General features: G+C 67.5%; 159 protein-coding genes, 1 tRNA gene, 2 pseudogenes and 1 riboswitch (1 of these 163 running past the window's edge). Of the genes and pseudogenes, 70 read left to right on the top strand and 92 right to left on the bottom strand.

The genetic code is table 11. The features are described 5' to 3' along the window. From VGN82_RS09690 to VGN82_RS09725, 8 genes are all read right to left on the bottom strand, one after another. Positions 1 to 1,655: the start of a DUF2339 domain-containing protein gene (locus tag VGN82_RS09690; protein WP_327526797.1), read on the bottom strand. It extends 2,077 nt beyond the left edge of the window; 1,655 of the gene's 3,732 nt are visible here — the first part of the coding sequence; the start codon lies at positions 1,653 to 1,655; its stop codon lies off the left edge, out of view. A 121-nt stretch (positions 1,656 to 1,776) separates the two neighbouring features. Continuing rightward, a complete protein-coding gene (locus tag VGN82_RS09695) occupies positions 1,777 to 2,652 on the bottom strand; it encodes an ABC transporter permease (protein ID WP_414644259.1) in 876 nt (291 codons plus the stop codon). Between the two features lie 7 nt (positions 2,653 to 2,659). Continuing rightward, on the bottom strand, positions 2,660 to 3,592 hold the full coding sequence (locus VGN82_RS09700; protein ID WP_327526799.1) for an ABC transporter permease: 933 nt from the start codon (positions 3,590 to 3,592) through the stop codon (positions 2,660 to 2,662). Continuing rightward, positions 3,592 to 4,317, bottom strand: a complete 726-nt coding sequence (locus VGN82_RS09705; RefSeq protein WP_327526800.1) for a glycerophosphodiester phosphodiesterase — start codon at positions 4,315 to 4,317, stop codon at positions 3,592 to 3,594. Before VGN82_RS09705 ends, VGN82_RS09700 begins: the two co-directional genes overlap by 1 nt. Continuing rightward, the gene (locus VGN82_RS09710) at positions 4,314 to 5,306 is read right to left on the bottom strand and encodes an ABC transporter ATP-binding protein (protein ID WP_327526801.1); all 993 of its coding nucleotides are present in this window, start codon (positions 5,304 to 5,306) and stop codon (positions 4,314 to 4,316) included. The genes VGN82_RS09705 and VGN82_RS09710 overlap by 4 nt, the downstream gene beginning before the upstream one ends. Next, the gene (locus VGN82_RS09715; RefSeq protein ID WP_327526802.1) at positions 5,303 to 6,166 is read right to left on the bottom strand and encodes an ABC transporter ATP-binding protein; all 864 of its coding nucleotides are present in this window, start codon (positions 6,164 to 6,166) and stop codon (positions 5,303 to 5,305) included. The genes VGN82_RS09710 and VGN82_RS09715 overlap by 4 nt, the downstream gene beginning before the upstream one ends. Continuing rightward, positions 6,163 to 7,764: an ABC transporter substrate-binding protein gene (locus tag VGN82_RS09720; RefSeq protein ID WP_327526803.1), complete on the bottom strand. Its 1,602-nt coding sequence runs from the start codon at positions 7,762 to 7,764 to the stop codon at positions 6,163 to 6,165. Before VGN82_RS09720 ends, VGN82_RS09715 begins: the two co-directional genes overlap by 4 nt. Before the next feature lie 66 nt (positions 7,765 to 7,830). Then, on the bottom strand, positions 7,831 to 8,670 hold the full coding sequence (locus VGN82_RS09725) for a MurR/RpiR family transcriptional regulator (protein ID WP_327526804.1): 840 nt from the start codon (positions 8,668 to 8,670) through the stop codon (positions 7,831 to 7,833). A 121-nt stretch (positions 8,671 to 8,791) separates the two neighbouring features. On the opposite strand from VGN82_RS09725, the gene VGN82_RS09730 reads away from it, so the two are divergent. Next, complete coding sequence (locus tag VGN82_RS09730) at positions 8,792 to 9,547, top strand: glycerophosphodiester phosphodiesterase (RefSeq protein ID WP_327526805.1); 756 nt, start codon at positions 8,792 to 8,794, stop codon at positions 9,545 to 9,547. A 104-nt stretch (positions 9,548 to 9,651) separates the two neighbouring features. Here VGN82_RS09730 and VGN82_RS09735 read toward each other — a convergent pair whose 3' ends face one another. From VGN82_RS09735 to VGN82_RS09770, 8 genes are all read right to left on the bottom strand, one after another. Beyond that, positions 9,652 to 10,200: a carboxymuconolactone decarboxylase family protein gene (locus VGN82_RS09735; protein ID WP_327526806.1), complete on the bottom strand. Its 549-nt coding sequence runs from the start codon at positions 10,198 to 10,200 to the stop codon at positions 9,652 to 9,654. A 17-nt stretch (positions 10,201 to 10,217) separates the two neighbouring features. Next, positions 10,218 to 11,081, bottom strand: a complete 864-nt coding sequence (locus VGN82_RS09740; RefSeq protein WP_327526807.1) for a carbon-nitrogen hydrolase family protein — start codon at positions 11,079 to 11,081, stop codon at positions 10,218 to 10,220. Further along, positions 11,078 to 12,745: an ABC transporter ATP-binding protein gene (locus tag VGN82_RS09745; protein WP_327526965.1), complete on the bottom strand. Its 1,668-nt coding sequence runs from the start codon at positions 12,743 to 12,745 to the stop codon at positions 11,078 to 11,080. Before VGN82_RS09745 ends, VGN82_RS09740 begins: the two co-directional genes overlap by 4 nt. Positions 12,746 to 12,750: 5 nt before the next feature. Then, complete coding sequence (locus VGN82_RS09750; RefSeq protein WP_327526808.1) at positions 12,751 to 13,623, bottom strand: ABC transporter permease; 873 nt, start codon at positions 13,621 to 13,623, stop codon at positions 12,751 to 12,753. Next, a complete protein-coding gene (locus VGN82_RS09755) occupies positions 13,620 to 14,564 on the bottom strand; it encodes an ABC transporter permease (RefSeq protein ID WP_327526809.1) in 945 nt (314 codons plus the stop codon). Before VGN82_RS09755 ends, VGN82_RS09750 begins: the two co-directional genes overlap by 4 nt. Before the next feature lie 95 nt (positions 14,565 to 14,659). Continuing rightward, complete coding sequence (locus VGN82_RS09760) at positions 14,660 to 16,240, bottom strand: ABC transporter substrate-binding protein (protein ID WP_327526810.1); 1,581 nt, start codon at positions 16,238 to 16,240, stop codon at positions 14,660 to 14,662. 32 nt (positions 16,241 to 16,272) lie between these two features. Next, positions 16,273 to 17,742, bottom strand: a complete 1,470-nt coding sequence (locus VGN82_RS09765; RefSeq protein WP_327526811.1) for a M81 family metallopeptidase — start codon at positions 17,740 to 17,742, stop codon at positions 16,273 to 16,275. A gap of 7 nt (positions 17,743 to 17,749) precedes the next feature. Beyond that, entirely contained in the window at positions 17,750 to 19,075 is a 1,326-nt protein-coding gene (locus VGN82_RS09770; RefSeq protein WP_327526812.1) for an aspartate aminotransferase family protein, read from the bottom strand. A gap of 240 nt (positions 19,076 to 19,315) precedes the next feature. Between VGN82_RS09770 and VGN82_RS09775 the strand changes: the two genes are divergently transcribed. Then, positions 19,316 to 20,206, top strand: a complete 891-nt coding sequence (locus VGN82_RS09775; protein ID WP_327526813.1) for a MurR/RpiR family transcriptional regulator — start codon at positions 19,316 to 19,318, stop codon at positions 20,204 to 20,206. 78 nt (positions 20,207 to 20,284) lie between these two features. Here the strand turns inward: VGN82_RS09775 and VGN82_RS09780 are convergent, their stop codons facing one another. Genes VGN82_RS09780 through VGN82_RS09795 form a run of 4 tightly spaced genes read right to left on the bottom strand, consistent with a single transcriptional unit; the run spans position 20,285 to position 23,553 of the window. Beyond that, positions 20,285 to 21,022, bottom strand: coding sequence for a FadR/GntR family transcriptional regulator (locus VGN82_RS09780; RefSeq protein WP_327526814.1), 738 nt, complete (start codon positions 21,020 to 21,022; stop codon positions 20,285 to 20,287). Between the two features lie 16 nt (positions 21,023 to 21,038). Continuing rightward, a complete protein-coding gene (locus VGN82_RS09785) occupies positions 21,039 to 21,776 on the bottom strand; it encodes an SDR family NAD(P)-dependent oxidoreductase (protein ID WP_327526815.1) in 738 nt (245 codons plus the stop codon). 8 nt (positions 21,777 to 21,784) lie between these two features. After that, positions 21,785 to 22,555, bottom strand: a complete 771-nt coding sequence (locus VGN82_RS09790) for an SDR family oxidoreductase (protein ID WP_327526816.1) — start codon at positions 22,553 to 22,555, stop codon at positions 21,785 to 21,787. Next, positions 22,552 to 23,553, bottom strand: a complete 1,002-nt coding sequence (locus VGN82_RS09795) for an NAD(P)H-quinone oxidoreductase (RefSeq protein ID WP_327526817.1) — start codon at positions 23,551 to 23,553, stop codon at positions 22,552 to 22,554. Before VGN82_RS09795 ends, VGN82_RS09790 begins: the two co-directional genes overlap by 4 nt. A 271-nt stretch (positions 23,554 to 23,824) precedes the next feature. Between VGN82_RS09795 and VGN82_RS09800 the strand changes: the two genes are divergently transcribed. The 18 genes from VGN82_RS09800 (at position 23,825) to VGN82_RS09885 (ending at position 42,803) form a co-directional block, all read left to right on the top strand. Further along, a complete protein-coding gene (locus VGN82_RS09800) occupies positions 23,825 to 25,033 on the top strand; it encodes an ABC transporter substrate-binding protein (protein ID WP_327526818.1) in 1,209 nt (402 codons plus the stop codon). Between the two features lie 108 nt (positions 25,034 to 25,141). Further along, positions 25,142 to 26,014, top strand: coding sequence for a branched-chain amino acid ABC transporter permease (locus VGN82_RS09805; RefSeq protein ID WP_327526819.1), 873 nt, complete (start codon positions 25,142 to 25,144; stop codon positions 26,012 to 26,014). A gap of 4 nt (positions 26,015 to 26,018) precedes the next feature. Further along, entirely contained in the window at positions 26,019 to 27,848 is a 1,830-nt protein-coding gene (locus VGN82_RS09810; RefSeq protein ID WP_327526820.1) for a branched-chain amino acid ABC transporter ATP-binding protein/permease, read from the top strand. Further along, positions 27,832 to 28,536 carry an ABC transporter ATP-binding protein gene (locus VGN82_RS09815; RefSeq protein ID WP_327526821.1) on the top strand — a complete coding sequence of 235 codons (705 nt, stop codon included), beginning with the start codon at positions 27,832 to 27,834 and terminating at the stop codon, positions 28,534 to 28,536. The genes VGN82_RS09810 and VGN82_RS09815 overlap by 17 nt, the downstream gene beginning before the upstream one ends. Positions 28,537 to 28,541: 5 nt before the next feature. Then, positions 28,542 to 29,339, top strand: a complete 798-nt coding sequence (locus VGN82_RS09820; RefSeq protein ID WP_327526822.1) for a shikimate dehydrogenase family protein — start codon at positions 28,542 to 28,544, stop codon at positions 29,337 to 29,339. Next, entirely contained in the window at positions 29,336 to 30,112 is a 777-nt protein-coding gene (locus tag VGN82_RS09825; protein WP_327526823.1) for an SDR family NAD(P)-dependent oxidoreductase, read from the top strand. The genes VGN82_RS09820 and VGN82_RS09825 overlap by 4 nt, the downstream gene beginning before the upstream one ends. Before the next feature lie 24 nt (positions 30,113 to 30,136). After that, positions 30,137 to 32,314: an alpha-ketoacid dehydrogenase subunit alpha/beta gene (locus VGN82_RS09830; RefSeq protein WP_327526824.1), complete on the top strand. Its 2,178-nt coding sequence runs from the start codon at positions 30,137 to 30,139 to the stop codon at positions 32,312 to 32,314. Continuing rightward, positions 32,311 to 33,921 (top strand): GMC family oxidoreductase, encoded by a 1,611-nt coding sequence (locus VGN82_RS09835; protein ID WP_327526825.1) that lies wholly within the window; start codon positions 32,311 to 32,313, stop codon positions 33,919 to 33,921. Before VGN82_RS09830 ends, VGN82_RS09835 begins: the two co-directional genes overlap by 4 nt. Before the next feature lie 160 nt (positions 33,922 to 34,081). Further along, the gene (locus tag VGN82_RS09840; RefSeq protein WP_327526826.1) at positions 34,082 to 34,720 is read left to right on the top strand and encodes a lysophospholipid acyltransferase family protein; all 639 of its coding nucleotides are present in this window, start codon (positions 34,082 to 34,084) and stop codon (positions 34,718 to 34,720) included. Continuing rightward, entirely contained in the window at positions 34,717 to 35,667 is a 951-nt protein-coding gene (locus VGN82_RS09845; RefSeq protein WP_327526827.1) for a phosphatidate cytidylyltransferase, read from the top strand. Before VGN82_RS09840 ends, VGN82_RS09845 begins: the two co-directional genes overlap by 4 nt. Continuing rightward, entirely contained in the window at positions 35,664 to 36,053 is a 390-nt protein-coding gene (locus VGN82_RS09850) for a hypothetical protein (RefSeq protein WP_327526828.1), read from the top strand. The genes VGN82_RS09845 and VGN82_RS09850 overlap by 4 nt, the downstream gene beginning before the upstream one ends. A gap of 3 nt (positions 36,054 to 36,056) precedes the next feature. Further along, the gene (locus VGN82_RS09855) at positions 36,057 to 36,698 is read left to right on the top strand and encodes a CDP-alcohol phosphatidyltransferase family protein (protein ID WP_327526829.1); all 642 of its coding nucleotides are present in this window, start codon (positions 36,057 to 36,059) and stop codon (positions 36,696 to 36,698) included. A 71-nt stretch (positions 36,699 to 36,769) separates the two neighbouring features. Further along, positions 36,770 to 36,895: riboswitch (TPP riboswitch) on the top strand. A 103-nt stretch (positions 36,896 to 36,998) separates the two neighbouring features. Continuing rightward, entirely contained in the window at positions 36,999 to 38,075 is a 1,077-nt protein-coding gene (locus VGN82_RS09860; RefSeq protein ID WP_327526830.1) for a LuxE/PaaK family acyltransferase, read from the top strand. Positions 38,076 to 38,079: 4 nt separating this feature from the next. Next, positions 38,080 to 39,531, top strand: a complete 1,452-nt coding sequence (locus VGN82_RS09865) for an acyl-CoA reductase (RefSeq protein ID WP_327526831.1) — start codon at positions 38,080 to 38,082, stop codon at positions 39,529 to 39,531. Continuing rightward, entirely contained in the window at positions 39,521 to 40,285 is a 765-nt protein-coding gene (locus VGN82_RS09870) for an ABC transporter ATP-binding protein (RefSeq protein ID WP_327526832.1), read from the top strand. Before VGN82_RS09865 ends, VGN82_RS09870 begins: the two co-directional genes overlap by 11 nt. Beyond that, positions 40,282 to 41,031 carry an ABC transporter permease gene (locus VGN82_RS09875; protein ID WP_327526833.1) on the top strand — a complete coding sequence of 250 codons (750 nt, stop codon included), beginning with the start codon at positions 40,282 to 40,284 and terminating at the stop codon, positions 41,029 to 41,031. The genes VGN82_RS09870 and VGN82_RS09875 overlap by 4 nt, the downstream gene beginning before the upstream one ends. A 4-nt stretch (positions 41,032 to 41,035) precedes the next feature. After that, positions 41,036 to 42,025 (top strand): ABC transporter substrate-binding protein, encoded by a 990-nt coding sequence (locus VGN82_RS09880; protein WP_327526834.1) that lies wholly within the window; start codon positions 41,036 to 41,038, stop codon positions 42,023 to 42,025. Positions 42,026 to 42,035: 10 nt separating this feature from the next. After that, complete coding sequence (locus VGN82_RS09885) at positions 42,036 to 42,803, top strand: SDR family oxidoreductase (RefSeq protein ID WP_327526835.1); 768 nt, start codon at positions 42,036 to 42,038, stop codon at positions 42,801 to 42,803. Positions 42,804 to 42,841: 38 nt separating this feature from the next. Here VGN82_RS09885 and pgi read toward each other — a convergent pair whose 3' ends face one another. The 11 genes from pgi to proB all read right to left on the bottom strand — a co-directional run bounded on the left by pgi (position 42,842) and on the right by proB (position 54,131). Beyond that, positions 42,842 to 44,467: a glucose-6-phosphate isomerase gene (pgi, locus tag VGN82_RS09890; protein WP_327526836.1), complete on the bottom strand. Its 1,626-nt coding sequence runs from the start codon at positions 44,465 to 44,467 to the stop codon at positions 42,842 to 42,844. Positions 44,468 to 44,588: 121 nt separating this feature from the next. Next, complete coding sequence (locus tag VGN82_RS09895) at positions 44,589 to 45,347, bottom strand: transporter substrate-binding domain-containing protein (RefSeq protein ID WP_327526837.1); 759 nt, start codon at positions 45,345 to 45,347, stop codon at positions 44,589 to 44,591. Positions 45,348 to 45,376: 29 nt separating this feature from the next. Then, entirely contained in the window at positions 45,377 to 45,901 is a 525-nt protein-coding gene (locus VGN82_RS09900) for an RNA pyrophosphohydrolase (protein ID WP_327526838.1), read from the bottom strand. Continuing rightward, positions 45,898 to 47,109, bottom strand: a complete 1,212-nt coding sequence (locus VGN82_RS09905) for a divergent polysaccharide deacetylase family protein (protein WP_327526839.1) — start codon at positions 47,107 to 47,109, stop codon at positions 45,898 to 45,900. Before VGN82_RS09905 ends, VGN82_RS09900 begins: the two co-directional genes overlap by 4 nt. 172 nt (positions 47,110 to 47,281) lie before the next feature. After that, positions 47,282 to 48,622, bottom strand: a complete 1,341-nt coding sequence (locus VGN82_RS09910) for a S41 family peptidase (RefSeq protein ID WP_327526840.1) — start codon at positions 48,620 to 48,622, stop codon at positions 47,282 to 47,284. Beyond that, positions 48,622 to 49,995 (bottom strand): murein hydrolase activator EnvC family protein, encoded by a 1,374-nt coding sequence (locus VGN82_RS09915; protein ID WP_327526841.1) that lies wholly within the window; start codon positions 49,993 to 49,995, stop codon positions 48,622 to 48,624. Before VGN82_RS09915 ends, VGN82_RS09910 begins: the two co-directional genes overlap by 1 nt. Then, the gene (gene rlmH, locus VGN82_RS09920) at positions 49,992 to 50,471 is read right to left on the bottom strand and encodes a 23S rRNA (pseudouridine(1915)-N(3))-methyltransferase RlmH (RefSeq protein ID WP_327526842.1); all 480 of its coding nucleotides are present in this window, start codon (positions 50,469 to 50,471) and stop codon (positions 49,992 to 49,994) included. The genes VGN82_RS09915 and rlmH overlap by 4 nt, the downstream gene beginning before the upstream one ends. Positions 50,472 to 50,522: 51 nt before the next feature. Continuing rightward, entirely contained in the window at positions 50,523 to 50,879 is a 357-nt protein-coding gene (gene rsfS / locus VGN82_RS09925) for a ribosome silencing factor (RefSeq protein WP_327526843.1), read from the bottom strand. Between the two features lie 124 nt (positions 50,880 to 51,003). Further along, the gene (locus VGN82_RS09930; protein WP_327526844.1) at positions 51,004 to 51,651 is read right to left on the bottom strand and encodes a nicotinate-nucleotide adenylyltransferase; all 648 of its coding nucleotides are present in this window, start codon (positions 51,649 to 51,651) and stop codon (positions 51,004 to 51,006) included. After that, positions 51,648 to 52,949 (bottom strand): glutamate-5-semialdehyde dehydrogenase, encoded by a 1,302-nt coding sequence (locus VGN82_RS09935; RefSeq protein ID WP_414644260.1) that lies wholly within the window; start codon positions 52,947 to 52,949, stop codon positions 51,648 to 51,650. Before VGN82_RS09935 ends, VGN82_RS09930 begins: the two co-directional genes overlap by 4 nt. Positions 52,950 to 53,006: 57 nt before the next feature. Then, positions 53,007 to 54,131 carry a glutamate 5-kinase gene (proB, locus tag VGN82_RS09940; RefSeq protein ID WP_327526845.1) on the bottom strand — a complete coding sequence of 375 codons (1,125 nt, stop codon included), beginning with the start codon at positions 54,129 to 54,131 and terminating at the stop codon, positions 53,007 to 53,009. A gap of 309 nt (positions 54,132 to 54,440) precedes the next feature. On the opposite strand from proB, the gene VGN82_RS09945 reads away from it, so the two are divergent. The 6 genes from VGN82_RS09945 (at position 54,441) to VGN82_RS09970 (ending at position 58,785) form a co-directional block, all read left to right on the top strand. Beyond that, positions 54,441 to 54,665 (top strand): cold-shock protein, encoded by a 225-nt coding sequence (locus VGN82_RS09945; protein WP_327526846.1) that lies wholly within the window; start codon positions 54,441 to 54,443, stop codon positions 54,663 to 54,665. A 211-nt stretch (positions 54,666 to 54,876) separates the two neighbouring features. Then, positions 54,877 to 55,140: a 30S ribosomal protein S21 gene (rpsU, locus tag VGN82_RS09950; RefSeq protein ID WP_327526847.1), complete on the top strand. Its 264-nt coding sequence runs from the start codon at positions 54,877 to 54,879 to the stop codon at positions 55,138 to 55,140. Positions 55,141 to 55,225: 85 nt separating this feature from the next. After that, entirely contained in the window at positions 55,226 to 55,603 is a 378-nt protein-coding gene (locus VGN82_RS09955; RefSeq protein WP_327526848.1) for a DUF6481 family protein, read from the top strand. Between the two features lie 340 nt (positions 55,604 to 55,943). Further along, on the top strand, positions 55,944 to 56,504 hold the full coding sequence (locus VGN82_RS09960; protein ID WP_327526849.1) for a sigma-70 family RNA polymerase sigma factor: 561 nt from the start codon (positions 55,944 to 55,946) through the stop codon (positions 56,502 to 56,504). Between the two features lie 81 nt (positions 56,505 to 56,585). Continuing rightward, entirely contained in the window at positions 56,586 to 57,263 is a 678-nt protein-coding gene (locus VGN82_RS09965; RefSeq protein WP_327526850.1) for an anti-sigma factor family protein, read from the top strand. Between the two features lie 76 nt (positions 57,264 to 57,339). Continuing rightward, positions 57,340 to 58,785 carry a S8 family serine peptidase gene (locus VGN82_RS09970; protein ID WP_327526851.1) on the top strand — a complete coding sequence of 482 codons (1,446 nt, stop codon included), beginning with the start codon at positions 57,340 to 57,342 and terminating at the stop codon, positions 58,783 to 58,785. 25 nt (positions 58,786 to 58,810) lie between these two features. Here the strand turns inward: VGN82_RS09970 and VGN82_RS09975 are convergent, their stop codons facing one another. Continuing rightward, positions 58,811 to 59,284, bottom strand: a complete 474-nt coding sequence (locus VGN82_RS09975) for a YybH family protein (protein WP_327526852.1) — start codon at positions 59,282 to 59,284, stop codon at positions 58,811 to 58,813. Between the two features lie 137 nt (positions 59,285 to 59,421). Here VGN82_RS09975 and VGN82_RS09980 point away from each other — a divergent pair, with 137 nt between their 5' ends. Further along, positions 59,422 to 60,576: a glycosyltransferase family 4 protein gene (locus VGN82_RS09980; RefSeq protein ID WP_327526853.1), complete on the top strand. Its 1,155-nt coding sequence runs from the start codon at positions 59,422 to 59,424 to the stop codon at positions 60,574 to 60,576. Continuing rightward, entirely contained in the window at positions 60,573 to 61,256 is a 684-nt protein-coding gene (locus VGN82_RS09985) for a class I SAM-dependent methyltransferase (RefSeq protein WP_327526854.1), read from the top strand. Before VGN82_RS09980 ends, VGN82_RS09985 begins: the two co-directional genes overlap by 4 nt. Positions 61,257 to 61,261: 5 nt before the next feature. Here VGN82_RS09985 and VGN82_RS09990 read toward each other — a convergent pair whose 3' ends face one another. The 12 genes from VGN82_RS09990 to phnG form a co-directional block, all read right to left on the bottom strand. After that, entirely contained in the window at positions 61,262 to 62,839 is a 1,578-nt protein-coding gene (locus VGN82_RS09990; RefSeq protein WP_327526855.1) for an MFS transporter, read from the bottom strand. A gap of 3 nt (positions 62,840 to 62,842) precedes the next feature. Continuing rightward, entirely contained in the window at positions 62,843 to 64,696 is a 1,854-nt protein-coding gene (locus VGN82_RS09995) for an amidohydrolase (RefSeq protein WP_327526856.1), read from the bottom strand. Between the two features lie 210 nt (positions 64,697 to 64,906). Further along, entirely contained in the window at positions 64,907 to 65,557 is a 651-nt protein-coding gene (locus tag VGN82_RS10000) for a hydrolase (RefSeq protein ID WP_327526967.1), read from the bottom strand. 167 nt (positions 65,558 to 65,724) lie between these two features. Then, positions 65,725 to 67,230, bottom strand: a complete 1,506-nt coding sequence (locus VGN82_RS10005; RefSeq protein ID WP_327526857.1) for a methyl-accepting chemotaxis protein — start codon at positions 67,228 to 67,230, stop codon at positions 65,725 to 65,727. 147 nt (positions 67,231 to 67,377) lie between these two features. Next, entirely contained in the window at positions 67,378 to 68,076 is a 699-nt protein-coding gene (locus tag VGN82_RS10010) for a DUF1045 domain-containing protein (RefSeq protein WP_327526858.1), read from the bottom strand. Then, positions 68,073 to 69,212 (bottom strand): alpha-D-ribose 1-methylphosphonate 5-triphosphate diphosphatase, encoded by a 1,140-nt coding sequence (locus VGN82_RS10015; RefSeq protein WP_327526859.1) that lies wholly within the window; start codon positions 69,210 to 69,212, stop codon positions 68,073 to 68,075. Before VGN82_RS10015 ends, VGN82_RS10010 begins: the two co-directional genes overlap by 4 nt. Next, positions 69,212 to 69,910: a phosphonate C-P lyase system protein PhnL gene (phnL, locus tag VGN82_RS10020; RefSeq protein WP_327526860.1), complete on the bottom strand. Its 699-nt coding sequence runs from the start codon at positions 69,908 to 69,910 to the stop codon at positions 69,212 to 69,214. Before phnL ends, VGN82_RS10015 begins: the two co-directional genes overlap by 1 nt. A gap of 222 nt (positions 69,911 to 70,132) precedes the next feature. Then, positions 70,133 to 70,939 (bottom strand): phosphonate C-P lyase system protein PhnK, encoded by an 807-nt coding sequence (gene phnK / locus VGN82_RS10025; RefSeq protein WP_327526861.1) that lies wholly within the window; start codon positions 70,937 to 70,939, stop codon positions 70,133 to 70,135. Next, on the bottom strand, positions 70,936 to 71,862 hold the full coding sequence (locus VGN82_RS10030) for an alpha-D-ribose 1-methylphosphonate 5-phosphate C-P-lyase PhnJ (protein WP_327526862.1): 927 nt from the start codon (positions 71,860 to 71,862) through the stop codon (positions 70,936 to 70,938). Before VGN82_RS10030 ends, phnK begins: the two co-directional genes overlap by 4 nt. Then, positions 71,859 to 72,983: a carbon-phosphorus lyase complex subunit gene (locus VGN82_RS10035; protein ID WP_327526863.1), complete on the bottom strand. Its 1,125-nt coding sequence runs from the start codon at positions 72,981 to 72,983 to the stop codon at positions 71,859 to 71,861. The genes VGN82_RS10030 and VGN82_RS10035 overlap by 4 nt, the downstream gene beginning before the upstream one ends. Continuing rightward, on the bottom strand, positions 72,983 to 73,582 hold the full coding sequence (phnH, locus tag VGN82_RS10040; RefSeq protein WP_327526864.1) for a phosphonate C-P lyase system protein PhnH: 600 nt from the start codon (positions 73,580 to 73,582) through the stop codon (positions 72,983 to 72,985). The genes VGN82_RS10035 and phnH overlap by 1 nt, the downstream gene beginning before the upstream one ends. A 2-nt stretch (positions 73,583 to 73,584) precedes the next feature. Then, complete coding sequence (gene phnG / locus VGN82_RS10045) at positions 73,585 to 74,043, bottom strand: phosphonate C-P lyase system protein PhnG (RefSeq protein WP_327526865.1); 459 nt, start codon at positions 74,041 to 74,043, stop codon at positions 73,585 to 73,587. An 88-nt stretch (positions 74,044 to 74,131) separates the two neighbouring features. On the opposite strand from phnG, the gene phnF reads away from it, so the two are divergent. After that, positions 74,132 to 74,896 (top strand): phosphonate metabolism transcriptional regulator PhnF, encoded by a 765-nt coding sequence (phnF, locus tag VGN82_RS10050; RefSeq protein ID WP_327526866.1) that lies wholly within the window; start codon positions 74,132 to 74,134, stop codon positions 74,894 to 74,896. A 102-nt stretch (positions 74,897 to 74,998) separates the two neighbouring features. Then, a complete protein-coding gene (locus tag VGN82_RS10055; protein ID WP_327526867.1) occupies positions 74,999 to 76,081 on the top strand; it encodes an alpha/beta fold hydrolase in 1,083 nt (360 codons plus the stop codon). A gap of 28 nt (positions 76,082 to 76,109) precedes the next feature. On the opposite strand, the gene phnE (VGN82_RS10060) is transcribed toward VGN82_RS10055, so the two are convergent. From phnE (VGN82_RS10060) to VGN82_RS10080, 5 genes are all read right to left on the bottom strand, one after another. Further along, positions 76,110 to 76,964 (bottom strand): phosphonate ABC transporter, permease protein PhnE, encoded by an 855-nt coding sequence (gene phnE / locus VGN82_RS10060; protein WP_327526868.1) that lies wholly within the window; start codon positions 76,962 to 76,964, stop codon positions 76,110 to 76,112. Continuing rightward, complete coding sequence (gene phnE / locus VGN82_RS10065) at positions 76,961 to 77,842, bottom strand: phosphonate ABC transporter, permease protein PhnE (RefSeq protein WP_327526869.1); 882 nt, start codon at positions 77,840 to 77,842, stop codon at positions 76,961 to 76,963. Before phnE (VGN82_RS10065) ends, phnE (VGN82_RS10060) begins: the two co-directional genes overlap by 4 nt. A gap of 112 nt (positions 77,843 to 77,954) precedes the next feature. Further along, positions 77,955 to 78,872, bottom strand: coding sequence for a phosphonate ABC transporter substrate-binding protein (gene phnD, locus VGN82_RS10070; RefSeq protein WP_327526870.1), 918 nt, complete (start codon positions 78,870 to 78,872; stop codon positions 77,955 to 77,957). A gap of 65 nt (positions 78,873 to 78,937) precedes the next feature. Continuing rightward, positions 78,938 to 79,756 (bottom strand): phosphonate ABC transporter ATP-binding protein, encoded by an 819-nt coding sequence (gene phnC, locus VGN82_RS10075; protein ID WP_327526872.1) that lies wholly within the window; start codon positions 79,754 to 79,756, stop codon positions 78,938 to 78,940. A 169-nt stretch (positions 79,757 to 79,925) separates the two neighbouring features. Then, entirely contained in the window at positions 79,926 to 80,537 is a 612-nt protein-coding gene (locus VGN82_RS10080; protein WP_327526873.1) for a TetR/AcrR family transcriptional regulator, read from the bottom strand. 135 nt (positions 80,538 to 80,672) lie between these two features. Between VGN82_RS10080 and VGN82_RS10085 the strand changes: the two genes are divergently transcribed. Together VGN82_RS10085 and VGN82_RS10090 are read left to right on the top strand one after the other, a co-directional pair. Further along, a complete protein-coding gene (locus VGN82_RS10085) occupies positions 80,673 to 81,788 on the top strand; it encodes an efflux RND transporter periplasmic adaptor subunit (protein ID WP_327526874.1) in 1,116 nt (371 codons plus the stop codon). Next, the gene (locus tag VGN82_RS10090) at positions 81,785 to 84,871 is read left to right on the top strand and encodes an efflux RND transporter permease subunit (protein WP_327526875.1); all 3,087 of its coding nucleotides are present in this window, start codon (positions 81,785 to 81,787) and stop codon (positions 84,869 to 84,871) included. Before VGN82_RS10085 ends, VGN82_RS10090 begins: the two co-directional genes overlap by 4 nt. 138 nt (positions 84,872 to 85,009) lie before the next feature. Here the strand turns inward: VGN82_RS10090 and pbpC are convergent, their stop codons facing one another. Next, the gene (pbpC, locus tag VGN82_RS10095) at positions 85,010 to 87,157 is read right to left on the bottom strand and encodes a penicillin-binding protein 1C (RefSeq protein WP_414644261.1); all 2,148 of its coding nucleotides are present in this window, start codon (positions 87,155 to 87,157) and stop codon (positions 85,010 to 85,012) included. Continuing rightward, positions 87,157 to 92,403 carry an alpha-2-macroglobulin family protein gene (locus VGN82_RS10100; RefSeq protein ID WP_327526876.1) on the bottom strand — a complete coding sequence of 1,749 codons (5,247 nt, stop codon included), beginning with the start codon at positions 92,401 to 92,403 and terminating at the stop codon, positions 87,157 to 87,159. The genes pbpC and VGN82_RS10100 overlap by 1 nt, the downstream gene beginning before the upstream one ends. A gap of 256 nt (positions 92,404 to 92,659) precedes the next feature. Between VGN82_RS10100 and VGN82_RS10105 the strand changes: the two genes are divergently transcribed. The 4 genes from VGN82_RS10105 (at position 92,660) to VGN82_RS10120 (ending at position 97,318) form a co-directional block, all read left to right on the top strand. Continuing rightward, a complete protein-coding gene (locus VGN82_RS10105) occupies positions 92,660 to 94,111 on the top strand; it encodes a serine protease family protein (RefSeq protein WP_327526877.1) in 1,452 nt (483 codons plus the stop codon). Between the two features lie 124 nt (positions 94,112 to 94,235). Further along, the gene (locus VGN82_RS10110) at positions 94,236 to 95,231 is read left to right on the top strand and encodes a tripartite tricarboxylate transporter substrate binding protein (RefSeq protein ID WP_327526878.1); all 996 of its coding nucleotides are present in this window, start codon (positions 94,236 to 94,238) and stop codon (positions 95,229 to 95,231) included. 82 nt (positions 95,232 to 95,313) lie between these two features. Continuing rightward, on the top strand, positions 95,314 to 95,805 hold the full coding sequence (locus VGN82_RS10115; RefSeq protein WP_327526879.1) for a tripartite tricarboxylate transporter TctB family protein: 492 nt from the start codon (positions 95,314 to 95,316) through the stop codon (positions 95,803 to 95,805). A gap of 7 nt (positions 95,806 to 95,812) precedes the next feature. Next, entirely contained in the window at positions 95,813 to 97,318 is a 1,506-nt protein-coding gene (locus VGN82_RS10120) for a tripartite tricarboxylate transporter permease (RefSeq protein WP_327526880.1), read from the top strand. Between the two features lie 18 nt (positions 97,319 to 97,336). Here VGN82_RS10120 and VGN82_RS10125 read toward each other — a convergent pair whose 3' ends face one another. Continuing rightward, positions 97,337 to 98,080 (bottom strand): enoyl-CoA hydratase-related protein, encoded by a 744-nt coding sequence (locus VGN82_RS10125; protein WP_327526881.1) that lies wholly within the window; start codon positions 98,078 to 98,080, stop codon positions 97,337 to 97,339. Positions 98,081 to 98,277: 197 nt separating this feature from the next. On the opposite strand from VGN82_RS10125, the gene VGN82_RS10130 reads away from it, so the two are divergent. Both VGN82_RS10130 and VGN82_RS10135 read left to right on the top strand, forming a co-directional pair. Next, complete coding sequence (locus tag VGN82_RS10130; protein ID WP_327526969.1) at positions 98,278 to 100,362, top strand: 3-hydroxyacyl-CoA dehydrogenase NAD-binding domain-containing protein; 2,085 nt, start codon at positions 98,278 to 98,280, stop codon at positions 100,360 to 100,362. A gap of 97 nt (positions 100,363 to 100,459) precedes the next feature. Further along, entirely contained in the window at positions 100,460 to 101,419 is a 960-nt protein-coding gene (locus tag VGN82_RS10135) for a DUF808 domain-containing protein (protein ID WP_327526882.1), read from the top strand. A 7-nt stretch (positions 101,420 to 101,426) separates the two neighbouring features. Here VGN82_RS10135 and VGN82_RS10140 read toward each other — a convergent pair whose 3' ends face one another. Genes VGN82_RS10140 through VGN82_RS10150 form a run of 3 tightly spaced genes read right to left on the bottom strand, consistent with a single transcriptional unit; the run spans position 101,427 to position 105,284 of the window. Next, positions 101,427 to 102,116, bottom strand: a complete 690-nt coding sequence (locus VGN82_RS10140; RefSeq protein WP_327526883.1) for a nitroreductase — start codon at positions 102,114 to 102,116, stop codon at positions 101,427 to 101,429. Positions 102,117 to 102,143: 27 nt separating this feature from the next. Beyond that, entirely contained in the window at positions 102,144 to 103,535 is a 1,392-nt protein-coding gene (locus tag VGN82_RS10145; RefSeq protein WP_327526884.1) for an FAD-binding oxidoreductase, read from the bottom strand. A gap of 39 nt (positions 103,536 to 103,574) precedes the next feature. Continuing rightward, positions 103,575 to 105,284, bottom strand: a complete 1,710-nt coding sequence (locus VGN82_RS10150) for a lysine--tRNA ligase (protein WP_327526885.1) — start codon at positions 105,282 to 105,284, stop codon at positions 103,575 to 103,577. Positions 105,285 to 105,561: 277 nt separating this feature from the next. Here VGN82_RS10150 and VGN82_RS10155 point away from each other — a divergent pair, with 277 nt between their 5' ends. Next, positions 105,562 to 106,716: an amidohydrolase gene (locus VGN82_RS10155; protein WP_327526886.1), complete on the top strand. Its 1,155-nt coding sequence runs from the start codon at positions 105,562 to 105,564 to the stop codon at positions 106,714 to 106,716. Between the two features lie 93 nt (positions 106,717 to 106,809). Here the strand turns inward: VGN82_RS10155 and VGN82_RS10160 are convergent, their stop codons facing one another. The 9 genes from VGN82_RS10160 to uxaC form a co-directional block, all read right to left on the bottom strand. After that, complete coding sequence (locus VGN82_RS10160; RefSeq protein WP_327526887.1) at positions 106,810 to 107,640, bottom strand: transporter substrate-binding domain-containing protein; 831 nt, start codon at positions 107,638 to 107,640, stop codon at positions 106,810 to 106,812. A gap of 91 nt (positions 107,641 to 107,731) precedes the next feature. Then, entirely contained in the window at positions 107,732 to 109,198 is a 1,467-nt protein-coding gene (locus VGN82_RS10165) for a mannitol dehydrogenase family protein (protein WP_327526888.1), read from the bottom strand. After that, positions 109,195 to 110,475 carry a TRAP transporter large permease gene (locus tag VGN82_RS10170; protein ID WP_327526889.1) on the bottom strand — a complete coding sequence of 427 codons (1,281 nt, stop codon included), beginning with the start codon at positions 110,473 to 110,475 and terminating at the stop codon, positions 109,195 to 109,197. The genes VGN82_RS10165 and VGN82_RS10170 overlap by 4 nt, the downstream gene beginning before the upstream one ends. A 2-nt stretch (positions 110,476 to 110,477) precedes the next feature. Next, entirely contained in the window at positions 110,478 to 111,011 is a 534-nt protein-coding gene (locus VGN82_RS10175) for a TRAP transporter small permease (protein WP_327526890.1), read from the bottom strand. Between the two features lie 77 nt (positions 111,012 to 111,088). Beyond that, complete coding sequence (locus VGN82_RS10180; protein WP_414644249.1) at positions 111,089 to 112,069, bottom strand: TRAP transporter substrate-binding protein; 981 nt, start codon at positions 112,067 to 112,069, stop codon at positions 111,089 to 111,091. A gap of 97 nt (positions 112,070 to 112,166) precedes the next feature. Further along, positions 112,167 to 112,508 (bottom strand): cupin domain-containing protein, encoded by a 342-nt coding sequence (locus tag VGN82_RS10185; protein WP_327526891.1) that lies wholly within the window; start codon positions 112,506 to 112,508, stop codon positions 112,167 to 112,169. Beyond that, on the bottom strand, positions 112,505 to 113,269 hold the full coding sequence (kduD, locus tag VGN82_RS10190) for a 2-dehydro-3-deoxy-D-gluconate 5-dehydrogenase KduD (protein ID WP_327526892.1): 765 nt from the start codon (positions 113,267 to 113,269) through the stop codon (positions 112,505 to 112,507). The genes VGN82_RS10185 and kduD overlap by 4 nt, the downstream gene beginning before the upstream one ends. Beyond that, entirely contained in the window at positions 113,269 to 114,117 is an 849-nt protein-coding gene (gene kduI / locus VGN82_RS10195) for a 5-dehydro-4-deoxy-D-glucuronate isomerase (protein WP_414644250.1), read from the bottom strand. Before kduI ends, kduD begins: the two co-directional genes overlap by 1 nt. Further along, a complete protein-coding gene (uxaC, locus tag VGN82_RS10200; protein ID WP_327526893.1) occupies positions 114,114 to 115,517 on the bottom strand; it encodes a glucuronate isomerase in 1,404 nt (467 codons plus the stop codon). The genes kduI and uxaC overlap by 4 nt, the downstream gene beginning before the upstream one ends. A gap of 190 nt (positions 115,518 to 115,707) precedes the next feature. Between uxaC and VGN82_RS10205 the strand changes: the two genes are divergently transcribed. After that, positions 115,708 to 116,463: a GntR family transcriptional regulator gene (locus VGN82_RS10205; RefSeq protein ID WP_327526894.1), complete on the top strand. Its 756-nt coding sequence runs from the start codon at positions 115,708 to 115,710 to the stop codon at positions 116,461 to 116,463. Between the two features lie 162 nt (positions 116,464 to 116,625). Beyond that, complete coding sequence (locus tag VGN82_RS10210) at positions 116,626 to 118,011, top strand: amidase (protein WP_327526895.1); 1,386 nt, start codon at positions 116,626 to 116,628, stop codon at positions 118,009 to 118,011. 6 nt (positions 118,012 to 118,017) lie between these two features. On the opposite strand, the gene VGN82_RS10215 is transcribed toward VGN82_RS10210, so the two are convergent. From VGN82_RS10215 to VGN82_RS10225, 3 genes are all read right to left on the bottom strand, one after another. Then, positions 118,018 to 118,578, bottom strand: a complete 561-nt coding sequence (locus VGN82_RS10215) for a DUF4337 domain-containing protein (RefSeq protein WP_327526896.1) — start codon at positions 118,576 to 118,578, stop codon at positions 118,018 to 118,020. 81 nt (positions 118,579 to 118,659) lie between these two features. Continuing rightward, complete coding sequence (locus VGN82_RS10220) at positions 118,660 to 119,586, bottom strand: tyrosine recombinase XerC (protein WP_414644251.1); 927 nt, start codon at positions 119,584 to 119,586, stop codon at positions 118,660 to 118,662. Between the two features lie 94 nt (positions 119,587 to 119,680). Then, positions 119,681 to 120,028 carry a hypothetical protein gene (locus VGN82_RS10225; RefSeq protein ID WP_327526897.1) on the bottom strand — a complete coding sequence of 116 codons (348 nt, stop codon included), beginning with the start codon at positions 120,026 to 120,028 and terminating at the stop codon, positions 119,681 to 119,683. Positions 120,029 to 120,188: 160 nt separating this feature from the next. Between VGN82_RS10225 and VGN82_RS10230 the strand changes: the two genes are divergently transcribed. The 6 genes from VGN82_RS10230 to VGN82_RS10255 all read left to right on the top strand — a co-directional run bounded on the left by VGN82_RS10230 (position 120,189) and on the right by VGN82_RS10255 (position 127,745). Beyond that, the gene (locus VGN82_RS10230) at positions 120,189 to 122,372 is read left to right on the top strand and encodes a primosomal protein N' (RefSeq protein ID WP_327526898.1); all 2,184 of its coding nucleotides are present in this window, start codon (positions 120,189 to 120,191) and stop codon (positions 122,370 to 122,372) included. Positions 122,373 to 122,602: 230 nt separating this feature from the next. Next, positions 122,603 to 123,172, top strand: coding sequence for a F0F1 ATP synthase subunit delta (locus VGN82_RS10235; protein ID WP_327526899.1), 570 nt, complete (start codon positions 122,603 to 122,605; stop codon positions 123,170 to 123,172). Further along, positions 123,172 to 124,704 (top strand): F0F1 ATP synthase subunit alpha, encoded by a 1,533-nt coding sequence (gene atpA, locus VGN82_RS10240; protein WP_327526900.1) that lies wholly within the window; start codon positions 123,172 to 123,174, stop codon positions 124,702 to 124,704. The genes VGN82_RS10235 and atpA overlap by 1 nt, the downstream gene beginning before the upstream one ends. 108 nt (positions 124,705 to 124,812) lie before the next feature. Further along, positions 124,813 to 125,682: a F0F1 ATP synthase subunit gamma gene (locus tag VGN82_RS10245; protein WP_327526901.1), complete on the top strand. Its 870-nt coding sequence runs from the start codon at positions 124,813 to 124,815 to the stop codon at positions 125,680 to 125,682. Between the two features lie 66 nt (positions 125,683 to 125,748). Next, positions 125,749 to 127,215 carry a F0F1 ATP synthase subunit beta gene (atpD, locus tag VGN82_RS10250; RefSeq protein ID WP_327526902.1) on the top strand — a complete coding sequence of 489 codons (1,467 nt, stop codon included), beginning with the start codon at positions 125,749 to 125,751 and terminating at the stop codon, positions 127,213 to 127,215. A gap of 116 nt (positions 127,216 to 127,331) precedes the next feature. After that, entirely contained in the window at positions 127,332 to 127,745 is a 414-nt protein-coding gene (locus tag VGN82_RS10255; RefSeq protein ID WP_327526903.1) for a F0F1 ATP synthase subunit epsilon, read from the top strand. Between the two features lie 75 nt (positions 127,746 to 127,820). On the opposite strand, the gene VGN82_RS10260 is transcribed toward VGN82_RS10255, so the two are convergent. Beyond that, a complete protein-coding gene (locus VGN82_RS10260; RefSeq protein WP_327526904.1) occupies positions 127,821 to 128,330 on the bottom strand; it encodes an RNA pyrophosphohydrolase in 510 nt (169 codons plus the stop codon). Positions 128,331 to 128,434: 104 nt separating this feature from the next. After that, positions 128,435 to 128,621, bottom strand: a pseudogene (locus tag VGN82_RS10265) (hypothetical protein); the annotation flags it as partial. Between the two features lie 4 nt (positions 128,622 to 128,625). On the opposite strand from VGN82_RS10265, the pseudogene VGN82_RS10270 reads away from it, so the two are divergent. The 4 genes and pseudogenes from VGN82_RS10270 to VGN82_RS10285 form a co-directional block, all read left to right on the top strand. After that, positions 128,626 to 128,754, top strand: a pseudogene (locus VGN82_RS10270) (ArsR family transcriptional regulator); the annotation flags it as partial. 184 nt (positions 128,755 to 128,938) lie between these two features. Further along, a complete protein-coding gene (locus VGN82_RS10275; RefSeq protein ID WP_327526905.1) occupies positions 128,939 to 129,997 on the top strand; it encodes an ABC transporter substrate-binding protein in 1,059 nt (352 codons plus the stop codon). A gap of 153 nt (positions 129,998 to 130,150) precedes the next feature. Then, positions 130,151 to 130,939, top strand: coding sequence for an ABC transporter ATP-binding protein (locus VGN82_RS10280; protein WP_327526906.1), 789 nt, complete (start codon positions 130,151 to 130,153; stop codon positions 130,937 to 130,939). Continuing rightward, entirely contained in the window at positions 130,936 to 131,706 is a 771-nt protein-coding gene (locus VGN82_RS10285) for an ABC transporter permease (protein ID WP_327526907.1), read from the top strand. Before VGN82_RS10280 ends, VGN82_RS10285 begins: the two co-directional genes overlap by 4 nt. A gap of 29 nt (positions 131,707 to 131,735) precedes the next feature. On the opposite strand, the gene VGN82_RS10290 is transcribed toward VGN82_RS10285, so the two are convergent. After that, complete coding sequence (locus VGN82_RS10290; RefSeq protein ID WP_327526908.1) at positions 131,736 to 132,353, bottom strand: J domain-containing protein; 618 nt, start codon at positions 132,351 to 132,353, stop codon at positions 131,736 to 131,738. 136 nt (positions 132,354 to 132,489) lie between these two features. Here VGN82_RS10290 and VGN82_RS10295 point away from each other — a divergent pair, with 136 nt between their 5' ends. Then, positions 132,490 to 132,753, top strand: coding sequence for a BolA family protein (locus VGN82_RS10295; RefSeq protein WP_327526909.1), 264 nt, complete (start codon positions 132,490 to 132,492; stop codon positions 132,751 to 132,753). Positions 132,754 to 132,795: 42 nt separating this feature from the next. On the opposite strand, the gene VGN82_RS10300 is transcribed toward VGN82_RS10295, so the two are convergent. The 3 genes from VGN82_RS10300 to VGN82_RS10310 form a co-directional block, all read right to left on the bottom strand. Beyond that, positions 132,796 to 133,989 (bottom strand): MFS transporter, encoded by a 1,194-nt coding sequence (locus tag VGN82_RS10300; protein WP_327526910.1) that lies wholly within the window; start codon positions 133,987 to 133,989, stop codon positions 132,796 to 132,798. A gap of 39 nt (positions 133,990 to 134,028) precedes the next feature. After that, positions 134,029 to 135,198, bottom strand: coding sequence for an acetyl-CoA acetyltransferase (locus VGN82_RS10305; RefSeq protein ID WP_327526911.1), 1,170 nt, complete (start codon positions 135,196 to 135,198; stop codon positions 134,029 to 134,031). Positions 135,199 to 135,350: 152 nt separating this feature from the next. Next, positions 135,351 to 136,253 (bottom strand): DMT family transporter, encoded by a 903-nt coding sequence (locus tag VGN82_RS10310; RefSeq protein ID WP_327526912.1) that lies wholly within the window; start codon positions 136,251 to 136,253, stop codon positions 135,351 to 135,353. A gap of 205 nt (positions 136,254 to 136,458) precedes the next feature. On the opposite strand from VGN82_RS10310, the gene VGN82_RS10315 reads away from it, so the two are divergent. The 4 genes from VGN82_RS10315 (at position 136,459) to VGN82_RS10330 (ending at position 141,431) form a co-directional block, all read left to right on the top strand. Then, complete coding sequence (locus VGN82_RS10315; protein WP_327526914.1) at positions 136,459 to 138,057, top strand: D-alanyl-D-alanine carboxypeptidase family protein; 1,599 nt, start codon at positions 136,459 to 136,461, stop codon at positions 138,055 to 138,057. Positions 138,058 to 138,067: 10 nt separating this feature from the next. Beyond that, on the top strand, positions 138,068 to 138,970 hold the full coding sequence (locus VGN82_RS10320; protein WP_327526915.1) for a DMT family transporter: 903 nt from the start codon (positions 138,068 to 138,070) through the stop codon (positions 138,968 to 138,970). Between the two features lie 17 nt (positions 138,971 to 138,987). After that, positions 138,988 to 140,121: a CobW family GTP-binding protein gene (locus VGN82_RS10325; RefSeq protein WP_327526972.1), complete on the top strand. Its 1,134-nt coding sequence runs from the start codon at positions 138,988 to 138,990 to the stop codon at positions 140,119 to 140,121. A gap of 149 nt (positions 140,122 to 140,270) precedes the next feature. After that, positions 140,271 to 141,431 carry a GNAT family N-acetyltransferase gene (locus tag VGN82_RS10330; RefSeq protein ID WP_327526916.1) on the top strand — a complete coding sequence of 387 codons (1,161 nt, stop codon included), beginning with the start codon at positions 140,271 to 140,273 and terminating at the stop codon, positions 141,429 to 141,431. Here the strand turns inward: VGN82_RS10330 and VGN82_RS10335 are convergent. From VGN82_RS10335 to VGN82_RS10360, 6 genes are all read right to left on the bottom strand, one after another. Next, positions 141,400 to 143,016: an AMP-binding protein gene (locus tag VGN82_RS10335; RefSeq protein ID WP_327526973.1), complete on the bottom strand. Its 1,617-nt coding sequence runs from the start codon at positions 143,014 to 143,016 to the stop codon at positions 141,400 to 141,402. The two genes, VGN82_RS10330 and VGN82_RS10335, sit on opposite strands and share 32 nt — an antisense overlap. 140 nt (positions 143,017 to 143,156) lie before the next feature. Continuing rightward, complete coding sequence (locus tag VGN82_RS10340) at positions 143,157 to 145,184, bottom strand: protein meaA (protein WP_327526917.1); 2,028 nt, start codon at positions 145,182 to 145,184, stop codon at positions 143,157 to 143,159. Between the two features lie 109 nt (positions 145,185 to 145,293). Beyond that, the gene (locus VGN82_RS10345) at positions 145,294 to 146,187 is read right to left on the bottom strand and encodes an aldose 1-epimerase family protein (RefSeq protein WP_327526918.1); all 894 of its coding nucleotides are present in this window, start codon (positions 146,185 to 146,187) and stop codon (positions 145,294 to 145,296) included. A gap of 19 nt (positions 146,188 to 146,206) precedes the next feature. Next, positions 146,207 to 146,713: a DUF1178 family protein gene (locus VGN82_RS10350; RefSeq protein WP_327526919.1), complete on the bottom strand. Its 507-nt coding sequence runs from the start codon at positions 146,711 to 146,713 to the stop codon at positions 146,207 to 146,209. A 97-nt stretch (positions 146,714 to 146,810) separates the two neighbouring features. Beyond that, entirely contained in the window at positions 146,811 to 147,068 is a 258-nt protein-coding gene (grxC, locus tag VGN82_RS10355; RefSeq protein ID WP_327526920.1) for a glutaredoxin 3, read from the bottom strand. 68 nt (positions 147,069 to 147,136) lie between these two features. Continuing rightward, a complete protein-coding gene (locus VGN82_RS10360) occupies positions 147,137 to 147,907 on the bottom strand; it encodes a ComF family protein (RefSeq protein WP_327526921.1) in 771 nt (256 codons plus the stop codon). Between the two features lie 233 nt (positions 147,908 to 148,140). Here VGN82_RS10360 and VGN82_RS10365 point away from each other — a divergent pair, with 233 nt between their 5' ends. Beyond that, positions 148,141 to 149,250, top strand: a complete 1,110-nt coding sequence (locus VGN82_RS10365) for an alkene reductase (protein WP_327526922.1) — start codon at positions 148,141 to 148,143, stop codon at positions 149,248 to 149,250. A gap of 146 nt (positions 149,251 to 149,396) precedes the next feature. Then, a tRNA-Glu gene (locus VGN82_RS10370) sits at positions 149,397 to 149,471 on the top strand. Between the two features lie 180 nt (positions 149,472 to 149,651). Here the strand turns inward: VGN82_RS10370 and VGN82_RS10375 are convergent. Further along, positions 149,652 to 150,344, bottom strand: a complete 693-nt coding sequence (locus tag VGN82_RS10375; protein ID WP_327526923.1) for a class I SAM-dependent methyltransferase — start codon at positions 150,342 to 150,344, stop codon at positions 149,652 to 149,654. A 101-nt stretch (positions 150,345 to 150,445) separates the two neighbouring features. Then, positions 150,446 to 152,167 (bottom strand): serine/threonine dehydratase, encoded by a 1,722-nt coding sequence (locus VGN82_RS10380; RefSeq protein ID WP_327526924.1) that lies wholly within the window; start codon positions 152,165 to 152,167, stop codon positions 150,446 to 150,448. A 104-nt stretch (positions 152,168 to 152,271) separates the two neighbouring features. On the opposite strand from VGN82_RS10380, the gene VGN82_RS10385 reads away from it, so the two are divergent. Further along, positions 152,272 to 153,147 carry an HpcH/HpaI aldolase/citrate lyase family protein gene (locus VGN82_RS10385; protein WP_327526925.1) on the top strand — a complete coding sequence of 292 codons (876 nt, stop codon included), beginning with the start codon at positions 152,272 to 152,274 and terminating at the stop codon, positions 153,145 to 153,147. 77 nt (positions 153,148 to 153,224) lie between these two features. Here VGN82_RS10385 and ppa read toward each other — a convergent pair whose 3' ends face one another. Further along, a complete protein-coding gene (gene ppa / locus VGN82_RS10390; RefSeq protein ID WP_327526926.1) occupies positions 153,225 to 153,764 on the bottom strand; it encodes an inorganic diphosphatase in 540 nt (179 codons plus the stop codon). A 184-nt stretch (positions 153,765 to 153,948) separates the two neighbouring features. Here ppa and VGN82_RS10395 point away from each other — a divergent pair, with 184 nt between their 5' ends. After that, on the top strand, positions 153,949 to 154,671 hold the full coding sequence (locus VGN82_RS10395; RefSeq protein WP_414644254.1) for a fused DSP-PTPase phosphatase/NAD kinase-like protein: 723 nt from the start codon (positions 153,949 to 153,951) through the stop codon (positions 154,669 to 154,671). Between the two features lie 7 nt (positions 154,672 to 154,678). On the opposite strand, the gene VGN82_RS10400 is transcribed toward VGN82_RS10395, so the two are convergent. From VGN82_RS10400 to VGN82_RS10410, 3 genes are all read right to left on the bottom strand, one after another. Beyond that, positions 154,679 to 156,046, bottom strand: a complete 1,368-nt coding sequence (locus tag VGN82_RS10400) for a hypothetical protein (RefSeq protein WP_327526927.1) — start codon at positions 156,044 to 156,046, stop codon at positions 154,679 to 154,681. A gap of 230 nt (positions 156,047 to 156,276) precedes the next feature. After that, positions 156,277 to 156,804, bottom strand: coding sequence for a heme utilization cystosolic carrier protein HutX (gene hutX, locus VGN82_RS10405; RefSeq protein WP_327526928.1), 528 nt, complete (start codon positions 156,802 to 156,804; stop codon positions 156,277 to 156,279). 6 nt (positions 156,805 to 156,810) lie between these two features. Beyond that, complete coding sequence (locus VGN82_RS10410) at positions 156,811 to 157,158, bottom strand: antibiotic biosynthesis monooxygenase family protein (protein WP_327526929.1); 348 nt, start codon at positions 157,156 to 157,158, stop codon at positions 156,811 to 156,813. 276 nt (positions 157,159 to 157,434) lie between these two features. Here VGN82_RS10410 and VGN82_RS10415 point away from each other — a divergent pair, with 276 nt between their 5' ends. The 5 genes from VGN82_RS10415 to VGN82_RS10435 all read left to right on the top strand — a co-directional run bounded on the left by VGN82_RS10415 (position 157,435) and on the right by VGN82_RS10435 (position 161,440). After that, positions 157,435 to 158,391, top strand: a complete 957-nt coding sequence (locus tag VGN82_RS10415; RefSeq protein WP_327526930.1) for a heme/hemin ABC transporter substrate-binding protein — start codon at positions 157,435 to 157,437, stop codon at positions 158,389 to 158,391. Between the two features lie 26 nt (positions 158,392 to 158,417). Beyond that, on the top strand, positions 158,418 to 159,494 hold the full coding sequence (locus VGN82_RS10420; protein ID WP_327526975.1) for a FecCD family ABC transporter permease: 1,077 nt from the start codon (positions 158,418 to 158,420) through the stop codon (positions 159,492 to 159,494). Then, entirely contained in the window at positions 159,487 to 160,320 is an 834-nt protein-coding gene (locus VGN82_RS10425) for a heme ABC transporter ATP-binding protein (RefSeq protein ID WP_327526931.1), read from the top strand. Before VGN82_RS10420 ends, VGN82_RS10425 begins: the two co-directional genes overlap by 8 nt. 120 nt (positions 160,321 to 160,440) lie before the next feature. Further along, on the top strand, positions 160,441 to 160,971 hold the full coding sequence (locus tag VGN82_RS10430) for a L,D-transpeptidase (RefSeq protein ID WP_327526932.1): 531 nt from the start codon (positions 160,441 to 160,443) through the stop codon (positions 160,969 to 160,971). Positions 160,972 to 161,122: 151 nt separating this feature from the next. Next, complete coding sequence (locus VGN82_RS10435; RefSeq protein ID WP_327526933.1) at positions 161,123 to 161,440, top strand: DUF2853 family protein; 318 nt, start codon at positions 161,123 to 161,125, stop codon at positions 161,438 to 161,440. A gap of 105 nt (positions 161,441 to 161,545) precedes the next feature. On the opposite strand, the gene VGN82_RS10440 is transcribed toward VGN82_RS10435, so the two are convergent. Continuing rightward, positions 161,546 to 162,847, bottom strand: coding sequence for a class I SAM-dependent methyltransferase (locus tag VGN82_RS10440; RefSeq protein ID WP_327526934.1), 1,302 nt, complete (start codon positions 162,845 to 162,847; stop codon positions 161,546 to 161,548). Between the two features lie 282 nt (positions 162,848 to 163,129). Here VGN82_RS10440 and VGN82_RS10445 point away from each other — a divergent pair, with 282 nt between their 5' ends. Genes VGN82_RS10445 through VGN82_RS10460 form a run of 4 tightly spaced genes read left to right on the top strand, consistent with a single transcriptional unit; the run spans position 163,130 to position 165,909 of the window. Continuing rightward, positions 163,130 to 163,444: an NIPSNAP family protein gene (locus VGN82_RS10445; RefSeq protein WP_327526935.1), complete on the top strand. Its 315-nt coding sequence runs from the start codon at positions 163,130 to 163,132 to the stop codon at positions 163,442 to 163,444. Continuing rightward, positions 163,441 to 164,259: an alpha/beta fold hydrolase gene (locus tag VGN82_RS10450; protein ID WP_327526936.1), complete on the top strand. Its 819-nt coding sequence runs from the start codon at positions 163,441 to 163,443 to the stop codon at positions 164,257 to 164,259. The genes VGN82_RS10445 and VGN82_RS10450 overlap by 4 nt, the downstream gene beginning before the upstream one ends. Continuing rightward, positions 164,256 to 165,062, top strand: coding sequence for an aspartate dehydrogenase (locus VGN82_RS10455; protein WP_327526937.1), 807 nt, complete (start codon positions 164,256 to 164,258; stop codon positions 165,060 to 165,062). The genes VGN82_RS10450 and VGN82_RS10455 overlap by 4 nt, the downstream gene beginning before the upstream one ends. A 49-nt stretch (positions 165,063 to 165,111) precedes the next feature. Next, positions 165,112 to 165,909 (top strand): SDR family oxidoreductase, encoded by a 798-nt coding sequence (locus VGN82_RS10460; RefSeq protein WP_327526938.1) that lies wholly within the window; start codon positions 165,112 to 165,114, stop codon positions 165,907 to 165,909. Between the two features lie 45 nt (positions 165,910 to 165,954). Here the strand turns inward: VGN82_RS10460 and VGN82_RS10465 are convergent, their stop codons facing one another. The 6 genes from VGN82_RS10465 to VGN82_RS10490 form a co-directional block, all read right to left on the bottom strand. Then, on the bottom strand, positions 165,955 to 166,686 hold the full coding sequence (locus VGN82_RS10465) for an amino acid ABC transporter ATP-binding protein (RefSeq protein ID WP_327526939.1): 732 nt from the start codon (positions 166,684 to 166,686) through the stop codon (positions 165,955 to 165,957). Continuing rightward, positions 166,667 to 167,320 (bottom strand): amino acid ABC transporter permease, encoded by a 654-nt coding sequence (locus tag VGN82_RS10470; protein WP_327526940.1) that lies wholly within the window; start codon positions 167,318 to 167,320, stop codon positions 166,667 to 166,669. The genes VGN82_RS10465 and VGN82_RS10470 overlap by 20 nt, the downstream gene beginning before the upstream one ends. Beyond that, a complete protein-coding gene (locus tag VGN82_RS10475; RefSeq protein ID WP_327526941.1) occupies positions 167,320 to 168,009 on the bottom strand; it encodes an amino acid ABC transporter permease in 690 nt (229 codons plus the stop codon). Before VGN82_RS10475 ends, VGN82_RS10470 begins: the two co-directional genes overlap by 1 nt. A gap of 129 nt (positions 168,010 to 168,138) precedes the next feature. Then, positions 168,139 to 168,942 carry a transporter substrate-binding domain-containing protein gene (locus tag VGN82_RS10480; RefSeq protein ID WP_327526942.1) on the bottom strand — a complete coding sequence of 268 codons (804 nt, stop codon included), beginning with the start codon at positions 168,940 to 168,942 and terminating at the stop codon, positions 168,139 to 168,141. Positions 168,943 to 169,079: 137 nt separating this feature from the next. Continuing rightward, a complete protein-coding gene (locus VGN82_RS10485; RefSeq protein ID WP_327526943.1) occupies positions 169,080 to 170,060 on the bottom strand; it encodes a 2-hydroxyacid dehydrogenase in 981 nt (326 codons plus the stop codon). Between the two features lie 42 nt (positions 170,061 to 170,102). Continuing rightward, the gene (locus VGN82_RS10490) at positions 170,103 to 170,864 is read right to left on the bottom strand and encodes a GntR family transcriptional regulator (RefSeq protein ID WP_327526944.1); all 762 of its coding nucleotides are present in this window, start codon (positions 170,862 to 170,864) and stop codon (positions 170,103 to 170,105) included. A 204-nt stretch (positions 170,865 to 171,068) separates the two neighbouring features. Between VGN82_RS10490 and VGN82_RS10495 the strand changes: the two genes are divergently transcribed. After that, the coding region (locus tag VGN82_RS10495) for an enolase-like domain-containing protein (protein ID WP_465247921.1) at positions 171,069 to 171,677 on the top strand (609 nt) is incomplete at its 3' end.

The following is a 171,677-nucleotide window of genomic DNA, read 5'->3' on the forward strand; positions in this document are numbered from 1 at the left end:
CCATTCAGGCGCAGCGCTGTCGCCAGCAGCAGGAAGACGGGCGCGAGAGCCGAGGCGAATGCAAGCTGGCTCCGGACGATATGGTTGCCGGCCCCAGATTGTGTGCGCGTGAGCAACACGCAAAAAGGCAGGGCTCCTGCGATCTGCGCAAAGGCGATTGCCGTCCAGGTGAGGCCGGGGGCCGCGTCCGGCGCAAGGCTCAGCCTGATCAGATCAAAAACCGTAGCAGGGGTCAGGCCGAGCGCGCCCTCCCGGGTCGGCCAGAGCAGGACCATCCCGACGGCAGCTGCCGCACTCAAGGGTGCGAGCGGTGCGAGGTCACGATGCCTGACTGCGGCGACGACGCCGACGAGGATCGTGGTGACGATGGCGAGTTGAAGCGTCCCCGGGCTGCCATAGCCGACCCATAGAATGCCGGAGATAACGAGCGGAACGGCGATGGCAACCAGGCTCGTGACGTCGATCGCCATGCCGGCCCAGTTCGGAATGGGGGCGCGCCCGAGACGCGCCGGCACTTCCTTGATCAGCGCGAGAGCCAGTACGGCGCCAGCCATCAGCAGGAACGCGGGCCAGCCATGGCCTGGCGCCGTCAGCGCGATCAGAACAGTCCAGATGCCGTGCCCGGCCACCGCTGCGAGCGTGACGATCGCGTTCGGCCGCCGGACATGCAGCAGGAAGGCGGTTGCCGTCACGAAGGCGATGAACAGCGAGAGCGATGCGAAGGCAGGTGCCGTGCTGCTGATCAGGAACGGCGTGATGTAGGAGCCGACCACGCCGAACAGGCCGAGTGCGGGCCCATGGACGAGCGAAGCTGCCAGTGCCGACAGTCCGATGAGGGCCATCAGCATGAACGCGGTCGTCGGTCCGATGAAGTCGTAGATTGCATGGGCGGCAAAGGCGACGCCGAAGCCGGCAAGAACGCTGACGCCGGCAAGGATTGCCGGGATGTTTGCGGCGAGCGCATCGTCCATGGCGGGAAAGGGCAGGGGCGCTTCGCGTCGCCGCAGATACTCACTCGCGATGGCGAGCAGAACCGCGAAGGCCGCGCCCATCAGCAGGCGGGCGCCGGGCCCGAACATGCCCGCCTCGATCGAATAGCGAATGAGAAAGAGGCCGCCGAAGGCCAGGGTTAGGCCGCCGACCCAGACGGCCCAGCGGGATCCGATCGTCGCTTCGATATCGCGACGGGGAGCGGTGGCGGGTTCTTGCTGCGCCTCCTGTGCGACCACCTCGATCTGGGGCGGCGGGGCGAATTCGGACGAGACCGCTTCGGCAGCGTCGGACGCGGATCTGGCCGCAATCTGGATCGGTTCGATCGAAGGGGGAGACGGCGGGGCAGGTATTTCGCTGACCGATACCGGTTCCGGCGGCTTGGCCTCGACTGGTGGCGACTCGGGTGTCGTCACGGCCTCTTCGGGAGCGTCGGATTCAGGAGCGTCGGTCCGATCATCCGCCGCCACGAGGGGGGATGAGGGCGATACACCGGTTCCGGCCTGGATCGCGCTCAACTGCGCGCGCAAAGCCGAGATGTCGGCTTGCAATTGTGCGATCTGCGCCAGTGCCCGCGAGCTTCGTCCCGATGCGGCGAAGGCGGCCCATGGCACTGCAACGAGAAAGAAGATCCCGAGGAGGAGGCCGACAACCACCCATTCCATAACGAGCCATCAGCCTCCGGTATGCCAGCCTGACCTATCGTCATATCTCATGAGCGCGTGAAGTGGAACGGAGCTCACGGCGGGCACGGATACGGCCCCCCTTCCACTGGCGGCTCGGCCGCTAGCGGGACTGCAGGGTCGGATCCAGCCGGTCTCTGATCCAGTCGCCGAGAATGGAAATGGACATCGTGGTCAGGAAGATCGCGATGCCCGGCAACACGGCTATCCACCAGGCGCTTGTCAGATAGGCGCGGCCAGCACCCAGCATCTGGCCGAGGCTGGTGAGCGGCGGACGGATGCCGAGGCCGAGGAAGCTGAGCGAGGTCTCGAGCAGGATCACCTGCGGGAAATTGAGCGTGAACTGGACGATCAGCACGCTCAGGATGTTCGGCAGGACGTGCCGAAGATAGACATGGCGGGCCGGTGCCCCGAGCGCGGTCACGGCCGTGGCGTAGCCCTGCGTGTTGGCCGCGATGACGACGCCGCGCGTGAGACGCGCGAAGACCTCCCAGCCATAGAAGCCCATGATCGCCACGAACAGGAAGAACCCGCCGCCGAACAAGGCGATCAGCGCCAGCGCGATCATCATGAAAGGCAGCGACGCCTGAACGTCGGCCAGCATCATGATCGCCTCCTCGGCAAGCCCGCGGAAATGCGCCGCGATGAAGCCGAGCACTGTTCCGATCAAAGCTCCGATCATCGTGCCGCCGAGCGCGACGAGCACGCTGAAGCGGATCGCATAGATCAGCCGGCTCAGGATATCGCGGCCGAGCTCGTCCGTACCAAGGAGATGCTCGGGCATGCCGCCGAGGAAGGCCGGCGGCTTCAGCCGCTTCAGCAGCGACTGCGTGCGATAGTCGTAGGGCGCGAGCCAGTCGGCGAAGACAAAGATCGCGAGGATCAGCCCGAGCACAACGAGGGAGACGACCACCAGGGCCGGATAGCGCGCTTCGGCGCGAACGGGGGCATCGTCACTCCGGCTGAACAGCCTCGACATCGCCATCTCAGCTCTCCGAACGGGCGGCGCGCATGCGCGGGTCTATCAGCGCGTAGACGGCGTCGACGGCCAGGTTGGCGAGGACCATCGTGATCGAGGTCATGATCAGGATCGCCTGGACCAGGGCGAAGTCGCGCGAGGTGACCGCGTTCACCAGAAGCCGGCCGACGCCGGGGACAGCGAAGACCGTCTCGACGATGATCGAACCGGCGACGAGATCGCCGAGCTTGAGGCCGATGATCGTGACGATCGGGATCGCGGCATTGGGCAGGGCATGCCAGAGCACCCGGCGCGGGCGCGGCACGCCCTTGGCCCGGGCGGCGACGACATATTGCTTGTTCAAGACCTCGAGCATCGCCGAGCGGGTGAAGCGGGCAAAAGTACCGGCGAAATGCGTCCCCAAAGTCACGGCCGGCAGGATCAGGTGCCAGATCGTCGCGTCGCCCGCGCTCGGCAGCATGCGCCAGTGCAGCGAGAACAGCAGGATCAGCATGATGCCGAGGAAGAAGTTCGGCAGGCTGAAACCGAGGACGGCGAAGCTCATCACGAAGCGGTCCACCGGCTTGTTGCGGTTGAGTGCCGCGACGATGCCGAGCCCGACCCCGAGAATGAGGCCGAGGACAAAGGCGGTCAGTCCCAGTCGCAGGGTGCGGGGCAGGGCGGCAGCGATCAGCTCGATGGCCGGCCGCTGGTCGGACAGCGAAAGCCCGAAATCGCCCTGCGCGATGCCGGCGACATAGGAGATGTATTGCCGCCAGAGAGGCCGGTCGAGCCCGAATTTCTCGCGGTAATGCGCGATGACCTCAGCTGTGGCCTGATCGCCGACGAGGGCCTCGATCGGGTCGCCCGAGAGATTCAGCGCGAGGAAGGTCAGGGTGACGATCAGCCACACGGTCAGGAGGCCGCGCGTCAGCTTCGTCAGGAGGAGCCGGCTCGACATCACGATGCCTTGCGGCTCTGCAGGCCGATGAGCAGGTCGGGATCGTTGAGCAGCACAGCCTGCGGAGCATGCGCGAGGATGCCACGCAGGCTGTCGCCGTCGACGTCGCCGACGATGCGGCCGGTGCCGGCGCCCCCCGCCGTGACCCAGACCGGCTGGCGTCCGAGCAAACGAGCCGCGACCGGGCCGTCGAGCGCGCCCTCCCAGATGCGGAACGCGCTTGCACCTGCACAGGCATAATGCTCGGGATTGGCCCCGTCGGGCAGGAAGGCAAGGACCCGGATTCCGGGCGCTTTCAGTGTCGCATGGGCGACCTGAAGGACCTCGCGTGCGCCGATCCAGACCCGGTCGAGCACATCGAGCTCCCTGATGACGCCGAGCACCGCATCGATGATCGCGAGATCCTTGGTCTTGATGTCGATCAGAGCCGGTCGATGCGGGCAGATCGCCGCCAGCGCCTCCGCGAGGGTCGCGAGTTGGACACCGCCCGAGCGGGCAAGGCTCTTCAGCGCCTCATATGACGTATCCGCGACGCTCGCGCTGCTGCCGGCCGTACGGGCGAGGTCCGGATCATGCGAGGCGACGACGACGCCGTCGGCGCTCAAGCGCGCATCGGTCTCGACGAGGTCCGCTCCGGAGGCAATCGCGGCGCGATAGGCCTCCAACGTGTTCTCCGGATGCCGGGCGGAATGGCCGCGATGAGCGATGACAAGTGGCCGGGTCATGATGCGGTTCCCAGTTCCTCGGCGAAGTGGCAGCGGACGCTGCGGCCGTTCCCGAGAACGCGCAGGCCGGGCATCTCGGCGGAACAGCGCGAACGGGCATAGGGGCAGCGGGTGTGGAAATGGCAGCCCGCCGGCGGATTGGCAGGCGAGGGTGGATCGCCCGCGAGCCGGGCCGGCCGGGAGGAACGCGAGCCCGAAAGGTCCGGAATCGCGGCGAGCAGGGCCATCGTGTAGGGGTGCATCGGCCTGCGATAGACCGGATCCGTCGGCCCCTCCTCGACGATCTGGCCGAGATACATCACGGCGATGCGATGCGAGAGTTTCTTCACCACCCGCAGGTCGTGCGAGATGAAGAGATAGGCGATGTCGAAGCGCTCCTGCAGCTCCTGCAGGAGTTCCGTCACCGTCGCCTGCACGGAGACGTCGAGGGCGGAGACCGGCTCGTCGCAGACGATCAGGCTCGGCTTCATCGCCAGCGCCCGCGCGATCACGACGCGCTGCGCCTGGCCGCCGCTGATCTGGTGCGGGAAGCGATCCGCCATCTCCGGCGCGAGCGCCACGGCCTGCATCAGGCGCGCAACCTCGGCGTCGCGCCCGCTGCGTTCGCCGATCTCGTGCAGGTCGAGCGGCTCGCGGATCTGGCGACCGATGCTCAAGCGTGGATCGAGCGCCGATTGCGGATTCTGGAAAATCATCTGGATGTCGCGGCGCTGAAGCTGCCAGTCGCGCGGCGTCAGGCCGGTCAGGTCGCGCCCCTTGAACAGGATCTCGCCGCCGCTCGGCCGTTCGAGCCCGACGATCATCCGGCCGGTCGTTGATTTCCCGCAGCCGGATTCCCCGACGAGGCCCAGCGTCTCGCCGATGCGCAGCGTCAACGACACGTCCTCGACGGCGCGGATGGTCCGCTGCGGCCGCAGGAACGAGCGGCCGCCGCCGAAATGCCGGCGCAGACCCGAGACGCGCAGCAAGGGTTCCGTCGCGCCGCTCATGACGCGGCCCTTTCGCGATAGACCGGCGCGGCGACGTCGAGGCGCGGCATGGCTGCGAGGAGCTCGCGGGTATAGGTCGCTTCGGGTGTCTGCAGGAGGCGCTCGGCCGGTCCCGCCTCGACGACGCGGCCGTGACGCATCACCACGACATCGTCGGCCATCTCGGCGACGACGCCGAGGTCGTGGGTGACGAACAGGATCGCCATGCCGAGCTCGGCCTTGAGTCGGTTGAGCAGGTCGAGGATCTGCGCCTGGATCGTCACGTCGAGCGCGGTCGTCGGCTCGTCGGCGATCAGCAGGCGCGGTTCGCAGGCGAGTGCCATCGCGATCATCACCCGCTGCGCCATGCCGCCGGAGAACTGGTGGACATAGGACGCGAGGCGCTGCTCCGGCTCGGGGATGCCGACCATGCGCAAAAGCTCCAGCGCACGGGCCTGGCGTTGCGGCTCGGAGAGCGACGTATGCAGGCGCAGTGTTTCACGCAGTTGCGCGCCGACCGTATGCAGCGGGTTCAGCGATCCGAGCGGGTCCTGAAACACCATCCCGATGCCGCGGCCCCGCACGGCCTCGAGCTCGGCTTCGCTGGCCGCGGCGAGGTCGCGTCCTTCGAAGAGGATGCGACCGCCTGTCCGGCGCCCGTTCTGCGGCAGCAGGCCGAGAACCGCCTGGCAAGAGACGCTCTTGCCGCTGCCGCTTTCGCCGACAATGCAGGTCGTCGTTCCGGACCGGACGGTGAAGGAGACGGCGTGCAGGATGTCGGCATAGCCCTTGGCGGTGCGGAAGCCGACCGTCAGTCCCTCGACGGAGAGCAGCGTTGGACTGCCTCCGTCGGGATCGGCGCTGCGCTCGCTCAGCGTCACTTCGCGGCCATCGAGAAGTTCGAGGGGCGGAAGTCCATGTAGTACTGGCTGTAGGGCGTCCAGTTGATGCCCTTCTTCACGCCATAGCCGGTGACAGGGTTGTAGAGCATCGTCATCGGCATATCGTCCTCGAAGGCCGTGAGCAGCTTGGCGAAGATCGCCCGCCGCTTCGTCTCGTCCGTCTCGGCCAGCAGGTCCTTGGCGGCGTCGTTGAAGGCGGGGCTCGCGCCGTAGTACTTCCAGGTCTTCTGGTTTTCGCTGTCGGGTCCCCACAGGGTCAGGATCGCACCGGCCGGATCAGGCACGCGATAGGTGTTCGACCAGACGATGACCTGGGCACCGGGCTTGCGCACCTCCCTGAAGCTGTCGACGAAGTCGATGCGGGCGTTGATGCCCACAGCGCGCCACATCTCCTGGATCACCTGCGCCGCCTCGACATTGTAGAGGTAGTAGTTCGGGATCAGCCGGTAGGAGATCTCCTGGCCCTTGTAGGAGCTTTCCGCGACAAGCTTCTTGGCGAGTGCCGGATCGTAGGGGTAGCCCTTGTTCTCCTTGATATACATCGGTCCGAAGCTAGGCAGCTGATGGCCGTTCGGCGCGTAGGTCTGGCCCTTCCAGAGCGCGTCGATCAGCGCCTTGCGGTCGATCGCCAGGCTCATGGCGTGGCGCAGTTTCTTGTCAGAGAGCAGCGGGTCGTTGGTGTTGAACTGGAGCACATGGCTGTTCTCCAGCGGTTCGGTCCTGATCGCGACGTCCTTGTAGCGCTTCAGCCCGTCCCACTGGTCCGGCGGGAGCTCGACCGCGATGTCGAAATCGCCGGCGACGAGACCGGCGACGCGGGCCGCGACCTCCGGAACCGAGCGGAAGGTGATGGTCTTGGCCGCAGGCGCGCCGCCGAAATAGCGGTCGAAGGCGGCCAACGTGATCTTCTCGTTCTTCTGGTAGTCGACGAAGCTGTAGGGGCCGGTACCGACGGGTTTCCAGCGCAGTGACTTGGCGGCCTGATCCATCCAAACCTTCGAGTCGACGCCCTCCTTGCGGAAGGCGTGCCAGGGCTCGTCGCAGATGGCGAAGGACATGTAGCTCGACAGCCGATGCTCCATGATCGGATCATGCTGCGCCGTCGTGATCCGGACGGTGAAATCGTCGAGCTTCTCGACATTGGTGAAGTTGCCGAAATAGACGCGGCCCTCGGGGTAGTAGGCCTTCGGCCCCCAGAGACGGTCGGGCGAGAAGGTTGCCAGCACGTCATTGGCGTCGAAAGGGCTGCCGTCATGGCAGACGACGCCGCGGCGCAGCTTCAGGTCAAAGGTGGTCGGCGTCGTCCAGGACCAGCTTTCCGCCAGTCCGGGCACCAGTTTCGCGCCGCCATCGGCCGTCGGATTGGCGAAGTCGCGCCGGATCAGCGTGTCGAAGATCGAGTAGTAGATCCGGGTATCGACATTGCCCGTATGCTCGCCGGGATCGAGCGATCGGGCGAGCTCATTCACTGCGACCGTGAGGGCCGGCTTGTCAGCCGCGACGGCCGCCGAGCAGGCGGCCACGGCCAGCCCGGTGCCAATCAAGGCAACGAGCTGCGTTTTTTGTTTGGTCGACATCGTCATGGCATCCTCCCAACTGACAGGAATCGTTTGAGTGTTCCGTCGTTCATCGATGCGGCGGCCCTAGCCGGGCTTGCCGCGAAACAGGCGTTGCAAGGCCTCGACCTTCGCCAGCGTTTCCAGCGAGCGGCCGTCGTCCGTCCGTGACAGTTCCAGGATCAGCGTGTTGCAGATCGCCATGGGCACGGTCAGCGAATGGAATTCGCCCTGCTCGCCGCGGGCGGCGACGAGCTGCACGTCGCAGGCAGGCACGCCGGTACGCCTGTCGGTGATGAGCAGCGTCCGCGCGCCGATGCTTCGGGCGCAGGAAACGAGGCGCGCCACGGCCGGGGCTTCATGGCGGAAGATCAGGGCGACGACCACGTCGCCAGGGGCGAGGCCGAGCAGCTGGTCTGCCGCCTGCCAGTCGGCATGGGCGATCGCCGCGGCGCGATATCCGGATCTGACCAGGCGCCGCACGAACAGGTCGGCGAGACTGCTGGCATGCCCCTCTCCGACGACGAGAACGCGCCCAGCCTGCCGAAGGAGTTCAGCTGCGGCGACGATCTCCGCATCGGAGATCTGGCTGACGAGAGCGCCGAGCGCCCGAATTTCCCCTTCGACGACGGAGCCCAGCAGGGAATCGCCGCGAACCCGATCGAGACGCCGCCGGACCCGGACCGACGCGTCGAGATCGGCCACGACGGTGTCCTGCAGCGCGCCGCGCATCTCGCGATAGGAGGCGAAGCCGAGCTTGCGCGCCAGGCGGCCGGCGGTCGAGGCGTGCACGCCCGCCTGGTCGGCGACCTTGTGCGCCGGCAAAAAGCTGCCTGCCGTGCGATTGGCCAGGAGAACCTCGACGAGCCGCCGGTCCGACTCGGTCAGCTCGTCCCGGCGCGCCGAGATGATCTCGGTCAGGTTCATCGGCTCTCCCATGCTGCGCAGGTTATTGGAGGGGCGCAGCGTCTTGCAAGTTAAATTGCAGACTCGCCTGACGGCAATTTATCTTGCATAAGCACACATCGCTCCGGATGGTGACAGACATATGACGGATATCGCCTCACATCGCGGCGGGGCCAGGCTCTGGCCCGAGAACAGCCGCCTCGCTTTCCGCAACTCCGCTGCCCTGTCGGTGGATTTCATCGAGTTCGACATCCATCGCAGCCGCGACGGGGTGCTGTTCGTCCACCACGATGCCGTGTTGGGAAGGACCGCGGCCGGATCTGGGCCGGTCGGCGACAAGGACTGGGCCGAGCTCCGGAGCGTGGGGCTGATCGGAACGGAAGGCGAGACGATCCCGAGCCTCGACGAGGTTCTCGACATCCTCGCGCCGAGCGGAATCAGGCTGCGCATCGAACTCAAGGCGCGCCAGGGCGGCGAGCGCTATCCCGGCATCGAGGCCCAGCTCGTGGCACGGCTCAAGGAGCGGTTCCTGCTCGACAGGACCGTCTTCACATCATTCGACCTGCCCACGCTCGCCGAGCTTTCGGCGCTCGCGCCCGACACGCCGGCGATCTGGCTGATTGCCGAACGGCTCCTGGAGTCGTCGCCCCGTGATGTCCGAGCCTTATGCCATATGGCGCGCGCGGTGGGCGTCAAGGAACTCGCGGTCAGGGTATCGGCGATGCACGACGATGATGTCGTCGTCTGCCGCGAGGAAGGGGTGCGGCTCGGCTTCTTCGCAGCTCATGACGAGCCGGCGATCCGAAAGGCATTCGCTGCCCGCGCCAGCGCCTTCACCACCGATCGGCCGGATCTCGCCATCGAGCTGAAGGCTCAATGCGAGTTGGCGGCCGACTAAGAGGACGAACGAATGATCGCGCCGGTGTGCCGAAGCGCATTTGCGTTCGGCGTCATCGGCTGACGCCGGGCGGCCGCCTGCAGGCAGGCGGGGCCGTACGACGATCAGGTCGTTGCCGCCAGCGGCCGCGCGGCCATTTCGGCGGCGACCGGCGCATCGATCGGCGTGTCGTAGGTCATCAGGATGTAGCCGAGGACCGAGTAGAAGCCGACGGTCGCGACCAGGTCGAAGACCGCCTCGCGGCCGAGCGCGGCCGCGAGCTCGGCTTCGAGCGCAGGCGGAAGCCGCTTGTCGTCGAAGAGGGCATCGACGGCCCGGGCGATCAGTCCGTCCTCGCCCTCCGGCATGCCGCGCAGTGCTGCGATACGGTCGTCGCTCATCCCGAGCACCCGCGAGCGGCTGACATGGTGCGCCCACTCGTATGGCGAGCCCATGCGATGGGCTGCGCGCAGGATCACCACCTCCGAGCGCACTGGCCCGAGCGCGCTGTCCTTGACGACATGCTGGCGCAGCGGCGCCCAGGCCTTCAGCAGCGCAGGATGATGCGCCATCGTCCGGTAGACGTTGAGCGCGCCGGCGAAGCCGTCCTTCATCTCGGCGATCTGCGCCGGCCAGTCGGCGTCGCTGAGCGGCGGGCAGGGGGAGGTCGTCATCGGAGGTCTCGCTGATGTCAGGGAGTGAGGTATTTCGCGTAGAGGGCGGGCGCACGGTCGGCCCAGATGCCGGTGAAGCTGCGATAGCGCGCGACGTCCGCCAGGTCGATCTCGACGCGCAGCACGTCCTCGCGGTCATGGTCGAGCGCGCCGAGCACCCGGCCGTCCGGCGCGACGGCGCAGGAGCGGCCGAAGAAGCGCTGGCCGCCGCGGCTGCCGCTGCGGTTGCAGCTCAGGAAGAATACGCCGTTCTCGGTGGCGCGCGTATAGGCGCGGTGGATGAAGAGCGCTTCGTCGGTCACCGGCACGTTCTCGGCGCCAAACGAGGCCCAGACCGAGGTAACGATGCTCGCCCCCTGCAAAGCGAGGATGCGGGTGATCTCGGGGAAGCGGATATCGTAGCAGACCTGCATGCCGAGCCGGGTGCCGAAGACCGGATAGGTGTCGATGTGGTCGCCGCCGGTGAAGAACAGCTTCTCGTTCTGCCACTGGTGGACCTTGGTGTAGTCGCCCAGCACGCCTTCGGGGCCGATCAGCAGCGAGGCATTTCGCATCACGCCGGCGCGCAGGCGATCGCGCAGGCCCAGCCCGATCACCAGATGAACGCGGTGCCGCGCCGCAAGCGCGACAAGTGCCCGGATCTCCTCGCCGTCGGGCGCCGCACAGGCTTCGTAGAGCGCCGCGCCGAAATGCGGGACGTCGCTGACCATGGGCCTGCCCGGCACCAGCGGCTCGACATAGCCAGTGTTCGCGAGCTCCGGGAACAGGATGAGCTGCGCGCCCTGCGCCGCCTCGGCGGCAACGAAGTCGTGGATGCGCCGGAAGTTCTCGGCCGGCGCCAGGGCCTGGATATCGAGCTGGACGAGGCTGGCGGAAATCATGCGTCGGTTCCGGCGATGCGGTGGCCGGCGGCGAAATCCCAGTCCCGCCCCGGCGCTGCGTTGATCAAGGCTCGTGTATACTCATGGCGTGGCCGCGCCAGCACCTCTGACGCCGGCCCATCCTCGACGACGCGGCCGCGCTGCATCACCATGACCTCGTCGCAGATCTGTGCGGCGACGCGCAGGTCGTGGGTGATGAACAGCACCGCGATATTGCGCCGCTCCTGGATTTCAGCGAGCAGCGCCAGCACTTGCGCCTGCACCGAGACGTCGAGCGCGGAGACGGCCTCGTCCGCGACGATGACCTCGGGCTCCATCATCAGGGCGCGGGCGATCGCGATGCGCTGGCGCTGGCCGCCGGAGAACTGATGCGGGAAGCGTTCGAGGCTGGCGCGCGGCAGGCCGACCACCTCGATCAGTTCGCCCGCCCGCTTCAGGGCGGAAGCTCGATCCTCGCCGAGATTGAGCGGTCCCTCGATCAGGCTCTCGCCGATGCGCAGGCGCGGATTGAGCGAGCGATTGGGGTCCTGGAACACCATCTGCACGCGGCGCCGCGCTGGCGCCAGCGCTGCCTGCCCCTGCAGAGGAGCGATATCCTGACCGTTGACGCGAATTTCGCCGCCGGTCGGATGCTCGAGCCTGAGCAGGCAGCGCGCCACCGTCGATTTGCCGGAGCCGGACTCGCCGACGATGCCGAGCGTGCGCCCGGGTGCCAGGCTGAAGCTGACATCGTTCACGGCCCGCACGGAGCGGATGTCCCGCCCCATCAAGCGGCCGAGCACTGAACCGATGCTGAAGGTCTTTTCGAGGTTGCGGATCTCGACGACGGCTTCGGCCTCCTTCGCTGCAGCACGAGCGGCACGCGGGATCAGCGACGGCACGGCCTGCAGTAGTTCGCGCGTATACGCTTCGCGCGGCTGGCTGAGCACCCGTTCGACGGGGCCGGTCTCGACGATCTCGCCGCGGCGCATGACGCAGACGCGATCGGCGATGTCGACGACCACGCCCATGTCGTGGGTGATGAACAGGACGGCCGTGTTCTGCTTGTCCTGCAATTCGCGGATCAGGCTGAGGATCTGCTTCTGGGTGGTGACGTCGAGAGCGGTGGTCGGCTCGTCGGCGATCAGGAGCTTCGGCTTCAGGGCAAGCGCCATCGCGATCATCACGCGCTGGCGCTGCCCGCCGGAAAGCTGATGCGGGTAGCTGTCGTAGATGCGCGCCGGATCGGGGAGATGCACGGCCTCGAAGGCGGCGAGAGCGGCCTCCCGGCGCTCCTTCGGCCGCATTTGGGTGTGCGCCCAGTAGACCTCGTCCATCTGAAGCCCGATCGTCAGCACCGGGTTCAGCGCCGTCATCGGCTCCTGGAAGATCATCGCCATTTCGGCGCCGCGCAGCGCTTTCGTCCGGGACGGCGTCGCGGTGAGGATGTCCTCGCCATTGAGCAGAACCTTGCCGCCCGTCGCCCGCAACTCGTCGCGCGGCAACAGATCCATCGCGACCAGCGAGGTCACCGATTTTCCGGAGCCGGATTCGCCGACAAGGCAGAGCGTCTCGCCCGGCTGGATGTCGAAGCTGATGCCTTTCAGGATGTCGGAAGATTCGCGCCCGCCCGTCGCGACACGCAGGTCGCGGATCGAGAGCACCGGCCGGGGCACAGTTGCCATGTCGCTCACGGGCTTCTCCCCTGCATTTTCGGGTCGAGGCGGTCACGCAGTGCGTCGCCGAGCAGGTTGATCGACAGGATGCACGCCGACAGCACGATCGCTGGCCAGAACACCAGCCAGTGGTTGATCGCGAAATAGAGCCGGCCTTCGGCCATGATGTTGCCCCAGCTCGGGATCTCCGTGCCGATGCCGACGCCGAGGAAGGACAGAGCTGCTTCCGTCAGGATGGCGGAGGCGTACATGTAGGTCCCCTGGACGATCAGCGGTGCGATCGTCGTCGGCAGCAGGTGCTTCCAGATCAGCTTCCTCGGCGGCGTTCCGAGCAGCACCGCCGCGTCGACATAGGTCTCCTCGCGTGCCGCGATGACGCGCGCACGGACCAGGCGAACGACTTGCGGGATCGCCGGCAGCATGATGGCGAAGATCACGGTGAAGAGCCCGCCCCGGACCAGCGCAACGATCGCGATCGCGAGCAGGATGCCGGGAATGGCCATCAACCCGTCCATCATCCGCATCAGCACGCCGTCGATGCCGCGATACCAGCCGGCGAGCAGGCCGAGCGGGAGGCCGATGAGGGTCGCGCCGACGGCGACGCCTGCCCCCACCAGCAGCGAGACCCGCGCGCCGTAGACCACGCGCGAATAGAGGTCGCGGCCGAAGCTGTCCGTGCCCAGCCAATAGGTGTCGGAGGCGGGCTTGAGCCGCATCGCCGCGTTGAGCTTGGTCGGTTCGAAATTTGCGAGCCATGGCGCGAACACCGCCATCGCGACAACGACAAGCAGGACGATGACCGCGAGCACCGTCGTCCAGTGCGGCGGGTTCTGCAGCAGGCGGCGCCGGGGCAGCTTGCCCTCAACGGGGCTTGATGAGGCGCTCATTGATAGCGGATCCTCGGGTCGCTCAGTGCGTAGGAAAGGTCGATCAGCAGGTTGATCAGCACATAGGCTCCGGCCGTGAGCAGGATGATCGCCTGGATCAGCGGGTAGTCGCGGGCAAGCACTCCATCGATCACCAGCCGGCCGAGGCCGGGGATGTTGAAGACCGTCTCGGTGACGACGACGCCCGAGACCATCATGGCGAAGCCGGTGCCGACCACCGTGAGGATCGGGATCGCGGCATTGCGCAGCGCGTGGCGGAAGAGGACGATACGCTCGCCCAGACCCTTGGCTCGTGCGGTGCGCACATAGTCCTCGCGCAGCACCTCCAGCATCGAGGCGCGCGTCATGCGCGAGACCAGCGCGATGTAGAAGAACGAGAGCGCGAGGCCGGGAAGCAGGATGCGGTGGAGGAACGGGCCGAAGCCTTCGGCGAGCGGCTTGTAGCCCTGCACCGGGAACCATTTCAGGTCGACCGCGAAGACGGCGATCAGCACATAGCCGATCACGAAGATCGGGATGGAGAAGCCGACGACCGACAGCGCCATGACGAAGCGGTCGACCATCCCGCCATGGCGCCAGGCGGCGAGCACGCCGAGCGGCAGCGAGATCACGACCGTGAAGATCATCGCCATGACCGCGAGCGCCAGCGTCGGGCCGATGCGCTGGCCGATCATCTCCAGCACCGGGCGCTGCGAGATCAGGGACTCGCCGAAATCACCGGTCGCCATGTTGCCGATCCAGGCCGCGAACTGGCTCGCGATCGGCTTGTCGAGACCAAGATGGTCGCGGATGGCCGCGAGCTGAGCCGGTGTCGCATGGTCGCCGGCGATGGCCTGGGCCGGATCGCCCGGCGTCAGGCGCAGCAGCAGGAAGACGAACAGCGCCACGAAGAACATGACGGGGATCGCCATCAGCAGCCTGCGCAGGAAATAGGAAGCCATGGAGTGCTCCGCGCGGGGCACCGGCCGGGGGGCGGCGCCGTCAACAGGGCTTGCAGGGCCGGGCGATGGCGGCGCCACCGTCCGGCTTGGAAGCGTTACTTGCTCACGCCCCAGAACAGGGTGAGCGGGCCGGGCTGGAGGTTCTTCAGCTTGGCGCGCCAGGCGGCGACGGACTGGAACTCGCCGGCGTTGAAGTAGAAGCCCTCGTCAAAGGCGATCTGCTGGATCTCCCTGGCGAGCTTCTTCTGCTCGTCGAGCGTCGGCGCCGTGAGATAGGCGGCGCGCAGTTCCTCGACGCGGGCATTGCGCGGCCAGCCCGACCAGGCGGTCTCCGAGCCCGAGCCGTCGAGCAGGGCATGCACGGTCGGGTTCCAGATGCCGGCAACGCCCCAATAGGTGAAGAGCATGTTCCAGCCGCCCTGCGCCACCGGCTGCGTGCTGTTCTTGCGCGACTGCAGCGTCGCCCAGTCCATCGCGGCGACATCGACCTTGAAGCCGGCCTCGCGCAGGCGTTCGGCCGCGACGATCGGCTGGGTGGAGAGGATGGTCAGGTCCGTCGGCTGCATCATCAGCACCGGCGCGCCGTCATATCCGGAAGCCTTCAGCAGCTCCTTGGCCTTGGCCATGCGCTCCTTGGCGCTGCCCTTAAGGTATTCCGAGCCGGCATCGGAGGCGAGCGGAACGTCGCAGCCATAGACCGAGGCGCAGAGCTTGTAATACTGGCTGTCGCCGATGGCGGTCTGCATGAGCTGGTCCTGATCCAGCGCATACATTGCCGCCTGGCGGGCCTTCGGATTGTCGAAGGGCGGCAGGCGGTGGTTGAAGCGGCCGGTGACCTGGCTGCCAAGCGCGTTGATGGCGCCGGTCTTGATCTCGTCATTGGCCTTGAGCAGTGGCAGCAGGTCGATCGTCACCTGCTCGATCAGATCGACGTCGCCGGATTGCAGCGCGTTGATCGAGGTCTGCATGTCGGGCATCGCCTTCCAGACGACCTTGTCGACATTCACGACCTTGCCGCCGGCGGTCCAGCTCATCGGCTCGGAACGCGGCTTGTAGTCCTTGTTCTTGACGTAGACGGCCTGGTCGCCGGGCCGGTACTGCTCGGCGACGAAGCGGAACGGGCCGGAGCCGACCATCTCGGTGACCTGCTTGCCGGCGGGCGTCTCGGCGAGGCGCTTGGGCATCATGAAGGGCGGCACCGGCGAAGGCTTCGCGAGCAGCTCGAGCACCTGGCCGAAAGGCTTCGCCAGCTTGATGACGAGGACCTTGTCGGAGGTCGCCTCGATCGACGCGACAGAGGCCATCATCGTGCGCCCGGCGCCGTCATTGGCAGCCCAGCGCTTGATCGAGGCGACGCAGTCCTCGGCCTTGACGGGTGTGCCGTCATGCCATGTCAGCCCGTCGCGCAGGGCGAAGGTGTAGGTCATCTTGTCGGCCGAGACGCTGTATTCGGCCATCTGCGGCTGCGGGTTGTACTTGGCATCCATGCCCAGCAGCGTGTCGAACACCATGAAGCCATGTGTCCGCACGATCTGGGCCGTGCTCAGGATCGGATCGAGCGTCCTGAGCGGCGCCTGCATGACGACGTTCAGCGCCGTCTCGGCGAACGCCGGCATTGCGTGAACGGAGCCCGCGATCAGCGCGGCAGCCCCGAATGTCTTGAACCGGAACGTCACTTTTTCCCCTCTCTTCTGATTGGTTGCTGGTGTCAGGCCGGAGCGTCGCTCCAGGGATAGGCACTGGCCGTGTCGAGCTGCCGGTATGGGATCAGCCGCACATCGGCGGGGCCGAGATCGGGTGTGTCGACCACGAGGATCCGGTCGGCCAGCGGCTCGTAGTAGTCGCGGAAATGGGTCTTCGAGCGTAGCAGGATGACGTCGTAATCCTCCGGCCGCTCGCCGAAGATGAAGAACGGATCGCCATCGACCGCGAAGGCGAAATGCGACACGACCGAGACGCGGACCGCGCCAATCTGGAGGAGCGCCGTCAGGCCGAGATCGACGAAGGAGCCGTGCTGGTAGCGTCCCGATACCGAGAAGGATTTCGACCCAGACCAGAGGACCCGTGCCATGGCTTCGACAGGGCCTCCGGTCTCCGGGGCCGTCTTGCCGGCGAGCGCGACCGTGATGTCGGCGCCTTCGCCGGCGGCATGAGCCTGCGCTGCGGTCTCGGGATCGAGCAGGAACGGCACATTGACCCGCCCGACATGGCGGCTGAGCAGGGCGCGCAGCAGATGCGTCGAGTCGTTCATCCGGTCGGCATGCTCGAGCAGCACGATCGGGCGACCGTTCGCCAGCCTGGCCTCGACATCGGCCAAGGCCTCCTCGACGCCCAGGATCGGTATTGCGTTCGCGATGGCCTGCCGCGCCCCGCGCAGCCGGTCCGCGAAGGCCTGAGCCTTTGCTTCGGCAGCTTCCTGGCCGTCCCAGTCCAGGCAGATCACCGACATGCCGGTATTGGCGCTGTCGGCATAGGAGAAGCCGGCCATCACCGAGATGTCGCAGTCGCCGGCGGTTTCGGCCGTACGGGCCTCGGTGATGATCGCAGCGAGCGGCTCGAGCGCCGTCGCCGACATGATCGAGGGGATCACAATGTCGGGGCGCGCTACCGCGAGGCCAGGCCGATGGTTTTCGCGCAGCAGCCGGAGCAGGGCCCGTGCCGCACGCTCGCCGGTCTCACCCATGTCGATATGCGGCGAATGGCGATAGGCGACGGCAATGTCCGCCCCGCGCAGGGTCTCGCGGTCGATGTTGCCGTGATAGTCGAGCGCTACGGCGATCGGCAGCGCCGGAAAGGCCGCGCGCACAGCATCGATCACATGCCGCTCGACATCCGGATAACCCGCTGCCCAGCAGGCGCCGTGCAGGAACAGGATGACGCCGTCGAGGGGGCCATTCCGGTCCAGCTCCTCGACGATCTCGCGCGTATAGCGCTCGACCGCCTCGTCCGAAGCCGGGCCGAGCGCGCCGAGCAGCGTGTGGAACAGCGGCACAAACTCGGCGCCGTCCGCTTCGCAGATTTTCAGGCAGCCGCCCGGCACCGTGTTGGTGCCGCGAAACCGCTCCGTCAGCTTCGGTCCGCGCACGCAGACGCGCTCGAACTCGGCCAGTTCCACCGTCTGCGGAACCGCGGTGACCGATTCGAGATTGAAGCCTGCGAAGGCGATGCGGGGTGCCATGGCAGCGTCAGACCCTGACCGCCGCGTCAATCGCGCCGCCGATCCGCTCGACGATCTGGTCGATCTCCTCGGGCGTGATGATGTAGGGCGGCGCCAGCAGCACATGGTCGCCCAGCCGGCCGTCAATGGTGCCGCCCATCGGATAGCTCAGCAGGCCCCGCGCCATCGCCTCCTTTTTGATCCGGGCGTGCATCTTCAGCGCCGGATCGAAGGGGACCTTGCTCTCCTTGTCGGCGACGATCTCGATGCCGCGGAACAGGCCGCGCCCGCGGATGTCGCCGACATGGGGCGACTGGCCGAGGCGGGCGTCGAGCCCCGCCTGCAGGCGCTCGCCCATCAGCCGGACGTTTTCGAGCATGTCCGGCTGCGAGATCAGCTCGACGACCTTGTTCGCCGCCGCCGCCGCCATCGGATGGCAGATATAGGTATGGCCGTGCTGGAACAGGCCCGAGCCCTCGGCAAAGGCACGGTAGATCCTGTCCGAGAGCAGCACCGCGCCGATCGGCTGATAGCCGCCGCCAAGCCCCTTGGCGATGGTGACGAGGTCGGGCGAGATGCCCTCCTGCTCGCAGGCGAACATCGTGCCCGTGCGGCCCATGCCGCACATCACCTCGTCGAGGATCAGCAGCACGCCGTACTTGTCGCAGATGCGGCGGATGCGGGCGAAGTAGTCGGCGACCGGGCCAACGGCGCCCAAGGTCGCGCCAACGACCGGCTCGGCGACGAAGGCGATGACCTCGTCCGCGCCGAGCTCGAGAATCTTGGCCTCCAACTCGTCAGCGAGCCGGGCGGCATAAGCTTCGGGCGTCTCGCCCTGCTGCTGGTCACGATAGGCGTAGCAGGGCGATACATGGTGGGTCTGCGGCAGGATCGGCTGGAACTGCGCGCGTCGCCAGGCGTTGCCGCCGGCCGCCAGCGCGCCCAGCGTATTGCCGTGATAGCTCTGCCGGCGCGCGATGAAATGGCGGCGCTGCGGCTGGCCGATCTCGACGAAGTACTGCCGCGCCATCTTCATCGCGGCCTCGACGGCCTCGGAGCCGCCGGAGACGAGATAGACGTAGTCGAGCCCCTCCGGTGCCAGCCCGACCAGGCGCTCGGCCAGTTCCTCGGCGACGTCGGTGGTGAAGAAGGAGGTGTGGGCGTAGGCGATCCGGTCCATCTGCGCCCGCATCGCGGCCATGACCTCGGGGTGGCCATGGCCGAGACAGGAGACGGCGGCGCCGCCTGAGCCGTCGATGTAGCTGCGCCCGTCCTGGGCGGTGATGGTGATGCCCTGTCCGCTGACCGCCCGCGGCAGCCGGCTTCCGATCGAACGGTGGAGAATCCTGGTCATCTCGGCGTCCCGGGCTTGCGCGGCCAGGTCGCCGCGACGGAAGGCTCATCTCACATTCATTCATCGTCTGCAACATTTGTTTTATTTGATACGCATCAGATACGATTGAGCCTAAAAATGTTGCAGCGAAACAATCCTCGCGAACTCGGCTTTGTGCTTGAGGAAAACAACAAAATCCGTTTGAAATCCGCCGCAGCTGCGGAGATGTTCGGGGCGGGATAGAGAAAGGGCGCGATTCAAATGTTGCAGGACGACCCGCTGCGCGATCGCATCATCGGCCGCTTCGACGAGATGTCGCCGCAGCTCCAGCAGGCGGCGCGCTACATCCTCGAGCATCCGCAGGAGGTGGCGCTGGTCTCGATGCGCGAGCTTTCGCGCAACGCCGGCGTGCAGCCCTCGACCATGACGCGGCTTGCGAAGTTCCTCGATCTGCCCGGTTATGACGATATCCGCGCCCATCATGGCGAGGCGCTTCGCCTTCGCGCCGACGGTTTCGCAGCGCGCGCCATGCAGCATGGCGAGAACGAGCAGGACATGGCGGTGGCGCAGCTCTCGCGCCGCATGCTGCAGGGGCTCGCCGCCCAGATCGCGCGGCTGTCCGAGCCGGCCTCGCTGGAGCGCCTGTCAGCTGCGGCGGATCGGCTGGCCCAGGCCCGCCGGATCTACGTGCTGGGCTTGCGCTCCTGCCATTCGGTCGCCTGGCATTTCCACTATGTGATGGCGCTGCTCGGCGAGAAGACGATCCATCTCGACGGTCCGGCCGATACGGTGGGCGACGGGCTGATCCGGGCGGGTGCCGAGGACGTGCTCTTGGCCATTTCGATCAACCCCTATGCGCGGCACAGCCTGGAGCTCGCCCAGCTCGCCCGCGAAAAGGGGCTCGGCATCGTCGCGATCACGGACAGCGAGGTGTCGCCGCTCGTCGGGCTCGCCGACCAGGCCATTCTCTGCTCCACCGAGAGCCAGAGCTTCTTCCATACGCTCGCGCCGGCGCTCGCCGTCTCCGAAGTCTTGTGCGCTCTGCTGGCGAACAAGGACCGGACCGCGGCGTTGGAGTCGCTGCAACGCGCCGATCGCCACTTGCTGTCCCTCAACACCTATGCGAGCGCCATTCAACGCCGCAGAATCTGAGGTGAAGGCGCGCATCGCCAAGAGTGGGCGGACCGGCACGGTCCCGGTCCGTGCGATCGGGCCTGGTCGGCGGGGTCTTTACCGGCCGAGATAGATGGCGAGCCGGGCCGCGGCGTTCTTGAGATGTGTCTCGGCGGCCGCGCGGGCCCGCTGGGGATCGCGGGCGACGATGGCGTCGAAGATCGCCTGATGCTCGCCCTGGACAATCTGGGCCATGCCGGCCAGGCGCGCCGAATTGGCGCGTGCCGTGCGGATGAAGGTGCGCACGCGCCGGTCGAGGAACTCCGACAGGTCGCGGAAGTACGGATTACCGGTGGCGTCGACGATGGCGCGGTGGAAGGCGACATCCTCGTCGACCCCGGGTTCGCCGCGGTCGATCGCTGCCTGCATCGCCTCGAGCCGTTCCCGGATCGCCGCAATGTCAGCCTCGCTGTGACGCTCGGCCGTGTGCTCGGTGGCGGAGGCCTCGACCGCCATCAGCAACTCTACGATGTGGCGCAGCTCTTCCTTGTCGGAGAAATCGGCGACATTGAGCCTGAACACCGAGCTCGCGCCCGGGTCGGCAACGAAGGCACCGGCCCCCTGTCGCGACAGCACCAGCCCGTCATGCTTCAGCCGGCCGACGGCCTCGCGCACGATCGGGCGGCTGACGCCATAGGTCTGGGCGAGCTGCTGCTCGGTCGGCAGGCGCTCCCCCGATTGGAGGCGGCCCGAGGCGATCTCCTCGCGCAGCCGCGTGGCCAGTGTATCGGCGAGCGAGGGCGCTCGTCCCAGAATGTCGCGCGGTGGCTCGGAGCGGGTCTTGTTGGCGACCATCTGTTCGATATGTCCGTTAGCTCGCGATATGCAGACCGCCATTGACGTGGGTGGTCTCGCCGGTGACGAAGCGTGCCAGATCGGAGCACAGGAAGGCAACGACGCCGGCGACTTCCTCAGCGGTTCCCAACCGCTTCATCGGGGTGTTCGTAATCAGCTCCGGCTTCTTCGCGATCAGCGGCTGCACCATCGGCCCCTCGATCAACCCGGGCGAGACGGCGTTGACGCGGGTTCGCGGCGCCAGTTCCAGCGCCAGCGAGCGCGAAAGGGTGAGGACGCCGCCCTTGGCCGCCGCATAATGGGCGTGGGCATAGCTGCCGCGATGGCCGGCCATCGAGGCGATGTTCACGATGGCCGAGCCTTCCGCGAGATGTGGGATGGCGGCACGGCAAACATGGAATACGCCGTCGAGGTTGATCGCGATCGACTGGCGCCATTCCTCCTCGCTCATCTCGCTGACCAGCCGGTCGCGATAGAGTCCGGCCGCTGTCACCAGTGCGTCGATCCGGCCGAACCGCGCGACCGTGGCCTGGACCACGGCGTCGGCATCGCCGGCCTGCGCCGCATCCTGTCGCAGCGCCAGAGCCCGGTCTCCGCCGGGGTCGAGCTCGCGGGCGAAGCCCGCGATGCCGCCACCGTCGAGATCGGTCAGGACGCAGGCCGCGCCGTGGCCGTGGAAGAGGCGCGCCACGGCCCGCCCGATCGCCCCGTTCGCGCCGGTGAGCAGCAGCACCTTGCCGGAGAAGTCGATCACGGCGCGCCTCAGGTCATCAGCCAGCCGCCGGCCACGTCGCAGACCTGGCCGGTGACGAAGGCGGCGTTGTCGGAGGTCAGGAACAGGCAGGTCTGCGCGACGTCCTCGGGACTGCCGAGCCGGCGCAGCGGAGTCGCCATCCGCGCCGCCTCGTTGGCTTCGGGCGCCGTGCCGCGCATCAGAGGCGTGTCGATGCGCCCAGGCGCCACGGCGTTCACGGTGATGCCGTCGGGACCGAGCTCGCCGGCCAGATGCTTGGTGAAGCCGATCAGCGCCGCCTTGGTCGCGGCATAGTGCACGCCGACGATGTCGCAATAGGTTTTGCCGGCAACGGAAGAGACGCTGACGATCGTGCCGCGCCCGGCCGCGCGCATGCCGGGAACCACCGCGCTGGCGCAGAGGAACGCGCCCGTCAGGTTGACGTCGAGCACGCGCCGCCACTCCGCGGCGCTCATTTCGCCGAGCTTGGCGCGCTTGCCGTCGGCGCCCGACTTCGGAGAGATTCCGGCATTGTTGATGAGAACCGAGACCGGCCCTAGCACGTCCGCGACGCGCGCGACCGCCGTCTTGACCGAGGCCTCGTCGGCGACATCGGCGGAGACGGCCAGCGTCGTCGCGCCGCGCCCGCGGGCGGCTTCGGCGGCCGCTTCGGCCAGCGCCGGATCATGGTCGAGATAGGCGACGCTGGCGCCGGCCACCGCATGGGCGTCGGCGATCGCCTGGCCGATGCCGCGCCCCGCGCCGGTCACGAGCACGACCTTGCCGCGATGGCTGCTCACTTGCCGACCTCCAGCATGATCTTGCCGAGATGGGCGCTCGATTCCATCAGCTCATGGGCCTGTCTTGCCTGCTCGAGCGGGAAGGTGGCGTGGATGATCGGCTTGACCGTGCCGGCCTCCAGCAGCGGCCAGACATCGCGGCGCAGATGCTGGGCGATCTCGGCCTTGAGCGCGACCGAGCGCGCCCGCAACGTCGAACCGGTCAGTGTCAGGCGCCGCAGCATCACGTTCATCAGGTCGAGATCGACCTTGCTGGTCTGGAGGAAGGCGATCTGCACCAGCCGGCCTTCCAGGGCCAGGATGTTGAGGTTGCCCTGGATGTAGGGGCCGCCGACCATGTCGAGCACGACGTCGACGCCCTTGCTGCCGGTCAGCCGCTTGACCTCCGCGACGAAATCCTCCGCGCGGTAGTTGATCGCCTCGTCGGCGCCGAGCGAGCGGCAGAAATCGCATTTCTGGACCGAGCCGGCCGTCGCATAGACTGTCGCGCCGGCATGCTTGGCGAGCTGGATCGCGGTCGAGCCGATGCCGCTCGACCCGCCATGGATCAGGATCGTTTCGCCCTTCTTCAGACGGCCGCGCGTGAAGACGTTGTCGTAGACGGTGTAGTAGGTCTCGGGCAGGCCACCGGCCTCGAGCAGCGAGAGCGGCTTCGGCACGGCTAGGCAGAGCGGTTCGTCCGCTACGGCGTATTCGGCGTAGCCGCCGCTGATCACTAGCGCGCAGACAGCCTCGCCAACCCGGCTGGCCGAGACTCCGTCGCCGACTGCGACGATCCGGCCGGAGACCTCGAGGCCGGGAATTTCGGTTGCGCCGGGCGGAGGCGGGTAGCCGCCGGCCCGCTGCAGGCAGTCTGGCCGGTTGATGCCGGCGGCCGCGACCGCGATCAGGACCTGGCCCGGGCCGGGCTGCGGTACGGGTGCGGTCTCGATCTCGATCACTTCAGGCCCGCCCGAGCCTGCAAAGCGCACCTGCTTCATCGTCTGCGGCAATGCCATCCTGGTCTTCTCCCTGTAGCCGGGCATGTTCTTCGCTGGCGCATGCCCGCTCGCGAAGGTGGTTTCCACCTTGCCGGGGCAAGCGCTTCGCGCGGGCTCGCATCGCATTGCGACGTCGGCCCTGCCTTGGTTCAAGCGTTAGCAAAACCCTACTTGTCAGGCAACTTGGTTATCTGCATTATCCGCCCCGCCGGCGAAACGTCCGGCCGGGACGCATCAGGCGATGGGGACCGCAAGAAATGATCGTGACAGCGGTCCCAGGGAGGACATGATGAAGGTTCTGACGCGCGCGGCGCTGGCCGCGGCATTGACTCTGTCGGGTGGCCACGCCTTCGCGCAGGTCAAGATCGGCGCACTCTATCCATTCTCGGGCGCTCTCGCCCTGCTCGGCGACGAGAGCTTCCGCGGCCTCGAGATCGCCATCGAGGAGCGCAACGCCGCCGGCGGCCTCAAGGGGCAGAAGCTCGAGATCGTTAAGGGCGATGCGGTCGAGCCGAACCAGGCGGTCGGCGAGGCGCGCCGCCTCACCTCGGTCGACAAGGTGCCGGTGATCTTCGGGACCTACTCATCCTCGCTCTCGATCGCGGCGACGCAGGTCGCGGAGCTGGCCGGCGTACCTTATTTCGAGCTCGGCGCGATCTCGGATCCAATCACCGAGCGCGGCTTCAAGAACGTCTATCGCACCAACCCGACCGCCCGCGATTTCGCCAGCCGCATGGTCGACGCCATCGGCGAGGCGATTGCTCCGGCGCTTGGCGTCGACGCCAAGACGCTCAAGGTCGCGATCATCCACGAGGATTCGCTCTACGGCCAGACGGTTGCCGGCTACCAGACCGCACGCGCCAAGGAGAAGGGCGTCAACGTCGTCGAGACGCTGCCCTATTCGGCCAAGTCGGTGGATCTGACCCCGGTGATCCTGCGTCTCAAGACGGCAGGCGCCGATGTCGTGCTGCAGACCTCCTACCAGAACGATACCGTGCTGTTCTTCCGCCAGATGAAGGAGCAGGGCTTCAAGCCCAAGGCCATGATCGGCGCCGGCGGCGGCTATTCGCTGCGCGACACCATGCTGGCCATCGGGGCCGAGAACATGGAAGGCGCGCTCAACGTCGACTTCACCCAGTTCCGCACCAATCCGAAGGCGGCTCCGGGCGTCGATACCTTCGTCAAGAAGTACCAGGCGAAGTATGGCACTGCGCCGCGCTCCGGCCACTCGCTCGCCAACTACATGGGCGCGCTCGTCTTCCTCGATGCGATGGCCGCGGCGCCCGATCTCAAGGCCGCCTCGATCCGCGCGGCCGTGATGAAGGTCGATGTTCCGGTCGGTGGGACCGCTACGGGCTGGGGTGCGAAGTTCGCGGAAAGCGGGCAGAACAGCCGCGCCGTGCCCTTCCTGATGCAATGGCAGGGCGGGGAGCTCGTCACCGTGTTCCCGGCCGACGCCGCGGTCGCCAAGATGAAGGTCGGCGTCGGTACCAACTGACGCACCGGACCATCCTGCCCGGGTCGGGGCCGCCTTCGGCGGCCCCCTCATCGCCCGCGCCCGACACCCACTTACTCGTCGCTTGTTTCGACCCTGGAGACGCCCTTCATGGACGTGCTTGTCCAGTTGCTGCTCAACGGCATCATGCTCGGCAGCATGTACGCCATCATCGCCGTGGGACTGACGCTGATCTTCGGCATCGTCCGCGTCGTGAACTTCGCCCATGGCGAGTTCCTGATGATCGGCATGTACGCAACCTATCTGCTGGCGACGAAGCTCGGCTGGCATCCTTACGTCTCGGCCGTGCCGGTGGTCCTGCTGCTGTTCTGCATCGGCGCCTTGGTGCAGCGTTTCATCATCCAGCCCCTGCTGAGCGCCGACGAGCACATCCAGATCTTCGCGACGGTCGGCCTCTCGACGGCGCTGGTGAACCTGGCGCTGATGATCTTCGGCGCCGACCTCTATTCGGTCGCGACGCCCAGCGCCCGCCAGTCTGTCTCGCTCGGCGGCTACACCGTGCTCTCCGGGCAGCTCGTCATCCTGGCTTGCGCGCTGGCGCTGGTCGCGGGGCTCCACCTCTTCATGCAGCGGACGCCGCTCGGCCGCGCCATCCGCGCCACGGCGCAGAACCGCAACGCCGCCTTGCTGATGGGCGTGGCGGTTGACCGCATCTACATCATCTCCTTCGGGCTGGGCGCCGCCTGCGTCGGACTGGCCAGCGCGCTCGTCATGCCTCTCTTCCCGGTGACACCGACCATCGGTTCCTATTTCGTGCTGACCGCCTTCGTCGTCGTCGTGCTCGGCGGCATGCGCAGCATGTACGGCGCCTTCCTCGGCGCGATGATCATCGGGATCGTAGACAGCCTGTCGGGCTACTACATCGCGCCCGACCTCAAGGAGGTCGTCTATTTCGCGATCTTCATCCTGATCCTGATCTTCAAGCCGACCGGCCTGTTCGGCTTCGGCCGCGGGACGGAGTGAACGCATGACCGCTCACAGCACCACCGTGGCCCCCGTCGCCATGGCGAAGCCGAGCCGGCTCGCCGCTCTCACCCATCCGCGCGTCTATGTCGCGCTGATCCTGCTCTCGCTGCTGCTGATCATCCCGGCGGTGAGCGACTCGCCCTTCGTCGTGCACGTCTTCGTCACGATCTGCGTCTTTGCCGGGCTCTCGACCGCCTGGAACATCGTCGGCGGCTATGCCGGCCAGCTCTCGCTCGGCCACATGGTCTTCTACGGCATCGGCGCCTACACCACGGCGCTGCTGATCCAGCATCTCGGCCTCTCACCCTGGATCGGGATGTGGGCGGGAGCGGCGCTCTCGGCCGTCGTCGCCGTCTGCATCGGCTATCCCTGCTTCCGACTGCGCGGGCCGTTCTTCTCGCTTGCAACCATCGCCTTCCTCGAGGTCATCCGCCTGCTCGCCATCCATTTCCACGGCGTCACCGGCGGCTCGGCCGGGCTGATCGTCCCGCTCAAGCTGGGCTGGGCCTGGATGATCTTCACGGAGAAGTTCAACTATCTGATCATCGCCTTCGGCCTGCTGCTGCTGACGCTGGTCGTGTCCTGGGCGATCCGCAACGCGCGGCTCGGCTACTATCTCACCGCCGTCCGCGAGCGCGAGGACGCTGCTTCCGCAGCGGGTATCAGCCCGACCGAGGTCAAGCTCAAGGCCGTCGTGGTATCCGCGGCGCTGACGAGCCTGATCGGTTCGTTCCACGCGATGTACACGACCTTCCTCGAGCCGGCGACGATGTTCTCGCTCGCGACCTCGATCGAGATCGCGATGTTCTCGCTGATCGGCGGCCTCGGTACGGTGCTGGGCCCGCTGCTCGGCACGGTGCTGGTCGTGCCGATTGCGGAGGCCGCGCGCGGCTGGCTCGGCGCCTCCGCCAACGGCCTGCATGGCTTCGTCTACGGGGCGGTGCTGGTGCTGATCACGCTGACGCTGCCGGGCGGCCTCGTCGGCACCTTCGGCGCCACGGTCGGGCGTTGGATCGACCGTCTCCCCGGCGGCACGCCGCGCCCCGAACCGGAGGCTCCGGCCCTGCGCCAGGTCCTCGGCACGCCGGGCGAGACCATGCTGGAGACGAAGAACCTCGTCATGCGCTTCGGCGGCCTGACAGCGACCGATAATGTCTCGATGGTGCTGAAGCGCGGCGAGATCCTCGGCATCATCGGCCCGAACGGTGCCGGCAAAACCACGCTCTTCAACCAGATCTCGGGCTTCCTCAAGCCGAGCTCGGGCAGCGTCGCCATCGTCTCAGGTGGCCAGGAAGCGACGCCCGCTAGCGCCGATGCCTTTGCCCGGGCCGGCGTCGGGCGCACCTTCCAGATCGTCCAGCCCTTCGGCAAGCTGAGCGTGATCGAGAACATCATGATCGGCGCCTTCATGCGCCATCCCGACGTCGCGTCGGCCCGGGCTGTGGCGCTGCGGGTCTCCTCGCTGGTCGGGCTGCATCACCTGCGCGAGGTCGAGGCGCGCAACCTGCCGATCGGCGATCTCAAGCGCCTCGAGGTTGCCCGGACGCTGGCGACCGAGCCGGACATCCTGCTGCTCGACGAGGTCATGGCCGGCCAGAGCCAGGCCGACACGCAGAAGATGGTCGAGCTGATCCGCGCCGTCCGCGACTCCGGCGTCACGGTCATCGCCATCGAGCACAACATGCAGGCGATCATGAGCCTGTCGGACCGCATCATCGTGATCGATTCCGGCAAGGTGATCGCCGAGGGCGATCCGCAGGCCGTCGTGCGCGACCGCCGGGTGATCGAGGCCTATCTCGGAGAGGATTTCGCCAATGCTCAAGGTCTCTGAGCTGACGGCCGGCTACGGCCGCACCACGATCCTCCAGGACGTCTCGATCCGCATCGGCAAGGGCGAGGTCGTCACCATCATCGGCGCCAACGGCGCCGGCAAGACCACGCTGCTGCGCGCCATCTCCGGGCTGGTGAAGCCCGGCGCCGGCAAGATCGAATTCGACGGTGAGCAAATCGCGGGCGCGACGCCTGCCGACATCGTCGGACGCGGCCTCGTCATGGTGCCGGAGGCGCGCCAGCTCTTCCCGGTCATGACCGTCCGGGACAACGTCATGATGGGTTGCTACCACGCCAATGCCCGCGAGGGATCGCAGGCCCGCTTCGAGGAGGCGCTGGAGATCTTCCCGCGCGTCCGCGAACGGCTCGACCAGCTCGCCGGCTCGCTCTCGGGCGGTGAGCAGCAGATGGTCGCAATCGCGCGGGGGCTGATGGCGAAGCCGCGCCTGCTGATGCTGGACGAGCCTTCGCTCGGCCTCGCCCCCATCATCGTCCAGCAGATGTTCGGCATCGTCGAGCGCATCTGCGCCATGGGCACGACTGTGCTGCTGGTCGAGCAGAAGGCCTTCCACGCGCTCAAGATCGCGCAGCGCGCCTATGTCATCGAGAACGGCCGCATCGCCATGGAGAACACCGGCGCAGGCCTGCTCGCCGATCCGCACATCAAGACCGCCTATCTCGGGATCTAGGGCCCATGACGGAGATTTCCGGCCATAGCCGCGTCTACGGCATCCTCGCCGACCCGGTCCATCACGTGCAGACGCCGCAACGGCTGAACGCGTTGATGCGCAATCGCGGGCATGACGGCGTGATGGTGCCGATCCATGTCGGAGCAGACGACCTCGCGACTGTCGTCGCCGGCCTGAAGCGCATGAAGACCTTCGGCGGCTTCGTCGTCACCGTGCCGCACAAGACGGCGATCGTGGCGCTCTGCGACGAGGTCTCTCGGCAGGCCGAGCTCGTCGGCGCGGTCAACTGCGTCCGCCGCGAGCCCGATGGCCGCCTCGTCGGCGAGATTCTGGACGGGCTCGGCTTCGTCGCCGGGCTGCAGCGCGAAGGCTTCGCCCCGAAGGGCTGCCGTGTCCTGCTGCTCGGAGCCGGTGGCGCGGCCAACGCCATCGCCTTCGCTTTGGCCGAGGCCGGCGTCGCCAGCCTCTCGATCGCCAACCGCACCCGCGCAAAATCGGAGGATCTGGCGCGGCGCCTAGCGCAGGGCTTTCCGGCCCTGCCGGTGGAGCTCGACAACGCCGATCCCGCTGCACACGACATCGTCGTCAACGGCACCTCGCTCGGCCTCGCCGAGGGCGACCCGCTGCCCGTCGATGTCTCGCGTTTGACCGACACGCAGATCGTCGCGGAGGTGATCATGCAGCCGCGAGTCACGGCGCTGCTCGCCGCCGCGCAAGCCAGCAGCTGCCGCGTCCATTACGGGCTGCCGATGCTGGAATGCCAGCTCGAGATGATGGCCGATTTCATGGGCATGACAGCATGACGGCCGCCCCGGTTCCCGACCGCAACCGCGATCTCGCCGGCAAGGTCGCCTTGATCACCGGCGGCGCCTCGGGCCTCGGCCTCGCCATGACGCGGCGCTTCGCTGTGCGCGGGGCGCGGGTCGTCGTGCTCGATCGCGACACCGCTGCGGCGCAGGCGCTGGCCGGTATCGACCGCGCGACTTTCATCGCCTGCGACGTCTGTGATCCGGACGCGGTGGATGCTGCGTTCAGCCGTGCGGAAGCGGAGATCGGTCCGCTCGACATCGTCATCGCCAATGCCGGCATCTCGCAGAACAGCCCGACGCTGGAGCTGAGCTTCGCGGATTGGCGCAAGGTGATGGGCGTCAATCTCGACGGCGTCTTCCTGACCGCGCAGGCCGCCGGGCGCCGCATGGTCCCGCGCGGGCGTGGCACCATCCTGCTGATGGCCTCGATGTATGGCGTCGTCGCCGCGCCCGAACGCATCGGCTACTGCGTCTCCAAGAGCGGCGTGGCGATGATGGCGAAGGCGCTGGCGCTCGAATGGGCTCGCCAAGGCTTGCGGGTCAACGCGCTGGCGCCGGGCTATGTCCGCACGCCGTTCCTCGACGACTTGATCGCGCGTGGCAGGCTCGACGCCGACAGGTTGACGGCCCGCATGCCGATCGGCCGCTTCATCGAGCCCGAGGAGGTCGCGGATCTCGCCGCCTTCCTGGCGAGCGACGAGGCGAGCGCGATCACCGGCCAGGTCGCCGGCGTCGACGGGGGCTGGAGCGCCAATGGCTATCTCTGAGACTGCAGCCGGAGGAGGGCGCTAATGCCCAGGCGCGAGACATTGCAGGCACAAGTGTCGTGGACGGCGCTGCGCTCCACGCCAGCCGACTGGAAGGCAGCCGATCCGGCGCTGCTCGGCAGCATGCTGACGCAGCTCCATCTGATCCGCGCCTTCGAGGAGAGCGTGCTCGAACTCGCCGGCGAGGGGCTCGTGCACGGGCCGGCCCACTCTTCGATCGGGCAGGAGGGCGGCGCCGTCGGCTCTGTGATCGGGCTGCGTGCCTCTGATCAGGTCAACGGCTCGCATCGCGGCCACCACCAGTTCCTCGCCAAGGCGCTGTCCTATCTCGCGCCTACCCTCGATCCGGTCGCGGATTTTGACGAGCCCGTCGAGGCCATGCTCCACCGGAGCCTGGCCGAAATCCTGGGCCTCGAACCCGGTTTCGGGCATGGCCGCGGCGGCTCGATGCATCTGCGCTGGATCGAGGCCGGCGGCCTCGGCACCAATGCGATCGTCGGCGGAGGCGTGCCGCTCGCGGCCGGCGCCGCCATGGCTCACAAGCTCGCCGGCACCGGCGATCTCGCGGTGACCTATTTCGGCGACGGCGCGATCAATATCGGCTCGACGCTGGAGACGATGAACCTCGCCGCCGCCTGGGCGCTGCCGCTGATCTTCGTGGTCGAGAACAATCTCTATGCGGTCGCGACCCATGTCGACGAGGCCTCGCGCGAGACGCGGCTCTCGGGACGTGGGCCGGGCTTCGGCATCCCGTCATGGCGCGTCGACGGCATGGACCCGCTCGCCGTGCATCTGGCGACGCAGGAGGCTGCGGCGCTCGCGCGTGCCGGCAAGGGGCCCTCGCTGATCGAGCTCGAGGTCTATCGTTTTTTCCATCAGAACGGCCCGCTGCCGGGGTCGGCCTTCGGCTACCGGCCCAAGGAGGAGGAAGCCGCCTGGCGCGCCCGCGATCCGCTGGCCCGCGTCGCGACCGAGATGACCGCGCTGGGCCTGATCGACGAGACGGCCGTCACCGACCTGCGCGAGCGCGCGGTCGCGCTGATGAAGGATATCGCCGGCCGTCTGCTCGAGCCCGAGGGCAACCGCCGTCGCATCCGCCCCGAACTCTGGCCCGACACCGCCTTCGTCGACGTCGGCCTGCGTGGCGAATTGCCGGCCTTGCCCTCGAACGGCCCGCCTGCCGGCCCGACGCTCGAGCGCAAATTCGTCGATGCCATCGCCGATGTGCTGCATCGGCGCCTTGAGACCGATCCCTCGCTGGTGATCATGGGCGAGGATATCCACCGGCTGAAGGGCGGCACCAACGGCGCGACGCGGGGGCTTGCCGCCGCCTTCCCGGACCGGGTGCTCGGCACGCCGATCAGCGAGAACGCCTTCACCGGGCTGGCCGGCGGGCTCGCCATGGACGGGCGCTACCGGCCGATCATCGAGTTCATGTATCCAGACTTCATGTGGGTAGCGGCCGACCAGGTCTTCAACCAGATCGGCAAGGCCCGCCACATGTTCGGCGGTACGACCAATGTGCCGCTGGTGCTGCGCAGCAAGATCGCGATGGGCACCGGCTACGGCTCGCAGCACTCGCTCGATCCGGCCGGCGTCTTCGCGACCTCTCCGGGTTGGCGGATCGTCGCGCCCTCGACCGCGCAGGACTATATCGGGCTGATGAATGCGGCCCTGAAGGGCAGCGACCCTGTGCTGGTGATCGAGCACGTCGATCTCTACCAGATGAACGGCATGATTCCGGCCGGCGACCTCGACTACACGATCCCGCTCGGCAAGGCCCGCATCGTCCGCGAGGGCCGCGACCTGACGATCCTGACCTATTCGGCCATGGTCCATCGCAGCGTCGAGGCGGTCGAGGCGCTCGGCGTCGACGCCGAGATCGTCGATCTGCGCACACTCGACCGCGCCTCGCTCGACTGGGAGACGATCGGCGAGAGCGTCCGCAAGACGCATAATGTCCTGATCGTCGAGCAGGGCGCGCGCGGCACCTCCTATGGCGCGATGCTCGCCGACGAGCTGCACCGCCGGCTCTTCGACTGGCTCGACCAGCCGGTCCAGCGCGTCCATGGCCGCGAGGCCTCGCCCACCATCTCGAAGGTGCTCGAACGCGCCGCCTTCGCCGGGCGCGAGGAGGTGGTGGCCGGCATCGCCAGGGTGATGGCGGAGCGCGGCACGCCGCTCGCCGGAGCAGCGGCATGAACACGCCTGCTGCCGAAAGCTATGATTACGTCATCGTTGGTGGCGGCACGGCCGGTTGCGTGTTGGCCAACCGCCTGAGCGAGGATGGCCGCCGCAGCGTGCTGCTGCTGGAGGCGGGCGGCGAGGGCAAGGGCTTCTGGATCCCGATCCCGGCCGGCTTCAGCAAGCTCCTGGTCAATCCGGACTTCAACTGGCGCTTCTGGAGCGAGCCCGAAGAGGCCACGCGCAACCGCGAGATCGCGATCCCGCGCGGCAAGGGGCTCGGCGGCTCGACGCTGATCAACGGCATGATCTATGTGCGCGGTCAGGCGCAGGATTTCGACGGCTGGGCTCAGGCTGGCTGCACCGGCTGGAGCTTCGCCGATGTCCTGCCCTATTTCCGCAAGCTCGAAGCCTATGACGGCGAGGGCGACGCGACTCGCGGCCGCGACGGCCCGTTTCCGGTCACCGAGGTCAAGGAGCGCCCGGAGATCGCCGAGGCCTTCATCGCGGCAGCCGGGCAGGCGGGCTATCCGCGCAACCCCGACTACAACGGCCCGTCGCAGGACGGCTTCGGCTACTATCAGGTCAACCAGCGCCATGGTCGCCGGGTCAGCGCGGCGGATGCCTATCTCGCGCCTGCGCGGAGCCGCGCGAATCTGCGTGTGCTCACCGGCGCGCATGTCCTGCGGATCGATCTCGACGGCAAGCGCGCCACCGGCGTCACCTATCGCATCGACGGTGGCGAGCGCCGGGCCGCTGCGCGCCACAGCGTTGTCCTGACCGCCGGCGCGATCCAGACGCCGCATCTGCTCGAATTGTCGGGTATCGGCGATCCGGCCGTGCTGGCGGCGGCGGGGATCGCGGCCCGTCACGAACTGACGGGCGTCGGCGCCAACTACAGCGACCATTTCTGCACGCGCATGAACTGGCGCGTGAAGCTGCCGGTGACCTTGAACGAGACAACGCGGGGCTGGCGGCTGGCGGCGGCGGTCGCGCAGTACTTCCTGACCCGGAAGGGCATCCTGACGCTCGGCACCGGGCTCGCGCATGGCTTCGTCCGGACGCGACCGGATATCGAGGGGCCGGACGTCCAGTACTTCTTCATGCATGCGAGCTACGCCAATGCCGCCGAACGCAAGCTCGACCACGAACCCGGCATGACCATCGGCGTGACGCAGCTGCGACCGGAATCCCGCGGCACCATCCATGTCCGCGCGCCCGACGCCGCCACCCCTCCCGCGATCCACCCCAATTTCCTCGCGACCGTCACCGACCGGCAATGCATGGTCGACGGCATGAAGATCGCGCGCGCGATCGTCGGCCAGCCGGCGATGGATGCCTATCGCGCCTATGAGATGGCGCCGGGGCCGGATTGCGTCAGCGACGAGGATTGGCTCGCCTTCGCGCGCGATAACGGCCAGACGATCTATCACGCCGTCGGGACCTGCCGCATGGGGCAGGGGCCGAGCGCAGTCGTCGATCCGGAATTGCGGGTGCGCGGGATCGAGGGGCTGCGTGTCGCCGATGCCTCGGTGATGCCGGCAGTTGTCTCCGGCAACACCCAGGCGGCGGTTCTGATGATCGCCGAAAAGGCTGCCGACTTGATCCGGCGCGACAGCCTTTAGGCTGCCATGCGGCGCTGCAGAGATCGGCCCCTGGGGTCCTGCAAGCAGTCGCATTCTTCCAGGCTTCGTAACGGACAGGCGGGGTGGCCGTTTGCGCGCTACCCGTCGACATTGTTCGCGTTGAACGTTACGTCATTGCAGGGTCGGGTTGGGAGCGGAGATGCGCGGAGCGGGCATAAGCTTGGCGGGCACGCTCGTTCTGCTGGCTGCCCGCTTCCTGACGGCGGTGCGTGGACAGTGGGACGGCATCGCACCGACCGACGAGCAGCGGATCTACTTTGCCAACCACGCGAGCCATGGCGATTTCGTCCTGATCTGGACGGTTCTGCCGCGCCGCATGCGCCTGGCGAGCCGCCCGGTCGCGGGGAGTGACTATTGGCTGAAGAGCCGCCTTAGGCGGTTCATCGGCCGCGACGTCTTCAACGCCGTTCTGATCGATCGCGAGCGCCCGAGCCGGACGAGCGATCCGATCGGCCAGATGACGGATGCGCTCGACGCCGGCTCCTCCCTGATCGTCTTCCCGGAAGGCACGCGCAACAGCACTGCGGCGCCGCTCCTGCCCTTCAAGAGCGGGCTGTTCCATCTGGCGCGCGCACGGCCAAAGGTCGTCCTCGTGCCGGTGTGGATCGCCAATCTCAACCGCGTCCTGCCGAAGGGCGAGTTCGTGCCAATTCCCCTGATCTGCACCGTCACGTTTGGGGCCGCCCTCCATATCGCCGAGGGCGAGACCAAGAAGGATTTCCTGCTTAGGGCGGAAGCGGCCCTGCTCGCCTTGTCCCCGAAGGGTAATGTGTCGTGACGAGGCCGCACCCCGATCTGGTGGCCGTGCTGGCGGTTCCACTCGTCGTTCTGATCGTCGCCTCGACGATCGGTTACGTGTTGCAGCGCAGGCTGTCGCCGGATGGCTCGAATGCGGTGGTCGAGAACCTGAACCACCGCATCCGGGCTTGGTGGGTCATGGTCGTCCTGATGGGGCTGGCTCTGATCGGCGGCAAGACCGGCGTGACCCTACTCTTCGCCTTCTGTTCCTTCGCGGCCTTCCGCGAGTTCATCACGCTGACCACGACGCACCGCGCTGACCACTGGGCGCTGGCGGTCGCGTTCTTCGTCGTGCTGCCGGTGCAGTATTACCTGATCTGGATAGACTGGTACGGGCTCTACTCGATCTTCATCCCGGTCTACGCCTTCCTGCTGATGCCGATCATCGCTGCCGTGCGCGGCGATACCGATCAGTTTCTCGTGCGCATCGCCGAAGTGCAGTGGGCGCTGATGATCTGTGTCTTCTGCATCTCGCATGTGCCGGCGCTGCTGAGCCTTGAAATTCCCGGTTTCGAGGGGCGCAACGTGCTCCTGATCGCCTATCTCGTCATCGTCGTGCAGATGAGCGACGTCCTGCAATATGTCTGGGGCAAGCTTGTCGGCCGCACCAAGATCGCGCCCAAGCTGTCGCCTTCCAAGACGGTCGAGGGTTTCGTCGGCGGCGCGCTCAGCGCGACGGCTGTTGGAGCTGCCCTGTCCTGGATGACGCCGTTCTCGATGCTCCAATCGGCCTTCCTGTCGCTCGTCATCGTCCTGATGGGCTTCTTCGGCGGGCTCGTGATGTCGGCGATCAAGCGCGATCGCGGGGTCAAGGATTGGGGCCACCTGATCGCCGGCCATGGCGGTTTCATCGACCGGCTCGATTCGGTGGTGTTCTCGGCCCCGATCTTCTTCCACCTGGTGCGCTATGGGTGGTCGGCCACATGAGCCTTCCGATCGCAGGCCTGATGCGAAGCAGCGTCATTCACATCGCCGTTGCCTTTGTCGCGATGGGAAGCTGGGCGGCCTTCGCCAACCGCGCCCATCCGATGCCGGCCCCGGTCCAGGCCGGGCTGATCCAGGGCGCGCTGTCGGCCACCATCACCCTGTTCCTGAAGCGCGGTATCGAGGAGCTGTCCAGGCGCTTTTCCGGCCTCGCGGCGCTTCTGGCTCCGCCCGTGATCGCCGGGCTCGTGTCGGCCGGCGTGCTGACGACCATGCACATGATCGGCGGCACGCCGGAGATCGGCAGGACGATCGCGGTGCCGCTGACGGTCGCGACCAGCTATGCGGCCCTCTACAATCTCTCGCTGTGGCGGAGCAGGAAGGGCTGAACCGTGGCGCAGGACGACAATCGACGCCCGCTCGCGAGCCGCGACACCGGCTGGGCCCGCTCCATCGCGCGCTGGCTGAGCGCGGCCGCCGTGGCGCCGAACCAGATCTCGATTGCGAGCATGGGGATGGCGGGGGTTGCCGGCACCTGCTTCTGGCTTGCGGGGACAGCGGATCCCGGGGCGCGCATCGCCTTGCTTCTGGCGGCGGCGCTGTTCTGCCAGTTCAGGCTACTCTGCAACCTCTTCGACGGGATGGTGGCGATCGAAGGGGGCAAACAGGAGCCCGATGGGCCGTTCTGGAACGAGTTCCCGGACCGCATCGCCGATATCTTCATTTTCGTCGGTGCCGGCTACGGGGCTGGCGTACCGGCCCTGGGCTGGGCGGCTGCAGCTCTTGCCGTGCTGACTGCGTATACGCGTGAACTGGGGCGCGCCTGCGGGCTTCCGGCCGACTTCTCGGGCCCGATGGCCAAGCCACATCGCATGGCGACGATCACCGCTGCGGCCCTGCTGTCGCTGCTGGAGCCGCTTTGGCGTGGCCACAACGAGGTCCTGCTCATCGCGCTCTGGCTCATCGCCGCGGGATCCGCCGTGACCTCCGTGAGGCGAGCTGCGAACATCGTCCGCTCGCTGCGCGCGCGCTGAGCGCGACCGAGATCGCAGCAGCAGCCCGCGGCACATTCTTGACATCCCGATCGCTGCGCCGTCATGTTGCCGGCTGTTCCCAGGGGGGCCTCGCTAGGAGGCTGAGATTCCGCCGGTTCGGGCCAATCCGGACAACGCGGTGACCCTCCGAACCTGATCCGGCTCATACCGGCGTAGGGATGCGGGACATCGGGCGGCGCGCCGCCCCGTTTCCAATTTCACGCCACGGCCGGATTCACGGGCCCCGATCAAGGCATCCTGCCTTGCGTCTCGGGCCTTGTCGGGAAGGCGTGGCTTGACGTGACGGAAGCTGAGATCATCGCGGCATTGCTCGCCTTCATCGATCGGGGCGAGGCTGACGAGGCCGCCTTCGAGGAGATGGCGCTGGCCGTCTTCGCCTATCAGTTCGCGCACAACCAGCCCTATCGCCGCTTCGCGATCCAGCGCGGGCGCACGACGCTCACCGTCCGCAACTGGCGCGACATTCCCGCCGTGCCGATCACCGCCTTCAAGGATCTGACGCTGAGCTGCTGCGCGCCGGAGGCGGCCGAGCGCGTCTTCATGACCAGCGGCACGACGCAAGGGGTGAAGGGGCGCAGCTATCATCCGACTCTCGCCGTCTATGACCGCTCGATGCTGGTGAACTTCCGCCAGCGCTTCATGCAGGGCCTCGATCGGATCGAGATGGGCATCCTGTTCCCCGACGAGGAGGCGATGCCGAACTCGTCGCTGGCGCATTACCTCGCGCTGGCCAAGCGCGAATGCGGCACACCCGCGAGCGCGTATCTGATCGGTCCGGACGGGCTCGACCTGGACCGCACGATTGCGGCGCTGGAGCGGGCGCAGGTTTCGGGGGCGCCCTACGCCCTGCTCGGCGCGAGCTGGAGCTGCGTGCATCTGCTCGATGCGCTGGGAGCGGCCGGCAAGCGTTTCGTGCTGCCTGAGGGCAGCCGGATCCTCGATACCGGCGGCTTCAAAGGCCAGTCGCGCGAGATGGGGGCGGATGCGTTCTATGACGCGCTGTCCGAGACCTTCGGCGTGCCGCGCAGCCTCTGCATCAACATGTACGGCATGACCGAGCTCAGCACGCAGTTCTACGATGACGGCAATGCGATCTGCCCGCCGGTGAAGTCGGGGCCGCACTGGATCCGCAGCCGGGTGGTCGATCCGGTGAGCGGGCGCGATCTGCCGGAGGGAGCGACCGGCGTGCTGGTGCATCACGACCTCGCCCATTTCAACTGCGTCTCGGCGATCCTGACCGAGGATGCCGGCGTCATCGTCGCGGGCGGCTTCAAGCTCTTCGGCCGTGTCGACGGCGCCGATTCCAAGGGGTGCTCGCTCGCGGTCGAAGAATTCCTCAGGGCGGCGCGAGGCTGAGATCGTGATCGAACATGCCGGGCATCTGCCGGGGCTCTCGGCCGAAGAGGTCGCGTGGCGGACCCTGAGCTTCGCCGCCTGGGGCGAGACTGCCGAGGTTCGCGTGCCCGAGCTGACGGAAGCGCAGAGCGTCGCATTGGCGTCCCGCGTCCGGGAGAATGCGCGCGGCTATCTCAAGACTCTGCCGGTCACGCAGATCGTCGCGACCATCGACAAGGCGGTGGCGCGCCTGCTCGACCGCGATGGTCCGTGGCGCCGCAAGGCGGAAGCGGTGCTGCCGGTCGTGACCGGTTATGATCGGGAGACGGTCCGGCTCGGGCTTTCCGGCTATCTCCGAACCTTCCGGGCGCCGCAGCTTCAGCGCTTCCTTGCCGAGGATTTCGCCAATCCAGGCCTGCTCGACGCATTCCAGCCGGCAATGAAGGGTGGCTTCGCGCGGGCCTACGGACCCGAATTGCTGGTGCATATCTGGGCCGGGAACGTGCCCGGCTTGCCGCTCTGGAGTCTGATCTCGGGGCTGCTGGTGAAGGCGGGCAATGTCGGCAAGGTCGCGAGCGCCGAGCCGCTGCTGGCGGGCTGGTTCGCGCAGATCCTCTCCGAGATCGATCCGAGACTCGGGGAATGCATTGCAATCACCTGGTGGAAGGGTGGCGACGCGACGAGCGAACAGGTCTGGCTGAAGCAGGCGGACACGGTCATTGCCTATGGCGGCAATGCGGCTCTGGCGGCGATCCGGGAGCGCGTCCCGGTCTCGGTGCGCTTCCTGCCGCATGGCCACAAGATCGGCTTCGGCGTCGTCTCGGCACGGGCGCTCGACACGCGCAAGGCGCGGCCGCTGGCCCGTCAGTGCGCACATGACGTGATGCGCTACGAGCAGCAGGGCTGCTACTCCCCACAGATGGTCTTCGCCGAGCGCGGCGGCCAGGTCTCGCCGCGCGAATTCGCCGAGCAGGTCTCGCAGGAGCTGGCGAACTTCGCGCGGAAACATCCGCGCCGGGCGCTGTCGGTAGCGGAGGCGGCCGGGGTCGCGGCCTGGCGCAATGCCGAGGAGATGCGTGGCTTCGATGATGCGGGGCGCAGGATTCTGGGCGATGCGGCGGATGCGTGGAGCGTCGCTTATGCCGAGACGGCCGAGACGCTGGCGCCGAGCGGGTTGAACCGCACGCTCAAGGTCGTCGCCGTGGACTGCCTCGATGCGGTCGTGCCGCTGGTCGCGCCATTCCGGGCTTTCCTGCAGAGCGCTGCGGTTGCGGCCACGCCGGAAGAGCTGTTCCGGATCGCAGCGTTGCTCGGCGACGCGGGCGTGACCCGCATCTCGGCCCTCGGGCATATGACCGCGCCGGAAGCCGGCTGGCACAATGACGGTCGCTTCAACCTGCTCGACCTCGTGACGATCACCGAGATCGAGCAATCGGCCGAGCTCGCCGCCGAGGGGTTCGCTCCCTATGTCGATTGAGCCGGTACGGGATGCCTTCGTTGCGATCGAGGGGGCGAGCTACCGCTATGGTGCGGAGCCGGCCATCGTCGACCGCGTCGATTGGATCATCCCACGCGGTGCCTTCCATTGCCTCGTCGGCCGCAGCGGCAGCGGCAAGACCACGCTGCTGAAACTTGCCGCCGGGCTGCTGCTGCCCGACCAGGGCTCGGTGCGGATCGATGGCGCGACGCTCGGCGCGCCGGGGTCCCGCATCGGCTTCGTCTTCCAGCAGCCGACGCTGCTGGATTGGCTGAGCGTGCTCGACAATGTCCTACTGCCGCTGTCGCTGAAGCGTCGCCTTCGCCCGCTGGATCGCGAAAGAGCCCTGTCGCTGCTGGAGCTGGTGTCGCTCGATGGCTATGCGCAGCGCCATCCGAGCCAGCTTTCCGGCGGCCAGCAGAGCCGCGTCGCCGTCGCCCGGGCGCTGATCGCCCAGCCCGACGTGCTGCTGCTCGACGAGCCCTTCGCGGCGCTCGACGCGTTGACGCGCGAGGAGTTGCAGGACGATCTGCTGGCGCTGTGCGGGCTCAATGCGACGACCGTGCTCTTCGTCACCCACGACATCACCGAGGCGGTCTATCTCGCCGACCGCGTCGCGATCATGGCGGAGGGCCGGCTGCATCACGAGATGCGCATCGACCTGCCGCGCCCGCGCAGCCGGGAGATGCGCTACGATCGGCCCTTCAACGCCCTCTGCCGCGAATTGCGGCAGGCGATGGATGCGGCGCCATGACTGTCCGCCTCGCCTCGGCCCTGCTGCTGCTCGCCCTGCTGGCGGGCTGGGAGGCCTGGTGCCGGCTCGGCGGCGTGCCGGCGCTGATCGTGCCTGCGCCATCCTCGGTCTTCGTGACGCTGTGGAGCGAGATCGCGACGGGGCGGCTTGCCCCGCATCTCAGGATCACCGCGACGGAGATGACGCTCGGTCTCGCGCTTGGCTGCGTGGTCGGGCTCGGGGTCGGCATCCTGCTGGCGGAAGCTGCGTTCCTGCGGCGCCTGCTGCACCCTTACATCGTCGCGAGCCAGGTGGTGCCGAAGCTCGCTCTCGGGCCGCTCTTCATCATCTGGTTCGGTTTCGGCATGGCGCCGACCGTGGTGATCACGGCACTGATCTGTTTCTTCCCGCTGATGGAGAACACGTTGACAGGGTTGTCGCAGGTCGATCCGGCCCGCCGCGAGCTCTTCCGCATGCTGGGCGCCAGCCGACTCCAGACATTGCTGCGCCTGAAATTGCCGAGTGCGCTCCCGGTGATCCTTGCCGGATTTCGCGTCGCGGTGGTGCTGGCGCTGGTCGGGGCCGTCGTCGGCGAGTTTATCGGCGGCCGTGCGGGCCTCGGTGCCTCGATCATCGCCGCCCAGAGCGTGATGGATTCGAGCCTGATGTTTGCGCTCTTCATCGTGATCACGCTGCTCGGGATGGCCTTCTACCAGGCGGCGCTCCTGGCCGAGCGGCTGCTGCTGCGCCACCATCTGAAAGGATAGTTCGATGTTCCACGGTTCACGCCGCCGATTGCTGCTGCTCTGCTCCGCGCTGATCGGCGCATCCAGCCTTGGCGCAGCCCATGCCCAGCCCCTCGACAAGGTCACCGTCGCGGGCTGGAGCCAACCGATCAGTGAGATCACCAACCTCCTGGCCGAGCCGGACAAGGGCTTCTTCAAGGCGAAAGGGATCGATCTCGGCTATGTGCCAGGGACTGGTGGCGGCTCGGCGATCCAGAACATGCTGGCAGGGCAGGCCGACATCGCCTTCACCGATCCCGCCGCGCTCTATCTCGCGCTCGACAAGGGCGAGAAGCTGGTCGCGATCTACAACATCTATCCGCAGAACGTCTTCAACGTGGTCGCGCCGAAGGCCAAGGGCATCAAGGGGCCGGCCGATCTGAAGGGCAAGCGCATCGGCGTCTACTCGCTGTCGAGCGGTACGCGGCAAAACCTGCAGGTGCTGCTGCACCAGGTCGGGCTGACCGAGCAGGACGCGACCATCGAAGTCACCGGCCTGCTCAACTTCGCGCCGCTGATCCAGGGGCAGGTCGATGCTACGGCGGCGACCGATACCGGGCTCCTGGTCGCCAAGGCGAAGGGATTGGCCGATTTCGACGTGATCGAGGTGAAGGATCATCTCAACCTGCCGAGCGACATCTTCGTCGTGACGCAGGCGACCTACGAGGCGAAGAAGTCGCTGCTGAAGCGCTTCCTCGAAGCCTATCGCGACAGTGCCGCCTGGATGATCGCCAAGCCAGAGGAAGCGGCAAAGATTGCGGTTACGCGTGCCATCAATGGCCGCGACGAGGCGCTGAACCTCGAGATCATCAAGCTGCGGAATATCTCGACGGTATCGCCGACGACCAACGCGAAGGGCCTCGGCCATTTCGATCCGGAGCTGATGCAGAAGGGCGCAGACACCTTCCACAAGCTCGGACTGATCGGAAAGCCGATCGAGATCGGGCAGGTGGTGAAGTCCGATCTGATCCCGTGAGCGTGGCATCATGAAGTTCCGCGACAGGACGATCCTGGTCACCGGCGCGAGCCGGGGCATCGGTGCGGCGATCGCCAAGGCCTTCGCCGCCGAGGGCGGGTCGGTGATCGTGAACTACCGCAGCAGCGAGGCTGCGGCGCAGGCGGTCGTCGAGGCGTGCCAGGCGGCCGGAGGACAGGCGCTCGCAATCGCAGCCGACGTCACCATCCCCGGCGAGGTCGAGGCGATGCTGGCACGCGTCTCCGAGGAGGCCGGCCGGCTCGACGCGGTCGTCAACAATGCCTTCGCGCCCTACGTCTTCGATCCCGACAACCGGGCACGCTTCTGGGAGACGCCCTGGTCGGCCTATCAGGCGCAGGTCGATGGTGCGCTGAAGGCGACCTACAATGTCTGCCAGGCCGCGTTGCCCCTGATGCGGCGACGTGGCCGGGGCTCGATCGTCAACATCGCGACCGATCTCGTGGCGCGGCCGAGCATCGCCTATCACGACTACACAACGGCGAAGGCTGCGCTGGTCGGCTTCAGCCGCAATCTCGCGACTGAGCTCGGGCCGCTCGGTATCCGGGTGAACTGCGTCGCCCCCGGCCTCGTCTGGCCGACCGATGCGAGCGCGAAGACCCGCGAGGCGGTCAAGGAGATGTTGATCGCGCAGACTCCGCTCGGGCGGATCGCCGCAGTCGAGGACGTCACCGGTCCGGTGCTCTTTCTCGCTTCCGACTGGAGCGGCTTCGTCACCGGCCAGACACTGCATGTCGATGGCGGGCTGGTGATGAGCTAGCCGCTGCCGCTGCCTGCATCGACGAAGCCCGTTCCGGATCAGGCGCTGGCCGTGAGATAGCGCGCCAGGCCAGCGGTCGATGAATCATGGGCGTCCGCAGGCGTCTTGCCCTCGATCACCGGGAGCAGGGCCGTCGCCAGCTCCTTGCCGAGCTCCACGCCCCATTGGTCGAAAGCGTTGATGCCCCAGATCGCGGCCTCGACGAAGACGCGGTGCTCGTAGAGCGCGATCAGGCGGCCGAACGTGAACGGGTCGAGCTTGCGATAGGCGATCGTCAGCGAGGGGCGGTTGCCGGGGAAGACCTTGTGCGGAGCGAGCGCGGCGATGGCCGCAGGCGCGACGCCCTGCTTCGCGAGCAGCTCGCGCGCTTCGTCGAGGGTGCGGCCCTTCATCAGGGCCTCGCTCTGCGCCAGGCAATTGGCGAGCAACAGGCGGTGATGCTGGGCCAGCTCCGGCTCATGCCCCTCGGCCGCAACCATGAACTCGCAGGGCACGGTGTCGGTGCCCTGATGCAGGAGCTGGTAGAAGGCGTGCTGGCCATTGGTGCCGGGCTCGCCCCAGACCAGCGGGCCGGTCGCGCGGGTAACGGGTGAGCCGTCCTTGCGGACGCGCTTGCCGTTCGATTCCATGTCGAGCTGTTGCAGATAGGCGGGCAGGCGCAGCAGGCGCTGGTCGTAGGGTAGGATGGCGCGGGCAGGATAGCCGCAGACATCGCGGTGCCAGATACCGATCAGACCGAGCAGAACCGGCAGGTTGCGCTCGAGCGGGGCCGTGCGGAAATGCTCGTCTAGCGCATGGGCGCCGGCGAGGAAGGCGCGGAAGTTCTCGGCACCGATTGCGATCATCACCGGCAAGCCGATGGCGGACCAGACCGAATACCGCCCGCCGACCCAGTCCCAGAAGCCGAAGATGCGGTCGGGCGCGATGCCGAAGGCGCCGACCTTGTCCAGCGCGGTCGAGACCGCGGCGAAATGGGCGCCGACGGCCTTCTCCCCGAGCGCGCCGGCGATCCAGCGCCGGGCAGTCGCGGCATTGGTCATGGTCTCGATGGTGGTGAAGGTCTTGGAGGCCACGATTACCAGCGTGCGTGCCGGATCGAGCTTGGCCAGCGTGTCGGCGATATGGGCGCCGTCGACATTCGAGACGTAATGCAGGCGCGGCCCGTCGTGATAGGGCGCCAGCGCCAGCGTCGCCATGACCGGGCCGAGATCCGAGCCGCCGATGCCGATATTGACGACGTCGGTAAAGGGCTTGCCGTCGGAAGAGGCGATCGAGCCGCTGCGTACGCCTTCGGCGAAGGTGGCGAGCCGGTCCAGCGTGGCATGGACCTCCGGCATCACATCGACGCCCTCGACCATCACGCGGCTGCCCGCCGGGGCGCGCAGGGCGGTGTGCAGGACGGCGCGTTTCTCGGTCGTGTTGATCGCCTCGCCCGCGAACATGGCATCGCGCTTGCCGGCGACATCGGCGGCCTGGGCGAGCTTCAGCAGCAGCGCCATCGTGTCGGACGTGACGGCAGTCTTGGAATAGTCGAGCAGCAGGTCGTCGAGCCGGGCCGAGAAGCTGGAGAAGCGTGCGCTGTCCTGCGCGAAGAGCGTGCGCAGATCGCGCTCGCTTGTCGCTTCGCGGTGATCGGCAAGCTGCGTCCAAATCTCGTCCTGCACGCTGAAACTCCTATCTGTTTCACTGGTCCGGCATGGCAGCCGCCACGGCAACCCGCGAAGCGGAAAGCCGGTTCCGGAAGGGCCGGAGGGTGGGCCGCGAGGCGGCGGGAATCAACCCTGCTCAGCTCTGGGCGACGCTCAGATCATGGACGCCATGCTTGCGGATCAGTTCGGCGACGAAGCCCGAGGCCCTGGCGCGTTCGACGAAGCGCGTCAGCCAGGCGATAGCGGCCTCGCTGCCATCATGGCTGCGGGGGACGCCGATCGCCTGTTGTACCGCCATGAAGCGCCCATCGAGGATGTGTGCGCCCGGAAGTTCCGTCAGATCCGAGTTCAGCCTGGCGCGCAGGCCGGCAAGAGCTTCGAGGTTGCGGTCGCGGAAATCGGCTAGCGTCTCGTCCATCGTCGCCGTCCGGACGAGCTCGGCCTCACGGATGTTGCGGTCGAGCCAGAGGCCGTAGGCGGTCTTTCCGGTGACCGCGATCCGCACGCCTGGCGCGTCGACCGCCGCGATGCTGGTCAGGCGGGAGCCTGCCGGTACGAGATAAGTCGCCTCGATCTCGGCATAGGCGGGCGTGAAGGCGATCGACTCGGCGCGCTGCGGTTCGGCGCCGATCAGGCCGATGTCCCATTCGTCCCGCGCCGCCGCATCGGCGAGCAAGGCCGGGGAGGCGTAGGGCACATAGCGCAAGGCGACGCCGAGATGGTCGGCGATGGCGCGGGCCATGTCGGGCGAGACGCCGGCCGGGCCGCCATCTTCGGTCCGGGCCGATACCAGCAGGAAGTTGGAGAGGTTGATGCCGGCGCGCAGAATTCCGCCGGGAGCGAGGCGTTCGCGCAGGGCCGGGGAGACCGGCCCGAGATCGCTGTCGAACTGCATGTCGGCTTCCTTCGTGGCGAACCGCGTCGTCAGACGGCCGCGAAGGGCGCAAACAGCGTCGCGACCTCGCGATAGACACCCTGTTTGAACGGGATGATCAGCGCCGGCGTCCTGTCGAGCCGCTCCCAGCGCCAGGCGTCGAACTCGGCCTTGTGGCCTCCGGCCGGCGTCTCGATGTCGATCTCGCTCTCGGGGCCGGTCAGGCGGAAGGCGAACCATTTCTGCGCCTGGCCGCGCCAGCGGCCCTTCCAGGCCTCCTTGCCGATCTCGGTGGGCAGATCATAGCTCAGCCACCCGGGGGCCTCGGCCAGCAGGGAGACGGAGGTGACGTTGGTCTCCTCCTGCAGTTCGCGCGTGGCGGCCTGCAGCGGCGTTTCGCCCTTGTCGATGCCGCCTTGCGGCATCTGCCATTCATGGCCTTCCGCGACATGCTCGCGCAGGGATTTGTTGGCCCGCCGCCCGACGAAGACGAGGCCCTGGGGGTTGAACAGGGCCAGCCCCACGCAGGGACGATAGCCTTCCGGCGGCGCATTCGTCATCGGAGCTTTCGTCATCTCAGGGATCCGGTCGTCTTCGGGCCGCGAAGGCTGGGCGCCGCGCTGACCGGCACGATCACCAGGCCCTTGCCTTCGAGCGATTGGGCCCAGCGCGCGATGCGCTCGATCGAGACCGGCAGGGCACTGGCACTGGCGACGGCGACGCCCTGTTCGCGCGCCATGGCCTCGATGCCAGCCAGTTCCTTGTCGATCGCATCGGGGCGGGCGACCGTATCGACGACGCGATCGACCTTCATCGCCGGGATCTGCGCGCGGGCGGCGGAGGAGGCGAGCAGGCTGCGCGGGAACGAACCGTCATCGACGACCATCAGTCCGCGCCCGGCGAGCTCGCGCAGGATCGGGGATAGGGCGGTGTCATCCGACGTCAGTCGCCCGCCGAGGAAATTGACGATGCCGACATAGCCGGTGAAGCGGCCGAGCACCCAGTGCAGCCGGTCGATGTTGTCGGTCGATTTCGGGCCGGTCAGCAGGGTGTGCGGGCCCGGATCGTTGTCAGGATAGTCGAACGGCTCCATCGGAACCTGGAGGAAGACCTCGTGGCCCTCGCTGCGGGCGCGCTGGACGGTGCGCTCCAGCTCCGCGCCATAGGGAGCGAAGGCGAGCGAGACGGCGCCGGGCAATTTGCTGATCGCGTCGGCCGTGCCGTTCTGGCTGATGCCGAGGCCGCCGACCAGAATGGCGATATGACCGGCGACCTTGCCGGCCGGCGGCGGGCCGAGCGGGCGGGCATAGACCTGAGCCGGGGTCGCGCCATCGGGGCCGAGCTTGGGCAAGAGGCCGTGACGGGTGCGCTCGACCAGGCGCTTGTCGGGGGCCGCCGCGAGCTTCACTGCCGTCGGGTTGTCGGGGATGGTGATGACGATGGCGCCGGGCGCGTCGGAGCCCGGCCGCACGACGGTGACACCGGATTCGCTTTCGAGCTGGCGGGCACTGGACTGCGCGCGCGCAACCGGCGTCGCTTCCGGCTGCGACGCGGCCGGAGCGGTCTGGGCGGGGGCGGGGCGCGTCTCGATCAGGGCGGTGGCCATCGGTTCGCCGCCATCGGGATCGCGGCGGATGGCGACGATCAGCGCGATCGATGCCCAGATCAGGCCGATTGCGCCGACGCAGGCGAACGAAATCCAGCGTCCCCATGGCTTGCCCGGGGGCGTGGCGCGGTCCTGGCCGAGCGGCCGGTTGAGCTCATTGAGCGGCGTTCCGGCCAAGCGAAGCCGTCCTCAAGCATGCGAAGCGGACCCGAATCAGTGACCCGCAATGCGAGAGTCTGTCAGATTCGGATCGAATCAGACAGCCTCCCGCGCGCCCTGTCGCCCTTTCCCGCCGAGAACTCGGCATACCGTGACGGCGAAGCTGTCTCGCCGTACGTTCGGCTCGGGCTCAGTTCGGCTTGGGGGCCTCTGTCGACGGCGCAGGAGCCGGAGCGGCAGCGTCTTTCTTGACGCCGCGGATCTGGTTCAGCGCCGCGATCAGCTGGGTGTCCTTGGTCGGGTCGTTCGGGACATAGGACGCCGAGCCGGACTGCTCGTCCTTGCCGTCGCCGGCCTTCAGATGGCCCTTCAGCGCCGCTTCGCCCTTGTTCTCGGCGAGCTTGTCCTTGAGCTCCGGCGGAATGTCCTGGACGACCTCGATGTCCGGGGTGATGCCCTTGGCCTGGATCGAGTTGCCCGACGGCGTGTAGTAGCGCGCGGTGGTCAGGCGCAGGCCGCCATTGCCGGCGAGCGGGATCACGGTCTGGACCGAGCCCTTGCCGAAGGAGCGCGTGCCCATGACGGTCGCGCGCTTGTGGTCCTGCAGGGCGCCGGCGACGATTTCGGCCGCCGAGGCGGACGAACCGTTGATCAGCACGACGACAGGCTTGCCCTTGGTCAGGTCACCCGTCTTGGCATTGAAGACCTGAGTCTCCTCGGCGTTGCGGCCGCGCGTCGAGACGATCTTGCCGCGCTCGAGGAAGGCGTCGGAGACCAGCACGGACTGGTCGAGGCGCCCGCCGCGGTTGTTGCGGAGGTCGATGACGTAGCCCTTGATCTTGTCGGCGCCGATATCGGCGTTGACCTTGTCGATCGCCTTGCGCAGGCCCTCATAGGTCTGCTCGCTGAAGGTGCCGATGCGGATATAGCCGACATCGCCCTCGACACGCTCCTCGACGGCCGGAACCACGATGGTCGTGCGCGTCAGCGTGAATTCGAGCGGCTCGGGCTTGCCCGGTCGATCGACCTTGAGCTTGACCTGGGTGTTGATGATGCCGCGCATCTTCTCGACCGCCTGGGTCAGGGACAGGCCCTTCACTTCCTGGCCGTCGATCTGGGTGATAATGTCGTTGGCAAGAATGCCTGCCTTGAAGGCGGGCGTGTCGCGGATCGGCTTGGCGACCTTGAGGATGCCGTCATCCATCGTGACCTCGATGCCGAGCCCGCCGAACTGGCCGCGCATGTCGGTGTCCATGTCGCGGAAGGACTTGGCGTCGAGATAGGACGAGTGCGGGTCGAGTGACGAGACCATGCCGTTGATCGCGGCTTCGATCAGCTTCTGCTCGTCGGGCTTCTCGACATAGTCGGTGCGGATCTTCTCGAAGATGTCACCGAACAGGTTCAGGCTGCGGTAGACCTCGGCCGAGGCTGCGACCGCGCTGGTCGACGTCAGCAGGCGCGTCTGCGTGACCAGTCCGGTCAGGCCCGCGCCGAGGACGGCTCCGGCGAAAACGAGAGAAACCTTGCGCATCATCCGCGAACCTTTTCGCCAAGCGGTTTCGTCCACCACGGCGCCGGGTCGACCGAAACACCGTCTTTTCTGAACTCAATGTAGAGAACCGGCTGCCCGGCTCCCGAACCTACGATCGTCGCAGCAGCTTCCGACGTTTCGCCCATGACCGCAACCGGCTCCCCCGCGAGGACGAACTGGTTCAGCGCGACGTCGATCCGCTGCATGCCGGCTAGCAACATATAGTACCCCCCGCCCGCATTCAGGATCAAGAGTTGCCCGAATGACCGGAACGGCCCTGCATAAACCACCCAAGCGTCCGAAGGCGCCGAAACTAGGGCGCCGGGGCGTGTCTCCAGCGAAATTCCGCGCGTTGTGCCGCCGGCACCGTCGGAATCGCCAAAACCACGCAATTGTGATCCTGCCGCGGGAAGGGGAAGCAAGCCCCGTGCCTCGGCGAAGGCGATCTTGGGGCTGAGCCGGGCGGGGTCCTTGAACGCCAGAGCCGCCATGCGCTGGCGCTGTTCCTTCGTCTCGTTCTCGAGCGCCTGGCGCGCCTGCTCGGCGGCACGGTTCGCGACCGAGATCTCCTTCTCCATGCGCTCGACGAAATCGCGCAGGCTGCGGGCCTGGGCGGCGAGTTCGCTGTCCTGCCCGCGCTGGGTCTCGGCGTCCTTGGTCGCGCTGGCCTCGCGGGCGCGTCTGGCCTCGACCAGCGAGGCGAGGCGCTGGCGCTCGCCCGCGAGCTGTTCCATCTCGGCGGAGATCGCCTTGCGTTCATTGGCGATGCCCTCGCGCAACCGGACGAGTTCGGCGAGATCGGTGCCGAGGACTTCGATTTCCTGACGCAGGTCGGGCACGACGGCGCCGAGCAACATCGAGGCTCGTACCGCCTCCAGAATGTCCTCCGGGCGCACCAGCACGGCCGGTGGCGGGCGCCGGCCGATGCGCTGCAGGGCGGCCAGCACCTCGGCGATCAGCCCGCGCCGGCCTTCCAGCGAGCGGCGGATCGCCGTCTCGCTCGACTGCAGCAGCGCAAGCCTCTGTTCGAGCGTGCTGACGCGCTGCTCGGCGCCCTGGGCCCGGGCGGTGGTATCGAGCAGGGCCTTGTTGAGCGCGGCGCGGTCGGCGCGGATGGCGGCGATCTCGGCCTCGAGCTTGGCGCGTGCCTCGGCATTGCCGGCGAGCCGCTGCTCGAGCGCCTTGAGTTCGGCTTCGCGCGCCTGCTTTTCCACGAGTTTCTGCATCGCCTCGCGGGCGAGCGCGTCCGGGTCAGGAGTCTGGGGCTGGGCAGATGCCGGGGCGCAGGACAGCGACAAGGCGACCAGCAGGGCGCTACGGCGCCAGGCCGTGCCGGCTCGCGACCTGCGAATCAGATGCCGGAAAGGGCTCATGCGCGATGATAAGGGTGTCCGGCCAGGATCGTCATCGTCCGGTAGAGCTGTTCGAGGACGAGCACCCGCACCAGCTGATGCGGGATCGTCAGCGCGCCGAAGGCGAGCGTCAGGCCGGCAGCGGCACGGATCTCTTCGGCGAGGCCATCGGCACCGCCGATGACGAGGCTGGCGGAAGCCGTCCCCGCATCCCTGGCGGCTGCGATGCGGGCGGCGAAGGCGTCGCTGTTCTGGCTCTTGCCGCGCTCGTCGAGCGCAATCACCAGCCCGGGAGACAGTCTTGCCGTGATGGCGGCGGCTTCGTCGCGCTTGCGCTCGTCGGGCCTTCGGCCGCGGCTTTCGGGGATCTCGATGATCTCGGGCCCGGCCAGGCCGAGGCCGCGCCCCAGCGTGGCCGCACGCTCGCGGTAGCGCTCGCAGAGCTCGCGTTCCGGACCGTCCTTGAGGCGGCCGACGGCGATCAGGGCAAGGCGCATGCTACCTGCTTCAATCAGTCTGGCTGCTTCGCCCAGGCTCGCGCCTGGTCGTCAGCTGACCAGACGTTCGTTCGGCCTGTCGGCGCCCCACATCTTCTCGAGATTGTAGAACTGGCGCACTTCCGGCCGGAAGACGTGGACGATGATGTCGCCGGTGTCGATCAGCACCCAGTCGCAGGCCGGCATGCCCTCGACCTTGGGCGCCGGCAGGCCGGAATTCTTGATCGCCTCGATCAGAGCATCGGCGATGGAGGCGACGTGACGGTTCACACGGCCCGAAGCGATGATCATCGCATCCGCCAGAGAGGTCTTGCCGACCAGGTCGATGACCGTGACGTCTTCGGCCTTCATATCTTCGAGAACGTGCAGTGCGAGGGCTACGCTGTCGGCAGAGGGGTTCTCCGACACAGCGGCGTTGGGAAGCGGCTTCGGCTCGGCTTCGCCAAGGGTTGAACGGTTCAGTTCCGTATCCTCACATGTTCGACGCGCTCACGGCGCGACTATGTAAAAATACCCCGGATCGGCCCAAAATTCAATCGCGTTCGGCCTGTTCGCGCAACATCGTCGACGACAGATCCGAGCGCCGGCCATGCAGGAATATCCAGGCCGGAGGCTTCGTGCGGGCGAGCGCGGCGCCCTGACTCTCCGAAATTCGCCAACGTGACAACCAGTTGGCGGCAGGCGACGCGACCGAGCTATGGGTCGATCCGGGCCGGTCGATCACCGCGATCGGCATCATCCGGGCGATGGCCCGCCACTCGTTCCAGCGGTGGAAGCTGGCGAGATTGTCGGAGCCCATGATCCAGACGAAATTCACGCCCGGGCAGCGCCGCTTCAGCGCCCGCAGAGTGTCCGCGGTGTAGCGGGTGCGCAGCTTCGCCTCGATGCCGGTGACATGGATGCGCGAATGGTCAGCGAGCTTGCGGCTGAACCGAATACGCTCCGCCAGAGAGGGCAGGGCGGTATTGTCCTTCAGCGGGTTGCCGGGCGTGACCAGCCACCAGACGCGGTCGAGCTGGAGCCGACGCAGTGCCGTCAGGCTGGCCATGCGGTGGCCGTCATGGGCCGGGTTGAAGGTGCCGCCGAACAGCCCGATGCGCAGCCCGGGAGCATGCGGGGGCAGCCGCAGATGGTCCGTCGTCACGGGAGGAGTGCGCGTCGCCGCGGGATCATATGTCACGGTCGGATCTGGCCGTTGCCATGGACGCGATACTTGAAGGAGCAGAGCTGCTCGACGCCGACCGGCCCACGCGCATGCATGCGGCCGGTGGCGATGCCGATCTCCGCGCCGAAGCCGAATTCCCCGCCGTCGGCGAACTGGGTCGAGGCGTTGTGCAGCACGATCGCCGAATCGACCTCCGCCAGGAAGCGCGCGGCGGCTACCTCTTCGGCGGTGACGATCGCATCGGTATGATGCGAGCCGTAACGCTCGACATGGGCGATGGCCTCATCGAGCCCCGCGACGACCTTCACGGCGATGATCCGGTCGAGATACTCCGTCGCCCAGTCCTCCTCGCTCGCCGGCGTGGTGCGGGCGTCGGCCGCCTGCGTCTCGCCGTCGCCGCGCACCGCGCAGCCGGCGTCGAGCAGGGCCGTGACGAGCGGGCGCAGATGCGTCTGCGCGCAGGCCCGGTCGACCAGCAGGGTCTCGGCCGAGCCGCAGACGCCGGTGCGTCGGAGCTTGGCGTTGAGGACAATCTCGCGCGCCATGGCGAGATCAGCCGCGGCGTGGACATAGACATGACAGTTGCCGTCCAGGTGGGCGAAGACCGGCACCCGGGCGTCGCTCTGGACGCGAGCGACCAGGCTCTTGCCGCCGCGCGGCACGACGACGTCGATATTGCCGTCGAGGCCCTTCAGGATCTCGCCGACGGCGGCACGGTCCCGCGTCGGCACCAGCTGGATCGCGTCGCTCGGCAGGCCGGCGTTCTCCAAGCCCTCACGCAGGGCGACGGCGATTTCGGTCGCGGTGCGGAAGCTGTCCGAGCCGGCGCGCAGGATCGCGGCATTGCCGCTCTTGAGACATAGCGCGCCGGCATCGGCGGTGACGTTCGGGCGGCTCTCGAAGATCACTGCGATGACGCCGAGCGGCGTTGCGACGCGCTCGAAGCGCAGGCCGTTGGGCTGCGTCCACGAAGCCAGAACCCGGCCCAACGGGTCGGGCAGGCCGGCGACGCTGGCGACGGCCGTCGCGACATCGTCGAGCCTGCCGGCGTCGAGCAGCAACCGGTCGATGAAGGCCGCGTTCTGGCCGGCGGCGCGGGCCTCGGCGAGGTCCAGCGCATTGGCCGCCAGGATCGGGCCGGCGCGGTCGCGCAGGCTTGCGGCCATGGCCCGGAGTGCGGCGTTGCGTCGCGCCTCCGGTGCAAGCGCGATCAGCCGCGCGGCAGCGCGGGCGCGCCGTCCCAGGGCCCGCATCTGCGTGGAGACGTCGCCAGCCGCGTCGTCCATGCGGGCCTCGCTGCCTGTCGAGACCATGCGGCGCGCGCTATCGCTCGTCATTTCCACCCTGCCAAACGCCATTGCGGTGCAACCCTAGCCGACGCCGAGCGCCATGTCGTCCCGGTGGATCATTTCGGCGCGGCCGGGATAGCCGAGGATCGCCTCGATGTCGCGCGAAGCCTTGCCGAGAACGAGGCCGGCCTCGCTGGCATCATAGGCGACGAGCCCGCGGCCAAGCACGCGGCCTTCTGGGTCGCGGATCAGCACGGCGTCGCCGCGGGCGAAGTCACCCTCGATCCGGCTGACTCCGACCGGCAGGAGGCTCGCGCCACCACGTAGCGCGCGGGCCGCGCCGGCGTCGACGTGAAGCGCCCCGCGCGGCTCGAGCGAGCCGGCGATCCAGGTCTTGCGCGCGGTCGCAGGTGTCGACGCGGTGAGGAACCAGGTGCAGCGCCCGCCGGCCATGATGGCGCCGAGCGGGTTCTTCGGCCGGCCGTCGGCGATCAGCATATGGGTGCCGCCGGCGGCTGCGATCTTGCCGGCTTCGATCTTGGTGCGCATGCCGCCGCGCGAGAGCTCGGACGCTGCCCCGCCCGCCATCGCGTCGATCTCGGGCGTGATCTTCTCGACCAGCGGGATATGCCGCGCCTGCGGATCGCGGGCGGGCGGGGCGGTGTAAAGGCCGTCGATGTCGGAGAACAGAACGAGCAGGTCGGAGCCTGCCATGGTGGCGACGCGGGCAGCGAGCCGGTCATTGTCGCCATAGCGGATCTCGCTGGTCGCGACCGTGTCGTTCTCGTTGATGACGGGAATCGCGCGCAGGTCGAGCAGCCGGCCGAGCGTGGCGCGGGCATTGAGATAGCGTCGCCGCTCCTCGGTGTCCGCCAGCGTCAGCAGGATCTGCCCGGCGGTCAGGCCGTGATGGCCGAGCGCCTCCGACCAGGTTCGTGCCAAAGCGATCTGGCCGACCGCAGCGGCGGCCTGGCTTTCCTCTAGGCGCAGCGGCCCGGAGGGCAGGCCCAGGACCGTGCGGCCAAGCGCGATCGCGCCCGAGGAGACGACGAGGACATCGGCGCCGCGCTGATGCAGTTCGGCGAGATCCTCGGCCAGCGCCGCGAGCCAGGCCTGGCGCAGGCGGCCCCGCCCGCGATCGACGAGCAGACTCGAGCCGACCTTGACGACGATGCGGCGGAACTGGTTCAGCGAGGGCGTCTGCACGGGCGAGGACGTCTGCACGGGTAGGGAACGGACGGGTTGGCGATCTCGAAGGCAGCCTGTTGGCGAAAAGCGCGTCATTGTAAAGCGTCTGAACCGTGTGGCCGCCGCGCGCGGCCTGCATTCGCGCGGCGGTTGCATTGACAATGAGGTTTCGAGCGCCCATATGGGGTGGGTCGATATTTGGGCCGAGCGACTTGGCCTCGTGAACGACTTGGCCCTGCGCATGTGCAATGCGCCTGCTGATGACCTTCCCGGTAAAATTCGAATATGCCGGCGCGTGAACTCCTTCGCGCGCCCCACAATAATGCCGTGAAAGGGTTCGTCATGAGCGTCGGTACAGTCAAGTGGTTCAATTCGACCAAGGGTTTCGGTTTCATTCAGCCGGATGATGGTGGCCAGGACGTGTTCGTCCACATCAGCGCCGTCGAGCGCGCTGGCATGCGGGATCTCAGGGAAGGTCAGAAGATCTCCTTTGAGCTGACGCAGGACAAGCGTTCGGGTAAGATGTCGGCCGACCAGCTCCGCGCCGAGTGAGACGGAAGCCGCGTCGGCGGGCATTGAGATCAGGCAGGGCGACCACGGATGTACTGGCGCCCGCCATTTCAACGCCTCGATGACGCGGCGCGACGAAGGGTCGGGAATTATGCCCGGCCCTTTTTTCTTCCTGGCTGTTTGAGTTTCGCAGCGGCTTTCCGAGAGCCGGTGCGCACTTTTCGGGCCGATACTCTAACCGCAGGAGAGACACATGCAGGTTCTCGTTCGCGACAATAATGTCGACCAGGCCCTCCGGGTACTGAAGAAGAAGATGCAGCGTGAAGGCGTGTTCCGCGAGATGAAGCGGCGTTCGGCATATGAGAAGCCGTCCGAGAAGCGCGTTCGCGAGAAGGCCGATGCCATCCGCCGTGCGCGCAAGGTCGCCCGCAAGCAGATGCAGCGCGAAGGCCTGATCGCCGCGCCGAAGCCCAAGCCCAGGCCGGTACGCGCTGGAAGCGCATCCGCGCCGCGCTGAATTCGATACCCACCGGGCGCATTTTGGATTATTGCGCCCACGCGGGCCGACATCGCGCCCGTGACAACCCGAGAGAAGGCAACCCTTGAAGAACCCGAACGACCGCAGCTTCACTGATCGTCAGGCCAATTCGGCAGCCGCCAAGAAGGCGCTCCTCGAGCGATTCAAGGCAAGGCCCGGTCCGGATGACCCGATCATGCAGCAGCGACGCGCGGAACGCGAGGCCATCGCCGCAGCCCGCGCCGAGCGCGAGGCCGAGAAGGCCGCAATCCGCGCCGAGCAGGAGCGCCTCGCCGAGATCGAGCGTGCCCGCATCGCCGAGGAAGAGCGCATCGCCGAGCTGGCGCGCGAAGCCGCGCGCAAGGCCGAGCAGGCCAAGCGCGATGCCGAGCGCCCGCGCAAGGTGCTGCTCGAGGCCGTCCAGTACATGCAGATGCGCTCTGCCGGCAAAGGCCGCCGCTGACCTCCCGACACCGGGGGCGGTTGCTCCCGTTGCCTTGCCTGCCGCCCGTGTTGCCGCTTCACCCTGGCGCACGGAGCGGTGGCGCTGCGTTTGCCTGGCGGCCTAGCCGTCGCGGCGCCCGCCGCTGAAAACCACCATGAACGCCCCGATATCGACGCTGGCGCAGGATCGCCGGCGCGTTTTCGCATGTTCCGACGGCATCGGCGTCACTTCCGGTTGACCATCGCTGGCGATGACGTATGGAAAGTCGCCGCAGCCCGAATTATTTCGCTGCCGGTTGAACCTTTTCCATGCTCGCTGCGACCATCCCTTGCGAGCCGGATGTCAGGCCTCGAGGGCAATGCATACGGAATCGGACGAAGAACTCGTCAAGCGCATCGCCGGGGGCGAACGGCTCGCAATGAAGGTGCTGTTTTCGCGGCACCAGACGCGGGTTTATCGCTTCTCGCTGCGGCTGTTGCGCGACGAGACGATGGCGGAGGATGTGACCGGTGACGTCTTCATGGATCTCTGGCGGCAGGCCGACCGCTTCGAGGGACGTTCCTCGGTCACGACTTGGCTGCTCACGATCGCGCGTAACAAGTCCTATTCGGCCTTGCGCAAGCGCCGCGACGCCGGCCTCGACGACGAATTCGCCGAAAGCATCGAGGACGAGGCCGACGACCCCGAGGTCGTCATGCAGAAGCAGGACAAAGGTCTCGCCATCCGCGCCTGCCTCGGTCAGCTCTCCCGCGAGCATGCGGAAGTCATCGACCTCGTCTATTATCACGAAAGCTCCGTCGAGGAGGTCGCGAAAATCGTCGGCATTCCCGAGAACACGGTCAAGACGCGACTTTTCCATGCCCGCAAGAAGCTGGGCGAGCTGCTCAAGACCGCCGGGATCGACCGGGGATGGCCGTAAGGCCGATCCGAGCCTGAACCCGCCTCGTCGCGTTCCGTCGATGCCTTGCCGCCATCAATCGAGCCGTTCTGGAGCTCAGTCATGACCGACGCCATCGCGACCGATCCGAAGCGCGCGGAACTCGAACTGCTGCTGCCGTTCTATGCCAATGGCCGGATCTCGGCTGCCGACAAGGCTCGCATCGAGGCGGCTCTGGCCACTGATCCGGAGCTCGCCCAGCGGCTCGACATCATCCGCGACGATATGGCCGAGACGACGCTGTTCAACGAGAGCCTTGGAGCGCCGTCGCCGCGCGCCCTCGACCGGCTGATGGCCGGGATGGAGGCAGAGCCGCGCAAAGTCGGCCTGCTCGCGGCCGCCAAGGGTGGCTTCATGAGCCGCCTGGGTAACCTGCTCGCGTCTCAGCCGCCGCGCCGGCTGGCCTGGGCGGGAGCTGCGGCCTGCGCGCTGATCGCGATCCAGGGCGCGGCGCTGACCAGCATCGCCCTGCGCGACCGGACCGGCTTCGAGACGGCTTCGGCGCCCTCGCAATCTTCCGAGCGCTATGTGCTGCTGAGCTTCGCCACGGATGCGCGTGCCGGCGATATCGCTTCCTTCTTCAAGCGCTTCGACGCCTCGGTCGTCGATGGCCCCCGTGCCAACGGCTACTTCAAGGTCCGCGTCGGCGATGCCTCGCTGACACAGGCGCAACTCGACGCGATCGCGGCGCGGATGAAGGCGGAGGCCGCGATCGTCAGGTTCGTCGCGCCGGCGCCGTGACGGCGCCGGGCCGGTGACGGACGGTCACCATTCTGGTAAGCCGTCGCTGCATCCGATCATATCGGGAGAGCGCATCATGACGTTGCCCCGCCATCTCGCCTGTCTTCGCGCTGCCTCGGCCCTGCGGCTGGCCGGCGGGGGCTGCGTCGCCCTGATGCTCGCGCTGGCTCCTGCTTCTGCCCAGCAACCCGGTCCGGGGGGCGGCAATACGCCTCCCGCCGGTTCGTCGGGCCAGACCCGAACGATCACCGTGCCGCCGCCGGCATGGCAATTCCCGTTTGGGCCGCAGCGTTCGCGCACCGTCGTCCCGGCTGCCGACGAGAACCGTTTCGTTCCCGGCGAGATCCTGTTCGAGCTCGCTCCCGATGCCCAGGCCGACACCGTGCTGCGGCGCTATGGCGCGACATTGATCACCAGTCGGAGGGTCGAGCTCGCCGGGACCACGATCATCCGCGCCCGGCTGGAAGCGGGCCGCGACCTGCGCGCCGTGCTGACGCAGATGGCCGACGACAACGCTATCGCCGGCGCGCAGCCGAACTTCACCTACGAACTCCAGCAGGAGATGGCGCAGCAGGTCAGCACGACCGCTTCCGGCGGAGCAGGGACCGGCGTGCCGACGCTGCGGCTGTCGGACCCCGCCGCCGTTCGGGCGACGCCGGCACCGCGTCGCGAACTGCCGCCGCAATATGTCGTCGACAAGCTGAGGCTCGGCGATGTCCACAAGCTCGCGCGTGGCAATGCGGTCCGCGTCGCCGTGATCGATTCCGGCGTCGACGTCAGCCATCCCGAGCTGCGAGGGGCGGTCACGGGTCTCTACGACGCGCTCGGCGAAGAATTCATCCCGCATGCGCATGGCACCGCGATGGCTGCGGCGATGGTCGCACAGGGGCAGTTGCAGGGCGTGGCGCCGGCAGCCCGCCTTTTGGTGGCACGGGCCTTTTCGGGCCGGGCCAGCTCGGCTTCGGCCAGCGGCACGAGCCTGCACATCATCGCGGCACTCGAATGGGCCGTGAACCAGGGCGCCCGCGTGATCAATCTGAGCTTTGCCGGCCCTGAAGACCGGCTGCTGTCGCGGGGCCTCGCCGGGGTCGCGGCCAAGGGCGTGATCGCGGTCGCTGCCGCCGGGAATGGCGGACCCGGCGCTGCGCCGCTCTATCCGGGCGCCGACGCGAATGTGATCGCGGTCACCGCCACCGATGCCGACGACAAGATCTTCGCACGGGCCAATCGCGGGGCCTATGTCGCGGTCGCGGCGCCGGGCGTCGACGTGCTCGCGGCCGAGCCGCAGGGGCGCTACGCCTTCTCGTCCGGCACGTCCATCGCAGCCGCCCATGTTTCCGGGCTGGTCGCTCTGGTGCTGGAAAAGCGGCCGGATCTCGATCCGGCCGGCATGCGCCGGCTGCTGACCGAAAGTGCGATTGATCTCGGCTCGAGGGGGCGCGATCCCGTCTATGGCGCCGGCCGCATCGATGCCCCCGCGGCGCTGGCGCGCGCCCTGCCGGTCACCGCTTCGCGGCCTTGAAGGCTGCGGATCGGGACGTGGGCCCCTAGGTTCGACTTGTCGCGTTGGCGTCGCCATCGACGCGCTGCACCGGTTCGGCTTGCCGTTCCAGCCGGTTGGCGTGGCGGTGCAGCAGCCGCCAGCCACCCTCCTCGAAGCGGAAGATGTGGGTGACCCGGTTGGTCCATTGCGTCGGCTTCTCCATGCCGGGAAGCGTCACGTTGAAGGTCTCGATGTCGGTCGTGTAGGCGAGTTCGGTTCCGACGATGGTCGTGAGATTGCTGTGGCTTACGGTGCCGCCCCTGAACTGCTGTCCGGCCCAGTCCCAGCGCTTGGAGATGTCGCTCCAGCCCTTCTCGTAGCCGCCCCAGCCATACATGCTGGTCGCGTCGTCGGCATGCGAGCAGATGGCCTTGATCGGCCCGACATCGCCATTGGCGACATGAGCGAGCGCCGCACGCAGTCTGGCCACGGCCGACGGGAAGGCTTCCAGCGGCGATCGGCTCGAAGATCGGTCCATCTCTGTCTCCACCCCGATCGAAGCCTAGCACGTCGGCGGCCCGATGCATCAAGGCGTGGTGTCAAACGCCTGTCCTGGCGGGCTTTCGATGCAGCCGCCGCTTGACCTTCGGCGCCGCATCGGACTGATGTCGCGCCATGCCCCGACCGAAACTTCTCTTCGTCGCGACTGAGGACTGGTTCTTCGCTTCGCATTTCCTGCCAATGGCGCGGGCTGCGCGCGAGCTCGATTTCGATGTCGCGGTGATCGCGCGTGAACGGCATCACCGCCGCGTCATCGAGGCGACAGGCGCCCGGCTGATCGCGCTTGAGGCGGAGCGCCGCAGCCTCGATCCGCGGGCACTGTTTCGCCAGGTGTTGGCGCTGAGACGGCTGATCGAGGCAGAACGGCCAGACGTCCTGCACTGCATCGCGCTGAAGCCGATCGCGCTCGCCGGGCTGGCCGGCAAGCTCGCCGGCGTCGATCGACGGGTCTACGCGCTGACGGGCCTCGGCTTCCTCGGGGCCAGGCAGGACGCGCTCGCGGCTGCGGCAAGGTTGGCGGCGACGACATGGCTGCGAGGGGCGATCGACGGGCCGCAGGTCCGCTTCCTGTTCGAGAACCCGGACGACCCAGTCACGCTCGGTCTCGACCCGCAGGACGCCAGCAAGGTGGCGATCGTCGGCGGTGCGGGCGTCGATCCCTTGATCCTGATGCCGGAGCCGATGCCGGCGACGCCGCCGCTCAAGGTCGCGCTGGTCGCCCGCATGCTCTGGTCCAAGGGGGTCGACCTCGCGGTCGAGGCGGTCAAGCTGGCGCGGGCGGAAGGGGCGCGGGTCGAACTCACCATTCATGGCGCGCCCGATCCCTCCAACCCCAAGGCGATCCCCGAGGACACGCTGAAGCAGTGGGCGTCGCGACCCGGCATCACCTGGGCCGGGCCGACGCGCGACATCGAGGGCGTCTGGCGCCGACATCACCTCTGCATCCTGCCCTCGCGCGGTGGCGAGGGCTTGCCGCGCACCATCCTGGAGGCCGCAGCCTGCGGCAGGCCGATCCTGACGACCGACGTTCCCGGCTGCCGCAGCTTCGTGCGCGACGGGCAGGACGGCATGGTGGTGCCGGTGGACGATGCCGCCGCCCTCGCCCAGGCGCTGATCACGCTGTCGCGAGCCCCGGCGCTGGCTGAGCGGATGGGCGCCAGCGCTCGGGCCAGGTTGATCGACGGGCATACCGAGCGCGACGTCATGAATGCGGTCAAGGCGCTCTATCGCAGCCTGCTCAGCCGACCGACCACGGATGTCGCGGCATGAGCGCGCCCGTCGCCTTGCTGGACAGGCGCGGCTTCATCCTGGAGCACACGACGCTCCTGCCGGTGCCGCATGCTCCTGAGATCAGCCTTCATGTCGCGCAGGAGGCGACGGAACTCTGGCAGAAGACCGAGGACGAGTTGGCGACGATCGGCCTGCCGCCGCCCTTCTGGGCCTTCGCCTGGGCCGGCGGTCAGGCGCTGGCGCGCTACCTGCTCGACGATGCCGCAATCGTGCGGGGCCGGCGCGTGCTGGATTTCGCGAGCGGATCCGGCCTCGTCGGCATTGCCGCGGCGAAGGGAGAAGCAGCCAGCGTCGAGGCATGCGACATCGACGCCTTCGCGGCGGAGGCGATCGCGCTCAACGCCGCCGCGAACGGGGTCGCGGTCACGGTACGGCTCGATGATCTCGTTAGCCGGGACGAAGGCTGGGACGTCGTCTGTGCCGGCGATGTCTGTTACGAGCGGACGATGGCCGAAAGCGTGATCGCCTGGCTGAGCGAGCTTTCGTCACGAGGGACGCAGGTGCTGATCGGCGACCCTGGCCGCAGCTACCTGCCGAAAGACCGGCTGGAACCGCTGGCCAGCTATGCCGTGCCGGTGACGCGCTCGCTGGAGGATGCCGAAATCAAGCACAGCACGGTCTGGCGCCTGAAGCATCGGGCTTCCGCGCAGGCCGGCTGACGCGGTCACCTCGGCTGGATCAGGTGTCGGACGACCGGCGGCTCTGGTCCAAGGTGAAAGGCATGGGCCGCCGCCTGATGCTCACGGTCGGTATGGGTGACGCGCTCGTGCTGGCGCAGATGCTCCAGCCAGCTTTCCAGCACGAAGCTCTCGACCACGATGCCGGGTGCTGCCGCATCCTGCAGGAGATACCAGCCGATTGCGCCGTCGCGCCGCCGGATGCGGCGCATCGGTCGCATCGCGCGGACGAAATCGGCCATGCGCGCGGGATCGACGCGATACTCGATCGTCACCATGACCGGGCCGCGATCGGCTTCGACCGTGCCTTCGACGACCGGGGCGGGCCAGTGCGAGGAGGGTGACAGATCCAGTCCGCTCATCGCTCCGAGCGGATGGCGCGCGGCCAGCGCGAACAGCGCCAGGACCTGTCCGAGCGCGGCCATGCCGAGCGTGACGGGGATGCCGAGCCGGGCCGCCAGCGTCCCCCACAGCGTGGCGCCAAGTGTCATCGCTCCCTGAAAGACCACAAGATAGATCGCCAGTGCGCGGGCCTTCACCCATGCTGGCGAGGAGGCCTGCGCCGCGCCGTTGAGGGCGGACATCATGGCGATCCATGCAAGCCCCGCCAATGCGAGGACGGCGCCCGCCGTCGCGAAGTCGGGCGCGAGCGCGAGCCCGCCCGTTGACAGCGCGAACAGCAGCGAGGCCACGATCGTCATGCGGTTGGCGGAGAGCCTGTCGCGCAGTCGCGGAAGCAGCATGGCGCCCGCGACGGCACCGAGTCCCATCAGGGTCAGCAGCCCGCCATAACCGGCCGGGCCGAGCCCGAGCTCGCGACGGGCGATCAGCGGCAGCAGCGCCCAGAGCGCGCTCGCGAAGAGGAAGAAGCCGGCGCTGCGGATCAGCACGATCTGCAAGGCTGAAGCCTGTGAGGCGTAGCGCGCGCCGGCTCGCAGGGCGCCGAAGAAGTGCTCGGCCGGCAGGCGGGAAGCTCGGGGCTGACGCTGCCAGCGCGCCAGCACCAGGAGAATCCCGAGGAAGGACACGGCGTTCAGGGCGAAGACGGCGGCCGGGCCGGACAGGGCGATGATCAGCCCGCCCAGGGCGGGGCCGATCGCGCGCGCGATGTTGACGCCAAGGCTGTTGAGCGCGACCGCCTGGGGCACCGCGGCCGCGGGCACCAGCTCCGGCACTATCGCCTGGAAGGCAGGGGCCGACAGTGCCGCGCCGGCCGCTATGGCGACCGTGAGAGAGAGCAGCGTGAGCGGACCGGTGAGGCCCGCGAAGGTCGTGGCCGCGAGTGCCGCAGTGGCCGCCAGCCCGCAGAGCTGGGCGCCGATCAGGAGCTTGCGGCGGTCGACGATGTCAGCCAGCGCGCCGCCGGGCAGCGCCAGCAGGAACATCGGCAAGGTCGTCGCGGCCTGGACCAGCGCCACCATCAGCGGGTCCGGCGACAGCGTGGTCATAAGCCAGCCAGCGCCGACATCATGCATCCAGGTACCGATGTTGGAGACGACCGTGGCAATCCAGAGCGCCCGGAAAACCGGATTGCTCAGCGGCGCGGGAGTGGGGGCCTCGCTCATCGTTCAGACCGCCCAGCAGCCGCAGCCAAAGGCACCCCAGAAACTGCGGACGTCCGTCGAGGGCACATCGCTCGCATAGGCCGCCGCATGATCGTGACCATGGACGGCGCAATTGCTGGCACAGCCGCAGGCGGAGGCGAGGCGCAGGCTCGTCCTCGACGGGCGATGATAGCCGCCGAAGGTCGCGACGGGCGACCAGTCGGGCATCGGCCGCGGTAGCTCCGGTGCGAGCGGCGCGTAGTCGTCGCTGCCATGGACGACCTTGCCGCCGAGCAGTGTCAGCACGGATTCGATGTGGACGATCTCGTGGTCGGGTACCACGAAGTAGTCATCCGACAGGACCGCCAGATCGGCGAGCTGGCCGGCCTTGATCTGCCCCTTCTTGCCCTGTTCTCCCGAGAACCAGGTGTTGGCCTCCGTCCAGAGGCGCAGGGCGGTCTCGCGGTCGAGGCGGTTGGCCTGAGGATAGAGCTGCAGCCCGCCAACCGTTCTCGACGTCACCAGCCAGGACAGCGATACCCAGGGATTGTAGCTCGCGACGCGCGTCGCATCGGTTCCGGCGCCGACCGGCACGCCGGCCTCCAGCATGCGCCTGACCGGCGGCGTCCGCTCGGCCGCCCGGGCGCCGTAGCGCTCGACGAAGTACTCGCCCTGATAGGCCATGCGGTGCTGGACAGCGATGCCGCCGCCGAGCGCCGCGATGCGATCGATATTGCGGTCGCTGATCGTCTCGGCATGGTCGAAGAACCAGTGCAGCCCGTCGAACGGCATCTCCCGGTTGACCTTCTCGAAGACGTCGAGCGCGCGGCTGATCGTCTCGTCATAGGTGGCGTGCAGGCGCCAGGGCCAGCGGTTCTCGACGAGCAGGCGGATGACAGGTTCGAGATCGGCTTCCATGTTGGGAGGCATTTCCGGGCGGGCGACCCTGAAATCCTCGAAGTCGGCGGCGGAGTAGACCAGCATCTCGCCGGCGCCATTGTGACGGTAGCTGTCGTCGCCGTCGCCGGGCCTGACCTGCTTCGCCCAGCCGGCGAAATCGGCCAGCTCCTCCTTCGGCTTCTGCGTGAACAGGTTGTAGCTGATGCGCAGGGTCAGATCGCCGTCGCGGTGCAGTTGCTCGATGATCGCGTAGTCGTCCGGATAGTTCTGGAAGCCGCCACCGGCATCGATGACGCCGGTCACCCCGAGGCGGTTCATCTCCCGCATGAAATGCCGGGTCGAGTTGAGCTGGTAGTCGGGCGGCAGCTTCGGCCCCTTGGCCAGGGTCGCGTAGAGGATCGTGGCGTTGGGCCGGGCCAGCAGCAGGCCGGTGGGATTGCCGGCGGCGTCGCGCATGATCTCGCCGCCCGGCGGGTTGGGCGTGTCCTTGGTGTAGCCAACCGCCCGCAGTGCCGCCGCGTTCAGCAACGCGCGGTCGTAGAGATGGAGGATGAAGACCGGTGTGTCGGGGGCCGACGCATTCAGCTCCTCGAGGGTCGGCAGGCGCTTTTCGGCGAACTGATGCTCGGTGAAGCCGCCGACGACCCGGACCCATTGCGGTGCGGGCGTGTTCGCGACCTGCCGCTTCAGCATTGCCATCGCTTCGGCGAGGCTCGGCACCCCGTCCCAGCGCAGCTCCATGTTGTAGTTCAGCCCGCCGCGGATGATGTGCATGTGGCTGTCGATCAGGCCGGGAATGACGCGGCGGCCCTTCACGTCGATGACCTGCGCGCCGGGGTCGGCCGACGCCCGGACCTGCGCCTGCGTGCCGACCGCGAGAAACCGGCCGTCGCGGATCGCGACGGCCTCGGCGACCGGGTTCTGTCGGTCGAGGGTCGTCACCTTCGCATTGACGAGGATCAGGTCCGGGCTCGGCATCGTGTTCCTCCTGGCACCCGAGAGGCGCTATGCATCAGATCGAAGAGCGCAAGCCACGTTTCGGAGAAATCCGATGCGATAACATATGGATTGGTCACGCCTGCAGCGCTCGGCAGGGCGCGCAGCGGTCTCAGCGGCGGCATCGCGCTCGGCCGTCCGTCATCAGCCCGCGGGCGGGGCCGGGTTTTTGGTCGCCCGGCCCGGCGATGATCAGTGACCTTCGGAGGCGCCGAACATGGTCTTTGCGTAGGTGACGCCGAGCCCGTAGGCGCCGCCCCACTTCTTCGCGACGCCCGTGGTCATGTCGTAGGTCTCGGCACGCGCCCAGTCGCGCTGGAGCTCGAGCACGTATTGGAGCGAGGTCATCGGCCGGGCGCCGAGCTGGATCATCCGCTCCACCGCGCGCTCATGGGCCTCGGTCGAGATGTCGCCGCAGGCATCGGTGATCACATAGACCTCGAAGCCCTGGTCGACGGCCGAGGCGACGGGGCCGACGATGCAAACCGAGGTCCACAGGCCGGCGAAAACCAGCCTGTCCTTGCCGATGCGGTTGACCTCCTTGATCACGCCTGCGTCCTCCCAGGTGTTCATCGAGGTGCGGTCGAGCAGCGCCTGGCCGGGGAAGGCATCGGTGATCTCGCTGAACATCGGCCCGGAGAAGCTCTTCTCGGCGACCGTGGTCAGGATCGTCGAGACACCGAAGCCGGCGGCTCCGTTCGAGATCAGGGCGGCGTTGTTGCGCAGCAGCGTCGTGTCGATCGACTTGGTCGCGAAGGCCATCTGCGACTGGAAGTCGATCAGGATCAGCGTGTGATCCTTGGGGGAGAGCAGGGTCTTGCCCGGGGTCGGTGTCGCGGTGATGCTCATCTGGGTCTCCGGTTCTGAATCGTTTTCGACAACGCGTGCAGGCGACATGCCACGGCCGCCGCGATCTGGACTGCCCAGTCGTCGCGGCCCCGCCATGTGCCTCCAGTCGCGACCCGGTCCGGCGAGACGATGTCGCCGGGCCGGGCCGAAAGCAAGGTGGTTCAGGCAGCGCGCGAGGAGGGCCGCGCTCCGCGGCTGTCCTGCGTGCGGAAGGTCGAGACCAACTCGTTGAGCTGGGCGATCTGGTCGAGCAGCGTGCGTGCCGAAGCGGCGCTCTGTTCCGCCAGGGCGGCGTTCTGCTGTGTCATGCCATCCATATGCGAGACGGTCTGGCTCATCTCGTCGATGCCGTTCGCCTGTTCGCCGGAAGCACTGGCGATCTCCTCGACCGTGGCGGAGACGCGGGCCGATGCATCGACGATCTGCTCCAGCGTGTCACCGGCCAGGCGGACGAGCTTGACGCCCTCCGTCACCTCGGCATCGGACGAGGCAATCAGCCCGGTGATGTCCTTGGCAGCATCCGACGAGCGCTGGGCGAGCGCGCGCACTTCCGCCGCGACCACGGCGAAGCCGCGCCCGGCCTCGCCGGCGCGGGCGGCCTCCACCGCGGCGTTCAGCGCCAGCAGGTTGGTCTGGAAGGCGATGCCGTCGATGACGCTGGTGATCTCGGAGATCTTCTGCGAAGCCTCCTCGATCCGTGCCATGGCGTCGGTCGCGTCCTTGACGATGGTTCCGCCGGTGCGGGCGATCTTGGTCGCATCATCGGCAAGCGCGACCGAGCGTCGCGAGGATTGCGCCGCGGTCTTGACCGAGGCGGCGAGCTGTTCGGTGGTGGCGGCGCTCTGCTCCAGCGCCGCGGCCTGCTGCTCGGTGCGCAGCGAGAGGTCCTCCGCGCCGCTGTTGATCTCCTGCGACGAGGCAGCGATCGCGACAGAGCTGGATTTGATCGTCGCGATCATGCCTTCCAGCCGGGCCATGGCATCGTTGAAGTTGTCGCGGATCATCCCGTATTCGGCCGGGATGTCCTGGCCGATGCGGAAGGTCAGGTCGCCCTTCGCGAGGGCGGCCATGCCCTCGCTGAGATGGCGCACGGCCTTCTCGCGCTCCGCGGCATTGGCGCGCTCGACGGCGCGGGCCTGTTCCTCGGCCTTGATGCGCGCGGTCTCCGAGGCCTGCAGATAGACCGAGATGGCATAGTCCATGTCGAGCAGGGCCGCCTTGACGAGCGCGCCGACCTCGGCGCTGCGCTCGGCTGCACCCTCGACCTTGCCGCCGAAACGGCCCTTGGGCCAGCGGGCCTCGAGCACGTCCGTGATCAGCTTCTCGAGGAGCAGCGCATAGCCGCCGATGTACCAGCGCGGCTCCAGCCCGATGCGGGCATGGGTCTCGCCGACCTTGGTGACGGCCGCAACATAGTCCTGGTCGAACCGGCCGGCCGCAATCCGTTGCCAGTGCGACACCTGGCGCTGCTTGGCGCCCTCGACATGCTGGGCGCTGCCGAAGAAGCCGCGCGTCTCGGGAAAGGTCGTGATCTGGCGATAGAAGACGTCGAGGGCCCCGGGGAGCGCCTGCACCAGGATGTCGCGGATCCCGCTCAGCTTCTCCTTCGCCTGGGCATCGAACTTGAGGAAGGACAGGCGGTTGTCGAGTTGGTCCGGAGCAGACATGCGTGGTCCCTGGGAAAGGCCGTTCGTGCCGGTGGCGGCGGACTTTCCTAAGGCCGAGAAGGTTAATGACGGCTCACTTCGGCCCGGCCAAAGCACCGGGGAGGGCGCGGCCTGGCGCCCTTGGGCGAGGGCCACAGACTGACCCGGTCAACGGCCAAGCACGAAGCTGTCGAGCAGGCGGAAGCGGCTTGCACGGTCGTCCTGCCGGAACAGGGCCATGCGGTCGATCGCGACCGGCCCGGCCGGGACGGCTTCGGCATGAGCCCGCACCAGAGCCGATTTGATCTGGCCGACCACCTCGGGCTGCAACGAGCCGGTCAGCGTCATGTGAAAGCGGAAGGCGTCGCCGACATAGGGGTAGCCATAGGCTTCGAGATAGGCGCGGTGCGCCGGCGTCAGCGGGCTCGCGAGCCGGCGTTCCAGATCGGCCGCGCTCAGCGGAGCACGGAAGGGCTCGAAGGCCTGGACGATGTCGAAGGCGAGCTTCTGCAGGGCTGTGCTCGGCTCTGCCGGCGTCAGCGCGACGAAGCGGCCGAGCGCGGTCACGGCGAGGCCGGCCAGCGGCACGGCAGAGAGGCCGGCTGCGATCTGATGGGCGAAGGCGCGCAATTGCCCTTCATTGCGACCATTCGCCAGTTCGAACGGCGCCTTCAGCGTGGCGTGAAAGCCGTAGCGCCGAGGCTCGGCGGTGAGGCCCGGCCAGCCGTCGGCATCGCAGCCGGGCGGCACGGCGAAGGCGATATCCTCGCCGGTGAAGGCGTCGTAGCCCAGCGTTGCACCGCCGAACTGCCAGAGCGGGCTGTCGGCGGCGGGTGCGTAATAGATGGCGTAGCGCGGCGTGCTCAAAATGCGCGCTCGCCCTTGGACCAGACGGCGGCAATGACCGGTGTCGGGCCGAGCGTCTTGAACCGGATCAGATCGGCGCGCAGCCCGGTCCGCAGATGGCCGCGATCCTTCAGGCCGAGAATGTCCGCGACCTTCCAGGTGACCATGCCCATGGCCTGCGGCAAGGCGATGCCGTGACCGGTGTGCAGCTTCAGCACCGCCTGGAGCAGGCTCGCCGGGACGTAATCTGACGAGAGCCCGTCGAGCAGGCCCTTCTCGGCGAGCTCGGAGACCGAGACACCGCCGGAATGCGAGCCGCCGCGCACCACGTTTGGGGCGCCGGCGACTGTTGCCAGGCCGTGCTGCTTGGCGACGGCTGCGGCCTCGACCGTGGTCGGGAACTCCGAGATCACCGCGCCGGAGGCGACGCCTTCCTCGACATGCTCGGGGATCGTGTCGTCATGGGTCGCGAGCGGGATGCCACGGGCGCGGAAAATGTCGACCACAGCCTGCCAGTTCTTCGCGACATTGGCGGCACCTTCGCGCTGGCGCACCACGACGTCCTCCTCGAACTCCGCGACAGTCTTGCCGTTGCCGACGGCATAGGTCTTGAGATGCTGGAGATCGCGCCACTGGCGCTGGCCAGGCGTGTGGTCCATGAGCGAGACCAGCTGGACGAGCGCGTCGTCCTGATAGGGTTCGATATCCTCCAGCAGTTGCGGGCTGGTCAGCTCGCAGCGCATGTGAATGCGGTGGTCGATGCGGAAGACGTTCTCGCTCTTGCCATAGGCGAGCGACTTCATGACATCGGCGAAAATGTCCTTGCGGTAATCCTTGGCCGAGAACGGCGTGCCGGCGCAGACCGCGTCATAGACTGTGGTGACGCCGGCTGCCGCCATCTGCGCGTCGTGGACCAGCGCCGCAGCCAGCCCGTTCGGCCAGAAGACCTTGGGCCGCGGCATGAAGTGCTTTTCCATGTTGTCGGTGTGCATCTCGACGAGGCCCGGCGCGACATAGTCGCCGCCGACATCGATTGCGCCTGGTACCGAAGACAGGCCCTGGTCGACGGCCGTGATCCCGGTTCCGTCGAAGGCGATCGTCCCGGTGACGATCTCGTTTTCGAGGATCAGTCTGGCGTTGGTGAGAACGGTCTGCATCAGGCGGCCTTCCGGAAAGCGGTAATGTCGAGATAGCGCGTCGCGACCTTCTCGCGCACGGCCTCGTCGTGGAAGATTCCAACGATCGCGGAGCCCTTTGCACGGGCCTCGGCGATCAGTTCGACGACGACGTCGCGATTGGCCGCGTCGAGCGATGCGGTCGGTTCGTCGATCAACATGATCGGCGAAGGATCGACGAAGGAGCGGGCGATGTTGACGCGCTGCTGCTCGCCGCCGGAGAAGGTGGCAGGAGCGAGGTTCCACAGGCGCTCGGGCAGGTTGAGCCGCGCCAGCATCGCCTTGGCACGCTCACTCGCCTCTTCGGCCGAGGCTCCGCGTGCGAGCAGCGGGTCGCGGACGATGTCGAGTGCCGAGACGCGCGGGATCACCCGCAGGAACTGCGAGACGAAGCCGAGCGTGCGGCGGCGGATGTCGAGCACGGTGCGCGGCACGGCCTGGACGATGTCGATCTGCCGGCCGCCATGGGTGACGTGGATATGCCCCTGCGTCGGCCGGTAGTTTCCGTAGAGGATGCGCAGGAGGCTGGACTTGCCGGCGCCCGATGCTCCGGCGAGCACCAGCGCCTCGCCGGCCTCGACGCTGAAATTGACGTCGTCAAAGACGGGCAGCCGTACCCCGCCCTGATTGTGCAGGGTGAAGGCCTTGGCGACTTTCTCGACGCGAATCATCGTGGTCATGGGGTCAGTGCCTTCTCCGGTCGCGGTGACGCGGATGTGACGGGGAGGGTTCCGATCCGATGCGTCCGGCAGGTCGCCGCGCAGAAGCGAGAGCCGGGGCAATCAGGGTGAGAGCGATACGGTCCAGCTCATGCCCTGGCTTTTGCAGGGCATGATGCGCCTCATCCAAGGCGCACGGAGCGGGCATGGCGAAGCCCGACCACTGTGGCTGGACAAAGCCGCTCATACGCTCAGCACCGCCGAGGTCAGGAGTTGGGTGTAGGCGTGGTGCGGATCGTCGAGGACCTGGTCGGTCAGGCCCTGCTCGACGACATGGCCGTCCTTCATCACCATCAGCCGGTCGGTCAGGAGCCGGGCCACGGCGAGATCATGGGTGACGATGATCGCGGCGAGGCCTAGATCGCGCACCAGCACGCGCAGCAGGTCGAGCAGGCGCGCCTGGACGGAGACGTCCAGCCCGCCGGTCGGCTCGTCCATGAAGACGAGGCGCGGTTCCGAGACCAGCACGCGGGCGATCTGCAGGCGCTGCTGCATGCCGCCGGAGAACTGGCGCGGTCGGTCGTCGATGCGCGAGCCGGCAATCTCGACACGGGCGAGCCAGTCGAGCGCCCGTTCGCGAATCTGGCCGTAATGCCGGTCGCCGCGATCCATCAAACGCTCACCGACATTGCCGCCGGCCGAAACATCCATGCGCAGACCGTCGCGCGGGTTCTGGTGGACGATGCCCCAGGCCGTGCGCATCAGCCGGCGCCGCTCCTGTTCGGGGACCGAATAGATGTCGAGCGGCGCCGACCCGCCGCGGAACAAGACCTCGCCCTCGTCGGGCTGGTCGATGCCGGCGAGGCAGCGCAGCAGCGTCGATTTGCCGGAACCGGATTCGCCGACGATGCCGAGGACCTCGCCCGGCCAGAGGTCGAAGGAGACATCGGCGCAGCCGATGCGCTCGCCATAAAAGCGGCTGACGCCGACGACGGAGAGCAATGGGGCAGGTTCGAGGGCGGTTTCGGGAAATGAGGCGTGCAGGGTCATGACTTGCTCTCCTCGACCAGTCCGCTCGCGGTGGCATCGCCCAGCATGGCGCCGCGGTGGCCGGCCTCGCGGCGGGTCTCGCAGAAGTGGCTGTCCGAGCAGACGAACATGCGCTTGCCCTGATCGTCGATCACGACCTCGTCGAGGTAGGAATCGCTCGCGGCGCAGAGCGCGCAGGGTTCGCTCCAGCTCTGGATGCGGAAGGGGTGGTCCTCGAAATCGAGACTGCGGACTGATGTGTGCGGCGGCAGCGCGTAGATGCGCTTCTCGCGGCCGGCTCCGAAGAGCTGCAGGGCCGGCGACATGTGCATCTTCGGGTTGTCGAATTTCGGGATCGGCGAGGGCGCCATGATGTAGCGGCCGTTGATCATGACCGGATAATCATAGGTCGTCGTGACCTCGCCGAAGCGGGCGATGTTCTCGTAGAGCTTGACCTGCATCAGCCCATACTCGGCCCAGGCGTGCATCTTGCGGGTCTCGGCCTCGCGCGGCTCGAGCTTCCGGAGCGGCTCGGGCTGCGGCACCTGGTAGACGATGACCTGGCCCGCGGTCAGGGCTGCCTCCGGGATGCGATGGCGGGTCTGGATGATGGTCGCCTCGCCCGTCGCCTCGGTGGTGCGGGCGTCCGCGGTCTTCTCGAAGAAGCGGCGGATCGAGACAGCATTGGTGGTGTCGTCGGCGCCCTGGTCGATGACCTTGAGCGTGTCTTCGGGGCCGATGATGGCGGCGGTGATCTGGATGCCGCCGGTGCCCCAGCCGCGGGCGAGCGGCATCTCGCGCGAGCCGAACGGCACCTGATAGCCGGGTACCGCGACGGCCTTGAGCAGGGCGCGGCGGATCATCCGTTTCGTCTGCTCGTCAAGATAGGCGTAGTTGTAGGCCGGTGCGGTGTCGTCGCCCGGCAGGGGCTGATGAATGGTCATTCCGCGGCCTCCGGCAGCTTGTCCGCTTCCCTCGTCAGGCGTTCCTCGCGCTCGCGGTGGATGCGGCGGATCAGTTCGAGCTCGCCCTGGAAGTCGACATAATGCGGCAGCTTCAGATGCTCGACGAAGCCGGCGGCCTCGACATTGTCGGAGTGGTAGAGCACGAACTCGTCCTGCTGGGCCGGGTACTCCGCCGCCTCACCGAATTCCCGGCATTTCAACGCCCGGTCGACCAGCGACATCGACATCGCCTTGCGCTCGCTATGGCCGAAGGCGAGACCGTAGCCGCGGGTGAACTGCGGGGGGACGTCCTTCGAGCCGGCGAACTGGTTGACCATCTGGCATTCGGTCAGCGTGAGGTCGCCGAGGTCGACGGCGAAGCCAAGCTCTTCCGGCACGAACTCCACCGAGACCTCGCCGACACGGATCTCGCCGACGAAGGGGTGGCTGTTGCCGAAGCCGCGCTGGACCGAATAGCCGAGGCCGAGCAGGAAACCCTCGTCGCCGCGCGCCATCGATTGCAGGCGCACGTCGCGCTCGGCCGGGAAGGAGACCGGCTCGCGCGTCAGATCGAAAGGGCGGGGATCGCCCTCGGGCGGGACCTCCGGCTCCATCAGCCCTTCCGCGCCAAGGATGTCGGGCACGCGCGGCATGTGGCTGTCGAGGCGATCTACTGCGGGGGAGGGCGGCTGACTGCTGGTTCCCGATTGTTCGTTATCCATCAGCGCGAAATCGAACAGCCGGTGGGTGTAGTCGTAGGTCGGGCCGAGCACCTGCCCGCCGGGCAGGTCCTTGTAGGTCGCCGAGACGCGGCGGCGGATCGCCATCCGGGCAGTGTCGACCGGTTCCGACGAGCCGAAGCGGGGCAATGTCGTGCGGTAGGCGCGCATCAGGAACGCGGCCTCGATCGCGTCGCCCTGCGCCTGCTTCAGCGCCAGCGCCGCGAGATCGGGATCGTAGAGAGAGCCCTCGTTCATGACACGGGCGCAGGCGAGCCCCTGCTGCTCGCGGATCTGCGCGACAGAGATCTCCGGCACGGATGCGTCGCCGCGGCGCGCCTCGGCAACCAGGTCATGCGTGGCGAGGATCGCGGCCTCGCCGCCCTTGACTGCGACATACATCAGTTGGCCTCCCCGATCCGGGTTGAGCGGGGCAAGCCGACGACCGCGTCGCCCGTGCTCAGCAACAGATCGATGCCGAGCGGATAGCGGGCGTTGTTGGCGGCAACTTCAGCCCAGAAACCGGCATGCAGGCCGCTGGGAGCGATCACGCGGGCACCGGCGATTCCCGGGCCCGTCAGGGTCGTCGCCTCGCCGCCTTCGAGCGCCCCGCATTGCACGATCACCGTCGTCGACCGGTCGGGGAACTGGTCGCTGCCGGCGTCGAAGGCGGACAGCGGCGGCTCCAACGAGAGCCCGTCGATCACGGCGAAGGTTGCCTTGCCCGGCTCGGCCACCAGCGCGGCACCGCAGTGGAAACGCAGCCAGGCTCCGGCCGGCCCGTCCCGCCATGCCGGCGGCAGCCAGATCGGGGTTTCGTAGTCGGCGAGCGTCAGCAGGGCGGTCGCGGTCGCAGCCTGCAAGGCTTCGGGCGGCGTGATCTCGACAGCGACCTGCTGCCTCGTCCCCGGTTCGGACAGCGCCGCCAGCAATGCGCGGAAGGCGCTCTGCGACTGGAAGACGGGGTCCGAGAAGCCAGGGCCGATCAATGTGTCAGTCATCGTCAGGCGCCCCTGACCAGAGTGAAGAAATCGACCTTGGTGGCGGCCGCCTTGCGCGAGGCGAGGTCTCGGGCGGCGCGTTGCCGGTCGGCGAGATCCTCGATGGCGCGATGCAGGACACTGCCCGGCGCTTCCGCCTGCAACTGCGCATCGAGGATGGCGGCGAGGCGTGCCTTGCGAGCGTCACGGCCGAGCGCATAGGCAAAGCCCATCGCGCCGTCATCGAGCCGGACGATGCAGCGGGTCACCGTCGCCTCGCCGAGATTGAAGCGCCGGCCGGCGCCGCCGGCGCGCCCTTCCACCATCACGGTTCCTGTCTCCGGGGCCTTGAGAATGTCGTGGCGCGGGAGCTCGGTGCCGGCGATGGCGGCGACCTCGTCGCGCGAAGCGCGGGCGAGGACCGCCAGCCAGCGCTGCCTGTTGGTTTTCTCGGAGAGTCTCTCTGCGGTTTTGGCCGTCATCGTCATCCGCCGTCTGGTCGTCCGCTAATGTCTAGACTAAGATAGTTGGGCTGCGAGGAAAGGTCTATACATTTTGCGTGACGCTTTAGTGACTGATGCTAACGGGCCTGCCGAGGCCGGAACGCCCGATCTGGGCACGGCCTGGCGTCGGATCGCGGATGAGCTCGCCGGCTCGATCGGCAAGGGCGAGTACGCCGCGGGGGACATCCTGCCGGCGGCAACCGCCCTGGCGGAGCGCTATGGCGTGCATCGGCACACGGTGCGGCAGGCCTTCCGGCATCTGGCCGAGCAAGGCCTCGTCACGGTGTCGCGCGGGCGCGGCACGCAGGTCAGCACGCGGCGCGTGCCCTATCCGCTCGGCCGGCGGGTCAGCATGCGCGCCAATCTTGGCCGGATCGGCATGGTCGGGTCGAGCGCGGTCCTGTCCGAGGCCGAGGTCGAAGGAGAGCCGGAGACTTGCGAGGATCTCGGGTTGGAGCCGGGCGCGGCGCTGTGGCGGCTCGAGGGGCTGAGCCTCGCCGACGGCACGCCGATGGGAACCGGCACGCACTGGCTCTCGGTCGCGCGCTTTCCCGACTTCGACAGGGCCTATCGCACGGCGGAGGGCTCGATGACGGCGGCGCTGAAGGCCTTCGGCATCACGGACTATGTCCGCCTCTCGACGCGTCTGACCGCCCGGCTCGCCAGCGAGCGCGAGGCGGCGCTGCTGCAGATCGAGCCCGGCGCGCCGGTGATGGTATCGGTCGCGATCGACGCGCTGCCGGATCTGACACCGATCCATCTTGTCAGCAGCGTCTTCGCCGGCGAGCGCATGGAGATGGTGGTCGAGCCGTTCGGCGAAGACGTGCGATAGCGCGTGAGGAGCGCGCCTTGCGCCAGGCCGGGTTCGGCGCAATGCTCGGAACGGGAACACGCGACATCAAGATCGCGGGGAAACCGATCCGAGGAGACCATCATGATCCGTCTGACCGGGCTGCTGCGCGCGGCCACTCTCGCCGTGTCCTGCGGCCTGGCCCATCTTGCGTTCGCCGCGGACTATCCAGCGCCCAAGCGCGGCGTCTGGGTGGCCAAGGATTTCCACTTCCACACCGGCGAGACATTGCCGGAGGTCAAGCTGGGCTACGCCACAATCGGCGAGCCGACGGGCGAGCCGGTCGTGATCCTGCATGGGACAGCGGGCTCGGCCGCCAGCATGCTGACTCCGGCCTTCGCCGGAGAGCTGTTCGGCGCCGGGCAGGCGCTCGATGCCAGCAAATATTACATCATCATCCCCGATGCGATCGGTGCAGGCGCCTCGTCGAAGCCCTCGGATGGGCTGAAGGCGCGCTTCCCGCGCTACAATTACGACGACATGGTCACCGCCCAGCACCGGCTCGTGACGGAAGGGCTTGGGATCCGGCATGTCCGGCTCGTGCTCGGCAACTCGATGGGCGGCATGCAGAGCTGGATGTGGGGCGTGAAGTATCCCGACTTCATGGACGCGCTCGTGCCGATGGCCTCGCAACCGACCGAGATGTCGAGCCGCAACTGGATGATGCGGCGGATGATCATCGATGCCGTCCGCAATGATCCGGAATGGAGGGGCGGGGAGTATACGGCGCAGCCGCCGGCGTTCCGGATCGCCAACATCTATTTCGGCATCGCGACCAGCGGCGGGACGCTCGCCTACCAGCAGATGGCGCCGACGCGGGAGGCTGCCGACAAGCTGCTCGACGAGCGGCTGAAGGCGACGTTCAGCGCCGATGCCAACGACTTCCTCTACCAGTGGGATTCCTCGCGCGACTACAATCCCTCGCCGAAGCTGGACGCGATCAAGGCCCCGGTGCTTGCGATCAATGCGGCCGATGACGAGCGCAACCCGCCCGAGACGGGCATCATGGAGCGCGAACTCAAGCGGATCGGCAATGCCAGGCTGCTGATGATCCCGGCGAGTGCCGACACACGCGGCCATGGCACAACGGGCATGGCCAAGTTCTGGGCGAAGGACCTGTCGGCCTGGCTGCCGACCGTGCCGAAGCGACCGGCGGGCAGCAACTGAGGCTCGCGCGCCTCGGCCGCGCGCTGCGTCAAGCGGCCCGCTGGCCGATGATCGCGAAGCGCAGCCTGGCCGAGAGGAAGTCGATCGCGGTGACGGCTGCGAGGATCAGCAGGATCAGGAAGGAGACCTGCTGCCATTCGAGCGTGCGGATGGTCTCTGCGAGGTAGAGGCCGATGCCGCCAGCGCCGACGATGCCGATGATGGTCGAGGAGCGGGTGTTGGACTCGATGAAGTAGAGCACCTGGCTTGCGATCACCGGCAGCACCTGCGGGATGAGTCCGAAGCGGATCTCGTGCAGCTTGCCGCCGCCCAGCGAGGTCACGCCCTCGACCGGCTTGCGGTCGGCGGATTCGATCGCTTCGGAGAAGAGCTTGCCGAAGGCGCCGATATCGGCGGTCATGATCGCAAGCATGCCGGCGAAGGGGCCAAGCCCGACGACGTTGACCCAGATCAGCGCCCAGATCAGCGCGTCGACGCCGCGCACCGTGTCGAGCGAGCGGCGGGCGAGGAAGTGCACGATGCGGTTGGCGATGACGTTCTTCGCCGCAATGAAGCCGAGCGGGAAGGCGAGGATCGCGGCCAGGATCGTCCCGAGGAAGGCGATTGCGATGGTCTCGAACAGTGCCTTCACGAAGATCACGGCGCGGGCGAAGGAGCCTGGATCGGGCGGCAGCATCAGCACGACGAAGGTGCCGAGATTGCCGAAGCCCGAGAGGATGCGCCAGAGCGAGACCTCGAGTGAGGCGATGCCGTAGACGAACAGCCCGAGCAGGGCGGCGACCACAGAGGTGGTAATGAGCTTGGTCTTCAGCGAGCCGTCGATGGCGGCCTGGTGGCGGGCGACGAGCGCGGCCTGCTCGGCAGGGGAGAGGGCGAGGCTCATTTGCCATGCTCCAGGCTGAGGAGGGCGTGGCGCAGCCGCTCGGTGCCGTAGTCGATCAGCATCACGGTGAGGATGATCAGCAGCAGGATGGCGCTGACGTCCGTGAAGTAGAACTTGCGGATCGCCTCGATCAGATCCTGGCCGATGCCGCCGGCGCCGACGAAGCCCATGATCGAGGCGCCCCGGACGTTGATCTCAAAGCGCAGCAGCGAATAGCTGGCGAAATTGGAAAGGACCTGCGGCACCACGGCGAAGCGGATCATCTGCCACCAGCCGGCGCCGGTGGCGGTGAGGCCGTCGACGGGCTTCATGTCGATGTTCTCGACGACCTCGGAGAAGAGCTTGCCCATGGCGCCCATGGTGTGGATCGCGATGGCGAGTACGCCGGGGAGCGGGCCGAGGCCGAAGGCGATGACGAAGATCAGCGCGAAGACGATCTCGGGAACGGTGCGGCAGAATTCGAGGAAGCGGCGGGCGACGAAGCGGGCCGATTTCGACCGGCCGAGGTTGGCGGCGGCGACGAAGCAGAGCAGGAAGCCGCCGAGCGCGCCGAGCACGGTGCCGACATAGGCGATGACGATGGTCTGCCAGAGCAGGCGCAGCCATTTCTGCCAGGCCCAGAACCATTCGGCGAGGTCGGCGCCGAGGCTGGAGAGCCGCAGGGTCGGCAAGGTCTCGAAGATGTATTTGGGGAAGCGCCAGAAGTTCTCGACGAAGCGCGGGATGTCGACCTCTGAGCCGATCGCGGCGAGCCAGATGCAGACCGCCAGCACGACGGCGCCGAGCAGCGTCTGGCGACGCTTGCTCGCCATCGCGGCGGCATAGGCCGCTTCATGGGCGTCGATGGCGGGGTCGTTGCGGTCGATGGCGAGGGTCATGGACGCGGTCCGTCGGAGGAGGAGGCGTCATTCTCGGGCCGCGCCTGGCGCGGACCCGAGAAGCTCTTTTGAGAGATGCCCGGGCCCGGCCCGAGCATGACGTGGTGAAGTCTTACGAGGACTTCTTGCGGCGCAGCGCGTCGACGAACTTGTTCAGCTCGATGATCGGGTCATAGGACTTGTTGTCGACCGCGAGGAGCGGGCCCTGCTTGCCCTCGTAGATCTTATCGAAGGCGGCCTTGTCCTTGGTGTGCAGGTTGAGCACCGCGTCCTTGATCTTGGCCTTCAGATCGGTCGGCAGGTCGGTGAGATAGGCCATCGGCGAGTTCACGATCTGCTCGGACTTGAAGATGATCCGGAAATCATCGGCCTTGACCATGTTCTTGCGGGCCATGCGCTGCAGGTTGGACTCCTGCTCGTCGTTCCACCAGTTGGCGGCCATGTCGACCGTGCCCTGCTGGAGCGCGATGATCGCGTTCTCATGGCTGCCGGTGTAGACGACCTTGCCGAAGAAGCTTTCCGGATCGATCTTCATGCCGTCGAGAGCGAAGCGCGGAACGTTGTTGCCCGAGGTCGAGTTCGGGTCGACGAGGCCGAGATTCTTGCCCTTGAGATCCTCGATCTTCTGATAGGGCGAATCCTTCTTCACGTAGAAGACCGAGTGATAGCCCTTGGTGCCGTCGAGATTGGTCTCGATCGCGAAGGCTTCGGTCTTGGCGCCGGTCATCAGGGCGCGGGCGAAGGAGGAGGGGCCGTAGGAGGCGATGTGGATGTTGCCGGCGCGCTGACCCTCGATGATCGCGGCGTAGTCGTTGGCGACGCGCAGCGTGACCTTGGTGCCGAGTTCCTTGGAGAGGTAGTTGACGAAGGGGGTGTAGCGCTCGACGACGCCCGAGGCGTTCTCGGCCGGGATGATCGCGAAGACGAGCTCGGGGTACTTCGCCTTCCAGTCCTGGGCGAAGGCCGGGGCCGCGAGCGAGGCGGCGAGGGCCGCGGAGGCAAGCGTCAGGGTATGACGACGGGTCAGCATGGTGTGCTCCTGGTGGTTGGATCGCGTGGTGGGCTTGGATCTCCCCGGCGAAGCCGGGAATTCGGTCAGGCGACGTTCCGCTTGGCGCGCTGGGCTTCTTCGCTGGCGATGGCATCGAGCTGGTCGAGCGCCTCGGCGCCGGCGTCCTTGGCCTCGATGCCATAGAGGCTGGCCGCGACATCCTTGGTGAGCTGATGGGGCGGGCCGTCGAAGACGACCTTGCCGGCAGCCATGCCGATCAGCCGGTCGCAGTACTTCGAGGCGATGTCGAGGTGGTGCAGGTTCGAGATGACGGTGATGCCGTCCTCGCGGTTGATCCGGAACAGCGCATCCATCACGACCTGGGTGTTGCGCGGGTCGAGCGAGGCGATCGGCTCGTCGGCGAGGATGATCTGCGGCTCCTGCACCAGCGCGCGGGCGATGGCGACGCGCTGCTGCTGGCCACCGGAGAGCGTCTCGGCACGCTGTGCGAGCAGATGTCCCATATCGAGGCGCTCCAGTGCCGCGATGGCGCGGATCTTGTCATCGCGCGAGAAGCTCTTGACCAGCGTCAGGGCGGCGGAGCGATGGTTCAGCCGGCCGAGCAGGACATTCGTCAGCACGTCGAGCCGGCCGACGAGATTGAACTGCTGGAAGATCATCGCCGTGTCGCGACGCCAGCCACGCAGGGCCGCACCCGTAAGCGCCGTCACGTTGCGCTCGCCGGAGACGATGCGGCCCTCGCTCGCATCGGCGAGGCGGTTGAGCATCCGCAGCAAGGTTGATTTGCCGGCTCCGGAGCGCCCGATCACGCCGACCATCTCGCCCTTGGGGATGGAGAGCGTGACGTTGTCGACAGCGGCTTTTCCGCCGAAGCGCTTGGTCAGGCCTTCGATGTGCAGCATGCCGGCATTCTCGTTTGCGGGACGAGCATGAATTTACTCCCGAGGCAGCAGGCGGCCGTCGGGTTCACGCTGTTTCATGCAGCAGAGCTAGCCAGTGGAGATGACAGGCCGGTGACAAGCCGCGCCGGCGATCTTGCGCGGCGATCGTCGGGGGGCGAGGGCAGCGGCCTCAGGCGCCACGCAGCAACAGGTCGACGCAGGCGCGGACATAGGCGCTGCGGCCGGCCGGGGTCGCGGGCTGGATGCTCAAGAGCCCCCGCACCTGATGGAAGCCCCGGAGCATGCCGATGAACTGCTCGGCGAGAATGCGGGCCTGTTCGTCATCGAGCGGCTTGGCGAGGCCATCACCGATTCGTGAACGCTGCACCAGAAGCGTCGAAAGGTCCTTGATCATGCGCATCGCCCCGGCCTCATAGGCGACGTGGCCGAGCTCGGGAAAGCGCACGGCGGCGCTCATCACGAGGCGGTGGAGATCGAGCGAGGCCGGGTGCAGCATCATTGCCAGGGCATCCTCGCCGAGACGTGTCAACGTGCTGCGAAGATCCCCCTCCGCTGCCGATTTGCGCAGCGGAATCGTAAGCCTTTCAGTAAGTTCGGTGCAGATCGCCTTAAACAGCGCCTCCTTGTCGGTGAAGTGGCTGTAGATGGTCTGCTTGGAGACGCCGGCGCGTTGCGCGATCTGGTCCAGGGTGACCCGCTCGAACCCCTCGGCGAGGAACATTTCCGAGGCCGCCTGCGTGATCGCCTCATGCTTGTTCAGGCGAGTCTTTTCAGACGGCAAGCGTCTTGCATCTGGAGCCTCGGTCGCAGAACCTTGCGGCGCGGCCGTAACTGTCATGGTTCCGCCCATCGGGCCCCTTATCAAACTGGACCGTCCAGTCTAAGATAAACGCGTAACTCCGGAGCGTCCAGTTCTATGAAGCGCCTAGTCTATCTGCTCCTGATCGTCGGCCTGGCGGGCGGTGGCTATTATGGTTATCGCCATGTGAAGCAGACCAGCGCGCCGGCGCAGGCTGCCGCTCCCGCCCCGCGCGCTGCGGGCGTGCCCGTCGAGGTCGTCAAGATCGAGCGCGCGACGGTCAACGAGGAGGTCGAGGCGCTCGGCACCCTGGCCGCGGACGAGTCCGTCGTGATCGCGCCCGAGATCGCCGGTCGCGTCACTGCGCTCGGCTTCAAGGAGGGCGAGCGCGTCGAGAAGGGCCAGCTGCTGGTCAAGCTGGACACCGCGATCCTCGATGCGGAACTCAAGCAATTGCAGGCGGATCTCGGCCTCGCCCGCGATACCTTCGAGCGCAATCGCTCGCTGAACCAGCGCGGCGTCGGGACCCAGGTCGCCTATGACGAGGCCACGGCGAAGCTTGCGGCCGCGGAAGCCCGGGTACAGCTGTCGCAGGCCAAGCTGGCGCAATCGGCGATCATGGCGCCGTTCAGTGGCGTTGTCGGCCTTCGCTCCGTCAGCGTCGGCGACTATGTCGCGGTGGGCAAGCAGCTGATCACGCTGACCAATATCGATCCGATCAAGGTCGACTTCCGCGTGCCCGAGATTTTCCTGGCCCAGGTCAAGCTCGGTCAGCCGATCAACCTCAAGGTCGATGCGGTTCCCGGCGGGATCTTCCAGGGGCGGATCTTCGCCATCGATCCGGTCGTCGACATCAACGGTCGCGCGATCAAGCTGCGGGCGACCGTTCCGAATGGCGATCTCGCGCTCAAGCCGGGTCTGTTCGCCCGCATCACCATCGTGGTGGACCGGCGCGAGAACGCGATGCTGGTTCCTGAATCGGCGGTCGTGCCCGACGGCATCGGCAAGATCGTCTACATCGTCGACAACGGCAAGGCGAAGCGCGTCGCCGTCGAGCTCGGCAAGCGCCTGCCGGGCAAGGTCGAGATCGTCAAGGGCCTGACGCCGCAGATGATGGTCGTCAGCTCCGGACAGATGCGGCTCCGCGACGGCTCGAACGTTTCGATCAAGAACGCCCAGCCCCCGGTGCAGACGAGCGCGCTGCCCGGCTCCTCGCCGAGCGCCCAGCAATGAGCCTGTTCGAACTTTTCGTCCGCCGGCCCGTCCTCTCGACGGTGCTGAGCCTGCTCGTCCTGCTGATCGGCGCGGTCTCCTACACCCGCCTGACGGTACGCGAATATCCGAACATCGACGAGCCGATCGTCTCGGTGCGAACCGTCTATACCGGCGCCAGCGCCGAGATTATCGAGACCCAGGTCACGCAGATCCTGGAGAACTCGATCGCTGGCATCGAGGGCATCGAGATCATCTCCTCGACGAGCCGCCAGGAGCAGAGCAACATCTCGGTGCGCTTCCGGCCGGATGTCGATCCCGATGTCGCCGCCTCCGACGTGCGCGACCGCGTCAGCCGCGTGCGCGGCCGCATGCCGACCGAGATCGACGAGCCGATCATCGCCAAGGTCGAGGCCGACGCCCAGCCGATCCTGTTCCTGTCGCTGGTCAGTTCCCGCCACAATCCGCTCGAGCTGACCGACTTCGCCGACCGCTTCATCACCGACCGTGTTCAGAACATCACCGGCGTCGCCGAGGTGCAGATCCGCGGCGAGCGGCGCTATGCGATGCGCATCTGGCTCGATCGAGCCCGGATGTCGGCCTACAACATCACGGTTCAGGAGATCGAAGCGGCCGTCCGCGCCCAGAACGTCGAGATTCCGTCCGGCCGCATCGAGAGCAACAACCGCGAGTTCACGGTGCTCTCGCAGACTGGGCTGACGACGCCGGAGCAGTTCCAGCAGATCGTCGTGAAGGATGCGAACGGTTTCCCGATCAAGCTGCGCGACATCGCCCGCGTCGAGCTCGGCGCTCTCGCCGAGCGCAACGCCGCCTGGTTCTCCGGCAAACCGTCGGTGACGATCGGCATCGTCAAGCAGGCGACGGCCAATCCGCTCGACGTCTCGGCCGGCGTGCGCGCGGCCCTGCCCGAGATCATCGAGGACCTGCCCGATGGCATGACCATTGCGACGTCCTACGACACCTCGGTCTTCATCGACCGCTCGATCAAGGCCGTCTACAGCACGGTCCTCGAGGCCGTGGTGCTCGTCGTCCTGATCATCTTCATCTTCCTGCGCTCGGTGCGCGCGACGCTGATCCCGCTCGTCACGATCCCGGTCTCGCTCGTCGGCGCCTTCGCGCTGATGTATGCGCTCGGCTTCACCGTGAACACGCTGACGCTGCTCTCGATGGTGCTGGCGATCGGTCTCGTGGTCGACGACGCCATCGTCGTCCTCGAGAACGTCCACCGTCATATCGAGGACGGCATGGAGGCGAATGCAGCGGCGATCAAGGGTATCAACGAGATCGCCTTCGCCGTCATCGCGATGACGCTGACCCTGGTCGCGGTCTACGCTCCGATGGCGTTCTCGACCGGTCGCACCGGCAAGCTCTTCGTCGAGTTCGCCTTGACGCTCGCCGGCGCCGTGCTGGTCTCGGGCTTCGTGGCGTTGACCCTGACGCCGATGATGTGCGCCAAGCTGCTCAAGCACGACAGCTCGCATGGCTGGCTCTACAATGTGCTGGAGCGCGGTTTCAACGCGATGTCGCGCGGCTACCGCGCCTCGCTGCGCGCCGCGCTCAGGGTGCGTCCGCTGATCGTGATCTTCGCGCTCGGCGTTGCGGGCGGGAGCTACTACTTCTTCACGAACCTGCGCTCCGAGCTGGCGCCGGTCGAGGATCGCGGCAGCTTCACCGTGATCGGCGTCGCGCCGGAAGGGTCGACCATGGCCTTCACCTCCGAATATGCGCGGCGGGCCGAGGAGTTCTTCAAGCAGTATCCGGATGTCGAGACCAACCTCGTCATCGTCGGTTTCCCCGACGTGACGCGCGCCATCGCCTTCGCCCGGCTGAAGCCTTGGGAGGAGCGCTCGGTCAAGCAGCAGGCGATGGTCGCGGACATCAACCGCAACCTCTCGCAGATCCCCGGCATCAGGATGTTCGCCAACAACCCGCCCTCGCTCGGGCAGGGTGGCGGCAACAGCAAGCCGGTCGAGTTCGTGCTGCGCTCGTCCGAGTCCTATGCCCAGATCAAGGATTATGTCGACGCCGTGCTGGCGGAGGTCGCCGGTTCGCCGGTCCTGACCAATCTGGAGTCGAACCTCATCCTCGACAAGCCGCAGATCAAGGTCTCGATCGACCGGCAGCGCGCCGCCGATCTCGGCGTTGGCGTGGACGTCATCGGCCGCACCATGGAGACGCTGCTCGGCGGCCGCCAGGTCACGCGCTTCAACATGAATGGCGAGCAGTACGACGTCGTCATCCAGGTTGGCGGCGAGGACCGCAACACGCCGCAGGCGCTGCAATCGATCTACCTGATGGGACGCAGCGGGGCGGTCGTGCAGCTGTCGAGCGTCGTCAAGATCGAGGAGACTGTCGCGCCGAAGGAGCTGATCCGGTTCAACCAGCTGCGCTCTGCGACGATCACCGCGATTCCATCGCCGGGCTATTCGCTCGGCGATGCGCTGGCCGTACTCGAGCAGGCTTCGGCCAAGGTGCTGCCGAAGACGGTGCAGATCGACTATTCCGGGCAGAGCCGCGAGTTCAAGCAGTCGGGCGCCTCGATCGCGATCGTCTTCCTGCTGGCGCTCGGCTTCATCTACCTCGTGCTCGCGGCGCAGTTCGAGAGCTTCATCGATCCGGTCGTGATCATGGTCTCGGTGCCGCTGTCGCTGACGGGCGCGCTGGCCGCGCTCTATTTCACCGGCGGGACGATGAACGTCTACAGCCAGATCGGCCTGATCACGCTGGTCGGTCTCATTACCAAGCACGGCATCCTGATCCTGGAGTTCACCAACCAGCTCCGGGAAGAGGGCAAGGAGATGATCGATGCGCTGGTCGAGGCAGCCGAGCTGCGCCTGCGCCCGATCCTGATGACCACGGGCGCGATGGTGCTCGGCGCCGTGCCGCTGGCGCTGGCCCATGGCGCCGGCGCGGAAAGCCGCTCGCAGATCGGCTGGGTCATCGTCGGCGGCATGACCTTCGGGACGCTGCTGACGCTCTATGTGGTGCCGGTCGCCTATTCCTATCTGGCGCGGGCCAAGCACGGCAGCCGTGGAACGGCCCATGCCGGGGAAACGGCCGGGCACCCGCAGCCGGCTGAATAGCGCGGCGCTATCGTTCTTGTTCAATCATGCTCGGCCTCGTGCCGAGCATGCACATCTTGGATGCGACCCTCGAGGAGGGAAGTGGTGGATGGTCGGGACGCGCCTGACGATGACGCGTAGCCACATTTGGCCAGCCGGTTACTGCAGCCTGACGGACACGCTCTCGCTGGCGCCGGTGCCGTCGATCACCGAAATCCGCATGAAGCCCTTGCCCGGCGGCTGCCAGACGGCTTCGCGCCGCCGCGTCGGACTGAGCACCGGCGCGCCGTCGACCAGCCAGGTATAGGGCGGGGCGCCGCCCGCGACCTTGAGGTTGAGCTGGGTCTGTCCGTCCGCTGCCGAAGCGGCGAGGTCGATTTTTGCGCCCTCGGGCGGGAAGGCGAGCTTGAGAGCCGGCGTCGTCATTGCAGCCATGGTCTTGGGTACATCCTGACGCAGATGGCGCAGCGGCGGCGGCAGATGCGCGCTGCTCGCGACGATGCTGTCGGGCGGCTGCTGGAAGGGGCGCGGATCGATGCCGAGCCGCGCGAAGGCGTCGAACAGGATCGGCGCCGCGACCGTCCGGCCGACGAGGCCGGGCACGGCCCCGTTGTCGGCGCGACCGACCCAGACACCGATCGTATGCCTGCGGTCGAAGCCGACCGCCCAGGCATCGCGATAGCCATAGGAGGTGCCGGTCTTGTAGGCGATCCGGCCAGGCACGGCATTGAGCGGCGGCGGCGCGCCAAGCAGCGTGTCGGCGACATACCAGGCGGCGACGGGTTCGACGAGGCGCGGCGAGGCAGAGCTTTTGCGTCCCTCCGCGGCTCTCACATCGAGCTCCGGTACCTCGCCGCCGCGCGCCAGCCCGACATAGAGCCGGGTCAGGTCCTGCAGCGTGATGCCGAGCCCGCCGAGGCCGACCGCGAGGCCGGGCGGGCCGGCTTCCCTGGGCATGGCGATGGCCGCACCGGCATCGCGCAGGCGCGACAGGAAGCGCTGCGGGCCAACCGCCGAGAGCAGCTCGACGGCCGGGACGTTGAGCGACAATTGCAGAGCCTTGCGGGCCGAGACCATGCCCTGGAAGGTCATGTCGAAATTCTCGGGTATGTAGATGCCGTAGCGTGCGGGCCGGTCTTCCAGCATCGTCTCGGGATGGGCGATGCCGTTATCGAAGGCGAGCGCGTAGATGAAGGGCTTCAGCGCCGAGCCGGGTGACCGCAGCGCTCGCGTCAGGTCGAGCGAGCCGGCCCGTTCCGTCGCGAAATAGTCGACGCCGCCGACCGAGGCGCGGACCTCGCCGGTCTCGTTGTCGACGGCGAGGATGGCGATCGAGACCTGGGGAGCGAGACCAAGGCTTCGTTCGCGGGCGAGGCCTTCGAGCGCGGTCTGCAGGCGCGCATCAAGGCTCAGGCGATGGCTGCGCGCGGCAGGCGCCTCGGCCACGACCTGTTCAGCCACATGCGGGGCTAGGTTTGGGAAGGGCCTGCGCGCTGTCGGCAGCGGCTCCTCGCGAGCGGCCGCGACCTCGGACGCGGTGGCAAGACCGGCGCGCTCGACCCGTGCGAGCACGCGCTCGCGGGCCTTGCGGGCGGCCTCGGCGAAGCGGTCCGGCCGGCGCGTCTCCGGCGATTGCGGCAAGGCAATGAGCAGGGCGGCCTCGGCGGTGGAGAGCCGCTTCGGCTCCTTGCCGAAATAGGCGAAACTCGCGGCCCTCACACCTTCGAGATTGCCGCCGAAGGGGGCCAGGCTGAGATAAAGGTCGAGGATCTGTGGCTTGGTGAAGCGGCGCTCCAGCTCGATCGCGCGGACCGCCTGCCGGAGCTTGGCCGCGAGGTTGCGCTCCTCGCGCGGTTCCAGCAGCCGCGCGACCTGCATGGTCAGCGTCGAGCCGCCGGAGACGACACGCCCGTTCAGCAGCATCTGGCCGGCGGCGCGAGCCAGGCCGAGCGGGTCGATGCCGCGATGGCTGTCGAAGCGCTTGTCCTCGAAGGCCTTGAGCATGGCGAGATAGCGCGGATCGACATCGTCGACGCCGACGGGCAGCTTCCAGCGGCCGTCAGCCGTGAGGAAGGGGCGGAGCAGCCGGCCGTCGCGATCAATCACGACTGTCGAGCGGTCGGTCGCAGCGGCTAGGTCGAGGGGCGGCAGGGTAGTGCCGTAGTGGGTGATGGCGGCGGTCGCGCCGATCGCCACAAGAACGAGTGAAGCGGCCGCGAATTTCAGTTTGCGGAAGCGATGCGACGCAACCGTCTCCGCCCCGTGGGAAGGGGGCGCATCGAGAGGGGCTCGCACCGCGCCCGTCATCACCGGGCCGAGGAAATATCCACCGTGCCGAAGGCCGTCCGCCCGAAGAGGTCGGGCCGGTACATGTCCTCGATCACGGCGGCAGGGGCGACATATCGGCCGGGCGAGACCGCGCGTGCGATATACGCGACCGTGTAGACGAGCTTGTTCGTCGTGCCGACCGGGCGCTCGAACGCAGCGACATAGCGGTCGTCACGCGCCTCGGTGTGCACGGGTGAGACCTCCAGCTTCAGCCAGTCCAATCCGGCGACCGAGGCGCCCTCGGTGAGGTTTGCGTTCTCGATCTCAAGCCCCGCGGGGACGGGATCGACCAGCAGGAGCCGGCCGTAGCGACTCGCCGGTTCCGTCACCGTCAGCGCCACGACATAGCGTTCGTTCTGACGCAAGCGAGCCGGATCGGCCCGCTCTCCCTTCATCGTGTAGATGACGCGCTCCAGCCCGAATCCCTGGTTCAGCGCGGGTTCGGGCGCCGTCGGAATGCCCGACACCGTGATGACGGCCTGGGCGCTCGCCGGGCCAGGATTGGCGACGGTCAGCGGCTTGCGCTCCAGCGCCTCGGCGGCGATCGTGCGGTAGAGCGCGCCCTTGCGCTCGGTGCCGTCGACGGTCAGCGTCATCCCTTCGGCGTCCTTCGCCATGGCCTGCGCGGCCAGCACCATCCACATCTGCTCCTGCGTCGAGGTGTAGCGGGAGCTGCCGCGCGCGCTGTCGAGCACGGCTGCGGCGCGGGTGATGTCGGCGCGCTCACCCGAGGCTTCCGCGATCAGTGCGAGGACGGCCGCGCCGTCGCGCAGGCGTGAGCCGTAATCGGTCCGCGACAGGCTGTCTTCGCTGCGCTCCTGCAGGCTGTTCAGGGCGCTGGTGAAGGCCGCGCGGCCGCGACCGCGATCGCCAAGCGCCGACAGCGCCGCGCCGATCTGGGCGCGGGCCAGTGGGGTTGCGAAATCGCCGAGCTTGTTATCGGCGAGATAGCGCAGATCGCCCATCACGGGCCGGCCGTTGCGGGCGAGCACATAGAGCGCATAGGCGATGCCTGCGGCCTCTTCCTTGACGATCTCGCCGGTGTTGACGACCTGGTTGCGCAGGCGGTCGAGCGCGAGGTTGAAGGCGGTCTGCGGCACGGCGAACTGGCGCTCGCGGGCCCGAGTCAGGAAGTCGGTAGTGAAGGCGTCGAGCCAGAGATCGTCGCCGCCGACACTCCAGAGGCCGAAGGAGCCGTTGGCACCCTGGCGCGCCAGCACCCGCTCGATCGCGTTCTGCACGCGCTCATCGGCATTGGCGTCGAGCGCGAGATGCTCGAGCGAGGCCAACCGGTTGACGTGCAGCAGCGGCAAGGCGCGGCTCACCGTCTGCTCGGTGCAGCCATAGGGGTAGCGGTCGAGGGCCTTGAGCAGAGCAGGTACGTCGAGCGAAGTCAGCGGCGAGACCGAGACGGAGACCTGGCCGGAATTCGGCACGAGATCGGCCATGAGATCGGACGAGAGCGTGATCGCGCCGCCATTGCCGGTGATCGGGCGCACGATCCGGCGCGCGATCGTTGCAGCCGAAGGCTGCACGCGAACGGCCAGATTCTGCACCGTGCCGACGCCTCCCGGCCCGGTGATGCGGACATCGAACTCGGCCCGGCCCAGCCCCGCCGCGGTGACGGGGATCGTCATCTGCGACTTGGCGCCAGCCGCGAGCTGGATCGTGCGGCGGGTGGCGTCGGCTGCGACGAGCACCGGCCCGCGCACGTCGAGATCGACGACGTAGGGACCTGCGGGACCCTCGACATTGTCGATCTGGAAATGGAATCGCGACTGGTCGCCGATGGCGAGGAAGCGCGGCAGCGTCGCCTGCGCCACGACCTGGTCGCGGACGATGACGTCGGTGCTGGCCTGGCCGGTGCGGCCGGCCGACCAGGCGACCGCCATGACACGCAGCGAGCCGTTGAAGGCTGGCAAGTCGAATTCGACCCTGGCGATGCCGTCGGCACCGACCTTGACCACACCGGAATAGCGCGCGACCGGTTCCTGCGTCGGCTTTTCGCCTTCGAGCGCGGGCGCCGCGTCGCCGCCGGTGCGGATCGCTCCGCGCACGCCCTGCATGCCGTCGATCAGATAGCCGTAGAGATCACGCAGCTCATGGCCGATCTGACGCTGGCCGAAGAAGAATTTGCTCGGATCGGGGCTTTCGAAGCGGGTCAGGTTGAGAATGCCGACATCGACGGCAGCGACCGTGACGAAAGCATCCTCGCCGGCGCGTGCGCCGGTGACCTTGACGGGCAAGGAGAGCTTGGAGAGCGGGCGGACCAGATTGGGGGCGCCGAGATCGAGCGAAAGCGTGCGGGTCTCCTTGCCGATCTGGAACCAGGACAGGCCGATGGCCCGGCCGGGAAGGCGCTGGGCGGCGACATCCATCGGCCGGTGGGCGAGGACGACGAGGTAGGCGCTGGCGCCCCATTCGGCCTTGACCGGAATGCTGGTGGTGGTGCCCCCGGCTGCGACGTCGATGGTGCGGACGTCCGCGACGCGGTCGGTGACCACCGCCAGCGTCGCCTTGCCGGCAAAGCGGGGCGCGAGGCGGACCTGCAGGTTCTCGCCGTCGGCATAGGACGCCTTGTCGAGGGCGACGTCGAGCACGTCCGGCGTATCGGCGGTCTTGTCGGCCTCATAGCCGACGCTGAAGGAAACCGAGGTCTCGGTGGAATCGGGACCATCGGCGGTGACGTCGAGGCGGTAATTGCCCCATTCGACCGGAGCGGCGATGCGGGCGGGAGCGGCTTCCGCGACCGCAATCTCGCCATCGGCGACGCGGCGGGTCGACTTCACGCCTTCGAAGTTCCAGCGGCCGTCCTGGAAGAACCACTGATAATTGCGCGTGACCTTGGACAGGGTCCATTTGACGCCGGGCCGTGCCAGGCGCCGTCCGTCGCCATTGGCCATGATGACGTCGAAGGTCGCGGTCTGGCCATTGCCGAGTTCGCCGTCCTTGAACGCTTTCCTCACGCCGATGGCTGCGCCCTTGGGCACGATCGGCAGTGTCACCGAGCGGGCGATGGCCCGCCCGCCCGGCTCGCCGACGCGGATGGTGAACTCGGCTTCGAGCGGGCGGTTCGTTTCCGGCTGGGCGACAGGGTTGGTCACCGTCACCTTGCCGGCGGCATCGGTCGTCGTGCTCTCCTCGAACTCGGACTGGACCGCCTCGAAGGCTTCGTCGGTGAGGCCGACCTGATAGCCGGAAAAGCCGGGGATCGCCGACTGGCTGGCGGCCCGGATCGTCATCGAGCCGGTGACGTCGAGCGCGGAGCCCGGCGCGCCGTAGAGATAGCGCGCGGTCACGTCGATCTCGGCCGGCTCACCGGCCTGCAGTACGGGCGCCTTGGACGCGAGAGTCAGTTCGAGGCGTTCGGGGACGTAGTCCTCGACAAGGAAGGAGACCTCGCCGATCGCGGGCCCCTTCGGATCGGCATAGGCCTGAACCCGCCAGGTGCCGGTAGCAGCGCCCGACAGGAGCGGGATCGAATGAGCGCGGCCACCGGCACCCTGGTCCTCGACCTGCCGACGGCGATACTCGACGCCGTCGGGGCGCTTGACGACGAGCGTCAGCGGCAGGCCGGCGACGGCGGCGCCGCGCGCATCGCGCAGCAGGCTGGTCAGGTAGACGGTCTCTCCCGAGCGATAGACGCCGCGCTCGGTGTAGAGATAGGCGTCGAGCCCGGCGGGAGCGACGCGCCCCTTCACACCGCGATCCGACAGATCGAAGGCCGTCTGCTTCAGGTCGAGGAAGCCGTAATCCTCGCCCAGTCCCACCGTGACGATGCCCGGGGCATTGCCGCCCTGGCCCTTGGCGAGGCCGGCATCGAAGCGCGCATAGCCATTGGCATCCGAGCGGGCTGTGGCCAGGACCTCGTTGTTACGGGCGATCAGGCGCAGCTCGGCATTGGCGACGGGGGCGGCATTGGCGAGCGAACGGACCAGCACATGCACGCCGTCCGGGCCGGAGAAGGAGGTCAGGCCGAGGTCGGAGACGACGAACCATTGGGTCGCGCGCGTCGTGCCGTCGTCGTAACTGTCGCCGTCCGTCGCCGGCTGCGGCTGGCCGCCGCTCGGCTTGGCGAACATCACATAGATGCCGGGCTTGAGCGCGCCGACGGCCTCGATCACCGGAAAGGCGGTGATCACATCCTTGTTGAGCTCGGATTTCACCTCCATCGAGCCGGTCCAGACGCTCTGGCCCTTGTCGCTGGCGATCTGACTCGCCGAATAGGAACCGAGCTGGCCGAGGAAATCGTCGGAATGCACCGAGTTGATCAGGTTGCGGTCGCCGATGCGCATGACCTCGAGGTCAAGCCGGTCGCTGTTGACCGAGACCACCGGGATGCCCTGCTGGCCGGTGCGCGGCAGCACATAGTTCTTGCCGGTGAAGCGCACGGAGGGCGTGCGGTCGCGGACATAGACCTCGTAATCGGCCGATTTCAGAAGCTTTTCGTCGGGAATCGCCGAGGGAACGCCCTGGCGGACGACGAAGGCGTAGCGCTCGCCATGGCGCAGGCCGTCGACACAGATCTGCCTGTCCTCGGCCGAGACAGCAAAGTCGCCCCTGCCACCGGAGATCGCGACATAAGGCGCGAAATCGACGCGGCCCCGCGCCAGCGGCTCTGAGAACTCGAAGCAGGCGCGCGGACTCGCGGCGTCGGCATCGACCTTGTTGCCGGTCAGGCGGAAGCCGCGCTGGGCGCGCAGGCCCTCATAGGCGGTGCGCAAGGATGCGTTGTCGACGAGGTCGAGGCTGAGGCGGTAGGTCGTCAGCGCCGGGCGCCAGAGCTCGTTCTTCTCGAACAGGCGAGCGAGCACGCCCAGAGATGCCGCCTCGTCATTGCGGCCGGTCGAGCGCTGATAGGCGAGATAGGCGGCGCTGATGGCGCGTTCGCGCAGCTCCCAGCGCTCGCGATAGTCGCGCGGCTCGATCGCGTTGGCGGCGCGCGCCATCAGGCGCCAGCCGGCGGCATTGGCGGGCTCGGCGACGACGGCGGCGTTGGCCTGGGGCAGGGCGGCGCGGGCATCGCCGCGTGAGAGTGCCGCCTCGCCGGCGCGGATTGCGTCGGCGGCCGGGCGGGCGCCGGCCGAGACCTCGCGCTTCAGCCGCTCCTCCAGCCGCTGCCCGTCGGCGGCGAGATCGTTGCGGACATAGGCCTTCTGGGCGAGTGCCGGATGGGTTGCGAGGGTGAGGCCGAGGAGGAGCGCAAGACGGGCGAGCAGGGTCATCGTCGTTCCTCTACGTCGGGTCCGCTCGATCGTATCGGCGAACAAGGCTTCAGCCCTATCACGCCGACCATGGCGTGAGACCGGACCGGCAGGCTATCACCGGTTCGCAGGGGTTCAAGTCATGCGAATGAAGGTCGCCGCCGTGCCGGCATAGGGGACCATATCGCTGCGCGACCTTTGGTCACCCGGCGGTTGCAGCGCGTGCCGTTCTGGCGCTCAATGCGTCCGCTCCGCCCGCCCTTCAAGGACGAGACCCATGCCGCGCGCCCGTCTGCATCATCCGCGAAACGAGCAGGTTCGAGCCGTCGCTCTGGCGCTCGCCCTGCTGAGCGTGCCGCTCGCCGGCGCCCGGGCGCAGCCCCAGCCGCAGGCCCCGGCAGGCGCGTCCAGCCCACAGCTTGCGGCCGCTCAGGCAAGCTTCGAGAGCTTGCCCGAGGCGGAGCGCAAGGCGATCCAGACCGATCTGATCTGGACCGGCCATTTCAATGGCGCGGCCAGCGGTAGCTACGGGCCACTGACCTTTCGGGCGATCAATGCGCTGAAGGCTCCCGCCCGCGGCGCGGCGGACGGCATGCTGAACCCGGCCGAGCGGCGCGCCCTGGCGCAGGCGGCGCAGGCAGCGCGGGACGCCGCCGGTTTCCGGCTGATCGCCGACGACAAGACCGGCGCGCGCATCGGCATCCCCGCGAGGATCCTGCCCAAGCGCGACGTCTCGTCCACCGGCAGTCGCTGGCAGAGCGAGGACGGCAAGGTCACGCTCGACACGTCCACAACGTCGCCGGGCGAGACGCTCGAGGCGGTCTTCGAGAAGGCGACGGCGCCGACCCCGAACAATCCGGGCCGCAAGATCACCTACAAGCTGCTGCGGCCGGACTTCTTCGTCGTCACCGGCGAGACGCCGACCGGCAAGTTCTATCGCCGGCTGGCGTCGGGCCCGTCGGGGCTGCGTGGTTTCTCCATTGGCTACGACAAGGCGCTGTCGGGCACGATCGACAAGCTGGTGATCGCCATCGCGACGAGCTTCGAGCCGTTCCCGACCGGGCCGTTGCCGGCCCCGACAGCCGTGGCATCGGCTGCATCCGCGTCTGTGACGGGGTCTGCGGCGGCGGCCGTGCCGGTGCGAGTGACGGAGCGCTATGGAGTCGGGCTCGCCGTTTCCGACCGCGTTGTGGTCACCGTGGCTGTTGCCATCGACGGTTGCCGGTCGCTGCGTGCCGGCGGCCGCACCGCCCGATTGCGCGGATCGCCGGAGGGCGGTCTCGCTCTGCTCGATGTCGAGGGCGGCCCGGCGCTTGCCGCGACCGGCCTGCGGGCGGAAGCACCGGGCGAGAGCGAGAACCTCGTCCTGGTCGCCTTCGGCGAGGAGAGCGGCAAGCGCGCGGCCGTCGCGCTTCCGGGGCAGGGTGCGCGGGTCGGCGCGGGCGTCGCCGTGTTCGCGCCGCTACAGCCGGGGCAATCCGGCACGCCTGTGTTCGACCGGCAGGGGCGGCCCGCAGGCATCGTGACGGGCAACCCGTCGGACAAGGTCCTGATCGCGGGCGTCGCACCGCAACGCGCCTATGCCGTGGCCGACAGCGCCGCCTTGCTGGCGCTGATGACGCGGGCCGGGCTGACGGCCCAGGTCGCGACTCCCGGTCCGGAACTCAGCACGGGGGCCGTGGTGGACAAGGTCGCGCCGTCGGTGCTGCCGATCATCTGCGGATTGTAGAAATCGCCGAAAGAGCAGTTGTCTCCACCGCGACAATCGGCTCAGATACATCGTCTAAGCAAGAGAGCCCCGTCGATGACGAGGAGCGCTCGGATACTAAATCGATTTAGGGAGAGGAACGGCAATGAAGGATAGTATCAGCAGGCGTGGTGTGCTCTCGGGAGCGGCCGCGATCGGTGCAACAGGCCTGATCGCGAAGCCGGCGATCGCCCAGGCGCAGTGGCCATCACGGCCCGTCACCCTGATCTGCCCCTGGGGCGCAGGTGGTGGCACGGATGCGACCGCACGCATCGTCGCCCAGCTCCTGGAAAAGGAACTCGGCCAGCCCTTCAACGTCGTGAACCGGACCGGTGGCTCGGGCGTGGTCGGCCATTCGGCGATTGCGACCGCGGCGCCCGACGGCTACACGATCGGCATGCTCACGGTCGAGATCACCATGATGCATCATCAGGGTCTGACCGAGCTGAAATCGACCAATTATGCGGCACTCGGCCTGATGAACGAGGATCCGCCGGGCGTGCAGGTCGCGACCTCGAGCCCCTACAAGGACATCAAGGCGCTGGCCGATGCGATCAAGGCCGCGCCTCCCGGCAAGATGAAGGCCTCCGGCACGGGCCAGGGCGGCATCTGGCATCTGGCGCTGATCGGCTGGCTCGTTGCCATGGGCCTGAAGCCGGACCATGTCGCCTGGGTTCCGTCCAACGGCGCGGCGCCGGGCATGCAGGACCTCGCAGCGGGCGGTGTCGACATCGTCACCTGCTCGGTGCCGGAAGCGCGCGCCATGATCGACGCGGGCAAGGCGAAGTCGCTGGCCATCATGGCCGATGCGCGCAACCCGCAGTTCAAGGATGTGCCGACCTTGAACGAGACGCTCGGCATCAACTACTCGGTCGGCGCCTGGCGCGGCATCGCCGGGCCCAAGGGCATGCCGGCGGACATTCAGGCCAAGGTCACCGCCTCGCTGAAAAAGGCCTTCGAGTCCAAGGAATACCAGGACTTCATGAATGCCCGCGGCTTCGGCATGAAGTTCGCCGACGGCCCCGGCTTCGCGAAGTTCATGGAGGATGGCGACAAGGCGATGGCATCGGCGATGAAGGCGGCGGGCCTCTCCAAGGCCTAAACCTCCCGCTTCACCGACGCCGGAGAGCCCCAGGCTCTCCGGCGTCGTCGTCTCCGGCCGTTCCGATATCATGAGGTTGCTGATGCAACTGCCCGACCGCGTGACCGGCGGCGCCCTCGCAGCGCTCGGTTCGATTGCCTTCTTCTACGGTTCGAAGCTGCCGCCGGTTCCCGGCCAGCAGGTCGGGCCTTCCGCCTTTCCGATGGTCGTCGGTGCCCTGCTCGTCCTGTGCGGCGTGCTGATCGTCTTCGGCGTCGGCCGCCATTTCGAGCAAGTGGCCGAAGCCGACATGGCGAGCCATACCGCGCCGGAGCTGCTCGAGCCGCTGCCGGCCTGGCGCAACTGGCTCGCCCTGCTGCCGCCGGTGCTGGTGCTGTTCTACGCGGTCGCCTCGGAGCCGCTCGGCTTCCTGCCGACGGCGGCGATCATGGTTGCGGCGGCGAGCTTCGCCTTCGGCGCGAAGGCCAAGCTGGCGATCCCGCTGGCGATCATCGCGCCCTTCGCCATCAATCTGATCTTCCTGAAGCTGCTGCGCGTGCCGCTCCCGGGCGGCCTTCTGCCCTTCCCCTGGTAATGTTGCCATGATGAACACGATTGGCCAGGCCTTCGGGCTCGTCTTCCAGCCCGACGTCATGATCGCGATCGTGGCCTCGGCCTTCTACGGCCTGACGGTCGGAGCTCTGCCTGGCCTGTCGGCCACCATGGCGACCGCACTGCTGGTGCCCGTCACCTTCTATCTCTCGCCGATCGCCGCGGTGGCGACGATCATCACGGCCTCCGCCATGGCGATCTTCTCCGGCGACATTCCGGGCTGCCTGCTGCGCATCCCCGGCACTCCGGCTTCGGCGGCCTATACCGACGAGGCCTATGCGATGACCCGCAAGGGCGAGGCGGAGACCGCGCTCGGCATCTGCCTGTGGTTCTCGGCGCTCGGCGGCATCGCCGGCACGCTCTCGCTGATGGTGCTGGCGCCGGTCCTGGCCGAATTCGCACTGTCCTTCTCGACCTACGAGAATTTCTGGCTCGCCATGCTCGGGCTGATGTGCGCGACGCTCGTCGCGCGTTCCTCGCCGATCAAGGCGATCGCCTCGATGCTGCTCGGGCTGCTGATCACCTGCATCGGCATCGACAATCCCGGCGGCGTGGCGCGCTTCACGCTCGGCTCGACCGACCTCCTCGGCGGCATCGAGCCGATCCCGGCGCTGGTCGGCGTCTTCGCGCTGGCGGAAGTCATGCGGGCGATGACCGAGCGCGAGCCGCCCAAGCTCGAGAACCGCAGGCTCGGCTCGATCCTCAAGGGGCAGTGGAAGCTGACCAAGGAGTATCCGAAGCAGCAGACGCGCGGGAACATCATCGGCATCATCATCGGTGTGCTGCCCGGCGCCGGCGCCGACATGGCCGCCTGGGTCAGCTACGCCATGGCGAAGCGCTTCTCGAAGACGCCGGAGAAATTCGGCACAGGCCATCCGGAAGGGTTGATCGAGGCCGGCGCCTCCAACAACGCATCCTTGGCCTCGGGCTGGGTGCCGGCGCTGCTGTTCGGCATCCCCGGCGATACGATCACCGCGATCGCGATCGGCGTGCTCTACATGAAGGGGCTGAACCCCGGGCCGACGCTGTTCACGGAACAGGCGTCGAGCATGTACGCGCTCTACATCATCTTCATCCTCGGCAATATCATCATGATCCCGTTCGGCATCGTCATGATCCGGCTGGCGAGCCGGGTCGTGGGGGCACCGCGCTCGGCGGTGATGCCGGTGATCATGGTGTTCTGCGCGGTCGGCGCCTTCGCCACGGCGGGCAACAACCTGTTCGCGGTCTATTGCGTCGCCGCTTTCGGCCTCCTCGGCTTCGTCATGGAGAAGAACGGCTATCCGGTCGCGGCGATGGTGCTGGGCATCGTGATGGGCACGATGGTGGAGCAGAGCTTCGTGACGTCGCTGATCAAGTCGGACGGCTCGATGCTGCCCTTCTTCAGCCGTCCGGTCGCGAGCGTGCTCGCCGCCATGACCTTCGCCGCTCTGCTCTGGCCGGTGTTCTCCTGGGCCATGGACAAAATGAGAGGCCGTCGGGTGGTGCCGGCCTAGCCGGCGCGCTCGGTCGTCTCAGCGCTTCAGGAACGCCGCGAAGGCGGCCTGCGCTTCCTCGGAGCGCAGGCGCTCGCCGAAATGCCGGCCTTCGGTTGCGATCGTCTCAGCGATGCTGGCGGCATGCCCCCGCTTCAGCAGAAGCTTGGTCAGAGCGACCGATTGCGGCGGCAGGGCGGCCAGCGCCTTCGCCTTGTCGAGCGCGGCCGCGAGCGCCGCACCTTCCGCGACGACTACGTTGAGCAGGCCGGCCTCGAGCGCAGCCTGCGGCCCGAAGGGCTCCGCCAGCATCAGCAATTCGGCCGCGCGCTTCGACCCTGCGACGAGCGGCAGCAGATAGCTCGAAGCGCCCTCGGGCGAGAGGCCGAGCGCGACGAAAGGCATGCGGAAGACCGCCTTGTCGCCGGCGAAGGCGAGGTCGCAATGCAGCAGCATCGTCGTGCCGATGCCGACGGCGAAGCCCTCGACGGCGGCGACGACCGGCTTGGTCGCGGTCGAGATCGAGGTCAGGAAATCCATGGCGATGCGGGCGCCGTCGCCGGCCGACGCGGCGAAGTCGCGGATGTCGTTGCCGCTGGTGAAGCAGCCGCCGGCCCCGGTGATCAGGATAGCGCGGACCTGTGGATCGGCCTCGGCCGCTGCGAAGGCTTCGATCAGCCCGACGTAGCTCGCCCGGTCGAGCGCGTTCTTCCGATCCGGCCGGTTCATCGTGATCTGGAAGACGCCGGGCGCAACGGTTTCGCTCAGAACGGCGGCGGTCATCGGCAAATCCATCCCTGCGGTCGGCCGATGGTCCAGCATCCGGATATCGGGCTCGTGATTGTGTTGGCGACAGGCTTGGCATGCCCGTTCGCCGCGGGTCAAGCGACCGCCCGGCTTGACAAAGTGCACCCGCCTGACCTCCTCCTTCGCCCTCAATCGACCGGGCAGATGGTCCCGGCACAAGCCGAGGATATGTGCTGATGGAGACCGTACGGCTCGCCCGCCATGGCGAGATCGCGATCGCGACGATCGACAACCCGCCGGTCAACGCACTCGGCCAAGCCCTGCGCGCCGACCTTGCCCGCGCCATCGCCGATGCGGAGGCCGATCCGGCTGTCACGGCGATCGTGATCGCGGCTGCCGGGCGCGCCTTCATCGCGGGCGCCGACATCAGCGAATTCAGCAAGCCGCTCGTCCCACCTTTCCTGCCCGAGGTGCTCGATGCCATCGAGGCCAGCGCGAAACCGGTCGTGGCGGCGATCCAGGGCGTGGCGCTTGGCGGTGGGCTGGAGGTCGCGCTCGCCTGCCATGGCCGCGTGGCGTCGGCGGCGGCGATGCTCGGCCTGCCTGAGATCAAGCTCGGCCTGATCCCCGGCGCTGGCGGAACGCAACGCCTGCCGCGCCTGATCGGCGCAGCGAAAGCCTTCGCGATGATGCTGTCGGGCGAGCCGGTCGCGGCAGGCAAGGCACTCGAACTGGGCCTGGTCGACGAGGTCACCGCCGGCGACGTGGTGGCGGCGGCGATCGCGCGTGCGCAGGCGCTGGTCGCGCAGGGAAAGCCCGAGCGCACCCGTGACGCAGAGGCCCGCCTGACCGGCACCGATCGCGAAGCCTTCGAGGCGCTTGCGGCCGATGCCACCCGGAAGTTCGGCGACATGCCCAATGCGATGGCGCTGATCGAGGCGGTGCGCGCGGCCTTTACCTCGCCATTCGCCGCGGGGCTGGCGACCGAACGTGCGCTGTTCTCAAAGTTGCGGACCGATCCGCGTTCCAAGGCGCTCCGCCATGTCTTCTTCGCCGAGCGGGAGATTGCGCGCGTGCCGGGCATCGGCAGCGAGGTGAAGCCGCGTCCGATCGCGAAGGCCGCCGTGATCGGGGCCGGTACGATGGGTGGCGGCATCGCGATGTGCTTCGCCAATGCCGGGATTCCGGTCACGCTGATCGAGCAGGAACAGGCGCAGATCGACAACGGCATGAACCGCGTCGCCGCGATCTACGAGATGTCGGTGACGCGTGGCTCGCTGACGCCGCAGAAGCGCGACGAGCGCCTGGCGCTGATCACGCCCGCGGTCGGACTCGCGGCTGCCGCCGAGGCAGATATCGTGGTCGAGGCGGCCTTCGAGGAGATTGGCGTCAAGCAGCAGATCTTCGCGGCGCTCGATGCCATCGCGAAGCCTGGCGCGATCCTTGCCAGCAATACCTCCTATCTCGACATCCCCACCATCGCCGCCGCGACGAAGCGGCCGCAGGACGTTTTGGGCATGCATTTCTTCAGCCCGGCCAACGTCATGAAGCTGCTTGAGATCGTCCGGCCGGAGGGCGTCGCCGACGACGCTATCGTCACCGCGATGGCGCTCGGGCGCAGGCTCGGCAAGGTTCCGGTCGTGGTCGGCAACGGCTTCGGCTTCGTCGGCAACCGCATGCTGGAGGCGCGCACCCGTGCCACCGAGCGCCTGCTCGTCGCAGGCGCACTGCCGCATGAGGTCGATGCGGCCCTGACCGGCTTCGGCTTCAAGATGGGGCCCTGCGCCATGGCCGACCTCGCCGGCAACGATATCGGCTGGCGGTCACGCAAGGCGCGGGGCAAGACCGCGGCCGTGGCCGACGCGATCTGCGAAGCCGGCTGGTTCGGTCAGAAGACCGGGCGCGGCTATTTCCTCTATCCGGAGGGCACCCGCAGCGGCCAGCGCGATCCCGAGGTCGAGGCCCTGATTGCGCGGATCTCGAAGGAGCAGGGTGTGACGCGGCGCAGCTTCACTTCGGACGAGATCCTCTCGCGCTTGCTGGACCCGATGGTCAATGAAGGTGCGCGCATTCTCGACGAGGGCATCGCGGCCCGGCCGGGCGACATCGATGTGATCTGGCTCAACGGCTATAACTGGCCGACCTGGCGCGGCGGGCCGATGCACTGGGCAGACAGCGTCGGGCTCGACGTCATCGTCAAGCGCCTGGAGAAGCAGGCTGCTGAGACGGGCGACAAGTCGCTCGAGCCGGCACCCCTGCTGCGCAAGCTCGCGGCCGAGGGCAAGGATTTCGCGAGCCTGGGCGCCAAGGCCGCATAGCATCCGATTTCGTCGTGGCCGGGCGGCGGCATTGTCACGCTGCCGTTGCCCGGAATAGCTTTGCTGCAATGCCGCAAGAGGGATTTGGAGATGGGCCGTGGCTTCTGGACTGTTCGCGCTGCTCGACGATATCGCCGGAATAGCGAAGGTTGCAGCTGCTTCGGTCGACGATGTCGTGGCGCAGGCGACCAAGGCCGGGACCAAGGCCGCGGGCATCGTCATCGACGATGCGGCGGTGACGCCGCGCTATGCCGTCGGTTTCGCGGCATCACGCGAGCTGCCGATCATCTGGCGGATCGCGCTCGGCTCGCTGAAGAACAAGCTGCTCTTCCTGCTGCCGGGCGCGCTGATCCTGGCGTTGGTCGCGCCCTGGCTGATCACGCCGCTGCTGATGGCCGGCGGCGTCTATCTTTGTTTCGAGGGTGCCGAGAAGATCTTCGAGATCGTCATGCCGCATGCCCCGGCGCTACAGGATGAGGCTGGGACGGCCGCGCTCGATGCGAAGCAGCTCGAGGAGCAGAAGATCGCCGGCGCGATCAAGACCGACTTCATCCTGTCCGCCGAGATCATGGCGATCACGCTCTCGACCGTCTCGACGGCATCGTTCTGGATGCAGGCGACGGTGCTGGCGGTGGTCGGCATCGGCATCACCGTGCTCGTCTATGGCGTCGTCGCGCTGATCGTGAAGGCCGACGATGCCGGGCTCGCGCTGGCGCAGCAGAGCTTCGCGCCGGTCAGGCTGCTGGGGCGCGGGCTGGTCATCGGCATGCCGCACTTCCTGACGGCGCTGGGTGCGGTCGGCACGGCTGCGATGCTCTGGGTGGGCGGCGGCATCATCATCCATGGGCTGGAGGAATTTGGGTTGATCGCGATCGGCCATGCCAGCCATGGCATGGCCGCCGCGGCCGCGAAGGCGCTGCCGGCGCTGGGTGGAGCGATCGAGTGGTTCGTCGGCGCGGCGCTCTCGGCTGTTTTCGGTCTGATCGTCGGAGGTATCGCCATCATCGCGATGCATCGTCTGGTCGAACCCCTGCTGAAGCGCCGGGGCGCGCACTGACGGGGTCTCAGTCGAGCCAGGTCGTAAAGCTCTCGACCGGCTCGCGCTCGGGCACGAGACCATTCTGGGGCGCATCGGGGTCGGCGCGGCCGATGGCGATTCCGCAGACCACGACCTCGCTCTCCGGGATTTCGAGTTCGCGCCGGACCACCGGATGGAACCGCGCAAAGATCGCCTGGGGGCAGGATTGCAGGCCGTTGCCCTGAGCGGCGATCAACAGGCTCTGGACGAACATACCGAGATCGAGCCAAGAGCCGATCTCGAGGTCGCGGTCTACGGTCAGCATCAGGGCGACCGGTGCGCCGAAGAAGCGCAGATTGGCCGCGCTCTGACGCTTCATGCCGGCGACGTCGCCCTTGGTCACGCCGAGCAGGCCGTAGAGATCCCAGCCGACCTTGCGGCGGCGCGAGAGATAGGGCTCGCGGAAGGTCTGCGGATAGTAGCGGTATTCCTCTTCCGCCGGGAAGTCGGGCGAATCCAGTGCGGCGATCAGCGCCGTCTCCAGTCGTTCGCGTGTCTTCGGACCGATCACGCGCAGCTTCCAGGGCTGCATGTTGGTGCCGCTCGGGGCTTGGGCAGCGACCTCGATGAGGCGACGGACCAATGCCGAATCCACCGGATCGGGCAGGAAGGCGCGGATGGCGCGACGCGAGGTGATCGCGTGCTCGACGGCTTCCGATCCTGCGTGATGGCTCATCGCTTCGTCTCCGGTTGCGGATCGTCGTCAGAGCGCCAGAATGCGCCCGCGGTTGAGGATGCCGGCGGGATCGAGCGTACGCTTCAGCGTCGCCATCAGGGCGAGCTCTTCGGCTGAACGGCTCATGCCGAGATAGGGGCGTTTGAGCACGCCGACTCCATGCTCGGCGGAGATGCTGCCGCGCATCTCCTTCACGAGCTCATAGACGATGGCCGAAAAACCGGCGCGCAGATCGTCGAGTTCGGGCGAATGAATTGAAATGTGCAGGTTGCTGTCGGCGAGATGGCCGAAGACGATCGGCTGAGCTGCAGCGTGATGGGCCGCGAGGCGTGCGCGCAGCAGGCCAATCGCGCGCTCGATCGAGGCCAATGGGATGCTGACGTCGAAATGCACACCGGGCGGCATGGCCCGGTAAAACTCGTAATTGCCCTCGCGATAGGCCCAGAAGCGTTCACGCTCACGGCTCGACTGCGCGATCAGCGCATCCTCGACAAGCCCTTCCTCGATCAGCTCGGACAGAGCCTCGGTAAAGGTCTCCGGGCCGGCCTCACCCGAGCCCATCGCGGCTTCGACGATCAGTGTCACCTCGGCCGGCCGGGCGAAGGGGCAGGGCATGCCGACATGTTCGGCGGCGGCGTTCATGTATTCGGGCCACATCGCCTCGAAAGCGAGGAGGCTGCCGCCGAGCCGGGCGTCGAGGCGGTTGAGGGCGGCAAGGGCCTTGCTGGTGCTCGGTGCGGCACAGAAGGCGGTCTGAACACCGCTGACTGCCGGCTGCAGTGCCAGCAGGACACGCGTGACGATGCCGAGCGTGCCTTCGCTGCCGATGAAGAGCTGCGTCCAGTCATAGCCGGCATTGTTCTTCACCACCTTCTCGAGATGGCGGACGATGCGTCCGTCGGCGAGCACGATCTCGAGCCCGAGCACGTTGCGGCGGGTCATGCCGTAACGGAGAACCTGTACGCCGCCGGCATTGGTGGCGACATTACCGCCGATGGTGCAGCTGCCGCGGGCGCCGAGATCGACGCCGTAGAGGAAGCCGGCCTCGGTCGCCTTCTCCTGGATCACGGCGAGCGGCGTGCCGGCGAGCGCCGTCATGGTTCGGCTGACCGGGTCGATCTCCTCGACGCCGCTCATCTTTTCCAGCGAGAGCGCGATCTCGCCTTCAGCCGGCGTGGCGCCGCCGGCGAGGCCGGTCATGCCACCCTGTACGACGAGCGCGAGCTGGAGGCGCGCGCAGGCCTTGACGACAGCAGCGACTTCCTCGGTCGTCCGGGGCAGGACGAGCGCGGCCGGCGGATGGGCCGGCAGCCGCGAGGCGTCGCGATGGTTGCGCTCGGGAATCGCAGCTCCCGTCAGCAAGGCGCCAGGCCCGACGGCCTGTGCCAGGGCGGCGAGGGCGTCAGCGGGGATGGTCATGGTCTCGTCCTCGTCGCCCGCGGCCCTGGTCTTCCGCCGTCAGCTCGCCTTGCGGGCTTCGACGAAGGCGGCGTGCTCCGCAACGAGCTCGCCCGCCAGCGCCTTGGCGATCAACGCGCGGGTGTTGGCGAGGCCGTAGATCGCGGCGAACGAGCCGAAACGCGGGCCCTGATCCTCGCCGAACAGAACCTGGTAGATCGCCTTCCACCACTCGCCCGAGACGCCGGGGCGTTCGGGCGTGGCATTCTTGGCAGTCAGGTTCTGGTAGCGCGGGATGGCGCGGGCGACGTCGAGCGCGGTGTCCTGCACCAACTCGGCGCTCGCATCGGCCGGCAAGGCGGCCAATGCAGCGTCCAGCGCGGAGAAGGCCTGGCGCTCGGTGTCGTCGGCGAGACGGTAGTTCTTCGCGGGCTTCACGAAGTCGCGGAAATAGGCGATCGCGTAGCCGACCAGCGCATCCAGCCTGGGATGGGTCTGCGGCGAGATGCCGGGCGCATAGCGCTGGAGGAAGCCCCAGAGCACGGCCTTGTCCTCGGAATTGGCGACCGCGACGAGGTTCATCAGCAGGCCGAAGGTGATCTGCGCACGGGCCGCGTTCTCGCCTTCGCCGGTGGCGATGATCTCGGGCTGCTGCGGCTCGCCATTGTGGAGATGCCAGACCGGGTTGCCGAGACGGTTCTTCCAGTCCTGCTTCTCATAGCCGCCGAGGAACTGCAGATACTCGTCGACCGCGCGCGGGATGACGTCGAAATGCAGCTTCTTGGCCTCGCGCGGACGCTGGAACATGTAGAGCGCCAGACTCTCCTGCGGGCCGTATTCGAGCCATTCCTCGATGGTCAGGCCATTGCCCTTCGACTTCGAGATCTTCTGGCCCTGTTCGTCGAGGAAGAGCTCGTAATTGAAGCCTTCCGGCGGCGTGCCGTCGATGGCGCGGGCGATCTGCGAGGAGACCTTGACCGAGTCGATCAGGTCCTTGCCGGCCATCTCGTAGTCGACGCCGAGCGCGACCCAGCGCATCGCCCAGTCGGGCTTCCACTGCAGCTTGACGTGGCCGCCGGTGACGGGTGTGACGAAGCGCTCACCGGTCGCAGGATCGGCCCAGACGATCGTGCCGGTCTCGATATCGACCTCGTCGATCGGCACCTGCATGACGACGCGCGTCACCGGGTGGATCGGCAGGAACGGCGAATAGGTCGCGGCGCGCTCCTCGCGCAGCGTCGCCAGCATGATCTTCATGATGGCGTCGTAGCGCGCCAGCATCTTCAGCAGCGTCGCGTCGAACTCGCCGGCGCGGTAGCTATCGGTCGAGGATTTGAACTCGTAGTCGAAGCCGAACTGGTCAAGGAAGGCGCGCAGGCGGGCATTGTTGTGCCGGCCGAAGCTATCATGGGTGCCGAAGGGGTCAGGTACCTCGGTCAGCGGCTTGCCCAGCGCTGCGGCCAGCAGCTCCTTGTTGGGGACGTTGTCGGGAACCTTGCGCAAGCCATCCATGTCGTCCGAGAAGGCGATCAGCCGCGTCGGGATCGTGTCGCCGGTCAGTACGCGAAAGGCGTGACGGACCATCGAGGTGCGCGCGACCTCGCCGAAGGTGCCGATATGCGGCAGGCCTGACGGACCGTAGCCGGTCTCGAAGATGACCTCCTTCTTGCCCGATTTCTCGATCCGCGCGACGAGCTTGCGAGCTTCCTCGAACGGCCAGGCGGCCGAACGCTGGGCGGCGTCCACAAGGGCGGGGTCGAAAACGGGCATTTGGGCTGGTGTCCTCTCCGGGGCATTCAAGAAATTCGAGGCACGGGCTTTCGCAGATTGCGAAGGGGGGCGTCAATGCGGCTCTTGGGGTGGTGGTCATGCTCGGGCTCGACGGGAATAGCTCCTGCAAGACCTTCGCGGGCCTTTGCCGGGTTGGGCTGGGCGTGACGAAGAGCGATGCTGCTTGTCCGGAATGACGGCCTGCAAACTTGCGGGTTGCCGGCTCATCAGCGGGGTATAGGTTGCCTGACACCACGCCTCAAAAGGGACCCCCGCCTTGGACCGCGAACTTCACGACAAGCTTACCGCCTGGCGCCGGCATCTGCACGCGCATCCCGAGCTTGGCCGGCATGAGAAGGCCACGAGCGCGTTCGTGCAGGAGAAACTGGCCGAGCTCGGCGTGCCCTTCGTCGCCGGCGTCGGTGGCCATGGCGTCGTGGCGACCCTGAAGCGTGGCGCCTCCGAGCGCTCGGTCGGCCTGCGCGCAGACATGGACGCGCTGCCGATCGCGGAGGCCAACGACCTGCCCTACAAGTCGGGCACGCCCAATGTCATGCATGCCTGCGGCCATGACGGACATACGACCGCGCTGCTGGGGGCGGCCGCGCTGCTCGCCCGTGACGAGGGCTGGAGCGGCACCGTGCAGTTCGTCTTCCAGCCGGCAGAAGAGGGGGCCGGCGGCGCGCAGGCGATGCTCGCCGACGGGGTGCTCGAGCGCTTTCCGATGGAGCGGATCTTCGCCCTGCACAATTGGCCCGGGCTGGAGGCGGGTGCGATCGCAGTGCATCGCGGGCCGGTGATGTCCGAGCCCGGCCGTTTCAAGATCACGCTGACCGGCACGGCCGGCCATGCAGCGCTGCCCGAGACGACGCGCGATCCGATCGTCGCCATGGGGCATCTCATCGTCGCGCTGCAGACGATCGTCGCGCGCAATGTCGACCCAATGGAGTCGGCGGTCGTCTCGATCGGGCAGGTGCATGGCGGGCTCGCCTCGAACCAGATCCCGACCAGCGTCTTCATCGAGGGCACCTTCCGCACCTTCGTGCCGGCGGTCCGCGAGCGGCTCCTCGCGCGGCTCGGCACCATCGCCCGGAACATCGCCGCGACCTTCGAGATGACGGCCGAGGTCGAGACGACGCACGGCGTGGCCACGATCAACACCGCGCCAGAGGAAGAGCTGGCTGCCGCTGCGGGCGAGGTCGCCGGCCTGACCGTCCGGCGCGATCTGAAGGCGAGCACGACGGGCGAGGACTTCGCCTATTTCCTCGAGCGTCGTCCGGGCGCTTACATTTGGATCGGCAATGGGCCGGTCGTGAATGGCGGCGAGCTCCACAACGACCGCTACGACTTCAACGATGCGATCCTCCCGGCCGCCTCAGGCTGGCTTGCCTCTGTCGCGAAGACCTCGCTGCGGGCCAACGCGCCGGCCTGAGCGGTTGAACGCCATGCTCGGGCTCGGCCCGAGCATCTCTTGCCGTAGCTTCTCGGGTCTGCGCTTCGCTTCGCTTGGGAACGACGCGCAGGGTCAGAACGGGCTCACCGGGAAGAAGCGGAGATAAAGCCGGGCATAGGTGCCGTCGTCCCACAGCGACTGCAGCGCGTAGTCCAGCGCGCGCTTGAGCGAGGCATCGTCCTTGCGGATGAGGAAGCCGACGCCTTCGCCAAAGTAGCGGCTTTCCAGGAAGGGCCCGCCGGTGAAGGCGAGTTCGCCGCCGCCTGTCCCGGCCAGCAGCAGCGACAGCGCGACGCCGTCGGCGAAGACGAATTCGGCATCGCCGCTCCGCAGGGCCGTGATCGCGCCGGCGAGCGTGCCGGTCTCGCGGCGCTGGACGAAGGGCAGGAGCCGCTCCAGGAAGGCCTGGTGAGCCGTGCCACCGACGACGGCGACGCGCTTGCCCTGCAGGCTGCGGGTGTCGAGCTCGATCTGGGCGTTGCCGCGCGTGGTCGCGAGGCGGGCGGGGCTGCGGAAATAGAGATGGCTCGCGATGAAGCGCGCGCGGATCTGCGGCGTCAGATTCACCGCCGCCGCGAGGACGTCGCCGCGTCCCTCGGCCAGCGAATCCAGCAGCGTGTCGAAACGGCGTGCCTGCACGGTGCAGGTCCAGCCGAGCTTTTCGCAGGCGGCGCGGGCGAGTTCGACCGAAAAGCCGGTCAGGCTGCCGTCGGGGCCGGCGAAATGCAGCGGCGGGTACTCGTCGTCGGTCAGGAAGCGGATCACACGGGCCGGGCCAGGTTCCGGCCGGTCGAGCCTGATGCGCTGGTCCCAGAAGTTCGGCACGATGACGCGCGATTGCGCCTGCGTTGCGGGCGGGGCCAGCATCAGCAGGGTGAGCGCGAGGAGGACGGCGCGGATCATGCGCGCATCTGGCGCGAGCGGAGCAGCATGATCAAGAGGTTCGCGCGGGGCGAACCCTCTCCTTGACGGAGGGAATGCCACGCGCTGCGCCTCAGATTGAAGCGGCCGTTGCCTTGGCCCCCTTCTCAAACAGCGCAGCCAGATGTTTCTCGACCGGCTTCGTGAAGCGCTCCTCGCGCGGCAGGTCGGCGCCGAAGATCGCCTCGATGCCGAGCAGGGATTGAGCCAGCGCCGGGGCGTTGCGGCCGGCAGCCTTCGCCTTCTCGGCGAAGGTCGCGGCCAGTGGATCGCGAACGTCGATCGCCGCGCCCTTCTCGTCGGTACCGGAGACGTATCGCATCCAGGCCGCGACGCCGAGGGCGAGATGGTCGATCGAAGCTCCGGCCTTGAGCCGGTCGCGAATGGTTCCGAGCAGCCGCTGCGGCAGCTTCTGCGAGCCGTCCATGGCGATCTGCCAGGTGCGGTGACGGATGGCCGGGTTGCGGAAGCGCGCCAGAAGGGCGTCGGCGTAGTCGCCGAGCACGACGCCCTGCGGGGCCGGCACGGTCGGGATGATCTCGGTCCAGAGACCCTGCAGGAAGCGAGCAAGGACCGGGTCGCCGCTGGCGTCGGCGACCGTCTCGTGGCCGGCGAGATAACCGAGATAGGCGAGGCTGGAATGGGCGCCGTTGAGCATGCGCAGCTTCATGAACTCGAAAGGCGCGACCTCCGAGACCATCTGCGCGCCGACACGGTCCCAGGCCGGGCGACCGGCGGCGAAGATATCCTGGATGGCCCATTGCCGGAAGGGCTCGCCGATCACGGGCGCGGCGTCCTCCAGTCCGATCAGGCCGGCGACTTCAGCGATGTCAGCGTCCGTGGTGGCCGGCACGATACGGTCCACCATCGTCGCGGGGAAGGCGCCGTTCGCCTCGATCCACTGTGCGAGCGCATCGTCGCTCAAGGCCGCGAAGTCGCGGACGAGCCCACGCAGCACCCCGCCATTATGCGGGAGGTTGTCGCAGCTCAGCGCGGTGAAGGGACCGAGGCCCGCGGCGCGGCGCGCCCTCAGCCCTGCGACGAGGATGCCTACGGCGGAGCGCGGCGCGTCCGGGTTGGCGAGGTCATGGACGATGTCGGGATGGTCGGCCCTGAGCCGGCCGGTGGCCGGGTCGTGGCAATAGCCCTTCTCCGTCACCGTCAGCGAGACGATGCGGGTTTCCGGTGCGGCCAGGCGCGCAACCAGCGCCGCAGGGTTCTCCGGTGCCACCAGCACCTCGCCGACGCAGCCGATGATGCGCAGCTCCGGGCCAGCGGGCGCGCGCTTCAGCAGCGTGTAGAGCCCATCCTGCGGGGCCAGCCGGTCGCGCTGGTCGGGGCGCTGCAGGCTCGCGCCGGTAACGCCCCATGCACCGAATTCCAGCTCCAGCGCGTCCTCGGTGTACTCGCACAGATGCGCGCGGGCGAAGGCGCCAAGCCCGAGATGGATGATGCCCGGAGCCAGCGTCGTGCGGTCATAGGCGGGGCGGCGAACCGCGGCGGGCAGAGAGGACTGCGTCCTCGTCGTGAGTCTCGTCAACGGAATACGCCCGGCAGCCAGAGGGAGAAGGCCGGAACGTAGGTGACGAGCAGAAGCACGGCAATGCTGGCGCCGTAGAACGGCCAGATCGTCTTCATGGATTCGCTGATCGAGACCTTGCCGATGGCGCAGGCGACGAACTGGACCGAGCCCACGGGCGGCGTGTTCAGGCCGATGCCGGCGTTGAGGATCAGGATCACGCCGAAATGCACGGGGTCGACGCCGATGGCCTTGACCACGGGCAGGAAGATCGGCGTGCAGATGATGATCATCGGCGCCATGTCCATGAAGGTGCCGAGCACCAGCAGGATGACGTTGATGAGCAGCAGGATCATCAACGGGTTGCTGGAGATCGACTGCATCAGTTCGATCGTCGCCTTGGGGACTTCGAGGAAGGCCATCAGCCAGCCGAAGGAACTCGCCGCGCCGATGATCAGAAGCACCATCGCCGTGGTGCGGACCGCTCCGAGCGTGGCGTGGGTAAAGCCCTTCAGGTCGAGTCCGCGATAGACGAAGATCGTGACCAGCAGCGCGTAGATCACCGCGACGCAGGAGGATTCGGTGGCGGTGAACACGCCGGACCGGACGCCGCCGAAGATGATGCCGATCAGTAGGATGCCGGGCAGCGCCGCGACGAGGTAGCGGGCGACGCTGAGGAAGCCCGGGAAGGCATCGGCGGGGTAGCCGCGCTTCACCGCGACGGCCCAGGCTGCGACCATCAGCGCGAGGCACAGCATCAGGCCGGGGACGACGCCGGCGGTGAAGAGATCGGCGATCGAGATCGTGCCGCCCGCCGCCAGCGAGTAGATGATCATGTTGTGCGAGGGCGGGATCAGCAGCGCGATGATGGCGGCGTTGGCGGTGACGTTGACCGCGTAGTCGGGCGCGTAGCCGCGCTTCACCATCTGCGGGATCATGATGCCGCCGACGGCGGAAGCGTCCGCCACGGCCGAGCCGGAGATGCCGCCGAAAAGCGTGCAGGTGATGACGTTGACCTGGCCGAGGCCGCCGCGCAGATGCCCGACGAGCGAGGCGGCGAACTGGATCAGCCGGTCGGCGATGCCGCCGCGGATCATCAGGTCGCCCGAATAGATGAAGAACGGGATCGCCAGCATGGCGAAGGCGTTCATGCCGGTCGACAATTGCTGGAAGATCACGACCGGCGGAATGCCGATATAGAGCACCGTCGCCATCGAGGAGAGGCCGAGGCAGAAGGCCACCGGCACGCCCATCAGCAGGAGCAGGGCGAAGGAGGTGAAGAGGATCGTGATGGCCATGCTCAGGCTTCCCCGCCGAGACCGTTGGCGTTCAGCGGCATGGGCGCGAGTTCCTCGCCCGTCGCCAGCAGCAGCAGCTTCTCGATCGAGAACAGCGCGATCAGCCCGCCGCCGGCGATGATCGGGACATAGTCCCAGCCCTTGGAGATGCCGATCATCGGCAGCCGGTCGCTCCAGACCTTGGCGGCGAGTTCGGTGCCGTACCAGACCATCGCGAAGGCGAAGAGTGCGACGAGGATCTCGTTCGCCGCGATGAGCGCGGTCTTCGTCCTGCCGCGCAGGTAGTGCAGCCCGACATCGAAGCCCATGTGGTCGAGCTCGCGGACGCCGACGGAGCCACCGAGCAGGATGAACCAGAGCATCAGGAACAGGGAGGCCGGCTCGCCCCAGGTCGGGGTGGCGTTCAGGACGTAGCGCCCGAACACGGTCCAGGCGACGATCGCCGTCATGGCGATCAGGCCCAGGCCCGCCGCCAGCAGGGCGATCAGGCTGAGGCGCGCATTGATGCGCGTGAGCATCCGGGCAACACCGGTCATGGAGATGTCCTGAGGTTCGGGCTGGAAACGAAAACGGGCGGCGGAGAAGGCCGCCGCCCGGGATCAGATGAGTCGGATCACTTGACCGCCTGGATCTTGGCGACGAGGTCCTTGAGGGCGGCGTCCGTGACGAACTTGTCGTAGACGGGCTTCATTGCGTCGATGAAGGGCTGCTTCTCGACCTTGTTGATCACGGCGCCGCCGGCCTTCACCTTGGCTTCCGAGGCCTTCTCGCGGGCGTCCCAGAGCTCGCGCATCTTGACGACGGATTCCTTGGCAGCCGCCTTCATGATCTCCTGGTCTTCCTTGGAGAGCTTGTCGAAGCTGCGCTTGGACATGACCAGCACCTCCGGCGACAGCGAGTGCTCGGTCTCCGAGTAGAACTTCGAGACCTCGTAGTGCTTGGTCGACTCGTAGGACGGCCAGTTGTTCTCGGCTCCGTCGATGACGCCGGTCTGCAGCGCCGAGTAGACTTCGCCGAAGGCCATCGGGGTGGCGTTGGCGCCGAGCGCCGAGACGAGCGCTACGAACATGTCCGACTGCTGAACGCGGATCTTCATGCCCTTCATGTCGGCCGGCGAGGTGATCGGGCGCTTGCCGTTGTAGAAGGAGCGCGAGCCGGAATCGTAGAAGGCGAGGCCGATCAGGTCGTGCTTCTCGAACTCCTTCAGGATGCCGTCGCCGATCGGGCCGTCCATGACCTTCCGCATGTGCTCGACCGAGCGGAAGATGAAGGGCAACGAGGGTACGTTGGTCGCCGGGATCAGGTTGTTGAACGGCGCCATGTTGATGCGGTTCAGGTCGATCACGCCGAAGCGGGTCTGCTCGATCGTGTCCTTCTCGTTGCCGAGCTGGGCCGAGTGGAAGACGTTGATCTTGATGCGGCCCTTGGTGCGCTCTTCCAGCAGCTTGCTGATGTAGCGGACGGCCTCGACGGTCGGATAGTCGGTCGGATGGATGTCGGTGGAGCGCAGCGTGGTCTGGGCGCTCGCGCCGGTGGCGACGGCCGCGAAGATGGCCGCACCCGCGAGCGCGCTGAACATGCGTTTGGTGAGCATGGTGGTTGTCCTCTCCCGTTTCATGATGGCGCCGGGTTTTTCCGGTCGTTCTTGTCCCGTGATGGGAGCCATGCCGGCGGTGGCCGGCAGGGCGGTCTCAGAGAAACTCCTTCCGCATCGGCGTGAAGGAATCGATGAGCTGTCCGGCCTCGACCGCGGTGACGCCGTGGACGAGGTCGGCCGGCACGAAGAAGGTGTCGCCGGCGACGAGCCGCTCGGTCCGGCCGTCGATGGTGACGTCGAAGACGCCGCTCTCGACATAGGAGGCCTGGCGGTGTGGATGCTGGTGCGGCTTGCCGACAGCGCCCGCTTCGAAGATCACGCGCACGACCATCAGATCGGAGCCATAGGCCATGATCTTGCGCTTCACGCCGGGTTCGGTCGGCTCCCAGGCGATCTCGGCCTCATGCTGGAAGAAGGAGTCGAGACGGTCAGTCATCGCGCGAGCCAGCCTCCGTCGACGGGGATGACGGCGCCGTGCATGTAGGCGGCGGCGTCGCTTGCGAGGAACACCGCCGCGCCGCCGATGTCGGACGGTTTGCCCCAGCGCCCGGCCGGGATGCGTCCGAGTATGGCGGCGTTGCGGTCGGGGTCGGCGCGCAGCGCTTCGGTGTTGTTGCTCTCGATGTAGCCCGGCGCGATCGCGTTGACGTTGATGCCCTTCGCCGCCCATTCGCAGGCGAGGAGCTTGGTCAGCCCGGCGAGGCCGCTCTTGCTCGCCGTATAGGAGGCGACGCGGATGCCGCCCTGGAAGGAGAGCAGCGAGGCGATGTTGACGATGCGGGCGCCGCGCCCCGCTTCCACAGCCGCCTTGGCGAAGGCCTGGGCGAGGAAGAAATTCGCCTTGAGGTTGACGTTCATCACCTCGTCCCAGTCGCTCTCGCTGAAGTCGAGCGCATCGGCGCGGCGAATGATGCCGGCATTGTTGACGAGGATGTCGAGCGGGCCGGTGAGCTCGCTCGCCTCGGCAATCACGCGCGGCGCGATGCCCTGCTGCTGCAGATCGACCTTGAGCGCGTAGGCGCTGCCACCGGCCTCCTTGATCAGCGACAGCGTCTCGCTCATGTCCGAGCGCCCGGCGGCGACGACGGTCGCCCCGGCCTGAGCCAGCGCGAGTGCAATGCCCTGGCCGATGCCGGTATTGGCGCCGGTCACCAGCGCCGTGCGGCCCGTCAGGTCGAAGGGCGAGGTCGCCGCCATCAGCGCAGCGTCTCCACGGGGGCTGCGTCCATGTCGGTGAACTCGACATTGTCGCCGGCCATGGCCCAGACGAAGGCGTAGTTCGAGGTGCCGCAGCCGCAATGGATCGACCAGTTCGGCGAGATCACCGCCTGCTCGTTGGCGACGAGGATGTGGCGGGTCTGGGTCGGCTCGCCCATGAAGTGGAAGACGCGGTGGGCAGGGTCGAGGTTGAAGTAGAGATAGGCCTCCATCCGCCGCGTATGCGTGTGGCAGGGCATCGAGTTCCAGACCGAGCCGGGTTCCAGCGCGGTCATGCCCATGACCAGTTGGTTGGTGCCGGTCGTGTTCGGCATGACGTATTGCCGGATGGTGCGCTTGTTGGAGGTCTCGGTGGAGCCGAGATGCAGCGTGTTGGCGTCGGACTGGCGGATGAGCTGGTGCGGCGCCTCGCGATGGGCCGGCGCGCTGGTCAGATAGAACTTGGCCGGATTGGCGGCGTCCGCACTGGCGAAGGAGACCTCCTTGGCGCCGAGGCCGACATAGAGCGCGTCGAGGCTCGGCAGGTCGAAGACCTTGCCATCGACGGTCACGGTTCCAGTGCCGCCGATGTTGATGACCCCGAGCTCGCGCCGCGCCAGGAAGAACGGCGTGCCGGTCGGCGCGTAGGGCTCGAGCTTCAGCGGCTGCGCCGTCGGCGTCGCGCCGCCGACGATCATGCGGTCGTAATGGCTGTAGGTCAGCGTGACCTCGCCCGGGACGAAGATCCGCTCGATCAGGAAATCATTGCGCAGCCCTTGCGTGTCGTAAGCCTTCACGTCGCGCGGATGGGCGGCCTGGCGTTCGTCGATGGTCCCGGTGGCAGTCACAGGCGGTAGGCCTCCTTGGCCAGTCGATAGGCGAGGTCATGGGCGACCTCGGCAGCCTCGTCTTCGTCGAGCCGGTGTTCGGCGACGAGCTTGGCGAGGTAGGTGCAGTCGCAGCGGCGGGCGACGTCATGGCGCGCAGGAATCGAGAGATAGGCACGGGTGTCGTCGTTGAAGCCGACGGTGTTATAGAAGCCGGCGGTCTCGGTCGTCAGTTCGCGGAAGCGCAGCATCGCCTCGGGCGCATCGAGGAACCACCAGCCCGGTCCGAGCTTCAGCGCGGGGTAATGGCCGGCGAGGGGCGCGAGCTCGCGCGAATAGCTGGTCTCGTCGAGGGTGAAGGCGATGACGGTCAGGTTCGGCTCGTTGCCGACGGCATCGAGCAGCGGCTTCAGCGCCGCCACATAGTCGGTCTGGCGCGGGATGTCGGCGCCCATGTCGCGCCCGAAATCCGCGAACAGCGACGCGTTGTGGTTGCGCGAGGAGCCCGGATGGATCTGCAGGACCAGCCCGTCGTCGAGGCTCATCTTCGCCATCTCGGTCAGCATCTGGCCGCGGAAGAGATCGGCCTCCTCGGGCGAGACTGGGCCGGCGACGACCTTGGCGAAGAGCGCCTCGGCCTCCGCCTTCGAGAGGTTCGCGGTGCGGGCGGTGGCGTGGCCATGGTCGGAGGAGGTGGCGCCGCGCTCGCGGAAATAGTCGCGGCGCTGACGGTGGGCGGCGAGGTAGCCAGTCCAGCTCGTCGTGTCCTCGCCCGTGAGCGCGCCGAACTGCTCGAGATTGCCGGCAAAACCCTCGAATTCCGGATCGACAACGCTGTCCGGGCGATAGGCGGTGACGACCTTGCCGCCCCAGCCCGAGGCCTTGATCATGTCATGCCATTTCAGATCGTCGAGTGCGCCCTCTGTGGTCGAGATCGCCTCGATCTTGAAGCGCTCGAACAGGGCGCGAGGACGGAGTTCCGGCTCGTCCAGCTTCTCGGCGATGCGGTCGTAGATGCGGTCGGCGTTTTCGGGCGAGAGCCGCTCGTTGATGCCGAAGACCGAGGAGAGCGAGTGCTCGAACCAGAGCCGGGTGGGCGTGCCGCGGAACAGGTACCAATGCTTGGCGAAGAGGCGCCAGACAGCACGCGGGTCGCTTTCGACCGGGGCGCCATCCTTGCGGGGGATGCCGAGCTGCTCGAGCTTCACGCCCTGCGAATAGAGCATCCGGAAGATGTAGTGGTCCGGCTTGACGAAGAGCGTCGCGGGATCGGGGAAGGGCTGGTCCTCGGCGAACCAGCGCGGGTCGGTGTGGCCATGCGGCGAGATGATCGGAAGATCGCGAATCGTCGCGTAGAGCCGGCGCGCGATGCCGCGCGTCACGGGGTCTGCGGGAAACAGGCGATCGTCGTGAAGCAACATCGGACCGGCACTCTTGTGTGGCGCTTGGCAGCTTGGGCGGACCATAGGCGCCGTCGGGGTGGCGGGTCAATATACTAATATACTAGTATGTCAAACCGGCCCGTGCTATCCGCAAAAGGGCGCAGAGTCGGGTCGCGATAGCGGCCTCCGGCTTGCGTGGAGGCGCGGGGGCGAGGCACAAGGCGAGGCGATGTCGCAGATCACGATGCCCCAGGATGCGAGCCAGGATCCTGACTATGAGAGCCCGCGCCGCGAGCGTCGCCGCCAGCCCTCGGGTGCCGTGCCGTCCGGTCGGGCGACCGCGGCGTCGATGGTGCAGGACGAGCTCCGGCGCGCGATCCTCGCGATGGAGATCGTGCCGGGAGCGGCGCTGGTCGAGAAGGAACTGACCGCGCGCTTCGGTATCAGCCGCACGCCGGTGCGCGAAGCCCTGATCCGCCTCAAGGAGGAAGGTCTCGTCGAGATCTTTCCGCAGGCCGGCACCTTTGTGGCGCGGATTCCGACCGAGGCGATCCCCGAGGCCGTCTTCATCCGGCAGGCGCTGGAATGCGCGACCGTCGAGCTGGTGGCGCGGACCGGGACGGAGCAGGCCGTCGCCCTGCTGGACGCGACGATCACACGTCAGCGTGACGCGTTGGAGCGGGGCGACCAGGAGGGGTTCCATCTCGCCGACGAGGCCTTCCATGAGACCCTCGCCATGAGCGCCGGTTATCCTGGCATCTGGAAGATCGCACACGCCGCCAAGAGTCAGATCGACCGCTGCCGGCGCATGACCCTGCCGGTGCCGGGGCGGATGGCGATGGTGATCCGCGAGCATCTGTCGATCGTCGATGCGATCCGCCGGCATGACGGACCTGAGGCGGAGGTTGCGATGCGCAGACATCTGGGCACGCTGCTGCCCGACCTGCTGCATCTGAAGGAGCAGCATCCAGACTATTTCGTCTGAGCGAGGCGATTCTCGGCCCAGGGGCACGGCAGGCGCGGAGCTTGCTTGCCCGGCGATGCGACAGAAGCCAGCGCGGGTTGCGCCCGGCGGCCATGCCGTTTCAGATCAGCCGTGGCATCAATCCATGCCACGCTGCGCCATGCCTGACGAGGACGATTGCCGATGACCTCTCCCGCCGATCTCAGCGCCACCGAACTGCTCGAGGCCTATCGCTCCAGGGCGCTGTCGCCGGTCGAGGCTGCAGCAGCGGTGATCGCCCGGATCGAGGCCTGCGAGCCGCAGATCAAGGCGCTCTATGCCTATCAGCCGGAGGCGGCGCTCGCGGAGGCCAAGGCGTCTGAGGCGCGCTGGATGAGGGGCGAGGCGCTGCCGCTGGACGGCGTGCCCGGTACGATCAAGGAGAACATTGCGACGAAGGGCACGCCGATGCCGATCGGCACGGCTGCGCGCGATCTCGCACCGATGCAGGAGGACGCACCGGTCGCGGCAAGGTTGCGCGAGGCGGGCTTCGTCATGCTCGCCAAGACGACGATGCCGGATTACGGCATGCTCTCGTCGGGCCTGTCGAGTTTCCATGAACTGGCCCGCAACCCCTGGGACCTGTCGAAGAACCCGGGTGGCTCGTCGGCAGGGGCGGGCGCGGCAGGGGCTGCCGGCTACGGCCCCTTGCATGTCGGCACCGATATCGGCGGCTCGATCCGCCTGCCGGCTGGCTGGTGCGGCCTGGTCGGCCTGAAGCCCAGTTTCGGCCGGGTGCCGATCGATCCGAGCTATTACGGCCGTGTCGCCGGGCCGATGACCCGCACCGTCGCGGATGCGGCGTTGATGATGCGCGAGATTTCAAGGCCCGACGCGCGCGACGGCATGAGCCTGCCGCCGCAGGAGATCGACTGGCTGTCACTCGATATGGATCTGACGGGCTTGCGTCTCGGCCTCCAGTTCGATCCCGGCATCGGCCTTCCGGTCGAGCCCGAGACGAAGGCCGCGGTGGAGGCCGCCGCCAAGGCTTTCGCGGCCGCGGGTGCGATCGTCGAGGAAGCGCCGGCGTTCATGACGCGCGCCATGCTGGACGGCCTCGACGACTTCTGGAGCCAGCGCGCCTGGGCCGATATCGGCGCGCTCGGGCCGGACAAGCAGGCGATTGTGCTGCCTTACATCTTCGAATGGGCCAAGCGGGGCGAGGCTTTGTCCGGCGAGCGCGTCTATCGCGGCATGAGCCAGATGCTGGCGATCAAGGATGCCGCGCTGAAGCAGAGCGCGCCGTTCGACTTCGTGCTCTCGCCGGTCGCGCCCGTGCCGAGCTATGCGGCCGAGCTGGCTTCACCGATCCATGATCCCGACCGCCCCTTCGAGCACATCGTCTTCACGCTGCCGGCCAACATGTCGGACCAGCCTTCGATCGCCGTGCCGGCCGCAATGACGGCGGCAGGACTGCCGATCGGGCTGCAGATCACCGGCCGGCGCTTCGACGATCTCGGCGTGTTGCGCATGGCCCGCGCCTGGGAAAGGCTGCGCCAGCCGCTGCCGGATTTCCCGCGGCCGGCCTGATCCGCTTCAGAACAGCAGGTGCGGGGCGAAGAGGGCCAGCCCCATGAAGACCAGCGAGAGCCCGCCGAGGCCGCCCGCGACAAAGGCGAGCATGCCGACGCCGGTGATGATCGAGGCCGAGGCGACGACGATGGCGATCTGGAGCAGGCCGGAGGCGACCTCGAAATTCTCGTCCTTGGCCTTGTAGTCGTCGCGTTCCTGCTCGGTCCTCTTGGCGCGGGCCATGAGTTCCTTGCGGCCCTCATTGGTCTCGGGCTCGGATTCGTAGCGCGCGACGGTCGCCTTCCAGCTATCGACGCGCTTCTGCAGGCGCTCACGCATGGCCGTGTCGGTCGTTCCGGCGAGATCCACTTCCATGGCTTCGGCCGCCGTCCTGACAACGGTGCCGCGGATGGTCTTGGCCTGGAAGAACGACCAGAGGTTGGATGCGTCGATATTCTTGGCGATGGCCTCGTTCTGGGCCTGCTTCCCGCCGATTTCGGCCAAGGCCAGCATCAGCGCCAGCACCGCGATCAGCAGCGCGATCTTCTTGTTCCCGCCTTCAGGCGGCTCGATATGGCCCGACACGAATCACTCCATCCCCCGATGTCCAGCGTCCATAGTGCATGGCACTTCGGCGATAAAGGCGGGGCGATGGGCTCTCGCGGATCAGCGTCCAGCGCGGGGGTGGGCGGCGTCATAGGCCGCCATCAGCCGCACAGAGTCGATGCGCGTATAGATCTGCGTCGTCGAGAGCGAGGCGTGGCCGAGCAGTTCCTGGATGGCGCGCAGATCGCCGCCGCGCCCGAGCAAATGCGTCGCGAAGGAATGGCGCAGCGAATGAGGCGTTGCCGAGGAGGGCAGGCCGAGCGCACCGCGCAGGCCCTCGACCGCGAGCTGGATGATGCGCGGCGACAGCGGCCCGCCCTTGGCGCCGAGGAAGAGCGGCCCATCGGGCGGGAGACTCCAGGGGCAGAGCGAAAGGTACTCGGCGATGGTGGCGACGACGACCGGCAGGACCGGAACCATGCGGGTCTTGTTGCCCTTGCCGATGACGGTGAGCGTGTCGCCCGCGCTGGTCGGGGCCTGGGCTCGGGTAAGCGACAGAGCCTCGGAGATGCGCAGGCCGCAGCCATAGAGCAAAGCGAGCACGGCCGCGTCGCGCGCGAGAATCCATTGCTCGCGCTCCTCGCCGGCCCTTGTATCGGCCTGAGTCACGGCCTTGGCGGCGCGTGCCTCCAGAGGGCGCGGCAGCGACTTTCCGATGCGCGGGCCGCGCGTCGCGGCGAAGGCGGCGGCCTTGAATTTGCCGGTGCGCTCGCCGAAGCGGGCGAGCGAGCGCAGTGCGGCGAGCTGGCGCATCAATGTGCGGTTGCCGACGCCGTCGCGGCGACGGCGGCCGAGAAAGGCGCGCAGATCCGCGGGCTTCAGCGCGCCGATGTCGGCGAGCGAGGGCTCGCCGCCGAGATGCTCCGCGAGGAAGCCGGTGAACTGGCGCAGATCGCGGCCATAAGCCTCGAGCGTCTTGGGCGAGAGCCGGCGTTCATGGGCGAGATGGCCGAGCCAGTCGCGAATCAGGGTGTCGAGATCGGTCACGGATGCGCTTGCCCTTGGCCGTCATGCTCGGGTCGAGGCCGAGCATGACGGCTCCGCCTTAACGCCGTGCGAATGACGATCGGCTCACGAGCCCTTATGCCTTGCGGCAGGCGAAGGGCATGAAGGTGCTCGCCATGCCCTGGTTCATGCCGAGGATGACCATGACGTTGGCGAGGTCGAGCTCCTCCTTGCTGCGCGGGCAGACCTCGCCCTTGATGCTGCAGCCGGAGGACAGGAAGGCCTCGTGTGCCTCGATGAAGGGCTGGCCGAGGCCCTTGCGGCCGAACTTTGCCAGCGCCTCGCCCCATGCCTTGGTGTAGCGCTCGCATTTGACCGCTGGCCAGTTCTCCGGCGCGACGGGCTGCGCGTGGACGGTCCCGCTTGTGGCTGTGGCGATGCCAAGGGCGAAGGCGGGTGCGAGCAGTCGGCGGGGCGTCTTCATGGCTGGCTGGGTTCGTCGGTGGCTGGTGCGTCGCGAGGGTAGTGATCAGGCGATCGCGGCAATGCCAAGGCAACTGCTGACCAAGGCAACGGATGGCCAAGGCAGCGACCGGCCAAGGCGGCAGTTGTCGCTTTTGGCGCAACCCGCTACCCAACGGCGCATGAGCGATGCGGAGCAGATGGCGGAAGGCGGCACGGTCGATGTGCTGATCCCGCTCGGGCTCGACCAGGCCTACAGCTATGCGGTTCCCGCCGGGCTCGTGCTCAGGCCCGGCGATGTCGTGCAGGTGCCGCTCGGCCCGCGCGAGACCGTCGGCGTGGTTTGGGAGGCCAGTTCCGGACGCGGTGGCAACCTCAGGAAGGTCATCGGCAAGCTTGACATGCCGGCGCTCGACCCGGCGCTGATGAAGCTCGTCGACTGGGTCGCCTGGTACACGCTGGCGCCGAAAGGCTCGGTTCTGGCGCTGGCGCTGCGACGCCCGCCGGACGACACGCCGGAGCGGCCAAAGCTCGGCGTGCGGCTGGTCGGGGCTCCCCCGGCTCGAATGACGCCAGCTCGCGCCCGGGCCATCGCGGCGGCGGAGGGCGGCCTTCTGATCGCCAAGGGCGCGCTGGCCGAAACCGCTTCGGTCAGTGCTGCGGTGATCGACTCCCTCGTCGATGCCGGGACCTTCGCTGTCGAGCCGTTGCCGCGCGAGGCTGTCGCGGCGATGCCCGATCCGGAGCATGCGAAGCCCGCTCTGTCCGAGGGACAGGCGGCAGCGGCGACGGCGCTCGTCGCCTCGGTCCGGGCAGCAGGCTATGGCGTGACGCTGCTCGAGGGCGTCACCGGCTCCGGCAAGACGGAGGTTTATTTCGAGGCGGTGGCTGAGGCGATCCGGCTCGGACGCCAGAGCCTGATCCTGATGCCCGAGATCGCGCTGACGGCACAGTTCATCGATCGCTTCGAGGCGCGCTTCGGTGTCCGGCCGGGGCTCTGGCATTCGGCGGTGACGGGGCGCAAGCGCGAGCGCCTGCAGGCGGCGATCGCCAGCGGCGAGGCGCGGGTTGTCGCTGGGGCGCGCTCGGCGCTGTTCCTGCCCTACCGCGATCTCGGCCTGATCGTGGTCGATGAGGAGCACGAGGCGGCCTACAAGCAGGAGGATGGCGTCGCCTACCATGCCCGCGACATGGCGGTGGTGCGCGGACGCATCGAGAACGCACCGGTGATCCTGACCTCGGCGACGCCTTCTTTGGAGACGCGCGTCAATGCCGAGCGCGGGCGCTACACCCATCTCAAGCTGCCGGAGCGGTTCGGCGGGCGCAGTCTGCCGACGCTGGGCCTGGTCGATCTGCGCCAGGACAAGCCGCCGCGCGGGCGCTGGGTCTCTGATACGCTCGCCAAGGCGATCGCGAACAATCTGGAGGCGGGCGAGCAATCGCTGCTGTTCCTCAACCGCCGCGGCTACGCGCCGCTGACGCTGTGTCGCGATTGCGGGCATCGCTTCCAATGCCCGAACTGCTCGACCTGGCTGGTCGATCATCGCTTCCGGCGCGCTCTGGTCTGCCATCATTGCGGCCATGTCGAACGCCGGCCGCATGAATGCCCGCAATGCCATGCGCAGGAGAGCCTCACCGCCTGCGGCCCTGGTGTCGAGCGATTGGCGGAGGAGGTCGCGACGCTGTTTCCACAGGCGCGCGGCATCGTTTTGTCGAGCGACTTCCCTGGCGGGACCGAGCGGCTGAAGGCGGAGTTGATGTCGGTGGCCGAAGGCGAGTTCGACATCGTCATCGGCACGCAGCTCGTCGCCAAGGGGCACAACTTCCCCGGCATGACGCTGGTCGGCGTGATCGACGCCGATCTCGGCCTGACCTCGGGCGATCCGCGCGCGGCCGAGCGCACCTTCCAGGTGTTGCGGCAGGTCACCGGCCGTGCGGGGCGCGGCGAGAAGCCGGGCCGCGCCCTGCTTCAAACGCATGACCCTTCCCACCCGGTACTCAAGGCGCTCGTCTCGGGAGACCCGGAGCGGTTTTATGCCGCAGAGGAGGCGTCGCGCGAGGCTGCCGGCCTGCCGCCCTTCGGCCGCCTCGCCGGTCTGATCGTCTCCGCCAACAGCCAGGCCGAGGCTGAGGCGCATGCCCGAGCGCTGGCGCGCTGCGCCGACGCGCCCGACGGAATCAGCGTGCTCGGACCGGCGGAAGCGCCGCTTGCGGTCCTGCGCGGGCGCCATCGGATGCGTTTGATCGTCAAAACCGCGAGGGACGTGAACCTGCAGGACTATCTGCGCGCCTGGCTGATGCGCGCCGGCAAGCCGAAGGGCTCGGTGCGCGTCGCGGTCGACGTAGACCCGCAGAGCTTTCTGTAGAGGGCCTCGAGCCTTCCTTGGAAAGCCTGAAAGGACGGGCAAAACCGCGCCCGGGATCGCCATCAACGGATTGCGCGCCCCAAAAGCACATGCTAGTGCACCGCCACATTTAGGTCGCGAAGCCGTCTTGCCGGGTTCTCGTCCATGATACATCGCAGCGCCAGGACATCGCACTCCACCTTCGCGAGAAGGTCGCCGGGAGCAGTCCTATGAAACGAGAGACGTGACGCGTGGCTGAAGGCGGATCGCAAGGATCACTGGTTTCGGGCGTAGCCGGACGCTACGCCACGGCCCTTTTCGAACTGGCCGGCGAGGCCAACGCCATCGACGCCGTCTCCGCTGAACTCGACAGCTTTTCCGGGATGCTCGCCGAGAGCGAGGATCTGCGCCGCCTCGTCGAAAGCCCCGCCTTCTCGGCCGAGGAGCAGACGGCGGCGATCAAGGCGGTTCTCGCCAAGGCCGGCGTCTCCGGCATTGCCGCCAACTTCATCGGCCTCGTCGCCAGCAAGCGTCGTCTCTTCGCGCTGCCGGGCATGATCGCTGCCTACAAGGCCCTCGTCGCCGAGGCCAAGGGCATCGTCAGCGCCGAGGTCACGCTGGCGGAGGCGCCTGCGGCCAAGCGCGTCGAGGAAATCCGCGCTGCGCTCGCCGCCGTCGCGGGCAAGGATGTCGATGTCGCGATCAAGATCGATCCGGCTCTGATCGGCGGGCTCGTCGTGAAGATGGGTTCCCGCATGGTCGATGCCTCGCTGAAAACCAAGCTCAATTCAATTCGTCTTGCCATGAAAGAGGTCGGCTGATGGAAATCCGCCCCGCTGAAATCTCCGCGATCCTGAAGGCCCAGATCTCGAACTTTGGGTCCGAAGCCTCCGTCACCGAGGTTGGCCAGGTTCTCTCCGTCGGCGACGGCATCGCCCGCGTCTACGGTCTCGACCAGGTCCAGGCCGGTGAGATGGTCGAGTTCGAGAGCGGCGTGCGCGGCATGGCGCTCAACCTCGAGAGCGACAATGTCGGCGTCGTGATCTTCGGTTCCGACCGCGAGATCAAGGAAGGCCAGACGGTCAAGCGCACCGGCGCGATCGTCGACGTGCCGGTCGGCAAGGAACTGCTCGGCCGCGTCGTCGACGCGCTCGGCAACCCGATCGACGGCAAGGGCCCGATCAAGGCCGCCAAGCGCGCCCGCGTCGACGTCAAGGCGCCCGGCATCATCCCGCGCAAGTCGGTGCATGAGCCGATGGCGACCGGCCTCAAGGCGATCGACGCCCTGATCCCGATCGGCCGCGGCCAGCGCGAGCTGATCATCGGCGACCGTCAGACCGGCAAGACCGCCGTCGCGCTCGACACCATCCTGAACCAGAAGTCGCTGAACGGCGAAGGCGCTCCCGAGAGCCAGAAGCTCTACTGCGTCTACGTCGCCGTCGGCCAGAAGCGCTCGACCGTCGCCCAGTTCGTGAAGGTGCTCGAGGAGCGTGGTGCCCTGGAGTACTCGATCGTCGTGGCGGCCACCGCCTCGGACGCCGCCCCGATGCAGTTCCTGGCGCCCTTCGCCGGCTGCGCCATGGGCGAGTTCTTCCGCGACAACGGCATGCACGCCGTGATCATCTATGACGATCTGTCGAAGCAGGCCGTTGCCTACCGCCAGATGTCGCTGCTGCTGCGCCGCCCGCCGGGCCGCGAGGCCTATCCGGGCGACGTGTTCTATCTCCACTCCCGCCTGCTCGAGCGCGCGGCGAAGATGGGCGAGGAGGCCGGTCTCGGCTCGCTGACGGCGCTGCCGGTCATCGAGACCCAGGCGAACGACGTCTCGGCCTACATCCCGACCAACGTGATCTCGATCACCGACGGCCAGATCTTCCTCGAGACCGACCTGTTCTACCAGGGCATCCGCCCGGCGGTGAACGTCGGCCTTTCGGTGTCGCGCGTCGGCTCCTCGGCGCAGACCAAGGCGACCAAGAAGGTCGCGGGCAAGATCAAGGGCGAGCTCGCCCAGTATCGCGAGATGGCCGCCTTCGCCCAGTTCGGCTCGGACCTCGACGCCGTCACGCAGCGCCTGCTCAACCGCGGTGCCCGCCTGACCGAGCTCCTGAAGCAGGCGCAGTTCTCGCCGCTGAAGATGGAAGAGCAGACGGTCGTGATCTATGCCGGCGTCAACGGCTATCTCGATCCGCTGCCGGTCAACAAGGTCCGCGCCTTCGAGGACGGGCTGCTCGCGCTGGTGCGCGGCAAGCACGCCGACCTGCTGAACGAGATCGGCTCGTCGAAGGATCTTTCGGACGCGAATGCCGCGAAGCTGAAGGATATCGTCTCCGATTACGCGAAGTCCTTCGCCTGATCGTCATGAGCCAAGCGCAGCGAAGCAATCCAGCCTCGCTGCGCCCGCCCTTCTGGATTGCTTCGTCGCTGCGTTCCTCGCAACGACGGGTAGGGGATTGAAGACCAGATGCCTTCATTGAAGGACCTACGTAACCGCATCGCTTCGGTGAAGGCGACGCAGAAGATCACCAAGGCCATGCAGATGGTCGCGGCCGCCAAGCTGCGCCGGGCGCAGGCCGCGGCCGAGGCCGCGCGCCCCTATGCCGAGCGCATGGAGACGGTGCTGGCGAATCTTGCCTCTGGCGTCACGGGGTCGAGCGCTCCGCGGCTGATCTCGGGCACGGGTTCCGACAAGGTGCATCTCCTGGTCGTCTGCACGGCCGAGCGTGGCCTCTGCGGCGCCTTCAACTCGTCGATCGCGCGCCTCGCCCGCGACAAGGCGAATGCGCTGAAGGCCGACGGCAAGACGGTCAAGATCATCTGCGTCGGCAAGAAGGGCTACGACCTGCTGAAGCGGCAGTTCGAGAAGGATATCATCGAGCTGATCGACCTGCGCGCCTTCAAGCAGATCGGCTATGCCAATGCCGAGACGATCGCCCAGAACATCCTGGCGCGCTTCGCTGCAGGCGAGTTCGATGTCGCGACGCTGTTCTTCTCGAAGTTCAAGTCGGTCATTGCGCAGATCCCGACCGCGCAGCGCATCATCCCGGCCGAGATCCCGGCCGATGTGCCGAAGACCGACGCGGTCTACGACTACGAGCCGGACGAGAGCGAGATCCTCGAGACGCTGCTGCCGCGCAACCTGACCGTCCAGGTGCTGCGCGCGCTGCTCGAGAACGCCGCCTCCGAACAGGGGGCGCGCATGTCCGCGATGGACTCCGCGACGCGCAATGCCGGCGAGATGATCAAGAAGCAGACGCAGCTCTATAACCGCTCGCGCCAGGCGATGATCACGAAGGAACTGATCGAGATCATCTCCGGCGCGGAAGCGCTCTAACCGCCTGAATTCAAGGCCGGCGCGCCGGCCATCCGACACGCTGAACGCGAATCCGAGGTTATCACCATGGCCAAAGCCGCTACGAAGAAGTCTGCCGCCGCCGAGAAGCCCGCCAACACCGGCACCGGCAAGGTCGCCCAGGTCATCGGCGCCGTCGTCGACGTGCAGTTCGAAGGCGCGCTGCCGGAGATCCTGAACGCGCTCGAGACCAACAATCTCGGCAACCGCCTCGTGCTCGAGGTCGCCCAGCATCTGGGTGAGAACACGGTCCGCACGATCGCGATGGACTCGACGGAAGGTCTCGTCCGTGGCCAGTCGGTCACCGACACCGGCGCCCCGATCGCGGTTCCCGTCGGCGACGAGTGCCTCGGCCGCATCATGAACGTCATCGGCGAACCGGTCGACGAGGCCGGTCCGATCCTGACCACCAACACCCGCGGCATCCATCAGCCGGCCCCGTCCTATGCCGACCAGGCGACCGAGGCGCAGATCCTCGTCACCGGCATCAAGGTCGTCGATCTGCTGGCGCCCTACGCCAAGGGCGGCAAGATCGGCCTGTTCGGCGGCGCCGGCGTCGGCAAGACCGTGCTGATCATGGAGCTGATTAACAACGTCGCGAAGGCCCATGGTGGTTATTCCGTGTTCGCCGGCGTCGGCGAGCGCACCCGCGAGGGTAACGACCTCTATCACGAGATGATCGAGTCGGGCGTGAACAAGAAGGGCGGCGGCGAGGGTTCCAAGTGCGCTCTCGTCTATGGCCAGATGAACGAGCCGCCGGGCGCCCGCATGCGCGTCGCGCTGTCCGGCCTCACCGTCGCGGAAGATTTCCGCGACAAGGGCCAGGACGTGCTGTTCTTCGTCGACAACATCTTCCGCTTCACGCAGGCCGGCTCGGAAGTGTCCGCGCTGCTCGGCCGCATCCCCTCGGCGGTGGGTTACCAGCCGACGCTGGCGACCGACATGGGCAACCTGCAGGAGCGCATCACCACCACCAATAAGGGCTCGATCACCTCGGTGCAGGCGATCTACGTGCCCGCCGACGACCTGACCGACCCGGCGCCCGCGACCTCCTTCGCCCACCTGGACGCCACGACGGTGCTTTCGCGTTCGATCGCTGAAAAGGGCATTTACCCGGCGGTCGACCCGCTCGACTCGACCTCGCGCATGCTGTCGGCCGACATCGTCGGCGAGGAGCACTACGCGATCGCCCGTCAGGTCCAGCAGATCCTCCAGCGCTACAAGGCCCTGCAGGACATCATCGCGATCCTGGGCATGGACGAGCTTTCGGAAGAGGACAAGCTGACGGTGGCCCGCGCCCGCAAGATCGAGCGCTTCCTGTCGCAGCCCTTCTTCGTCGCCGAAGTCTTCACCGGCTCGCCGGGCAAGCTCGTCGCGCTCGAGGACACGATCAAGGGCTTCAAGGGTCTGGTCGAAGGCAAGTACGACCACCTCCCGGAGGCGGCCTTCTATATGGTCGGCTCGATCGAGGAAGCCATCGAGAAGGCCCAGCGCCTGGCCGCCGAAGCGGCCTGAGGCCATCCGAACGCGTCATTCTCGGGCTCAGGCCCGAGGATCTCACGACCAGAAGAAACTGGTTTCCGAGATGGTCGGGGCTAGCCCGACCATGACGAACCGGGGAGAATGATACGATGGCCACCTTCAAGTTCGAGCTCGTCTCGCCTGAGCGCATCCTGTTTTCCGGCGACGTCATCAGCGTCATCGTTCCGTCGATCGAGGGCGAGATGACCGTGCTGGCCGGTCATGCGCCGCTCGTCGCGACGCTGAAGGCGGGCATCGTCTTCGTCCAGACCACGGACAGCAACGGCAAGGAATTCTTCGTCAATGGCGGTCTCGTCGAGATCAACCATGCCGCGACGACGATTCTGGCCGAGCAGGGCCGCTTCATCGAGGATGTCGACACCGAGATTCTCGATCAGGAAATCCTGACCGCCGAGACCAAGCTCGCCGGCTCGCATGACGAGGACGAGAAGAAGCGCCTGCACGACACCCTCGTGCAGCTGCAGGAGTTCAAGCACGTCTTCGCGAACCGCAAGGCGGCCTGAAACGGCCTCGCGCCGAGACAGGAGACGACAAGGGGCCGCGCAAGCGGCCCTTTTTAGTTGTGTCGAGAGTGAGGATCAGCTGGTCGGGACGGCGAACGCGGCGAAGGCCGCCGCGACCTTCTCATAGACCGGCCGCTTGAATGGCACGACGCGGCCGGGCATCTCTGCCAGCGGCAGCCAGGCCCATTCGGAGAACTCGGCCGGCTCGTCCCCATTCGGCTGGGTGATGTCGAATTCGGCCTCGGTGCCGGTAAAGCGGAAGGCCACCCAGCGCTGGCGCTGGCCGCGGAAGGCGGTGAGCTTGTGCGCCGGGCCGGAATAGCCGGGGAAGTCGTAAGCCCACCATTCCGGCGTCGCGGCGAGCAGTTCCGCGCTCGTCACGCCGGTTTCTTCGGCGAGTTCGCGGCGGGCCGCCGCGACGATGTCCTCATTCGGATCGATGCCGCCCTGCGGCATCTGCCAATCGAAACCGGGGAGTATGATCTCCGGGCCCGCGCTGTGCGAACGGCCGGCGAAGACGTGCCCCTGCTGGTTGAAAAGGGCGATGCCGACATTGGGGCGGTAGGGGAGGCTGGTCTGGGTCATTCCACATCGCTCGCCATGGTCGGGCATGACTCGACCATCTCGGAGACCAGTGTCTTCTCGTCACGTCATGCTCGGGTCAAGCCCGAGCATGACGGCAACGCGCTTCACTCACCCATCGCGATCAGGCCGGCATTGCCGCCCGCCGCCCGCCGTGTTGATCGTCTCCGTCTGGTCGGTGGCGAAGCGCGTCAGGTAATTCCGGCCGCCAGCCTTGGGTCCGGTCCCGGAAAGGCCGTGGCCGCCGAAGGGTTGCACGCCGACGACCGCGCCGATGATGTTGGGGTTGACGTAGCCCCGCGTCGCAGACACGACCGCCTATGGTCGCTTTCTCGGCGAGGTTTTGCCGGTGCTGCCGGCGGTGCGGGAGACGCGCCCCTATGCCGTGATGGAAGAGGTCAAGGCCGACGTGGCGCTCCCCCTCTGAGCCGCCGCTCGCCGGATGTCCTTGCTCAAAATTTATGCAATTTTGGCTTCTGCGTGGTGCTTTCGGCTTGACCTACCGCGCGGTTCCGCCAGTCTGAAAGCTGCGGCTGCCCGGCACGGAGATTGCTGAGCAGAGCGCGATTTTCGAAGCCTTCCCGTCCCCTTTCGTTCGTCCGGAGCCAGAGATGTCCAGCGTGCTGCCTGCCCTTGTTGCGTCCCTGTCGCGACGTGCGGTCCTGAGCGTCGCGGCGGTATCCGCGCTCGCCGCGGCCTGCCTGTCCGGCCAGTCGGCGCAGGCGCAGACACCGGTGCGTTTCACGCTCGACTGGCGCTTCGAAGGGCCGGCCGCCCTGTTCCTGATGGCGATCGAGAAGGGCTACTTCAAAGCCGAAGGCCTGGACGTCACCATCGACACCGGCAACGGATCGCGCGAGGCGATCCCGCGTGTCGCGTCGGGCACCTATGATGTCGGCTTCGGCGACGTGAACTCGCTGATCCGCTTCCGCGACGAGAATCCGACGGTCGATCTCAAGGCCGTGATGATGGTCTACGACAAGCCGCCCTTCGCGATCGTGGGCCGCAAGAGCCGCGGCATCTCGGCCGATGTGAAGAGCCTGGAGGGCAAGAAGTTCGGCGCGCCCGCGGCCGACGCCGCCTTCGCGCAGTGGCCGATCTTCAAGACTGTCAACAAGCTCGACGACAGCAAGATCCGGCTGGAGAATGTCGGCTTCCCGGTGCGCGAGCCGATGCTGGCCTCGGGCGAGGTCGATGCCGTGTTCGGCTTCGCCAACTCCTCCTATATCAACCTGAAGTCGCGCGGCGTGCCGGTCGACGACATCGTCACCATGCTGATGTCCGACTACGGGGTCGAGCTCTACGGCAACGTCGTGATGGTCTCGCCGAAATTCGCGGCAGAGAAGCCGGAGGCGGTGCGCGGCCTGCTGCGGGCGATCACCAAGGGCGTCAAGGATACCGTCGCCAACCCGGAGCTGGGTGCCCAGCTCGTGATCAAGCGCAATGACGTCGCCAAGGTCGAAGTCGAGCTTGAGCGCCTGAAGATGACGCTCGAGCAGAACGTCATGGTGCCCTGGGTCAAGGCCAACGGCTTCGGCGGCATCGACAAGATCCGCTGGGATCGCGCGCTCGACCAGATCGCGCTGACCTTCACCTTCAAGGACAAGGCCAAGGCGGGCGATGCCTTCACCGACGCCTTCCTGCCGGCGCAAGGCGAGCGGGTATTCTGAGGCATTTTCTCCGATTGCAGGACGTCATCCTGGACAAGCCGCGAAGCGGCGCAGTTCCGGGCTCCATCGAAGGGTGCTACGCCCTGCGATGGATCCCGGGACTTGGCCGCGTGAAGCCCAGGATGACGGCTTTGCGCTTGTGAAAGGGATTTCTTGACCGCCTTCGTCGAACTCCACGATGTCACTCATGTTTATGGCGGCGGCGAGGGCGCGCCTGCCGTTGCCGGACTGTCACTGAAAATCCGCGAGGGCGAGTTCGCGGCGATCGTCGGACCGTCCGGCTGCGGCAAGTCGACGATGATGAAGCTCGCCACCGGCTTGCAGCGGCCGAAATCCGGCACCGTGATCGTCGACGGACGCGAGGTTGCCGAGCCGATCAAGATCACCGGCATGGCCTTCCAGAACCCGGTGATGCTGCCCTGGCGGACGACGCTGCAGAACCTGCTGCTACCGCTCGAGATCGTCCAGCCGCACCGCTCGCGCCTGCGGGGGAACAAGGCCGACTATGTCGCCCGCGCCGAGAGGCTGCTGGAGACGGTCGGTCTCAAGGGCATGGGCTCGAAGTTCCCGTGGCAGCTCTCCGGCGGCATGCAGCAGCGCGCCTCGCTTTGCCGTTCGCTGATCCACGAGCCGAAGCTGCTGATGCTGGACGAGCCGTTCGGGGCGCTCGACGCCTTCACGCGCGAGGAACTCTGGTGCGTGATCCGCGATCTGCATGCGCAGCGCGGGATCACCGTCATCCTCGTTACCCATGACCTGCGAGAGGCGGTGTTCCTGGCGGACCGGGTGTTCTGCATGTCGGCACGGCCGGGCCGGATCATCGCCGAGCGCGAGATCGGCTTTGCCCGGCCGCGCGATCTCGACCTCACCTACACGCCGGAATTCGCCGAGATCGTCCACGAACTGCGCGGCCATATCCGCGAGGCGAGGGCCGTGGCATGAAGCGCTCGACCTGGCTCAAGCTCGCACCCTACCTCTTCACCTTTGGGTTCTTCGCGATCTGGGAACTCGTCTGCCGGGCTTTCTCGATCTCGGCCTTCATCCTGCCGCCGCCCTCGGCGATCTGGGCCGCGCTGGTCCAGTACCAGAAGCCGCTCTACACCAATGCCTTCCACACGCTCTGGATGACTTCGCTCGGCTTCGGGCTGTCGATCGTCTTCGGGGTGGCGCTCGGGCTGCTCGTCGGCTCGTCGAAGCTGCTTCATGCCGGGTTGAACCCGCTTCTCGTCGGCTTCAACTCGATCCCGAAGGTCGCGGTGGTGCCGATCCTGGTGATCTGGTTCGGCGTCGGCTGGCTGCCGCCGGTGTTGACCGCCTTCGTGATCTCGTTCTTCCCGATCGTCGTCAATGTTGCGACGGGCTTGGCCACGATCGAGCCGGAGACCGAGGATGTGCTCAAGGCGCTGGGCGCGAGCCGCCTGGACATCATGACCAAGGTCGGCATTCCGCGCTCGCTGCCCTATCTGTTCGGAGCGCTAAAGGTCTCGATCACGCTGGCCTATGTCGGCTCGGTGATAGGTGAGCAGAACGCGTCGAATCTCGGGCTCGGCAACCTGATCACCCGCGCTTCGGCTGATTTCAACGTGCCGCTGATCTTCGCGGCGCTGATCGTGCTTGCTGTGCTCGGCGTCTTCCTGGTCGCGATCGTCGACATCGTCGAGAGCCGGATGACCGGCTGGGCCAAGCGCTCGCAGATGGGGAATGCTTGAATCAGGCCGGGCGGGACTGCCCGGCCCGATCAGACCATGCCGGTGCTCTTCAGCTGCTGATAGGCTTTGAGGATTTCCTGCAGCGTGCCCTCGCGCGAGCGATCGCCACCATTCGCATCGGGGTGAAAGCGCTTCACCAGCTCCTTGTAGCGGGACTTGATCGCGGCGGCGTCGGCATTCTCGTCAAGGCCGAGGGTATCGAGCGCCTTGCGGGCGAGGACGCCGACGCGAGGCTCCGGCTGCGCCGCCTGCTGGGCACGCCTGGCGCCGAAGATGTTGAAGGCGTCTTGCACGTCCGCCTGCTCGCCGCCGCCCGCCACGCGGCCCCGCTGCGCCATCCGCGCCGCCTTGGAATTGACGCCGAGCTTCCAGGTCGGCCGGTGGCCGATCGCCGCGTCCTTGGCGTATTCGGCCAGGGCATCGTCGTTCATCCCGGCGAAATAGTTGTAGGTCGCGTTGTAGGCCTTCACATGCTCCAAGCAGAACCGAAAGAACTTGCCCTCGCGGCCACGGCCCTGCGGTGCGCGGAACTCGCCGGCCCGCTTACAGCCGGGGTGGTCGCAGCGCGGCGCGTCGGATTCCTCGGCCTCCACCGCTTCGGAAGGGCCGATCCTGATGCTGTCGAACAGGCGCGAGTTGAAGTTCATGATCGAATGGTTATGAAACGCGGGATCGGAACCGGCAAGTGCGATGCGGCACGCATCGCCTCCGCGCGGCGCGAGTCGGCCCTCACCGAGGGCCTTGTGACGGATCATTCAGAACGGTGGCGCGATCATGACCGGAATGGCTGAACGGATCACCAACAAACTGGAACAGGCGCTCTCACCGGAGCGCCTGAACGTGATCGACGAGTCGCACCAGCATCACGGCCATGGCGGCTGGCGCGAAGGCGGCGAAACCCATTTCAGGGTGGATATTGTGTCGGAGGCCTTCGCCGGCAAGAGCCGGCTCGAGCGCCACCGCCTTGTCAATACCGCGCTGGCACAGGAGCTGGCGGAGCGCGTGCATGCGCTGGCGATCGTCGCGAGGGCGCCTGGCGAGCGGTAAGACCGACGGCAGGGACAGCGGGGTTGACCGGCGATCCTGTCCCTAGGCCTTCGGCCGCTCGGGCGTGAAGGCGTAGATCGCCGCCGAGGCCAGCAGCAGCCCGGCGAAGGCCCAGTGCAGATGGGCGAAGGTCGTGGCGGCGTCCAGCCCTGCTGCGCGCTGGCCCGCGATGAACCAGCCCGAGCCCGACTGAGCCAGCGCGGCGCCGGAAATGAACAGGAAGTTCACGGCCGTCATGCCGCGCCCGATGAGATGGGCCGGAAAGAACAGCCGCGCATGCGCCATCAGGATGGCGTAGGTGAAGCCGATCGCGCCGATCAGTGCGAAGAGCGCCGTCGCAACGATGGCCGAGGAGGCGCCGGCCGCTGCGAGCAGCGCGAAGGCTGCCGCGGTGGCGACCGTGCCCCAGAACACCAGCGGCTTGGTTCGCCGCATCGCCTTTTCCAGCCCGCCATAGATGAAGGCGCCGACCACCATGGTCAGCGCCATCGCTGTGGCGGCATGACCCGCAGTGACGGCATCGAGACCGTGCACATCGATCATGAAGGGCGCGACCCACAATCCGCGCGCCGTCGCGAGGATAGCGTAGCCGGTGAGCGTGATCGGCGCGAGCAGCCAGAGCGGGCGCAGCTTCAGGATGCTGGCGAGGCCGGCGATCAGGCCCTCGGCCTTGCCGGACGCGCTTTCGGCACGTGGTGGATCGTGGATCAGCAACCCGGCCAGGGCGGTGGCGACGAGAAAACAGCCGGCCATCACCAGCATCGACGGTCGCCAGCCATAATGCGCGGCGGCAATGGCGAGCGGCGCGGCTCCGACGATGTTGCCGAGCGAACCCAGCCCGATGAAGACCGAGGTCAGGAAGGCGAAGCGCGAGGCCTCCGCCGTCCGCGCGAACAGGAACAGGCTCGCCATGAAGATCGGTGAGCAACCGATGCCGATCAGTGCCATCGCCAAGATACCGGCGACGGCGCCGTTGGCGTTGGCGAACAGGAAGGCGCCTACCGTGCCGATCGCCATTGCCGCCGTGACCGTCCGGCGCGGGCCGAGCCGGTCCAGCGCCCAGCCGATCGGGAATTGCGACAGAGCGAAGGCGAAGAACCAGGCCGAGCCGAGCAGCCCCAGTTCGCGCGGGCCGATCGCCAGATCCGTCATCACCGGGCCGGCGATGACGCTCAGAAACGAGCGGTAGAAGATCGACAGGAAATAGGCTGGCAGCAGCGCGAAGAAAACGATCACTGGCGGATCAGCCGATTGGCAAGCAGGCGGATGAGCGGATCACTTGATCCGCTCGAGCACCGAGACGTAGTTCGCCACCGCCGAACCGCCCATGTTGAAGATGCCGCCGAGGCGGGCGTCCTTGAGCTGCATGCCCTCCGGCGCCTCGCCGACAAGCTGCATGGCGCTCAGCACATGCATGGAGACGCCGGTCGCGCCGATTGGATGGCCTTTGGCCTTCAGGCCGCCGGAGACGTTGACCGGCAGCTTGCCGTCCTTCTGCGTCCAGCCTTCCTTGATGGCGCGGGCGCCGTCACCTTCCTTGGTCAGGCCCATCGCCTCGTATTCGATCAGCTCGGCGATGGTGAAGCAGTCATGCGTCTCGACGAAGGACAGATCGTCGAGCGCGACGCCGGCCTGCGCCAGGGCCTTCTGCCAGGCCAGTGCGCCACCTTCGAACTTCAGGATGTCGCGCTTCGAAAGCGGCAGGTAATCCTGGACATGCGACATGCCGCGGAAGCCGACGGCACGGCGCATGCCGAGCGCGGTCTCCTCGTCGGCCAGCACGAGCGCTGCGGCACCGTCCGAGACGAGCGAGCAGTCGGTGCGCTTGAGCGGACCGGCGACATAGGGGTTCTTCTCGCTCTCCTCGCGGCAGAAGGCGTAGCCGAGATCCTTGCGCATCTGGGCATAGGGATTGTCGACGCCGTTCTTGTGGTTTTTGGCCGCGATCATCGCGAGCGCGTCCGACTGGTCGCCATGGCGCTGGAAGTAGGCGGCCGCGATCCCGCCGAAGACGCCGGCGAAACCGCCCTGCGTGTGGCTTTCCTCTGCGAGATAGGAGGCCTTGAGCAGGTTCTTGCCGATCTCGGGACCGGGCGTGGTCGTCATCTGCTCGACGCCGACGACGAGGACGATCTTGGCAGCGCCCGCCTTGATCGCGCGGACGCCCTGCTGGACCGCGGCCGAGCCGGTGGCGCAGGCGTTCTCGACGCGGGTTGCGGGCTTGAAGCGCAGGGCCGGATCGGCCTGCAGCACCAGCGAGGCGGTGAAATCCTGGGCAGAGAAACCGGCGTTGAAATGGCCGAGCACGATCTCGTCGACCTGATCGGCGGTGATCCCGGCATCGATCAGCGCATCGGTCGTGACCCGGACGATCAGGCTCTCGATCGTTTCCGCATCCTGCTTGCCGAACGGCGTATGGGCCCAACCGACGATCGCAGCACTCATGGCGTTTCTCCGATACCGATTTCGCTCTTTGCCGATTTCGACGCTATCCGGCTTTGACCTCTAATTGCGCCTGCGGGCGCTGGCCTGCAAGCAGGCAGTCATGCATTCCGGTCGTGCACGGAAAGAGGGACCATGATGCGGAACGCGAGCGCCTACAGCGCCGTCATCAGCAGGAGACCGACGCCGCCGACGATCATCGCCATGCCCGCCATTTCGCGCCGGCTGGTTCCTTCCGAAAAGATCTTGCGCGAGGCGATCTGCGCCAGCGGCACCTCGATCAGGGCCAGCGTGCGGACATTGGCGGCGCTGGTCAGCGAGAATCCGATGAACCAGAACTGCGAGGCTGCCGCGCCGAGGAAGCCGGCCGAGAGCGATTTGCGCCAGTTGCGCAGGCTCGACATCAGCGCTGGCCGGTTGGCGACAAGCATGTAGAGCGTCAGGATCAGCGTCTGCAGAAAGAGGCCGAGCGCGAGGATCGTGGTCGCCCGGACGAAGAAGCCGCCCTCGGGCAGCGCCTGGATTGCGCCGCGATAGCCGATGGCCGAGAGCGCGAAGAATGCGCCGGCCCCGACGCCCAGCACGGCAGGCCGCATGCCGGCGCGGGTGAGCTTCTCGCCTGGCTTCCATGAGACGACCACGACACCGATGGTGGCAATCAGGATCGCCACGAATTTGGTGGGCGTGAGCGCGTCGCCCAGCAGCAGGGCGCCGAAGATCGCGACCTGTACCGGCTCGGTCTTGGTATAGGCGGTGGTGACGGCGAAGGAGCGCTCGCGCATCGCGGCCAGCATCAGTGCCGTCGCCGCGATCTGCGTGACGGCGCCGCCGATCGTGTAGCCGAGGGAGGCCGCCCCGATCTGCGGCGGCAGGCGCCCGGCGACCAGGCAGACGATGACCAAGAAGATCAGCGCGAAGGGCAGGCCGAAGAGGAAGCGCACCTGCGTCGCACCGACGACGCCGATGATCTCGGTCAGCGAGCGCTGTGTCAGGTTTCTGGCCGTCTGCAGCAGCGAAGCCGCGATGGTCGCGGGAATCCAGAGAAGGGCGAGGCTCACGCGGCTAAGTCCGGTCGGTCGAGGGCGGTATTCGGCTGGTCATCGGCTTGTGAACTCTTGCCCGCGACTAGGCAAATCGTTCCGCTGGGGGTAGGTATGCGTCTGTGGGCGGGCCGACCTTGCCCGGCCGTCTCGAAAATGCCGCATGCGTCGCGTTGAAACCCTGCGCCTTCAACCCTCGTAAGACAGGTTCAAGACCCGCCCGATGATCGCTTCCCGCTTTACCGCAGCCCTGGTCTGCGGGCTCGCCCTCACCGGGTCGGCGTTCGCCGGCACCAGCCTCGTGATCGACGCGTCCAGCGGCGCGGTCCTGTCCAGCGAGAACGCCGGCCAGCCCTGGCATCCGGCCTCCACGACAAAGATGATGACCGCCTATCTGGCGCTGAAGGCGGTTCGCGAAGGCCGCATCGGCCTGGAGACGGCGATCCCCGCATCGAAGCGGGCGGCGAGCCAGCCGCGCGTCAAGGTCTACATCAAGGCCGGGCAGGAGGTTACGCTCGACAACGCGCTCCGCATCATGATGGTGAAGTCGGCCAACGACATCGCCTATGTGATCGCCGAGGGCGTCGGTGGCGATGTCGAGACCTTCGTCGGCATGATGAACGCCGAGGCCGCACGACTCGGCATGGCCAGCACCCGCTTCACCAATCCCAATGGCTGGCACGATCCGGACCAGCAGGTCAGCGCCCGCGACCTTGCGATCCTCGCCATGGCGCTGATGCGCGAATTCCCGGATTATTCGGATTACTGGAACACCTCCGCCGTCCAGCTCGGCAAGCAGGTGCTCAACAACACCAATGGTCTCGTCGGCCGCTATCCCGGCATCGGCGGCATGAAGACCGGCTTCGTCTGCGCCTCCGGCTTCAATGTCGTGGCGACCGCGACGCGCGGCGGCCGCACCCTGATCGCGGTGGTGCTCGGTTCGCTGTCCGGCACGGAACGCACGGTCAAGGCGGCGCAACTGCTCGATGACGGCTTCTCGAAATGGGGCGGCGGCTACTCCGTGGCGTCGCTGCCGGCGCAGGGCGGGCGCGCCTACAACATCTGCGACGATGTCCGGCGCAAGGGTGGGGGTGTCGCTCTCGCGGATGACGCCGATACCTCCGGACCGATCGCGGCGCAGGCCTCCAACAGCCTCGGTGGGAATGAATCCGATGGCGGCCGCTTCGCCACGGCGTCGGCGCCGGCCCATGCCGGCACCTCCGTGCTGACCCGCACTCCCTCGGGCAGGATCTCGCTCGGCCCGCGTGCCCAGACCGTGCCGGTTCCGGTCGCGTTCGGCCGCACGCCGGGCTCGGCCTCGGCACCGCTGGCCGCCAATGCCGTGGGCGGTTCCGACACCAAGGTTGCGCGCGGCTCGGCGCCCGTGGTCACGCCGTCGGCGCCCGTTGCGGCCGGCCTGTTCGGCACCCAGACCGGCGGGCTGTTCGCCGATCGCGGGCGCACGGCCTCGGGCAATGGCGCCATTCCCGGAGCGACCACCGCCTTCGCACCGAGCGAGCCAGAGACGACCTCACAGCCCGGCGGCCCGATGCGCCTCCAGGGCGCCATCCAGCCCGGCGCCGCATCCGCCGCGAGCCTGCGTCCCGGCGCGGCGGCCGCAATCAAGCCGCCGGCCCGCCCGCCTGCGAAGCCGCTCCTGGTGAAACCGAAGACGGAAGCGGCCAAGTCCCAGACCGGGCAAGCCAAGGCTGGCGAGAAGAAGCCTGCCCAGGCGGCAGCGAAGCCGGTCCTCGCCAAGCCTCCGGTCAAGACCAAGGTCAAGGCCAAGCCGAACGACACCAAGCCGAACGACGACGCCTGAGGGTGATCCCTTGACCGCCGATCCCGGCTCTCCCGCCAGTCGGCAGGGCATGCTGATGGCGCTGGCTGCCGCCGGGGCCTATGGCACCAATATCATCAGCGCTCAGATTGCCGGCCAGGCGGGCCTCAACGGCCCCCTGCTCGTGTTCTATCGCGTCTTCATCATGCTCGCGCTGGTGGGGGCAGCCGTCGCGATCTGGCGGGCACCGCTGATCGTGCCACGCGCAGAACGACCGGCCATGCTGCTGTTCGGCGTCACCAGCGCGCTGGTCGGCTCCGCCTATCTCTCCTCCGTCGCTTTCCTGCCCGTCACGGTCGCCGCGGTCGTGTTCTTCACCTACCCGGTGCTGATCGTGCTGGCGGAGCCTTTCGTCACGCGGACGCCGTTCCGGCCCGAAAGGCTTGCGGCGGCTTGCGCCGCCTTCATCGGCGTCGCGCTGGTGGTCGGGCCGGACATGCATGGGCTTGATCCGCGCGGTCTCGTCCTGGCACTCTGCGCCAGCCTTGCCGCCGCGACGCAGTTCTTCGCCGCAGCCGCCCTCTCGGGCACGGCGCTATCGGCGCGGCTGTTCTGGTCGCATCTGCTGATCCTGCCGGTGACCGCGCTCATCCTCGCCATCACCGGCGGCTTCTTGCCGCCTGGCGCCTTCGCGCTGGCGCCGGCCGCCGCCGCGGTGACGATCGGCGGGTATCTCATCGGCTTCCTGCTGCAAGTGATCGCGCTGACGCGGATCTCGCCCGGCGCAGCTGGCCTGGCCTTCTGTGCAGAGCCCGTCTGCGCCGTGCTGATCGCGGCTGTCGTACTGGGCGAGCGGCTCTCGGCACTGCAATATGCCGGCTGCGCCCTTGTCGTTGGAACTCTCGTGGCTAATGTAACATTAGAACAGATGCGGCGCTCTCCCGCGCCGGCCTGACGCAGAGCGTGACGACCATGACAAGCCCGCCGGTCCGCCCCGAACCCGTACCGCTGACGCTGCTGACCGGCTTTCTCGGGGCCGGCAAGACGACGTTGCTCAATCGACTGCTGAAAGACCCGGCGCTCGCCCAGACCGTGGTGATCGTCAATGAGTTCGGCGAGGTCGGCCTCGATCACCTGCTTATCCAGGGCGTTGAGGACGGCATGATCCTGCTGGATTCGGGCTGCCTGTGCTGCACGATCCGCGACGACCTCATCGTCACCATGGAAGACCTGCTGCGCCGGCGCGACAATGGCCGGATCAACCCGTTCAGTCGCGTCGTCATCGAGACGACGGGCCTCGCCGACCCGGCCCCGATCCTGAACGTGCTGATCAACCACCCCTATCTCGCGATGCGCTTCCGGCTCGACGGCGTGGTCACGCTGGTCGACGCGGTCAATGCCATGGCGACACTCGATGCGCATGAGGAAGCACGCAAGCAGGTCGTCGCCGCGGACCGCCTCGTGCTGACCAAATCGGATCTTGTCCCGAACCTCGCCGAGCTCGCGCCGTTGCGGCAGCGGCTGGCACTGCTCAACCCGGGCGTCGCATTGCTCGGCCCGGAGGCGGCGGCCAGCTCGCTGTTCGGCGCAGGGCTCTATGATCTCGCGCAACGCCCGGCCGAGATTGGCCAATGGCTCGCCCGCGAGACCCTGGCGGGCAGCGGTCACGGGCATGACGGCGATCACCACCATCATCACGATCACCATGGTCACGACCATGGACATCACGGCCATGGCCACGTGCATCACGACGTCAACCGGCACGATGCCAGCATCCGGGCCTTCGCATTGACGGCCGACATGCCGATCCAGCAGGCGACCGTGGATCTGTTCTGGACGCTGCTGCGCTCGGTTCACGGACCCCGGCTGTTGCGCATGAAGGGGCTCGTGCAGGTGGCGGAACATCCCGACCGGCCGCTGCTGCTGCATGCGGTGCAGCAGATCCTGCATCCGCCAGTCACCCTCGATGCCTGGCCGGACGCCGACCGTCGCTCGCGCCTCGTCCTCATCGTCAACGATATCGAGGAGGCCGTCATCCAGCGGCTCTGGGCGGCCTTCCTTGGCCAGGCCGGATCAGGCGCCGGTCGCGCGGCTGCCACGGCCTGACGACGGCCCTCCCTCGAGGCCGTTACGACGCACGACAACGCGGCCCCATTCTTGAAGTCTTCCTGCCGATCGCTCGGTGCCGAAGTCCCGGCTTGCCAGTCTGGCACAGCCTTGCACCAGATCGGTCCAGCGCAGGAAGGCAGGCTCGGATGAACCGGATCATGGCTTTGAGGGGCGCCCCGGCAGGCAGTGCCGGAGCTGGCGTCGGATACGCCCCAGCGCCACGATCCGATGCACCGATCACGATCGAGAGCCGCCCGCTCGCCGCTTGCGCCGACATTGCCGAGGCCTGGAGCCAACTCGCCGGCCGGGCACTTGAGCCCAACCCCTTTCTCGAGCCGGGCTTCGCTCTGGCCGCTGCCCAGCACCTCGTCGCATTCCGGGACGTCGTCGCGATCCTGGCCTGGCAGGGGGAGGCGAGCGATGCGCGCCGCCGCCTGGTCGGGCTGATCCCGTGCTCGCGCCGGAACGGCTTCTTCGTGCCCGACGCAGTGACTGGCCTTGCCGATCGACGGGTCTTCAACGGCGCTCCGCTGCTCGACCGACAGCAGGCCGGCGCGGTCATCGAGGCGGTGGTGGACCCGCGCCGCCGGTTGGCGGTCGATGGTCGCGGGTTGATCCTGCGCGCGATCGACTTCGACGGTGAACTGGCAACGGCCCTGCGCGGCGGGGCCGAGCGTTCGGGACTGACTGTGAGCCTCCGCCCGAGGATCACGGGTTCCGTCGTCCGTCGGTCACCGGGACAGGCCGAAGCTTCGCGGGAGGCCCTTGCGCTGCAGGGCAAGCTGAAACTGGTCGAGCCGCGCACGCAGGCGGGCTTGCGCGACGCCGTCGAGATCATCCTGGCGATGGAGGCCTCCGGGTCGCGGGCAAGGGCGGGCGTGGCGACATTGCAGGACACGCGCGAGGTCGGCTTCCTGCGGGCGATGACGCGGGGGCTGGGCCGCGTGCGGCAATGTCGGATTGGGCTCCTGATGCTCGACGAACAGCCGATCGCCGGAGCGATCGTGCTCGGCCGCGGAGCGCGCGGCTGGCTTTATCTCAGCGCGCAGGAGGAAGCCTGGGCGCCATTCAGGGCGCTCGAGATCCTGCTCGCGTCGATGCAGGCGGCCGCACCGGCGCGCCTGATCCTGGGCCCAGACGGCTTTGCCGTCAGCAGCGACGGTCGCCTGTCGCTCGGTGACCTCCACCTGTCGCATGGCCCCGCCCGCACGCCTCGCGATCTTGCCAGCCGCGCGCGCGACGCGTTGCGTGGCTCGCTGCGCAGGCTTCCAGGTGTCAGGCCTCGGCGCGCAGGAGCCGCCGGATGATCTTGCCGGTCGTGGTCAGCGGCAATTCCTCTCGGAACGCGATCTCGCGCGGGTACTCATGGGCCGAGAGCCGCCGCCGCACGAAGCCCTGAAGCTCGGCCGCGAGTTCCGACGAGCCGGCGTGGCCGGGCTTCAGCACGACGAAGGCCTTGACGATCTCTGTGCGCAGCGCATCCGGCTTGCCGACGACGGCGGCGAGCGACACGGCTTCGTGGCGCAAGAGGCAATCCTCGATCTCGCCGGGCCCGATACGGTAGCCCGAGGAGGTGATGACGTCGTCGTCGCGGCCGACGAAACGGACGTAGCCGTCCTCGTCCTGCACCGCCTGGTCACCGGTCTTCATCCAGTCGCCGACGAACTTCTCGGCCGTGGCCTGCGGGTTCTGCCAATAGCCGAGGAACATCACCGGATCGAGCCGGCGCACGGCGATCTGACCCTCCTCACCGGCCTCGCAGACCGTGCCGTCAGGGCGGATGACCGCGACCTCATGGCCGGGCACGGCCTTGCCGATGCAGCCCGGCCGGCTGACGCCGATCGCGGCGCAGGAGGCGAGCACGAGGTTGCACTCCGTCTGGCCATAGGCCTCGTTGATGGAAAGGCCGAGCGCTTCGCGGCCCCAGGCCAGGGTCTCGGCGCCGAGCGCTTCCCCCGCGGCGGCAACCGTGCGCAGGGCGAGAGCAAAGCGCTCGCGCGGCCGCTCGATGCTGCGTAGCATCCGCAGGGCGGTCGGCGGCACGAAGGCGTTGCGGATCCCGAGATCCGCCATCAGGCGGAAGGCCTCCTCCGGCTCGAAGCGCGTGACCGGCCGCGCGACCACCGCCACGCCGAAATGCAGCGCCGGGAGGAGCATGTTGAGCAGGCCGCCGGCCCAGGCCCAGTCTGCGGGCGTCCAGGCGAGGTCGCCCGGCTGCGGCATGAACTCGTGCGGCATCTGTACGCCTGGCAGATGGCCGGGCAGGACGCGATGGCCGTGGAGCGCGCCCTTGGGATTCCCCGTGGTGCCGGATGTGTAGATCATCAGAGCCGGGTCGTCGGGGCCGGTATCGACGGTGGTGAAATCCCGGCTGGCGTCGGCCAGCACCGCGTCCCAGCCCAGGGCGCCGCCGTCGGCGCCGTCGGTCGAGATTGTCAGGGCCAGCTCAGGCAGGGGCTCGGCGATCTGCCGGGTCTTGGCGAGGCCGGCGGCGTCCGTCATCAGCACCTTCGCGCCGGAATCGCCCAGCCGGTAGGCCAGAGCATCGACGCCGAACAGGGCGGCCAGCGGCACCGCGATCGCGCCCAGCTTGTAGGCGGCGAGATGGGCGGCGAGCACGCAGCGGCCCTGCGGCAGCAGGATGGCGATGCGGTCGCCCCGTCCGACACCGCGGACGTGCAAGGCGTTCGCGAGACGGTTCGACTGTTCGCGCAGATGGCCGAAGCTGACCGGCGTCACCCGCCAGTCATTGGTGACTTCGATGATCGCGGTGCGGTTCGGCTCAATGGCGGCCCAGCGGTCGCAGACATCGGTAGCGATGTTGTAGCGCTGCGGAATCTGCCAGCGGAAGGCGTCGCGCAGCCTGCCGTAGTCACGGAAATCGGGAAGGATCAATCGGGAGTATTCCAGGAGGGAGGCGACAAAATAGGGGCTCGAGCCGGGGCTGTCACCGTGACGCTAGGCGATGGGCAGCCTTCTCAGGCAGAGGGTCGAGGGCATTTCGGCCAGACGCAGGACGCGGGGGGCGCTGGTCAGCCGCCCTCGATGTGGCCCTTCGATACGAGCCCGGCGACATCGGCGATGATGCCGTCCAGCTCGAAGTTCTTCGGTGTGTAGACGGCGGCGACGCCCATGTTGCGCAACGCGTTCTCGTCGTCGGGCGGGATGATGCCGCCGACGACGACCGGTACGTCCATCCCGGCGACACGCAGGCGCGCGGTGACGTCGCGCACCAGCGGCAGATGCGAGCCGGACAGGATGGAGAGCCCGATGATGTCGGCCGCCGTCTCCTTGGCCTGCGTGACGATCTCCTCGGGCGTCTGGCGGATGCCGCCGTAACTCACGCTCATGCCGGCATCGCGGGCGCGCACGGCGATCTGCTCGGCGCCGTTGGAGTGGCCGTCGAGGCCCGGCTTGCCGACGAGGAAGCGCGGCGTGCGTCCCAGCTTCTCGGTCGCCCTGGCGACCGCGGCCTTGACGGTGGCGAGACCCTCATTGTCGCCGAGCTTGCTGGTGTCGACCCCCGTCGGTGCGCGGTACTCACCGAAGATCTCGCGCAGGGTCTGCGCCCATTCGCCGGTGGTGACGCCGGCCTTGGCACAGGCGATCGAGGCCGGCATGACGTTGCGCTCCTCCTTGGCCGCGGAGGCGAGTTCCGCCAGCGCGGCTTCGGCCGCCCTGCCATCGCGGGCCGAGCGCCACGCCTTGAGCCGGCCGATCGCCTCGATCTCGACGGAGTCCGGGACCGTCACGACGTTGCCTTCGCCGGCCGAGAGCGGAGAGGGCTCGCTGCTGGTGAATTTGTTGACTCCGACCACGACCTGCTCGCCGCGCTCGATTGCCTCGATCCGGCGGGCGCCGTTCTCGACCAGTGCCTGCTTCATGTAGCCGGTCTCGACGGCGGCAAGCGCGCCGCCCATGTCGTCGATCTTGGCGAGTTCCTCGAGGGCCGCGGCCTTGAGGTCGGAAACGCGGGCGTCGATCACGGTCGAGCCGTCAAAGATGTCGCCGAATTCGAGCAGGTCGGTCTCGTAGGCGAGAACCTGCTGCATGCGCAGCGACCATTGCTGGTCGAAGGGGCGGGGCAAGCCGAGTGCCTCGTTCCAGGCGGGAAGCTGTACGGCGCGGGCGCGGGCTTTCTTTGAGAGCGTCACCGCCAGCATCTCGATCAGGATGCGATAGACGTTGTTCTCGGGCTGCGGCTCGGTCAGCCCCAGCGAATTGACCTGCACGCCATAGCGGAAGCGGCGCATCGCCTCGTCTGCGACGCCATACCTGCCCAGCGTGATCTCGTCCCAGAGTTCGACGAATGCCCGCATCTTGCAGAGCTCGGTGACGAAGCGCATGCCGGCATTGACGAAGAAGGAAATGCGGCCGACGACCTCGGGAAACTCCTCCGCCGAGACCTCGGGCCGGGCGCGGATCGAATCCAGCAGCGCGATAGCCGTCGCCAATGCGAATGACAGCTCCTGCACCGGGGAGGCGCCGGCCTCCTGCAGATGGTAGGAGCAGACATTGGTCGGGTTCCACTTCGGCAGCTCGCGGGCCGTGAACACGACGATGTCGGTGGTCAGCCTCATCGAGGGGCGCGGCGGAAAGACATAGGTCCCGCGCGACAGGTATTCCTTGACGAGGTCGTTCTGCGTGGTGCCCTGAAGGGCCCTGCGATCGGCACCCTGCTCGTCGGCGACGGCGATGTAGAGCGAGAGCAGCCAGGCTGCCGTAGCATTGATCGTCATCGAGGTGTTCATCTGGGCGAGCGGGATCTGCTCGAACAGCGCCCGCATGTCGCCGAGATGGGAAATGGGCACGCCAACCTTGCCGACCTCGCCGCGCGAGAGGACATGGTCGGGGTCGTAGCCGGTCTGCGTCGGCAGGTCGAAGGCGACGGAGAGCCCGGTCTGCCCCTTGGCGAGGTTGGTGCGATAGAGCCGGTTCGATTCCGAGGCATCGGAATGTCCGGCATAGGTCCGGAAGATCCAGGGCTTGTCGCGAGTTGCCGACTTGTCGCGCTGCGCGGGTTGGTCGCGCCTGCCGCTGGCGGGGTCGATCGCGTTCATGCCGTTCCACCCTCTTTTCAGAGCAATCTCAATGTTGCACTGCGGCGAGAATAACGCCAGAGGGGCGGCGAAGTCGCTTGAGACCTTCGGATGAGCGCCTGAACGGGCTTCAGCCGCTACAGGGGATGCCGAATGTCAGCGTCATCGGCAACTCCTTGGCCGCTCCCGGCGCGAGCTTGATCACGCCGGCTCTGCGCTCGAGCGGCTCGTCCGGGTCCGAGGGCGAAGGCAGCCCGTGCCAGGGCTCGATGCAGATGTAGGGGCCGTTCGGCTTGGTCCAGATGCCGAGATGCGGCATGCCGGGGAAGTCGACCGCAACACCCGGCAGGCCGTCGGCGCCGTACCAGAGGTGACCGCCGGTTCCCTCGGGAATGATCAGAGCATCCTCGACGAACAGCGCGTGGTCGAGCGTCAGCACGCCATCGACGAAGACTGAGGGGTGAAGGGCCGGAGCGCGCTGGCCGTCGGCTCCGAGACGCAGATGCGCAGGACTCGCGCCATTGCCGAGGCGGATGCGATGAGGCCGGTCTTGCGCGTCCGGCAGCGGCCAGAGCAAGGCCGGATGATAGCCGAAGCAGAAGGGCATGGCCTTGTCGCCGGTGTTGGAGATGCGGGCGGTCATGGTCAGTGCCGCGCCGTCGAGCCTGTAGGTCATGTCGAGCGCGAATGCGAAGGGATAGGCCTGCCGCGTCTCGTCCGTGTCGGTGAGGCGCAGCGTGCAGGAGGTGCCGTCCTGCACGATCGGCGCGAACAAGCTGGTGCGGGCGACGCCGTGGCTCTTGATCGGGTAACGCTGGCCGTCGATCAGCACCTTGCCGTCGGGATGCTTGCCGATAACGGGAAAGAGCAAGGGCGAGCGGCCGGCCCAGATCGAAGCATCGCCATTCCAGAGCCAGTCCCGGCCCCGCGCATCGGTGACGGATTGCAGCTCGGCGCCGAGTTCCGCGATCGCGATGGTCAACCAGTCATTGCCGAGCTTGATCATCGCTTGGGCGCCTTCCATGCCGGACCGGGTCGATGCGTCAATTCCCGGCGCCGGGCAGACGCGGCAATGGCATGAACTCGACGCCTTCCTCATGCAGCATGCGGGCATCGTCGGGAGTCGCCTCGCCATAGATCGGCCGGCTGTCGCTCTCGCCATGATGGATCTTCAGCGCTTCGTCGGCAAAGCGCGGGCCGACGTGCTCGGCGTTCTCGGCGACGTGCTTGTGAAGCGCCGTCAGCATCTGGCGCAGCGCGATCTCGTTTTCGCCCATCAGCGCGGTGGGAGCAGCCGGCGCCGGCACGGCGGGTGCTGCCGCCGCGGCTGGGGCTGTCACAGCCGATGCCTGCGTCTCCATCTCGATGGGGCGTGAATCGCGATCGGTGCGGGCGACGTTGGGTGCCATGATGGCGCGGTCGACATGCTTGCTGTCACAAAGCGGGCAGGAGACCAGGCCGCGTTTGGCCTGGTCCTCGAAGCTCGCCGAGCTGGCGAACCAGCTTTCGAATTCGTGGGCGTTGTCGCAGACCAAAGCGTAACGGATCATGTCAACTCAACCATGCGGCAGGCATGCGCCGCGAGACCCCTGGCAGAAGAGATAGGCGCCCGCCCTGCCTGCGCAAGCGCGAGGCAGACGCTGCGGCTCACGCGGCCAGCAGCTTGTCGAGCTCGCCGCGGGCGTCGAGCGCATGGATGTCGTCGGAGCCGCCGACATGGGTCTCGCCGATGAAGATCTGCGGCACCGAGGTCCGTCCGCCGGCGCGCGCCGTCATCGCCTGGCGCAACTCGGGCTTGCCGTCGACGGCGATCTCGTCGAAGGCAACGCCCTTCTTGGTCAGCAGCGATTTCGCGGCGATGCAGTAGGGGCACCAGGCGGTCGTGTAGATGGTGACGGCAGGCATCGAGGCATCCGGCGCTGTTGCAGTGCATCCCAATGTAGTGCGTCGATGCGGGTTCGTCACGGGTCGCGTCACGCCCCGTCCGTGACGACCCTGGCGAAGGTGAGGATGTCGACCGCGCTGGCGCCGGCGCGAAGCAGGGCGCGGGCGGCGGCATTGGCGGTCGAGCCGGTGGTCAGCACGTCGTCGACCAGCAGGATGCGGCGGCCTTCGATCTGCGGTCTGGCGCTTGGCGCCACCTTGAAGGCTCCCTGTAGGTTCTCGGCACGCTGTGTCCGTGTCAGCCCGACCTGCTGGCGCGTGCGCTTGACGCGCGTCAGGGCGAGCGGCGCGTACGGCAGGCCGGATTGTCGCGACACAGTTTGCGCCAGCGCGGCCGCCTGGTTGAAGCGTCGGGTCCACAACCTTGTGCGATGCAGCGGCACCGGCACGACCAGATCGGCGTCGGGCAGGAGCTCGCGACCGCTCTGCGTCATCATGCGCCCAAGCGTCAGGGCCAAATCGGTGCGGTCGCCGTATTTCAGGCGATGAACCAGTTCGCGTGCCGTGCCGTCGAAGCGGCAGACGGCGCGCGCCCGGGCGAAGACCGGTGGGTCGGCGATCGCGGCGGGCGAGACCAGCCCCTCGCCGAGATCGACCGCAAACGGCGTCCCCAGCCGCTCGCAATAGGGCCGTTCGATGAAGCCGATATCGCCCCAGCAGGTCGGGCAGAGCGCCTGCGCCTCGCCGGTGGCGGCCTGGCAGGCGATGCAGGAGGGCGGATAGACGATGCCGATGGCGCCACGCAGGCCGGCGCGAAGCAGCGCGGTGCCATGTCGGACGGGACTCCATGCGAGGTGCATGGAGAAGGTTTTTCTCGATGGCGCCGCTGCAGGATGGTCATTGATCTCTGGAGCATCGGCCTGAGCGGTCGATTGGTCTTGTTTTGCGGTCGCGGTGTCGGTCACCCTGTCATACCGCATTGCGGCACCCACATAGGGAGCGGACGAACCCGCGGCACGCAGCGCCTGTCGCTGCGGCGACCGTGGCAACGGTCCCGCTTACCATCCGGTCTGGCGTTTCCAAGGACAATCCCATGAGCCACTCAGATCCGACTGTCCCGGCGCTGTTCACGCCGTTCAGCATCGGCGACATCGCCGTCAGAAACCGCATCGTCATGGCGCCGCTGACGCGCAACCGCGCCACCCGCGGCAATGATGCCCCCAATGCGCTCAATGTCGAGTATTATCGCCAGCGTGCGGGTGCCGGCCTGATCATCACCGAAGGGACGCAGGTTTCGCAGCAGGGCCAGGGCTATGTCTGGACGCCCGGCATGTACACGGCCGAACAGGTCGCCGGCTGGAAGGCGATCACGGATGCCGTCCATGCCGAAGGCGGCAAGATCGTCGCCCAGCTCTGGCATGTCGGCCGCGTCAGCCATGTCTCGCTCCAGCCGGCCGGACAGGCCCCGGTTTCCCCCTCGGCCCGCGTCGCCAACACCAAGACCTATATCGAGAGCGGCTTCGCCTCGGTCTCGCCGCCGCGCGAACTGGCGCTGGAGGAGATCCCGGCGATCATCGCCGACTTCGTCACGGCGGCCGAGAACGCCAAGGCGGCCGGATTCGACGGCATCGAGCTGCATGGCGCCCATGGCTATCTGATCGACCAGTTCCTGCGCGACGATTCCAACACGCGCACCGATGCCTATGGCGGCTCGATCGAGAACCGCGTCCGCTTCGCGCTGGAGGTGGTGGAGGCCGTCTCCAGGGTCTTCCCGAAGGGCCGCGTCGGTATCCGGATCTCGCCGGTGAGCCCCGCCAATGATGCCCGCGATTCCGATCCGCAGGCGCTCTTCACGCATCTGGTGACGAAGCTCAGCGAGGCCGGCATCGCCTTCATCCATGTCGTCGAGGGGGCGACACGCGAGGCGCGCGACTACCTGCCCTTCGACTATGGCGCGCTGCGCCGCGCCTTCAAGGGCGCCTACATCGCCAATAACGGCTTCACCCGCGAACTGGCGATCGAGACCATCGAAAATGGCGAGGCCGACGCCATCGCCTTCGGCCGCCTGTTCATCGCCAATCCCGATCTGGTCGAACGGCTGCGACGGAACGCGCCGTTGAACACGCCGGTGGTGGAGACCTTCTATGGCGGCGACGCCAAGGGCTATACCGACTATCCGGCGCTCGCCGACGCCGCGGCTTGAACGTCGCTGAGCTCGTCCAGGCGCGCACTGGATTGGAACGACCACGGACGCGTCATCGACGCGCCCGTGTGGAAACTTGCTGCGATCGCGCAAAAAGCAGTTGCGGTGCGGCCGAAGCCCGATTAAACAGCAGCCCTTGCCGCGCTGCTCCCATCGTCTAGCGGTCAGGACGTCGCCCTCTCACGGCGAAAACTGGGGTTCGATTCCCCATGGGAGCGCCATCGCGCCTGCAACCCACCAGAAAACAATGCCTTAGCCGTCCGCAGCCGGGTTGCTTCGCGCGCTGCCGACGCGGCGTCGTTGCGAGGCACGGGCGGCTTTCGTTTCAACGCTCGGCACCCGCACCTTGGCCGATTTGATCCTCAAGCCGGCCGAATGCGGGATTGCACAGACCGGTGCAACTATCCCGGCACCTTGAGATGGTGCAGGCGCAAGGGCTGGCGCAGCAGATAGCCGTCCTTCACAGGTTCGGCATGGATGTCGAAGCGCTTCATGACATTCTCGCGCTCCTCCAGCGCCCTATCCTTGCGCGAGGGATCGACCGCAACGACCCGATCGATGAAGGCCGACAAGGTGGGATAGATTTCGACCCGGTCATATTCGCTGCACTCGGCCAGTCGCAGGGGGCCGTCGCGGAGGGCCTTGGCGATGGCCTGCTGCGCCGCCAGCCGGACCGCCGTCTCGTCCTCGATCGGTCGCATCGACTCGAAGAAGGTCCCTTCGGGCAACGGTTCGACGACGATGACATCGCCGCCAGGCGCGACGATGCGGGCCGCCTCGGCAAGAGCGCCGGTCATGCCGGATATCGGGACATGGTGCAGGCTATTGACGAAGACCGCCGCATGCATGGCGGCGTCGATGAAGGGCAGGCTTTCGGCACTCGCCTGGAGCAGGATCGCGGTGGGTGCGGCCTTGCGTGCCTCGGCGAGCGCGGCCTGGTCCGGGTCTATCCCCGCGACCTTGGCCCCGAGCCCGGCCAGCGCATGGAGCAAGGCACCACGTCCACAGCCGATCTCGACGATCCGGCGTTCCTCCAGCGGCGCGAGGATCGTCCGGAGGGCCCTCAGCGTGTCGTTGACCGGGCGTGCTGCCATGACGGGCCAAGCCTAGCGCATCACCACCGCGGAGAGACAAGCCTTCGCCCGGTGGGTCTATTCAGAACCCTCCGGTCGGCCGATCGCGGGAACGACCATGATCAGCCGACAAGGGTCGCGAGCTTGGTCAGGTCGATATTCGCGCCGCAGACGAGCACGCCGAGGCGTTCGCCCGCCGCCGGCTTGTAGGTACCGCTGAGCAGGGCGCCCAGCGCGGCCGCGCCGCCGGGCTCGACCGCAACCCTGAAATCGCGCCAGAGCGTCACCTGCGCCTGAGTGATCGCGCTGTCGGGCACCAGCACGACATGATCGACCGTGTCCTTGCAGACCTCGTAGACGAGCGGACCGACATTGCGGGCGCCGAGTGAATCCGCGGCGACGGACGCGACCGTGACATCGGTGGGGCCCTTCGCCTGCAGCGCGGCCTGAAGAGCCCGGGAGCCTTCCGGCTCGACGCCGACGACCTTGACCTTCGTCCCGGCGAACCAGGCGGCGATGCCGGAGATCAGCCCGCCGCCGCCGACTGCGACGAGAACCGTGTCGAGATCGGGCTCCTGCCCCTGCCATTCGCGGCCGAGCGTGCCCTGGCCGGCGATGGTTTCGCTGGCCGCGAAGGGGTGGATCTTGAGCGCGCCCGTCTCCGCGACGAAGCGGTCGCAGGCCGCCTGCGCGTCGTCATATTGCGCTCCGCCGATCACGACCTCGGCGCCGAAGCGCCGGATCGCCTCGATCTTGGCGGCCGGCGAGATCTCGGGGACGAAGATCGTCGCCTTCACGCCCCGTGCCCGGGCGGCATAGGCAACAGCCGCGCCGTGATTGCCGCCGGAGGCGGCCGCCACGCCGGCGGCGGGCAGATCCAGCGAGAGCAGGTTGTTGAAGGCGCCGCGCGTCTTGAAGGAGCCGGCATGCTGCAGGCATTCGAGCTTGAGCGAGATGTCGGCATCGGAGCCGAAGGCGCCGCTGCCGAGCCGCATCACCGGCGTCACGCGGGCATGGCCTGCGATACGCTGGGCGGCCGCCTCGATCATCGGACGGGGAACGGGACGGTCGGTCATGGGGGTGTCCTGCAAAGCCAAGTCATGCGCCGGATTGAGATCGGGCCGATAGGTCCAGATCGCGATGGGGAGCCCGTGGCTATCGCGTCGCGGCGGATCGGGAAAGGGCCTTCCGCGCCCGGCCAGGATGTGCTGGGCGACGACCAGCGCAGCCAGTGCATCGAGCGCGTCATCGGCCGCGGCCCCTCTCGGTGGCTGCGCCCGGACGGTTTCGGGTGGCAGGCCGGCCGCGACGAGCAGGGCCTGACGCTCGGCCATGCCGGCGGGGTTGACCGTTCCCTTGATCTTCTTGGGATGGGTCAGCGGCGCGCCGCGCATGGTCGCGAAGGCGAGTTCGGGGTGCACCTCGTAGACGCGCTCGCGCTGGGGCGGCTCGGTCCGCAGCAGGGCGTCGATCTCGCGAATGCGCGGGAAGAGGTGAAAGCCCTGCTGCGAGACCTTGCGCGGGGGCTGCGACGTCGCCAGCGCCCTTTGGCAGGCCTCGCCATAATCGAGCGCCTCGACGGCCGCGCGGGCGGGAATCGAGAAGACCGATGATTGGCGCTCGCCCAGCAGCGGCCGCACCAGTTGCTCGGGCCCACGCCCCGAGCCATCGATCAGGTCGGGCAGGCCGATCGGCATGTCGACCGCGATCAGGGCGGGGCTCCCGGCGAGCAGTTCGGCGAAGCCCGTGACGACGCGCAGGATCGGCGGCGTATCCGCCTCGAGATCGAGGATGGCTGCAATCCAGCCGGCCTTGCAGCCGTCCACGCCCGCGATCCATGCCATGTTCGGCCTCCTTCATCCGCCTTTCGCAGAACTGACGTTGCATCGCCGATGCGTCTAGTGTGCAGTGCAATGAAGCTTGGTCCACTGGCGTCAGGAGAGACCCCATGCCGACGATCCGTCCGCGCCGCAGCGTACTCTACATGCCCGGTTCGAATGCCCGCGCCCTGGAAAAGGCCCGTGAGATCCCCGCCGATGCACTGATCCTCGACCTGGAGGACGCCGTTGCCCCCGAGGCCAAAGCTTCGGCGCGCGATCAGGTCTGCGCTGCGGTCAAGGCCGGCGGCTACGGCCGGCGGGAGCTGGTCATCCGTACCAATGGCGTCGATACGGCCTGGTTCAAGGACGATCTCGCCGCGGCGGTCGAAGCCGATCCGGATGCGATCCTGATCCCGAAGGTGTCGGCGCCCGAGACGCTGCAGCAGATCGGGGCGCAACTCGACGGGCTCTGGGCGAAGCCGGAACTACGGATCTGGGCCATGATCGAGACGCCGCTCGCGATCCTGGACGCCGAGAAGGTCGCACGGGCGGCGCGCGATCCGCGCACGCGGCTCGCCTGCTTCGTGCTGGGCACCAACGACCTCGCCAAGGAGACGCGCGCCCGCTTCCTGCCCGGCCGTGCGCCGATGCTGCCCTGGCTGACCAGTGCCATCCTGGCCGCGCGGGCCCACGGCATCGATGTCCTCGACGGCGTCTACAACGACCTCAAGAACGAGGACGGCTTCAAGGCCGAATGCGAGCAGGGCCGTGACCTCGGCTTCGACGGCAAGACGCTGATCCATCCCAACCAGGTGGCGCTCGCCAATACCGTCTTTGCGCCGGACGAGGCCGAACTGGCCCAGGCCCGTTCGATCATCGCCGCCTTCGCCGAGCCGGAGAACCAGGGCAAGGGGGCGATCCAGCTCGGCGGCCGGATGGTCGAGCGGCTGCATGCCGAGATGGCCAAACGGGTGGTGGCCTTGGGCGAGGCAATCGGGGCCTGAACGAGAAAGGGCCGCTCGCGCGGCCCGTCCCTCATCCGTCTGCTGCGCAGCCACCTTCTCCCCGAGGGGAGGAGGGTTCAGCCCTTCTTCGCCGCCTTGGCGCGGTCCATCGCCTCGACGATGAGCTGCTTGGCCTTGGCGGCATCGCCCCAGCCGGTCAGCTTGACCCATTTGCCGGGCTCGAGATCCTTGTAGTGCTCGAAAAAGTGCTGGATCTGATCGAGCGTGATCTTCGGCAGGTCGGTGTAGTTGTGGACGTTCTCGTAGCGCTTGGTCAGCTTCGGGACCGGCACGGCGATAATCTTCTCGTCGCCACCACCCTCGTCCTCCATCATCATCACGCCGATCGGCCGGACCGCGATGTAGGAGCCCGGGATCAGCGGACGCGTATTCGCGACCAGCACGTCGCAGGGATCGCCATCCTCGGAGAGGGTGTGCGGGATGAAGCCGTAGTTCCCGGGATAGCGCATCGGCGTGTAGAGGAAGCGGTCGACGAAGAGCGTGCCCGCCTCCTTGTCCATTTCGTACTTGATCGGCTCGCCGCCGATCGCCACCTCGATGACGACGTTGACTTCGTCGGGGGGATTTTTGCCGATGGAGATGGCGTCGAGGCGCATTGTCTTGGAACCTGTCAGGAATTGGAAACGGGCGTCTTATGAGGGTTCGCGCGCGAAACGCCAAGCCCGACCTTCGCACCACGGGAATTCCCGCCGATTTGCGTGATCCCCCCAGCGCTGGTATCGGGCGCGTCATGACATGTCATTCGAGCCGCGCCCGCCGTGCAACGCACGGGAGGCGCCCGTGCTGAACAGCTTGCGCCCCGACGAGGAACGCTATGCGCGGCGGATGGCCCGCATCGCGCGCTGGGACCGGCCGATCGAGAGCCGGGGCCAGCGCCTGCGCGCCTGGGCCAACATGCTGCTGGTTGATCACGGTATCTTCCGCCTGGCCTATCTGAACGCGCACAAGGTCACTCCGCGGCTGTGGCGGGCGGCTCAGCCTGCGCCGGGGCAGATCGCCTGGTTCGCCAGGCAGGGTGTGAAGACCATCGTTAACCTGCGTGGCGGGCGAGAGCACGGCGCCTGGCCGTTGCAGCGCGAGGCCTGCGAGCGGCATGGCATCGAGCTGGTCGAGTTCGTGCTGCGCTCGCGTGGTGCGCCCGAGCGCGAGACCATCCTCGCCGCGCAGGACTTCTTCGCGTCACTGAAGGAGCCGGCGCTGGTGCATTGCAAGTCGGGCGCGGACAGGGCGGGCTTCTTCGCCGCGCTCTATCTGCTGATCCATGAGGGGCGCCCGCTCGCCGAGGCCATGCGCCAATTGTCGCTGCGCTACGGCCATTTCCGCTTCGCCAAGACCGGGATTCTCGATGCCTTCTTCGAGACCTATCGGGTCGAGGGCGAGGCCAAGGGCATCGCCTTTCTCGACTGGGCGCGCGACATCTATGATCCCGCCCGGCTCGAAGCCGAGTTCAAGCCGGGGTTCTTCTCGTCCCTGCTGGCCGACTGGCTGATCCGGCGGGAGTAGCGCCGGCTCAGCGCGCCCCCCGGGCTCCCGGGACGTGTTCATTGTCCCGCGCCGATGCCTCGCCCTGTCCGATCCAGACGAACAGGGCATGGGCAGCTGCGCGCGCGACCGAGATCACGCCGACCGCATAGAGCAACTGCGACGACAGCGCACCGAACCACAGGATAGCGGCGACGATTGCCACGAAGGCGATGATGTTGGCGGCGAGCTGCCAGGTCGTGTCGCGGGCAAGGGCGGCGATGTCGTGAAGCGGGTTGAACAGGGCGATACCGCCGTAGAACAGCGTCATCACGGCGATGACATCGCCCACGCCCTCCCATTTGGTATCGTCGAATACGCCACCGAACAGATGCGCGCCGATCGCAATCGGCACGAACAGCGCAATGGCGGCCGCGACGAGACCGAGCGTCGCCAGGCGCACCCAGAATTGCCGCCGCGAGCCCTCCCGGGTGCGCAGCCGGTTGAGCAGCAGCGGGCCCGACATGGTTCCGAACATCTGCGTGGGCACGTCCAGCAGCCGCATCGCGAGCGCGACATGGGCCGCAAGGAGCGGGTTGGCAGCGTACGGCAGGGCCAGCAGCGGCGCCACGGTGAAGCCATAGGAGAGCAGTGCCGAGGGCAGCAGGATGCGAGGGGCATCGCGCCAGCGCCTGGCTGCCCAAAGCAGCCCGCGTCGCGACCACTCCCGGGGCTGCGCCAAGGCGAGCAGGCTGTCGCGGCGACGCTTCGCGAGATAGACCGCCGCGGTCGCATTGCCGAGCGCATCGGCGAGAAACAGCGCGAGCGCCTTGGGCCCGAAGATCGCGATCAGCAGCAGCATGAGAACGGGCTGGACCAGCGCCTGGACCAGATTGCTGTTGCCGATGGCCCGGAAATCGCCCTCCGCCGTCGCCTCGGCCCAAAGCAGGCGCAGAACAGCGCGGGCCGAAAGCGAGACGAAGAAGATCAACGCGATGGCGGGGGCGATCCGTCCTATGCCCACGAGGATGGCGAGGACCACGGCGGCTAGGCCGAGGAACGCGGCGCCACAGGCCATGGCGAGACGGAAGGCCAGACCGAGCTGGGTCCGGTCACCATTGCGGAAGAAGACCGCCTCGAGCCGCAGCAAGGCCGCTATGGAGATGAACGTCGCCGCGGCCGAGAAAACCGCGAAGGCGGCGAATATGTGCGGCGGGCAGAAGATGGCTGCGACCAGCAGCCCCCAGACCGAAATCAGCCGGGCCTGGACGAAGCGCAGGCCGAGCATTGCGGCGGAGCCGAAGCCCTGGCGCAGCGCAGGAACGCGCCTTGCCACGAAGCGCCGACCCTGGGCCAAGGTGAGGGCGGGGCGCCTGGGCGGAAAGCTCGCCCGCTCCAGGACAACGTGCGCGACCATGTCGACATCCGCGGCTGCATCATCGGGCAGGCCGTTCTGCGGGGCGCCATGGCTGCCGGACGGTGAAGCGTCGACAGACCCACTCACGCTGGCTTGGCCTGGGGAGGTCGAGGCTGCGCCAGCATGGTTAATTGAATGTAAAGACAAGGCATAACAAACCAGTGATAGGGTCTGCGCCCCGGAACGGCGCCCGGGGGACAGACCCTACAAATCAGGCCGCGCGATGGCGGTCAGACGAATTTCGTCTTCAGGCTCTCGAAGCGTTCCAACTGCTCGGGAAGCAGGGCGCGCTGGGCGTCCCGGCGAACGAAGATCTTGAACATCACGTCACCGGCGCCGTTGAAGAACTGCACGGAGCAGGCGCGGCGCCCCTGTCCCGAGGCGCGGTCGACGATGTAGATCGCCTTGCAGTTTTCGGCCTTGATATGACCGCCGATGGGGCTGTCGCCATGGATGTTGTAGTAGCCATGGCCGAAGCTGCCGACCGGCAGCGTGCCGACGCACTCCAGGACGACATCGGGGGTGTGCATCAGGAACAGCACTTCGCCCCAGGTGGCGAGGTCCTGCCACACGGCCTCGAAACGCTCGACTGCGACGAACAGCCGCTGGTCGGCCGGCAGCTGTTCGAGGGCGGTCTGGGTCGAGACGCCCGCCTCGCGGGCGATCGCCTCGATCAGCCCGTCGGGCTTGGCTGCGAGCAGGTCGCGGACGCGCTGAACTGCGTCCTGTGCCGGTGCAACGGCTTCAAGCGCCGACATGAGCCCTCACTCCGCCGCCTGGAGAGGGCGGTGCGGGTTGACCTCGCTCAGCACGGTCTCGAAGCCCTCGAATTCGGGGTGGCCCAGGAAGAGGGGCTTCTCGCGCTTCTGGCCGGCATTGCGGTGCGAGTCCCGGAACTGCTCCGACTTCGTCCAGGCGGTGAAGTCGTCCTTCGTGGCCCAGGTGGTGTGGGAGGAATAGAGCGTGTGGTCTTCCCGCTCTGGGCCCTTGAGCAGGTGGAAGGCCAGAAAGCCCTGCATCTCGTCGAGGCGGGTCTTGCGCGACGACCAGACGGTCTCGAACGCGGCTTCCTCACCCTTCGCGACCTTGAAGCGGTTCATGGCGATGAACATCGGATTGTCCTGTCACTGGCTTTGGCGTCTGGCGGGCGGAACCGCGATCCGGTCTCGACTTTCGGTCGGAATGCCGCGCCGCTCTATCGCGCCGCGGCACTGCCCTTGACCGCTTCTAGTAAAGCTGAATATCACCGTCAATAACGCTGCTGTATTTCTCTGTTTTGAATAATTAAAAACTGAGATCTACTTGGCAAAACGGCAGAAACGCTGTCGGCGCCGCGATCCCCGGTCTTCGGATGCAGGTCGCGCCGTCGGTCATCAGGAGATCCTCTCATGGTCGCCCGTACCGTCCATCCGGCAGACCGTTCCCGGCAATTCGACAGGCGCGAGCTGTCGGCCGCGATCGGCCTCACCCTGCTCGCCGCCGGCAGCCTGTTGTCGCCGGCCGGCCTCATCGGCTCTGCACGGGCTCAGGCATCGGAGCGCATCGTCTCGGTGGGCGGCGTGATCACCGAAGTGATCTACGCGCTCGGCCTGCAGGACCGTGTCGTCGGCGTCGACTCGACCAGCCAATTCCCGCCCGATGCGCTGCGCGAGAAGAAGAATGTTGGCTATGTCCGCGCGCTGTCGGCCGAGGGCGTGCTGTCGCTCAAGCCGTCGCTGGTGATGCTCATCGATGGTGCGGGACCGCCCGGCGCCGTCTCGCTGCTGAACGAATCCGGAGTGAAGATCGCGCGCTTCCCGGACGACACGAGCGCGGAGGGCGTCGCGGCGAAGATCGAGGCGATCGGAGCCGTGCTCGGTGCGGCCGAGCCGGCGGCCAGGCTGGCGGCCCAGACGCGGGCGCGCTTCGAGGAACTGGCGGCGCTGCGCGGTGCCATCGCCAAGCCGCGGCGGGTGCTGTTCGTGCTGTCGCTGCAGAATGGCCGGGTGCTCGTCGGCGGGCGCAACAGTTCGGCTGACGCGATCATCCGGCATGCCGGCGGCATCAACGTCGCTGACGGCATCGAAGGCTACAAGACGATGACGGACGAGGCGATCATGGCGGGCGCTCCCGACATGATCCTGATGATGCGCAACAGCAGCAGCCACAACACCACGCCCGACGAGCTCTTCGCCATGCCGGCTTTCGCGGAGACGCCGGCCGCAAAGCAGAAGCGGCTCACCACGATGGACGGGCTCTATCTGCTCGGCTTCGGCCCGCGGACGCCGTTGGCGGCGCGCGACCTTATGGCTGCGAGCTATCCGGAGTCTGCGATTCCGCCGCTGAAGACCGCGACCGCCCCGTGACACTCGCCTCGCCACCCGTGCCAACCATGCCCGCCGGTCTCGCAACACTGATTGCGGGGCGGCGCCGACTCGCCATCTTCGCCGTGGTCGGGCTGGTCCTGGGCTGCGTCCTGCTCGCGCTCGTCGCGGTCGGGCAGGGTGCCATCGCGATTCCACCGGCGCGGGTGGCCGAGATCCTATGGGCCCGGGTGACCGGCGATGCCGCGCTGCTGGAGGGCCGGGACGTTCTTGTCGTGCTCAACATCCGCCTGCCGCGCGTGCTGCTCGGGCTTCTCGTCGGGGCGGGGCTCGCGGTCTCAGGCGCATTGATGCAGGGGCTGTTCCGCAATCCGCTGGCAGATCCAGGACTCGTCGGCGTTTCGGCCGGGGCGGGGCTGGCGGCGGCCGCGACGATCGTGCTGGGCGACCGCTTCCTGACGGGGACGTTGATGAAGCTGCCCTTCGCCGTGCTGCCCTTCGGCGCCTTCTGCGGCGGGCTGATCTCGACGCTGGTGCTTTATCTGATCGCGACGCGCGAGGGCCGGACATCGGTCGCGACCATGCTGCTGGCCGGCGTCGCGCTAGGCGCCCTGGCCGGGGCCATGACCGGCCTGCTCGCCTTCATCTCCGACGACAGGCAATTGCGTGACCTGACCTTCTGGTCCATGGGCAGCCTTGGTGGCGCGAGCTGGACCAAGCTGACGGCAATCGCGCCGATCATCATCCCACTGCTGCTCGCCATGCCCCTGCTCGCACGCGGTCTCAACGGGCTGATGCTGGGCGAGGCCGAGGCCTATCATCTCGGCATTCCCGTTCAGCGCATCAAGGCGCTGGCGATCCTGCTGGTCGCGCTGGCGGTCGGAGCCAGCGTCGCCTCCGCCGGCCTGATCGGCTTCGTCGGGATCGTGGTGCCGCATCTGATCCGGCTGGCCATCGGTCCCGATCACCGCCTGCTGCTGCCGCTCTCGGCGTTGGGCGGGGCGATCCTGCTGGTCGGCGCCGATATCGTGGCAAGGCTGATCGTGGCGCCGGCCGAACTGCCGATCGGCATCGTCACGGCCGCGATCGGCGCACCGTTCTTCCTGTGGCTGCTGCTGCGCCGCTCGGGGCCGCTCGATGTCTGAGACGGGAACCAACGCTGCCATCGTCGCCGCGCGGGGCTTGAGCTTCCATGCCGGGGGGCGAGCCCTCGTCCGCGACGCCACGCTCGACCTGACACCCGGGACGACGACGATCCTGATCGGCCCCAACGGTGCGGGCAAATCCACTCTGCTGAAGCTCATGACCGGCGAGGCCAGGGCGTCGCAAGGCCAGGTCAGCATCGACGGCGAGAACCTGCACGCGATTCCCGGCTGGCGGCTCGCCTGCCAGCGTGCCGTGATGGCGCAGCATGCCCGGCTGGTCTTCCCGTTCAGCGTCTATGAGGTGGCGAGCCTCGGCGTCGACGGCATCGGCCGGGCGCTGTCGCGCCAGCGCCGCGAGGCGCTGGTCGGCGAATGCCTGGCTGCGGCGGGCGTGCTCGACCTGGCCGGTCGGCGCTACCAGACGCTGTCGGGCGGCGAGCAGCAACGCGTGCAGTTCGCCCGCGTGCTCTGCCAGATCGAGGCCGGCCGCAGTGTCGCCAGCCGGCAGGCGCTCTTCCTCGACGAGCCGATCGCCAGCCTCGACCTGTGCCATCAGCTCGCTCTGCTCGACATGGCGCGCGCCATCGCGGCGCGCGGGGTCGCGGTGCTGATCGTGCTGCACGACCTCAACCTGGCGGTGACCTATGCCGACCATCTCGTGGTGATGGACCAGGGCGCGATCATCGCACAGGGCCCGCCGGCGCAGACGCTGGACGATGCGCTGCTGCGCCAGGTCTTCAAGGTCGAGCTCTCGCTGAGCCGGGCGCCGGGGCCGGGCCTGCCCTTCCTGCTGCCGCAGCAGCACCGAATGATCTCAGCCGCCTGACCGTTTTGGCTGGATTCAGGGCCGATTCATCCTGAATCCAGGCTTCACCATATCGCTCAACCCCCGATTCAGGCGGGCGGAGCCACATCTCCCGCCTGATTTCGCGAGGGAGGTGCGACCATGGCTAGACGCCACGCTTCAATCGAGTTGCTGCTCACGGGCGCCCTTGCGCTGCCGCTGGCGACGCTTGGCACCGGCCCGGCTGCGGCGCGCGAGATCGTGCAGGTGCCCGATGCCCGCTATCATCCCGGCACGATCGTCATCCGCACCGGCGAGCGTCGGCTCTATCTCGTCACCGGTGGCGGGACGGCGATCCGCTACACCATTGCCGTCGGCAAGGCCGGCAAGCAGTGGCGCGGTGTCAAATATGTCGAGGAGATGCAGGTCGACCCGGCGTGGAGCCCGCCGGCCTCGGTGAAGCGCGACAATCCCCGCCTGCCGGACGTCATCCCGGGGGGCTCGCCGCGCAATCCGATGGGCGCGCGCGTGATCGGACTGGGTCCCGGCGGTGAATACGCCATCCATGGCACCAACATGCCCGGCACGATCGGCACGGCGGCGTCCTATGGCTGCTTCCGCATGCACAACCACGACGTTGCCGATCTCTATGCCCGAGTCCGCATGGGCACGCCGGTGGTGGTCCTGCCCTGAAGCCGTCACCCTGGCGGGAAGAGAGCCGCTTAGCGTCGGCGTTGCGAAAAGCAGCCGCCCCCCTCGCCTGCACGGAAAAAGCACGTTAACGTTTCGGCAGGCGACCAAGGACACGCCGGGCAGCCGCCACCCGGCTCATAGGGGGCTACAGATGGATCATCTTGCCGACGCCAAGAAGTTTGCCAAGAAGCCGTTCAACGAAGCGGCCTTTGCGGGCATGTCGAAATCCTATGCGCTCGTCATGAGCAAGCCCGATACCCGCTATGTCGCCTGCTCCGATCCGGCCGAACTTGAGCGCGTCCGCGAGAATTTCCTGAAGAAGAAGCTCGGCCTGAAATCCGCCGATCTCGACGCCTCCGTGAAGGCGATCTGCGAGCACATGAAGGCCGACAAGACCAAGTCCCGACTGACCTTCTATTACCTGCTGGCCGAGCATTACGGGAAGCTCGACCTCTTCGTGAAGGCCTGAACCGGTCTCCGCGGCGTCCTCGGGCTTGGCCCGAGGAACTCCCCATCGACAGCATCGAGCGTCCGAGATGGTCGGGTCAGGCCCGACCATGCTGCGCGGTGCGGCTCAGCGATACAGATCCGCCCGTGTGAGGGGCAGACCCGAAGCGCCCTTGCGGCGCTTCGAGACCAGCGTCTGGTTGACCAGCGCGCCGCCGCGCTCGAAGGCGAGCGAGCAGCCGGCGAGATAGAGCAGCCACATCCGCGTGCGCTCGGGACCGATCTCGGCCTCAGCCTCGGCCTTCCTGGCCTCCAGCCGCTCCCACCAGAGGCGCGTCGTGCGCTGGTAATGCTCGCGCCAGCCCTCGACATCGTGGACCTCGAAGCCGTAGCGCTCGAGATTGGCGATCGACATGCCGAGATGGTCGAGTTCGCCGCCGGGGAAGATGTAGCGCACCAGCGCGCGATACTCGGCCGGCATCCTGTTGAAGGCCTTGTCGGTCTTCTTGGCGCGGCGCGAGATGGTGTGGTGCAGATAGAGCCCGCGCGGCCGTAGCAGCCGGTTGACCGCCTGGAAATAGGAGGGGTGGTTGGCGATCCCGACATGCTCGAACATGCCGATCGACGAGACCTTGTCGAATTGCCCCTCCATCTGGGTGAAATCCTTGAGATGGAGCGTGACCTTGTCCTGCAGGCCGAGGCGCTCGACCTTTTCACGGGCGAGCGCCAACTGCTCCTCGGCCAGTGTCACGCCATGGGCCTCGACGCCGAAATGCTGGGCGGCGTGGCAGACCAGCGCGCCCCAGCCGCAGCCGATGTCGAGGAAACGGTCCCCCGGCTGAAGGCGCAGCTTGCGGCAGATCATGTCGAGCTTGTCGCGCTGGGCGCGGTCGATGTCGCCATGGTCTTCGGTGAAGTAGGCGCAGGTGTAGACCATCTCCTCATCGAGGAAGAGGCGGTAGAAGGCGTTCGAGACGTCGTAGTGATAGGCGACATTGGCCTTGTTGGTCGCCGGCGCGCCATCGCGGGCGATCTCGTCGCCCTTGCGGTGCTCGACCGCGTTCTGGACGGTGCCGGGCGCGAATATGAAACGGCGCAGCACGTCGAGCACGGCACTCTTGGGGATATTGCGGGCCAGGCGCCCGACCTTGCCCTCCGGGCGCGCGCTCGCGAGATCGAAGATCGAGCCGTTGAGCAGGGCGATGCGGTCGCTGATATGCAGGTTCAGCAGCGTGTCGAGCTTCGGCTTGCGGATCAAGGCGGCGACCGCGCCGGAATCGCGGATCGCGATGGCGAGACCGTCATGCGGCCAGTCGGCGGGGATGCTGCTGCCGTCCCAGAGCTGGAAGCCGAGCTTGAGCCCAAGTTTCTCATGCGCCTGCGTGAGGAGCCGCCGCAATGCGGCGAGACGGTTCTGGTCGCTGCTCATGCTCATACCGTTGGAAGACTGGTCACGACGTGTTTGGCCGGGCTCGTCGCGATTGGCAACTGCCGTGGCCGGTCCGGATCGCCGGCCTCTCGGGCGCTAGCTGCGTGTCTTGCGCTGCGGGCGGCCCATCCCGGCAACAGCGCGCATGGCGCGGGTTGCCCGGGCGGTCCATGCTCGACGATGATGGGTTGCTATCGCAACCTGTTGCACCGCGTCGATGCGGCCGGCGCGACCCGATGAGATGACGCAGCCGAGCCGGCCGCGCCAGGAGAGGACGTTTCAATGATTTATGAAGAGCGCGATTATCGCATCAAGGCCGGCAAGCTGGCCGAGTTCGTGAAGATCTATGGTGAGCACGGCCTGCCGCTGCAGAAGGAGCACCTTGGCACCTTCATCGCCTATTTCACCACGGAGATCGGCGAGCTCAACCATGTCGTCGCGCTGTGGAGCTACAACAGCCTCGATGAGCGCGCCGCCAAGCGCAAAGCGATGCTCGCCGATCCGCGCTGGCAGGACTACCTCAAGCGTGTCGACGGGCTGATCGACATCCAGGACACGCGCATTCTGACCCCTGTTTCCTACTCGCCGCTGCAATGAGCGCCGCTTCCGCATCCGGGGCCTTCACCGTCGAAACGAAGGACGGCGCGGTGCTTCAGGCCTTCGCCGAGGGCGATGGGCCGGCGCTGCTCTTGGTCAGCGGACTCGGCGGCACGGCCGGTTTCTGGACGGGCAATGCCGCGACCCTGGCGCGCTCCTTCCGCGTCATCCGCTTCGACCAGCGCGGCATCGCGGCGAGCACGCGCGGCACGGCGGCCTGCAGCATCGAGCAGCTCGCCCAGGACTGCCTCGACGTGCTCGATGCCGCCGGCGTCGAGCGGGCCGTTCTGCTCGGGCATTCGACCGGCGGATGCATCGGCCAGGCCCTGGGAAGGATCGCGCCGGGTCGCCTCGACGGCCTGATCCTGAGCGCGACATGGCTCAAGCCAAGCCGCTACATGAGCGGGCTCTTTGGCGCGCGGCGCTCGATCCTCGAGGACAACCCGCAGGCCTATGCTGCGACCGCGGTGCTGATCTCTTACCCGCCGCTCTGGCTGGAAGCGAACTGGGCTGTCTATGAGGCGGCTCTGGCTGCGGCACCGACCTCGGCCGAGGCCAGGCAGGTCGTGCGTGAGCGCATCGACGCGCTGCTCTCCTTCGACGGGGCCGCCGACATTGCGGCCTTGCCGATGCCGACGCTGGTGCTGGGTGCGCGGGACGACATGATCGTGCCGTCCTTCCTGCAGGAGGAACTCGCGGCGGCGCTGCCCGGATGCCGGAAGATCCTGCTCGATAGCGGCGGGCATTTCTTCCCGGTCTCGCGGCCCGATGCCTTCACGGCCAAGGTCGTGGAGTGGATCGGAGAGTTGAAGTGAGCGCTCGCCGCGTCGTCCTGATCGGCTATGGCGCGATCGCCTCTGACATCGCGGCGGCGCTGCTCGAGGCGGAGGCACCGGGTTATGCGCTCGGCGTGCTGCTGCGCCCCGGTTCGCCGTCGCGGGCGCGCGTGCCGGCGGGAATCGAGGCCTTGTCGGGACTTGAGGAACTCGAGGCCTTCGCGCCCGATCTGGTGATCGAGGCAGCCGGCCATGAGGCGGTGCGGGACAGCGTGCCGGGCTGCCTCGGGCTCGGGCTGCCGGTGCTGATCTCGTCGATCGGCGCGTTGCACGACGAGGCCTTCTTCGCAGGGCTGCTCGCCAAGGCGCGCAGGGGAGGTGGGCGGCTCCTGCTGGCCTCGGGCGCGCTCGGCGGGCTCGACTATGTCCGTGCCGTGCGCCATGCGAAGCAACTCGAGCTGCGCTACGTTTCGCGCAAGCCGCCGGCTGCCTGGAGTGCCGAATTGCGCGCGCTCGGGCACGACCCGGCGAGCTTGCCGGAGCCGGTGACGCTCTTCTCCGGCACGGCGCGGGAGGCTGCGGCGTTGTACCCGCAGAACCTCAATGTCGCGGCTGCGCTGGCGCTGGCCGGCCCCGGCTTCGAGGCGACCGGCGTGGACGTCGTCTGCGATCCCGCTGCATCCGGCAACATGCATGTGGTGACGGCGAAGAGCGAGTTCGGCACGATGTCGCTGGAGATCGCCAACCGGCCATCGCCGAGCAATCCGAAATCCTCCTGGATTGTCGGGCAAGCGCTGCTGGCGGCAATCGAGCAGCATTTCTCGCCGGTGGCGATGCTGTGAGCGTGCCTCACTCGCCGCGTGGCTCAAGGGTCGAAAGGGAGACGTGGATATGAGGCTCGAAGGCAAGATCGCGATCATCACCGGGGGCGGCTCCGGCATCGGCCACGAGGCGTGCAAGCTGTTCGCCCGCGAGGGGGCGACCGTGATCGTCGCGGATCGTGATCTCGCCGCCGCCGAGCGCGTCGTGGCCGAGATTGCCGGTCAGGGCGGCAAGGCCGCGGCGCATCAGGTCGATGTCAGCAAGGAGCCGGAGGTCGCCGCGATGATCGCCCGCGCCGTCGCCGACTACGGCCGGCTCGACATCCTCGTCAACAATGCCGGCTATGGCTTCGCCGGCACGGTGGTTTCGACCTCGGAGGCGGATTGGAACGCCCTGATGGCGGTGAACGTCAACGGCGTCTTCCTGGGCTGCAAATACGCGATCCCCGTCATGGCGAAGCAGGGCGGCGGCGCGATCGTCAACACGGCCTCGGCCGTCGCCAATATCGGCATCTTCGATCGCGCGGCCTATGTCGCTTCGAAGGGGGCGGTGGCGGCATTGACGCGCGCCATGGCCGTCGACCATGTCGAGGCGAACATCCGGGTCAATGCAGTCGCGCCAGGGACGATCGCCACGCCCTATTTCAAGAAGATCCTGAGCGGGCCGGACGCAGACGAGCTGCGCAGCGGTCTCGAGGGACGCCAGGCGATGGAGCGGCTGGGCCAGCCCATCGAGATCGCCCAGGCGATGCTCTGGCTCGCCAGCGACGACGCCTCGTTCTGCACCGGCTCCGTCCTGGTCGTCGATGGCGGCTGGACGGCGCGCGGCGACCGCAAGCCCCTGAACCCGCGCAAGCCGGAGGCCTGACGCGGGCGCAGAGCGGATCGGTTGAGGCCACCGGCTTGGCGGCGGCTACTTGGTGCCGGCGCTGACGAAATTGCGCAGTTCCGGAGTCTGCGGATTGCCGAAGACCTCCTGGGAGGGGCCGCTCTCCCAGATCTTGCCCTGATGCATGAAGACGGTCGTGCTCGCGACATTGCGGGCGAAGTTCATCTCATGCGTCACCAGCAGCATGGTCATGCCGTCCTTGGCGAGCTTCTCCATGACGAGCAGCACCTCGCCGGTCAGCTCCGGGTCGAGCGCCGAGGTGACCTCGTCGAAAAGCATCACCTTCGGCTGCATGGCGAGCGAACGCGCGATGGCGACGCGCTGCTGCTGGCCGCCCGAGAGATTGTCCGGATAGCTGTCGAACTTCTCGGACAGGCCGACCTGGGCCAGCACGTCGCGGGCGAGCTTCTCGGCCTGTGCCTGCGGCACGTTCTGGGTAATGCGCGGCGACAGCATGATGTTCTGGCCGACGGTCAGGTGCGGGAACAGGTTGTAGCTCTGGAAGACGATGCCGACATCCTTGCGGAGCTCGCGCAGCTTCTTCTGATCCTGTTCGACGGCATGGCCGGCGACCTCGATGCGGCCGGAATTGATCGCCTCGAGCCCGTTGATGCAGCGGAGCAGCGTGCTCTTGCCGGAGCCGGAGCGGCCGATGAGAGCGACCACCTGGCCGGTTTCGACGTTGAGGGAGACGCCTTTCAGCACCTCCAGCTTGCCGAAGCTCTTGTGGACGTCGTCAATGAGAACGGCTGGCATTCATCACCTTTTCGAGATGGCGGCTGAGCCGGGACAGCGGGAAGCAGATCGCGAAATAGATCACCGCCACCAGCGAGAAGACCTGGAAGGCCTGGAAGGTGGCGTTGTTGACGAGCTGTCCGGCTCGCGAGAGTTCGACGAAACCGACGACCGAGACGATCGAGGTGTTCTTCACGAGTTGCACGAGGAAGCCGACCGTCGGCGGCAGCGAGATGCGGACGGCTTGCGGCAGGATGACATAGCGATAGGTCTGTGCCGGCGTATGCGCCAGCGAGGCCGACGCCTCCCATTGCTGGAAGGGAACGGATTCGATCGAGCCGCGCCAGATTTCGGCGAGATAGGCCGAGACATAGACCGCGAGCGACGCGGAGGCGGCAAAGAAGGGCGGCAGCTCGATGCCGATGATCGACAGTCCGTAATAGCTCATGAACAGCACCATGAGCACGGGGATCGACTGGATCACGAGAATGTAGCCGGCGGCGAAATTCCGGACCAGCTTGATGCGCGACAGCCGCATGATCGCGAAGGCGCCGCCGAGCAGGCTGCCGATGACGAAGGAGATCGCCGTGAGCAGGAGCGTCCAGCCCGCTGCCCGGAAGATGAACATGGCCTCGGGCCAACCGAAGGTCTGCATCAGGCCGCCTCCGCCTTGGAATCGAGACGGGCAAGGCCGGAGACCTGCGGAAACAGCTTCCGCCCGAGCCAGAGCAGGAAGACCTTCAGCGACAGCGCCATCACCAGATAGACGGCCGTGACGATGATGTAGGTCTCGAAGCTGCGGAAGGTGCGCTGCTCGACGATCGCCGCGGCGCCCGACAGTTCCTGCACCGAGATGAAGGAGCAGATCGAGGAGGCCAGCATCATCAGCACGAACTGGCTCGACAGCGCCGGCCAGACCCGGGCGAAGGCGGGCTGCAGCACGACATACTGGAAGACCTGGCGGCGCGAGAGCGCCAGCGAGACGCCGGCCTCGAACTGCGACCTGTGGATCGAATCGACACCGGCGCGGATGATCTCGGTCGAATAGGCACCGAGGTTCAGCGTCATCGTCAGCAGGGCCGCCTCGACGCCGGACATCCGGATGCCAAGCAGAGGCAGGCCGAAGAAGATCATGAAGAGCTGGATCAGGAAGGGCGTGTTGCGCATCAGCTCGACATAGGCGTCGACGACATAGCCGGCCCAGCGCCCAGCGAGTGTGCGCAGCGCCACGAGCAGCACGGCCAGCGTGCAGCCGAGCACGATCGCGCTGGCCGAAAGCACGATCGTCAACATGATCCCGTTCAGGATCAGGTCCGATTCGGCGAAGACGGGGTCGAACTGCAAGGAGGACTCCTCCCCATGTCAGGGGTCACGCCAGGTCCCGGGAGCAAGGCAGGCGCTCTAGCCTGCGGGACAGCGGATCGGGAAGGCCGGCACGGGCCGATTGGCTCCGTGCCGGCGCAGGGCCCGGTATCAGAAGGTGGGCAGCTGCGGCAGGGGGCCGCCGACCCACTTCTCGGAAATGGCGTTCAGCTCGCCATTCTGCTTGATGTAGTAGATCACGTTGTTCAGCCACTGCTGCAGCTCGAAGGCATCCTTGCGAACGGTCATCGAGTTCGGCTGCATGCCGAAGAAGAACTTCACCTCGGTCTCGGTTTCGCCGCGCGCCTTGATGGCGGCATTGGCCTGGGCGTCGGGGCCGGCGATGGCCTCGACCTGGCCGGAGAAGAGCGCCTGCATCGTGGTCGAGTCGTCCTCGAAGCGCAGGATGGTGAGGTTCAGCTCCTTCTCGCGGTTGACGAACTCGCGCTCGACGGAGGAGCCGCGGTTGACGCCGACCTTCTTGCCCTTGAGATCGGCCCAGCTTTTGATCGCGGTGCCCTTCTTGGCGTAGATACCCATCTGGAAGGCGCTGTAGGGGATGGTGAACATCACCGCCTTGGCGCGCTCGGGGGTCGGGGCCAGCGTCGCGACGAGGAAGTCGACCTTGTTGGCTTCGAGCGCCGGGATGCGCGAGGGCGGGGTGAGCTGCACGACCTCGACCGGCAGGCCGATATACTTGCCGACGAGAGCGGCGACGTCGGCATCGTAGCCGATGGCGTTGCCGGTCGAGTCGACCGAGCCGTAGGGCGGGGCGCCGATCAGCACGCCGATGCGGACCTTGCCGCGCTTGGTGATATCGGCCAGCGACTGGGCCGAGGCCTGGCCGGCGGCGAGCATGCCGGCGCCGAGCGCGAGAGCCAAGCCGGCGATCTTGAGGTGCTTCATCAGGTTCATTTTGCCGTTTCCTCGGTTTGACGACTGGTCACGTGTTGTTGCTCCGGCTTCGTTCGGCCGGTTTGCTGGCGATCGGGCTTGCTCTTCAAAGCATCGGAATTGCCCGAAAACCGAAATCCACTTTTCGGTCCGATGCTCTAGGAGCGCCCTTCTCGCACTACGTTGGTAAGAGCGATACCGGAGAAGCACCGCTTGATGTTGTCCGCCATGGTCTGTTGCCGGCGGCGGATGGTGCCGCTGGTCCAGCCTGACATGTGCGGTGTCATTAAAACGTTTGAAAGCTCATGGAAAGCCAGTTTGGAAGGTAAAATATTGGGCTCGCCCGGATTTGGATACTGATACCATGTGTCAATGATCGCGCCGCCTATCCGGCGTGCATGAAGGGCCTCGAACAGCGCCGCTTCGTCGATGGTCGGGCCGCGGCCGACATTCACGATCACGGCTCCGGGCCGCATCGCCGCCAGAGCGGCTGCGCCGACGATGCCGGTGGTTTCCGCAGTAAGCGGGACCGAGACGACGACAACATCGACCGAGCCGCAGAATTCGCTGATCTGGTCGAGCGTGAAGGCGCGGTCGACAAGGTCGGAGGTCGCGACCGGGCTGCGGTTGGCGACATGGACCTGCATCTCGAAGGCCTTGGCGCGGCGCGCGATCGCCTTACCGATATGGCCGAAGCCGAGCAGGCCGATGGTCTGGCCGGCGATCTCGCCATGGATGCGGTCGGGGGAGCCGGCCCAATAGGCCCAGTTGCCCCGGCGCAGCTTCGCATCGGCATCGGCCAGCGGGATCGCGCGGGCGAGCAGCGCGCTCATCACATATTCGGCGATGGCCTGCTCATGGCCGAAACAGTTGCAGACGCTGGCCTGCGCCGGAAGCAAGCCGAGATTGACCGCATCGTAGCCGGCGCCGGGCACGTGGAAGAGCTTGAGGCGCTCGGGGCGCGGCAGGCCGGCGTCGAACTTCACGCCAATGATCGCGTCCGCCTCGGCATAGGCCTGAATGTCGGACGGTGCCACGAGCACGTCCGGCAGGATGCGGACCTCGGCGTCGCCACCGACGAGTTCGGTGAAGCCTTGGCTGAAGGAGGCGGCGTTGTCGCCGTGAAAGATGATGCGCATGGCGGGCAGCTTCTCGTTCGTCCGGGTGTCGGGGGGCTTCGGTCAGGTGCTCAGCAGCGGTTCGACGCTGCAATCGAGCAGGGATGGGTCGATGCGGGTCTCCATCTCGTCGAACATGCCATCGACGAAGGCGATCAGCGCGTCCGAGGCCGCGACGGCGGCCTCGGCGTTGCGCGTTGCGATGGCGTTTAGGACGGAGAGATGGTGGTCGATCGTGCCGTCGAGGCTGGGCTCCACGGCCATGTGGCTGTGGTAGATGAAGCCGATCCGCCGGAAGAGGGTGTGCAGCGGACGCAGCGTATGCTCGAGGAAGGGCTCCCCGGCCGCAGCGAGAACCATCTGGTCGATGCGGCGGTCGAGCTGGTTGAATTCCGCCAGAGTCAGCCCGTCGCGCCGTTCACGCAGCAGGCGCTCCATGTGCAGCATCTGGTTGCGGTGGGAGGGGCCGGCACGCTCGGCGGCGAGCCTGATGACGAAGCGCTCGATGTCGCGGCGCAGATGCAGGAGCATGCGCTCGCGGGCGAGGTCGATCGGCGCGATCTGGAGGCCGTGACGCGGCCGGATCACGATCAGCGTGTCGGCGGCCAGGCGGTTGACGGCGTGGTGGACCGGGGTGCGGCCGAAGCCGGTGATGTCCTGCAGGTCCTGCATGGCCAGGAAGCGTCCGGGCGCAAGCTCGCAGCGGACCAGCAGTTCCTCGATGCGCTGATAGGCCAGCTCGAACAGGTTGACGCGGTTGCGGCGCACCGGCGCGCCCGCTTCCTGCGTCTCCACCAGTTTGGGCCGGCTTGCGCGCTGCGCCATGTCGTTCCTCCGCGGCGGAGCTCATTGGGTGGCTCCGATCTCGGGGGCAAGACTAAACATATTGTGATATTTTACAAGTGCCCGTATGGTGGCTGCGTTTCGTCGGGGCGGCGTCAGGCTGGCGCTCCCGCGGATCGCCATCAACCACAGCGCTCAATGGCCGGACCGGCCGCCCAAGAGCGCGCGCCGCCAGGGAGGCAGGCCTTGAAGATCACCGCGATTGAGACGCTTCGGACGGAGGAGTTCGGCAATGTGCTGTGGGTGCGGGTCCATACGGATGCCGGCATCATCGGCCTGGGCGAGACCTTCTACGGCGCGGGCGCCGTCGAGGCGCATCTGCACGACACGCTCGCCATGCGGCTGCTCGGCAAGAACCCGCTGCATATCGAGGCGCTGCATCGCGAGATGACGAACCTGCCGATGGCGCAGGCCTCGACCGGCGTCGAGTCGCGCGCCACCTCGGCGGTCGACATCGGGCTCTGGGACATTTTCGGCAAGGTCTGCGAACAGCCGGTGCACCAGATGCTTGGGGGCCTGTGCCGCGATCGGCAGCGCATCTACAACACCTGCGCCGGCTACGGATATGTCCGATCGCAGAACATCAAGCCGGTCTCGACCTGGAATCTCGGCCTGAGCGAAGGCCCCTACGAGGATCTCGACGGCTTCATGAACCGAGCCGATGCCGTCGCCGAGAGCCTGCTCGAAAGCGGCATCACGGCGATGAAGATCTGGCCGTTCGATCCGCCCGCGATCGAGAACCACGGCCTGTTCATCACGCCCGAGCAGATGCGCAAGGCCTGCGAGCCCTTCGAG

This window comes from Allobosea sp., from assembly GCF_035999205.1.
In the GTDB taxonomy this organism is placed as follows: Bacteria; Pseudomonadota; Alphaproteobacteria; order Rhizobiales; family Beijerinckiaceae; genus Allobosea.

What these genes read in the sequence shown, in the direction of transcription:
- VGN82_RS09695 (WP_414644259.1), bottom strand. Translation starts at nt 2,652, where the DNA reads ATGTCGAGGCTGTTCAGCCGGAGTGACGATGCCCCCGTTCGCGCCGAA.
- VGN82_RS09700 (WP_327526799.1), bottom strand. Translation starts at nt 3,592, where the DNA reads ATGTCGAGCCGGCTCCTCCTGACGAAGCTGACGCGCGGCCTCCTGACC.
- VGN82_RS09705 (WP_327526800.1), bottom strand. Translation starts at nt 4,317, where the DNA reads ATGACCCGGCCACTTGTCATCGCTCATCGCGGCCATTCCGCCCGGCAT.
- VGN82_RS09710 (WP_327526801.1), bottom strand. Translation starts at nt 5,306, where the DNA reads ATGAGCGGCGCGACGGAACCCTTGCTGCGCGTCTCGGGTCTGCGCCGG.
- VGN82_RS09720 (WP_327526803.1), bottom strand. Translation starts at nt 7,764, where the DNA reads ATGTCGACCAAACAAAAAACGCAGCTCGTTGCCTTGATTGGCACCGGG.
- VGN82_RS09725 (WP_327526804.1), bottom strand. Translation starts at nt 8,670, where the DNA reads ATGAACCTGACCGAGATCATCTCGGCGCGCCGGGACGAGCTGACCGAG.
- VGN82_RS09730 (WP_327526805.1), top strand. Translation starts at nt 8,792, where the DNA reads ATGACGGATATCGCCTCACATCGCGGCGGGGCCAGGCTCTGGCCCGAG.
- VGN82_RS09735 (WP_327526806.1), bottom strand. Translation starts at nt 10,200, where the DNA reads ATGACGACCTCCCCCTGCCCGCCGCTCAGCGACGCCGACTGGCCGGCG.
- VGN82_RS09740 (WP_327526807.1), bottom strand. Translation starts at nt 11,081, where the DNA reads ATGATTTCCGCCAGCCTCGTCCAGCTCGATATCCAGGCCCTGGCGCCG.
- VGN82_RS09745 (WP_327526965.1), bottom strand. Translation starts at nt 12,745, where the DNA reads ATGGCAACTGTGCCCCGGCCGGTGCTCTCGATCCGCGACCTGCGTGTC.
- VGN82_RS09750 (WP_327526808.1), bottom strand. Translation starts at nt 13,623, where the DNA reads ATGAGCGCCTCATCAAGCCCCGTTGAGGGCAAGCTGCCCCGGCGCCGC.
- VGN82_RS09755 (WP_327526809.1), bottom strand. Translation starts at nt 14,564, where the DNA reads ATGGCTTCCTATTTCCTGCGCAGGCTGCTGATGGCGATCCCCGTCATG.
- VGN82_RS09765 (WP_327526811.1), bottom strand. Translation starts at nt 17,742, where the DNA reads ATGGCACCCCGCATCGCCTTCGCAGGCTTCAATCTCGAATCGGTCACC.
- VGN82_RS09770 (WP_327526812.1), bottom strand. Translation starts at nt 19,075, where the DNA reads ATGACCAGGATTCTCCACCGTTCGATCGGAAGCCGGCTGCCGCGGGCG.
- VGN82_RS09775 (WP_327526813.1), top strand. Translation starts at nt 19,316, where the DNA reads ATGTTGCAGGACGACCCGCTGCGCGATCGCATCATCGGCCGCTTCGAC.
- VGN82_RS09780 (WP_327526814.1), bottom strand. Translation starts at nt 21,022, where the DNA reads ATGGTCGCCAACAAGACCCGCTCCGAGCCACCGCGCGACATTCTGGGA.
- VGN82_RS09795 (WP_327526817.1), bottom strand. Translation starts at nt 23,553, where the DNA reads ATGGCATTGCCGCAGACGATGAAGCAGGTGCGCTTTGCAGGCTCGGGC.
- VGN82_RS09800 (WP_327526818.1), top strand. Translation starts at nt 23,825, where the DNA reads ATGAAGGTTCTGACGCGCGCGGCGCTGGCCGCGGCATTGACTCTGTCG.
- VGN82_RS09805 (WP_327526819.1), top strand. Translation starts at nt 25,142, where the DNA reads ATGGACGTGCTTGTCCAGTTGCTGCTCAACGGCATCATGCTCGGCAGC.
- VGN82_RS09810 (WP_327526820.1), top strand. Translation starts at nt 26,019, where the DNA reads ATGACCGCTCACAGCACCACCGTGGCCCCCGTCGCCATGGCGAAGCCG.
- VGN82_RS09815 (WP_327526821.1), top strand. Translation starts at nt 27,832, where the DNA reads ATGCTCAAGGTCTCTGAGCTGACGGCCGGCTACGGCCGCACCACGATC.
- VGN82_RS09820 (WP_327526822.1), top strand. Translation starts at nt 28,542, where the DNA reads ATGACGGAGATTTCCGGCCATAGCCGCGTCTACGGCATCCTCGCCGAC.
- VGN82_RS09825 (WP_327526823.1), top strand. Translation starts at nt 29,336, where the DNA reads ATGACGGCCGCCCCGGTTCCCGACCGCAACCGCGATCTCGCCGGCAAG.
- VGN82_RS09830 (WP_327526824.1), top strand. Translation starts at nt 30,137, where the DNA reads ATGCCCAGGCGCGAGACATTGCAGGCACAAGTGTCGTGGACGGCGCTG.
- VGN82_RS09835 (WP_327526825.1), top strand. Translation starts at nt 32,311, where the DNA reads ATGAACACGCCTGCTGCCGAAAGCTATGATTACGTCATCGTTGGTGGC.
- VGN82_RS09840 (WP_327526826.1), top strand. Translation starts at nt 34,082, where the DNA reads ATGCGCGGAGCGGGCATAAGCTTGGCGGGCACGCTCGTTCTGCTGGCT.
- VGN82_RS09850 (WP_327526828.1), top strand. Translation starts at nt 35,664, where the DNA reads ATGAGCCTTCCGATCGCAGGCCTGATGCGAAGCAGCGTCATTCACATC.
- VGN82_RS09870 (WP_327526832.1), top strand. Translation starts at nt 39,521, where the DNA reads ATGTCGATTGAGCCGGTACGGGATGCCTTCGTTGCGATCGAGGGGGCG.
- VGN82_RS09875 (WP_327526833.1), top strand. Translation starts at nt 40,282, where the DNA reads ATGACTGTCCGCCTCGCCTCGGCCCTGCTGCTGCTCGCCCTGCTGGCG.
- VGN82_RS09880 (WP_327526834.1), top strand. Translation starts at nt 41,036, where the DNA reads ATGTTCCACGGTTCACGCCGCCGATTGCTGCTGCTCTGCTCCGCGCTG.
- VGN82_RS09885 (WP_327526835.1), top strand. Translation starts at nt 42,036, where the DNA reads ATGAAGTTCCGCGACAGGACGATCCTGGTCACCGGCGCGAGCCGGGGC.
- VGN82_RS09895 (WP_327526837.1), bottom strand. Translation starts at nt 45,347, where the DNA reads ATGCAGTTCGACAGCGATCTCGGGCCGGTCTCCCCGGCCCTGCGCGAA.
- VGN82_RS09900 (WP_327526838.1), bottom strand. Translation starts at nt 45,901, where the DNA reads ATGACGAAAGCTCCGATGACGAATGCGCCGCCGGAAGGCTATCGTCCC.
- VGN82_RS09910 (WP_327526840.1), bottom strand. Translation starts at nt 48,622, where the DNA reads ATGCGCAAGGTTTCTCTCGTTTTCGCCGGAGCCGTCCTCGGCGCGGGC.
- VGN82_RS09915 (WP_327526841.1), bottom strand. Translation starts at nt 49,995, where the DNA reads ATGAGCCCTTTCCGGCATCTGATTCGCAGGTCGCGAGCCGGCACGGCC.
- rlmH (WP_327526842.1), bottom strand. Translation starts at nt 50,471, where the DNA reads ATGCGCCTTGCCCTGATCGCCGTCGGCCGCCTCAAGGACGGTCCGGAA.
- VGN82_RS09935 (WP_414644260.1), bottom strand. Translation starts at nt 52,949, where the DNA reads ATGGTCTCGACAGGCAGCGAGGCCCGCATGGACGACGCGGCTGGCGAC.
- rpsU (WP_327526847.1), top strand. Translation starts at nt 54,877, where the DNA reads ATGCAGGTTCTCGTTCGCGACAATAATGTCGACCAGGCCCTCCGGGTA.
- VGN82_RS09960 (WP_327526849.1), top strand. Translation starts at nt 55,944, where the DNA reads ATGCATACGGAATCGGACGAAGAACTCGTCAAGCGCATCGCCGGGGGC.
- VGN82_RS09965 (WP_327526850.1), top strand. Translation starts at nt 56,586, where the DNA reads ATGACCGACGCCATCGCGACCGATCCGAAGCGCGCGGAACTCGAACTG.
- VGN82_RS09970 (WP_327526851.1), top strand. Translation starts at nt 57,340, where the DNA reads ATGACGTTGCCCCGCCATCTCGCCTGTCTTCGCGCTGCCTCGGCCCTG.
- VGN82_RS09975 (WP_327526852.1), bottom strand. Translation starts at nt 59,284, where the DNA reads ATGGACCGATCTTCGAGCCGATCGCCGCTGGAAGCCTTCCCGTCGGCC.
- VGN82_RS09980 (WP_327526853.1), top strand. Translation starts at nt 59,422, where the DNA reads ATGCCCCGACCGAAACTTCTCTTCGTCGCGACTGAGGACTGGTTCTTC.
- VGN82_RS09985 (WP_327526854.1), top strand. Translation starts at nt 60,573, where the DNA reads ATGAGCGCGCCCGTCGCCTTGCTGGACAGGCGCGGCTTCATCCTGGAG.
- VGN82_RS09990 (WP_327526855.1), bottom strand. Translation starts at nt 62,839, where the DNA reads ATGAGCGAGGCCCCCACTCCCGCGCCGCTGAGCAATCCGGTTTTCCGG.
- VGN82_RS09995 (WP_327526856.1), bottom strand. Translation starts at nt 64,696, where the DNA reads ATGCCGAGCCCGGACCTGATCCTCGTCAATGCGAAGGTGACGACCCTC.
- VGN82_RS10005 (WP_327526857.1), bottom strand. Translation starts at nt 67,230, where the DNA reads ATGTCTGCTCCGGACCAACTCGACAACCGCCTGTCCTTCCTCAAGTTC.
- VGN82_RS10015 (WP_327526859.1), bottom strand. Translation starts at nt 69,212, where the DNA reads ATGCAGACCGTTCTCACCAACGCCAGACTGATCCTCGAAAACGAGATC.
- phnL (WP_327526860.1), bottom strand. Translation starts at nt 69,910, where the DNA reads ATGACCACGATGATTCGCGTCGAGAAAGTCGCCAAGGCCTTCACCCTG.
- phnK (WP_327526861.1), bottom strand. Translation starts at nt 70,939, where the DNA reads ATGACCCTGCACGCCTCATTTCCCGAAACCGCCCTCGAACCTGCCCCA.
- VGN82_RS10030 (WP_327526862.1), bottom strand. Translation starts at nt 71,862, where the DNA reads ATGACCATTCATCAGCCCCTGCCGGGCGACGACACCGCACCGGCCTAC.
- VGN82_RS10035 (WP_327526863.1), bottom strand. Translation starts at nt 72,983, where the DNA reads ATGTATGTCGCAGTCAAGGGCGGCGAGGCCGCGATCCTCGCCACGCAT.
- phnH (WP_327526864.1), bottom strand. Translation starts at nt 73,582, where the DNA reads ATGACTGACACATTGATCGGCCCTGGCTTCTCGGACCCCGTCTTCCAG.
- phnG (WP_327526865.1), bottom strand. Translation starts at nt 74,043, where the DNA reads ATGACGGCCAAAACCGCAGAGAGACTCTCCGAGAAAACCAACAGGCAG.
- VGN82_RS10055 (WP_327526867.1), top strand. Translation starts at nt 74,999, where the DNA reads ATGATCCGTCTGACCGGGCTGCTGCGCGCGGCCACTCTCGCCGTGTCC.
- phnE (WP_327526868.1), bottom strand. Translation starts at nt 76,964, where the DNA reads ATGAGCCTCGCCCTCTCCCCTGCCGAGCAGGCCGCGCTCGTCGCCCGC.
- phnE (WP_327526869.1), bottom strand. Translation starts at nt 77,842, where the DNA reads ATGACCCTCGCCATCGACCGCAACGACCCCGCCATCGACGCCCATGAA.
- phnD (WP_327526870.1), bottom strand. Translation starts at nt 78,872, where the DNA reads ATGCTGACCCGTCGTCATACCCTGACGCTTGCCTCCGCGGCCCTCGCC.
- phnC (WP_327526872.1), bottom strand. Translation starts at nt 79,756, where the DNA reads ATGCTGCACATCGAAGGCCTGACCAAGCGCTTCGGCGGAAAAGCCGCT.
- VGN82_RS10085 (WP_327526874.1), top strand. Translation starts at nt 80,673, where the DNA reads ATGAAGCGCCTAGTCTATCTGCTCCTGATCGTCGGCCTGGCGGGCGGT.
- VGN82_RS10090 (WP_327526875.1), top strand. Translation starts at nt 81,785, where the DNA reads ATGAGCCTGTTCGAACTTTTCGTCCGCCGGCCCGTCCTCTCGACGGTG.
- pbpC (WP_414644261.1), bottom strand. Translation starts at nt 87,157, where the DNA reads ATGACGGGCGCGGTGCGAGCCCCTCTCGATGCGCCCCCTTCCCACGGG.
- VGN82_RS10100 (WP_327526876.1), bottom strand. Translation starts at nt 92,403, where the DNA reads ATGACCCTGCTCGCCCGTCTTGCGCTCCTCCTCGGCCTCACCCTCGCA.
- VGN82_RS10105 (WP_327526877.1), top strand. Translation starts at nt 92,660, where the DNA reads ATGCCGCGCGCCCGTCTGCATCATCCGCGAAACGAGCAGGTTCGAGCC.
- VGN82_RS10110 (WP_327526878.1), top strand. Translation starts at nt 94,236, where the DNA reads ATGAAGGATAGTATCAGCAGGCGTGGTGTGCTCTCGGGAGCGGCCGCG.
- VGN82_RS10115 (WP_327526879.1), top strand. Translation starts at nt 95,314, where the DNA reads ATGCAACTGCCCGACCGCGTGACCGGCGGCGCCCTCGCAGCGCTCGGT.
- VGN82_RS10120 (WP_327526880.1), top strand. Translation starts at nt 95,813, where the DNA reads ATGATGAACACGATTGGCCAGGCCTTCGGGCTCGTCTTCCAGCCCGAC.
- VGN82_RS10125 (WP_327526881.1), bottom strand. Translation starts at nt 98,080, where the DNA reads ATGACCGCCGCCGTTCTGAGCGAAACCGTTGCGCCCGGCGTCTTCCAG.
- VGN82_RS10140 (WP_327526883.1), bottom strand. Translation starts at nt 102,116, where the DNA reads ATGAGCCATCACGCAGGATCGGAAGCCGTCGAGCACGCGATCACCTCG.
- VGN82_RS10145 (WP_327526884.1), bottom strand. Translation starts at nt 103,535, where the DNA reads ATGACCATCCCCGCTGACGCCCTCGCCGCCCTGGCACAGGCCGTCGGG.
- VGN82_RS10150 (WP_327526885.1), bottom strand. Translation starts at nt 105,284, where the DNA reads ATGCCCGTTTTCGACCCCGCCCTTGTGGACGCCGCCCAGCGTTCGGCC.
- VGN82_RS10160 (WP_327526887.1), bottom strand. Translation starts at nt 107,640, where the DNA reads ATGATCCGCGCCGTCCTCCTCGCGCTCACCCTGCTGATGCTGGCCCCG.
- VGN82_RS10170 (WP_327526889.1), bottom strand. Translation starts at nt 110,475, where the DNA reads ATGGCCATCACGATCCTCTTCACCTCCTTCGCCCTGCTCCTGCTGATG.
- VGN82_RS10175 (WP_327526890.1), bottom strand. Translation starts at nt 111,011, where the DNA reads ATGACCGGTGTTGCCCGGATGCTCACGCGCATCAATGCGCGCCTCAGC.
- VGN82_RS10180 (WP_414644249.1), bottom strand. Translation starts at nt 112,069, where the DNA reads ATGCTCACCAAACGCATGTTCAGCGCGCTCGCGGGTGCGGCCATCTTC.
- VGN82_RS10185 (WP_327526891.1), bottom strand. Translation starts at nt 112,508, where the DNA reads ATGACTGACCGTCTCGACTCCTTCTTCCAGCATGAGGCCGAGATCGCC.
- kduD (WP_327526892.1), bottom strand. Translation starts at nt 113,269, where the DNA reads ATGGCGGCGACCTCGCCCTTCGACCTGACGGGCCGCACGGCGCTGGTG.
- uxaC (WP_327526893.1), bottom strand. Translation starts at nt 115,517, where the DNA reads ATGTTGCTTCACGACGATCGCCTGTTTCCCGCAGACCCCGTGACGCGC.
- VGN82_RS10205 (WP_327526894.1), top strand. Translation starts at nt 115,708, where the DNA reads ATGTCGCAGATCACGATGCCCCAGGATGCGAGCCAGGATCCTGACTAT.
- VGN82_RS10210 (WP_327526895.1), top strand. Translation starts at nt 116,626, where the DNA reads ATGACCTCTCCCGCCGATCTCAGCGCCACCGAACTGCTCGAGGCCTAT.
- VGN82_RS10225 (WP_327526897.1), bottom strand. Translation starts at nt 120,028, where the DNA reads ATGAAGACGCCCCGCCGACTGCTCGCACCCGCCTTCGCCCTTGGCATC.
- VGN82_RS10230 (WP_327526898.1), top strand. Translation starts at nt 120,189, where the DNA reads ATGAGCGATGCGGAGCAGATGGCGGAAGGCGGCACGGTCGATGTGCTG.
- atpA (WP_327526900.1), top strand. Translation starts at nt 123,172, where the DNA reads ATGGAAATCCGCCCCGCTGAAATCTCCGCGATCCTGAAGGCCCAGATC.
- VGN82_RS10245 (WP_327526901.1), top strand. Translation starts at nt 124,813, where the DNA reads ATGCCTTCATTGAAGGACCTACGTAACCGCATCGCTTCGGTGAAGGCG.
- atpD (WP_327526902.1), top strand. Translation starts at nt 125,749, where the DNA reads ATGGCCAAAGCCGCTACGAAGAAGTCTGCCGCCGCCGAGAAGCCCGCC.
- VGN82_RS10255 (WP_327526903.1), top strand. Translation starts at nt 127,332, where the DNA reads ATGGCCACCTTCAAGTTCGAGCTCGTCTCGCCTGAGCGCATCCTGTTT.
- VGN82_RS10260 (WP_327526904.1), bottom strand. Translation starts at nt 128,330, where the DNA reads ATGACCCAGACCAGCCTCCCCTACCGCCCCAATGTCGGCATCGCCCTT.
- VGN82_RS10275 (WP_327526905.1), top strand. Translation starts at nt 128,939, where the DNA reads ATGTCCAGCGTGCTGCCTGCCCTTGTTGCGTCCCTGTCGCGACGTGCG.
- VGN82_RS10285 (WP_327526907.1), top strand. Translation starts at nt 130,936, where the DNA reads ATGAAGCGCTCGACCTGGCTCAAGCTCGCACCCTACCTCTTCACCTTT.
- VGN82_RS10290 (WP_327526908.1), bottom strand. Translation starts at nt 132,353, where the DNA reads ATGAACTTCAACTCGCGCCTGTTCGACAGCATCAGGATCGGCCCTTCC.
- VGN82_RS10295 (WP_327526909.1), top strand. Translation starts at nt 132,490, where the DNA reads ATGGCTGAACGGATCACCAACAAACTGGAACAGGCGCTCTCACCGGAG.
- VGN82_RS10305 (WP_327526911.1), bottom strand. Translation starts at nt 135,198, where the DNA reads ATGAGTGCTGCGATCGTCGGTTGGGCCCATACGCCGTTCGGCAAGCAG.
- VGN82_RS10315 (WP_327526914.1), top strand. Translation starts at nt 136,459, where the DNA reads ATGATCGCTTCCCGCTTTACCGCAGCCCTGGTCTGCGGGCTCGCCCTC.
- VGN82_RS10325 (WP_327526972.1), top strand. Translation starts at nt 138,988, where the DNA reads ATGACAAGCCCGCCGGTCCGCCCCGAACCCGTACCGCTGACGCTGCTG.
- VGN82_RS10330 (WP_327526916.1), top strand. Translation starts at nt 140,271, where the DNA reads ATGAACCGGATCATGGCTTTGAGGGGCGCCCCGGCAGGCAGTGCCGGA.
- VGN82_RS10340 (WP_327526917.1), bottom strand. Translation starts at nt 145,184, where the DNA reads ATGAACGCGATCGACCCCGCCAGCGGCAGGCGCGACCAACCCGCGCAG.
- VGN82_RS10345 (WP_327526918.1), bottom strand. Translation starts at nt 146,187, where the DNA reads ATGGAAGGCGCCCAAGCGATGATCAAGCTCGGCAATGACTGGTTGACC.
- VGN82_RS10350 (WP_327526919.1), bottom strand. Translation starts at nt 146,713, where the DNA reads ATGATCCGTTACGCTTTGGTCTGCGACAACGCCCACGAATTCGAAAGC.
- grxC (WP_327526920.1), bottom strand. Translation starts at nt 147,068, where the DNA reads ATGCCTGCCGTCACCATCTACACGACCGCCTGGTGCCCCTACTGCATC.
- VGN82_RS10360 (WP_327526921.1), bottom strand. Translation starts at nt 147,907, where the DNA reads ATGCACCTCGCATGGAGTCCCGTCCGACATGGCACCGCGCTGCTTCGC.
- VGN82_RS10365 (WP_327526922.1), top strand. Translation starts at nt 148,141, where the DNA reads ATGAGCCACTCAGATCCGACTGTCCCGGCGCTGTTCACGCCGTTCAGC.
- VGN82_RS10375 (WP_327526923.1), bottom strand. Translation starts at nt 150,344, where the DNA reads ATGGCAGCACGCCCGGTCAACGACACGCTGAGGGCCCTCCGGACGATC.
- VGN82_RS10380 (WP_327526924.1), bottom strand. Translation starts at nt 152,167, where the DNA reads ATGGCATGGATCGCGGGCGTGGACGGCTGCAAGGCCGGCTGGATTGCA.
- VGN82_RS10385 (WP_327526925.1), top strand. Translation starts at nt 152,272, where the DNA reads ATGCCGACGATCCGTCCGCGCCGCAGCGTACTCTACATGCCCGGTTCG.
- ppa (WP_327526926.1), bottom strand. Translation starts at nt 153,764, where the DNA reads ATGCGCCTCGACGCCATCTCCATCGGCAAAAATCCCCCCGACGAAGTC.
- VGN82_RS10400 (WP_327526927.1), bottom strand. Translation starts at nt 156,046, where the DNA reads ATGGTCGCGCACGTTGTCCTGGAGCGGGCGAGCTTTCCGCCCAGGCGC.
- hutX (WP_327526928.1), bottom strand. Translation starts at nt 156,804, where the DNA reads ATGTCGGCGCTTGAAGCCGTTGCACCGGCACAGGACGCAGTTCAGCGC.
- VGN82_RS10410 (WP_327526929.1), bottom strand. Translation starts at nt 157,158, where the DNA reads ATGTTCATCGCCATGAACCGCTTCAAGGTCGCGAAGGGTGAGGAAGCC.
- VGN82_RS10415 (WP_327526930.1), top strand. Translation starts at nt 157,435, where the DNA reads ATGGTCGCCCGTACCGTCCATCCGGCAGACCGTTCCCGGCAATTCGAC.
- VGN82_RS10420 (WP_327526975.1), top strand. Translation starts at nt 158,418, where the DNA reads ATGCCCGCCGGTCTCGCAACACTGATTGCGGGGCGGCGCCGACTCGCC.
- VGN82_RS10425 (WP_327526931.1), top strand. Translation starts at nt 159,487, where the DNA reads ATGTCTGAGACGGGAACCAACGCTGCCATCGTCGCCGCGCGGGGCTTG.
- VGN82_RS10430 (WP_327526932.1), top strand. Translation starts at nt 160,441, where the DNA reads ATGGCTAGACGCCACGCTTCAATCGAGTTGCTGCTCACGGGCGCCCTT.
- VGN82_RS10435 (WP_327526933.1), top strand. Translation starts at nt 161,123, where the DNA reads ATGGATCATCTTGCCGACGCCAAGAAGTTTGCCAAGAAGCCGTTCAAC.
- VGN82_RS10440 (WP_327526934.1), bottom strand. Translation starts at nt 162,847, where the DNA reads ATGAGCAGCGACCAGAACCGTCTCGCCGCATTGCGGCGGCTCCTCACG.
- VGN82_RS10445 (WP_327526935.1), top strand. Translation starts at nt 163,130, where the DNA reads ATGATTTATGAAGAGCGCGATTATCGCATCAAGGCCGGCAAGCTGGCC.
- VGN82_RS10450 (WP_327526936.1), top strand. Translation starts at nt 163,441, where the DNA reads ATGAGCGCCGCTTCCGCATCCGGGGCCTTCACCGTCGAAACGAAGGAC.
- VGN82_RS10460 (WP_327526938.1), top strand. Translation starts at nt 165,112, where the DNA reads ATGAGGCTCGAAGGCAAGATCGCGATCATCACCGGGGGCGGCTCCGGC.
- VGN82_RS10465 (WP_327526939.1), bottom strand. Translation starts at nt 166,686, where the DNA reads ATGCCAGCCGTTCTCATTGACGACGTCCACAAGAGCTTCGGCAAGCTG.
- VGN82_RS10470 (WP_327526940.1), bottom strand. Translation starts at nt 167,320, where the DNA reads ATGCAGACCTTCGGTTGGCCCGAGGCCATGTTCATCTTCCGGGCAGCG.
- VGN82_RS10480 (WP_327526942.1), bottom strand. Translation starts at nt 168,942, where the DNA reads ATGAACCTGATGAAGCACCTCAAGATCGCCGGCTTGGCTCTCGCGCTC.
- VGN82_RS10485 (WP_327526943.1), bottom strand. Translation starts at nt 170,060, where the DNA reads ATGCGCATCATCTTTCACGGCGACAACGCCGCCTCCTTCAGCCAAGGC.
- VGN82_RS10490 (WP_327526944.1), bottom strand. Translation starts at nt 170,864, where the DNA reads ATGGCGCAGCGCGCAAGCCGGCCCAAACTGGTGGAGACGCAGGAAGCG.